The organism is Janthinobacterium sp. B9-8, assembly GCF_000969645.2.
Taxonomy (GTDB): Bacteria; Pseudomonadota; Gammaproteobacteria; order Burkholderiales; family Chitinibacteraceae; genus Iodobacter.
Map to the genome: position 1 here is coordinate 1,496,892 of NZ_CP014222.1, position 230,686 is coordinate 1,727,577.

General features: G+C 49.4%; 191 protein-coding genes, 1 tRNA gene, 1 pseudogene and 3 riboswitches (2 of these 196 only partly in view). Of the genes and pseudogenes, 97 read left to right on the top strand and 96 right to left on the bottom strand.

Annotated features, from left to right (window positions below):
- The 6 genes in view from trpA to VN23_RS06840 are tightly spaced (at most 10 nt apart) and all read right to left on the bottom strand, a layout consistent with a single transcriptional unit that may run on beyond the window.
- Window positions 1-402: the 5' portion of a tryptophan synthase subunit alpha gene (gene trpA, locus VN23_RS06815; protein WP_046351883.1), read on the bottom strand. 402 nt of this gene lie to the left of the window's left edge; 402 of the gene's 804 nt are visible here — the first part of the coding sequence; the start codon lies at window positions 400-402; the stop codon falls past the left edge of the window.
- Between the two features lie 4 nt (window positions 403-406).
- A complete protein-coding gene (gene trpB, locus VN23_RS06820) occupies window positions 407-1,636 on the bottom strand; it encodes a tryptophan synthase subunit beta (protein ID WP_046351882.1) in 1,230 nt (409 codons plus the stop codon).
- The gene (locus VN23_RS06825) at window positions 1,629-2,261 is read right to left on the bottom strand and encodes a phosphoribosylanthranilate isomerase (protein ID WP_046351881.1); all 633 of its coding nucleotides are present in this window, start codon (window positions 2,259-2,261) and stop codon (window positions 1,629-1,631) included. The genes trpB and VN23_RS06825 overlap by 8 nt, the downstream gene beginning before the upstream one ends.
- A gap of 10 nt (window positions 2,262-2,271) precedes the next feature.
- Window positions 2,272-3,054 (bottom strand): tRNA pseudouridine(38-40) synthase TruA, encoded by a 783-nt coding sequence (truA, locus tag VN23_RS06830; protein WP_046351880.1) that lies wholly within the window; start codon window positions 3,052-3,054, stop codon window positions 2,272-2,274.
- Window positions 3,054-3,680, bottom strand: coding sequence for a CbiQ family ECF transporter T component (locus tag VN23_RS06835; RefSeq protein ID WP_052746583.1), 627 nt, complete (start codon window positions 3,678-3,680; stop codon window positions 3,054-3,056). Before VN23_RS06835 ends, truA begins: the two co-directional genes overlap by 1 nt.
- Complete coding sequence (locus VN23_RS06840) at window positions 3,677-6,676, bottom strand: FimV/HubP family polar landmark protein (protein ID WP_197433045.1); 3,000 nt, start codon at window positions 6,674-6,676, stop codon at window positions 3,677-3,679. The genes VN23_RS06835 and VN23_RS06840 overlap by 4 nt, the downstream gene beginning before the upstream one ends.
- 841 nt (window positions 6,677-7,517) lie before the next feature.
- On the opposite strand from VN23_RS06840, the gene fdxA reads away from it, so the two are divergent.
- From fdxA to rplI, 5 genes are all read left to right on the top strand, one after another.
- Window positions 7,518-7,841 carry a ferredoxin FdxA gene (gene fdxA, locus VN23_RS06850; protein ID WP_046351879.1) on the top strand — a complete coding sequence of 108 codons (324 nt, stop codon included), beginning with the start codon at window positions 7,518-7,520 and terminating at the stop codon, window positions 7,839-7,841.
- 119 nt (window positions 7,842-7,960) lie between these two features.
- Window positions 7,961-8,326 (top strand): 30S ribosomal protein S6, encoded by a 366-nt coding sequence (gene rpsF, locus VN23_RS06855; RefSeq protein ID WP_046351878.1) that lies wholly within the window; start codon window positions 7,961-7,963, stop codon window positions 8,324-8,326.
- Window positions 8,327-8,379: 53 nt separating this feature from the next.
- On the top strand, window positions 8,380-8,685 hold the full coding sequence (gene priB, locus VN23_RS06860) for a primosomal replication protein N (protein ID WP_052746581.1): 306 nt from the start codon (window positions 8,380-8,382) through the stop codon (window positions 8,683-8,685).
- Between the two features lie 8 nt (window positions 8,686-8,693).
- Window positions 8,694-8,921 (top strand): 30S ribosomal protein S18, encoded by a 228-nt coding sequence (rpsR, locus tag VN23_RS06865; protein WP_046351876.1) that lies wholly within the window; start codon window positions 8,694-8,696, stop codon window positions 8,919-8,921.
- A gap of 15 nt (window positions 8,922-8,936) precedes the next feature.
- Window positions 8,937-9,386, top strand: coding sequence for a 50S ribosomal protein L9 (gene rplI, locus VN23_RS06870; protein ID WP_046351875.1), 450 nt, complete (start codon window positions 8,937-8,939; stop codon window positions 9,384-9,386).
- A gap of 84 nt (window positions 9,387-9,470) precedes the next feature.
- On the opposite strand, the gene VN23_RS06875 is transcribed toward rplI, so the two are convergent.
- From VN23_RS06875 to hemN, 8 genes are all read right to left on the bottom strand, one after another.
- Complete coding sequence (locus tag VN23_RS06875; protein WP_046351874.1) at window positions 9,471-11,009, bottom strand: SpoVR family protein; 1,539 nt, start codon at window positions 11,007-11,009, stop codon at window positions 9,471-9,473.
- Window positions 11,006-12,283, bottom strand: a complete 1,278-nt coding sequence (locus tag VN23_RS06880) for a YeaH/YhbH family protein (RefSeq protein ID WP_046351873.1) — start codon at window positions 12,281-12,283, stop codon at window positions 11,006-11,008. The genes VN23_RS06875 and VN23_RS06880 overlap by 4 nt, the downstream gene beginning before the upstream one ends.
- Before the next feature lie 81 nt (window positions 12,284-12,364).
- Window positions 12,365-14,287, bottom strand: coding sequence for a PrkA family serine protein kinase (locus VN23_RS06885; RefSeq protein WP_046351872.1), 1,923 nt, complete (start codon window positions 14,285-14,287; stop codon window positions 12,365-12,367).
- Window positions 14,288-14,489: 202 nt separating this feature from the next.
- Entirely contained in the window at window positions 14,490-15,440 is a 951-nt protein-coding gene (locus VN23_RS06890) for a GGDEF domain-containing protein (RefSeq protein ID WP_062654837.1), read from the bottom strand.
- Entirely contained in the window at window positions 15,440-16,057 is a 618-nt protein-coding gene (locus tag VN23_RS06895; RefSeq protein WP_046351870.1) for a chemotaxis protein CheC, read from the bottom strand. The genes VN23_RS06890 and VN23_RS06895 overlap by 1 nt, the downstream gene beginning before the upstream one ends.
- Entirely contained in the window at window positions 16,054-16,422 is a 369-nt protein-coding gene (locus tag VN23_RS06900; RefSeq protein WP_046351869.1) for a response regulator, read from the bottom strand. Before VN23_RS06900 ends, VN23_RS06895 begins: the two co-directional genes overlap by 4 nt.
- Window positions 16,423-16,572: 150 nt before the next feature.
- On the bottom strand, window positions 16,573-17,232 hold the full coding sequence (locus VN23_RS06905; protein WP_046351868.1) for a sulfite exporter TauE/SafE family protein: 660 nt from the start codon (window positions 17,230-17,232) through the stop codon (window positions 16,573-16,575).
- Window positions 17,233-17,236: 4 nt separating this feature from the next.
- On the bottom strand, window positions 17,237-18,640 hold the full coding sequence (gene hemN / locus VN23_RS06910; protein ID WP_046351867.1) for an oxygen-independent coproporphyrinogen III oxidase: 1,404 nt from the start codon (window positions 18,638-18,640) through the stop codon (window positions 17,237-17,239).
- A gap of 132 nt (window positions 18,641-18,772) precedes the next feature.
- Between hemN and fnr the strand changes: the two genes are divergently transcribed.
- Window positions 18,773-19,522, top strand: coding sequence for a fumarate/nitrate reduction transcriptional regulator Fnr (fnr, locus tag VN23_RS06915; protein ID WP_046351866.1), 750 nt, complete (start codon window positions 18,773-18,775; stop codon window positions 19,520-19,522).
- 6 nt (window positions 19,523-19,528) lie between these two features.
- The gene (locus tag VN23_RS06920) at window positions 19,529-20,248 is read left to right on the top strand and encodes a hypothetical protein (RefSeq protein ID WP_046351865.1); all 720 of its coding nucleotides are present in this window, start codon (window positions 19,529-19,531) and stop codon (window positions 20,246-20,248) included.
- A 70-nt stretch (window positions 20,249-20,318) separates the two neighbouring features.
- Here VN23_RS06920 and VN23_RS06925 read toward each other — a convergent pair whose 3' ends face one another.
- The 4 genes from VN23_RS06925 to VN23_RS06940 all read right to left on the bottom strand — a co-directional run bounded on the left by VN23_RS06925 (window position 20,319) and on the right by VN23_RS06940 (window position 26,824).
- Window positions 20,319-21,668, bottom strand: a complete 1,350-nt coding sequence (locus tag VN23_RS06925; protein ID WP_046351864.1) for an efflux transporter outer membrane subunit — start codon at window positions 21,666-21,668, stop codon at window positions 20,319-20,321.
- 73 nt (window positions 21,669-21,741) lie between these two features.
- Complete coding sequence (locus VN23_RS06930; protein WP_046351863.1) at window positions 21,742-24,879, bottom strand: efflux RND transporter permease subunit; 3,138 nt, start codon at window positions 24,877-24,879, stop codon at window positions 21,742-21,744.
- Window positions 24,880-24,926: 47 nt separating this feature from the next.
- Window positions 24,927-26,099 carry an efflux RND transporter periplasmic adaptor subunit gene (locus tag VN23_RS06935; protein ID WP_046351862.1) on the bottom strand — a complete coding sequence of 391 codons (1,173 nt, stop codon included), beginning with the start codon at window positions 26,097-26,099 and terminating at the stop codon, window positions 24,927-24,929.
- Between the two features lie 125 nt (window positions 26,100-26,224).
- Window positions 26,225-26,824, bottom strand: coding sequence for a TetR/AcrR family transcriptional regulator (locus tag VN23_RS06940; RefSeq protein WP_046351861.1), 600 nt, complete (start codon window positions 26,822-26,824; stop codon window positions 26,225-26,227).
- A gap of 410 nt (window positions 26,825-27,234) precedes the next feature.
- Between VN23_RS06940 and VN23_RS06945 the strand changes: the two genes are divergently transcribed.
- From VN23_RS06945 to VN23_RS06955, 3 genes are read left to right on the top strand one after another with little or no spacing between them, the layout of a single operon-like run.
- Window positions 27,235-28,392 (top strand): efflux RND transporter periplasmic adaptor subunit, encoded by a 1,158-nt coding sequence (locus VN23_RS06945; protein WP_046351860.1) that lies wholly within the window; start codon window positions 27,235-27,237, stop codon window positions 28,390-28,392.
- Window positions 28,393-28,401: 9 nt separating this feature from the next.
- The gene (locus VN23_RS06950; RefSeq protein ID WP_046351859.1) at window positions 28,402-31,539 is read left to right on the top strand and encodes an efflux RND transporter permease subunit; all 3,138 of its coding nucleotides are present in this window, start codon (window positions 28,402-28,404) and stop codon (window positions 31,537-31,539) included.
- Window positions 31,532-32,914, top strand: coding sequence for an efflux transporter outer membrane subunit (locus VN23_RS06955; protein ID WP_046351858.1), 1,383 nt, complete (start codon window positions 31,532-31,534; stop codon window positions 32,912-32,914). Before VN23_RS06950 ends, VN23_RS06955 begins: the two co-directional genes overlap by 8 nt.
- 167 nt (window positions 32,915-33,081) lie before the next feature.
- On the opposite strand, the gene VN23_RS21745 is transcribed toward VN23_RS06955, so the two are convergent.
- The 12 genes from VN23_RS21745 to VN23_RS07010 all read right to left on the bottom strand — a co-directional run bounded on the left by VN23_RS21745 (window position 33,082) and on the right by VN23_RS07010 (window position 48,193).
- The gene (locus VN23_RS21745) at window positions 33,082-33,300 is read right to left on the bottom strand and encodes a hypothetical protein (RefSeq protein WP_156455141.1); all 219 of its coding nucleotides are present in this window, start codon (window positions 33,298-33,300) and stop codon (window positions 33,082-33,084) included.
- Window positions 33,301-33,349: 49 nt separating this feature from the next.
- Window positions 33,350-34,330: a putative type VI secretion system effector gene (locus VN23_RS06960; protein ID WP_062654839.1), complete on the bottom strand. Its 981-nt coding sequence runs from the start codon at window positions 34,328-34,330 to the stop codon at window positions 33,350-33,352.
- A 263-nt stretch (window positions 34,331-34,593) separates the two neighbouring features.
- Window positions 34,594-34,890, bottom strand: a complete 297-nt coding sequence (locus VN23_RS06970; protein ID WP_046351856.1) for a hypothetical protein — start codon at window positions 34,888-34,890, stop codon at window positions 34,594-34,596.
- A 43-nt stretch (window positions 34,891-34,933) separates the two neighbouring features.
- Complete coding sequence (locus VN23_RS21750; protein WP_156455142.1) at window positions 34,934-35,086, bottom strand: hypothetical protein; 153 nt, start codon at window positions 35,084-35,086, stop codon at window positions 34,934-34,936.
- Window positions 35,087-35,090: 4 nt separating this feature from the next.
- Window positions 35,091-35,846, bottom strand: a complete 756-nt coding sequence (locus tag VN23_RS06975; protein ID WP_046351855.1) for a putative type VI secretion system effector — start codon at window positions 35,844-35,846, stop codon at window positions 35,091-35,093.
- Between the two features lie 35 nt (window positions 35,847-35,881).
- The gene (locus VN23_RS06980; protein ID WP_046351854.1) at window positions 35,882-38,773 is read right to left on the bottom strand and encodes a T6SS effector BTH_I2691 family protein; all 2,892 of its coding nucleotides are present in this window, start codon (window positions 38,771-38,773) and stop codon (window positions 35,882-35,884) included.
- Window positions 38,743-39,669, bottom strand: a complete 927-nt coding sequence (locus VN23_RS06985; protein WP_046351853.1) for a DUF4123 domain-containing protein — start codon at window positions 39,667-39,669, stop codon at window positions 38,743-38,745. Before VN23_RS06985 ends, VN23_RS06980 begins: the two co-directional genes overlap by 31 nt.
- A 12-nt stretch (window positions 39,670-39,681) precedes the next feature.
- A complete protein-coding gene (gene tssI / locus VN23_RS06990) occupies window positions 39,682-42,330 on the bottom strand; it encodes a type VI secretion system Vgr family protein (protein ID WP_046351852.1) in 2,649 nt (882 codons plus the stop codon).
- Between the two features lie 138 nt (window positions 42,331-42,468).
- On the bottom strand, window positions 42,469-43,419 hold the full coding sequence (locus VN23_RS06995; RefSeq protein ID WP_046351851.1) for an MlaD family protein: 951 nt from the start codon (window positions 43,417-43,419) through the stop codon (window positions 42,469-42,471).
- Window positions 43,409-43,954 carry a hypothetical protein gene (locus VN23_RS07000; RefSeq protein ID WP_046351850.1) on the bottom strand — a complete coding sequence of 182 codons (546 nt, stop codon included), beginning with the start codon at window positions 43,952-43,954 and terminating at the stop codon, window positions 43,409-43,411. The genes VN23_RS06995 and VN23_RS07000 overlap by 11 nt, the downstream gene beginning before the upstream one ends.
- Entirely contained in the window at window positions 43,951-44,640 is a 690-nt protein-coding gene (locus tag VN23_RS07005; protein ID WP_082752657.1) for an MlaE family ABC transporter permease, read from the bottom strand. The genes VN23_RS07000 and VN23_RS07005 overlap by 4 nt, the downstream gene beginning before the upstream one ends.
- Before the next feature lie 313 nt (window positions 44,641-44,953).
- Window positions 44,954-48,193, bottom strand: a complete 3,240-nt coding sequence (locus tag VN23_RS07010) for a S41 family peptidase (RefSeq protein WP_046351848.1) — start codon at window positions 48,191-48,193, stop codon at window positions 44,954-44,956.
- A 157-nt stretch (window positions 48,194-48,350) separates the two neighbouring features.
- On the opposite strand from VN23_RS07010, the gene VN23_RS07015 reads away from it, so the two are divergent.
- Window positions 48,351-48,424, top strand: a tRNA-Gly gene (locus VN23_RS07015).
- Between the two features lie 330 nt (window positions 48,425-48,754).
- Complete coding sequence (locus tag VN23_RS07020) at window positions 48,755-49,243, top strand: polymorphic toxin type 30 domain-containing protein (RefSeq protein WP_046351847.1); 489 nt, start codon at window positions 48,755-48,757, stop codon at window positions 49,241-49,243.
- A gap of 342 nt (window positions 49,244-49,585) precedes the next feature.
- Here the strand turns inward: VN23_RS07020 and VN23_RS07025 are convergent, their stop codons facing one another.
- From VN23_RS07025 to VN23_RS07055, 7 genes and pseudogenes are all read right to left on the bottom strand, one after another.
- Window positions 49,586-49,945, bottom strand: a complete 360-nt coding sequence (locus VN23_RS07025) for a hypothetical protein (protein ID WP_046351846.1) — start codon at window positions 49,943-49,945, stop codon at window positions 49,586-49,588.
- Between the two features lie 245 nt (window positions 49,946-50,190).
- A pseudogene (locus tag VN23_RS07030) lies at window positions 50,191-51,322 on the bottom strand (hemagglutinin repeat-containing protein).
- Window positions 51,323-51,420: 98 nt separating this feature from the next.
- Window positions 51,421-52,329 carry a hypothetical protein gene (locus VN23_RS07035; RefSeq protein WP_046351845.1) on the bottom strand — a complete coding sequence of 303 codons (909 nt, stop codon included), beginning with the start codon at window positions 52,327-52,329 and terminating at the stop codon, window positions 51,421-51,423.
- Complete coding sequence (locus tag VN23_RS07040) at window positions 52,329-56,138, bottom strand: hemagglutinin repeat-containing protein (RefSeq protein WP_335339394.1); 3,810 nt, start codon at window positions 56,136-56,138, stop codon at window positions 52,329-52,331. Before VN23_RS07040 ends, VN23_RS07035 begins: the two co-directional genes overlap by 1 nt.
- 62 nt (window positions 56,139-56,200) lie before the next feature.
- Window positions 56,201-56,626 (bottom strand): hypothetical protein, encoded by a 426-nt coding sequence (locus VN23_RS07045; RefSeq protein WP_046352196.1) that lies wholly within the window; start codon window positions 56,624-56,626, stop codon window positions 56,201-56,203.
- Window positions 56,627-56,629: 3 nt separating this feature from the next.
- A complete protein-coding gene (locus VN23_RS21755; protein WP_062654845.1) occupies window positions 56,630-71,440 on the bottom strand; it encodes a hemagglutinin repeat-containing protein in 14,811 nt (4,936 codons plus the stop codon).
- A 107-nt stretch (window positions 71,441-71,547) separates the two neighbouring features.
- Window positions 71,548-73,299, bottom strand: coding sequence for a ShlB/FhaC/HecB family hemolysin secretion/activation protein (locus VN23_RS07055; protein WP_082752903.1), 1,752 nt, complete (start codon window positions 73,297-73,299; stop codon window positions 71,548-71,550).
- 376 nt (window positions 73,300-73,675) lie between these two features.
- Here VN23_RS07055 and VN23_RS07060 point away from each other — a divergent pair, with 376 nt between their 5' ends.
- Window positions 73,676-74,221, top strand: a complete 546-nt coding sequence (locus VN23_RS07060; RefSeq protein WP_046353040.1) for a hypothetical protein — start codon at window positions 73,676-73,678, stop codon at window positions 74,219-74,221.
- A gap of 610 nt (window positions 74,222-74,831) precedes the next feature.
- A complete protein-coding gene (locus VN23_RS07065) occupies window positions 74,832-75,200 on the top strand; it encodes a hypothetical protein (RefSeq protein ID WP_046353039.1) in 369 nt (122 codons plus the stop codon).
- Window positions 75,201-75,275: 75 nt separating this feature from the next.
- Here the strand turns inward: VN23_RS07065 and VN23_RS07070 are convergent, their stop codons facing one another.
- The 5 genes from VN23_RS07070 to ribBA form a co-directional block, all read right to left on the bottom strand.
- On the bottom strand, window positions 75,276-75,782 hold the full coding sequence (locus tag VN23_RS07070; protein ID WP_046353127.1) for a phosphatidylglycerophosphatase A family protein: 507 nt from the start codon (window positions 75,780-75,782) through the stop codon (window positions 75,276-75,278).
- Window positions 75,772-76,731 carry a thiamine-phosphate kinase gene (gene thiL / locus VN23_RS07075; protein ID WP_046353038.1) on the bottom strand — a complete coding sequence of 320 codons (960 nt, stop codon included), beginning with the start codon at window positions 76,729-76,731 and terminating at the stop codon, window positions 75,772-75,774. The genes VN23_RS07070 and thiL overlap by 11 nt, the downstream gene beginning before the upstream one ends.
- Window positions 76,732-76,842: 111 nt before the next feature.
- The gene (nusB, locus tag VN23_RS07080) at window positions 76,843-77,310 is read right to left on the bottom strand and encodes a transcription antitermination factor NusB (RefSeq protein ID WP_046353037.1); all 468 of its coding nucleotides are present in this window, start codon (window positions 77,308-77,310) and stop codon (window positions 76,843-76,845) included.
- On the bottom strand, window positions 77,307-77,780 hold the full coding sequence (ribH, locus tag VN23_RS07085) for a 6,7-dimethyl-8-ribityllumazine synthase (RefSeq protein WP_046353036.1): 474 nt from the start codon (window positions 77,778-77,780) through the stop codon (window positions 77,307-77,309). The genes nusB and ribH overlap by 4 nt, the downstream gene beginning before the upstream one ends.
- On the bottom strand, window positions 77,780-78,886 hold the full coding sequence (gene ribBA / locus VN23_RS07090; RefSeq protein ID WP_046353035.1) for a bifunctional 3,4-dihydroxy-2-butanone-4-phosphate synthase/GTP cyclohydrolase II: 1,107 nt from the start codon (window positions 78,884-78,886) through the stop codon (window positions 77,780-77,782). The genes ribH and ribBA overlap by 1 nt, the downstream gene beginning before the upstream one ends.
- 351 nt (window positions 78,887-79,237) lie before the next feature.
- On the opposite strand from ribBA, the gene VN23_RS07095 reads away from it, so the two are divergent.
- The 20 genes from VN23_RS07095 to VN23_RS07190 all read left to right on the top strand — a co-directional run bounded on the left by VN23_RS07095 (window position 79,238) and on the right by VN23_RS07190 (window position 97,379).
- Window positions 79,238-79,957, top strand: coding sequence for a beta-ketoacyl synthase chain length factor (locus VN23_RS07095; RefSeq protein ID WP_046353034.1), 720 nt, complete (start codon window positions 79,238-79,240; stop codon window positions 79,955-79,957).
- Complete coding sequence (locus VN23_RS07100; protein WP_046353033.1) at window positions 79,950-80,732, top strand: lysophospholipid acyltransferase family protein; 783 nt, start codon at window positions 79,950-79,952, stop codon at window positions 80,730-80,732. Before VN23_RS07095 ends, VN23_RS07100 begins: the two co-directional genes overlap by 8 nt.
- Window positions 80,719-80,979, top strand: coding sequence for a phosphopantetheine-binding protein (locus VN23_RS07105; protein WP_046353032.1), 261 nt, complete (start codon window positions 80,719-80,721; stop codon window positions 80,977-80,979). The genes VN23_RS07100 and VN23_RS07105 overlap by 14 nt, the downstream gene beginning before the upstream one ends.
- Before the next feature lie 73 nt (window positions 80,980-81,052).
- Window positions 81,053-81,310: an acyl carrier protein gene (locus VN23_RS07110; RefSeq protein ID WP_046353031.1), complete on the top strand. Its 258-nt coding sequence runs from the start codon at window positions 81,053-81,055 to the stop codon at window positions 81,308-81,310.
- Window position 81,311: 1 nt separating this feature from the next.
- Entirely contained in the window at window positions 81,312-81,845 is a 534-nt protein-coding gene (locus VN23_RS07115; RefSeq protein WP_046353030.1) for a membrane protein, read from the top strand.
- On the top strand, window positions 81,838-83,571 hold the full coding sequence (locus VN23_RS07120) for an AMP-binding protein (RefSeq protein ID WP_046353029.1): 1,734 nt from the start codon (window positions 81,838-81,840) through the stop codon (window positions 83,569-83,571). Before VN23_RS07115 ends, VN23_RS07120 begins: the two co-directional genes overlap by 8 nt.
- Window positions 83,572-83,582: 11 nt before the next feature.
- Window positions 83,583-84,320, top strand: coding sequence for a glycosyltransferase family 2 protein (locus tag VN23_RS07125; RefSeq protein ID WP_082752659.1), 738 nt, complete (start codon window positions 83,583-83,585; stop codon window positions 84,318-84,320).
- Complete coding sequence (locus tag VN23_RS07130) at window positions 84,317-85,288, top strand: acyltransferase (RefSeq protein ID WP_046353027.1); 972 nt, start codon at window positions 84,317-84,319, stop codon at window positions 85,286-85,288. The genes VN23_RS07125 and VN23_RS07130 overlap by 4 nt, the downstream gene beginning before the upstream one ends.
- Complete coding sequence (locus VN23_RS07135; RefSeq protein ID WP_046353026.1) at window positions 85,275-86,819, top strand: HAL/PAL/TAL family ammonia-lyase; 1,545 nt, start codon at window positions 85,275-85,277, stop codon at window positions 86,817-86,819. The genes VN23_RS07130 and VN23_RS07135 overlap by 14 nt, the downstream gene beginning before the upstream one ends.
- On the top strand, window positions 86,809-87,246 hold the full coding sequence (locus VN23_RS07140) for an acyl-CoA thioesterase (RefSeq protein WP_046353025.1): 438 nt from the start codon (window positions 86,809-86,811) through the stop codon (window positions 87,244-87,246). The genes VN23_RS07135 and VN23_RS07140 overlap by 11 nt, the downstream gene beginning before the upstream one ends.
- Window positions 87,243-87,854, top strand: a complete 612-nt coding sequence (locus VN23_RS07145; protein ID WP_052746735.1) for an outer membrane lipoprotein carrier protein LolA — start codon at window positions 87,243-87,245, stop codon at window positions 87,852-87,854. The genes VN23_RS07140 and VN23_RS07145 overlap by 4 nt, the downstream gene beginning before the upstream one ends.
- Complete coding sequence (locus VN23_RS07150; RefSeq protein WP_046353024.1) at window positions 87,832-90,192, top strand: MMPL family transporter; 2,361 nt, start codon at window positions 87,832-87,834, stop codon at window positions 90,190-90,192. Before VN23_RS07145 ends, VN23_RS07150 begins: the two co-directional genes overlap by 23 nt.
- Window positions 90,189-90,458, top strand: coding sequence for a hypothetical protein (locus VN23_RS07155; protein ID WP_197433046.1), 270 nt, complete (start codon window positions 90,189-90,191; stop codon window positions 90,456-90,458). Before VN23_RS07150 ends, VN23_RS07155 begins: the two co-directional genes overlap by 4 nt.
- A gap of 405 nt (window positions 90,459-90,863) precedes the next feature.
- Window positions 90,864-92,087, top strand: coding sequence for an NAD(P)/FAD-dependent oxidoreductase (locus tag VN23_RS07160; RefSeq protein ID WP_046353023.1), 1,224 nt, complete (start codon window positions 90,864-90,866; stop codon window positions 92,085-92,087).
- Window positions 92,075-92,617, top strand: a complete 543-nt coding sequence (locus VN23_RS07165; RefSeq protein WP_046353022.1) for a DUF3261 domain-containing protein — start codon at window positions 92,075-92,077, stop codon at window positions 92,615-92,617. The genes VN23_RS07160 and VN23_RS07165 overlap by 13 nt, the downstream gene beginning before the upstream one ends.
- Before the next feature lie 160 nt (window positions 92,618-92,777).
- Window positions 92,778-93,965 carry a beta-ketoacyl-ACP synthase gene (locus tag VN23_RS07170; RefSeq protein WP_046353021.1) on the top strand — a complete coding sequence of 396 codons (1,188 nt, stop codon included), beginning with the start codon at window positions 92,778-92,780 and terminating at the stop codon, window positions 93,963-93,965.
- Window positions 93,952-94,413 carry an ApeP family dehydratase gene (locus tag VN23_RS07175; protein WP_046353020.1) on the top strand — a complete coding sequence of 154 codons (462 nt, stop codon included), beginning with the start codon at window positions 93,952-93,954 and terminating at the stop codon, window positions 94,411-94,413. The genes VN23_RS07170 and VN23_RS07175 overlap by 14 nt, the downstream gene beginning before the upstream one ends.
- A 226-nt stretch (window positions 94,414-94,639) precedes the next feature.
- Entirely contained in the window at window positions 94,640-95,371 is a 732-nt protein-coding gene (gene fabG, locus VN23_RS07180) for a 3-oxoacyl-ACP reductase FabG (RefSeq protein ID WP_046353019.1), read from the top strand.
- 102 nt (window positions 95,372-95,473) lie between these two features.
- Complete coding sequence (locus tag VN23_RS07185) at window positions 95,474-96,700, top strand: beta-ketoacyl-ACP synthase (protein ID WP_046353018.1); 1,227 nt, start codon at window positions 95,474-95,476, stop codon at window positions 96,698-96,700.
- A 244-nt stretch (window positions 96,701-96,944) separates the two neighbouring features.
- Window positions 96,945-97,379 carry a hypothetical protein gene (locus VN23_RS07190; protein WP_046353017.1) on the top strand — a complete coding sequence of 145 codons (435 nt, stop codon included), beginning with the start codon at window positions 96,945-96,947 and terminating at the stop codon, window positions 97,377-97,379.
- Between the two features lie 90 nt (window positions 97,380-97,469).
- On the opposite strand, the gene VN23_RS07195 is transcribed toward VN23_RS07190, so the two are convergent.
- From VN23_RS07195 to VN23_RS07240, 11 genes are all read right to left on the bottom strand, one after another.
- A complete protein-coding gene (locus tag VN23_RS07195) occupies window positions 97,470-98,177 on the bottom strand; it encodes a riboflavin synthase (RefSeq protein WP_046353016.1) in 708 nt (235 codons plus the stop codon).
- On the bottom strand, window positions 98,178-98,351 hold the full coding sequence (locus VN23_RS21335; RefSeq protein ID WP_082752662.1) for a YfgJ family double zinc ribbon protein: 174 nt from the start codon (window positions 98,349-98,351) through the stop codon (window positions 98,178-98,180). It abuts the gene before it with no gap.
- Window positions 98,341-99,468 (bottom strand): bifunctional diaminohydroxyphosphoribosylaminopyrimidine deaminase/5-amino-6-(5-phosphoribosylamino)uracil reductase RibD, encoded by a 1,128-nt coding sequence (gene ribD, locus VN23_RS07200; protein WP_046353014.1) that lies wholly within the window; start codon window positions 99,466-99,468, stop codon window positions 98,341-98,343. Before ribD ends, VN23_RS21335 begins: the two co-directional genes overlap by 11 nt.
- Window positions 99,469-99,660: 192 nt before the next feature.
- Entirely contained in the window at window positions 99,661-100,113 is a 453-nt protein-coding gene (gene nrdR / locus VN23_RS07205; protein WP_046353013.1) for a transcriptional regulator NrdR, read from the bottom strand.
- Window positions 100,114-100,369: 256 nt separating this feature from the next.
- Window positions 100,370-101,617, bottom strand: coding sequence for a serine hydroxymethyltransferase (gene glyA / locus VN23_RS07210; protein ID WP_046353012.1), 1,248 nt, complete (start codon window positions 101,615-101,617; stop codon window positions 100,370-100,372).
- A gap of 106 nt (window positions 101,618-101,723) precedes the next feature.
- On the bottom strand, window positions 101,724-103,400 hold the full coding sequence (locus tag VN23_RS07215; protein ID WP_046353011.1) for a hypothetical protein: 1,677 nt from the start codon (window positions 103,398-103,400) through the stop codon (window positions 101,724-101,726).
- Window positions 103,401-103,626: 226 nt separating this feature from the next.
- Window positions 103,627-104,181 carry a hypoxanthine-guanine phosphoribosyltransferase gene (locus VN23_RS07220; RefSeq protein WP_046353010.1) on the bottom strand — a complete coding sequence of 185 codons (555 nt, stop codon included), beginning with the start codon at window positions 104,179-104,181 and terminating at the stop codon, window positions 103,627-103,629.
- 102 nt (window positions 104,182-104,283) lie between these two features.
- Complete coding sequence (locus VN23_RS07225) at window positions 104,284-104,844, bottom strand: adenine phosphoribosyltransferase (protein ID WP_046353009.1); 561 nt, start codon at window positions 104,842-104,844, stop codon at window positions 104,284-104,286.
- A gap of 113 nt (window positions 104,845-104,957) precedes the next feature.
- Window positions 104,958-106,250, bottom strand: a complete 1,293-nt coding sequence (locus VN23_RS07230) for an NCS2 family permease (RefSeq protein WP_046353008.1) — start codon at window positions 106,248-106,250, stop codon at window positions 104,958-104,960.
- Window positions 106,251-106,351: 101 nt separating this feature from the next.
- Window positions 106,352-106,918: a TMEM165/GDT1 family protein gene (locus VN23_RS07235; protein WP_046353124.1), complete on the bottom strand. Its 567-nt coding sequence runs from the start codon at window positions 106,916-106,918 to the stop codon at window positions 106,352-106,354.
- Between the two features lie 88 nt (window positions 106,919-107,006).
- A riboswitch (yybP-ykoY riboswitch) is annotated at window positions 107,007-107,138 on the bottom strand.
- 86 nt (window positions 107,139-107,224) lie between these two features.
- The gene (locus tag VN23_RS07240) at window positions 107,225-107,701 is read right to left on the bottom strand and encodes a low molecular weight protein-tyrosine-phosphatase (RefSeq protein WP_046353007.1); all 477 of its coding nucleotides are present in this window, start codon (window positions 107,699-107,701) and stop codon (window positions 107,225-107,227) included.
- 1,232 nt (window positions 107,702-108,933) lie between these two features.
- Here VN23_RS07240 and VN23_RS07245 point away from each other — a divergent pair.
- The 10 genes from VN23_RS07245 to VN23_RS07290 all read left to right on the top strand — a co-directional run bounded on the left by VN23_RS07245 (window position 108,934) and on the right by VN23_RS07290 (window position 120,515).
- Window positions 108,934-110,190: an MdfA family multidrug efflux MFS transporter gene (locus VN23_RS07245; protein ID WP_046353006.1), complete on the top strand. Its 1,257-nt coding sequence runs from the start codon at window positions 108,934-108,936 to the stop codon at window positions 110,188-110,190.
- A 54-nt stretch (window positions 110,191-110,244) separates the two neighbouring features.
- Window positions 110,245-111,375 (top strand): LuxE/PaaK family acyltransferase, encoded by a 1,131-nt coding sequence (locus VN23_RS07250; protein WP_046353005.1) that lies wholly within the window; start codon window positions 110,245-110,247, stop codon window positions 111,373-111,375.
- A gap of 2 nt (window positions 111,376-111,377) precedes the next feature.
- Complete coding sequence (locus tag VN23_RS07255) at window positions 111,378-113,819, top strand: acyl-CoA reductase (RefSeq protein ID WP_046353004.1); 2,442 nt, start codon at window positions 111,378-111,380, stop codon at window positions 113,817-113,819.
- A gap of 241 nt (window positions 113,820-114,060) precedes the next feature.
- A complete protein-coding gene (locus tag VN23_RS07260) occupies window positions 114,061-115,338 on the top strand; it encodes a phenylacetate--CoA ligase family protein (RefSeq protein ID WP_046353003.1) in 1,278 nt (425 codons plus the stop codon).
- On the top strand, window positions 115,335-116,279 hold the full coding sequence (locus VN23_RS07265) for a GNAT family N-acetyltransferase (protein WP_046353002.1): 945 nt from the start codon (window positions 115,335-115,337) through the stop codon (window positions 116,277-116,279). Before VN23_RS07260 ends, VN23_RS07265 begins: the two co-directional genes overlap by 4 nt.
- A 427-nt stretch (window positions 116,280-116,706) precedes the next feature.
- Window positions 116,707-117,360, top strand: a complete 654-nt coding sequence (locus tag VN23_RS07270; protein ID WP_052746734.1) for a DUF3299 domain-containing protein — start codon at window positions 116,707-116,709, stop codon at window positions 117,358-117,360.
- Between the two features lie 15 nt (window positions 117,361-117,375).
- A complete protein-coding gene (locus VN23_RS07275; RefSeq protein WP_052746733.1) occupies window positions 117,376-117,864 on the top strand; it encodes a ZrgA family zinc uptake protein in 489 nt (162 codons plus the stop codon).
- Between the two features lie 141 nt (window positions 117,865-118,005).
- Entirely contained in the window at window positions 118,006-118,686 is a 681-nt protein-coding gene (locus VN23_RS07280) for an ABC transporter ATP-binding protein (protein WP_046353001.1), read from the top strand.
- Complete coding sequence (locus VN23_RS07285; RefSeq protein WP_046353000.1) at window positions 118,679-119,932, top strand: ABC transporter permease; 1,254 nt, start codon at window positions 118,679-118,681, stop codon at window positions 119,930-119,932. Before VN23_RS07280 ends, VN23_RS07285 begins: the two co-directional genes overlap by 8 nt.
- Window positions 119,933-120,014: 82 nt before the next feature.
- The gene (locus VN23_RS07290) at window positions 120,015-120,515 is read left to right on the top strand and encodes a DUF2938 domain-containing protein (protein ID WP_046352999.1); all 501 of its coding nucleotides are present in this window, start codon (window positions 120,015-120,017) and stop codon (window positions 120,513-120,515) included.
- Here the strand turns inward: VN23_RS07290 and VN23_RS07295 are convergent.
- The 8 genes from VN23_RS07295 to VN23_RS07330 form a co-directional block, all read right to left on the bottom strand.
- Complete coding sequence (locus VN23_RS07295) at window positions 120,495-121,151, bottom strand: glutathione S-transferase family protein (protein ID WP_046352998.1); 657 nt, start codon at window positions 121,149-121,151, stop codon at window positions 120,495-120,497. The two genes, VN23_RS07290 and VN23_RS07295, sit on opposite strands and share 21 nt — an antisense overlap.
- Window positions 121,152-121,280: 129 nt before the next feature.
- Window positions 121,281-122,324 (bottom strand): ABC transporter substrate-binding protein, encoded by a 1,044-nt coding sequence (locus tag VN23_RS07300; protein ID WP_156455143.1) that lies wholly within the window; start codon window positions 122,322-122,324, stop codon window positions 121,281-121,283.
- Between the two features lie 299 nt (window positions 122,325-122,623).
- Window positions 122,624-123,418, bottom strand: a complete 795-nt coding sequence (gene thiD / locus VN23_RS07305; RefSeq protein ID WP_046353120.1) for a bifunctional hydroxymethylpyrimidine kinase/phosphomethylpyrimidine kinase — start codon at window positions 123,416-123,418, stop codon at window positions 122,624-122,626.
- Window positions 123,419-123,593: 175 nt separating this feature from the next.
- Entirely contained in the window at window positions 123,594-124,232 is a 639-nt protein-coding gene (gene thiE, locus VN23_RS07310; protein ID WP_046352997.1) for a thiamine phosphate synthase, read from the bottom strand.
- Between the two features lie 86 nt (window positions 124,233-124,318).
- Window positions 124,319-125,140, bottom strand: a complete 822-nt coding sequence (thiM, locus tag VN23_RS07315) for a hydroxyethylthiazole kinase (RefSeq protein ID WP_082752668.1) — start codon at window positions 125,138-125,140, stop codon at window positions 124,319-124,321.
- Between the two features lie 29 nt (window positions 125,141-125,169).
- Window positions 125,170-125,265: riboswitch (TPP riboswitch) on the bottom strand.
- A gap of 40 nt (window positions 125,266-125,305) precedes the next feature.
- On the bottom strand, window positions 125,306-128,500 hold the full coding sequence (locus VN23_RS07320; RefSeq protein ID WP_052746731.1) for a response regulator: 3,195 nt from the start codon (window positions 128,498-128,500) through the stop codon (window positions 125,306-125,308).
- Window positions 128,501-128,510: 10 nt separating this feature from the next.
- A complete protein-coding gene (locus VN23_RS07325; RefSeq protein WP_046352996.1) occupies window positions 128,511-128,996 on the bottom strand; it encodes a molybdopterin-dependent oxidoreductase in 486 nt (161 codons plus the stop codon).
- A gap of 138 nt (window positions 128,997-129,134) precedes the next feature.
- Window positions 129,135-130,268: an aminotransferase-like domain-containing protein gene (locus VN23_RS07330; protein ID WP_046352995.1), complete on the bottom strand. Its 1,134-nt coding sequence runs from the start codon at window positions 130,266-130,268 to the stop codon at window positions 129,135-129,137.
- A gap of 166 nt (window positions 130,269-130,434) precedes the next feature.
- Here VN23_RS07330 and VN23_RS07335 point away from each other — a divergent pair, with 166 nt between their 5' ends.
- From VN23_RS07335 to VN23_RS07375, 9 genes are all read left to right on the top strand, one after another.
- On the top strand, window positions 130,435-130,881 hold the full coding sequence (locus VN23_RS07335; protein ID WP_046352994.1) for a MarR family winged helix-turn-helix transcriptional regulator: 447 nt from the start codon (window positions 130,435-130,437) through the stop codon (window positions 130,879-130,881).
- On the top strand, window positions 130,878-131,858 hold the full coding sequence (locus VN23_RS07340; RefSeq protein ID WP_046352993.1) for a glycosyltransferase family 2 protein: 981 nt from the start codon (window positions 130,878-130,880) through the stop codon (window positions 131,856-131,858). The genes VN23_RS07335 and VN23_RS07340 overlap by 4 nt, the downstream gene beginning before the upstream one ends.
- A gap of 22 nt (window positions 131,859-131,880) precedes the next feature.
- A complete protein-coding gene (locus tag VN23_RS07345) occupies window positions 131,881-132,363 on the top strand; it encodes a GyrI-like domain-containing protein (RefSeq protein WP_156455145.1) in 483 nt (160 codons plus the stop codon).
- Window positions 132,364-132,389: 26 nt separating this feature from the next.
- Window positions 132,390-132,740, top strand: coding sequence for a VOC family protein (locus tag VN23_RS07350; RefSeq protein WP_046352991.1), 351 nt, complete (start codon window positions 132,390-132,392; stop codon window positions 132,738-132,740).
- Window positions 132,740-133,342, top strand: coding sequence for a hypothetical protein (locus VN23_RS07355; RefSeq protein WP_052746730.1), 603 nt, complete (start codon window positions 132,740-132,742; stop codon window positions 133,340-133,342). The genes VN23_RS07350 and VN23_RS07355 overlap by 1 nt, the downstream gene beginning before the upstream one ends.
- A gap of 23 nt (window positions 133,343-133,365) precedes the next feature.
- A complete protein-coding gene (locus tag VN23_RS07360) occupies window positions 133,366-134,367 on the top strand; it encodes a DUF2157 domain-containing protein (protein ID WP_046352990.1) in 1,002 nt (333 codons plus the stop codon).
- Complete coding sequence (locus VN23_RS07365; RefSeq protein ID WP_046352989.1) at window positions 134,364-135,971, top strand: GDYXXLXY domain-containing protein; 1,608 nt, start codon at window positions 134,364-134,366, stop codon at window positions 135,969-135,971. Before VN23_RS07360 ends, VN23_RS07365 begins: the two co-directional genes overlap by 4 nt.
- A 180-nt stretch (window positions 135,972-136,151) precedes the next feature.
- The gene (locus VN23_RS07370; RefSeq protein ID WP_046352988.1) at window positions 136,152-136,565 is read left to right on the top strand and encodes a DUF1398 domain-containing protein; all 414 of its coding nucleotides are present in this window, start codon (window positions 136,152-136,154) and stop codon (window positions 136,563-136,565) included.
- 89 nt (window positions 136,566-136,654) lie between these two features.
- Window positions 136,655-137,074 carry a GNAT family N-acetyltransferase gene (locus VN23_RS07375; RefSeq protein WP_046352987.1) on the top strand — a complete coding sequence of 140 codons (420 nt, stop codon included), beginning with the start codon at window positions 136,655-136,657 and terminating at the stop codon, window positions 137,072-137,074.
- 28 nt (window positions 137,075-137,102) lie between these two features.
- Here the strand turns inward: VN23_RS07375 and VN23_RS07380 are convergent, their stop codons facing one another.
- Entirely contained in the window at window positions 137,103-137,711 is a 609-nt protein-coding gene (locus tag VN23_RS07380) for a DUF3592 domain-containing protein (protein WP_082752670.1), read from the bottom strand.
- A gap of 203 nt (window positions 137,712-137,914) precedes the next feature.
- On the opposite strand from VN23_RS07380, the gene VN23_RS07385 reads away from it, so the two are divergent.
- Window positions 137,915-138,481, top strand: coding sequence for a hypothetical protein (locus tag VN23_RS07385; RefSeq protein ID WP_046352985.1), 567 nt, complete (start codon window positions 137,915-137,917; stop codon window positions 138,479-138,481).
- Between the two features lie 372 nt (window positions 138,482-138,853).
- On the top strand, window positions 138,854-139,438 hold the full coding sequence (locus VN23_RS07390) for an RBBP9/YdeN family alpha/beta hydrolase (protein WP_046352984.1): 585 nt from the start codon (window positions 138,854-138,856) through the stop codon (window positions 139,436-139,438).
- Between the two features lie 102 nt (window positions 139,439-139,540).
- Here the strand turns inward: VN23_RS07390 and VN23_RS07395 are convergent, their stop codons facing one another.
- From VN23_RS07395 to glpD, 4 genes are all read right to left on the bottom strand, one after another.
- Window positions 139,541-141,013 (bottom strand): hypothetical protein, encoded by a 1,473-nt coding sequence (locus tag VN23_RS07395; protein WP_052746729.1) that lies wholly within the window; start codon window positions 141,011-141,013, stop codon window positions 139,541-139,543.
- 26 nt (window positions 141,014-141,039) lie between these two features.
- Window positions 141,040-143,151, bottom strand: coding sequence for a hypothetical protein (locus VN23_RS07400; RefSeq protein ID WP_197433048.1), 2,112 nt, complete (start codon window positions 143,149-143,151; stop codon window positions 141,040-141,042).
- A 345-nt stretch (window positions 143,152-143,496) separates the two neighbouring features.
- Entirely contained in the window at window positions 143,497-144,228 is a 732-nt protein-coding gene (gene tpiA / locus VN23_RS07405) for a triose-phosphate isomerase (protein WP_046353114.1), read from the bottom strand.
- A gap of 84 nt (window positions 144,229-144,312) precedes the next feature.
- Complete coding sequence (glpD, locus tag VN23_RS07410; protein WP_231743367.1) at window positions 144,313-145,824, bottom strand: glycerol-3-phosphate dehydrogenase; 1,512 nt, start codon at window positions 145,822-145,824, stop codon at window positions 144,313-144,315.
- A 272-nt stretch (window positions 145,825-146,096) separates the two neighbouring features.
- Here glpD and VN23_RS07415 point away from each other — a divergent pair, with 272 nt between their 5' ends.
- The 6 genes from VN23_RS07415 (at window position 146,097) to tdh (ending at window position 154,171) form a co-directional block, all read left to right on the top strand.
- The gene (locus tag VN23_RS07415; RefSeq protein WP_046352982.1) at window positions 146,097-146,867 is read left to right on the top strand and encodes a DeoR/GlpR family DNA-binding transcription regulator; all 771 of its coding nucleotides are present in this window, start codon (window positions 146,097-146,099) and stop codon (window positions 146,865-146,867) included.
- An 825-nt stretch (window positions 146,868-147,692) separates the two neighbouring features.
- Complete coding sequence (gene glpK / locus VN23_RS07420; RefSeq protein WP_046352981.1) at window positions 147,693-149,198, top strand: glycerol kinase GlpK; 1,506 nt, start codon at window positions 147,693-147,695, stop codon at window positions 149,196-149,198.
- Between the two features lie 133 nt (window positions 149,199-149,331).
- Window positions 149,332-150,036, top strand: coding sequence for an MIP/aquaporin family protein (locus VN23_RS07425; RefSeq protein WP_046352980.1), 705 nt, complete (start codon window positions 149,332-149,334; stop codon window positions 150,034-150,036).
- Between the two features lie 80 nt (window positions 150,037-150,116).
- Window positions 150,117-151,499 carry a glycerol-3-phosphate transporter gene (glpT, locus tag VN23_RS07430; RefSeq protein WP_046352979.1) on the top strand — a complete coding sequence of 461 codons (1,383 nt, stop codon included), beginning with the start codon at window positions 150,117-150,119 and terminating at the stop codon, window positions 151,497-151,499.
- Window positions 151,500-151,707: 208 nt separating this feature from the next.
- Window positions 151,708-152,910 (top strand): glycine C-acetyltransferase, encoded by a 1,203-nt coding sequence (locus VN23_RS07435; RefSeq protein ID WP_046352978.1) that lies wholly within the window; start codon window positions 151,708-151,710, stop codon window positions 152,908-152,910.
- Window positions 152,911-153,145: 235 nt separating this feature from the next.
- Window positions 153,146-154,171, top strand: coding sequence for an L-threonine 3-dehydrogenase (tdh, locus tag VN23_RS07440; protein WP_046352977.1), 1,026 nt, complete (start codon window positions 153,146-153,148; stop codon window positions 154,169-154,171).
- A 92-nt stretch (window positions 154,172-154,263) separates the two neighbouring features.
- Here tdh and VN23_RS07445 read toward each other — a convergent pair whose 3' ends face one another.
- A complete protein-coding gene (locus VN23_RS07445) occupies window positions 154,264-155,022 on the bottom strand; it encodes an SDR family NAD(P)-dependent oxidoreductase (RefSeq protein ID WP_046352976.1) in 759 nt (252 codons plus the stop codon).
- A 132-nt stretch (window positions 155,023-155,154) separates the two neighbouring features.
- Between VN23_RS07445 and VN23_RS07450 the strand changes: the two genes are divergently transcribed.
- Complete coding sequence (locus VN23_RS07450; RefSeq protein ID WP_046352975.1) at window positions 155,155-155,463, top strand: ArsR/SmtB family transcription factor; 309 nt, start codon at window positions 155,155-155,157, stop codon at window positions 155,461-155,463.
- A 111-nt stretch (window positions 155,464-155,574) separates the two neighbouring features.
- The gene (gene speG / locus VN23_RS07455) at window positions 155,575-156,105 is read left to right on the top strand and encodes a spermidine N1-acetyltransferase (protein WP_046352974.1); all 531 of its coding nucleotides are present in this window, start codon (window positions 155,575-155,577) and stop codon (window positions 156,103-156,105) included.
- 287 nt (window positions 156,106-156,392) lie between these two features.
- Here the strand turns inward: speG and VN23_RS07460 are convergent, their stop codons facing one another.
- The 4 genes from VN23_RS07460 to VN23_RS07475 form a co-directional block, all read right to left on the bottom strand.
- Entirely contained in the window at window positions 156,393-157,544 is a 1,152-nt protein-coding gene (locus VN23_RS07460) for an NAD(P)/FAD-dependent oxidoreductase (protein ID WP_046352973.1), read from the bottom strand.
- Window positions 157,545-157,665: 121 nt separating this feature from the next.
- A complete protein-coding gene (locus tag VN23_RS07465) occupies window positions 157,666-158,601 on the bottom strand; it encodes a LysR substrate-binding domain-containing protein (protein ID WP_046352972.1) in 936 nt (311 codons plus the stop codon).
- Complete coding sequence (locus tag VN23_RS07470; RefSeq protein ID WP_046352971.1) at window positions 158,598-159,089, bottom strand: disulfide bond formation protein B; 492 nt, start codon at window positions 159,087-159,089, stop codon at window positions 158,598-158,600. Before VN23_RS07470 ends, VN23_RS07465 begins: the two co-directional genes overlap by 4 nt.
- A 227-nt stretch (window positions 159,090-159,316) precedes the next feature.
- A complete protein-coding gene (locus tag VN23_RS07475) occupies window positions 159,317-160,483 on the bottom strand; it encodes a patatin-like phospholipase family protein (RefSeq protein ID WP_231743375.1) in 1,167 nt (388 codons plus the stop codon).
- A gap of 285 nt (window positions 160,484-160,768) precedes the next feature.
- Here VN23_RS07475 and guaB point away from each other — a divergent pair, with 285 nt between their 5' ends.
- Window positions 160,769-162,238, top strand: coding sequence for an IMP dehydrogenase (gene guaB / locus VN23_RS07480; RefSeq protein WP_046352970.1), 1,470 nt, complete (start codon window positions 160,769-160,771; stop codon window positions 162,236-162,238).
- Window positions 162,239-162,303: 65 nt separating this feature from the next.
- Here guaB and VN23_RS07485 read toward each other — a convergent pair whose 3' ends face one another.
- The 10 genes from VN23_RS07485 to VN23_RS07535 form a co-directional block, all read right to left on the bottom strand.
- On the bottom strand, window positions 162,304-162,717 hold the full coding sequence (locus tag VN23_RS07485) for a hypothetical protein (RefSeq protein ID WP_046352969.1): 414 nt from the start codon (window positions 162,715-162,717) through the stop codon (window positions 162,304-162,306).
- Between the two features lie 251 nt (window positions 162,718-162,968).
- Entirely contained in the window at window positions 162,969-164,249 is a 1,281-nt protein-coding gene (locus VN23_RS07490) for an MFS transporter (RefSeq protein ID WP_052746728.1), read from the bottom strand.
- Between the two features lie 63 nt (window positions 164,250-164,312).
- Entirely contained in the window at window positions 164,313-164,900 is a 588-nt protein-coding gene (locus tag VN23_RS21760; RefSeq protein WP_156455146.1) for a hypothetical protein, read from the bottom strand.
- A gap of 156 nt (window positions 164,901-165,056) precedes the next feature.
- Window positions 165,057-165,398 carry a DUF2489 domain-containing protein gene (locus VN23_RS07500; protein ID WP_052746727.1) on the bottom strand — a complete coding sequence of 114 codons (342 nt, stop codon included), beginning with the start codon at window positions 165,396-165,398 and terminating at the stop codon, window positions 165,057-165,059.
- A 194-nt stretch (window positions 165,399-165,592) separates the two neighbouring features.
- On the bottom strand, window positions 165,593-166,039 hold the full coding sequence (locus VN23_RS07505) for a Csu type fimbrial protein (protein WP_046352967.1): 447 nt from the start codon (window positions 166,037-166,039) through the stop codon (window positions 165,593-165,595).
- Window positions 166,029-168,302, bottom strand: coding sequence for a fimbria/pilus outer membrane usher protein (locus tag VN23_RS07510; RefSeq protein WP_046352966.1), 2,274 nt, complete (start codon window positions 168,300-168,302; stop codon window positions 166,029-166,031). Before VN23_RS07510 ends, VN23_RS07505 begins: the two co-directional genes overlap by 11 nt.
- Entirely contained in the window at window positions 168,302-169,021 is a 720-nt protein-coding gene (locus VN23_RS07515) for a fimbrial biogenesis chaperone (protein WP_052746726.1), read from the bottom strand. Before VN23_RS07515 ends, VN23_RS07510 begins: the two co-directional genes overlap by 1 nt.
- A 364-nt stretch (window positions 169,022-169,385) precedes the next feature.
- Window positions 169,386-169,844, bottom strand: coding sequence for a spore coat protein U domain-containing protein (locus VN23_RS07520; protein ID WP_046352965.1), 459 nt, complete (start codon window positions 169,842-169,844; stop codon window positions 169,386-169,388).
- 194 nt (window positions 169,845-170,038) lie between these two features.
- Entirely contained in the window at window positions 170,039-170,491 is a 453-nt protein-coding gene (locus VN23_RS07525; RefSeq protein WP_197433050.1) for a spore coat protein U domain-containing protein, read from the bottom strand.
- A 319-nt stretch (window positions 170,492-170,810) separates the two neighbouring features.
- Complete coding sequence (locus VN23_RS07535) at window positions 170,811-172,058, bottom strand: D-amino acid dehydrogenase (RefSeq protein WP_046352962.1); 1,248 nt, start codon at window positions 172,056-172,058, stop codon at window positions 170,811-170,813.
- 270 nt (window positions 172,059-172,328) lie between these two features.
- On the opposite strand from VN23_RS07535, the gene VN23_RS07540 reads away from it, so the two are divergent.
- The 3 genes from VN23_RS07540 to recX all read left to right on the top strand — a co-directional run bounded on the left by VN23_RS07540 (window position 172,329) and on the right by recX (window position 175,873).
- Window positions 172,329-174,185, top strand: coding sequence for an ATP-binding protein (locus VN23_RS07540; protein ID WP_052746725.1), 1,857 nt, complete (start codon window positions 172,329-172,331; stop codon window positions 174,183-174,185).
- A 101-nt stretch (window positions 174,186-174,286) separates the two neighbouring features.
- On the top strand, window positions 174,287-175,348 hold the full coding sequence (recA, locus tag VN23_RS07545; RefSeq protein WP_046352961.1) for a recombinase RecA: 1,062 nt from the start codon (window positions 174,287-174,289) through the stop codon (window positions 175,346-175,348).
- Window positions 175,349-175,429: 81 nt separating this feature from the next.
- The gene (gene recX, locus VN23_RS07550) at window positions 175,430-175,873 is read left to right on the top strand and encodes a recombination regulator RecX (RefSeq protein WP_046352960.1); all 444 of its coding nucleotides are present in this window, start codon (window positions 175,430-175,432) and stop codon (window positions 175,871-175,873) included.
- Window positions 175,874-176,055: 182 nt separating this feature from the next.
- Here recX and VN23_RS07555 read toward each other — a convergent pair whose 3' ends face one another.
- Window positions 176,056-176,895: a lytic transglycosylase domain-containing protein gene (locus tag VN23_RS07555; protein ID WP_046353108.1), complete on the bottom strand. Its 840-nt coding sequence runs from the start codon at window positions 176,893-176,895 to the stop codon at window positions 176,056-176,058.
- Window positions 176,896-177,023: 128 nt separating this feature from the next.
- Window positions 177,024-177,902 carry a LysR family transcriptional regulator gene (locus VN23_RS07560; protein ID WP_046352959.1) on the bottom strand — a complete coding sequence of 293 codons (879 nt, stop codon included), beginning with the start codon at window positions 177,900-177,902 and terminating at the stop codon, window positions 177,024-177,026.
- 466 nt (window positions 177,903-178,368) lie between these two features.
- Between VN23_RS07560 and VN23_RS07565 the strand changes: the two genes are divergently transcribed.
- From VN23_RS07565 to alaS, 4 genes are all read left to right on the top strand, one after another.
- A complete protein-coding gene (locus VN23_RS07565) occupies window positions 178,369-179,046 on the top strand; it encodes a DsbA family protein (RefSeq protein ID WP_052746723.1) in 678 nt (225 codons plus the stop codon).
- A 40-nt stretch (window positions 179,047-179,086) separates the two neighbouring features.
- Complete coding sequence (locus tag VN23_RS07570; protein WP_046352958.1) at window positions 179,087-179,725, top strand: NAD(P)-dependent oxidoreductase; 639 nt, start codon at window positions 179,087-179,089, stop codon at window positions 179,723-179,725.
- Between the two features lie 239 nt (window positions 179,726-179,964).
- A complete protein-coding gene (locus VN23_RS07575) occupies window positions 179,965-181,149 on the top strand; it encodes a Bcr/CflA family multidrug efflux MFS transporter (RefSeq protein WP_046352957.1) in 1,185 nt (394 codons plus the stop codon).
- Between the two features lie 271 nt (window positions 181,150-181,420).
- On the top strand, window positions 181,421-184,048 hold the full coding sequence (gene alaS, locus VN23_RS07580; RefSeq protein WP_046352956.1) for an alanine--tRNA ligase: 2,628 nt from the start codon (window positions 181,421-181,423) through the stop codon (window positions 184,046-184,048).
- A gap of 107 nt (window positions 184,049-184,155) precedes the next feature.
- Here the strand turns inward: alaS and VN23_RS07585 are convergent, their stop codons facing one another.
- Window positions 184,156-185,046, bottom strand: a complete 891-nt coding sequence (locus VN23_RS07585) for a hypothetical protein (RefSeq protein ID WP_046352955.1) — start codon at window positions 185,044-185,046, stop codon at window positions 184,156-184,158.
- A gap of 337 nt (window positions 185,047-185,383) precedes the next feature.
- Between VN23_RS07585 and VN23_RS07590 the strand changes: the two genes are divergently transcribed.
- Entirely contained in the window at window positions 185,384-188,017 is a 2,634-nt protein-coding gene (locus VN23_RS07590) for a cytochrome c peroxidase (RefSeq protein WP_052746722.1), read from the top strand.
- 129 nt (window positions 188,018-188,146) lie between these two features.
- Entirely contained in the window at window positions 188,147-188,803 is a 657-nt protein-coding gene (locus VN23_RS07595) for a peptidoglycan DD-metalloendopeptidase family protein (protein WP_046352954.1), read from the top strand.
- A gap of 14 nt (window positions 188,804-188,817) precedes the next feature.
- On the opposite strand, the gene VN23_RS07600 is transcribed toward VN23_RS07595, so the two are convergent.
- Complete coding sequence (locus VN23_RS07600; RefSeq protein WP_052746721.1) at window positions 188,818-189,786, bottom strand: hypothetical protein; 969 nt, start codon at window positions 189,784-189,786, stop codon at window positions 188,818-188,820.
- 112 nt (window positions 189,787-189,898) lie between these two features.
- Between VN23_RS07600 and VN23_RS07605 the strand changes: the two genes are divergently transcribed.
- The 3 genes from VN23_RS07605 to VN23_RS07615 all read left to right on the top strand — a co-directional run bounded on the left by VN23_RS07605 (window position 189,899) and on the right by VN23_RS07615 (window position 194,258).
- Complete coding sequence (locus VN23_RS07605; RefSeq protein ID WP_046352953.1) at window positions 189,899-191,809, top strand: UvrD-helicase domain-containing protein; 1,911 nt, start codon at window positions 189,899-189,901, stop codon at window positions 191,807-191,809.
- Window positions 191,810-192,145: 336 nt separating this feature from the next.
- The gene (locus VN23_RS07610; protein ID WP_046352952.1) at window positions 192,146-192,862 is read left to right on the top strand and encodes a glutathione S-transferase family protein; all 717 of its coding nucleotides are present in this window, start codon (window positions 192,146-192,148) and stop codon (window positions 192,860-192,862) included.
- Window positions 192,863-193,046: 184 nt separating this feature from the next.
- Entirely contained in the window at window positions 193,047-194,258 is a 1,212-nt protein-coding gene (locus tag VN23_RS07615; protein WP_046353104.1) for a DUF1615 domain-containing protein, read from the top strand.
- Window positions 194,259-194,345: 87 nt separating this feature from the next.
- On the opposite strand, the gene VN23_RS21765 is transcribed toward VN23_RS07615, so the two are convergent.
- Window positions 194,346-194,489 carry a hypothetical protein gene (locus VN23_RS21765; protein WP_156455147.1) on the bottom strand — a complete coding sequence of 48 codons (144 nt, stop codon included), beginning with the start codon at window positions 194,487-194,489 and terminating at the stop codon, window positions 194,346-194,348.
- A 469-nt stretch (window positions 194,490-194,958) separates the two neighbouring features.
- On the opposite strand from VN23_RS21765, the gene VN23_RS07620 reads away from it, so the two are divergent.
- The 13 genes from VN23_RS07620 (at window position 194,959) to VN23_RS07680 (ending at window position 207,236) form a co-directional block, all read left to right on the top strand.
- Window positions 194,959-195,978: a phospholipase gene (locus VN23_RS07620; RefSeq protein WP_046352951.1), complete on the top strand. Its 1,020-nt coding sequence runs from the start codon at window positions 194,959-194,961 to the stop codon at window positions 195,976-195,978.
- 115 nt (window positions 195,979-196,093) lie between these two features.
- Window positions 196,094-197,419, top strand: coding sequence for a peptidylprolyl isomerase (locus tag VN23_RS07625; protein ID WP_046352950.1), 1,326 nt, complete (start codon window positions 196,094-196,096; stop codon window positions 197,417-197,419).
- Window positions 197,416-197,964 (top strand): hypothetical protein, encoded by a 549-nt coding sequence (locus VN23_RS07630; RefSeq protein WP_046352949.1) that lies wholly within the window; start codon window positions 197,416-197,418, stop codon window positions 197,962-197,964. The genes VN23_RS07625 and VN23_RS07630 overlap by 4 nt, the downstream gene beginning before the upstream one ends.
- 482 nt (window positions 197,965-198,446) lie before the next feature.
- On the top strand, window positions 198,447-198,890 hold the full coding sequence (gene yiaA / locus VN23_RS07635) for an inner membrane protein YiaA (RefSeq protein ID WP_046352948.1): 444 nt from the start codon (window positions 198,447-198,449) through the stop codon (window positions 198,888-198,890).
- Window positions 198,891-198,986: 96 nt separating this feature from the next.
- Complete coding sequence (locus tag VN23_RS07640; RefSeq protein WP_046352947.1) at window positions 198,987-200,408, top strand: alpha/beta fold hydrolase; 1,422 nt, start codon at window positions 198,987-198,989, stop codon at window positions 200,406-200,408.
- A 411-nt stretch (window positions 200,409-200,819) separates the two neighbouring features.
- On the top strand, window positions 200,820-201,698 hold the full coding sequence (locus tag VN23_RS07645) for a DUF6268 family outer membrane beta-barrel protein (protein ID WP_046352946.1): 879 nt from the start codon (window positions 200,820-200,822) through the stop codon (window positions 201,696-201,698).
- A gap of 368 nt (window positions 201,699-202,066) precedes the next feature.
- Window positions 202,067-202,888, top strand: coding sequence for a class I SAM-dependent methyltransferase (locus tag VN23_RS07650; RefSeq protein WP_052746720.1), 822 nt, complete (start codon window positions 202,067-202,069; stop codon window positions 202,886-202,888).
- Window positions 202,889-203,181: 293 nt separating this feature from the next.
- Entirely contained in the window at window positions 203,182-203,679 is a 498-nt protein-coding gene (locus tag VN23_RS07655; RefSeq protein ID WP_156455148.1) for a hypothetical protein, read from the top strand.
- A 52-nt stretch (window positions 203,680-203,731) separates the two neighbouring features.
- On the top strand, window positions 203,732-204,001 hold the full coding sequence (locus VN23_RS21340) for a GNAT family N-acetyltransferase (protein ID WP_335339395.1): 270 nt from the start codon (window positions 203,732-203,734) through the stop codon (window positions 203,999-204,001).
- Window positions 204,002-204,074: 73 nt separating this feature from the next.
- A complete protein-coding gene (locus VN23_RS07665; protein ID WP_052746718.1) occupies window positions 204,075-204,929 on the top strand; it encodes a hypothetical protein in 855 nt (284 codons plus the stop codon).
- A gap of 203 nt (window positions 204,930-205,132) precedes the next feature.
- Window positions 205,133-205,861 carry a metallophosphoesterase family protein gene (locus VN23_RS07670; RefSeq protein WP_046352944.1) on the top strand — a complete coding sequence of 243 codons (729 nt, stop codon included), beginning with the start codon at window positions 205,133-205,135 and terminating at the stop codon, window positions 205,859-205,861.
- 37 nt (window positions 205,862-205,898) lie between these two features.
- Window positions 205,899-206,474, top strand: a complete 576-nt coding sequence (locus tag VN23_RS07675; protein ID WP_046352943.1) for a GNAT family N-acetyltransferase — start codon at window positions 205,899-205,901, stop codon at window positions 206,472-206,474.
- Between the two features lie 360 nt (window positions 206,475-206,834).
- On the top strand, window positions 206,835-207,236 hold the full coding sequence (locus VN23_RS07680) for a VOC family protein (RefSeq protein WP_046352942.1): 402 nt from the start codon (window positions 206,835-206,837) through the stop codon (window positions 207,234-207,236).
- A 382-nt stretch (window positions 207,237-207,618) separates the two neighbouring features.
- Here VN23_RS07680 and VN23_RS07685 read toward each other — a convergent pair whose 3' ends face one another.
- A complete protein-coding gene (locus VN23_RS07685) occupies window positions 207,619-207,990 on the bottom strand; it encodes a GFA family protein (RefSeq protein WP_046352941.1) in 372 nt (123 codons plus the stop codon).
- A gap of 187 nt (window positions 207,991-208,177) precedes the next feature.
- On the bottom strand, window positions 208,178-208,735 hold the full coding sequence (locus tag VN23_RS07690) for a hypothetical protein (protein WP_046352940.1): 558 nt from the start codon (window positions 208,733-208,735) through the stop codon (window positions 208,178-208,180).
- Window positions 208,736-209,165: 430 nt separating this feature from the next.
- Between VN23_RS07690 and VN23_RS07695 the strand changes: the two genes are divergently transcribed.
- Window positions 209,166-210,461: a tryptophan--tRNA ligase gene (locus VN23_RS07695; protein WP_046352939.1), complete on the top strand. Its 1,296-nt coding sequence runs from the start codon at window positions 209,166-209,168 to the stop codon at window positions 210,459-210,461.
- 188 nt (window positions 210,462-210,649) lie between these two features.
- Here VN23_RS07695 and VN23_RS07700 read toward each other — a convergent pair whose 3' ends face one another.
- Window positions 210,650-212,551, bottom strand: coding sequence for a DUF5666 domain-containing protein (locus tag VN23_RS07700; RefSeq protein WP_046352938.1), 1,902 nt, complete (start codon window positions 212,549-212,551; stop codon window positions 210,650-210,652).
- 252 nt (window positions 212,552-212,803) lie between these two features.
- On the opposite strand from VN23_RS07700, the gene hmpA reads away from it, so the two are divergent.
- On the top strand, window positions 212,804-214,003 hold the full coding sequence (gene hmpA / locus VN23_RS07705) for an NO-inducible flavohemoprotein (RefSeq protein WP_046352937.1): 1,200 nt from the start codon (window positions 212,804-212,806) through the stop codon (window positions 214,001-214,003).
- Between the two features lie 508 nt (window positions 214,004-214,511).
- A riboswitch (M-box (ykoK) riboswitch) is annotated at window positions 214,512-214,682 on the top strand.
- Window positions 214,683-214,798: 116 nt separating this feature from the next.
- Window positions 214,799-216,136: a magnesium transporter gene (gene mgtE, locus VN23_RS07710; protein WP_046352936.1), complete on the top strand. Its 1,338-nt coding sequence runs from the start codon at window positions 214,799-214,801 to the stop codon at window positions 216,134-216,136.
- Window positions 216,137-216,205: 69 nt separating this feature from the next.
- Here the strand turns inward: mgtE and dnaB are convergent, their stop codons facing one another.
- Window positions 216,206-217,621: a replicative DNA helicase gene (dnaB, locus tag VN23_RS07715; protein WP_046352935.1), complete on the bottom strand. Its 1,416-nt coding sequence runs from the start codon at window positions 217,619-217,621 to the stop codon at window positions 216,206-216,208.
- Between the two features lie 255 nt (window positions 217,622-217,876).
- On the opposite strand from dnaB, the gene VN23_RS07720 reads away from it, so the two are divergent.
- Both VN23_RS07720 and VN23_RS07725 read left to right on the top strand, forming a co-directional pair.
- The gene (locus VN23_RS07720; RefSeq protein WP_046352934.1) at window positions 217,877-218,305 is read left to right on the top strand and encodes a type II toxin-antitoxin system RatA family toxin; all 429 of its coding nucleotides are present in this window, start codon (window positions 217,877-217,879) and stop codon (window positions 218,303-218,305) included.
- 20 nt (window positions 218,306-218,325) lie between these two features.
- On the top strand, window positions 218,326-218,634 hold the full coding sequence (locus VN23_RS07725; RefSeq protein WP_046352933.1) for an RnfH family protein: 309 nt from the start codon (window positions 218,326-218,328) through the stop codon (window positions 218,632-218,634).
- Window positions 218,635-218,654: 20 nt separating this feature from the next.
- Here the strand turns inward: VN23_RS07725 and VN23_RS07730 are convergent, their stop codons facing one another.
- From VN23_RS07730 to VN23_RS07755, 6 genes are all read right to left on the bottom strand, one after another.
- A complete protein-coding gene (locus VN23_RS07730; protein ID WP_052746717.1) occupies window positions 218,655-221,834 on the bottom strand; it encodes a hybrid sensor histidine kinase/response regulator in 3,180 nt (1,059 codons plus the stop codon).
- Complete coding sequence (locus tag VN23_RS07735) at window positions 221,831-222,412, bottom strand: SpoIIE family protein phosphatase (RefSeq protein ID WP_197433052.1); 582 nt, start codon at window positions 222,410-222,412, stop codon at window positions 221,831-221,833. The genes VN23_RS07730 and VN23_RS07735 overlap by 4 nt, the downstream gene beginning before the upstream one ends.
- A 5-nt stretch (window positions 222,413-222,417) precedes the next feature.
- A complete protein-coding gene (locus tag VN23_RS07740; RefSeq protein WP_046352931.1) occupies window positions 222,418-222,834 on the bottom strand; it encodes an anti-sigma regulatory factor in 417 nt (138 codons plus the stop codon).
- Window positions 222,824-223,192: an STAS domain-containing protein gene (locus VN23_RS07745; protein ID WP_046352930.1), complete on the bottom strand. Its 369-nt coding sequence runs from the start codon at window positions 223,190-223,192 to the stop codon at window positions 222,824-222,826. The genes VN23_RS07740 and VN23_RS07745 overlap by 11 nt, the downstream gene beginning before the upstream one ends.
- Window positions 223,193-223,200: 8 nt before the next feature.
- Window positions 223,201-224,103 carry a protoglobin domain-containing protein gene (locus VN23_RS07750; protein ID WP_046352929.1) on the bottom strand — a complete coding sequence of 301 codons (903 nt, stop codon included), beginning with the start codon at window positions 224,101-224,103 and terminating at the stop codon, window positions 223,201-223,203.
- Window positions 224,104-224,420: 317 nt separating this feature from the next.
- Window positions 224,421-224,843 (bottom strand): DUF4124 domain-containing protein, encoded by a 423-nt coding sequence (locus tag VN23_RS07755; protein ID WP_046352928.1) that lies wholly within the window; start codon window positions 224,841-224,843, stop codon window positions 224,421-224,423.
- Between the two features lie 462 nt (window positions 224,844-225,305).
- Between VN23_RS07755 and VN23_RS07760 the strand changes: the two genes are divergently transcribed.
- From VN23_RS07760 to VN23_RS07770, 3 genes are all read left to right on the top strand, one after another.
- A complete protein-coding gene (locus VN23_RS07760) occupies window positions 225,306-228,296 on the top strand; it encodes a beta-galactosidase (RefSeq protein WP_046352927.1) in 2,991 nt (996 codons plus the stop codon).
- A gap of 372 nt (window positions 228,297-228,668) precedes the next feature.
- Window positions 228,669-229,982, top strand: coding sequence for a glycoside hydrolase family 125 protein (locus tag VN23_RS07765; RefSeq protein ID WP_052746716.1), 1,314 nt, complete (start codon window positions 228,669-228,671; stop codon window positions 229,980-229,982).
- Window positions 229,983-229,984: 2 nt separating this feature from the next.
- Window positions 229,985-230,686, top strand: the 5' portion of a protein-coding gene (locus VN23_RS07770; protein ID WP_046352925.1) for an AGE family epimerase/isomerase. The gene runs 465 nt beyond the window's last position; the window shows 702 of its 1,167 coding nt (coding positions 1-702); the start codon lies at window positions 229,985-229,987; the stop codon falls past the right edge of the window.

The window sequence follows — 230,686 nt, forward strand, 5'->3', positions numbered from 1 at the left end:
TTCAGGCGGTAAATCAACCGTCAGTACGCCATCCACCCCTGCCACTACGGCAGCTTTAGAAAACGCTTCATAACCCATCGCTTCCATCGGGTTAGCATAGCCCATCAGTACCACGGGGGTTTCTGTGTTTTGCTGGCGAAATTCAGCCACCATACCCAATACATGGCGCAAGGAAACGCCATGCAAAAGCGCACGCTCTGATGCCCGCTGAATCACCGGGCCATCTGCCATCGGATCAGAGAATGGTACACCTAGCTCTAAGATATCAGCGCCGCCCGCAACCAGTGCGTGCATGACTTCTACCGTAACACGAGGATGCGGATCGCCTGCCGTAATGAAAGGAATCAGCGCTTGGCGGTTCTGACTTTGCAAACGTGTAAATGTCTGTTGAATTCTGGACATAGCATTAGTTTCCAAGTTCGATGCCGGAGAGGCGAGCTAAAGTTGGGATATCTTTATCACCGCGACCCGATAAATTAACCAGAATCACCTGATCTTTAGACATTGTTTTGGCCATCTTTGCAGCATGGGCCAGCGCATGACTCGACTCAAGGGCCGGAATGATACCCTCAAAATGGCAAAGATCGTGAAAAGCTGCGATCGCTTCATCATCATTAATCGCTACATACTCGGCACGGCCGATGTCTTTCAGGTAGCTATGCTCTGGGCCAACGCCCGGATAATCCAAGCCCGCAGAAATCGAATGCGTATCCGCAATCTGACCATTTTCATCTTGCATCAGGAAAGTACGATTGCCGTGTAAGACGCCCACTTTAGCATTTGAAGTAAGCGGCGCAGCATGACGACCGGTTTCTACACCATCCCCGCCTGCCTCTACACCAATCAAACGCACGCCTAAATCATCTACATAAGGATAAAAAATACCAATTGCATTCGATCCACCGCCCACACAAGCCACAACGGCATCAGGCTGGCGGCCGATCATTTCTGGCATTTGTACTTTGCACTCATCACCGATCACGCGCTGAAAATCACGCACCAGTTGCGGATAAGGGTGCGGGCCGGCACATGTGCCGATAATGTAATAGGTTGAATCAACATTGGTCACCCAATCGCGCATCGCTTCATTCATCGCGTCTTTAAGGGTTTTGGTGCCCGATTCAACGGCCACTACTTTTGCACCAAGCAGCTTCATACGGTAAACATTGGGCGCCTGGCGTTTAACGTCTTCAGCTCCCATATACACAATGCATTCCAAGCCATACCGCGCCGCAACAGTGGCTGAGGCGACACCGTGCTGGCCTGCGCCGGTTTCTGCAATCACGCGTTTTTTACCCATGCGGCGGGCAAGCAGTGCCTGGCCGATGGTGTTGTTTACTTTATGCGCGCCAGTGTGGTTTAAATCTTCGCGTTTTAAATAAATCTGCGCGCCACCCAATACTTCGGACCAGCGTTTTGCATGGTAAATCGGGCTGGGACGGCCAACATAATGCTTTAGCTCGCTGTGGTATTCAGCAATAAAATCGGGGTCTTGCAAGGCTTTTTCGTACTCGATGCGTAACTCATCCAGTGCGGGGATCAAGGTTTCAGCCACAAAGATGCCACCAAATTGGCCGAAATGGCCTAGGGAATCAGGTTGCTGATAGGGCTGCTGCTCGTGTGTTGTCTCAGTCATGCGCTTCTCTTTCTGCTTGATTAATAAAGGTAGCAATTTTTGCTACATCTTTGATTCCCTTGCTACTTTCTACGCCGCTTGATACATCAACGGCCCAAGGTCTAACCTTACAAATCGCTTCATAGACATTATCCGAGTGTAATCCACCCGACAAAACCAGCGGTAAAGGCAAGTCTTTAGGGAGAAGATCCCAATCAAAGGCTTCACCCGTCCCACCGGGCACCCCTTCTACAAAAGCATCGACTAAGATCCCTTTGCAAAGCGCATCCACAAAGCGCTGTGCATATTCTACCAAATTTAGATCAGGTCTTACCCTAAGTGCTTTTAAATAAGGACGCCCAAACTGACGGCAATACTCAGGCGTTTCATCGCCATGAAATTGCAATAAATCCAAAGGTACTTTAGCCAACACGCTACGAACAAAAGCCGCATCAGCGTTTACAAACAAACCCACACTACTTACAAAAGCAGGTAAAGCCGCAACAATTTGCTCAGCCATTGCAATCTCAACATGGCGTGGGCTGGGTGGGTAAAACACTAAACCAATTGCATCCGCACCGGCTTTCGCCGTTAGCCTTGCCATTTCTGGATCACGCAAACCGCAAATTTTGATACGTGTCTTCATTAGCATTCCCTTAAATCAGACCATGACGCAACTCTGGCTCACTAGCCAGACCAAACTCAGGCGGGTAGCTTACACCAGCTAGGTATAATCCGTCCGGCATAAAGGTAGGAGGAGCGCTAGTTCTGTCTTTTGCAAGAATCAAATCAGCCATCCACTCGGAGGATTCATGGCCTTTGCCAATATGCAGCAAGGCTCCAACAATATTACGCACCATATGATGCAAAAAAGCATCCGCAGAAAAATCGCAAATAAAGAGATGACCTTCTTTTTGAATATGAGCACGAGTCATGGTTTTAACCGGCGATTTAGCCTGGCATTCTGCCGCCCTAAAGCTACTAAAATCATGCTGCCCCAATAGATGGGTCATCGCAGCCTGCATTGCGTCAAAATCCAGATCATAAAACGTCCAGCCCATACGTCCTGACCACAAAGCGGGACGTACCGGGTGGCTTAGCAATAGATAACGATAATGGCGGGCAAATGCAGAAAAGCGTGCGTGAAACGCATCGGAGACAGGCTTTGCCCATAGCACCGCCACCGTATCAGGCAGAAAGCTATTCACGCCCCTCACCCATGCTGCTAAAGGACGATTAACGGCCGTTTCAAAGTGAACAATCTGCCTTGCACCATGCACGCCAGCATCAGTACGGCCAGCGGCATGCACACGAATAGGCTCGCCTGCCATCCGGCTGAGTGCTAGCTCTAATGTGGCCTGCACGGTAGTTAAGTCTTTTTGAACTTGCCAGCCATAAAAGGCACGACCATCATATTCCACTGCGAGCGCGTATTTCATTACACCATCATCAATAAAGTGGCTAACACTGCGCCCAATAAGGCAAACAGCAGCAGCAAATCAAAAAAAGACAGCGACTCTACCAGAATCGAGACTTCCTGCAACTCGCTAGGCTGTTCTGCCTCAGCCAATCGCTGCAAAAAATCATTCCGGGACAAGGTATTTTGCTGAAGTAATAACTCAGCAGAGAAAGACATGGTTAAGCTTAAACGCAAGGCCCAGCGCTGCCGATCAAGCCCCAACCAAGACAAGGGGGTAAGTAGTCGATAGAGTCCGGAAAACACTTGTGCCGCATTTAAACGCCATAGCAAGAGCTGCAAGGCGGCCAGCACGCCCAGTAAGCGCACCACCTGTAGCAGCCCCCATCGTACGCCCTCTTCTGTTGGCGACCAGGAGCTGGCCCACAGATACTGTCCGGGCGTTGCCCAACCATACACAAGGGCAATGGCTAGCAGTAAAAAGCGGGTGCGCTTTAGAGTACGCCAGCAACGATCCGGGCAGAAGCAGAGTGCGGCCAAAATGCATAAAGCAGAAAAAACAATGAGTGGCGTATCTTGCAAAACTTGCAAGATACACGCCACCCAAAGCCATGCTGCGATTTGATTTGCAGAATGAAATCTAATCAAAGATTACCTAACAAAGCTTGCGCCTGTTTCTGCTGCTCTGGATTACCTTCACCCATCGCCTCTTGCAAGATTTCTCTGGCTCCTTCCGTGTCGCCCATATCAACATAAGCCTTCGCCAAGTCAATTTTGGTTTGCACCGGATCATCGCCCGAGAAGTTTAAAGTTGGATCGGCCGACATGCCCGCATCTGCAGCAAAATCCAGATTCATTTCTGCTAAATCAATCGATTCTTCTGCGGTCACATCAGGTGCACTGATTTCCAATGGGGTATCCAGTGAGAAATCAAAATCCAGACCCAAACCATCATCAGCACTGCTTGCCTCCAGTACCTCTTCTGTCCCCAAGGCGGGTACATCAAAGACATCATCCAGCGCTGCTGGCGCTTCGATTACATCGTCGATTGCAGGTACCTCACCCAAATCCAGATCAGGCAGAGCAGGAGAAAGCTCAGGAAGCGGCTCAACAGCAGGCAGAGCATCTAAACCCTCTAGGCCATCGAAATCCAGATCAAACGGATCTTTGCTTACATCAACTTTAGATGCATTACTGGCAGAGAAATCAACCGGCATATCCAGAGCCAACATGGTTTCGCCATCGTTCTGAGGCAAATCAAGGGTGGCTTCTGGCTTTTTGGCTTCTTCAGGCACCAAGAAATCATCTAGGCCAAAATCAATGCCCATATCAAAACTTTCAGGCACAGGCAAGCTTTCAGCAGGTGCTTCTGGCAACAAATCATTCAGCCCATCCAGATCAGCCGTTGATAAATCATTCTTGGCCTGCCCCATGCCCAGTAATGGATCAACATCCAGCATCGCTTCGTCAGCAGGCGTCATAGCCACCGTATCGCCCATATCAAAATCAAGCGATAAATCGAGATCTGTCAGGCTATCTTGCTGGCTAGGTGCCTCTGCAATATTTTCACTCATCAGCGAATCGAAATCGCTCACTTTACCAGCGGCCGCAGAAGGCAACTCATCAAGCGGCAAATCGAAATTATCCAGGGGCTGATCAGCCCCCTTAGCTAGGTTCATTGATGTGGCAGCAACCGCGGCTACAGCTACTGCACTGGCAGCACCCGCAACAGCAACGGCAGCAGGCTCTACCCGTTTATAAAGAGGATTATCCGGGTCGAGCACATTGCCCTGATAAGCCGCCTGCTCCCACTGAGCACCTTTACCCGATGTCATCGTGTAGAGATCAGCGGCAATTTCTTCATATGATGTTGGATCTTTCTTTGCAGCAAAGATTTCTAGTAGCTTCATGCGAATTTCATGGCGCGCAGGATCTTTTAGCAGGGCATCACGTAAAATCTCTTCTGCCTGCTCATTGCGATCGTAAGCCATATAAACTTCAGCCTCAGCAATCGGATCCACTTCATCAGTGTCGATTGTTCCAAGGCCTTGGCGGCTAAAATCAGTTAGGAAGGAGTTTTCAGTTGGCTGAGTGCTAATTACCGCGCCACCCGTATTGCCCAGCAGAGTATTAGATTTTAAATCTCCTCCCGTTAGAATGCTGTCTGCAAAGGTATTACCATTCTTACGACGGCGCGCCCACCACAGACCAACACCTCCCAGCAAGAGCACGGCCAAGCCGCCGCCAATAGGCAGCGCATTTTCAAACACAACATCCATAGCATCGGGTTCTGGCTCAGGCACGGGTGCAGGTATTGCAACACGGCGACGTGCTTTCGGTGCTTCAGCAACCACGGCGCTTGCATCAACAGCCCCTACCGCTGCACTAGCAATCGGAGTATCAACTACAGCGGAGGCGGCGGGTAATTCTGCCGGAGCAGGGACATCTGCAGGCACAGGGGTCGCGACTGCCGTTGGTACCGGCGCATCACTGGGCTTGCTGGCTTTTTGCATCTCTGCACCGGCACGGCTCTTTAGCGCTAGCAACTTCTCCATGTCATGCAGATTTTTCTGCAAGGCAGCAACCCGCTGATTGGACTCATCCAATCCTTTTTGCCTTGCCGCAACTTCTTCTTCTAAAGCACGGATACGCGCTTGCTCACCCTGCTGCCCCGGCTTAGCTTTGCCTGGTGCCTCACCTTTAGATAGCTTGAGCACATCCTGATTTGCATTGCCCGGTTTTACTTTCTCTTCTACTTTTGGGGTAATGCGGCCCGCATTGGCTGGCTCATTGCCTGCCACAGCAGGCTGCTTTTGCACGGCTTCTGCTACTTTGCTGCGATACGCCTGCCAATCTTTCGCTTGCAAACGCACTTCCGCGCCCGCTTCTCTTGCTGGCAGCGACTGCAAATCATTTTTGCTTGGGATGTTCAAAATTTTGCCGCGACGCAAGCGATTCATATTGCCATCGAATGCATCCGGATTTTGTCGGTAAAGCCCAACCAGCATTTGCTCAAGTGTCACACCTTCTGCATCAGCCTGACGTGCGACCGACGATAAGGTGTCGCCCGCTTTTACTTTGTATTGATTACCGTCCGCTGTTTTTTCAGCCTGAGCGCTACTTGCCGCATCGGCCTTCTTTGGATTGAGTACAGCCCCTTTGCGGCGTGTACCTGGCAATACCGCAGGTGCAAATGACTCACCTCGCTTTGCCGTGTTATTTGCGGCAGCCGCAGATGATGCATAACCAGGAGGATCAATCAGCGCCGTGTAGTCACGCTGAATTTTGCCACCAGACCAGCTCAAATCAACCAGCAAGTCCAAAAATGGCTCAGAAATGGACTGCGAAGACGAGATCAATACGACGTGTTGTCCGTTTGCCCGCTTATTCACCACAAAACGCAAACCCAGCGATGCCGGAGGATAAGCGACTTGAGCCTGAGCAAATGCCTCTGGCGAAGCCAGCCGGGCAAGCAGTCCTTCTGACTCACCTGCCTGCACGGAAACCAAATCAATTTCAGCTCGAAATGGCTGACCCAGCCCGGAAAGCACATTCAGCCTTCCCAGCCCGACGGCTCCAGCAGATAATGGCAAGGCCAACATAAGAGCAAGGACACACGCCTTGAGTTTCGGTTTAATTGCCACAATTCCCCCAGCACTTCACTTTGTTTTAACCAAGTATTCTAATAATACCGGCGCTTACAGCCTGATGAACATAACATTTGCGCCAAGTTTGGCGCAAGTCACCCACATAATTTGCATACAGTTTACTTGGTCAAGCCTGTTTTTTTGAAGCACTTCACAAATTTCTTTTACAACATGCGCCACAACAAAATCGAACGACAAAGCAAACATCACATCAATTTTTTATAAAAAAGACTCTCAAATCATATAGCAAATATATAGCACTATTCCAATCTATATCTACACAAATCAAAAATCCAACTTAAATGCCACATTTTTTTTGCTAAAAGCACCCATTAAAAAACACAAAAACCCCCATAGAAAACAAAGCGAATCCAATCGATCAGCCGCTTGAAATAGTAAGCTACAAGGCTAAAATATAAAATACGCTCATACCAGTACATCTTAGTATGGCTTCAGGCAATGCCGATCCAATACAAATATCAGTAAAAAAAGCAACTCAATCATTCTGCTTATTAAATCCTCACTCAATCCAAAGTTAAAACGCCATAGCATAACTTTATTTAAACGCAATGTTATCTATCCATCAATAAGCAAGCAAATCAGGCTTCACACTACACCCCCCCCCTTTTTTTACATACTCACTTGAAGCAAGCCTCGGCAAGAGCAATTAACATTTGCTACCCCTCTTTTTTGCCGAGTTATCGCCGCTGATTCTTTATAAATAACCACGTTATCACTTCTAATCAGTGGCGCTCTGCTAAAATCGGGGCTGTTATGCCAACATAGCAAACGATTTAAGTGCTTAAGAAGTGCCTCATATATATAAAAGGATTCAATCATGACGTACGTAGTGACCGACGCCTGTGTAAAGTGTAAGTACACTGATTGCGTCGATGTATGCCCAGTAGACTGCTTTCGTGAAGGCCCGAATTTTTTAGTGATTGATCCTGATGAATGCATCGACTGCACACTCTGCGTTGCTGAATGCCCGGTTGAAGCCATTTACGCAGAAGATGATGTCCCTGCGGATATGCAAGACTATATTGAGCTCAACGCCGAAATGTCTAAAATCTGGCACGCCATCGTAGAGAAAAAAGACCCACTCCCCGACCATGAAACATGGTCAACCGTTAGTGGCAAGATTGGGCACATCGAGCGCTAAGCATTCATATCGGATAGCGCTTGAGTCGCGGCGTATTATCCGGTATGATCCGCCCCTCTTAACAACCCTTGCCTGACCGTAGTCGCACGCGGCAGGCTTAACATCCATAAGGAGATGTCATGCGACATTACGAAATCGTATTTATCGTGCATCCGGATCAAAGCGAACAGGTTCCAGCGATGATTGATCGCTACAAGACCCTGATCACCAACGGTGGTGGTGCTATTCACCGCCTTGAAGATTGGGGCCGTCGTCAGTTAGCTTACCCGATCCAAAAGATCCACAAAGCTCACTACGTCATGATGAACGTTGAGATCAGCCAGCTTATCCTGGACGAACTCGAACACGCCTTCAAATTCAATGACGCCGTTCTGCGCCACATCACTCTGCGCACAGAGCACGCTGTTGTTGAAGCTTCCCCAATGATGAAGGAAGAGAAGTCCAAGTCCCTGACACCAGCCGCCGAAGGCGTTCCTGCTGCCTAAGGTAACAAGTAAGCACTGCGAAATTTTCGTCTTGCTTGCTATGGACTACTAAATTGGACAAACGTAACCGAGTACTCATTGACGGTACCGTTATCAAACGAAGCGAATTACGTTACACCCCTGCCGGAACGCCAGTTTTAGAAATCGTGATCACTCATCTTTCTGAACAGCTTGAAGCAGGTAAACACCGCAAGGTGGAGTGTGAAGTGGCCATGATGGCACTCGGCGATATTGCAACAAGACTTGCCCCTATCCAAATTGGGCAACGCCTTGCCAGCAAAGGTTTTATCGCTGCAAAAAGTAATCGTTATCGCAATGAGCTTGTGTTGCATCTCGAAGAATTTGAATTGTTGAATTGAGGTTTATCATGTCGCGTCATCTGTTCAAGCGGAAAAAATTCTGCCGCTTTACCGCCGAAGGCATTGCCCACGTGGATTACAAAGATATTGCTCTGTTAAAAGACTTTATCTCTGAAAACGGTAAGATCATCCCTGCCCGTATTACTGGCACTAAAGCTAAGTTCCAGCGCCAATTGTCTGAAGCAATCAAAGTAGCTCGTCTGCTTGCGCTTCTGCCATACACCGACCAACACTAAGAGAGAAGAATAAAAATGCAAATCATTCTGCTCGAAAAAGTAGCAAACTTAGGTGGTCTTGGTGATGTGGTTACCGTAAAAGATGGTTACGCACGTAACTTCTTGGTACCACAAGGCAAAGCAAAACGTGCAACTACAGCTAACTTAGCTGAATTTGAAGCTCGTCGTATTGAGCTTGAAGCACGTCAAGCCGAGATCATTGCTGCGGCAACTGATCGCGCTGCTAAGCTGGAAGGCGCTGCAGTTTCTATCGAACAAAAAGCCGGTGTTGATGGCCGTCTGTTCGGTTCAGTTAGCACACAAGACATCGCCGAAGCATTCGTTGCTGCTGGCTTTGAAGTGGCTAAATCTGAAGTTCGCCTGCCTGAAGGTCCTTTCAAGCAAATCGGCGAATACGAAGTTGAACTTGCTCTGCACCACGAAATCGTTGCTGCAGTAAAAGTAACTGTTGTTGGTATTAACTAATCATTACGATTAATTAATAGCTTCACATATAAAAAACGGCAATCCTCGGGTTGCCGTTTTTTATTGCCCGCTAGCAAACTCAAACTACCCCCCTCTTTTTTCCAGCTTGCATTCATAGCTTAGCAATACTCGGTTTTTTTCATCCACACTTTCCAGTTTGACCGAAAACCCCCACAGCCGTGAAATATGCCTAAGCACTTCATGTACGCTATTGCCTAAGGGCCTGCGCTGGTATTGATAATGCCGCAGTGTTAAAGACCTATCCCCCTGTGTATTAGCCTCATACACCTGAATGTTTGGCTCCCTGCCGGCCAGATTATATTGATCTGCCAGCTTTTGCCTGATATCCAGATAGCCCGCCTCATCATGAATCGCCGCCACCTTTAATTTAGGCAAATAGTCATCATCCAGAATGGCAAACAAGCGAAACTCACGCATTAATTTAGGTGAAAGATACTGCAAAATAAAACTCTCATCCTTAAAATTACGCATTGCAAAATCAAGCGTTTTTTTCCAATCCGTATTGGCTAAATCCGGAAACCAAAGTTTATCCTCCTCGGTAGGCTCTTCACAAATACGCCGCAAATCACGAAACATCGCAAAGCCAAGCGCATATGGGTTAATCCCATTAAACCATTTGCTCGTAACGGGCTGCTGAAACACCACGTTGGTGTGACTATGCAAAAACTCCAACATAAACGCATCGTCCACCAAACCTTCGTCATACAATTGATTCAGCAAGGTGTAATGCCAGAAAGTGGCCCAGCCCTCATTCATAACCTGCGTTTGCCGCTGCGGATAAAAATACTGTGCAATTTTGCGAATAATCCGCACAATTTCTCTTTGCCACGGCGCTAATAAAGGTGCGTATTTCTCAATAAAATACAGCAGATTTTCTTGTGGCTCAGAAGGGAAACGGCTTTCCTCATGCGTTTTCTCTTCTTCATTACGCTTAGGAATAGTGCGCCACAGCTCATTAATCTGTGATTGCTGATAGTTTTCCCGCTCCGATTGCTTTGCTAATTCCAATGAAAGTGATAATTTTTGCGGCCGTTTATAACGATCAACACCATAATTCATCAGCGCATGACAAGAATCGAGCAATTCCTCAACCTTATCTTCACCATATCTTTGCTCACACTGGGCAATATAGTTTTTTGCAAAGACCAGATAATCAATAATGGCCGTTGCATCCGTCCAGCTTCTAAATAAATAATTACCTTTAAAAAAAGAATTATGACCAAAAGCAGCATGCGCAATCACCAGCGCCTGCATCGTCATGGTGTTTTCTTCCATTAAATAAGCAATACAAGGGCTGGAATTAATCACAATTTCGTAAGCCAAACCCATTGCGCCGCGCTGATACGATTTTTGCGTGGATAAAAAATGCTTGCCGTAACTCCAGTGGTTATACATCACCGGCATGCCTACCGAGGCATAGGCATCCATCATTTGCTCAGCGGAAATCACCTCCAGTTGATTAGGATAGGTATCCAGGCCAAATTGCTTGGCCACACGCGCAATTTCTCGGTAGTAATCATCAATTAAATCGAAAGACCATTCCGAGCCGGTTGATAATAATTTTTTTGAGCGCGTTTTTTTTTGGCGTGTATTGGTACTCATGCCCCCCCCCTTGCGCTGACTTTCTTAAATAACTCTTTAAAAATGGGCCAAATTTCTGCGGGATTACGAATACGCCGCATGGTGAAATGTGCGTGTTGCTCGGCCACTTTTTCGTATTCAAACCAAAGATTCTGCGGCTCTCCTTCCGTAATTTCCACATAAGCGTAGTACTGCAAAAGCGGCATAATTTCAGCGCTGAGTAATTGCCGGCATTGTGGCGAATCCGAATCCCAGTTATCCCCATCGCTGGCTTGGGCCACGTAGATATTCCAATCTGCATCAGGATAACGCTCATCAATGATTTTTTTGGTGAGTTTTAATGCTGAAGAAACCACCGTACCGCCCGTGTCTCTTGCATGAAAAAAATCATGCTCATTCACCTCGGTAGCCTGGGTATGGTGACGAATAAATACCACCTCTATTTTTTCGTAGGCACGTACCAAAAACAAATAAAGCAAAATAAAGAAACGCTTAGCAATATCTTTTTTGGCTTCATCCATAGAGCCGGATACATCCATCACACAAAACATCACCGCCTGCGTAGTGGGCTTAGGTACGCGAATACGATTGGTGTATTTCAGATCAAAGGGATCAATATAAGGAATACAAACCAGCTTTGCTTTTAATTCACGAATAATCGCCTGTAAGGTTTGAACTTCCTGCGATCTTTCTCCTTGAGTTTCAAGCAGTTCATCTAATTGCTCTTGTAGGGTATTTAATTCTTCTAATGGCCCTGCAGATAGTGCAATGCGCCGCCCCAATGCTGCACGCAGGCTGCGTAGCACATGGATATTGGTCGGCGTGCCATCGGAAGTAAAGCCAGCCCTTACCGGTTTCATCACCATACTTTGTTTTAATTGTGTTTTAACTAAATTGGGCAATTCCAGATCATCAAAGAAAAACTCAAGAAATTCTTCTTTGCTTAATTCAAAAACAAAGTCATCTTCACCATCCCCACCATTGCCCGCACCGCCATTCCCTCCTGCACCGTCTCCGCCTGCTGGGCGATCAATTTCATCGCCCCGGCTATAACGATCATTCCCAGGAAAAACCCGCTCCCAAATCCCGCCTTGTGCATGGGCAAAGCCAGGTTCATTAATGTCTTTAACAGGAATGGATACTTTCTCGCCACGCTCAATATCGGTAATCGATCTGCCATTAACGGCACGCGTTACCGCTTCTTTAATTTGCCCCTTAAAACGACGAAGAAACCGCTCCCGATTTATCGCCGACTTATTTTTACCATTTAAACGCCGATCAATCATATGAATCATGATGCAACCCCAGTGAGGCGTGAGGCGCAAGGAGCAATCTCGAGCCACTCCACCTCGATTTCACCCCTCAGCCCCACTGGATTACGACGATTTACGGACTCTTAAATACCACTCGCACAAGAGTCTGACCTGTTTCGGCGTATAGCCTTTGCTCACCATCCGATTCACAAAATCTTCGTGTTTACGTGCATCATCATGACTTGCCTTGGCATTAAATGAAATAACTGGCAATAGCTCCTCCGTATTAGAGAACATTTTTTTCTCAATCACAGAGCGTAATTTTTCGTATGAAGTCCAGGCGGGGTTGTTCCCCCCATTATTGGCACGGGCTCTTAATACAAAATTAACAATTTCATTTCTGAAATCTTTAGGATTAGAAATACCCGCAGGCTTTTCTATTTTTTCCAGCTCATTATTTAAGCTGGTTCGATCAAATGATTCCCCTGTGTCTGCATCGCGATACTCCTGATCCTGAATCCAGTAATCGGCCAATGTGACATAGCGATCAAAAATATTTTGCCCATATTCGGAATAACTTTCCAAATAGGCGGTTTGGATTTCTTTGCCAATAAAATCAACATATTTCAAAGCCATAAACTCTTTGATATAGGAAATATATTTTTGCTCTAGCTCGGCAGAAAATTGCTCGCGTTCGACTTGTTGCTCCAGCAAATACAATAAATGCACAGGGTTTGCCGCAACTTCTGCATGATCAAAATTAAATACTTTAGATAAAATTTTGAAAGCAAACCGAGTGGATAAACCATTCATTCCTTCATCCACACCTGCAAAATCGCGGTATTCCTGAATCGATTTTGCTTTTGGATCGACATCTTTTAAATTTTCACCATCGTAAACCAACATTTTAGAAAAGATGCTGGAGTTTTCTGGCTCCCGCAGACGCGAAAGTATTGCAAACTGCGCCATCATTTTTAAAGTACCCGGAGCGCAAGGCGCTTTAGATAAAGAAGAGTTAAGCACTAATTTCTCATAAATCTTTACTTCCTCACTCACCCTCAGGCAGTAAGGCACTTTCACGATATAAATACGATCTAAAAAAGCCTCATTATTTTTATTATTTTTGAATTGCTTCCATTCTGATTCATTAGAGTGAGCTAACACCACACCATCAAAGGGAATAGCGCCAAAGCCTTCAGTACCCTTAAAGTTACCTTCTTGAGTGGCCGTCAATAAAGGGTGTAGCACTTTAATCGGTGCTTTAAACATTTCCACAAACTCAAGCAACCCTTGATTCGCCAAGCATAAACCGCCTGAATAGCTATAAGCATCAGGATCATCCTGTGCGTATTTTTCTAATTTACGAATATCCACCTTACCTACTAAAGCAGAGATATCCTGATTGTTTTCATCTCCTGGCTCAGTCTTGGCAATGGCCACCTGGCGTAATACCGAAGGATGGCGCTTTACCACTCTAAACTGATTAATATCACCATTAAATTCGTGAAGGCGTTTTACAGCCCAAGGGCTGGGGATGGTTTTCAAATAGCGGCTGGCAATACCAAATTGCTCTTCTAATAAGCTACCGTCTTCATCTGCATTAAATAGCCCCAAAGGTGATTCATTCACTGGCGAGCCTTTAATGCAATAAAAAGGTACGCACTCCATCAATTCTTTTAATTTTTCAGCGATCGAGCTTTTGCCGCCCCCTACTGGGCCAAGCAAATAAAGAATCTGCTTCTTTTCTTCCAAACCTTGAGCTGCATGCCGGAAATAAGCCACCACTTGCTCGATCACTTCTTCCATACCATAAAATTCACGAAATGCAGGATAGATGCGAATCACTTTATTCTGGAAAATACGTGACAAGCTGGAATCAAGCCGGGTGTCAATCAACTCTGGCTCGCCAATCGCCATCAGCATCCGCTCTGCTGCGGTAGCATAAGCAACCTGATCTTGTTTACATAGCTCCAGATAGTCCCTAAGGGACATTTCTTCTTCGCGTGTGCGCTCATATCGTGCCGCAAAATTATTAAAGACATCCATGACGCCTCTCCTCACCGTGTATGTCATACGAGTGGTACTGCGATCGCTGCACCTCTGCATTCTTTATAGACATAGTAAAGTTGATTATTTCAAAAAATTACGCACACATTGCTAATAAATTTAAGCTAGGCACTTTGTTTTTACAGAATTTAGCCAAAAAAAAGAGCCCTGACTGGCTCTTTTTAATATGCAATATAAATAATCAATCTCGCAAAGTGGCGGAAAAAACGGTCACCCGATTACGCCCATTCTGCTTGGATGAATACAAGGCCAAATCAGCTTCTTCAATCACTTGTTGTGGGTTTTTTACCCCGAAATGGCATTCAGAAAGGCCTAGGCTGGCTGAAATTCCAATTTTAGTCTCGCCCACTTGTACGGGTGTTGAGCATAAAATCTCACGAATTCTTTCTGCGGCAATTTCTGCCCCCGCCAAATCAGTTTGTGGCAACAGGAGTAAAACCTCCTCCCCGCCATAACGACCGAACACATCAGTATCTCTTAATGTGGTGAGTACCCGGGATGCAACAACACGCAACACCTCATCCCCTGCAACATGACCATAATGATCATTCACCTGCTTAAAGCGATCCAAATCAAACAAAATCACGGTAAAAAATGCAGCCTGATAGCGAGACATCCGCTCCAGCTCCTGCGTAAAGCGCATATCAAGATAGCGGCGATTGTATATGCCCGTTAACCCATCCCGATTAGAAAACTCTTCAAGCTGTCCCATCGCCTCCTGTAATAAATTTTGTGCTATGGCATTATCAGTCACATCAAATAGATTCACGGTAACTGCATCAACCTCACCCAATTCATTGCGCACAGGCATAAAGGTGGTGTTTTGCTGCATAAAATCCATACCGCCCGTAATGGGGCGGTTATGTGGAAATTTAAACAAATACGGCCTTTGCTCCCATGAAGTAAAAGCAAAGTTTTTAAGCACAAAAACACTTTCAATTTTTTTGCTAAGCCACTTCTCTGGCAATTCAGGAAACAGCTCAAATAAATTTGCACCAATCGCTTGCTCAGCGGCAATGCCACTATGCTGAGCCATAAAACGATTCCACAGCAAAATACGATAATCTCGATCCAGCGAAAAAACGCCGACCCCGACTTCATTAACGATAAAATCACATAATCTTTGTTGCATTAGATCTTGTCCATAAACGCATCAATCGCCAGCTGCAATCGTAAAATGGATTCTTCTGGCATTAAGGTGAGTAAGTGGCAGGTAAAATCACGAATTTCCAAAGTGAAATGCACCTCAACCAGCAAGGCGTAATTCCAGGTGATCTGCTTGATATTGATCAGCTGATCTACCTCAACGTTTTCCGCCATAATGGTGGGTGCAGAAAAAACCAGCGACGCGCCTAATAAATCAGCCACGCCATTTAAACAAGCGCCTACCAATACATTACCCACATCTAAAAGTAATTCCCGCTCGGCAGTGCGATCAATTACGCCATCATAGCCCATCAGATCAGCCAGGTTTCTACAGCCATGCTGATCATAAACCACCATAGCTTCGCCCGATAAAGAGCCATTAAATGACTGACGAATTGCCGTTGCCGCACTTTTAGCGCCAATCATATGCACAATATTGTGGCTAATCGATGATGATTGAATAATATTAATACGTGGAACAGACAGCTTAATAAATGTATCTAGAATTTGTGCCAGCTGCGCGCCTGCACGGCCCATCGCAATATTGGTAATTTCTTGCAAGGCATCGGTTTGCTCTTCTGTCAAAAACAATTCTTCATTCATAAAGCGATTCCATATTCGCGCAAAATAATCTCAATATCAGAAGCTTTCACAGGTTTTTGAACAAAGGCCGCAGCCCCCAATTGTCGTACACGTTCACGCGCGAGTACTTGAATATCCGCCGAAACCACGACGACATAACTATTCAAGCCTTCTTTCTGCAGGGTTTCTAATACAGCATAACCATCCATCACTGGCATAGTTAAATCTAAAAACATCACATCTGCTTTACCTGCTCGATAAGCAGCTAATGCTTCAATACCATTGCATGCTTGTGTGATATCAACATTCCAATTCTTAGGCAAAGCCTTGATCAGCATTTTTCTGGCCATAGCAGAATCATCAACAACCAAAATGGGGGTAGGCATTTTTTTAAAAATCCTTTTTTATAAAATGACTGCAAAGCGCCAGATTCAATAGCTATTTTTTATTTTAAAAAGTCAACCACCCAAGCATCAGCAAAAAAATTTGATAACAATCGGCCAATATTTACATTCACTTTACACAAGAAACCATTGCTAAAACATAAATTGAATCAATCGATAAGCGCCTAAAAACATCAAACCTCCACCAAACAAATAGCGTAAATATTTATTCTTAAACAGCTTTCGCAACTGCTCTGCAAAGGCGGACATCAGCAATAAATTGGGTAGTGTGCCTAAACCAAAAGACAGCATAATTAAACCACCAGACCAAGGACTGGCACTGGCAAGTGCGTTTAAAGAAGCGGTATAAACCAAACCACAGGGCAACCATCCCCACAAAGCCCCTACAATCAGCGTATCCGGCCATCTTTTTATCGGTAAAAATAGCCGCATATAAGGTTGAATTTTAAGCCATAAAGGACGCCCAGCTTTTTCCAGCAATAAAATAAGAGATGACCAGCCAGCCATATAACTGCCAAGCAAAATCAATAATAAATTGGCAAGGATAAACAAGCCGCTTTTCACGCCTTGTAATGAAAGCAAGACAGACAAAGAGCCCAGCAAGCCCGCAAGCATACCAATCAGGCAATAGCCCAGCAAGCGACCAAGATTAAAACCCAAATGGTAATGCCAGCGCGGGCCCTTTGGGAGCTGCAAACTAAAGGCGGCAACGACACCACCGCACATTCCAACACAATGCCCGCCCCCTAATAAACCGGCCAGAAACAAAGCAAGAAAATCTAATTCCAGCATTACTTTATATCAACTTAGAATAGCTCCCTGCGCGAGGGGCATGACGCAAATAGCGGTCAAAAACCATGGCAATCGAGCGGATCAAAAAGCGCCCCTTAGGGCTGACAATGATTGAATCGTCCTGCACTTCAAGCAAACCCTGGGCTTGAAATGGCATAAGCAAATGAATCTCTTCAGAGAAATAGCTTTTAAAATCAATCAAATAAGCCAATTCCACAGGCTGAAAACTCAATTCAAACTGGCACATTAAAGATTGAATTACCGAGCCACGCAAATAATCATCGTGCGTGATCATCAAGCCACGCTCTATCGGCAAACGATCTTCATCCAAGGCCAGATAATAAGCATCTAAATCTTTTACATTCTGGGCAAAACAATTGGCCACTTTGCCAATTGCTGACACACCAAAAGCCATCAGATCGCAATCGGCGTGCGTTGAATAACCTTGGAAATTCCGATGCAACTGCCCTCTTCTTTGAGCAATTGCCAGCGGATCATCAGGCAAAGCGAAATGGTCCATGCCGATATAGATATAACCCGCAGCAAGAAGCTGATTCACACTACTTTGCAAGATATCGAGTTTACCCTCTGTTGAGGGTAGCTGCCCAGCATCAATGCGTCTTTGCGGCATAAAACGCTCGGGCAAATGGGCATAGCTATACAGGGCCAGCCGATCCGGGCGCAAAGTGAGGACACGCTCAATCGTCTCATACATCCGGGCCTGAGTTTGATGCGGCAAACCGTAAATCAGGTCGATACTGACTGATTTAAAGCCATTGGCACGCGCAGCATCAATCACAACTCTAGTTTCTTCCTCCGTTTGAATACGGTTAACCGCTTTTTGCACCTCTAAATTAAAATCTTGCACGCCCACACTCATGCGGTTAAAGCCAATCTGCCCTAAAAGCGCTACAGTAGCCGCGCTGACTTTGCGTGGATCGATCTCAATTGAAAACTCGCCATCAGCTTTTAAATCGAAATGATGACGAATACCGTCCATTAATCGCGTTAATTGTGCATCGCTCAAAAAAGTAGGGGTACCTCCGCCAAAATGCAACTGAGAAATCTTGCCGCGCTTGGTTAATAATGCCGCCTGTATTTTTACCTCTTTAAGTAGATAATCGAGGTATTGATCCGCCTTACTCTGATCCTTTGTGATGACTTTATTACAGGCGCAGTAGTAACAAATAGTATTGCAAAAGGGCAAGTGAAAATACAATGACAACGGTCTTATTCCAATGCCGGGCTGTTGCTGGCGTACACTTTGCTCATAGCGATCTGCATCCATTACAGCAAATCGATCCGCAGTGGGGTAGGATGTGTACCTTGGCCCTTTTCCGCTGTGTTGGCTTATCAAGTTTCGATCAAAATCAAGTGGCTGTAAGACCGTAGCATTATTTTGAAGCATACTGTTCCATCCTTATTCATCGTATGAGTGCAGCTTGCCTAGATTCATTTTTCATAACCTTGATCGATATCAATATCTGTACTGGAAATAACTTGCAGTGGCTGATATCGAAAACACGAATTGAAACGCCCAATGACACCGACATCTCATATCCCAGTACGTGACCTTAGCCTCAAGCACTTGCGCCAAAGCTGCGTCAATTGCAGCTTGCGTGAGCTTTGTCTGCCGATTGGTCTTTCCGCTGATGAAATGCGCGAGCTTGATCACTTAATCACCCAAGCCAAGCCGATTAAGCGCGGTGAAGCGCTCTACCGCGCAGGAGAGCCGTTTCGCTCTCTGTTTGCGATTCGCTTAGGTTTCTTTAAAGCCAGCGTAATTTCTGAAGACGGCCGCGAGCAAGTCACCGGCTTTCATATGACCGGCGAGCTCATGGGCATGGATGCGGTTAGCTCTGATCTGCATACCTGTGATGCCATTGCCCTGGAAGACAGCGAAGTCTGTGAGCTGCCCTTCACCGATATGGAAGAACTCAGCCGCCGCATACCGATCTTGCAACATCATCTTTATAAAATGATGAGCCGCGAAATTGTGCGCGATCATGGCGTGATGCTTTTATTGGGAAATATGAAAGCAGAAGAACGCATTGCGGCCTTCTTGCTGAATTTATCTCAACGCTTTGCCATCCGTGGTTATTCTGCCAGCAGCTTTCATTTGCGCATGACGCGTGAAGAAATCGGCAGCTATTTAGGCCTTAAACTTGAAACCGTGAGCCGCTCATTATCGAAATTTCAAGAAAACGGCTTAATTAAAGTACAAAACCGCTTGATTGAAATTCTCAATCCTGACGCACTCAAACAATTGATTAACAACTGCCAACAATAAGCCACTATGACTCTATCCAATGGCCCTGTTTTATTTCTTGCCCCAGCGGCCATTCTAGAGTCATTGCAATCCCGGCTTAAACCCTTGCAAATGGCACAGCTCATGCTGCTGCCGCTTGATATGCAATCGCAAATCCCCCCTTTACCTCACAATGGCCTGCTTATTTCTGCAGGCCATGCTGATTTAGCAGGCTATTTGCAAAGTGCTCAATGGGCGCAGGCACAAGGCTGGCATCATATTGATCTGGCCCTGATTGGCGAGCCTCAGTGCGCCGCACACTTAGGCTGGATGATGGCCGCCAGCGGCGACGACACAGCCCTACAGCTTGCCGCCCCTCTGCTCGATACCTTAGCCCCGGCAGGTCGCAACAGCTGGCTGCATGCTGGCGGCAAAGGCGCAGCCAGCTTTTTGGCGCTGCTACAGCACATCATGATGCAGCCCCTTATTGAAAGCTGGAAAGTCATCTTTCCAAATGGCAAGCCATCGCCCAAGGCCGATTTAAGTAAGCTAGCCGAGTTGCAAACCGCACAATGGCAAGCCATTGCGCCACTTTGCCAGCAATATTTAGCTTTGGCAGAAAATAGATCTTTTCAAGCAGTGCACACACAGCTCAGCGCCTTCAGTTTGCCAGAACATCAAGAGCCCGCCGCTGCGCTAGCGCAATTTTTAATGCAGTTTTTTAGCCGAGCAAACACGCCCGCACCTCATCACCAGCCAAACAGTTGATCTATCAAACAATAAAAAAACAGCCCCAATTTGGGGCTGTTTGCTTATAAAACCAATCAACTAGCGCGTATTACTTTCCGCCCAAAGCCTTAAACGCTTGTGCCGATGCGGCTAAACGAGCACGACGCGTTTCGATCAGTCCCTGGCTGGCCGCGTAAAACTCACGCTGCGCATCCAGCACATCCAGATATCCCGACAAGCCCGATGCATAGCGTGCTTCTGCAAGTTTCAGGCGCTGCTCCTGCCGATCTGCAAGGCGTTGCTGGGCTGTTAGCTGCTTGCTCAGCCATACCTGATCAGATAACACATCGGCGGCGTCTTTAAACGCCAGCTGAATGGCTTTTTCATATTCAGCCACAGCAATCACTTTGCGGGCTTCGGCAATGTCAGCCCCAGCGCTTAGGCGTCCGCCATCAAACAACGGCAGGCTGATTTGCGGCAAAAAACTCCATGCACGGTTGCCGCCAGAGAATAAATCATCCAGCTCATTGCTCACCACACCGCCACTACCCATTAAAGTGACTTTAGGGAAGAAGGCCGCGCGGGCCGCACCAATATTGGCATTGGCCGCCACCAGCTTTTGCTCCGCAGCACGCACATCCGGGCGCTCAAGCAAAACGGTAGAATTTAAGCCACTGGGCAACTGCACCACTTCTGCATTTAAATTGGCCGCAGGCAGGCTGACCGTTTCACCCACCAAAACAGTCAGCGCCGTTTGCGCATTAGCCGCTTGGCGCGCCAAAGCCGAGTGATCACTAATGGCGCTATCTTGTGCACTTTGCGCTTGCAAAAGATCCAAGCGATTAGCCACGCCCACCTCCACGCGGCGCTTCACCACGCGCAGGCTTTCTTCCCGCGCCTTAGCGGTTTGCTCGGCAAAGCGGCTACGTGTTTGTAAGGCTTGTGCGCTGTAATAGCTATTAGCCACATCGGCGATCAGCGTACTGCGTACCGATTGCTGCGCCTCTTCGCTTGCTAGGTAATTGGCTTTGGCCGCCTCGCTTAAGCGGCGCACACGACCCCAGAAATCCACCTCGTACGATAGCAGCGCCAGATTAGCTTCGTAGCGGCGGCTGATATCGGCATCCGGATTACTACGGCTGATATTGCCCGAGCCATTGGCACTCACCGACGGCAAAAAGTCCGCCTTTTGAATACCATACAGCGCACGGGCTTCTTCGATTCTGGCCGTGGCGATTTTTAAATCGCGATTATTGATCAGCGCTTTTTCAATCACCGACTGCAAAGCAGGGTCGCTAAAATAGCTACCCCACTGTGGCGTACTCATCTCCGCAGGCTGGCTGCCCACCACACTGGCGACCGGGGCTGCGGGGCGAATGTAATCCGGCCCCATCGCGCATGCACCCAAGCCCAGAGTCATCGCCAGCAGCAGCGTCTTAGACATTAATTGTTTTTTCATACATTTATTACCTATGGGTTCGCGTCATTATTCGAAGGGCGGGCACGCCGCCCTTCGAAGACCGGCACGTCTATTAACGATGGTCATCCGCGATTTCGTCGCTGCGTACCACGGTTTTCTCAGGGAAGAAGCGACGCACCACCACAAAGAACACCGGCACTAAGAACACCGCAAATACTGTGGCAGTAATCATTCCACCCATCACCCCTGTACCAATGGCACGTCGGCTTGCTGCACCGGCACCGGTACTCATCGCCAGTGGCAATACACCCGCGATAAAGGCAAACGAAGTCATCAGAATCGGACGGAAGCGTAAACGGCAAGCTTCCAGCGTGGCATCGATTGCGCTCATGCCCTGACGCTGCAAATCACGGGCGAATTCGATAATCAGAATCGCGTTCTTTGCCGACAAACCAATAATGGCAATCAGCCCCACCTTAAAATAAACATCGTCTGGCAAACCACGCAATGTCATGGCAGCCACCGCACCAAAGATACCCAGTGGCACCACCCACAGCACAGCAAACGGAATCGACCAGCTTTCATACAGCGCTGCAAGGCATAAGAAAACAATCAGAATCGACAAGCCAAACAAGAAGGGTGCTTGCGAGCCAGATAGACGTTCTTCAAACGAAGTACCCGACCATTCAAAACCCACGCCTGGTGGCAATTGCTTAGCCATCGCTTCCATTGCATCCATCGCCTCCCCCGAGCTTTTACCGGGGGCCGGGCCGCCAGAAATCTTAAATGCAGGCAAGCCGTTATAGCGATCGAGTGCAGAAGCACCTGCCTGCCACTTAGCCTCGGCAATTTCAGACAGCGGCACTAGATTGCCCGCGCGGGTTTTAATTTGCAGCTTGAGTAAATCGTCCGGTGAAAGACGGCTTTCCGGTGTGGCTTGCATCAGCACACGCAAAATACGGCCTTCGCGCACAAAGTCATTCACATAGGCAGAACCTAATGAAATCGCCAGTGTGCTATTAAGCTCGGCCATATCAATGCCGAGCTGGCTGGCTTTTACTTTATTTACATCAAGTAAAAGCTGCTGACCCGGTTCCTGACCATCAGGGCGCACCCCCGCCAAAGCTTTGTTTTGCGCAGCCATGCCCAGCAACATATTCCGTGCTTCATACAGGCGATCACGGCCTAAACCAGCACGGTCTTGCAAGCGGAAATCGAAACCACCTACCGATGCCAATTCAGGAATCGGCGGCACATTGGTTGCAAATGCAAACGCCTGCTTAATGCGGAACAGCATCATGTTGGCGCGTTGCACCACCGGGCCTACCTGATCGTTAGGCAGCGGACGATCTTTCCAGTCTTTTAAGGTTACAAACGCCAGCGCCGCATTTTGGCCGCGGCCAAAGAAGCTGAAACCCACAATCGCAATCACACGATCCACTTCAGGCTGTTTCACAAAATGAGCTTCAACCTGCTGAACGATTTCCAACGTACGCTCATGTGTTGCGCCTGCAGGCAATTGCACCACGCTAATAAAGTAACCTTGGTCTTCATCAGGCAGGAAAGACGTTGGCAAGCGCGACATCAACCAGCCGGTAGAGGCCAGAATCAAAGCAAAAAACAGCAGGGATAAGCCAGTCTTACGAATGCATGTCCCTACCCAACCCTGATAACGGATCGTTAACGCTGCAAACTTGCGGTTAAACCAACCCAAGAAGCCCTTAGTGCCATGATGCTCGCCCTTTTTCAAAGGCTTGAGGAACGTTGCGCACAATGCAGGCGTTAAGGTTAAAGCCATTAACGCCGAGAAGAACATCGTCAGCACCAAGGTCACCGAGAACTGGCGATAAATCGCACCTACCGCACCCGAGAAAAACGCCATCGGCACAAACACGGCGGTTAGCACCAAGGTAATGGCGATAATCGGGCCAATAATCTGCCCCATCGCTTTTTGCGTGGCTTCGCGCGGGGCAAGGCCCTCTTCAGACATAATCCGTTCGACGTTTTCGATCACCACAATCGCATCGTCAACCAAGATACCAATCGCCAGCACCATGGCAAACATGGTCAGCACATTGATCGAATAACCAAACAGCTGCAAACCCACCAAAGCGCCTAACAGCGCAATCGGCACAACAATCGTCGGAATCAGCGTGGCGCGGATATTACCCAGGAACAGGTACATCACAATAAACACCAAGCCAATCGCTTCAATCAGCGTGGTCAATACTTCCTTGATCGATACATCTACAAACTTGGATGTATCGTAAGGCACTTCATAGGCTATGCCCTTAGGGAAAAACTTAGACAGCTCATCGAGCTTGGCTTTCACCGCCTTAGCGGTTTCGAGCGCATTGCCATCAGGGGACAATTTAATCCCGATCGCCGCAATACTCTTGCCATTCAAACGCGCCAGTACGCTGTAATCAGATGCGCCCAACTCAACCTTGGCCACATCTTTCAGGCGTAATTGCGAGCCATTTTTACCATCACGCAATACGATATTGCCAAACTGCTCTGCCGTTAAATAACGACCTTGCGTCACAACCGTTGCCGTAAATTGCTGGCCCGGTGGCGCAGGCAGCTGGCCAATTTCACCCGTGGCCAGTTGCACGTTTTGCGCACGCACGGCGGCCAGTGCTTCAGCGGCAGACATCTTAAAGCCCGCCAATTTAGCCGGATCCAGCCAGATACGCATCGCGTATTCAGAGCCAAACAACATCGCTTCCCCGACGCCCGGTACACGGCGAATGGAATCGATCACGCTGGAATTCACATAACTACCCAGTGCCACATTGTCGTAACTTCCATCAGGCGACAGCAGCGTCACAAACATCAGATAGTTACTACGCGATTTAACCACCTGCACGCCTTGCTGGCGTACTTCGCTTGGCAAACGCGCTTCAACCCGCTTTACACGGTTTTGCGCTTCTACCGAGGCAATATCTAAATCTGTACCCGGTTTAAACGTCAGCGTAATCGCCATATTGCCGGCGCTATCGCTGTTGGAGCTCATATATTGCATGTTCTCCAAACCGTTCATTTCCTGCTCAATCAGCGCAGTAACCGTTTCCTCCATTACCTGCGCGCTCGCGCCGGGATAAGTGGCGTTAATCGTTAAAGCGGGCGGAGCCACTTCGGGATATTGAGAGATCGGCAGGCTTTTAAAAGCCAGCAAACCTGCCAAAACAATAATAATAGCGATCACCCAAGCAAATACGGGGCGATCGATAAAAAATCGAGCAAACATAAACTCTCCTTAGGCTTTTGATGCTTGTGTACTTAACAAGATCAAGCCTATTTTTTTGCAGGGGCAGAAGCAGGTGCTGATTTAGCCGCAGCCGCATCAACCGGGCTGACTACCGCGCCGGGACTTACTTTCTGAATGCCATCGACCATCACGCGCTCGCCACCTTTTAAGCCGCTCAGCACAATCCAGTCTTTGCCTGAGAAGCCACCGGTTTTCACAGGTGCAGGGGCGACTTTATTGTCGCTACCCACGATGTAAACAAACTGGCCCTGAGGTGAGGAAACAATCGCTTGTTGCGGCACACGCACCGTAGCATCCATCGCGCCCTGCGCAACCCTTACCGTGGCAAACATACCTGGTAACAGCAGATGATCCGGATTAGGGAATTCAGCACGCAAAGTGACCGTGCCGGTTGTCGGATCAATGGTTTGCTCGGCAAAGAGCAATTTGCCTGCATGGGCATAGCTCGAGCCATCTTCCAGCAGCAAATCAACCGGTAGCGAAGCTTGTTTGAGTTTGCCCGCCTTAGCCAGTTGTTTTAAGCGCAATAGATCAGCACCTGACTGGTTGAAATCCACATACACCGAATCCAGTTGCTCGATCGTTGCCAAGGGCGTGCCTGTCCCTTTATTCAGCAGCGCGCCTTCTGAAACCAAGGCACGGCCAATGCGGCCACTGATTGGCGCTTGTACGCTGGCGTATTCCAGATCCACGCTACTGCGACGCACTTCTGCTTCAGCTGCGGCCACTTCGGCTTCGGCTTGTTTAAGCTGTGCCTCGGCCTGATCAAATTCCTGACGGCTTACACCCTGCTCGCCCACAAGCTGGCGATAACGATCGGCTGTTTGCTTGGCAATCAGCACGCTCGATTTAGCCTTGGCCAGCGCAGCTTTTGCCGTTGCGGCATTCGCCTCCAGCACACGTGAATCAATCTTAAATAAGGACTGGCCTGCTTTGACCTCACCGCCTTCATTAAATAAACGCTTCTCTAAAATGCCATCTACCCGCGCCCGTACTTCAGCGGTACGCACGGCAGTAATCCGCCCGCTTAAATCACGGGTCAGCGCAGCGCTGCCCGCCTGAACCGTGACTACGGTGACTTCAGGTGGTGGCATCCCGCCACCTGCACCTGCAGGCCCGCCTTCTTGCTTACCGCAGGCCGCCAGTACTGTGACTGCGCCCAAAACCAAAACTACACTTTTTTTAAGTGAAGGAAGCATTCCTAATCCTTTGTAATATGACATTGTTTAATTTATGCCTATAAATTTCAATAGTAATGAGATTGCATTTCATTTCAATAAAACAACAATTTAACACTTGAAGCCTACCTGACACCACAAAACACTTACACCTGGTATGCACGTAAGAACATGTCGACAATGCGAGTCACTTTTGCCGTCTCACCAGATGGATCTGGCGGCTCTCCACCAAACAATAATTTCAGCTGATCGTAACCCGCCAACATGTCAAATAAAAACGTGGCCGCTTCAAAAGGATCCGCTGGGCGCAACACCCCCTCTTGCATTGCCGTTTCTAACTGAGCAGCCAGTTGTCTTGCTGTGCGCTCAATACAAAGCTCAAAATGGCGACGTGCTAATTCTGGAAAACGCGGCGCCTCGCCCGTAAGCACCCGATGCGCTTTTACTGATTCCGGCGTCATAATTTGCGCCCGAAACGACAAAGAAAAACGTAATAAACGCTCTCGTACATCTCCTTCTGTTACCGCGAGCGGCGCTAGCATCTCACCAATAAAGTGATCAATCGCTAATTCAAACAAGGCTTGCTTACTGCCAAAACGGTTATAAATAGTTTGCCTTGCTACGCCTGCTCTGGCGGCCACTTTTTCAATGCTGGCACGATAACCCATCTCACAAAAAACAGACTTAGCAGCACAAATGACAGGATCTAGCCCTGCTTCGTCCTCTGCAAGCTTACTCTTAACCATCGCCACACCTCATTTTAGACTGGACAGTCTAATCCAAAAGAATACAAAAGAGAAGACTTTACACAATGACTTCCCCCATAAAAAACAGAAGTCAGCGGCATGCACATCGAGCTCAATAAAAGCAAAGGGAGTAAGGAAATCAATGAATCAGACCCCCGCGTGTTTTGCATACAAAAAGCCCCCTATCAAACCTCTAGAACTGAGAAGGCGAATTAGCTGACAAAGCACTAAACTCACAAGGCAATAGTGTGAATTTATAAAAACACTATGCACTGGTTTGCAAAAATAAAAGCTAATACTCTGGGCAGCCTATTTTTCTTCAATGCAAATGACATTGCCTTGAAACCTTACGACTTATATCTAAGCTTAATTTGCCACTCTCAATTTAATACCCCTGCCGGAGATAGCCCATGAACCAGGGTACTCGATGTTTACCAGAAATATTTCGCCTAAGCGCCCTTGCTGCTCTGGTTTTACTCAGCGCCTGCGGCAAGCAAGAAGGCCCTGCTGCGCCACCCCCTGCCCCGGTTAGCTTTATCGAACTAAAAGCCAGCGATGTGCCTTTAAGTACAGAAATGGTGGGCGAAACTGCGGGGTATCGCGATGTGGAAGTACGCTCCCGTGTGAATGGCATCTTATTAAAAAGAACCTATGTAGAAGGCGCGCAAGTTGCAGCAGGACAAGTCTTATTCGAAATCGATCCTGAACCTTACAAAGCCACGCTAGATCAAGCCAAGGGCCAGCTATCCTTGGAAGCGTCTAAATTAGAAAAAGCCCGCGCCGATCGTGATCGGATTATTCCGCTATTTAAAGAAAACGCAGTCAGCCGTAAAGATTACGACGATGCGCTTTCTGCTTACGCCTCTGCCCTTGCCAGCAGCCAAACCGCTCAGGCCAGTGTGAAGCAAGCCCAGCTTAATTTAGGCTACACCAAAGTAACGGCGCCAATTGCAGGCACCACTAGCAAGCTGGTGCAATCAGAAGGGAGCCTGATTTCTGCCACCGGGGACTCCGGCCGTCTCACTACCATCAGCCAGCTTGATCCGCTGTATGTGAACTTTTCCTACTCCGAGCAAGATCGCCAAGAGCTAGAAGCCGCAACCCGTAACGGGCAAATTACACTGAACGATTCAAAAAATTTCGTTGCCAGAATCAAGCTCGCTGATGGCAGCGTTTATTCGCAATCAGGCTTAATCAACTTCTCGGATAATCGTGTCGATCCTAAAACCGGCACCATCCGCGCCCGCGCTATTTTCAAAAACCCTAAAGGTGATTTGCTACCGGGGCAATTTGTTCGCGTGACGCTGGAGCTAGGTAAACGCAAAAATGCCATTTTAGTGCCTGAGCGCGCCGTGGTTCAGTCGCAAGCCGATCATATTGTGATGACACTGGGCGCCGACAACAAAGTAGTACCTGTACCGGTAAAACTAGGCCAGGTGGTGGGGGGCAAAGTGATTATTGAATCAGGGCTAAAAGCGGGGCAGAAAGTCATTATCGATGGCTTGATGAAAGCCAAGCCGGGCGTTGTGGTGAATCCATCTCCCGCCAGCAGCCCTGCTGCCCAATAAGGACACGCTATGTTTTCTAAATTCTTTATTGAGCGGCCCATTTTCTCCAGCGTGATTTCGATCGTGATTGTGCTGGCAGGTCTGGCCGCGATGCGCTCGTTGCCTATCGAGCAATACCCCGGCATTACCCCTCCTGTTGTTTCTGTTTCTGCCGTTTACCCCGGTGCTACCCCCGATGTGATTGCCCAAACGGTAGCCGCACCGCTTGAGCAGCAGATCAATGGTGTAGAAAAAATGATTTATGTTCAGTCTGGCTCGGCATCAAACGGCCAGATGAGCATGAACGTTTACTTTGAAATTGGCACAGATCCCGATCAGGCCACGATTAACGTCAACAACCGTGTCTCTGCGGCGTTGGCACAATTGCCCGAAGAAGTTAAACGCCAGGGGGTGACGGTTAAAAAGAAATCAACATCTATCCTTGAAGTAGTGGCTTTGAATTCGCCGAATGATCGCTACGACACCACCTACCTCTCTAACTACGCCCTACTCAATATTGTGGACGAGCTAAAGCGCCTGCCTGGCGTGGGTGATTTAAGCATGTTCGGGGGCACAGACTACGCCATGCGCGTTTGGCTGCGCCCAGATCGACTGGCGCAGCTCAAGCTATCTCCATCCGATGTGATTGGTGCTATTCGTGAGCAAAATGCGCAATTTGCCGCAGGTAAAATCGGGGCACAGCCGACGACGGCACCGATTGATTTTACCTATACGGTGAATACGCAGGGCCGTTTAAAAGACGCAAAGGAGTTTGAAAACATCATTATCCGCTCGACCGCGGATGGGGCAAAAATCCGCCTGAAAGATGTGGCTCGCGTTGAAATGGGCGGGAAAGATTACGATCTGCAAGCCCGCCTCAATGGCAAATCAGCCGTGGCTATCGGGCTGTATTTGCAACCTGGTGCCAATGCCGTTGCCGTTGCCGCAGGCGTAAAAGCCAAGATGGAAGAGCTAAAAACGCGTTTCCCCGAAGGCATTACTTACTCTATTCCTTATAACACCACCGAGTTTGTAAAAATCTCTATCGAAGAAGTGGTTCACACCCTGTTTGAAGCCATGATTTTGGTATTCATCGTGGTTTACCTCTTTTTACAAAACTTCCGCGCCACGCTGATTCCGTGTATTGCTGTGCCGATTTCACTGATCGGTACGTTTGCAGGGATGTTGCTTCTGGGTTTCTCGATCAATCTCTTAACTCTGTTCGGTATGGTGCTAGCCATTGGTATTGTGGTGGATGACGCCATTGTGGTTCTGGAAAACGTTGAACGGATCATGAGCGAAACCAAGTGCTCGGCCAAGGAAGCGTCTATTCAGGCCATGCAGGAAGTAGCCGGCCCCGTGATTGCCATTGTGTTAGTGCTCTGCGCCGTATTCCTGCCTGTGGCCTTTATGGGCGGCATGACCGGTGTGATGTATAAGCAATTTGCCGTCACCATTGCGGTTTCGGTCACCATCTCCGGGATTGTGGCTTTAACACTCACCCCTGCTCTTTGTGCCATCTTGCTTAAAAACAGCCATAGCGAACCCGCCAAGTTTTTTGTGTGGTTTAACAAAAACTTTGATCGCGTTACCAATGGCTATGTCAGTGGCGTGGCATTCTTAAACCGCCGAGTTGGCGTGGCTTTTGTGCTGTTTGCTGCCGTATTACTGGCGATTTTTGTTTTGCTGCAAAAAGTACCCGGCGCGCTGGTTCCTGATGAAGATCAGGGCACTTTAATTAGCGCGGTGATGCTACCGGACGCATCCTCGCTCAACCGTACTGCGGCTTCTAGTGATCAGTTTGAAAAAATGCTGATGGCCAATAAGAATGTCGAGAACGTCATTTCCTTTGTGGGGTTTGATATTCTTTCCGGCGCAATTATCAGCAATAGCGGCATTGTGTTCTCTACGCTTAAAGACTGGAAAGAGCGTAAAGACCCGGCAGACAGCTCATTTACACTGGCTAAAACATTCCAGGGCATGGCCTATATGGGCATGAAAGACGGCTTTGCGGCTACTTTTAACCCGCCGGCTATTCAGGGGATGTCGACCACCGGCGGGATTGAAGGCTATCTGCAAAACCGGGGCACGGGCGACACCAAAGAGTTTTCCAAGGCTGCGCAGCGCTTTGTAGATGAAGCCAAGAAACGCCCCGAGTTTGCCAGCGTTTCAACCACCTTCCGTGCCAATGTGCCGCAGATTTATCTCGATCTTGATCGGGAAAAAGCCAAGGCGCTGGGGGTAAGCATCAACCAAGTGTTTGACACCATGCAAGCCACATTTGGCCAAGTGTATGTCAACGACTTTAACCAGTTTGGCCGCACCTACCGTGTGCAATTGCAATCTGAAGCCGATTTCCGCGCCCGCCCAGACGATATCCGCAATGTTTATGTACGCTCAGATAAAGGCGACATGATTCCACTCACCAGCCTTGTGCAAGTTAAAACATCGGTTGGCCCGGAGCTGGTTGAGCGCTTTAATGTGTTCCAGGCCGCAAAAATCATGGCGCAACCTGCACCGGGCGTCAGCTCTGGCCAGGCCATTAAAGCACTGGAAGAAGTCGAAGCCAGCGTAATGGGTAGCGACTACAAGCTGCAATGGACAGGCTCGGCCTATCAGGAAAAGTCCGCCGGATCCTCCGCTGCGCTGGCCTTTGGCTTCGGCATTATCATGGTGTTCCTGATTCTGGCTGCGCAATACGAGCGCTGGACACTGCCGATTGCCGTGATTAGCGCCGTGCCCTTTGCGCTGTTTGGTGCGCTACTGGCGGTATTTTTAACCGGCTTAACCAACGACGTTTACTTCCAGATTGGTCTAGTGACGCTGGTGGGGCTGGCGGCAAAAAATGCGATTCTGATTGTAGAATTCGCCGTCATGAAGCATGAAGAAGGCATGAGCTTGCTCGATTCTGCCCTTGCTGCTGCACGCTTACGCTTCCGCCCGATTGTGATGACTTCACTCGCGTTTATTTTAGGTTGCGTGCCTCTGGTTTTATCCAGCGGCGCAGGCTCGGCCAGCCGTCACTCACTGGGCACGCCCGTGATTGGCGGGATGCTCGCTGCCACCTTTATTGCGATTTTCTTTATCCCGCTGTTCTTCCGCCTGATTATGCAGCAGAGCGAGAAAAAAGCCGCCAAGACCCCAGCAGCAGGAGATCACCATGCGTAAAACCATACTCGCACTTCTGATTGCATCCACCTTAAGCGCCTGCGCTCTAACACCGCCCGTGGTTGACACAAAAACCGAGTTGCCCAGTGCATGGCGTAGCGATTCAGTGAGCGACATCAGCATAGGCCGCAACTGGTGGGCGCAATTTGACGACCCTGCGCTGGATAATTTAATCAGCGCCGCAGAAGCGCATAACCAGAACCTAGTGATTGCCGCCGCCCGCATCGACGAAGCCCGCGCAGCACTGGGGATTATTTCTGCCGACCAGCTGCCAAGGCTCGATTTGGGTGGTAAAGCGGGCCGCAGCATGTCGCCACAGCTCGGCAGCCCTTCTGACAGCTACTCGCTGGGTGCCACCGCATCGTGGGAGCTGGATTTCTGGGGGCGCATTAAAAACACCAATGACGCCGCCAGGGCTGATCTTTTAGCCAGTGAATACAATCGCGATGCAGTGGCTCTGGCGCTCTACGCCAATGTGGCGCAAACCTACTTTAATTTGCGCGCACTCGATCAGCAGCTTGTTATTGCAGTGGACACCCTTAAAACAAGGCAGGAGAGCTTTCAGCTACGCAAGCGCCGCTTTGAAGGCGGGGTGACCTCCGAGCTGGATATGCGTCAGGCCGAAGTAGAGCTCGCCGCCGCGCAAGCCAGCGTGCCCGGCATTGAGCAAAACATTGCCAAAGTCGCCAGCAGCCTAAGCATTCTGATCGGCCAAAACCCGCGTGAAATGATCGAATCAGGGGTTGCCCGTGGTAAAACGCTCAAGCAAATCAGCCTACCTGTGAATGTGCCGCTGGGCCTACCTTCCGAGCTATTAGTCCGCCGCCCTGATATTCAGGCCAGCGAGCAATCGCTAAAAGCCGCGGGTGCCCGCATCGCCGCAGCGCGGGCGGCTTACTACCCCACCATCTCCCTCACGGGGCTATTGGGTACGGAAAGCGCATCGATCAGTGATTTATTCTCAGGCCCGGCCAGAACATGGTCTTTCCTTGGTAACCTGGCCGCACCGCTGTTTGATAATGGCCGCACCGCCGCCAATGTAGATGGTGCTACCGCGCGCCAGAAACAAGCCGTGGCCAATTATCGCCTCAGCATTCAGCAAGCCTTTGCCGAAACGCAAAGCGCGCTGATCGCCCGCAGCAGCAGCGCAAAAATCGTCGCCGCCCAGCAGCTACAACTGGATTCGCTCAGCCGGCAATTAAAACTCGCCACGCTACGCTACGACAACGGCTTCTCTGGCTACCTAGAAGTGCTAGACGCCCAGCGCTCCCTATTCCAGGCCCAGCTCAACCTTGCCGCAGCACAGCGCGACCAGCTCAATGCCACAGTAGACCTTTACAAAGCCATGGGTGGGGGGTGGAAAGCAAAGGGATAACACCCCAAGCGGTGCACGAAAGTGCACCACGCCTCCAGTAAACAATAAGGGCCAGCGCTTAGACGAAAAGCACTGGCCCTTATTAAATGAGCGTAGCAGCGGCTAGCCACTGCTAATGCACCATCACGTTACATTATTTAAAATGGATTCATTGATGCATCTTTAAACTAAGGATCATTGGCTTCAACAGGGCATTGAGCCTCAATATCGGTAGGCCATTGCGGAATTTTTGAATAACGCATGGCAGCTGCGCCCATTCCGGCTACAGCAAAAATGACTGCACTTGCCCCCGCGGCCTCTTTCATATGCGGGCTATAAAGTATGTTTTGCTGGGTACGCACAATTTGTAAATTACTAATCGTCCCAGTATCAGTTTTTAACTTCAATTCAAAATAACCAAAGCAATGTCAAGAGTAAGTAAATTTTAATCATAAATTAATACTTTAAATACATAGAGCCAAAGCTAATTTCACTTTGGCTTAGCAATACATTTGATTTTTTTTCGTTCTTTCTTTTTTTATTTTTACTCTCTTTTATTGCTTCATTTTCTTTTTTTTCTTTTCGTTTTTTAATTAATTTTAAGACTTCCGCCTGCGATGTTTTTGGAAAATCTATATTTGATGGGTTTTCTAAGCCAAGGGCATCAAAAACATAAGTCGCTACATTTACAAATTTCATCGTTTTCCATGAATAATGAATAGCAAATATCCCCATGAATATATAGAACACAACAGGTACACCCCAGAATATCGAAATCACTTTAAATATCTCTTCAAGGTCAAAGACCGATAAAAGAGCCGTTAATACTAATCCAGCACTAACAATTAAGCCGTTTTTCCCAAAAAATAGCCATAGAACAAAAGGAATGAACATACCAATGAGAGAGGCGATAACCCCTAAACCAGACTCGTTGTTCATGAAGTATCCTCCCATTATTCCAATCGGAAAGATGCCCACCATAAATCCAGTCACGCCAAGAAACCACCATTTAATCGCATTCTTTATATGGGCACGCTTGCCACGTGAGCAGTGTGGATAAAGGGCAATCGTTCGATCGGCGGGGCGAGCAATGGCGACTAACTCAAAATAATCCTCCCGCCATTCGCCAACAACATCAACCATATCTTTGTTAGCAAATGGGCTACACCAAACCCAGCCCTTAATCGCCTTGCCATCCATTTCAAACTCTACATAATCGGCTTCTTCTTCCATGTCCGATGCGGAAATCGCCGCGCCCATTGCTAGCCCACTTGAACCAATTGCCGCACTGGCAATGGCCGCCAAACTCATCGCTTTATTGTCGTTTTGTGTAAAGAAAAAATTGGCATGTTCACGTGTTGATTTGTAATTGCTAATCTGGCCACTGATTTTAATCATGCCAGTAGGCTTTATTGATTCTTTAGGAACATTGTTCATGCAGACTCTATCGCTATATTTTAATAACGCCAAACCCATGTAGGATCCGAATCAGCGGATACACCATGCTCCTGCTTATAGCGCTTATGGGCAGCCCGGCTTATTGTGGGTAAGTCGACATTTTCTGGACTTTCAAAACCTAATGCAGCAAGAATGGGTGTGGTTTCTTTCCCAAATCGATTAAAAAAACTTCTAATTATCAAATTAAAAACCAAGCCTAAAATAAATGGCATACACCAATTTAAAACTTTGCTCCACATAGGCTATAATAAATCATCCTTTATTCCTGATGGGTGAAGAAAAATAGCGTATAAAACAGCTCCAATGATTGTAGTAATAATGGTCCATTTAATATCGCTTCTTAAATGAGCTTCTTCTCCGCACAAGTGTTGAGGCAACATCCAAATCAAGCGCTGACTAGCACTTCTGGCTACCAAAACAGCATAAACATCACCCTCTTGCTCAACGACAAATTCAATTTCTTCGCCATTTTTAAAACCTACATTATAAAAACGTCCTGCACCTCTTTTTTCATCTAACTTGCAGGTAAAAAACTGCATACTGATTTCAGCACCGCCCGATGCTGTTGCTAAAGTGCCAGCATTAAAATGCTTGCCCCATTAATGCGGCAGCAGACGCAGCAGCACCTGCTGTATTTTTTATGCTATCGGTAAAAACCAAATCTTCATAACCATGACTGGTTTGCAAATCACTGATTGCACCTTTAATTAATACATAATTTTTTTGAACGTTCATTGAATTAATAACGCCAAACCCATGTAGGGTCCGAATCAGCCGACACACCATGCTCCTGCTTATATCGCTTATGTGCGGCACGGCTTATTGCAGGCAAATCTACTTCATCAGGATTTTCATATCCTAGAGCAGCAAGAATAGGTGTAGTTGCTTTGCCAAAGCGGCTAAAAAAACAACGAGTGACTACATTTACAAATAAACATAGAATGAATCCAATGATTAGCACTCCAAAAATGACCATGGGATCGCTCCACATGCTAGGAATATTAGGCTCTTCTTTTGGTGTAGCTAAATAAAATAACAATAATGATAAAAATGCTCCAATTATTGTAGTAATAACTGTCCATTTAATATCACTTTTCAAATGAGCTTTTTCTCCACGCAAATGTTGGGGGAGCATCCAAATCAAACGTTGATTAGTATTTCTTGCTGCTAAAACAGCGTAAATATCACCCTCTTGCTTGACGACAAATTCTATTTCTTCGCCGTCTTTAAAACCTACATTATAAAAACGACCCGCAACTCTTTTTTCATCTAACTTGCAGGTAAAAAACTGCATGCTAATTTCAGCCCCACCCGATGCAGTTGCTAAAGCACCAGCATTAAAGACTTGCCCCATTAAAGCGGCAGCAGACGCAGCGGCCCCAGCTGTATTTTTTATGCTGTCTGTAAAAACCAAATCTTCATAACCATGGCTAATTTGCAAATCACTAATAATTCCTTTAATAAGCTCATGTTTTATATTTTCTTGCGTATCCATTGCCCCTCCAAATTAAAAAAATAAATCAGCTAATTTCAGGTAGAGAGAACTTTAACTAATGCCTTTTCAAATTGTTTTTGTTGTTCTTCTATCGAAGGGAATGTATCTGTATCTTTCAAACCAAACGCGGATTGATCACACCATTCTTGAAGCTCATCTTCATCAAAGTACCAAATTGCTATTGTAATTCCAATTGAAACAAGAGAAAAAGCCAAGCTACCAAAAAGTAAGACTGCGCGCCAAGCAAACAACCTGCTCATTACATTACTGATACCTTTAGCAGCAAGAGATGTAGGGAAACGAGTTTTTAGTGCTTGCATAGCTGGTGCAGTGTATGAGAAAGATGCAAGCAATGAAAAACCAGCCGAAAGGCCATCAGCCACAGTTTTAAAACCATATGCAAAGAATAATTTATATTTATTTTCTTTATATGCACCATAACTTAAGGATCCACCTTGTTTCATTGCTATCCACCCAGCCCCCGCACTCAATAACCCACCACTCAATTTTAATAATTGGAAGCTATTGGCAGCATCTTTAGCATTAGACAATCCTTTAATGACGGTTGCCCCTAAATCAATAGCGCCGGCCCCTAAGCTTAATTGTGCCATGAGCAGGGTTGCTTTTAGCTCTTTGCTCTTCGGCTGATTTTCCACATCTTCTAGTAATTTAAGAACAAATAGCCCCTGCAAAATAGTCGTCACTAAACCGAAACGCAGATCTTTTGCGTCATTAAAACCTCCGGCCAGTTTAGGATTAGCATTTGTTTTTGCCTCATCAACCGTAGCAATTAAGTTTGCCCAAGCGTCCTTTAAAGTTTTATATTCAGCACCTATTTTTTTATTTGCATAAACAGTCCCCATACTTAGCATAAGTAAGGACTCTGTACGCCCAATCGTGCCCATTTTTGCTTCTACTGCTAATAACCCCATAATTGCAGCATACTGGCAGCCAGCTCTTCCTAATAAAAGAGCCTGTACTAACTTCTCGCCCATAGTATCAAGTCGTTTATTCATAAATGGAGCAAAAAATCGCTCTCCCACTGTCAAAAGTATTTTTTCTAACCCGCCTGTTGGGATCGCTTTTACACCATCTTTGCGTAAAGTGTTGTGAAGGCCCAATCCTTTTTTACCCAACTCCGCAATTTTCACAACATATTTAAAATTATCACTGGCTGCAGCCAGCGTTTTTTCTGTAAATGGAACAGGAGGGCCAGATGCCGCTGTCAGCAAGGCATCCACATTTTTTATTCCAACTTTCTGGTTCATGGCGATGGCTCGCCATAATATATTTTTCTTATCACTGGCCTTGGCATCTTTAACCCAAATGTCAATTTTTTTAGCGCCTGCGGCAGACGAGCTTATGCCAAAAATACCATTGCCAATTACATCTTCAAAATAAACGCCATCATTTGTATTTTCATGATGATAATCTTCAAGTGTATCAATAAATAAAGTTGAATCCAGCCATTTAATTAACAAATCCGTGCGAGCATCTATGATGTCTGAAGACATATTAAATAATTTATCGTAATTTTTTTTAAAATCACCATACTCACCAATCTTTAATTTTTTCTCATATTTAGACCATGAGCCAGAACTTGCATACTTAATGTTTTTATCGTAATTATCCTTTCGTGAGCTCAAAAACACGGTAACTTCTGCTTTTAAAGCACTAATCTGCTGGCTTCTTTGTGGCTCTTGAATATTGCGCATATCAATGGCTTCTAACCGCTGAGGATATGGCATGTATGGCACCTGTTGCTGTGCCCATTGTTCTAATATATTGCAGACTTCTAAACGCTGGCTGTGTTTGGGTTCTGGCATAAGTGATGAACTGGCTCTTCGTTTTGCCATTTCTTCTGGCTTATACCAAGCAGCGGCCTGATTAAGCATTTGATCTTGGTTTGCTTGTTGGCTTTTCCCCGCTTTCTCTGCCATAGCCTGTTTTAAGCCCTCAATGGCAGTCATCGCATTAATTTGAAACTCAAGCTCAATACCATACTGTTTTAAAACCCCAGCAGGTTCATTACGAAAGCCATTTAACTCATGTACGGTACCTATCGCATCCCATAGGGCCATCACATGAGGTGTATTGCTAGCGCCACTGCTTTTTTTAGCACGTGTTTGCATGAACTGAAGCGTTTCACTAGCGTTACCTTTGCGAGAGCAAACAACGTAATAGCTACTGACTCGCTTTAAGTCAAACTCTTTAAAACCACCATTTTTACTACTCACTTGTGGTATTTTTTGATCGTAGGGCAGCTGAGCGCTCGAAAAGCCTGGGCTGTATTCCATGATGCTTTCTAGTGCGGCTTGGCTGGCTGGGCTGCTATGCGGGTTTTTTGCGCCAGCGGCCATGGCTTTGGGGTCAATGGCTTGCATTCTGGCGCTGCGTAGCTTGGCATCGCTGCCATATTGCGCAAGGGTTTCATCGCTCCATTTATGCTCGCTAAAAGCGATCCATGTTGGGCCGCAATCGTCTGGACGATCAATAATCAAGTGATGCAAGCGGCTATTGCTATGGCCAGCAGTTTTGCAGGTCATGCTGTCTTTAGGCTCTAAAGCGGATTTTGGTGTGAGTTGTAACAGCAGCAGTCCATCTTCGGTAACGGTGTAGCACTCCCACTGCTTTGCGCCACGGGCGTTTTTTGAATAGTACAGATATACATAGCCTGCACGCAGAGTGCGTAATGCGTAATGAAACTCATCGCCCAAGGCAATGTCTTTCACCCTTGCACCACTGGCCCAATCCGGCAGCTTTGCCGCTACAGACTTAGGAACAACGGCATAACGCACCGGCATAATGGGTAAGCCACTGGCTTGGCATGCTTTACATAGCTGACTCATGCTTTGGTAATTTCCTAAAAATTGAAAGGCAAATGCCCTATGTAAAACTAAATTTTGTTTGCGGCGATGCTTTGCCAATCGCTGTCACTCAGCTCTGCAACCAAGCCGCCGTAATAGCTATCCGCCTGCCGCGCTGCAAGGCATTTTTGCAGCAGCGGATGACGATCAAAGAACGGGTGGATCATCAGAGCATGCTGGGCAAATAGCGCTAAATCGGCATCGTCACTAAAGCCCAATAATTGGGCGCGCTTGATGGCCGCAAAGCCAAGCTCGTGCAGATGATCTAGCTGGCCTATTTGCAAATCGCTGTTTTGCGCCAGATAAGCCAGCAGCGCTTGATTAAAAGGCGCGATCAGGGCGATATCTTGCCAGAGCTGGCGGCCCCATATATCAGGCGTGCCCTTGTTATGGCCCGTATCTGGTTTGATTTGCAAAGCAATCAGCTGCCCGTTTGGTGCAATGAGGCTCCAGCTGACCACGGGGCCGAATAAGTATTTTTGCTGCTCATGATTCAGCAGTGGCCATAAGGCCCACAGCACGGCAGGATCATGCAAGCGCAGTAAATGATTGCCGCCTAAAGGAGAGAAGCGAATCATTTGTTGGCTGATATGCAAGGCAGCTTGCTGGGCATCCCCCGTAATCTCTAGCCAGCCCGCCACTCTGCGGCCACAGCCTTCAGCAATTAAATCTGGCGAGGCTTCTTGCAGGGCTTGCTCGATACTGGGTAACAGCTGCTCTGCATTTGTATCAGACAATGGCAGCCAATACGGCCGCATTGCCGGGTTGAGCGAGCGATGCTTTAAAGGCACAACAAAGCCCTTTAGTTTTGCCGCGTCATCCAGCAGCAATTCATCATCTGAAAGCGCTCTGTGGCTGTAATCTAAAGCAAGATAGAGCGGTTTGCCTGCTTGCAGCTTATCGCTCAAGCATTGCAAAACGGCCGTAGCATGGTTTGCTATGGTTGGATCTGTCATCTTTTTAATCCCTTAGCTTAAGCGCACGGTAGCCGCTTGAGACGCTGCTGCGGCATCCATACTTTGCTCGCAGCCCTTGGCAAACTTAGGCAAGGGCGCATTTAAGCTAGTTGGCCCGCTCAACGCATGACTCGCGCCTTTCACTGTGACCGTGCCCGGGCAATGAATCTCGATATTGCCACCCTTTAGCCGGATATAACCGCCACCAGCGGTGACTAAAATTTCATCTTTAGCCGAAACACTGAGCAGCCCTTTGCAAGCAGTCACTTTTAGGTCTTTATCACCGGTGATTTCAATATCGTCGCTTTGCGCCTGCAGCTGAATCTTGCCTTTAGCAGCGATCAGTTTTAACGCAACTTTATCTTTTACCCCAGCCACAAATAAGCTGATGTGCGATCCCACGTTGTGTATCCAGCGGCGGCCAGAGGTTTGATTGGTGTCGCGCTGGGCGATTTGATCTAGGTTTGTGCCTGCTGAGATAGTTTGGCTTTGCGGGCTGGTGATGGCCACGCCGTCTTCCCCATGTAGCAGGATGATTTTTTGCTGGCCTGCTTGGTCTTTGGATTTTGTTTTGCTTTCTTTATCGGCATTGCTACCCGCTGCAAAGCTTTTGCTGGCGTGCACGTGGTGATACAGATGGGCGGTGCTGGCTTTGCTGCCGGCACTATTATCGGCCTCAACAGTTTTGCCCTCATCACCGGTTTCGATGGTGTCGGCGAGTTGGTTGGTGGCGGTTTCACCTAGGCTTTGTGCCAGTGCAAGGGCCGATTCCAGCTGGCTTTGGGCGGGTGTGTGATCGAGTTGTTTGCCAGATGCACCACTCTTAGCTTCAGTGCTGATCAGTAAACCATTGGCGCGGATTGCGCCTTGATTATCGGTGCGTAATTCAAACCCTTCACCGCGTGGCTCACCTTTGCCATTCGTGCGTGGATGGATCAGATAGCCAAGGTTGAGCTGAGTTTTGCCGTGCTCGCTCGATAGCTTGGTGCGCACTTCACCCTTGGTGTCGTCAAACAGCAGCTCGCCGTATTGGCCGCCTTCATGCTCTTTGGTTTTGATGCCGGATAGCGTTTTATTGGCGGGCAAGACGCCCGCACCGCTGAAGGTGGGCACTGAATGGCTGCCGTTATAGACAGCGCCAGTAACTACGGGGCGGTCGATATCGCCCTCAACAAAGCTGATGGTGACTTCCTGCCCGATACGCGGGATAAACTGATGCCCCCAGCCTGCGCCTGCCGATGGTGCGGCGACGCGGATCCAGCAGGATGATTTATCGTCTAGGTTTGCGCCAAACTCGGGATGTTCTGCGGCACGCTGCCAGTGAAATTCAATTTTAATGCGCCCGTGCTCGTCGGTGTGAACTTCTGAACCGGCGGGGCCGACTACGGTGGCGGTTTGCAAGCCAAGGCTGGTGGGCTTGGTAAACTCTTGCTCGCCCAGGTGGCTAAGCACAGGCTGGCCGCGTCTTTGGGCAGTGAAGTCGGCTTGGTAAGGCGCGTTATCCTTGGCTGAAGCGGCAAGCAGGCTGGGCGCGACTAGGCTAAGTTGCTGGGTTAAATCCGCTGGCAGATTATTGTTTGCCGTGAATTTAAGCTGGGTAATGGCAAATTCACGCTGCTCGGCACTATCCCATTCGTGGGCGGGGTGATCTTCTAAACGGAACCATTGCCCAGCCTGCAAGCTACGTAATGTGCCGGAGCCAGAAAACGATTTCTTTTGCCCGTCTAAAGCGTCCTGGCGCAGCTTGGCATCATGGTTGAGCTGGTCTAAATCGCTGGCGTAGTAATGCGCTTGCGGGTCGTAATATTCCAGACTGGATTGAATTTGCTGCCCGCCATCGCCCTGATCAATGGCGCTATCGCTTAAGCTGTGGCTGGTGTTGGCGGCTTTGTAATCAAAGCTGGCTAGGGAAACCGAACTGCTGCCAATTTGCCGCTGGGTGTTCCAAGTGGTAAGTGAATCACTTTTTTCTGTGGCGTCCGAGCGGTGGAATCTCACCGCGGATTCTGCTGCTTCGGGCAAGGCAAAGGCATCATCAAATACAATAAGTTGAACCTGAGGCGTGTCTCCGGCCAAATGCTCGAAGCGCCAAGCCAGGCCGCTTTCTTTCATTAAGCGGCACAAAAACGCAAAATCGTCTTCCCGGTATTGCAGGCAATAAGAGCGCGGCGGGTATTCGCCTGATAATTTAAAATCCAGCGTTTGTACCGAAGCAAATACAGGGTTTTTGGCCTGATGCTCGGCCAGTACCTGTTTCACAATATCAACGGCGGATAAATCCTGAAAAACGCGGGAAGTGCGGCGGTATCTGAGCAGAGCAAAAGGTGGCTCTACGGTGAGCGAATACTTGGCAAAGCCACCATCAGAGCCTAAAAGCTGCGCCTGACTAATCACCCCGCAGCGCTCAATCGCATCGCCATTGGCATCTGCCACAGCCAGCACAACAGGCAGACCAAGTAGTGATTTAAGCTCTAAAGCACCATCGGGTGACAAGCAATCGATCTGATAACGGTAAGCCTGATTAATCCCCTCGCTGCCCGTCACACGCTGGGGTAATAGCTGCTCGCCCCAAGCTGCACCATCGCCCAGTTGCAAAGAGATCAGTCGCTGATCTTGATTAAAAGCGGCGGCGAATGAGGCAAATAGCTGATCAGGGTGCATGGGCTTTTTCCACAAGGAAATGAATCGCGCAGCATACCGGAACCGCTTATTTCCGTCATAAAATTACATAAAACTGGTACTTTTCATCAAAACCCATACGAAAATAGTAAGTAAATACACCTACATATTTTCAGTAGCCTAGTTTTCAGATTCTGGCATTGATGCAGGCTTGGCATCGCCGCTAAAGGGCCAGCGCTCGTGCATATTGATCATGGTTTGATTGGCGCTACGCATCACCACATCGGCATCTTTAATGGCTTTTTGCAATAAAGGCCGCGTTTCTTGCACCAGAATCTGCACTTCTTTCAGCGTTTTATCCGCACTACTGCCGGTGCGCTCGTACTGATCCAGCGTGGCTTGCAACTTGCTACTGATCTGCGCAAGCTGTGCATCGGTGCTTTGCGCTACCGTTTTAAACCCGGCCAAAGTGCCATCCACATAGCCCAGAGTGGCAGGAATATTTTTTTGCGTTAACAAGGCTGCGCTGGCCAGCGTTTTATCAATTTGAGTGCGGGTGCTGCGTAATTCATGCAATAAGGCCCGCGCCTCGCTCAGCGTGCTGCCTAATTGCCCATCAGGCGATTTAAGCGAAGCCGCCAAGCTTTGCATTTCTTCCAGCAAGGGAAAAAGCCGTTCACGTAATTGTTGTAAAAGCTCATTCATGCCACTGCCCGGATCAAATGCCAACACCGCCCCGCCCTCCAGCAATTGCCCCTTACTGGTGCCCGCAGAAATTTGAATAAAGCTATCGCCAAATATCCCTTCCCGCGCTAAAGAGGCGGCCGAATCGCTTTTAATCCAGCGCTGAAAATCTTTATTAATCTGCATTTGCACCCGCACCCGCGCGTCGTCCTCCAGCTTAATCTCTGTCACTTTGCCAACAGGCAAACCGGATAGGCGCACCAGCATGCCTTTATTTAAAGACTCGGCACTCGCAGCACGAAACTCTAAGGTATAGCTTTGCTCAAACCAGCCTTGGGAGCGCGCCAGCACAAAGAGCACCATCGCAATCAAAAACAAAGCGCCCGCCACAAACAGGCCCACATAAGTGCGTTTGTCTTTCTTTAGGGGGTTTAGATCAGCACTCATTATTCAACTCATTTAATAGGGTAAGCAGATCACAAGGAACCCAATCCACTTCACTCGTGGGATCCCCTAAATCATCGCTAAATACCCACCAGTGGCAATGTGCAATCAGCGGCTCGGCGCGCTGCATTAAATCCCGATCGGCATAGAGCACGCCCGCAAACCAATCATTATCAGCAAGCAAAATAGTAGGCTCCATCAATAAAGCCCTGAGTAATAACACCGCTCGTAAATCAGTGGCATTAAGCTGGGCGGGCCTTGCATTAAGCAAGCGAGCCCCGCGGTGCTCATCAAAACCCAAACGCACTAATTGCTGCTGCAATACAGGCAAAATAGCCTCGGCACTTTGCTGGCGATGCCAGTTCATACCAAGCCACAGATTCTCTGCCACATTAATATTACTCAGCAGCGCGCCCCGTAAGGCCAGCAGGCCAAAAACTTGCCCGCGCTGATGCAGCAAGGCACAAACTGTATCCAAGGCCTGATTCTTTTGTGCGGCATCGCTGCAATGCAGTAATAAGCGCTGCGCGTTACTCATGCTGCACGACTCATCAGCACCGCAATCAAGGCATCAAGGAGCAAGATGGCAACAATACTCACCAACACCGCCCGCGAAGCCAGCCTTGGGATTTCGGTGCTAGCAAAGCCCGCGCTCAGGCCCAGATAACAAGCGCTGACGCTGGTCACAAAACCAAACACGGCGCTTTTCCCTAGGCCAAGCATCAAAGAAAACAAATTAAGCTGGCTTAAACTATGGTCTATTTCTGCGATCAGCCCTGATTGCGGGGTAGCCAAAGCACCACTGAGCAAAGCTGCCACCATAAAGTAGCAAAATAGCAGCATGCAGCTTAGCGCGGCCGCCACAACTCTTGGCCAAATTAAATAATGCACCACAGAAACCCCCAGCCGCGCTAGGGTGCGTAGCTCCCCCGCTACTTTCATAGCCGCCAGCTCAGTCGCAATGGCAGACGCACTACGGGCAATAAATATCAAGGCCACCATTAAGGGCCCCACTTCCTGCATGCAGCTAATCATCAGCACATTCATCGCCCTGGCCCCGCTCTGGCCAAAATTGCCCTGCACCAGCGTAATGACAATCGCCCCCATCGCCGCACCCGCCAAAGCACTCACCCCGATCGACTGCACACCAGAAAAATACAGCTGGCGCAGCAAAACGCGGTGCATGGCGGCATGAGAAAAAGGTCGGATCAAGGAAGCAAACATGGGATACAAAAACGGCCGAGGTAAGACGAGTATAGAAACGCCAACAGGGAAACGCCACGAAAGCGGCTAAGGGGCGAAAAGTACGGCGCAAACTAGTTCACATAGGGCAACATAGGGCACGGTGGCAGACGGGTAAGTTTCCCTCTTTGCCCCTGTAAACGTAAGTAATATAGCGCAGGCATATTGTCATTCGTAGGATGGGTGCAACCCGAATTTCTTCAGCATTGCTTGCGGGCCTTAGCACCCTGCACGACGAATACAATTACAGAGTTGAGTATGCCTCTCCTAGCAAAGGCAGATTCAATGCCAGAAATTAAAACGGTGTAATCGTCTGAGGCTTCAGCGGCAACACAGGCTGTTCTTTGAGTTTTTTCTCAAGGATGCTGATCGCGACTTCCAGCTGCTGGTCTTCGCCTTTAAAAGTGGCGTGGGGCAGGTTTTCGACTTCTATGTCGGGCGTGACGCCCACGCCTTCAATTAACCAACGGCCATCCTCGATAGCAAACTGGCCGTTTTCTGCCGCACGGACCATGCCATTATCCGCAAGGCGGTTTTGATCGGATAACCAGACGCCCGCACCTGCGGTGCGTTTACCCACAAGTGGCGCTAATTTAAGTGCTTTAATCCCGGCAGCGAAGGTTTCACCATCGGAATAAGTCAGCTCATCAACAAGCACCACCAGATGCCCACGGAAAGTTTGCTGCATATTGGTGTAAGGCTGGCGCAGGGGGCTGGCCCAAAACGCCCAAGCTTTACGCAGCAGTTTCTCGATAATCCAGCTATCGATATTGCCGCCATTATTACGGCGCACATCAATAATAAGCCCGTCCCGATTAATATTGGCGTAAAACTCGCGGGCAAAACTGCCGATATCCTGTGCCACCATCGCCCGCAAATGTAGATAGCCGATTTTGCCTTTAGATACCGTATTCACCCGCTCGCTGCGGCTTTGCTCCCAATCGCCATAACGCAGATTATTTTGCTTATCCATATTCACAGGCGAAACAATCACCTCGTGCATGGCTTTAGCGCGTTTAATTTGTAGCAAAACCTGCTTATCTGCCTGATTAAGCAAGAGATCAGAAATATCTCTCGCCTCCAGTACTTTTCGGCCATTCACCGCAGTAATCACATCGCCTTCTTTTACATCAACATCTGCCTGAGCCAGTGGCGAGCGTTGGGCAGGCAGCTCGGCCTCGCTATGATAAATATGCTCAACTCGATAGCCCTCTTGCGTGCGAAGCAGAACTGCGCCTAACCCAGCCGCCACGCCATCGGCAACACCTTTACGAATATCGCCAGGAGTCACTTGCGAATGCAAAATACCTATTTCTGCCGCCATCATCCCAAGCACATCATTCAGCTCGGCCCTATCGCTGACACGATCAACCAGCGGAGCGTATTTTTCGCGCATTTTCAGCCATGCCACGCCGCGTATTTTATCGTCGAATAGAAAATCCCTGTGCATACGCCAAGCATCAGCAAACATCTGTTGCCAATCCTGCCGCGGATCGCTTCTAAAGCTCCAGTCATCCAGCTTTATTTTGGCCTTGCTAATATCCGAGGGCTGCTTCGCCCCTGCATCTACAATAAAAAACCCACCGGCAGCGGCTTGATAAAACAAATGCTTTTTATCACTGGCAAGCTGAAAGTTTTTTACCCCTGCGGCAAATAGCTCGGTTTGCGGCGCGGTTTTACTGATAGAGATCGTTTTCAGGTTCGTCTTATCACCTTCCTGCTCCAGAAAATAAATAAACTTATCGTCAAGCGCCAAGTCACGATAATTGCCCGCAGGCACAGGCAGCTCGTACAAGCGCTCTGCCAGCCCCGCATATTGAATAGCAGGTAGCGGTTTTACTTCCGGCTTGCTGGCTTTTTTATCCGTTTTTTTATCGTCTTTGGCATCCGCTTCGGGCTTCACCAGCTCGTCATCCGCTTTGAACGGGAAACGATTCCCCGCTTGCAGTGCCAAGGCATAGATTCCTCCGCGCTTATCAAAAACCGGCCCCATATTACGATCGCCCCAAGGCGAGCGGTTGCTGACTTGAAAGTTGCGATTAGAAATAAAATACAACCAGCGCCCGTCTGCCGAAAACACCGGCGACGCCGATTCATAGCGATCACTACTTACAAATGCCAGCCGCTTTGTTTCTAGGCTATATAAGCCAATTTGCTCACGTTGCTGATTGCTATTGGGCCGCACAATGGCCAGCGTTTTACTATCGGGCGACCAAACCACGGCATCGTGTCTGTCTATGCCCAGTACGGATGCATCATCAATCACCCCATTGCTTTTGCTCTGCAAATCCAGCAACCATAAGCGGCCACGTTTATCGCTATGCGCCAGCCATTTGCCATCGGGTGATGGGTAAATAGCCCAGCGATGCACGCCGCCATCCTGCGTCAGCCGTTCACCTTTGCCACTGCCGTTGGCTGCAAATTGCCAGATTTCATTTTCACCCGTGGTATCCACAAGGGCATAGACCGATTTATCGTCATGCGAAAACACCGCTTCGCTAGCTCGTGCGCCATCGGGCACAGGCAGATCAACCCGCCTTTGCAGCCCTAGCCCGGCAATGGTTAAACGGCCACGCGCCGTAAACAAAGTCCGCTCTTCTTTTGCCGCCAGCTGCATATGCGTCAGATTATCCAGCGGAGATTTAATCTGCCGCTGACGCTGCTGATCAAAATCAGAAAGCAAATCAATTTTTAAAAGCTGATCCTGCTTGGCTGCCAAATCCAGCACGCGCAAATCTGCCCCCAACTGATACACAATCTTGCCATCGCCAAGGCTAGGATTGCGGACTTCCCAATCTTTATGCGCCGTTAAAGCCAGCATCCCGCCGCCGTGCGAAGTGGTATACAAATTGTAAGCACCACCTTTATCACTTACAAAATACAGCTGGTTTTTCCACCACATGGGCCGTTTATAATTGCTGCCATCATCAGGGAATAAGGGCTGTGCTTCGCTCTTAGCTTGTAAATCAAAGCGCCAGAGCCGGGCATTGGCCCCACCTCGATATTTTCTTGCGTTATCGCCGGTTAGATGTAAGCCATAGCGAGTGAAATACAGCGTTTTACCTACATCATCCAATACCGCCTCGTTGGCATCCGCCACGGGGAATACTCTGCGCTGTAAGCTCTGCGGGTGAATGGCCGCAATAATCCGGTGCGCTGACGGCCCTGTGCTGCTTTGCGTGCTTAAAAGCACCTCACCCCCGGCTGTCCAACCCAACACATTGACCGTGCCATTTTCAAAGCTCAGCCGCTTGGGCACGCCTCCTGCCATCGGCATCACATACGCCTCTAAGGCACCTTCATAAGAGGCTGAAAACGCCAGCCACTTGCCATCATGCGACACCGCAGAGTGAATCTCTGCCCCTGCATGCGTCGTCAAACGCTGCGCCTGCCCGCCCTGAAGCGGTGCTTTCCATAAATCGCCTTCTGCGGTAAATACCACCGCATCAGGGATAAGCGCTGGGAAACGGGTATAAGCCGGGCTGGCAACAGCACCTACGGCAAGTAAAACAAGGGCAAGAGAAAGAATCTTCATAAGGCGAAAGGAGGGTTCTCAGGTCAGATAGAAAGTGGCTTACACTCAAGCAAATGCACGGCGAAGCATAGTGAGCCAAGAATAAGAACAGAAATATTAACGTCAGGCAAGCTTGCAAAAACCACCTACTCCACTTACAATACGCCAGCATTACACAGCGGGTGTCGTATAATGGCAATACCCTAGCTTCCCAAGCTAGCGCCGAGGGTTCGATTCCCTTCACCCGCTCCAAATTCAAAGCCCGGTTAAGTCACCTTAACCGGGCTTTTTACTGAGTGTTTACGCCATCTTCAAGCCCTTCGCAGGAAAGCATAAACACGGCATTGGTAAGGAAGAATCAAGGGTGATTTGCCCCAGGTTTGCCCCAAGTTAGTAATCTGCCCCTACTGAGGCAAACCAACGAATGCGCTGCACGCTTCAAATCCCCTTCCGGATTTCCCGCAAATTATTACTCCATTATTTTTAATCATGACTAATATAATTAATAAGCCTTAAACGAACATATGGCCTCCACTTACGCACCCTCACAATCTGTGCGGGCATTCAAAGCAGGAATAGAATATGCCCGAAGGCTTAGCCGATCTGTTTGGCACAGACCAGTGGACTCCCACAGGGGCCGTTAAAACCACGGCACAAACTCAATACGATTTTGAGCTACTGGTACAAGCGCATGTAAACCCCTTAACGCCCGGCGAGATTGACGGGGGTGGCACCTGCGCCAATATCCTTGCGGCCATTCCTGCCGGACAACAAAATACTTTTGAATTTGAGCCAAGATCACAATATGGCTTCAAATTCAGATGGACAGATGCAAACGGAGCGCAATGGCAGGTACATGGGCACGAGCCAGATGCAGGTGCTGTAGCTGGCCATGTTGGCGCAGGCGCGTGGACAATGCGCGTGCAATGTGGCAATGCTTTTATGATGTCACGCCAACTGGTTTCTGATTTTCCCGCCGCTCATGCCAATTACACGCCTCCTACATTCTGGAGCCGCTGTAACACGCCGTTAAAAGTCGGGCTTAGCCATATTGTGATCAACAATCCATAGCCCGCGCCGACCGGAACACACAATACCCGCAGGAAAAAGAACTTTAAATGATTAGCTAATCAAAGCCATCTTTGCCAGCAAAGATGCCGCTTACACCTCCGCTAGTGCTGCTATTACTACTGTGTTGCTCCTTGCTATCGCTTCACTTTATAAAAACTAGGGACAGGCCTCTGCTAATTTAACCAATTATTTCTTAATCGTGGTCTGTCCCCAGTTTTCTCTTCCTTTACAGTTGTAATATCTTGGCATATAACATCTTTTTTAATCAACTGACCGTGCATAAATCAAATCATCGACCCACACCTTTACCTCACCCAGTCTAATAAAATACTCATGATCATTTCAACAAATAGCAAAATCCATATCAAGGTTTGATACAAAAAAAACGAATCCAAATAACTCCTCAACACTCAAAGACATCTCTTTAAAATCATTTAATAAAAAAACAGTAGAATCAACGTCCTGCTCAAAAAAAACAACAATATCCTTACCAATAAAATTAGAAAAAATACATTTTTCACCTAGCAAATACAAAGAACTATTCAAAGAAGATACCCTACTCCACAAAGGAGTATCTCCTCTTGAAAAAAATTTTTCCTCGCATGAGCGGCTAAAATAAACAGCGTCCAATATTGCCATTTCAACGCAAAAAATACTTTGCTTTTTTGATTCAACAATAAAATCATCCGCTATATATCTCATTTAGATGTCTTTATCATGTTGGTTGGATTGCCGTAACTAAGTCTGGGAATATACGCCCTACTACACTTTTTGCTGGGAGTTTGAAACCTAGTATGCGGAACTCCAGGTCCGTTTTTTTATAAGCCAAGTTAATATTTAATTTAACTAATTATTTTTCTAACTGTATTCTGTTACCGGTTTTTCTTGAAATTAAGAGCATGGAACACAGGAGGATTTAAGTTTACTCTGACCCCAGTTATTTCCAGTTATTTGACCCCAGTTATTATTCCGTCCAGTGCCTTTTTCGCCGCATCCGCATCCGCATCCGCATCCGCATCCGCATCCGCCTCAGCGGTGCGGTTGGCCATAAAGGTGCTGCCTTCTTGCAGGAAGGTTTTGGTGGCGCTAAATAGCTCGTTGATTTTTTCAGGCTTAAAATCGTTGTCGAGTTTTTGCTGCGCGCCATCGGTATCGCGGCTTAGGCTGGCGATGGTTTCGGCGGCGGTTTTGCCGGTCAGCTCTTTTTGTTTGGCTTCGTCGGTAATAGTGATTTTGGCTGTGGCGATGGCGCTTTTGGTGGTGCTCGTGCCATTGTCCCCAGCGCTAAGGGCGACGGGCGCAGTGGGAGTGACGCCGCTTGGGCCTGCGTCGTAGAGTTTGCTACAAGAAGGGGCTGCGGCCTGATCGCCACTTGGGGCTTTGCCGTCTTCCGGTTTTTTCTCAGTGCCGCCCATGCTAAAGCCACCGCCAATGCCGATGCTGCTGGCGCTGTATTCGGTGCGGTTGTTGATGTCTTTTTGTGTCAGCGTGCCGGTGCTGAGGGTGTTGTCATCCGACTTACTGGCAATCACCGCACCGTTCAGGTCGGTATTGTTTTTAACCTTAATCTCAAAGCCGTCTTTGCCTGCAAACAAGCCGCTTTGCTCGGTAACGGCTGCGTAGTCAGATTTCATTTTGTCCTGACTGATGCTGGCGCTGCCCGACACGCCCACACCTACCGTTACGCTGGCGCTTACGCTGCTTTGCTTGCTGTCAAACTGGCTGGTGTCTTGGCGGCTAGCAAGTTTTAAATCGCCGCCGATGTCGGCAATGATTTTGCTGCCGCTGACCACGGCGCCTTCTACGCGGGTGTCGTTGGCCGATTCCAGCGTCAAGGTTTTACCGGCGTTGATATGGCTGTTTTGCTGGGCAGTATCTTTGCCGTCAGCATGACCGCGGCTTAGGCTGCCGTTAGCGGTGACGCCATAGCTGGCGCCGCCTTGCCCGAAGGTAATGGCAACACCTGCACCTGCTGTTTTTGCTGTGCTGCTCGCTCTCGTCCAGCGCCGATTGCAAGTTGATATCGCCATCCGATTTCAGCCTGATATTACCTTTGGCATTGATCTCGCTGCCCAGCACAATCAGCTGGCTTTAGCATCTCCCATCACAAAAACAGGAGCCGTTCTAATTTTCGATGGCTTCTTTTGGAGTTAACCCATAAATGCCTCTACAGAACGTCAACTCAACTCCATTAGCTGACTCCAAGGCATGAAATCAAAACGTCCTTCAGTTCTCAATAGAGTGTGCGCGCAGTAAGCATCAATTGCTTCAGCCGGATTTTTCAATATCCGCATATTTTTCACATCACCATCATGAATATGATAAACAACCTTATCCCTGCTGGAATCAATTACAAAAAACTGATCACCACACTTTCCGGACAAGCCTTCAGGACGGGTATCTAAAAAACATCGGAAAGCTGTCCATTGATAAGGTTTACCATCATAAGGGTTATATTGGGTTTCAATGGCGTTCGGCAATCTCTCCATTACAATGGGAAGTAATGTTTTTTTCCATTTCTTATCGAAACCCGCCAAAATATTTTCAAATGGTTCCCATCCGCCGTTTGGATGCCCAACTAGCTGCGAGTTGATCATGATACTTCCCAACGCATCTGGATGAATACCCCATCCCCCACAGCGCCAAAGCCATGACCCAGATATTTCATCGGGTAGCGCATGAATGCAATCTAAGTCTTCTCCTTGCTCATGCTTTCCTCTCCTTGGATAGCCCACATGTACAATACGATCTTTTATATCAAAATATCCGCGTACCCCTAAATTATCCTCATCAAAATAATTCCACCACCGAATTCCAACCATAAATTCCGAAGCATATTGTTCCAGTACCGCAAAACTTTTAGGTTGAAGTTTTTTTAAAGGCTCAATTATCCATTCTTTCCCACCTAACTTCAGAAATTCGATTTCCGTTAATCCAGCTTCACCACTGTCATGCAAATAATCAAGTTCTTCTTTTGAAACCTCAGTATAGCGAGTACATATGCGTGTGTTTTTATTGCGTACATCCTCGATAGTGCAGCCTGATAAATGCCAATCACTTCCGTCCATATTAAATTTTTCGTGCATTATTTCAAACCTCGCTTTATCAGCTCTACATCAATTTTAATCGCCATTTTCCGCTGCGCATCTAGTAAAAAATCTTTATAAGATTGATGCACAGGTTCTCCTTTAAAGTGTTTCCACCCACCATCAATCCATTCAACAGTGCTTTTCTTAGAACTATTCGCAGATCTAGTTATTGGCTGCAGATTAATTTGGTCATTTATCAATGATTTTTGAACCTCTGGAGGAAGCTTAGAAAAATCAGGGATTTTTTTCAAAATATAGTTTTGCGGAAGAATATGATCAACACCCAAACTAACGCCATCAGGAAGCAATTCTCGCTTACCAGACACTGGATTCATCCATTCAACCTTATTATCTGCATTAACCCACTTCGCGGGAATAGCACCATACCTATTAGTAAGATCGCAACATGCCGCATTGTGCACCCACACCCCAAACTCACCAACATGGTAAGTCTGAAACTCAGCTACTTGGATATTAAATACCGTTTCTGTGGCTGACTCGACGCTCAGGCTGATAACCGTAAGCGGCTTGTTAAGTCGATCCAATAAAACCATATCGGCGGCAAGTAAGGATGCTTTAAGCCAGCCTTGATCCTGAATCCAGAACGGATGCTCTGCCGTTGTACGTAAGCTTTCTTCTACCCCAGCACTATTACGTACTTGCAGGTGGTAAATCGTTTGATCTGAAGTTGCCTTTGTTGCCAATACAGGGCGGAAACCATATTCACCTGTTTCATCGCTCCTGGACCAAACCAACTCTCCACCAACAAATGTTTCGATGGGTTTTAGGCCTGCGCTGGTTTCGACCAGAGTACCAGCAACAAAGCAAGCTGGAGGCGTTAAACATGAACCTACCGGTGTTTTATTTACTTCGTTTGCTTTCAACTCCGCTGATTTGTCAGCTAGCAGCGGGTTTTCTCTATCCTGCACAGAAGGTTTACTAGGAAGCACTGATTTTGCAGTGCTTTTAACCCCAGAAATCGTAGCAACGATCAAAGCCGCTTGCTCAGGCGTAACTCCCCACTTCTGCTTCATCGTTTCTGCAAAAGTAGTCGATGAAAGCATGGCCATTGCATCGCTTTCCTGCATCCGCAATGCACCAAGCGTATACATCATACTGCTCGGTAAGTTCAGATCTTTTTGCATTTTCTCCAGCTCAGCAAAAATCTCTGAGCGCTTTTCCATTAATTCGCCATATTTGGAGCGACATACATCTAAATTACTAGCGCATAAAGACGAAACTTCTATGAGCTGCTTTGTGGCAATTTCTTGGTATTTTTTCTCAATTGCTTTGCAGTTATCTTTGGGCTTGCATGCGGCATATTCCGCATGAAAACTCTTAAGTTGAGGAAGCTTTAAAGAATTATTCTCCATCTCAATCTGCGCCGCATTATTCGCTGCCGCTGCATTGCCATCCGTGGCCGCAACAATGCCAGTGATGATGGAGCCGACCAGATTCTTACGTTTTTCCTTTTCACTGGCCGTCATATTATCTGCATTGGTGTTTTCAATTTCTGATAAGACGTTGTTGATGACGACGCTGGAAGCGGCTCCCACGGCGGCGCTGCTGCAGTTGCTGGCAGAGACTGCTGCTCCGGCGCAGGAGGCGATGGCGTGCAGGGCGGCGCGGACGTTTTGGCTGGTGGCAGTTTCTTTGCCCTCTTCCTGGAACGTGTTCGCAATCGCCTTGATTTTTTCAGCGCCCAAGCTTTGCAGGTAAGCCACAGAGGCGTTTTGCAGCAGGCCTGTTGCACCACCGCTGACATTGCCACCCACGGCAGCTTGCAGTGCGGTCATGGCGCGGCCGTAGTCTCCACCAGGCGTCCATCTATCTGCTTCGGTTTTTTGCCCGTCCAGACTAATGACCTGATCTTTCAGCTGCCTGATCAGCGCCTGATTTTGCTGATCTTGTGGCTTGGCTTGTTCTGCTTTTAAGCTGGCCGTTGTGCCGTCCAGTGCCTTTTTCGCCGCATCCGCCTCGGCCGTGCGGTTTGCCATAAAGGTGTTGCCTTCTTGCAGGAAGGTTTTGGTGGCGCTGAATAGCTCGTTGATTTTTTCAGGCTTAAAATCATTGGCGAGTTGTTGCTGCGCACCATCGGTGTCGCGGCTTAGGCTGGCGATGGTTTCTGCGGCGGTTTTACCGGTCAGCTCTTTTTGTTTGGCTTCATCGGTAATGGTGATTTTGGCTGTGGCAATGGCGCTTTTGGTGGTGCTCGTGCCATTGTCCCCAGCGCTAAGTGCGACAGGCGCAGTGGGTGTGACGCCGCTTGGGCCTGCGTCGTAGAGTTTGCCTCCAGAAGAGGCAGCGGCCTGATCGCCACCTGGGGCTTTGCCGTCTTCCGGTTTTTTCTCAGTCCCGCCCATGCTAAAGCCACCGCCAATGCCGATGCTGCTGGCGCTATATTCGGCGTGGTTGTTGATGTCTTTTTGGGTGAGCGTACCGGTGCTGAGGGTGTTGTCGTCCGATTTGCTGGCGATCACAGCTCCGTTCAGGTCGGTATTCTTTTTAACCTTGATCTCAAAGCCGTCTTTGCCCGCAAACAAGCCGCTTTGTTCTTGCACCGCCGCGTAGTCAGATTTCATTTTGTCTTGACTGATGCTGGCGCTGCCCGATACACCGACACCCACCGTTACGCTGGCGCTTACGCTGCTTTGCTTGCTGTCAAACTGGCTGGTGTCTTGGCGGCTGGCGAGTTTTAAATCGCCGCCGATATCGGCAATGATTTTATTGCCGCTAACTACCGCCCCTTCTACGCGGGTGCCGTTGCCGGATTCTAGCGTCAGGATTTTACCGGCGTTGATATGGCTGTTTTGCTGGGCGGTATCTTTGCCATCGGCTTGGCCGCGACTCAGACTGCCGTTGGCGGTCACGCCATAGCTTCCACCGCCCTGGCCCATCGTGATCGCTACCCCGGCTCCCCAGCTGGAGCTGCTGTTTTTGCTATGCTGCTCGCTCTCATCCAATGCCGATTGCAAGTTAATATCGCCATCCGATTTCAGCTTGATATTGCCTTTGGCATTGATCTCGCTGCCCAGCACATTTAGCTGGCTGGCTTTATCGCCCACCGCCGAGATTTGAATATCCCCTCCCGCGTTTAAAGTGCTGCCGCTATGGCTGATGCTGCTGGTTTTGGTAACACTCTCCGATTTTGATTCGCCATAAGTAATGCTCACGCTCACCGAAGAAGGATCTGCAGCCGCGGCCTTGGCTGCATCAATGCCATTTTTAGCAGCCAGCGCAGCCGTGCCCACCGATAGCGCTTTTACACGGCTATCTTTGGATTCGCTGCCCTGCTGAGCAGATGAGGCAACTGTTTGTGCGGCTTGCAGCACACTCAGTACCGGCGCACTGAAGGCAACAGTAATACCGCTTTGTTTAAAGGTTTGGGTTTCGGTGCTTTGGTGGCGATCCTGACCAGGGTCTACCGTGACTTGCTTGCCTTGGATCACCATATCCCCGGCCAGCGCAGACAGATCACTGTCGGTGACCTGGATTGCATTGCCCGCCTTAATCGTTAGCTTGCCTTGCTCGCTACCCACCAGACTGCGATTTTGGCTTTGAATGCTGCCATCGGCATCGGTATGGGTTTGTTGCTCTTGCTTGCCGTAAGTAAAGCCAAACCCGCCGCCACTAAAGAGGCCGGATTTACTTTCTTTTTTATCGTGAATGTCCTTACTACTATTGGTGCCCGCCGTGATTTTAACGTCGTTGCCTGCCAATAATTGCACGTCTTGCGTCGCAGCAATGGCACTGCCGTTTACTTTGATGTCTTTACCTGTCTGGAAATCAATACGATTACCAGACAGGCTGTTACCACGAGTTAAGAATAGTTAATGTTAATGCAAGACCTGACCACATTGATTCCCTTTTATTTCTTCCTAACAAAGCCCAACAAAATGAATTCAACAACACGATCCGGCTCACTCTCCGACATTAAGACTTCATATATTGCTTCTGCTATATTAAAAACACTCTTCTCTTTCAGCATATATCCAAGCGCCGTTGCAATTCGAGCACATGAAAAAAACTGTAATGCTTGACTTTTATCTTTACCATACAAATCAAAGTAATTCTCATCCATTTCATGAGCAAAATCACTAAGTTCAGCCACTAAATCAGTTGAAATAATAGAACCATTCAGCATTCCTTCAAAAACATCATTTATTAGTTTATTTTTAACATCCAAATTAACAATAGCTACTTGGCATGCAGCAAAAAAAACAGCCTCTCCCTCATCAATGCTGCTCTTTTTAATAAAAACAGCCAACTCCTGAGAAATAGTTTCCAACCTCATAAATCACTCCTTCTTTTTTAAATTACTCTTTATCTTCTTAATTGGAGTAGCAATATTTGCGCCAGTAGGTTCAATCGCACTATTACAAGCAGGACAAACAGGTCGCGTTGCCCCAATATCTACAATTTTATATCCTCTTTTTTGCGCAAATGTAACTATATCTGCCTCTGCATGTCCAGTACCAGGAATAACAATTTCACCCTCACCAATTGAAACACCTGGCCTTAAGTAACCTCTTGGCTCACTAGTACTTACAGCAACAAAACGAGTTCCGTCTGGCTTCTCTAACACAGCAACACCCATAGTAATTCGCCCTCTTGAATTTTCTGGGATCTGTGACAACAGGGCTTCTGATCTGGTTTTGACCAATAGCGTTGGATCTTTATAAACCAAATTTTGAGGTAATCGTGAGCTTATAGGATCAATAGCTTCGCGCTTAACTAGATTAGATGTAGATACACCGACTTCAGAAACTACTCCCGTCTTATCAATAGAAATTACCGAATTTACTGCCCTTCCACCAACTGGCACCTCTGCAGACGATATTTGATTGGAAATAACTTTATTCTTAGAAACAGCGCCAATACCTACCAAGACCGTTGCATCTGTTGCACCAGAGAAATGACCTCCATTAGTGACACTATCCGGACCGGCCTGTTCCAGTAGCACACGCATTAACTGGTCAAAATTATCTTTCGTTAACGCAGCGTATTTCTTACCCCCTTCATACTGAGCATTATCAACCAAGCCTCGGGCCAATACCTCCAGCTTTGCTGACACATCAAAGCGCTCAACAAAATTACCAGCGGCATTCTGATAGAACGTTGTGCCTGTAGCCTTGGTTGCTTTTATTGCATCGGCTTCAGTTGCAAAAATACGCATTTCATCACGGCCATAGACATTTTTAGCCGCCTTGACCAAATCATCTTCATTTAGTGCTTTTAGCGCAGGATTCTTAGCCTGCAGTTCCCTAATTCGCTGCCTCAGCAAATCAGGATGTTTCAGCGCATTATTCTCCATCTCAATCTGCGCCGCATTATTTGCTGCCGCTGCATTGCCATCCGTTGCCGCAACAATGCCGGTGATGATAGAGCCGACCAGATTCTTGCGTTTTTCCTTTTCACTGGCCGTCATTTTGTCTGCGTTGGTATTTTCAATTTCAGACAGGACGTTGTTGATGACGACGCTAGAAGCTGCTCCAACGGCGGCGCTGCTGCAGTTGCTGGAGGAGACTGCTGCTCCGGCGCAGGAGGCGATGGCGTGCAGGGCGGCGCGGACGTTTTGGCTGGTTTGGTTTTCTTCTCCCTTTACTGTCTGGAAGCTGTTGGCTATTTCTTTGATCTTTTCAGCGCCCAAGCTTTGCAGGTAAGCCACAGAGGCGTTTTGTACCAAGCCTGTTACGCCGCCGCTGACATTGCCGCCCACGGCCGCTTGCAGTGCGGTCATGGCGCGGCCATAGTCTCCGCCAGGCGTCCATCTATCTGCTTCGGTTTTTTGCTCACCCAGACTCGTTATTTGAGCATCCAGCTGGCGGATCAGCGCCTGATTTTGCTGATCTTGTGGCTTGGCTTGTTCTGCCTTTAAGCTGGCCGATGTGCCATCCAACGCTTTCTTCGCCGCATCCGCCTCGGCCGTGCGGTTTGCCATAAAGGTGTTGCCTTCTTGCAGGAAGGTTTTGGTGGCGCTGAATAGCTCGTTGATTTTTTCAGGCTTAAAATCATTGGCGAGTTGTTGCTGCGCACCATCGGTGTCGCGGCTTAGGCTGGCGATGGTTTCTGCGGCGGTTTTACCGGTCAGCTCTTTTTGTTTGGCTTCATCGGTAATGGTGATTTTGGCTGTGGCAATGGCGCTTTTGGTGGTGCTCGTGCCATTGTCCCCAGCGCTAAGTGCGACAGGCGCAGTGGGTGTGACGCCGCTTGGGCCTGCGTCGTAGAGTTTGCCTCCAGAAGAGGCAGCGGCCTGATCGCCACCTGGGGCTTTGCCGTCTTCCGGTTTTTTCTCAGTCCCGCCCATGCTAAAGCCACCGCCAATGCCGATGCTGCTGGCGCTATATTCGGCGTGGTTGTTGATGTCTTTTTGGGTGAGCGTACCGGTGCTGAGGGTGTTGTCGTCCGATTTGCTGGCGATCACAGCTCCGTTCAGGTCGGTATTCTTTTTAACCTTGATCTCAAAGCCATCTTTGCCTGCAAACAAGCCGCTTTGCTCGGTGACGGCGGCGTAGTCAGATTTCATTTTGTCCTGACTGATGCTGGCGCTGCCCGATACGCCCACGCCTACCGTTACGCTGGCGCTTACACTACTTTGCTTGCTATCAAACTGGCTGGTGTCTTGGCGGCTGGCGAGTTTTAAATCGCCGCCGATATCGGCAATGATTTTATTGCCGCTAACTACCGCCCCTTCTACGCGGGTGTCGTTGCCGGATTCTAGCGTCAGGATTTTACCGGCGTTGATATGGCTGTTTTGCTGGGCGGTATCTTTGCCATCGGCTTGGCCGCGACTCAGACTGCCGTTGGCGGTCACGCCATAGCTTCCACCGCCCTGGCCCATCGTGATCGCTACCCCCGCACCCCAACTGGAGCTGCTGTTTTTACTGTGTTGTTCGCTCTCATCCAGCGCCGATTGCAAGTTGATATCACCATCCGATTTCAGCCTGATATTACCTTTGGCATTGATCTCGCTGCCCAGCACATTCAGCTGGCTGGCTTTATCGCCCACCGCCAAGATTTGAATATCGCCACCGGCGTTTAAAGTGCTGCCGCTATGGCTGATGCTGCTGGTTTTGGTGGTGCTCTCCGATTTTGATTCGCCATAAGTAATGCTCACGCTCACCGATTTAGGATCTGCAGCAGCGGCCTTGGCGGCATCAATGCCGTTTTTAGCAGCCAGCGCAGCCGTGCCCACCGATAGCGCTTTTACGCGGCTATCTTTGGATTCGCCCGCGGTTTTTGCTGATTCTGCCACCGTTTGTGCGGCTTGCAGCACACTCAGTACCGGTGCACTGAAGGCAACGGTAATGCCGCTTTGTTTAAAGGTTTGGGTTTCGGTGCTTTGATGGCGATCCTGGCCGGGGTCTACCGTGACTTGCTTGCCTTGGATCACCATATCCCCGGCCAGCGCAGACAGATCACTGCCGGTGACCTGGATTGCATTGCCCGCCTTAATCGTTAGCTTGCCTTGCTCGCTACCCACCAGACTGCGATTTTGGCTTTGAATGCTGCCATCGGCATCGGTATGGGTTTGTTGCTCTTGCTTGCCGTAAGTAAAGCCAAACCCGCCGCCACTAAAGAGGCCGGATTTACTTTCTTTTTTATCGTGAATATCCTTGCTGCTATTAGTGCCCGCAGTGATTTTAACGTCGTTGCCTGCCAATAATTGCACGTCTTGCGTCGCAGCAATGGCACTACCGTTTACTTTGATATCCTTGCCTGCCTGCAGATCAATGCTATTGCCAGACAGGCTATTCCCAACCGCTTGAGTGGTACGACTGAAATCACTGGTGGTGGTGGTTTTGCTAGAGAACCAGCCACGCCTATGGCGGTAGGTTTCTTGCGTATCGGTTTGCGTCAGGTCAATCGAAGCCAGCTCGATATCTTTTTTAGCCGATAAGCTCAGCTGGCCTTTCTCTGCCAGTAAATCCGCGCCTTTCAGGGTGATATTGCCATCTGGGCCGGTCGCTTTAATGCTTAGATTTTGCCCGGCCGTTACGCTACCGCCCTGTAAGCTTTCTGTGCTAAAGGCGTGTCTGTCGTAGCGATCATTGCCTGCGCGCTGGTCGTCCCCCGCCAAGCGCTCTTTTACGGCTTCGATCTGTACGCTGGCCCCTTGCAGGGTTAAATTTTGCCCGGCGTGTACATTGGTGCCGACCAAGCTAAGGCGATCACCCGCCACCACCAGAGCCTTGCCGCCTGCGCTGATGCTGCTGATATTTTGCTGGGTGGATTGTTTATCCAGATAGCCCGTGCGCCCACCCGCCCAATCACCATCTGTGCCCAGATGCAAACTGCTGTTGGTGGCGATACTCTGGCTATCAATCTTGCCCTTGGCCTGCATAGTCAGATCTTGCCCGGCCTGTACGCTGGCGGCTTTAAGCAGCAGATCGCGCCCAGCGCTCAGGCTGATGTCGCCACCTTGCACAATCGCTTGCCGGTCTAAGTTGGATTGCTTGGCGCTGCCTGCAGCATTTTTGGTCTCACCCATCGCCAGCGTTTGCAAGACAATATCGCGGCCCGCACTCAGGCTGAGTTTGCTGCTCTCGCCCATGCCCACAATCTGGCCGGATTGGTTTTGCAAATCGTTTTTGGCGTGGATAACGATTTGCTGGCCGCCAATCTGCCCGTGATCATTTAATACATCACGGCCCGCGTTCAGCGTGAGTTTGTTACCCACAATGCTGGAGTTGCGGTTTACCAGATCTTCGCTGCTGCTTAAATGCACTTCACGCGCAGAGATCACCGCCCCGCCTATTTGCAAATCGCCTTGCTCCAAGCGGCGCAGATAGACCTGCGGCACCAGCACATCCTGCTTACTGCCGTCAGCCAACATGACGGTTTGCGTGGTCAGCCAAACCAGATCGCTGGTTAACAGCGCCATTTGCTCAGCACTCAGCGCCACACCAGGGGTAAGCTGATATTGCTTGGCGAAGCTGATCCCCGCATCCATCAGCGATTTAAATTCGCTTTCGGTATCTCGGTAGTCGCTTAAAAAGCGTCGGCCGGTGAGCGCCAAGATCTGATCATTAATCAGCTTTTGCTCAAAAAACCCATCGCCATAGCGCTTTAATTGCTGCGAAGGATCTTTAGCCAGATTCTGGGTAAAGTAATCAGAGCTTAAAAAGCTGCGCTGATTGGTAAAGCGGGGATCGGTTTCAACTAAATAGCGCTGATTTGGCGCGGCATGCAATTTAAACAGGCTGTTATTTGGGGCAACTAAATTAGGCAGCATGGTTAATACCCGCCCCTGCTGGCCTAATTGCATGCTTTGCACTTTGGGGCCAGCTTGTTGGCTGGTTTGCGCCATTTTTGCGGCTTGTGCATCTTTAAGCTGCACTTTGGCCGTGTCGCTCATTTCTGCTTGATCGACTGTTGCCTGTGCTTGCTGCTGATTGGCAAGCAGTGCCGTACTTTGCACCGAAACAGGCCCCATCGCAGCCAGCTGCTCGGCACTTGGTGCATTGTTCTCTGCCGCAAACCTCGCATGCTTTGCATCCACCATCTGCGTTTGCTCAGCGGCGGATTGGGTCGGTCCTTTAGCGCCGCTCAATGTGGCGTGCTCTGCCTGCTGCATTTGCGCCGATGACTGCTGCACTAGCGAGGCCTGATTAGCCCCGCTTAGTTGCGTTTGGCTAATATCGGCCATCTGAGCCTGATTTGCCTGCTGCCGGGCAGCATCAGTCACTTGGCCGCTCTGCTGCTGGCTAGCTGCGGCGCTTGCCGATTTATCAGCCGCATGCTTGCCTGCATCAACTAAGCCCAGTTTGTCTTTTACAATCCCTGCGCCTGAAAATCCCTCATACGTGACGGTCATTAAGGGGACAGATTGGGTTTGGGGGGGCAAGGTCAGTGCTTGCCAATTGCCGCCATTCACCCCTACCGAGCCTTTTAGCTCTTCGGTGCGAGTGCCCTGCTGTTTGCTGACATTATTGATATTTTTTACATCACCCAGCAGCAGGCCACCCGCTACCAAGGCGCTATCCTGATTATTAATGGCCGAACCAAACAAAGTCATATTGCCACCGGCGATAATTTTGCCGGGCGCAGATTTTTCTACCGTGCTTTGGGTGACTGTTTTGGAATCGAAGCGGTATTCGTTCCAGCGGGTGTAGGTTCTAGCATCGAGATCGGCGTTGAATGCACGAATTTTGTAATCTAATTGGTATTCATATGAATTCCACACGGCAAGCGTGGCTTTGGCTGCATGACATGCTGGATCGTTAACACGCCGACCCTCACAAAAGCTAGATACATCTACAAAATTTACAGGTGGACGTGCAAGGCCAAACCTTTCCCAAATTGGATCTGTATTTGAGTAATGGAAACTAACGGCAGGAACACAGCTCGCCCCACCACCTCCACCAATTTGATTCCCCCCTCCTCCTTTACAAATCCTCTCAATTTCAGCGGAGTAACGATAAGCTTGAGAACCAAACACAGCATCAGGATAAGCTTGGCTTGGCTTTACAAGCCCACTTTTACCTAAATACTTATAATCCTTACCATCTTCAAATGAAATTTCATCACGTCGCCTTAAAGAAGCTAAATCATACTTTTGCCCGGCTTCATCAAAAAACTCAACTTGATTCAGTGCTACTTTTTCCGTCGTCGTTTTTTGCTTTATATCCAAATAAATATTTTTATTCTCAACCGTATTGGCTGAAATCAATAGATTATTAGCAATATCAATCCGGCTAGATTCATTATTCAATACGCTCATCTGGCCTTTTGAATTGCCTTCCGCATCTAAACTGCCCCCAATCGATGCATTGCCCAAACTAAAAATCAGCGCCCCATCCTGATTGCCCGTGGTATTGAGGTTATTTAATGTTGCAGCGCCCAATTGTAAATCTGCACGCGCAGCAATCACCCCTCTATCGCGGTTATTAACTGTATTTGCGCCAATGGATAGCTTATCACCGTAAATTCGGCTGGTATTATTAATTGTGCCTGCATCAATACGCACTGCCGAGCCATCAATTAAGCCATCACCGCTATTATCCAGCTGGCCACTTGCATTGATGCGGGTGGTTTCTAGGCTGCTGATTTCGCCACGATTATCTAGATTGTCGGTGGTAATCGTTGTTTGGTGATTACTAATTAATTTACCCTGATTCACTAAATTAGTGCTATTTAAGGATAAATCACCCTTGGCTTGTAATACGCCCTGATGCGTGTAATCACCATTAATCGTCAGTGATAAATCAGTGCCCACCGCAATACTGCCATCCAGATTATCGAGGCTATTGCTATTGATATTTGCGCCTGCGCTGGTTTCGACAACGCCTTTGCCATTATTAAATTGCGTAACAGCCAATACCATATTAGCAGCGTCAATTCGGCCATTTTTATTATCTAATGCAGAGGCCTTAATTGTGGCAGTACCACCAATATTTAGCTTGCCTTGGTTAGCAAACGCACCAGATAGATTAATATCAGCATCGCCCAAAGCTGTTAAAGCGCCTTGGGTGTTATTTAGGCTTTGTGCCTTAATATTCAGCGCCGATTTGCTTTCTACCAAACCCGAGGCATTATTAAAATCACCGCTCAAATTAATACTCTGGTTTTGGCCGCTAAAAATATAGCCCGCAGTATTCACTAAGCTGGCGGCATCTAATTGCAGATTAGCACCAGCAATCAGCCCTTGTTTACCACGTAAATCGGCTTGATCAAAATGGCTCTGGGTATTGATAAAATCATGGCCCTGAGTATTGATATTTATGTTTGACCCAGCCTGAATCAGCCCGCTTTGGTTTAATACGCGGCCAGTGCTTGCGCTAATACTCTCCACGGCAATAATCTGGCCCTGGCTATTATCCAAGTCTGCCGTATTAAGCTGAATATTTTTTGCTGCTAATACACCGGCCTGGCTATTATTCACCGTGCCGGTTTTAATTTTTAGCCAGCCTGTATCAGCTTGAATCTTTCCATTCTGGTTATTTAAATAATGGCTGTTTAAATCAATATCACCCGTGGTAGATGCAATCACACCGCCGCTATTTAATAAACCATGCGCAATAAGCGCCAGCTGATCTTTAGCAAGGATGCGGCCATTGCTATTATCCAGCGCAGCGCTGTTTAAATTGAGCGCGCCATTTTTAGCTAATAGCGATCCGCCCATATTACTCAGCGCATGGCCTTGGGTATTGATCGCTAATGATGCTTCACTACTGATCTCGCCCCCATCATTTTTAATGGTTTGAGACACAAGCGCAGTGCCTGCTGCACTGCTAATTAGCCCCGCTTGATTATTTAAATCTGCACTTGTGATGGCGGCGCGGCCTGCGGTGCTGGCGATCTTGCCTTGGCTATTATCTAACGCACCAGTTTGCAGATTGATATTTTGCCCTGCCAATAAGCTACCGCCCTGATTACTCAGGCTTTGGCTGCTGATATCCAGCTGCTGCTGGCTCTGGATGCTGCCCTTGTTGTTATCAATGCTGTTTTTTGCTCTTAATTCCAGCGCTGCAGCTTGGATCTGGCCAGATTGATTACGCACTTCATCGGCATTGATCGTGAGCGAGCCTTGGCTTTGCAGCTGGCCAGCCTGATTATTCAGCAGCGTGGCATTCAGTGTTTGCGCAGCTTTGCTGTAAATCTGCCCGCTGCTATTGTCCAGCTCGCCAGTGTTTACCGTGAGCGTGCCGCCAGAGATTAAGCCGCCATCGGCTGCGCTATGGGTGTTCTGGAGTTTTGCTACATCCAGCTGGGCGGCTTTGCCCGCTTGAATCAGGCCTGCATCGCTGATGAGCAGACCCGCTTTAATAGCAAGTGAGTCTTGCGCAATCAGCTGGCCTCGGCTGTTGTCGATATTGGCCGTATTCAAGCCAATATTTTGCCCTGCAAGTAAGCCGTGGTTGTCCAGCTGCCCACTCTGAATATCCAGCGCCAGCTTGGCTTGCAGTTTGCCTGTGTTATTTAAAACCTGGCCATGCGTATCCACGCTGGCACTGCCTTCTACCGAGGCAATCGTGCCGCTGCTGCTGATAGCCTGGCTGCTGATGTGTAAATCTTGCTGCGCCAAAATGCGGCCATCGGCGTTATCTAATGCGCCGGTTGCCAGCTGCATTTTGCCGTTAGCTAGCACCGCCCCGCCGTTGCTAAATACCTGGCCGTGCGTGTCGATATTTAGATCGGCAGCGCTGTTAATTTCACCCGCTTTATTACTCAGCGTTTGGCTGCTGATGTGTGTACCGATGGCGCTGCTGATTAAACCTGCATCATTGATTAATGCGGCACTGGTGAGCGTAGTTTGGCCTGCGGTGCTGGCGATCTTGCCCTGGCTGTTATCCAGCGCACCGGTTTGCAGGTTGACGTTTTGCCCTGCCAATAAGCTGCCACCTTGGTTACTCAGGCTTTGGCTGCTGATATCCAGCTGCTGCTGGCTTTGAATGCTGCCCTTGTTGTTATCGAGGCTATTTTTTGCTTTTAATTCCAGCGCTGCGGCTTGAATCTGGCCAGATTGATTTTGCACATTATTGGCGTTAATCGCGAGTAGCCCCTGGCTTTGCAGTTGACCGTTTTGGTTATTCAGTAAAGTGGTATTCAGCGTTTGCGCTGCTTTGCTGTAAATTTGCCCGCTGCTATTGTCCAGCTCGCCAGTGTTTACCGTGAGCGTGCCGCCAGAGATTAAGCCGCCATCTGCTGCACTATGGGTGTTCTGAAGCTTTGTTACATCCAGCTGGGCAGTTTTGCCCGCCTGAATCAAGCCTGCATCGCTGATGAGCAGGCCGGTATTAATCTTGAGTGCGTCTTGCGCAATCAGCTGGCCTCGGCTGTTGTCGATATTGGCCGTATTCAAGCCAATATTTTGCCCAGCAAGTAAGCCGTGGTTATCCAGCTGGCCGCTCTGAATATCCAGTGCCAGCTTGGCTTGCAACTTGCCTGTGTTATTTAAAGCTTGGCCGTGGGTATCAATACTGGCATTGCCTTCTACCGAGGCAATGCTGCCGCTACTGCTGATCACCTGGCTGCTGATGTGTAAATCTTGCTGCGCCAAAATGCGGCCATCGGCGTTATCTAATGCGCCGGTTGCCAGCTGCATTTTACCGTTGGCTAGCACCGCCCCGCTGTTGCTAAATACCTGGCCATGCGTGTCGATATTCAGATCGGCAGCGCTGTTAATTTCACCCGCTTTATTGCTCAGCGCTTGGCTGCTGATTTGTGTGCCGGTGGCGCTGCTAATCAAGCCTGCATCGTTATTTAATGCGGCACTGGTGAGCGTAGTTTGGCTTGCGGTGCTGGCGATTTTGCCTTGGCTATTATCTAGCGCACCGGTTTGCAGATTGAGGTTTTGCCCAGCCAATAAGTAGCCGCCCTGATTACTCAGGCTTTGGCTGCTGATATCGAGTTGCTGCTGGCTTTGAATATTGCCCTTGTTATTATCGATCGTATTTTTTGCGGCAAGCACCAGCGCTGCGGCTTGCATCTGGCCGGATTGATTTTGCACATCATCGGCATTAATCGCGAGTAGCCCCTGGCTTTGCAGCTGGCCAGACTGGTTATTCAGCAGAGTGGCATTCAGCGTTTGTGCTGCTTTGCTGTAAATCTGCCCGCTGCTATTGTCCAGCTCGCCGGTGTTGACCGTAAGCGTGCCGCCAACGATTACACCGCCTTCTTTGCTGCTATGGGTGTTTTTAAACGTTTGCAGATCAAGCAGGGCATTGCCACCGGCTTGAATCAAGCCTGCATCGCTCAATAATTCACTGGCGTTGATTTTGAGTGCATCGAGCGCAATCAGCTGGCCCTGGCTGTTGTCGATATTCTGGCTATTGATGGTCAATATTTGGGCAGCCAGCAGGCCGTGGTTATCTAGCTTGCCACTTTCTAAATCCAAAGCTTGCTTGGCTTGCAATTTGCCATCTTGATTACTCAACGCTTTACCATGGGTATCAATGCGCATTGCGCCTTCTACCGAGGCAATCGTGCCTTGGGTATTGCTGATTGCTTGGCTATTAAGCTGCAGATTTTGCTGCGCCTGAATGCGCCCCTGTGCATTATCCAGAGCAGCGATATCGAGCTGCATTTTTCCTTGCGCCAAGATGCTGCCTGCTATATTGCTCAGCGCCTGCCCGTGGGTATTTAGGCTAACGTCGGCGCTGCTGCTGATTTCTCCACCCTGATTACTCACAGCTTGGCTGCTAATGGCCGTGCCGGTGACGCTGCTAATCAGCCCCTTATCATTACTTAGCGCATCGGTATTTAGCGTGACTTTGCCTGCGGCACTGGCTATTTTTCCTTGGCTGTTATCAAACGCGGCGGTGTTTAATAGCAGATCCTGCCCAGATAAAACGCTACCGCCCTGATTGATTAGCTGCTGGCTTTCAATTTGCAGCTTTTGCACGCCTTGCAAAGTGCCAAGGCGATTATCCAGCTGGCCTGGTGTTTTAATCGTTAGATCAGCCGCCTGAATATGGCCTGCTTGGTTATCTATTTTTTGCGCAGATAAGCTTAGGGATGATTGGCTTTGTAGCTGCCCATCCTGATTATTTAGCTGCTGCACATTTAAGACTTGCGCCAAATTGCTATGGATAAGGCCGCTGCGATTATCCAGATCGCTCGCATTCAGCGTAAGCTGGCCGCCCACCAATACGCCGCCTTCTTTACCGCTGTGGGTATTGGTGAAACTGTGCACATCCAGCTGTGCATTGCCGCCCGCCTGAATCAGGCCGGCATCACTGAGCACATCACCTGCTTTAATTTTTAAAGCATCCTGGGCGATTAACTGGCCATGGCTGTTATCCACGGCAAGGCTATCTATGGCGATGCTAGAGCCTGCCAGCAGGCCTTGATTCAGTAGCTTAGCGGCGCGCACATCCAGTAATTGCTTGGCTTGCAGCTTGCCTGTATTGCTTAAAACTTGGCCATGCGTATGAAGGCTTAATGCCCCTTCTACCGACGCAATCGTGCCCTGTGCATTACTCAGTGCTGCGCTATCGATCTGCATATTTTGCTGAGCAAGCAGGCGGCCCTGTGCGTTATCCAGTGCGCCCATTGCCAGCTGCATCTTGCCTTGCGCCAGCACGCTGCCGCCCAGATTACTAAAGCTCTGTCCGTGCGTATCAATATTTAGATTGGCCGTGCTGCTGATTTCTCCGCCCTGATTGCTCAACGACTGGCTGCTCACTTCTGTGCCTGTGGCGCTGGTGATTAAGCCTTGTTCATTATTGATTGAGCCGGTATTCAGCGATGTTTTAGCTGCGGTGCTGGCGATTTTTCCTTGGGTGTTATCCAAAGCAGCCGTTTTTAATTGCAGCTCTTGCCCAGCCAGCAGGCTGCCTTTTTGATTGTTTAAATTGCTGCTGGCAATGTCTAGTAACTGCTGGCTTTGAATCAAGCCGCTGCTGTTATCAATATTATTTTTGGCGTGCAGAGTAAGCACTGAAGCTTGAATTCGCCCACCTTGATTGGCGACGGCATCGGCAGCAATCGTCAAATCTGCCTGGCTTTGCAGCTGCCCATCCTGATTATTTAGCTGCTGTACATTCAAGCTTTGTGCTTGATTGCTATGAACAAAGCCGCTGCTATTGTTCAGCTCGCCGGCATTCACAAGCAAGCTACCGCCCACAATCAAGCCGCCGTCTTTTGCGCTATGGGTATTTTGAAACTTGCCCAGCTCAAACAGTGCATTGCCACCGGCTTGAATCAAGCCTGCATCGCTGACTAAATCTTTTGCTTTAATCTGCAATCCATCTTGTGCAATCAGCTTGCCTTGGCTGTTATCGATACTGGCAGCATTAATATTCAGTGCTTGCCCAGCCAGCAGGCCGCGGTTATCCAGCTTGCCGCTACTTAAAGTGAGCGCCTGTTTGGCTTGCAATAGGCCGGTATTGCTTAAGGCTTGGCCGTGGGTATCAACTGTTAACGCGCCTTCTACTGCGGCCAAGGTGCCTTGGGTATTTGTCAGTGCTTGTGTGTTTAATTGCAGATCGTGCTGCGCAATGATGCGGCCCTGCACATTATCCAAAGCCGCCGTTTTGAGCTGCATTGTGTCTTGGGCAAGGATGGCACCGCCCAGATTACTTAAATCCTGAGCATCAATATTTAAGCTAGCAGCGCTGCTGATTTCTCCAGCCTGATTACTTAAGGCAAGACTTTGAACTTGCAAACCCGTTGCAGCACTGATCAAGCCGGATGTATTGCTTAAAACACCCGTGTCTATCATTGTTTTTGCCGTAATGCTGGCGATTTTGCCCTGCTCATTATTTAAGCCGGTGCTTTGCAAAGTCAGGTCTTTACCTGCAAGCAAACTCCCCTGCTTATTCAGCAACTCTTGGCTATTAATTTGCAATTGCTGCTGGCTTTGTACCGTGCCGCCGCTATTATCCAGCAGCCCTTTAGATTGCAAGCTGACATCCAGCGACTGCATATTGCCACTATTGATAATACGACCCGCGCTAAGCTGCAGCTTTTGCGCGCTCAGCCAATCCCCACCTGTGCTGCTGATTAAATCACCAATTTCTGCACTTAATAGGCCCTTGCTGGCTATTTTGCTTTGGCTCGTCGTCAAGTTATTAGCCTGAATACTTAAACTGCCTTGGCTAATCAGCTGACTATGATCGAGGGAGATGTCGCTTGCGTTTACTTTGCTGGCCAGCTGGCTTTGCCATTGGCTGTTCGCCACAGTTAATGGCCCAGCGATATTGGCATCCAGCTTACCCAAACTATTCAGCACTGTGCGATCAGCATTCAAACTAGCGATATTCAATACCGTATCTGCACCGCTGCTTAGATGCGTATCTGCAAGATTAACTTTGCCCGCTTTTAAATCCAGCTTACCCTGCGCTTGCCATACGCCACCCTGATCCTGCCATTGCGCTGCCGTAAAGCTCACATTAGTGGCGCTATATACGGAGCCACTATTTAAGGCCTCACCGGCAACATTCAAGGTAAGCGCTCCAAGGCCCTGTTGAATGATCGAGCCGGTATTATTTAAGCTGGCAGCCTTAAGCAGCAAAGCGCCCGTGCCTATTGTACTCACCGTACCAGATTGATCGAGCTTGCCAGTGGCCTGCACGGTAAGCGCCGCTTCAGATTGTGTTTGCCCTGTTAGCGAAACCTGCTTGCTACCCGTAATGGATAAATCTTGCTTGGCATAGCTGTCTTTTAAGGTGATATCGCCATTACTGCTGAGCTGCAAAGTGCCTGTCAGAGCGGCAATCCGCCCTGTGCTGTTTACGCCTAGGCCCTGCTCGGTGGCGACCAAATACACTTGATTGGCATACATGCCCCCTAGGCTTTTGATATCCACCGCAAAACGCGGGGTTTCGCCTGACCCACCTAAGGAAGTGCTTTGCAAAGTGCCATATAAAACCTGATTGGCACCGGTAATACTGTTTAAGCTTTGCGCCCAAACTTCACCTTCTAATACCAAACCGCGCGCCAATAAATCGAGCTGGCTTAATTGGCTGCCATTCAAGCCAGACTGGCCAATAGTGATAACGCCCTGGCTCACATTTAAAGATTGCAAGCGCCCTTGCTCAAACTGCGGCGTACCGGTTGTGAGTGTCACTCGGTTGGTATTGATAAATCCGCAAGCATCGCAAAGCAAGCCATTCGGGTTGGCAATCACAATATCCGCACGCCGCCCGGCCACTTCCATTGTGCCGCGCAGTTGCGAAGCGTTTGTTCCCACCACTTCATTTAAAATAATTCGAGCAGGGGTAATACCCAGCTGTGGATTCCCCGTAACCCAGCCGCCTAATTGCGTTTGAACATTGCTATTGCTGTTATTTAAAATCAGACCATTTTTATTAACATTAAAATCTTTAAATTGATTGCGTGAAACACCGCCCGCCGATGGCGGCGCGATATGCACAATCGGCACGCCATTGGCTGCTGCATCTAGAATCGGTCGCACACCGGCTGGGCCTGCAGGTGTGATGGGTAAATCTTGAGCCTGCACACCTCCCATAAGCGCCAAGGCAAGCGCCAGACTCGTGCGCCAGCCTTTAAGCAATCCTCTGTTTTGTATAAGCGGCACCGAAACATTGCCCGCCCCACCTTCACCACTGGCACATTTCCCCTGACGGTTAGACGTTTCAGCAACGGCCATTAACAAGCCACGGTGAGCATTAAAAACAAGGCGGTAACGATTCTGGTTCATGGTGTAGGGCTCAAAATGCTTTAGACGCGGCAGGCAACAAGCTGCTGGCTACAGACGTGACAGTAATAAGCCCGCTATTCACAGGCCTGCGGTTCAAACTAAGGAAATTAAAACGACAAGGTAACGGAGCCGTACCAAATATAGGGGTCGGCATTCATCCCTTCGGGTTGATGCAGGGGCGAGGCCGCGCTTAAATCAAACTGCGCTTTTTTCCATTGCCCACGTAAGCCTAAAGCTGTGCCTGCCAATTTATGCCCAATCAGCATTGCATCACTTGGTCCCCATACCCGGCCATAATCCAAGCCCCAATAGGCTTGTAAACCCAAGCCTTCAGGCATAGGCAGCGAGGTGCTTAATTCATTACGCAAGTAATAGCCGTTTTCTGCCATCAGCACGGTGTCCCCATCAAACCCGCGCACATTACTACGCCCGCCAATGGCGATTTGCTCATTTGATAGCGTGGTATTTGGGGTAGATTGCCCGTGCAAATTAAAATTGTATTGCACCGCTTGGGGCCCAATTTGGAAAGGTGCAGCCACGCCAAAATCCAGCGTGGTAATGCTTGGGCGCAGTGTTAAACCATTGTCCATTTCTGCTGGATAATCATCCTCTGCATCGTACCAAGCACGGCCACTTTTATAGTTCAAGCCCAAATCAAAACTGGCAGAACCCACAAGCTGGCGATAATTGATGCCAAACTCTTGCTGGGTAGTGCGGCGGCGCTGCACCAGCAACTCCACATCATCTAAATAACTATTCGAGCGGCGCGAGCTCAGTGCCGTCGAAACAGAAAACCGTGCCGAGCTGCTACGCAGTAGCTGATATTGCCAGCGCAAATCAGCGCTTTCGCTTTCACCGCTGGATAAAAAGCGTGCTGTTGTACCCGCCACCCATTGTGCGAATTTGCTACTGCTGTATGTGCTGGAAAAAGTATGGTTGCCCCAGGGAATGCTGTAGCTTGCCGAAACAGACTGGCTTTGATGATCGCTATCTGGATTTTCAGCATTCGTATTGAACGACAGATTTAAAATATCATTCAGCCCCAGCGCATTATCAAAAGCCAAATAACTGGATAGCTGTGTGCGGCCTAATGATGGCGAGCCACTATTATCCAACGTGATGCCCCCACGCAAACGCTGCAATAAATCACCACTTTGGCGGTCGATAAAAACCACGCTGGTATCCGGCTCTGTGCCTGGCTCTAGGCGAGTTACAACATGCTGGCTAGGCAGGCGGTTCATTTGCTCTACGCCTTGCTCCAAATCATGCACATTCAGCACATCCCCTGCACTCATCACGGGCCAGCTTGGAAAGGCATTCGCCCAAGTGCCCCAGCGTAAATCGTCCTTTCCTCCATCTTGCATCCGCACCCCAGCGACTCGCCCCAGATGCAATTGCAAATTCAGCTCGCCACTTCCCATATTTTGGGGCGGAACCACCACACGGGATGTAGCCAAACCAAGGCGCAGTAACTCTGCATCAGCCGCTGCAGCAATATGGCTCAATCCCCGCACACCCGCGCATTGCCCAAGATAATGTGTAAAAACCTGCTGATTTAAAGACTGTAATAGCCAAGAAGGAAGCGCTGCCTGAGTAGACGGCGCCAATACATTTATTTTATTGAGTGCAAAGCAAGGCTGCTCAATGGGCAGCGCCGTAGAGATTTGCGGTAAATCTGCGGGCTTTAATGTGGCCGCTAAAGGAGCAAGCGCCTGATTTAAATCCCGGGCCCTATCCTCTTGCCTGCGCAAGCTATCTTGAACACGGGGCTCAGGATGAGACTGAAACGGCTCATTAGCAAAAACAAAAGGGGAAAGAAAGCAAAGCGAAAAACGTAGAGCACGAGTAGCAATTGGCATAATAGGCACGATGAGAAGTCTATTTTTTAAGGCCATTCAATGACTTAAAAAAAGTTAAACACCTGTTTAACAGAAAATAATAATACTCTCACCTTGCATAAGCAGTAAACATTACATCGCACTTAGATGACATAAAAACAACAAGAGCATGAACTTATCAGCCCTTACACCACACTTTGCCTCATCACAAAAGTGCTATGTTTTTAAAAGAAATTTTTCTCATTACTGCGAAAAAATAGGTTCAGACAGAATAGGAGCCTATTCGGGCATAAACAATTACTTATAATGAATAACACCTAGTTACAAACAAAATGATTGTATTTTTAAAAAGAAAGTCCTTAATGCCCGGCAATGTCAGTCATTTGGAGAATAAAGAATGAAAAACCGTATTTTGACAGCGCTTACCCTGGGCCTGTTACTTAGCGCTTGCGGTCAGAGCCGTGAAGAAGAGTTAAAAGAGCAACATAGCAAAGGGGCCGAGCTGGTTGAAGATAAAGCGGCCATGGCAAAAGGCCTTGGTGATGCGCTCCAAAAGGACGGCAAAGATGCCGCACGAAGCATTACCCAAGGCGTAGGCGGTGTAATGAAGGGAATGGCGCAAGGTGTTGATTCCGTAGAGGCCGACTTCAAAATTCAATTGAGCGAAAGTGCAAAAAGCAAGCAATTAAAAGCAGAACGCGCAGTACTACAAGAAAAAAATGCCGATGGCCAAAAAGGCTTAAAGGTTTATGTGCTAAGTGAGCAGGCATTTAATGGCAAATTGCAATTACGTGCACTGGATGAAAAAGGCAATGAAATCGGTCGCAGTCAAAAAGTTGAACAGACACTTGCAGCTGATGACGCTAACTATATTGATTTTCGCTTTGACGCCGCAACGCCGCTTAGCCGCGTGGCCCAGTTTGTTATTTATTCGACACAATAACTGTCTAAATAATTATTTTTAAAGGGGGCCTGCACCGCTAAGAGTAAGTAAAGGCGCGGCTTGGCAAGCTGATCCTTACTGACTTGGTGCGTTTTTCCAAATAGCAGCCGATACTCATTCACCATCACAAACCTAGCCGCTCCAACAACATGTCAATGCCCTTCGTGGGAGCAACTTTAACGGTGAAAGCTGCTCATTAAAAACACGCTCTAGGCTGGGCAAGCTGCAGCTAAGTACTTGCTACCGTTCAAATTTAGTAAAAAAACACACCTGCTCTTTGTTATGATTTGAATCACTGGCGCTTATTTTTAGCTAATACCAATCCTCCCTTTATCTCTGGCAAGCAAGCTTGGCTTGTATTTAAAAAAATCGCTTAGCTGCTTTTATCAACCACAAAAAAAACGATACATGGCATCACATTGCGATGAGCGGCCTGTTTTTTAAGTTTTACGCTCTGATTTTAGGTAAAACTGAGCAAAACTTCACTTTTCTACTCCAATTATCTCTAATACCAAAGAACTTTTGGCCAATAAGAAACAATTTGATTGCTGTTTTGTTTTAAGCTGAAATAGCTCCTGCCACGCAAACATTGGCAACCAAGGGGCACGAAATGAAATATGCACGATTAGTAAAATACATTGTATTTAGCTTATTCATCACAAGCTTTACACACGCTAGCTTGCTTGAAATAAAACATACTGAAGAATTTAACAAAATGAATCCAGTGCTACAAAATGGCGATCATTTTATTGAGTTTTCACAACAACGCCTTCCATTTCTTAAAAAAGAAAAAACCACCAAAATAGCAAATTGGCAACAATTAAGGGCAATAGATACGGCACTCAATGCCACTACACCCAAATTCAGCAATCCAAATATAAGCAGGCAGCATGGCTCTGTTCCAGAACCGGAAACTTATATCTTAATCAGCCTTGGCATTATTACTTTAATTAGCAAAGGTTTACATAGAACGAAATAACTCACCTTTAAATAACCCATAAAAAAAACGCCCAATTGGGCGTTTTTTATTTAACAGAACAAATCATTGAGCTATTTACAGAGGGTAAAAGTGCTGAATTGCCAGCAAAGCTAATATGGCATATGCCGCAGCAAGGATATCGTCAATCATCACGCCTATGCCGCCAGGCACCCGCAAATCAAACCAGCAAATGGGCCAAGGCTTTAAGATATCAAAGAAACGGAACATTGCAAACGCCAGCCCCCAGCCAACAGCGCTCACCGGTACAAAGAGCAGCACCAGCCACATTGCCACAATCTCATCGATCACAATACCGCCATAATCGTGCACGCCCAGCGTTTTACCTGTTACTTCACTCGCCCAGCAGCCGATCACAAACACAGGCAGACAAAGCCACGCAATCGCTAAAGGAGAAAGCCATTGCATTAAAATGGCGTAAATCGGCAAGGCTGCGAGCGTACCAAACGTGCCAGGTGCTTTTTTAGCTAAACCACTACCAAAACCAAAAGCAATAAAATGCGCAGGATGAACAAATAAGAAACGCCATGTCGGGCGCACTAAGGGGGCTTGTTTATGACTCATAGGCGAAATGATCAAATCCATGAAAAGTAATGGGTAAAGGCTGCTTATTAGCATCAAGTAATTGCACAGTATGGCCGTGAATTATTTTGCCAACGCAAGTAAGCCCTAAATTGAGCTCGGCCCCTAGGGAAATAATCGCCTTATGCTGATCGGGTGAAGCCGTGAAACACAACTCGTAATCATCCCCCCCCGCAAGAAACGCCTCTTGCCGCAGCGCTTCGGGCAAGACATTAAGATCCTCAGCAAAAGGCACAGCATCTAGCCACACTTCAGCACCACACGCTGATTGCTCACAAATATGCCGCAAATCAGCCAATAGGCCATCAGAGATATCCAGCGCGGCGCTGGCTATGCCACGTAAACGCTGGCCTAGCGCAATACGGGGAGTGGGTAGATCCAGACGCAGATCGCAGCGCTTAGCAAGCTCGTCTACCAGCTTAATACGCCCAGTACGATGCATCACCGCCGCTGCGGCCGCCCCCAATGAGCCTGACACCCAGATTTCATCCCCGTGCCTTGCACCACTTCTGAGCAGGGCTTGCCCACGAGGCAAGCTGCCCGCTACCTGAATGGCAATCGTCAGCGGGCCACGGGTCGTATCGCCGCCAATCAGGGAGATATCATACTCATCGGCCATAGCCAATAAGCCCTGACTAAATGCAGCCAACCAAGGCTCGTCGATTTTAGGCAGCGCCAGCGATAGCGTAAACCAGCTAGGCGTTGCCCCCATAGCGGCAAGATCAGACAAATTAACGGCCAGCACTTTGCGCCCCAAGCGTTCGGGATCGGCATCAGGGAAAAAATGCCTTCCCTCAACCAACATATCGGCAGAAATCGCCAGCTGATGACCAGTGCCAACTGACACCAAGGCCGCATCATCCCCTACGCCTAAATCGGCATTTTTGGCGGGACGCTTGAAATAATGAGCAATCAGATCGAATTCGTTCAAAGCGTTTTCAAATCCACAAGATAGATAAGGCGCAATACAGAGCGTGTATTTTCAAAATTGTAAGCAAAAAAAGACGGGCTAGGCCCGTCTTTTTATCAAACTAAACCTCTATTAACCATGACGTTTAGCGCGTCCTGCACTGACTTCTTCGCTACGCACCAGCGCCGCTAATTTATCCAGCACGCCATTAACAAATTTATGGCCATCCAAGCCGCCAAAGGTTTTGGCCAACTCAATCGCTTCATTGATAATCACCGGGTATGGAGTTTCTGGCATAGAGATAATTTCATAGGCAGCCACACACAATACTGATGCTTCTACCATGCTGACTTCATCCATAGGACGGTCAACGTGAGGCGCAATGGCATCTTGCAAGGATTTCATATCCTTAATTGCGCCAAACAGGATGGAACGGAATAGTTTTTCGTCAGCGCGGGCAAAGCTGGTATTGCTTTCACGCAAGAAGGCTTCAATATTGCCGACATTATCACCAGCCAACAGCCATTGATAAATCCCTTGCACGGCAAATTCGCGTGAGCGGCGACGGGCTGATTTTGGTTTTGCTACTTCTTCGGTCATGCTTGTAATGCCTTTAATAAATTCGCTGTTTCTACGGCGACACGCGCTGCATCTGTGCCTTTTTCGAGCACACGCACTTCTGCTTGTTCGTCGTTTTCAGTGGTTAATATGGCGTTTGCCACAACAATACCGTAATCGAGTCCAATACGGCTTACACCGGCGCCTGATTCATTGGCAACCAGCTCAAAATGATAGGTTTCGCCTCGAATCACTGCGCCCAAAGCAATCAGTGCATCAAAGCGATCTGATTCGGCCATCGCAGCCAAAACCAGAGGGATTTCCAAAGCGCCCGGCACGGTGGTGATCAGCATATCTTGCTCAGCCACGCCCAGTGTTTTCAGTTCTGCAACGCAAGCATCGCGTAAACCTTCGCAAACCGGTGTATTAAAGCGGCTCATTACAATGCCGATCCGTAATCCATTGCCAGCAAGATTAGGTGCAATAAAAGGAATATTTGCAGCGACGCTCATTATTTTTTTCCTTGAGATAGTTCAAAGCCAGTAATTTCCAAACCAAAGCCCGTCATGCTAGGGATACGGCGCTCCGGCGACAATAGGCGCATTTTACCCACACCTAAGTCTTTTAGCATTTGTGCACCAATACCATAGGTGCGCAAATCCCATTTCTTATTTTCATTTAAGCCTAATTCCGGCAAGGCGCGAGCCAATAAATCATTACCATCTTCAGAGCGGTGCAAGAGCACCATCACGCCACAGCCCGCTTTGGCAATCGCCTCCAAAGAGGACTTCACATCCCACGAGTGCCCAGTCTGACCTAAATCCATCCAATCAATCACCGATAAAGGCTCGTGCACACGCACCAGTGTTTCGGTGTCAGCGCTTGGCTTGCCCTTAATGAGTGCCAAATGACTGGCAGACGTGAGCTTATCGCGATAAACCGCCAGCTCAAATTCACCGGCAAACGTGGTAATTGTGCGGCGACCAGCGCACTCCACAAGGGTCTCGGTACGGCTGCGATAATGAATCAGGTCGGCGATAGTACCAATTTTTAGCTGATGCTGTTCAGCAAATACTAAAAGTTCAGGCAAACGGGCCATTGTACCGTCGTCATTCATGATCTCGCAGATCACGCTGGCAGGCGTTACACCGGCCAGCGCGGCCAGATCACAGCCCGCTTCGGTATGCCCTGCTCTAACCAATACCCCGCCTGGCTGCGCCATAATCGGAAACACATGCCCTGGCTGCACAATATCGCTGGCTTTAGAATCAAAAGCGATGGCTTTTTTAATAGTTAAAGCGCGATCATGCGCAGAAATGCCGGTCGTAACCCCTTCAGCCGCTTCAATCGAGGCGGTAAAGTTAGTTCCGAAACTCGATCCATTGGCGCGAACCATAGGCGCTAGGCCTAAATGAGCACAGCGCTCGGCATTGAGCGTCAGACAAATCAAGCCGCGTCCATGCTTGGCCATAAAGTTAATCGCTTCTGGTGTCACAAAGTCTGCGGCCAGCACCAGATCGCCTTCGTTTTCTCTATCTTCTTCGTCAACCAGTACCACCATGCGCCCGGCGCGTAATTCTTCAATAATTTCTTGGACTGGGGAGATATTGACGCTCATAGCCGCACCTTTAAGATCACTAAACTTCAGAGAAGTAACTCAGCCTTACCCGTTGCTGCGTCTTTTCTAGCCATCTCAACGCTATTCAACGGGCAGTAAGCCGCCATTGTCCCAGATCGGCAGGGGATAAACCATAAGCAAGCCATTTTTCTCAAGTGTAAAAATACGTCTACTGTATAAATTCAGCATTCAAAAGATATGCCAATCGGGCAAGACGCTTTCTTTCAACTGACTGCTCTGCTATCCTCGCGTCCTAGTTTTACTCTATTGCACTTATTAAAACGATGGATTCACGAGTTATTTAATTCATTCCATTCGCTATTTATAAAAACAAGCCAAACGATTGGAATAATGATTCAATTTCAGATTGCCAAATGGGCAGCATGGGCGCCTAGCCTGGATGAGCAAGCATCATGGCTAAGCTGGCTAAAGGCTCCGGATTTTCATTTCGAAGATGGAACCCCCAGCTTAAGCGAAATGCCGGTCATGCTGCGCCGCCGGGTTGGCCGCTTAGGCAAAATGGCCTTGCAAGTGGCTTATTGGGCCAGCGATGAAGTGGCGCATTGCCCTGTTATTTTTGCTTCCCGCTATGGCGATATTGCGCAATCAGTAGTACAACTCAATCAATTAGCACAAAGTAATACCGTTTCTCCGACTGCGTTTAGTATGTCGGTGCATAACGCTATTTCTGCCTTATTTTCAATTGCCCGCAAAGAGACGGCCAGCTATACCGCGATTGCCGCAGGCCAAGAAACAGTAGAGGCCGCATTCACCGAAGCCTTGGCGCTCCTGGCCGATGGCGCGGCCAGCGTGCTACTGGTTTATTACGACGAGCCCTTGCCGTCGCCTCACCATATTTTTATCGACAGCCCTAGCTTCCCCCACGCCTTTGCCTGCCAGTTGGTTAAATCAGAGCAAGGAATCAGCCTGAGCAGCAAAGTGAGTGAGCAAAACCACGCGAGAGACGATCTACCGAATAGCATCGCAGCACTGCGTTTTTTACTTTCCGATCGCCCCAAATATCAGCATACCGTGGGCGCGCGAACTTGGGTCTGGCAGAGAAATGCTTAAGGCACTGGAAAGAAGCTGGCGGATTTTTGCGACTGCACTCGCTTTTTCAGCGTTTGGCCTTGGTGGCTTGGCGCTGGGCTTGGTTTTCTTTCCTCTCTTGCATTTATTCGTGGGCTGTAGCACACAAAAAACGCGCCTTGCTCGCTTAACGGTTCATTACGCTTTTAAGTTTTTTATTGAATTAATGCGTGTACTGGGCATTTTGCGCTACAGCATTCGAGGCATTGAAAAACTGCAGCGCCCCGGGCGATTGATTCTGGCCAATCACCCCACTTTAATCGACGTGGTATTTTTAATTTCACTCGTTAGAAACGCCGATTGCGTGGTTAAAGCAGGCTTGACCCAAAACCCCTTTACCCGCGGCCCCATTAAAGGCACGGCTTATATTTGTAATAATTCTGGCTCGCAGCTCATCGACGACTGCATTGCTTCTGTGCACGCTGGTAATGATTTGATTATTTTTCCTGAAGGCACGCGCACCGCCACAGATGGCACAATGAAGCTACAGCGAGGCGCTGCCAATATTGCCTTACGCGGCTTGTGTGATATCACCCCCATTACCATACGCTGCCAGCCACTCAGCCTCACCAAGGGTTTGCCTTGGTGGAAAGTGCCCGTCAGCCGTATGATTTTTACGCTGGAGATTGGGGACGATATTGCTGTTGCTCCCTTTTTAGAGCAGGCAGGAGGCGAAACAGCCCTTGCCGCTCGTCAGCTCACTCAATATTTGCATGACTATTTTTTACCGGAGAACACCGCCCATGTTGGCGCTTGAACAAGAAATTAAACAACTGATTATCTCTGCCCTCAACCTTGAAGACCTCAGCCCAGATGATATCGATGCGAGTGCACCGCTATTTGTCGATGGCCTTGGCTTGGATTCGATTGATGCCTTAGAGCTGGGCTTAGCGCTACAAAAAAGTTATGGTGTGAGCCTGTCTGCCGATTCAAGTGAAACCCGCGCGCATTTTGCCAGCGTGCAAGCATTAGCAGCCTTTGTTTCATCGGCACGCAGCAGCTAACAAGCGCCCCAACCCGTCTTTGTTAGCGCCAACCGTAGTAACTAACAAGTACATGTGTAGCAAGGAATACCTCATGACCAAGCAAGAAACGTTCGAACGTCTTAGTGCTATTTTGCAAGAAACTTTTGATACCGAAGCCAGCAAAATCACCCCTGAAGCACGCCTGTACGAAGATTTAGATATCGACAGCATCGATGCGGTTGATCTGATCGTCAAACTTAAGCCCATAGCTGGTAAACGCTTACATCCCGATGCGTTTAAAGCCGTGCGTACCTTGCAAGATGTCGTCGATGCACTCTATGAGCTGATGCAAGAAAAATCTGCAGCCTAAAATGCGTGGCCTCATTTTAGGAATCATTACCCTCGCTTACCCTGTGCTGATTTACTTTGGTCTGGGCCATTTCGAGCCCAAATGGCTGGCGCTATTACTGGTCACCATGGCTTTGACTCGTGCCTTGCTCACAAGCGAAAGAATCTGGCTAATTGCCGCTGCAGGCGCTGCCTTGCTGGCTGCGGCAAGCTTTATGAGCAATCAGATCTTGCCGCTCAAGCTTTACCCTGTTTTGGTGAATGCGGTGCTTTGCGCAGCCTTTGCCCTGACACTCGCCTACCCGCCCAGCGCCATTGAGCGTCTGGCCCGATTACGCGAGCCTGATCTACCCGCCAGCGGCGTGCGCTATACGCGCCGAGTGACGCAAGTTTGGTGTGGTTTTTTTATTTTTAACGGCTGCGCGGCCTTCATCACCGCGTTTTGGTCGGACGCGGCCTGGGCTCTGTACAACGGATTGATCGCCTATATTTTGATGGGTACGCTCTTTCTGGGGGAATGGATCGTCAGGCAGCGAGTTAGAGCGGCTTATGACTGAGTTTATTTCCCTGGATCGCCTGTTGCGTACCGGCAGAGCATCTACCTATCCTGTCGCAAAAAACGCAGCGCATATCATTGATTACGCCTGCTTCAGCGAAGAAGTCGCCCGTTGGCATCAAGCCTTTAGTCAGCACAGCGGCACACGCTTTGCGCTGCATTTTAACGATAGCGCCACCTTTGCAGCGGCGCTATTAGGCGCTTGGCATGCCGGTAAATGTGTTTACCTGCCTAGCGATGCCCTGCCCGCTACTTTACAAAAACTACAAGCAGCGGTGGATGGCTTTGCCGGTGATGTGCCTGCCGTGCTCTCGCCCATCTCTGCCGCTACCGCTCAAGCAACAGACAAGCAAACGCTTGATCTCAATGCGGTGGTGCTGGTGGTGTATACCTCGGGCAGTAGCGGCGAGCCATGCGCTATTCCTAAAAAATTATCTCAGCTTGTCAGCGAGGTAGCCGCGCTTGAAGCCTGCTTTGGCAAGCAATGCACTGGGGCAAGCGTGCTGGCGACGGTCTCGCATCAGCATATTTACGGCCTCTTATTTCGCATTCTATGGCCGCTATCAGCCGGGCGCGTGTTTGATACGGCGAGGCTAGCTTTCCCTGAAGATATTGCCGCAGCACTGAGCGCCTGCTCGCCCGCCCCCGCCATCCTGATTGCCAGCCCGGCCCATTTAAAGCGCCTGCCGGAGCAACTCAATTGGCAAGCTCAATCTTTACTCGCAGTATTTTCTTCGGGCGGGCCTTTGCCCGTTGAGGCCCTGCCTGCTTGCCGTACCTTGCTAGGCAGCGCGCCGATTGAAGTCTATGGCAGCTCGGAAACCGGCGGCATTGCATGGCGGCAGCGCCAGCAAGACCATCAAACTGCATGGAAAACACTCCCCGGCATTGCCATCCGTGTAGAAGACGACATCCTCCATTTGCGCTCACCCCATCTAAGCGATGACGCATGGCAAGCCAGCAGCGATCGCGTATCACTTACCCCCAATGGCTTTGAGTTACTCGGGCGCAGCGATCGCATTATTAAAATTGAAGAAAAACGAGTTTCGCTTAACGCCATGGAGCAGGCGCTGCTGGCCACACAGCTTCTTAATGAAGTGCGCATTCTTGCCCTGCCCGGCTCACCGCGTTCTCTTGGCATAACGACCCTGCCCAGTTCGCGGCTTTCTCTTGGGGTGCTCGCCTGCCCCAATGAAGCAGGCTGGCGCTTAGTGGACGAGCAAGGCAAGCGGGCACTGAATCAGGCCTTACGTGATGCCTTGGCAGATTCAACCGATGCCAGTGCCTTACCGCGCCGCTTTCGCTATATCTGGGCTATGCCCAGCAATGCACAGAGCAAGACCACCCACGCCGCGCTGCTCGCCCTGTTCGACCCACGCCACCCCGAAGCGCGCCTGATCAAGCGCAGCAAAGATGCCGCGCAACTAACGATTGATGTCAGCGCCAGCTCGCCCTTCTTTGACGGGCATTTTACGAGTGCACCTATCTTGCCTGGCGTGGCACAGGTGGATTGGGCTCTCTGCTTAGCGCGTGAGCTCTTTGAGCTGCCTGCGCAATTTTTACGTATGGAAGTGCTGAAGTTTCAGCAGGTCATTCTTCCAAATAGCCAAATTCAGCTGGAACTTAAAACCCTCAATAAAGGCGAAGAGGCCACGCTGACATTTAAATTTGTATCCGCCGTGGGCACGCATGCCAGCGGGCGCATTGTATTGGGCGGCCCCCTATGAGGGCCGACCTTATGAAAATTTGCGTGGTGATTCCTGTTTATAACCATGGCGAAGCCATCAGCGCGGTTGTGCATGCCGTACGCGGCCATGATCTGCACTGCATTTTGGTTGACGATGGCAGCGATGCCGATTGCGCCGCTGTATTAGATCAACTAGACGCAGAGCTTGAGCAAAGCGTGACCCTTGTACGGCTACTGCAAAACCAAGGCAAGGGTGGTGCAATGGTGGCGGGCCTGCGCTGTGCGCTCGACATGGGCTACAGCCATGCCTTACAAATCGACGCCGATGGGCAGCACAATACCGCCGACATTCCCACTTTTATTTCACTGGCCACGCAAAACACCCGCGCCTTGATTTGCGGCTGTCCTATTTACGATGAAAGCGTACCCAAAGTGCGGCTCTATGGTCGTTATGCCACCCATATCTGGGTATGGATTAACACCCTGTCGCTGGCGATTAAAGACTCGATGTGCGGTTTTCGTATCTACCCGCTTGCCCCTACCATTGCCCTGTTTAATAGCCGCAATATCGGCAAACGCATGGATTTTGATATTGATATTGCGGTGCGTCTGTACTGGCGCGGCATGCCCATTATCAACCAACCAACCAAGGTGACCTATCCAAGCGATGGCGTTTCCCACTTTAAAGCCCTGCTCGATAATGTGCTGATCTCGCGCATGCACGCTAGGCTGTTTGTTGGAATGTTGCTGCGCTCGCCGCTGCTCATCTGGAGGAAGTTTTCCACGTGAGCTCATCTCCACAAAATAGGTCAAAACCACAACAACACTGGGCAGACATCAGCGAAAACACCTTTATCGCAGGCATCTGGCTACTTTTTTGGGTGCACAAGCTCTTTGGCCGCTGGCCGTTCCGGCTTTGCCTTTATCCGGTGATTACCGTGCAATGGGCTTGCCGCCCTGCCTTACGTCACGCCTCGATGCAATACTTGCAACGTATCGAAGCCGCAACTGGTGCGCTAGGCCATGCTCCATCGTGGCGGGACAGCTTAAAACACCTCGCACTCTTTGCCGAAACCATGCTGGATAAGCTGCTGGCCGTTTCTGGGCGCTATCAGTTCAGCAATGTCAGAACCGCAGGCCGCGAAGCGTTTTACGCCGCCGCAGAGCAAGGTTTGGGCGGAGTGATTATCACCGCCCACTTAGGCTGCTTAGAGCTATGCCGTGCCATGGCAGAGGACACCGGTAAAATTCGCCTCAATATCTTGGTGCACACCCGCCACGCCAAACAATTTAATCAGCTATTAAAGCGGCTCAATCCTGATAATGACTTACAGCTGATCGAAGTCTCCGAAGTCGGCCCTGCCACCGCCGTTGTACTCGCAGAAAAAATAGCTGCGGGTGAATATGTCGTGATTGCAGGGGACCGTATTCCCGTCTTTGCCAGTCAAACTGTACAAGCCGACTTTTTAGGCCATAGCGCACCTTTTCCGGTTGGCCCTTACATCTTAGCCAGCCTCTTAAAATGCCCGCTCTATTTACTGGGCTGCATCCATGAAGGGCGTGGCTATCACATTCATTTTGAAACACTAGCCAGCCGTGTAATTTTGCCGCGCGGCCAGCGTCAGGACGCCATGGCGGGCTATGCAGCGCAATACGCGCAAGCCATCACCGCGCTACTCAAACGCTCGCCCTACGACTGGTTTAACTTTTTTGCTTTTTGGGATCAAACACGGGATCAAACGCATGACAAACACTAAGCCTGCCATCACCTTTGATGGCACACGATTATGTATCGAAGAGATTGTCGCGATTTCCCAGCAAACATCACCCGCCCAGCTCTCAGCCGCGCCAGAATTTCGCCAGCGCATTCAAAAAGGCGCTGACTTCCTAGACCGCCTATTGCGTGAAGACGGCGTGATTTATGGCGTCACCACCGGCTATGGCGATTCTTGCACCGTGACCATTCCACCCGAGCTGATCAGCGAGCTGCCGCATCATCTTTACACCTATCACGGCTGCGGTGCCGGGCGCTTTTTAACGCCAGAAGAAAGCCGCGCGGTGATCGCGACTCGGCTGGCGTCTTTATCGCAAGGCATGTCGGGCGTGAGTATTGCACTGCTCGATCAACTGGAAACACTGCTCAAACACGACATCCTGCCGCTCATCCCAGCAGAGGGCTCGGTCGGGGCCAGTGGTGATTTAACGCCCTTGTCTTATGTGGCTGCCGTATTGTGTGGCGAACGGGAAGTGATGTATCGCAATGAGCGCCGCAATGCCAGCGATGTACTGGCAGAGCTGAATATCCAGCCGCTGCGCCTGCGCCCGAAAGAAGGCCTTGCCATGATGAATGGCACAGCGGTGATGACCGCTCTGGCCTGCCTTGCCTGGCAGCGTGCCGATTACCTGTGTAAGCTTGCGGCCAGACTGACCGCCATGAATGTCGTCGCCAGCGCAGGCAATGCCAATCACTTTGATGAAACGCTGTTTGCCGTTAAACCCCACGCCGGTCAGCAAGCCGTGGCGGCCCGTATCCGCAATGATTTAGCCAGCCCGCAGCCCAGCCGCAATGACGAGCGGCTGCAGGATCGCTACTCCCTGCGCTGCGCCCCGCATGTGATTGGCGTACTGGAAGACGCACTGCCGTTTTTCAGAACATTGATCGAAAACGAGCTAAACAGCGCCAACGACAATCCGATTATCGACGCCGAAAACGAGCGCGTTTTACACGGCGGGCATTTCTACGGCGGGCATATTGCCTTTGCCATGGACAGCCTCAAAAACACCGTGGCCAATCTGGCCGATTTACTCGATCGCCAGCTGGCGCTGCTCGTTGATACCCGCTTTAACCACGGCCTGCCGTCCAACTTATCTGGCTGCACCGGCCCACGCGCGGCGATTAATCATGGCTTAAAAGCGCTACAAATCAGCGTGTCTGCCTGGACCGCCGAAGCACTCAAGCAAACCATGCCAGCCTCGGTATTTAGCCGCTCTACCGAATGCCACAATCAGGATAAAGTCAGCATGGGCACGATTGCGGCACGCGATGCCTTACGTGTGCTCGAGCTAACCGAGCAAGTGGTCGCAGCCATGCTGATTGCTGCGCGTCAGGGCATTGCCCTGCGCCGCCGTATCGATCCAAACCTGCAGCTACCAGAAGCGCTTGCCGCCATGCAGGCCGATCTGGAAGATCGCATCCCGCTACTGGTGGAAGACCGCGCTTTAGATAAAGAGCTGCAAGCCTTGATTTTGGATATTCGAGCAGAAACCTGGGTGCTCTATGCCGACTAAGCCAACTCATCCTCACCTCAGTATCGAAATTGCGCTCAGCCCAGCTTTTCATGATCTGGACCCAATGGATATCGTCTGGCACGGCAATTACCCCAAATACTTGGAGATCGCCCGCTGCGCCCTGCTGAGCCAATTTAATTACGATTATCCGCAAATGAAAGCATCCGGCTACGCATGGCCGATTGTGGACATGCGCTTGAAATACGTAAAACCCGCCAGCTTTGGTCAGCAACTCATCGTGCGCGCTGAAATTGTTGAATGGGAAAGCCGCTTAAAAATCAACTACCTGATTAAAGACGCCGTCAGCGGCCAGAAAATCAATCAGGCGCATACCATTCAGGTAGCTGTCGATATGAATACGGGTGAAATGCAATATGTTTGCCCGGCGATTCTCTGGGAGCGACTTGGGGTGGAGGAGCCGCAGTGAAAATCAATTTTAAGCAGTCATGTGCAGTCGTCTTATTTAGCCTCTTCGCCATCAACAGCCATGCAGCAGATCTAGCCAGTAGCGTTAAAGAGCGCCTTACTCAGCCAGAGATTCTGCGTGGTGATTTTGAGCAAAACAAACAGGTCAGCGGCTTTAAAAAGCCTTTAGTGTCGCGTGGTGATTTCTTAGCGGCACGTGATTTGGGCGTGCTTTGGCGCACCAAAACACCTTTTGCCAGCACGCTTAAACTGAGTCGTGACGAGATTGTGGCTAAGCAAGATGGCGCAGTGGCTTTTCGCCTGAGCGCCAGCAAAGAGCCATCAGTGCGGATGATTAATGGCCTGCTGTTTTCTTTAATGAATGGCGATGTCAGCAGTTTGGGCGAGTTATTTAAGATTGAAGGCAGTATCAACGGTAAATCGTGGCAGCTGACACTCACCCCCAAGCAAGCAGCCTTAAGCAAAATCATGCGCAAAATCGAGCTATCTGGCGATCAATTTGTGCGTCGTATTTTGCTGGACGAAGCCAATAACGATCAGACCTTGATTCGCTTTACCGCCCAAAATACCGATGCCATCAGCTTGGATGAGCGTGCTCGCTTTGAGTAATCAAGTCTCTATTCGACTACTAGCCAAAATCTGGCTGGTCATCGTGCTCGCCCTTATCGGCCACAATATTTATCTATGGTCTGGTCATTTGCAGCTGGATACTGACATCCTCGCCATGCTGCCGCAGGATGAGCGCGACCCGACGGTACAAAACGCCACGCGGCAACTCAGCGACTCGGCGTCCAAACGCGTGGTGGTGCTGATCGGCGGGCAGGATTGGGAAAGCGCGCTCACTGCCGCCGATGCTTACGCCGCATCTTTGGAGAGCAGCAAACTAGCGCTCAGCCTGCGTTACAAAATGAGCGATGAAAGTGCGTGGCTTAGCTTTTTCATTCCTCACCGCAATCAGCTGCTTAGCCCTTCGCAACGCCAGCAGCTGAAAAACACCAGCAGCGATCAACTGGCCCAGCGCGCCGTTGCCGCCCTATATCAGCCCGGCATCGGCATGCCCCGCCTTGGTGAATGGCAAGATGATCCGCTGAATTTACTCGGCGCATGGTTGGGTGAGCGGGCGGCAGAGAGCAAGGTACGCATCAAGGATGGGCGTTTATCGCTACGCGCTTTATCAGCAGAAGCAATCGAAGAAAACTATGTTTTGCTGACGCTAGAGCAAAGCGGCTCGGCCTTTTCAGTTAAAGCGCAGCAGGCATTGATTCCGGTACTGGATGTGGCCAAAGCCGCCGCACTCAAGACTCAGCCTAAAGTGCAGGTTTTAAGCGTTGGCGTCCCCTTGCACGCAGCAGCGGCAGCCAGCCAAGCCGAGCGCGAAGTCCACACCATAGGCATAGGCTCAATGATCGGCATTGTGCTACTCACCGTCTTTGCCTTTAGCGCTATCCGCCCGCGTATTTTAGTGACCATATCAATTGCCATTGGCCTGCTCGCCGCGATTTCGGTCTGCACGCTATTCTTTGGCCGCCTGCATTTAATTACCCTAGTGTTTGGGGCCAGCTTGGTTGGCGTGGCTGAAAACTACGGCAGCAATTATTTCAGCAGCCGCCAGGGCCGCCCTGCGGCAGAGCGCTGGGCCATGCTTAAAACACAAGCGCCGGTGATGTGGCTAGCGATGCTCACCACCGCCATCGGCTATTTGCTGCTCGCGCTCACCCCTTTTCCTGGATTGCGGCAAATCGCCGTTTTCTCCGCCACTGGCCTCTTGGCCGCTTTTGTGACCGTGATGTGGTGGTTTCCACTCTTTGATAAGGGGGAAATGAATCACACCCGTTTGTCGCTGTGGATAGGCAGTCGCCGCAAGCTCTGGCCCAGTGTAGGACGCAACCGTTTAACGCTGATATTTAGCTTAATCGTGGCGATCACCTTGCTTTGGGGAGGCTTATCCATCAAAAGCAATGACGATGTGCGGCTATTGCAAAACTCGCCCCCCGCACTGATTGCCCAGCAAATCAAAGTCAGCCAGCTGCTCGATCTGCCCAGCCCAGCCCAGTTTTATTTAATTCGCGGAGCAAGCATTGAAGCGGTCCTGCAGCAGGAAGAAGCGCTCAAAACCAGGCTTGCGCCTCTGATTGCCAAGGGCAGTATCAGCGGCTATCAGGCGATCAGCGATTGGGTGCCCTCCTTAGTACAGCAGGCAGAAAACCAAGCCTTGGTAGAACGCATGGTATTTGGCGAGCAAGGCGTGCTGGCCAAGGCTAGCTTGGCACTGGGCGAATCGCTGACGCCAACGTTCAAAACAGCAGCACCGCTCTTGATTGCAAACTGGCTGGCGGCTCCCGTTTCAGAACCGCTGCGCCATCAGTGGCTAGGGAAATTTGAAAACGGCTACGCCAGCGTGATGCTGCTACGTGGCGTAAGCAAACCAGCGCAGCTTGCAGAGCTGGCTGCAATTGCCCCAAGCGTGGCAGGCGTGCGCTGGGTAGATAAAGTAGCCGAAGTTTCCACCGTCATGGGCCGCTATCGGGTGCTGATGGCATGGGTGATCGCACTCAGCTATCTGTTGGTTTTTGCTGCGCTCAGCTACCGCTTTGGCAGGCAGGCATGGCGGGCGCTTTTGCCCACCTTGCTCGCCAGTGGTCTGGCCTTAGCCATTCTGGCGCTGCTGGGCCAGCCCCTGCAATTATTCAATATCTTGGCATTGCTGCTGATTTTAGGCATGGGCGTGGATTATGGGATTTTCCTGCTCGAAAATCCCAATCGCCATGAAACAAGACCGTTTTTGTCAGTAACACTGGCGGCCGCATCCACCCTGCTTGCCTTTGGTTTACTGGCGCTATCTGCCACCCCCGCCCTGCACGCTTTTGGCCTAACCATGCTGCTGGGCATCGGGCTTTCTTGGCTCTTCACTCCGGCATTTATGCCACTTACTACATCAGAAAAATGATCCCAACTATTAATCTATTTATTTTCAAACACCTGCGCACTATCGAGATGGTCGGCGTGCTGATGCGTATCTTTAGCTTCAGCCTTGTTAGCTGGTTAGGCCCCGCCAGCCCGTTTATGTTTGTCTGGAGCCTGAACACCGTCGACGCCATTATGCTGGCATGGTGTTCGGCGCTAAAACGCGATTCTGCTTACACACTACTGAATGGATTCTGGATCATCGTCGGCCTGATTGGCATTTTAAGAGCGGGGCAGTTTATTCATTAAGTCGCCAAGCGAAGATTCCACCTCAGCAAAATCTTGAACCACAGAGTAAAAGGAGGACACAGAGTTCCACAGAGAAAACCTAAAGACTTGGCTTGTATTCCTACTCGCGGCGAAACATCGTCATTCCCGCGTGCCTTTGGCGGGAATCCAGCAACGCGGCTGGATTCCCGATAACAGCACTCGGGAATGACGGGTTTGCGTGTACGTCTTACGGGGGTTTCCGAGCCACACCTTAAGCACCCTCTTGGTTTTCTCTGTGAAACTCTGCGCTCTCTGTGTTCTCTGTGGTTCAAGATTTTGCATAGCGCATTACTTTCACTAATGGCGACCCGGTGCATAGCAGCCACCCCACAAGCAACACGATTAGCTGAACTTACAAAACCAAAAATACAAAAGAGAAATAAAATGCGTATAGAACACACAGAAATACTCATTATTGGCGCTGGCCCTTCCGGTTCGGTGGCTGCAGGCTTATTGCGTAAGCAAGGCCGTCAGGTACTGATCATTGAAAAAGAAACCTTTCCGCGTTTCTCTATTGGCGAAAGCCTCTTGCCACAAAGCATGGAATACATCGAAGCGGCTGGCTTTTTACAGGATGTGATTGAGGCCGGCTTTCAGTATAAAAATGGCGCGGCTTTTGTGCGGGGCGAGCAAACCACCGCCTTTGATTTCAGAGATAAGTTTTCAAGCGGCTGGGGCACCACTTACCAGGTGCAGCGCGGCAATTTTGACCATGTGCTAGCCAAGGCCGCGGCAAAAGCAGGCGCAGTCATCCGCTATCAGGAACAAGTGATTGCGGTTGATTTGGAAGGCGATCAGCCACGGATCACCGTGCAATCGGCCACAGAAACTTACCAAATTAACGCTCGGTTCTTGCTGGATGCCAGTGGCTTTGGCCGAATTCTGCCCCGCCTGCTTAAGCTGGAAACGCCTTCCGACTTCCCTGTGCGCGGTGCTTACTTCACCCATATCGAAGATCGCATTTCAAAAGAGGGTTTTGATCGGAATAAGATTCTGATCAGCGTGCATCCAGATCACCACGACGTGTGGTTCTGGACCATTCCTTTTTCGAATGGCCGCTGCTCGCAAGGTGTAGTTGCCAAACCAGAATTCCTAGAAAAATATCAAGGTAGCGAAACCGAGCGCCTACAAGCCATTATCGCCGAAGTACCCACCCTGTCTGCTGTACTTAAAAACGCCGTTTGGGATACGCCTGCCCGCCAGTTAATCGGTTACTCCGCCAATGTCAGCAGCTTGCACGGTAAAGGGTTTGCCTTGCTGGGCAATGCGGGTGAGTTTCTTGATCCGGTTTTCTCTAGTGGCGTCACTATCGCAGTTAAATCTGCGGCGCTAGCTGCGGCAGCCATTGAGCGCGAATTTGCAGGTGAAGCCGTCAATTGGCAGTCAGATTATGCCGACCCTCTGAAAGCGGGCGTCGATGCATTTAGGGCTTTTGTGAGCAGTTGGTACGAAGGCGGCTTTCAGGATGTAATCTTTCATCAAGACCAATCACCCGATGTACGCCGAATGATCTCGGCCATTTTGGCGGGCTACGCATGGGATTTAAACAATCCCTATGTGGCGCAGCCTAAGCGCTTAAAAACGCTGGAGCAATTGTGCGCGGCTTAATCATCCTGCTCACCTTGCTGGGCGGCTGCGCAAGTGCCCCCAAGATGAGTTTGCCCGCTTTGCGCTTGGCTCCTGCGGCCTTCGCCGGATCGGTCAGCCTGACGCAAAGACTGAGCGTCACGCCCTTGCCAGCCAATAGCGCCGTGCCCAAAACGCTGGATGCCTTACTGGAAATCAGCCCGGAGCAAGTTCAGTTAGCAGGCTTTGCACTGGGGCAGCGTATTCTTACGGTAAGCTGGGACGGGCAATCGCTGACAAGCAGCCGCCATGCCCTGCTGCCCAAAGAGGTAGACGAGCAGCGTGTGCTGCGTGATGTGCAACTGGTTTACTGGCCGCAAGCAGCCATTCAGGCCGCCTTGCCAGAGGGCTGGACACTAAGCGAAGAAGGGAACGTCAGAAAACTGACGCTAGGCCAAGAAAACGCCATCACCATCCGCTACCACGCCACACCCCACTGGGCCGGCAAAGCCGAATTAGAAAACACCCTAGAGCACTATCGGCTGGTGATTGATTCAAAAGAAACACCTTGAACGCAAAAGATCTGTAGACACAGAGAACGGTAAGAACACAGAGCACACAGAGAAAACCTAAAGAATTTTTTCTCAAGGTTTTCTCTGTGTGCTGCTTTTAAACGCTGTGTTCTCTGTGTCTACAAACCTAAGGTTTTTAAATAAGGAAGCACCGCTCGCGATGAGTATTTATTTAAATCAGCTTGGCATTGTTTGTGCGCTGGGTAACGGCATTGATGAGCTGCGCCAAGCCCTTTTTGCCGATGCGCCTAGCGGTGTTGCGCCCTATGCTTGCCTTGGAAAAACGCTGCATCTAGGCGTAGTAACAAGCGAGCTGGCTTCGCAAGATGCGCTGCCATCCAAGCTGCACAGCCGTAATAACGCGCTGCTGCTCACGGCTTTAGCGCAAATTCGCCCCGCGGTGGATGCAGCGATTACCCGCTTTGGTGTGGCGCGGATAGGCGTGGTCTTAGGCACCAGCACTTCAGGCATTGGTGAGGCGCAAGCTGCAATTGCCCAGCATCAGGCCACAGGCCAGCTACCCGCCCATTTTCATATTGCACAGCAAGAGCTAGGCTCGCCTGCTACCGCGCTCAGCACCCTCTTGGGGCTGGCTGGCCCTGCAATGGTGGTTTCCACCGCCTGTTCTTCCAGCGCCAAAGCCATGGCGAGCGCGGCAAGGCTGCTGAATGCGGGGATGTGTGATGCCGTGATTTGTGGTGGCGTGGATTCGCTCTGTGATTTTACCGTGGCGGGATTTTCGTCGCTGGAATCCATCAGCGCGGATCGCTGCCAGCCGATGAGCATTCATCGCAACGGTATTAATATTGGCGAAGGCGCGGCACTGTTTCTAATGAGTAAAGATTTAATGGAAGAGTCCGACGCCGTGACGCTCCTAGGCTGGGGGGAAAGCTCGGATGCGCATCATATTTCAGCTCCCGCACCGGACGGAAAAGGCGCAAGCACTGCCATGCAAGCCGCGCTCCATCGAGCAGGCTTACAAGCGTCCGATATCGATTACATCAATCTGCACGGCACGGCAACACAGCAAAATGATGCAATGGAAAGCCTTGCTATTTATCAGCTATTTGGCAGCCACACACCGTGCAGCTCAAGCAAACCTTTAACCGGCCACACGCTGGGTGCAGCGGGAGCCATTGAAGCGGCGATCTGCTGGCTGGCTCTCAAGACAGGGCAACTCCCCCCCCATTGGTGGGATGGCGAGATAGATCCCGCAATTGCCCCGCTTGCACTCGTCAAGCCATCCTTCAAGCCCGCCCGCCCGCCACGCTACGCCTTAAGCAACTCCTTTGCATTTGGCGGCAGCAATGCAAGTTTGATTTTTGGACGTGACCATGCAGCCCATTGAATACGCCATCAGCGATATCATGCCGCACTCTGGCAAGATGCTTTTACTCGATTGCGCCATCGCGGGCAACGACACGCATTTTGAATGCGAAGTCACCATAAACGCAGACAATCTGTTTTTTACCGGCACAGGCGTGGGCGCATGGGTAGGCGTTGAATATATGGCACAAACCGTCGCGGCATGGGCAGGCTGGCAAGCTCGATTAGCTGGGCAAACGCCTAAAATCGGTTTCTTACTCGGCAGCCGCCGCTATAGCTGTAGCGTCAGCGAATTTGCGCTGGGCCAAGTGCTACGCATCCGGATTAGCCGCGCTTTCCAGGCCGACAATGGCTTAGGGCAATTTGATTGCCAAATCTTGATCAACCAACAAGAAGTCGCCCAAGCCGCACTCACCGTATTTGAGCCACTGGATGCCAGCGCGTTTTTAGCGGAGCGAGCTAAGGGTTAAAGCTAAATAAGGGCGTAAAAAAGCGTCCCCAGTAGAGAAAAGCGGCAAGAGCAAGAGCGCTAAGTCTTGAACCACAGAGGGCACAGAGAACACAGAGAACACAGAGAAAATCACAAAAATAGGCCGGGTTTCTCTGTGTGCTCTGTGTCCTCCTTTTTCTCTGTGGTTCAAGATTTAGCTCCTTGTACGTACTCAAATAATTAAAAATAAACAATGAGAAACAAGCATGACTAATAAAACAATTCTAGTCACAGGCTCCAGCCGGGGCATTGGGCGCTCCATTGCCAAGCGGCTGGCCAAAGATGGCTTTGATATCGTACTGCATTGCAAGAGCCGCATCGACGCCGCCGCAGAACTTGCAGCCGAAATCACCGCACTAGGCCGAAACTGCCGCGTTCTGCAATTTGATGTGACCAATCGCGCCCAGACCGCAGAAGTTTTACTCGCCGATATCGAAGCGCATGGTTGCTACTACGGTGTGGTTTGCAATGCAGGCATCGCAATGGATAATGCCTTCCCCGCCATGCCCCCAGAAGACTGGGATGCGGTAATTCATACCAATTTAGATAGTTTTTACAATGTATTGCACCCGCTGACCATGCCGATGGTGCGGCAGAGAAAACCCGGCCGCATCGTCACTTTGTCTTCTGTTTCTGGCCTGATTGGCAACCGTGGTCAAGTCAATTACAGCGCAGCCAAGGCAGGGATTATTGGCGCGACCAAGGCGCTGGCGGTGGAATTAGCCAGCCGTGCCATTACCGTTAACTGCGTAGCACCCGGCTTGATCGACACCGAAATGGTAGACGAGCGTGTATTAGAAGAAGCGCTGAAAATCATCCCGGCCAAGCGCATGGGCAAACCCGAAGAAGTGGCCGCAGCCGTTAGCTTTTTAATGTCAGACGACGCCGCCTATATCACGCGTCAGGTGATTTCAGTCAATGGGGGCTTAATAGGATGAAGCGCGTTGTGATTACCGGCATCGGGGCCAGTCACTCCCCCGCATATGGCCAGACCAAACCAGAGAAGTCGCTACAGATTTCAGTTAAAGAGGCCTTATAAGATGAAGCGCGTTGTGATTACTGGCATCGGGGCGATCAGCCCGCTTGGCCATGATTGGAAAACCGTAGAAGCGGCGCTTAAAGCAGGCAAAAACGCCATTCAGATCATGCCAGAATGGCAGGTTTTTGAAGGGCTTAACACCCAACTTGGCGCACCTGCCGCGCCCTTTGAGCTGCCAGCGCATTACAACCGCAAAAGCACGCGCAGCATGGGACGCGTGGCGCTAATGGCGACTCGCGCCAGTGAATTGGCGCTGATCGATGCGGGTCTACTCAATGATCCTCTGGTTAAAAGTGGCCAGATGGGCATTTCTTATGGCTCATCGGCTGGTACGCCCAAAGCCATTGGTGACTTTGGCCGCATGATTGCAGAAAAATCCACCGAAGGCATTAACGCCACCACCTATATCAAAATGATGTCGCACACCGCAGCCGTAAATATCGGCGTGTTTTTTGGCATTACCGGCCGCATTATCACCACCTCTAGCGCCTGCACATCTAGCAGCCAAGGCATAGGCTATGCCTACGAAACCATCAAATTCGGCAAGCAGATTGCCATGCTGGCCGGTGGTGCTGAAGAGTTGGATGCCACCGAAGCGGCGGTTTTCGACACCCTATTTGCCACCAGCGTACAAAACGCCACGCCCGAAACCACGCCCCGCCCTTTTGACACAAAACGTGATGGCTTGGTGATTGGCGAAGGCGCTGGCACGCTGGTGCTGGAAGAGCTGGAACACGCACTGGCGCGCGGCGCCCATATTTATGCAGAAATTGCTGGCTTTGGCAGCAATAGCGATGGCACGCATGTGACTCACCCCAACTCCGCCACCATGGCCCAAGCCATTCGCCTAAGCCTTACAGATGCAGCGCTGCAGCCTAGCGATATTGGCTATATCAATGCCCACGGCACCGCCACCGATCATGGCGACATCGCCGAATCGAAAGCCACCCATGAGGTATTTGGTGAGCACACGCCAATTAGCTCGCTCAAAAGCTATATGGGCCACACCCTTGGCGCTTGCGGGGCATTAGAGGCATGGATCAGCATCGAGATGATGAACAGCGGCTGGTTCGCTCCCACAATTAACCTAACCGAGCCTGACGAGCGCTGCGCCGCACTGGATTACATTACCGGCACAGGGCGAGCCATTGAATGCGATATCGTCATGAGCAATAACTTTGCATTTGGCGGGATCAATACATCGCTGATTTTTAAGCGCTGGGCTTAAGTCTAAAAGTTCTGTAGACACAGAGATCAATGAGTACACAGAGGGCACAGAGAAAAGCGTTAAGAAAGCGTAAAGACATTGCACTAAGCAAGATCCCAAATGACTCTATTTTGCAGCTTGGGTTAGCAGGGTTAACTATTTTCTTAGTTTTCTCTGTGTAACTCCGTGCTCTCTGTGGTTCAAGATTTGGGTTTTGTTCATATACCTAGTTATTACAATCAAGCAAACACACCAAGGAATAAAAATGAAAAAATTTGCCACTTTATTAATCGCCGGTTTGTTATCGACTTCTGCATTTGCACGCGATACCGTATTACAAATCCCATTGGCCGATGTATTGGCAATGCCAGAGGCTCAGGGTAAATTGGATGGTTCGGTTAAGTTTTATTTGGCAGGGCAAAAAACACCGCCAATTACCCAGCAATTTTCTGAAGATATTTCAAATCCCAAAACCAATGCCTTAGGTAAAAGCGATGAATTTGGCTGCAAATGGGCCGCACTTTCTGCCTTGATCTCTTTTCAGAATTCAGCCAAACGCGAAGGCGCAAATGCTGTGGTGGATTTGGTGAGTTATTACAAGAAGAACGAAACAAAAAGCGACACCACCATTGAATGCCATGCAGGTGGATTTATCATTGGCGTAGCATTAAAAGGTCGCTACGCCAAAGTGGCGGAGTAATATGCAGGGTTCATGCCCACGCGCATAGATCGTCGGTGTGTGGGCATAAATACTTGCCCACGCTCCTTCAATAAATATCTGCTATTAGGCCTAAGGCTTTTTCAAAGCCACAGGCTCAGCCAGCGTGTAAACATCCACGCCCTGCTGGGCGAGTAGGGCTTCCAGTGCGGGCATGAGCGCACCGAGTTTTTCTTCTAGCGCATCACGCACGGTATCGACTACCACTTGTGTGGCGCGCTCGATTTCTACGTTGAATACGCTGCCAACGCGCTTACCTTCAAAAATGGTCATGCGGCGGGTTTCGGGGATCAGCCATACTTCAAACCAGCAATCTGTTTTATTGGTGTCCGATACCGTCAGGCTGGCGCCATCCAGGGCGATATACCCCTTGGCGAAAATGTATTTCATCCCGGCTTTGGGCACGCCAATTCTAAAGCAACAGTTTTCCTGATCTTTACGAATATCTAACAGCGTGGCGGCAAAGTCCACATGGCCGGAGAGCGGATGACCGCCGATTTCGGCACCATCTTTGGCGGCGCGCTCGGCATTGACATGGCTACCTGCTTTTAATTGCCCTAAGGAGGTTACGCGTAAACTTTGCAACATCACATCAAAGCTGGCTTTATCATCCGCAAAGATCTCGGTAACCGTCAGGCAAACGCCATCAATCGCCACGCTGGCGCCAATCTGAATATCTTTGCAAAACCCTGCCGGAAAAGCGATGCGAAATGTACGGATACCTTCCCTGTCATCAATCGCTTCAATCTGAGCAACACCTTGCACAATCCCCGTAAACATTTATTCAGTTTCCTTAAAGAGTTCTGGATTTGCTTCGCGCACACGCTTCGAAGACTTGAGTAAATTGCAATGATCACAAAAGTAGCTAATCGAGCCGCAAGCCGCGATCACATCGAGGGGCCGCTTACAATCAGGGCAAATCGGCACGGCTTCTTGCACGCTTTCATTCGGCATAAAATTCTCCAATATCAGTGAACCGCAGGGTGAGACGTAAATCGTCTCCAAATAGGCGGCGCTCTAATACCTTAGCTTGTAGCTTGTGGTTTAGGTCGGACAAATCAAGCGTAGCGATGCCTTTTGCCGTGTCACCAATCATCACAGGTGCTTGATAAAGCAGCATTTCATCCACCAGCCCCGCTTGAAATAGCGCCCCAACTAAAACGCCGCCCGCCTCAACGGTTACTTGGTTGCAGCCTCGGCGGCCTAATTCATTGAGTAAGGCGGTCAAATCAACACGGCCATGCGCATCGGCCAAAATCATCACTTCGGCCCCTGCGGCTTCTAAAGCCTGACGCTTTGGCTCGTCATCCTGAGCGCCCACAATCAATACGCCCGCTTGATTAAATAACTTTGCCTTGATCGGCATTCTAAGCTGGCTGTCAACAACCACACGCAGCGGCTGTCTATCTACCGTAAATTCCCGCACCGTTAGCTGAGGGTCATCCGCCAGTACCGTGCCAATACCAGTCAGCATGGCGCAAGATCGGGCACGTAGTTTTTGCACATCAGATCGTGCCGCCGGGCCGGTAATCCACTGCGATTGCCCATTAACCAGTGCCGTACGGCCATCCAGACTTGCGCCCATTTTTACCGTCAGCCAAGGGCGGGATCGCAGCATGCGGCTGATAAAACCTTTGTGATGCTCAAGTGCGGCGGCGTGTAAAACGCCTGACTCCACCTCAATCCCTGCCGCCGCCAAGCGCGTCAAGCCTTGGCCCGCCACCAGCGGATTAGGATCTGTCAGCGCGGCAACCACGCGCACTACACCGGCTTTCACCAAGGCATCAGCGCAAGGCGGTGTGCGGCCATGATGGCTACAAGGCTCTAGCGTCACGTAAGCCGTAGCACCGCGTGCCAAATCACCCGCAACACTCAAAGCCATGACTTCAGCATGCGCACCAGGAGCCCCCTTCACCACACCACCACCCGCAGGCTGACTAAAGCCCGCACCCACCACCTGCCCGTCTTTTACCAATACGCAGCCCACGCAGGGATTAGGCGTCGCACTATTCTGCCCTAAAGCTGCTTGCCGCAAAGCCAGCTGCATAAATTGATGATCGATCGCGTTCATTGGCTTCCTAAGCACGAGCACAGGCATAACAAAACCCACATCTTGAACCACAGAGGAAAAGGAGGACACAGAGTTTCACAGAGAAAACCAAACTTGGACTTTCTCTGTGAAACTCTGTGCTCTCGGTGTTCTCTGTGGTTCAAGATTTTGCAAGCGAAAATAAACTTTGAAGGTTAAACATACAGAGGTGTTTTATTCCTTACTCACTTCCCGAATCACATCGCGGAAATCGTCGACGTCTTGGAAGGAGCGGTATACGGAGGCGAAGCGGATGTAGGCGACTTTATCGAGCTTGGCGAGTTCAGACATCACCATTTCGCCAATCTGGCGGCTCATAATTTCTCTGTCACCTAATGACAAAGCTTTTTGAATAATGCGTAGGATGGCTTCGTCGACCAAGGGCGTCGGCACAGGGCGTTTATGCAGGGCGCGCTCGAAACTGGTACGGATTTTTTCCCGATCAAATTCGGCACGCTGACCATTTTGTTTCACCACCTGCGGCAAGCGCACTTCGGCGGTTTCAAACGTGGTAAAGCGTTTATCACAAATCGGACAACGACGGCGACGGCGAACCAAGTCGCCTTCATCAGATACACGCGAGTCAGCAACCAGCGTATCAGGGGAACCACAGAAGGGGCACTTCATCACAACCCCGCAAAGAACAAGAAAATAGAACTGAAGCTAAATCTTGAACCACAGAGGACACAGAGAGCACAAAGGGTCACAGAGAAAATCAAGCATCTGACTTAGCCACAGTTTTTCATGATGAAAGAGCTGTTTGCCTCTCCCATCACTTATTATTTATGCTAAGTCAGTCTTACCAAGGTTTTCTCTGTGAAACTCTGTGTCCTCTGTGCTCTCTGTGGTTTAAGACGTAACAATACTTAAACTACAAAATCAATTAAGCGCCGTAAACTGGGAAGCGCGCTGTCAATTCTTTTACTTTTACTGCAACGGCTGCAATGTTTGCTTCATCCGCTGGATTGTCCAGCACGTCTGCAATCAAGTTAGCCACGATCACGGCTTCTGCTTCTTTGAAACCACGGGTCGTGATGGCTGGGGAGCCGATACGGATACCAGAAGTCACAAACGGGCTTTCAGGATCGTTTGGAATGGCATTTTTATTGACGGTGATATGCGCTTGGCCCAGTACAGCATCAGCCACTTTGCCAGTCAGGCCTTTAGAGCGCAGATCAACTAAGAACATATGCGATTCAGAACGACCAGAAATCACACGCAGGCCACGCTCGATCAAGGTTGCAGCCATGGCTTGTGCGTTTTTCAGTACTTGCTCTTGGTATGTTTTGAACTCTGGTGTTGCCGCTTCTTTAAATGCCACCGCTTTACCGGCGATCACATGCATCAAAGGGCCGCCTTGCAGCGTTGGGAACACATTTGAATTGATCGATTTTTCGAATTCAGCTTTAGCCAAAATCAAACCACCACGCGGGCCGCGCAATGTTTTATGCGTAGTCGATGTCACAAAGTGAGCGTGTGGCACTGGGTTTGGATAAACGCCTGCCGCGATCAGACCAGCGTAATGCGCCATGTCGACCATAAAGTAAGCGCCAACTTTGTCGGCGATTTCACGCATACGCGCCCAATCAAAGCGCAGCGCGTAGGCAGAAGCGCCACCGATCAAGAGCTTAGGCTTGGTTTCAAGCGCTACACGTTCCATATCGTCATAATCGATTTCTTCATTTTCGTTCAGGCCGTAAGCCACGATATTAAAGAGCTTACCGGATAAATTTGCTGGCGAGCCGTGTGTCAGGTGACCACCGTGGCCTAGGTTCATACCCATTACGGTATCGCCCGGCTTCAGGATGGAGAAATACACGGCCTGGTTGGCTTGCGAGCCGGAATGTGGCTGCACATTGGCGTACTCTGCACCAAACAATGCTTTTACGCGATCAATGGCCAACTGCTCAACCGTATCAACAAATTCACAACCACCATAAAAACGCTTACCCGGATAACCTTCGGCGTATTTATTAGTCAGTTGCGAGCCTTGAGCTTCCATCACCGCTGGGCTGGTGTAATTTTCTGACGCGATCAGCTCGATATGCTCGTGCTGGCGAACAACTTCACCTGCAATGGCAGCGGCTAAATCAGGATCGTATTGGGCGATAGTGGCGGACTTGGAGAACATAGAGTTGGCGCTTCCGTAAGTCGGTTGGGAATAGGGAATGCGCAAGATTCTAACACGGACAAGCATTTTTCCAATTGAGGAATTCGCTATTAATCATGATACCCGCTCATAGATTATTCCTAGCTTGCCTTTTTTTACACCATTGCCCATGAATAATTTTTATTTTATCAGGAAATCTCATGCGATCATCTGACATGAAATCTAAAAACTCTGAAAGCATTCTTGATTTCATTAAGGAATAAAAGGTCAATACGGCAATAGGAATAAACGTCACGAAAAAGTACCCTATTCTGCGCCATGACGGCTCTGCCGCAAGATCAAATAAATTCATCCCCAGAAAGCCAGTCACTGTCGTACCTACCAAACCCAGAATCGTTACCACCGTCAGGCGCACCACCGTATCGGCCTGCCGATGCAAATCATCGTTTTCTAAATACTGGCTCATGCTATGGATGGATTCGCGTACTTCTGTAAACAAAGCTTCTGTGCCCAGATGGCGGCGGGCAATATGAAACATTTGATCGGCCACCACTTGATTAGAGATTTCACTAAACCAATAGCGCTGGGTAAAACGCAAAAACACCTCTTGCAGAATATGAATATCCCGTTTGAAACGCCGGGCAGAGCCTGCATCGCCCACTTGCAAACGTGATAACGCCACCGCCAGCCGGTCAGAAAACATCAGTAATGCGGCTTTATGAAAATGAGCAATCATCATCAGTAAAAAATACTGATGCCTGAATTGCCCCAAGGCACCGGTAAACGGATCGCTAAAAAAACCATGGGTATGCTTGCCTACCAGCACAAAAGCATGGCCATCACACATCATGCGAGTGGATGATGAATCATGGCGACGCTCCGGCACCCAAAAGCGGTCGTAGCAGCAGTTTGCTTCGAAATCCTGAAATACTTTGGCGGTATAGGGCAAATCGCCGCCCTGCGAAGGCCGCGTCACCATACCCAGCCGGTAGAAATCTTCATCACTTAGATCAAAGGGATCGTCAAAAGCCAGATAAGCCATCAAGGGCATGCGGTGATATTCAATTTGCCGATACCGCAGTTCGCCGATTTCGTTTGAATGGTGCAATACCAAAGGCCGCAACAAAGCATCCCAATGTTGTGCCATAGGGGCAGCGCGAAACTCACCCACATGGGATAAAAACTTGGATTTATCATTGTAATCCGAGGCGGCAATCACGCCTCCTTTTACATCCAGCCATTTCACCTGTTGCAAGCAGCTTGCCGCCGTTTTATCTTCATCCCACTGCGCAGGAAAAGCGCGGCCAAACCTGAACAGCGTATCCTGCACCCGGCTGAGCGGCACATTATCCGCAAGAATTTCAAACGCCAGAATTACGATATCAATATCATAAAAAAAATACAGATCAATATGCGCCACTTTAAAGTCTTGCCGCGTGCCATCCTTATAATGCATACGCACCGTACAGATATCATGCCGCCTGAATACATGCAGTGGTGAGCCGCCATAACTTGCCGTACTCCCCGCCTCTGCCGCCCCTTCGCCATATAAGAACCGCTGCACATAGGGCAGAAAAGTGACAAATTCGCGGTAATGTCGTTCTTGAAATGCCTGAGGATCCATATCAAACACTGAGGGCCGCATCTGCCAGGGCGAATCCTCATCCAGCAACTGATTCATCAGCTCCCAATGCCGCCCCATTACCGCCCCGCTGCCCACAGGCTGGGCGAGTGGCATCAACTGCAAAGGCCAAATTAAAATCTGCCTAAAATGGCGAACAATGGTTTCAGCGGCATCAGCCATCTTGGTCTCCCCTTCCTAATAAAGTAAGAGTAGATCAAAGCGCGCTATTAATAAGCCATCGAAAGGCAAAGACTTATTTATCCGCACAATCAAAATAACCCGCTCACCCCACAGGGCTTGCGGCAAATACAAGCAGACAACACAAAACCAGTAAATTACGCCTGCAAAAAAGCCCTTATTTACTCAGCGTAAATAAGGGCTTTTAAAATCAACCAACCGCACAATATTACATGCCTTGTACCGCATAAATGGCCAGCGTATTGCGCCAATAGCCTTGGTAATCCATACCACAACCAAATAAGAAGCGATCTTCTACTTCCAGGCCCACATAATCCGCAGCCACACCCACCGCTTTACGATCATGTTTTTTATCCACCAGCACAGCAACGCGTACTTCTTTTGCGCCTTGTTCACGGCAATATTCCAAGATGGCTGCCAGTGTATGACCCTCATCAAGAATATCGTCCACGATCACCACAACACGACCTTTCATGCTTTCTTGTGGTTTTACTTTCCAATCCAGCATGCCGCCACTAGTTTCTTTGCGATAACGCGTGGCATGCATATAAGACACTTCGAGAGGGAAGCGTAAGCGTGGCAATAAATGCCCTGACACAATCAAGCCACCATTCATAACGGTGTAAACAATCGGATTGGCGTATTGCAAATCAGCGGTCATTGCCACCGCCATACGATCCAGCGCAGCCAGCACTTCGGCCTCGCTGTGCAGGCAATCCGAATTATCAATAATGGTTTGGGCTTCAGGGAGTTCTAGGGTCACGATAGCGTACCTCTTCTTCAAATGATTTAAATAATTCAAATAAAAACGGGCAGGCACTGTTTGGATTTAACGTAACAAACACAGCGCCGCCACGACACATCTTTAATGACCTGCGTAATCGCAAACAGTAAACAGAGGGATACCCTGCTCACGTACGATTTTTGATCCACCCAATTCAGGCAAATCAACAATAGCAGCTGCTTCAACAATAGTTGCACCAAGGCGGTTTAACAGCTTAGCTGCCGCCACCATGGTACCGCCTGTTGCCACCAAATCATCAATCAGCAAAACACGGTCGCCTTTTTTACAGGCATCGGTATGAATCTCAACTGTGGCCGAGCCGTATTCCAGCTCGTATTCTTCTGCCACTGTTAAAAAGGGCAATTTGCCTTTTTTGCGCACGGGCACAAAGCCCAAGTTTAATTCATAGGCCACTACCGCACCCAGAATAAAACCACGCGCATCCACACCGGCCACCATGTCTAAATCCATATCCATATAGCGATGCACAAAGATATCGACCAAGACACGAAAGGTTTTTTTATCTTGCAATAAAGGCGTGATGTCACGGAACTGCACGCCAGCCTGCGGCCAATCAGGCACAGTACGGATGCGATCCCGAATATAATCCGCGTAAGGCGGCTCAGCTTGCAATAAGCTCATTGAATATTTCCCTTAGCCAAAAGCGGCAAATTTAACGCGCTGTACGAATACGGCCCCAAATACAATCTGCATAAGGTGATTCTGCCTGCAATAAGCTCATCAAATCTTTCCCTTTAACCAAAGGCTGCAAATTTAACCAGCCACAGCGCAGTAATAATCAACACGGCGGGGCTCAGGTCTTTATAGCGGCCTGCCAACACTTTAATCGCAGCGTAGCTAATAAAACCAAAGGCAATCCCGTCAGCAATCGAATAGGTAAATGGCATGCCAACTGCAGTAATCACGGCAGGCGCGGCTTCGGTAATATCATCCCAATCAATTTCGGCCAAACCACGCGCCATCAAAACGGCCACATAGCAAAGCGCGGGCGCTGTGGCATAAGCGGGCACAGTACCTGCCAATGGTGCAACAAACAGCGCGGCCAAAAACAAGATCGCAACGACTAAGCTAGTCAGACCCGTGCGGCCGCCTGCTGCAACGCCTGCCGCTGATTCAACATAGGCGGTTACACTCGAAGTACCCAAGGCAGCCCCTACCATAATGGCAGAAGAATCAGCGAACAGCGCTTTCTTTAAACGTGGCAGTTTGCCATCTTTATCCAGCAAACCAGAGCGATGAGAAACGCCGACTAAAGTGCCGGTAGTATCAAACAAATCAACAAAGAAGAAAATAAACACCACACCCAGAAGGCCCGCATTCAGCGCACTTTTAATATCCATTTGCATAAAGGTCGGTGCAATCGACGGTGGCGGTGAAAACACACCTTTGAATTCGGTTAAGCCGAATAAAATCGACAGCAGCGTTACACCTAATACGCCAATAATAATCGCGCCTTTTACTTTACGGTATTCAAGCGCCGCAATTAAAAAGAAGCCCAATACGGCTAATAATGTGCTTGGTGCATGGATATCACCCAATTGCACCATGGTCACGGGCGAAGCGGTAATCAGCCCAGCGCTTTTGAGCCCAATAATAGCCAGAAACAATCCCACACCGGCAGAAATAGCTAGCTTTAAAGAATGCGGAATGGCATTCACCAGTACTTCACGCAATTTAAACGAGGAAACCAGCACAAAAACCACGCCAGAAATAAACACCGCACCCAGCGCAGTTTGCCAAGGCACACCCATGCCTTTAACCACAGCAAAGGTAAAATAAGCATTCAAACCCATACCTGGGGCTAGCGCAATCGGGTAATTAGCCAAAAGCGCCATCACGGCAGTACCAAAAGCCGCAGCCAAACAGGTCGCCACAAACACGGCATTAAAATCCATACCGGTTTGCGCCAGAATGGCCGGATTAACAAAAATAATATAGGCCATGGTTAAAAACGTTGTAAAACCCGCGATCACTTCGGTTTTAACGTTAGTACCGTGTTCTTTTAGTTTGAACAATGCTTCGAGCATGAGCCCATTTCCCCGTTAAATAAAAACAAATAAGCCGGAGCGTATTGATGCAATCTAAATAGAAAACAAAAATACATTCCGACTTTCGCACGCTTAAAAAATCAACTACCCACACCAGACAAAGCCAATACACCCAACAGAGCAAAAACGGCTGCGGCTACAAAACGTACATAACGCAGAATATGCATTCGGGCGGCAATCCACTTACCCACAAAAACGGCAGGCACATCGGCAATCATCATGCCGACCGTTGTACCGGCAACCACCGCCCACAAAGGCTGATATTTCAGCGCCAACGCCACAGTGGCCACTTGCGTTTTATCGCCAATCTCAGCCAAAAAGAAAGCTAAAGTTGTAGCAATAAATGCGCCATAAGGCTTGATTTGCGCCTCTTCTTCGCCCATTTCATCAGGCACCAGTGCCCAGGCGGCAATCGCTAAAAAGCCCAAACCAATCACCCAGCGCAAAACAAGGGGCGAAATCATACCTGCTACCTGCTGGCCGATCCAACCGGCAGCAAAGTGATTCAGTACAGTCGCAACAAAGATACCCAAGATAATGGGCAAAGGACGGCGAAAGCGTGCGGCCAGAATTAACGCAAGTAATTGCGTTTTATCGCCAATTTCGGCGATGGCGACAACGCCAGTAGAAATAAGAAAGGTATCAATCATCGAGTCGTGTTTCCGGGGCGGGCAGGATAGAGGTCGCACAGCATTGCCCACCCCGGGAAATGCTGAACGAACCTCAGGTCTTGTCAAGTTGATCAATATTCTGTGTTCAGAACACCGCCCCAACCGAATACGCCATGAATCAAACGATCCAAGTATGTTGACGTACTCCCCGCAAACCGTTCTTTCAAACTCGTTGCAGGCGACTACTCCCCCGAAGACCAAAGCGCGGATTTTAACCACCCCGTATGCATGCTGCAATCCCAGATTACAAAAACCGCATATACAAACTACTATTTACATGTATCAAATGGCCGTTTTGATATGATTTAGCAGTGCTTCACACCCCGCCTCAACCTGATCTAACACCGTCTCAAATCCAGCTGTGCCGCCATAGTAAGGATCTAACACCTCGTTTTGAGCAGGCACAGGAGCAAAGGATAAAAATAATTTCACCCGTGATTGATATTCTGGCGGGCATTGCCGCTGTAAATCCCTTAAATGACCATTATCCATCGCCAAAATCAAATCAAACTCAGCAAAATCGCTCTGCTGCACGCTGCGGGCGCGCAAAAAAGACAAATCAAAACCGCGTTTTTTAGCATGACTTTGCGAACGTCGATCTGGCGGCTCCCCAATGTGATAATCCTGTGTACCGGCAGAATCCACCTCAATGGCATGGCTTAGCCCCGCAGCCTCTACCATTTGCCGCATCACCCCATCTGCAGTGGGGCTTCTACAAATGTTGCCAGTGCATACAAAAATAACTTTAATTTTTTTCATTAAAATCAACCAATTCGAAAAAAAACATTAAAAAAACAATCAATTACCATAAATATAAAATGGAGGACATTTGGGCATACTCATTATGCCCTGCCCTAATTTTAAAACAATAATATGTGGTGTTTTTACACCGTTTGGACCAGCAAATTAGATCGAATCATCTCCTGAATGATTGACCGTTTGCTGGCGCAAAGATACCAATGCAGCTTTAAATCTCTAATAGAAGATTATGTTAAACCGCCTGCAAACAGTCGCTAAAGTTGGGTTGATTACAGAGTACAACAGTCGATATTGAGATTTGCACAATCGGCTACATCCAAATGCAAGATTAGGTGATGCTGCCTTGCAGATGCTTGCAGGAGAATATGGGCTTCAGACAAAAACTGACACAACAGTAATTTAATCCGTCAGCAATGCATACTCAACTCCCCCACTTTTGGCTTCATTACTCCCTTGGCACTAATTGTGCTAACTATATTCCAAAAGAAAACATAAAAATGATTGACTCATTTTTATACTATAAATCAATAGCTTAAATTTTAAATTGTTGATTTATAGTATTTTACAAAAGTTCAAAAAAAACATTCGTGCAACTTAAAACTGTAACGATGCGTCAGTAAGCGGTAAATATTTACCTAGTTTAATTACTTGTATATACAATAAAATTGTAATTATTTATAAGAATATGATCGTACTTCAACACAAAAATTGAAATAACAGGGTCTTTTTAGCTGAGAAATAATTCAAGAAACACCAGTTCACTTCAAAGAGAACAGAACTTAATCAGACTTGTAATCTAGGATCCGCCCAAGACACAACCGTGAAAGACGCCTTCGGTATCGGCCACGCAATACACCTGAGAAACGTAATCAGCGGTGCATTAGAAATCTCGCTCAGTCGCTTCGACGCACTTTCAGAAACCCCCCGCACACAATCTGGGGCACTTCTAGAAAATGAAGTGAAACGGCGATCAAAGACTTCGATAACTTTGATCGTAGCTATTTCACTAGAGGACTCGGCCCCCATTCGCGTGATCATCATTCAAGCATGTTTTGTTGCCCTTTTTTCATGGTTTGGATGGGTGTTTTGTAGCCCATAGCCGTTTAAAAAGTAGCTAAGGAAATTTGTCTATTTGTAGCTTCGTCATTTTTCTGCAGCATCTTTCTAGACTTTCTCCATAAGAAAGTCTACCGATTAAACACACAGATTAACTTAACTAAATTGTTGGCTCGATGTCTTCCTTTACCCGCTCGCTCTTACCGATTTCCTCCCGTCAGGCGCTGTTTTTTTGTTTGCTACTCGCCACATTTGAACTGCTGACCTATGTCGGTAGCGATATTGTGATGCCCGCCATGTTGTATGTGGTTGCAGACCTCAATGCCCCCGTTAGCCATGTACCCATAGCGCTGAACGCCTATTTGCTGGGCGGCGTCGCCTTCCAATGGCTTATCGGCCCCTTGTCGGATCGTTTTGGCCGTCGCCCATTGTTGTTGATTGGCGCAATCCTGTTTGCCGTGGCCTGTCTGATCACGCCCTTGGTAAGCGGCATCTATGTATTCAACGCGTTACGCTTTATTCAGGGCATTGCGCTGGGCTTTGTAGTGGTGGTGAGTTACCCCGCGCTACAAGAGTCCTTTCAGGAAACCGATGCGGTTCGCCTTATGGCGTTGTTGGCCAATATCGCCTTGCTGTCGCCATTATTAGGCCCATTACTGGGCAGTATGCTGCTGGAGGTTTTGACGTGGCGCACACTGTTTGTTGGCGTGGGCCTATGTGCCGTTTTAGCCTTGATCGGGCTGTGGTTTTTTATGCCTGAAACCATAGGCGTTACGCGTAAAGATGGCAGTCGGCTTGAGCCAGCGCCGCTTAATCTGGCAAGCATTTTGGCAAGTTACCGTGAGCTACTGGGCAATGCTCGCTTTATGCACGGCAGCTTGGCGCTGGGGCTCATCAGCATCCCATTGATTGGCTGGATCGGCCTTGCACCTTTACTGATGATGAATAATCTGGGGCTGAGCTCTATTGCCTACGGCCTGTGGCAGTTGCCGATTTTTGGTGGCTTGATTGCCGGCAATCTGGCGTTAAATTATCTGGTTGCCCGCTTTGAACTTGATGCACTGATTCGCTTATCGCTATGGCCTATTTTTGGGGGCTTACTCTTGATGCTGGGAGCCACCTTGGTCACCGGCCACTTATTGGCGTTAGTGCTGGGCTTAACGATCTACGCCTTTGGCATGGGCATTTGCAACGCCACGCTTTACCGGCAGACCTTGTTTGCCAGCGAGAGTGGCAAAGGCACTGTTGCCGCCATGTTGGGGATGATTTCTGTCGCCACTATCGGCCTAGGCAGTTCGGCGCTTGCGGTATTGGGTGCGGGTACCAGCCTTGCTGCTTTCGCCATCGCGACCAGTATTAGTGCGGGTTTGGCGCTCTGGCCACTGTGGTGCTTGCTTAAGCGTCCGCCTATGACTGCCGCCGTTACGATTTAATTTTTAACTACCCCCTTCCGCTTTTGTTTATTTATCTTGCCTAGGAAATCATTTGTGGCCTCACTCGTCCATGTCGATGCGCTGTGCGCCATCGAATCCCCCTATCGTACCGATGCCGCGTGCGATCAGCTATTTAACGCAGCAATGCGCGAGCTCACTGAATATCATTGCGATGAGTCGCCAGGCTACGCCCAATGGTTAGCGTCCAATGGATGGGATAAGGCGAAGCTAGAAAACGTGAACGATTGGTCGAGTTTGCCTCCATTGTTTGCCAATTATTTCAAGCGCCGCTTGGTGTTGAGCAAAGCGGGTGAAGAAGCGTTGGAGTTGACGTCATCGGGCACCAGCGGCCAAAAAAGCCGCATGCGCTATGACGAGCGCAGCCTGGGTGCCGCCCAAGCAATGGTTGACCGCATCTTCAAGCTATACGGCTGGAATACGCCCGATGCACCCTGCAATTATCTGTTGTTGAGTTACGAGCCTGCTGGCGCAATCACCCTCGGCACGGCCTATACCGACCAGTTTCTGTGTAAATACGCGCCAATCAACCGAGCGGTGTATGCATTGCGGCATAACGGCCACGGTAACGAGTTCGACCCGTTTGGGGTGATTCGGGCCTTGCAAGAGTTTGCTGAGGAAGGCCTGCCAGTACGTATCTTTGGCTTTCCTGCATTTTTGTGGTTTGCGCTCGAACGCATGCGGGAAATGGGCTATCCGGCACTGAAGCTACACCCAGATTCATTGGTATTTCTGGGCGGCGGCTGGAAGACCCACGCCGACCAAGCCATCCCTAAAACCATGCTGTATCAACGCCTGGGTGAGCAACTTGGCATTCCGGACGTGCGCTGCCGGGATGGCTATGGCGCGGTGGAACACCCAGTGCCCTACATCGAATGCCCGAACCATCGCTTCCACATTCCCAGCTATGCACGCGCCTATATCCGCCACCCGGCAACCTTGGACACACAACCATACGGCGCAAGGGGCTTTTTGCATTTCGTATCTCCCTATATCACATCGAGCCCTGCCCACAGCGTGGTCATGAGTGACTTGGCCATCTTGCATCCGGGCCACGATTGCGGCTGCGGCATCGAAACCGACTGGTTTGAACTACTGGGGCGCGCCGGCACCAGCAAAAGCCGCAGCTGTGCACTGGCGGCATCTGAATTGATCAAGGAATCCTAAACATGTATCTCGTACAAGGCACCCTCATAAGCCAAACTGAGGCGGGCGACGTCTTGGCGTCGTTACAAAAACGGCTGCCAACGACGCTGGCACAGCGGCTGGATAGCGAAACGGTATTGGCTTGTGCTGAAAGTTTTGCCCAATGGGTATTAAACGATAGCGACGCGCTGGATCTGGACACCGAAAGCCGCACTGCGCTGCACGGCTTCTGCCGGCGTGATGCCTTGGCAACCAAGCTAGCCCGAGAGTTGGGTGAAGCGCCATTTTCGCTACGCCGCATTGATTACCGTAGCCCGCATTACGAAAGCTGGCGGCCGCTAGGACTGGTAGTACATATCACGCCAGCCAATTCGGCCTTGCTGCCTTTCTTCGCCATGTTAGAAAGCTTGTTGGTTGGCAACGTCAACTGGCTACGCCCAAGCAGCAGCGATAAGGGACGCACCGCTACGCTGTTGGCAGCATTCCTTCGCCATGACCGCACTGGCACATTGGCAGATTATCTTGCCGTATTGCCTTGGCCCAATACTGATCTGGCTAGCCTGTTCAGCAGGGCTGATGCAGTGTCTGCTTGGGGAGGAGAAGCAGCACTGAGCGCTATTCGGCAGCAATTACCCGCCGGCTGCCGCTGGATAGACTGGGGGCACCGCATCAGCTTTGCGTATGTAGTGCCCGGCGCTGCAAGCAAGGCGCAGCTCGATGCCGTAGCCGATGAAGTTTGTCGCTTTGACCAACAGGCGTGCTCCAGCCCGCAATGCATATTGGTGGATAGCGAAGACCCTGCCGTATTACGGGAAGTAGGCGAGCAGTTGGCCAAAGCACTCACACGCCGTGCCCAGCAATGGCCTGGATTAATCCCTAGCGAGCAAGAGTCTGCCGAAATCAGCACCCAGCTTGCGTTCGCACGGCTTGATCAAAGCTTCTCCGATATACCAGGGCATGTTTGGCAGGGTGAGGGGTGGCGCATTATTTGGGCACAAACAGCCGCCTTGGTGACGTCGCCATTATTTCGCACAGTACAGCTACGGCCAGTACCACGAGCACAGTTGGTAGGGACACTGCAAACCTGGCGTACCCGGCTGCAAACCTGCGGTCTAGTAGCACATGACCATGATTTGGCACAATTGAGCCAGATGTTGCTGGCCGCCGGTGTTAGCCGTGTGACGTCTGTGAGTGCGATGCACGATGGGTATGAAGGCGAGCCGCATGACGGTGTGTATGCCTTGACTCGGCTGACGCGCCGGGTGTCGGTGAGCTTTGCTGCGGATGCGCTGCCGCACCACGTCACGCTTGACCACCTTCCAGCGGAGCCAGAAGGTTTGGTTGCACAGCCGATTATGGATAAGGTTGCTTTCCAGCAAACGCCAATGACCTCGAATGCCCAACTGTTCTTCCGTAGTGGCGGCAGCAGCGGCAAGCCCAAACTAGCAGGTTTCAGCTATCGCGATTATCACCGGCAAATGCAAGCGGCAGCAGATGGCTTGTTTGCAGCGGGCCTTGATCCGGCAAACGATCGAGTCATGAATTTGCTCTACGGCGGCAACCTGTATGGCGGCTTATTAAGCTTTTTCACCATTTTGGATAAATTGTCAGCGGTGCATTTCCCTATGGGCGGCCCGAGCGACGACGATTACAGCGAAATTGCCCAGCTAATTATCGACCAGCGTGTCAATACGCTCATTGGTATGCCCGGTACGATTCACCATTTGTTTGTGCAGGAAGAGGCTAGGCTGCGGGCTTACGGCGGTATCCAGAAGATCATGTTGGGCGGCGAGCACTTAAATCCGCAACAACGTGAGTTCTTGGCCGGATTTGGTGTGTCGATGATCCGTTCAGCCATTTATGGCTCCGTTGATGCCGGCCCATTGGGCCACAGCTGTGCTGATTCGCCCGACGGCGTATTCCATCTATTGGCCGATACCCAGTGGCTAGAAATTGTTGATACCGAGCAAGACCAAGCCGCAGCGCCAGGTGTAGCTGGCCGCTTGTTATTTACCTCCCGTGCACGCGAGGGGCAGGCGGTGACACGTTATGACCTCGGTGATTTGGGCCGTTGGGTGACGGGCCCGTGTGAATGCGGATTACCCGCGCCGCGATTCGAGCTATGTGGTCGGCACGGCCAGTTGCTGCGGGTGGGGACCCTCTTTTTCAATCCTACGCTCAGCGCTAAAGCAATCGGCGTGCCGCTACAATTCTTGATTAACTACACCGCCAGCGGCAGAGAGCATCTCGTGGTACAGGTAGAGGGTGATGTTGAACAGGTCCGCCAGTATTTACAACACAGCGAGCTGGGAGAGGTCCTGAATAATGGGCTACTAGAGATGGAGGTGATCCATAAATTGTCGACGGATTTCCAACGTCATCCGCAAAGTGGCAAAACACCTTTAGTGCTGGACCAGCGGCAGCCCGTATTAAGCAACACTGCCGAGCCTGCGGGCGCCACTTAACCCGCCTGTAAGTTGCAATGTACAGAGCTGAGTTTGCCTCTCCACTGGGTAGCAATGCCTAGATGGAGCGCGCAGACCAGTTTAGACCCGCCCCAGCCTTGGCTGCACCCCCTTAGAACAACCGCATCACAACAGGCCATCTGGCCTGTAAAAATGAGCGCAACAACAAGCTGCCATTTCGCCCTTTCTGCTGACGGATGCATGGGCAAAGTGGATTAATGACTTGCAGGAAGCTATACAAATGACCCTTCTCATAGAACAGCTCGTGCAGTACGCACGCCAACACTCCCCTTTCTATGCAGCGCTGTATCGAGACATCCCCCGTTCTGGTTGGCAACTACACGATTTGCCGCTCATCGACCCAGCGTTGTATTGGCAGCAGTCGCAAACATTGTCGTCATGGCCGGTACTGACGGGGCCCATCATTGACGGCCATGTTTTTCAAACTGGGGGATCAACCGGTACTGGCAAGCTATCGGTGTATTCCCGTGAAGAGTGGCGTGATTTTGTGCGTGCTTTTGGCCAAGGAATAGGCTCGCAACTCACCCCAGGCGACCGAGTGGCCAATTTGTTCTTTGCGGGCGATTTATACACCAGCTTCTTATTTATTCATGGTGCTTTGGCGCACTCACCCGTACCCGTCTGCGAATACCCTTTTACCGGTGCGGTTGAGACCACGCCACTGGCTCAGGCAATTGAGACCCATCAAATCAATGTGCTGGCTGGTGTGCCCGCCCAACTATTGCGTTTCGCTAGCCAACTGCTCGAGCGCGGGCAGGTACTCACCAGCGTTACGCTGGTTCTATATGGCGGCGAAAGCTTGTTTGAAGAGCAACTGTCTATGCTGTCGCTGGTCTTGCCGAATGCCCGTTACGCCTCGGTGGGCTGCGCCAGTGTCGATGCGGGCTTGATTGGCGCAAGCACCCCGGACTGCTTGTTGGGTGAGCACCATGTATTCGATGGTGATGCCCTAGTGGAAATCATCGATGAAACCACGGGCGAGCCCATTGAGGAGGTCGGTCAGACAGGGGTGTTGGTCGTGACCAATCTGCAACGGCGATTGATGCCGCTGATTCGTTATCCAACCGGGGACTTGGCTGTTTGGTGTGAACCGACCGACACCAAGAAACGCAAGTTCGCACTCCGTGGCCGCGCCAGTCAGGGCTATCGTGTCCGGCTGGGTACGTTCTCGCTATTCCCCGAAGAAATTGGTGGCATTGTGAAAACGCATTTAGGCCTAGCGTCTTGGCAGTTGTTGCTTGCCCGCGCTGACGGCATGGACAGTTTGACGCTGCGGGTTGCTCCGGATGGCGGCTTGAGCAGCGCCGTAAAAGGGGCGCTTTATACCGCACTATTGGAGAAGTACCCAGCGATTAATATCTTGTCACAGAGAGACCTGCTGCGCTTTGATATCGCTTGCCACACGGCTCACAATCTGACATTTCATCCTCGCTCAGGCAAGTTGTTACGGGTGGTGGACGAGCGCTCCTATGTAATTCAAACGGAGCAGCCAGCATGAGTAAATGGAACAAGCTTGCCGTTTCGGTCCGCAGTTTCGTACCAGAAGATGCCGACAAAGTGAGCGCCCTATTTCGCACGGTGTATGGCGACTGCTATGTATATCCGGATGTTTATCTGCCTTCAATGATCTGTCGCAATAACGAACAACAGCAGTGGCATTCGGTTGTGGCCTGCATAGAAGGCCAAATTGTGGGCCATGCCGTACTGTGGATGCATAAGGATTGCCCAGATAGTGCCGAGCTAGCGCTCAATATTGTTCACCCTAGCGCACGCGGCATGGGTATTGCCACAACGCTGGGAGCTTACTTGCGAGACTATGCACGGGAATGCGGCCTGCGTACCTTAACCATTAAACAGGTCTCGTCCCATGCACAAAGCCAGCGTTTGGCTCAGACACTGGGTTTCCAAACAACGGGTTTGCTATTGGACTATGTGGCGTCCCCGTTCGGCAACGAGTGGCGTGAAAGCGTGGTACTGGGGTGCCTACCTTTGCAGCCCTCTCCTTTGCCGGCCTTACCGTGGCCTTTATCCTGCCGAGACTGGCTAGGCCCTATCGAGCAAAGTTTCGGCACGCATTCCCTGATGAATCCCACTGCCACTCCCACCCCGATGGCGGTAGCAAGCCATGAGCATCGAATTGAGGTGACACTGACTGACTTGCACCCCGACAATGTGGATGAAGTAGCGCACATGCCTAAGAAGCGCCTGATTTATCTCCGGATGCGCCTAGATCAACATACGCCAGCAGCCATGCAACAGCTGCGTCGCGCAGGTTTTGCATATGCCGGTTTTATGCCTGGCCCCGCTCAGGGGTGGTATGGCCTGATGCAGCGTGGCTACAAGGCGCATAAGCTGGAATTATGCTGCCCGATAGCCAGAAAACTATACCAGGGCAGCCTTAAACAGCATGCAGAAATTCTGATGGGTGCACGCTCGTAGCAGGCTACTGAGCATCCCATGGATCATGGCAATGCAGCGCTGCGGCGGGTAAAAGCTCTGGAGTAATGCCCACGCACCCGTTGATATTCGATTAGGGCCCAGTCCGGCGCCATAGGTGCATCGAGCTAGGCAAACATTGCTCAATTTAAATGCTTACTAAAAATGGCATATGAAGAACCATCTGCATGGATGGCTCACTCATTACTGCTAAGACTACTAACGGGTCAACGTTTAGGAGACGTCAGCAACATACCTTAATAGTGGCTGTGCAGCTATTCCATCCCGCAACCCTCAGGCTTTTTACTTTTGGGCCTATTACACATCAACCCAACGCTTTAACGTCATTTCGATTAAATATTTGTGACAAGCTATTCACGCAAATGCAACACAGTTACAATTGGAGCACATCCCATAACGAGGACTGAACGTGATTCACCGCTTACTGCCCCTCTTACTTCTTACGCTGATCAGCCACTCACTCCTTGCCGCAGATGCCCGCGCGATTAAGTGGACTGATCTACAGCCTGATTCCAGCAGCTTACGTGCAACAGTTGGCAATATGAATCAGGAACAAAAAACACGCCTTATGCGCGCATTTCAGCAGCGGCAGCATAAAGCGATTGTGGCTGCTGGCAAGTTAAAACCATCTGATCTCAGCGTAGACACCAGCACCCTTCTCAAAGAAGATTTCAGTGATTTAGAGCCTTTGGTCGTCAAAATTGAGACCTTTGAGAAAAAACGCACCACTGAAGCGCAGACGGCGCTCAACAACCAGATTGTTCAGCTCGATGGTTATTTGCTGCCATTAAAGCAAAATAATAAAAAGGTGACCGAGTTTATCCTTGTTCCCGTGATTGGCGCTTGCATCCATGTGCCTGCCCCGCCCCCCAATCAAATGGTCGTTGTGCAATACCCCAAAGGCTTTCCGGCTGGCAACTTATTCGCCCCCATTACGGTGAGCGGCAAGCTGCTTGTTAAATCATCCAAATCTGACTTAGCGCTTGCCGATGGCAGTAGCAAAGTGGACGTGGGTTATGCCATGACAGCAACCGAAGTACGTGAATATCAAGCCCCTAAATAAACCAAGGACATCACCATGAATAAAGTACTTCTCAGCGCATTGCTAACTTTATCTTTCAGCGGCTTCGCCTCAGCACACGGTGCGCATGTACATGGCGTGGCAGAAATGGACGTAGCTATCGAAGGAAAAAAACTAGTGATCACCCTAGAAAGCCCGGCTGACAATCTGCTTGGTTTTGAGCACACGCCAAAAAATGACGCTGAAAAAACCAAGCTAAAAGCGGTCAGCGAGCAATTACAAAATGCCGACAATTTGTTTACGATTGATGCCGCGGCACAATGCAAAGCTGCCGCTCCGAAGATACAAATGCCAGATTTCAGCAAGAAGGGCCACAGTGATATCGATGCCGAATATCACTTTGAATGCGCCGCCACCCCAAGCAGCATCGCTCTGCCGCTATGGAAAAACTTCGCAGGCTTTAAAAAGATCACCGTTAACCTAGCAAACGCCAATGGGCAAAAGCAAATCAAGCTTAAATCAGGCCAGGTGCTGAATTTAAAGTAACGCCCCTATTCACTGAAGTGAAGTGTTGTTCTTAGGGCAGATGCAACCCGCGAGCAATAAAATACGCGGGTTGCATCTGCCCTACAAATACGAGGCATTAAGCCTTGCCCAGTAAAAGGCAATGCACATTAAAGGTAAGCCGTGATTCAGATCGAAAACCTGCAGTTCACCTGGCCGGGCAGCTCGTGCCCTACGCTAAAGATTCCCGAATTTAAACTCGCCAAGGGCGAGCGGCTGTTTTTACACGGGCCCAGTGGCAGCGGCAAAAGCACCCTACTTTCTTTACTTACCGGCATTCATTTACCGCAAAGCGGCAAGATCCATATTTTGGGGCAAGACTTAGCCCAGCTTTCCGGTCCACGGCGGGATCGCTTTCGGGCGGATCACTTGGGCTATGTATTTCAGCAGTTCAACTTACTGCCTTATTTATCGGTGCTCGATAATGTGCTGCTCCCTTGCCAGTTTTCCAAGCTGCGTCAACAACGCAGCGGCGGCGCAAAAGCGCAAGCCTTGCATTTACTCAAACGCCTCGATTTACACGCCCACTTACATCAAGCAGCCAGCGCACTCTCAGTCGGCCAGCAGCAACGCGTGGCACTGGCTCGCGCATTGATAGGCGCACCCGAAATTCTGATTGCGGATGAGCCAACTTCCGCACTAGATGCCGAGCGGCGTGGTGCTTTTATCGAGCTTTTATTTGAATGCGCACAAGAGCATCAAACCGCCATCCTATTAGTCAGCCACGACCCACAACTGGCCGTGCACTTTGATCGCAGCTTGAGCCTACCTGCCATCAATACGGTGGAGACATCTGATGCTTAAAATCGCGCTTAAAAGCTTACTCAGCCGCAGGCTCACCGTCGCCCTTTCTGTATTGACCGTTGCCTTATCTGTACTACTGCTGATCGGCGTAGAAAGACTGCGTACCGAGGCCAGAAATAGTTTTTCTAGCACCGTAAGCGGCACCGACCTGATTGTTGGCGCGCGCACAGGCTCGGTGCAGCTTTTACTTTACAGCGTCTTTCGCGTCGGCAACGCCACCAATAATATTGGCTGGGATAGCTACCAGAAGCTCGCCAAAGACGAGCGTGTAGCGTGGACGATTCCCGTTTCTCTTGGCGATAGCCACAAGGGCTTTCCGGTTTTAGGCACCAGCCGCGACTATTTTAAATACCTGCAATTTGGCGACAGCCAACAGCTGCAGCTGGCCCAAGGTCAAATCTTTGCCCGCACCCACGACGCCGTACTCGGCGCTAACGTGGCCAAAAAACTGGGCTATCAACTCGGCGGAAAAATCATCCTCGCCCACGGCAGCGGCGAAGGCGCGATGTCCGAGCATAGCGATCAGCCCTTTAGCATCACCGGCATTCTGTCGCCCACCGGCACACCGGTCGACGACACCGTGCATGTCTCGCTCGACGGCCTGACTGCTATTCACGAAGGCTGGGAATCGGGCAGCGCCTCGCTGCTGTCTACCACTGGCGTACTCGCCGCCGATGAAAACCGCGCCGTGGCACCACCTACCACCATTACAGCTTTTTATGTGGGCCTTAAATCACGCACCGCGCTGTTTAGCTATCAGCGCGCAGTGAATCAATTCCCCGATGAAACACTGATGGCAATTATGCCGGGCGTGGCGCTCTCCGAGCTTTGGCAACTAATGAAAATCGCCGAACAAGCCTTGCTGGTGGTGTCGGCATTTGTGATGGTCATTGGCTTACTCGGCATGCTTACCGCCTTACTGACCGGGCTTAACGAGCGTCGCCGCGAGATGGCTATTTTGCGCTCGGTAGGCGCAAGGGCATGGCAGATTTTTGTGCTGGTGATGGGCGAAACGCTGCTGCTCGTTAGCACCGGCATGGCGGCTGGGGTGGCGTTGCTCTACCTCATCATCATCGCCTGCCGCCCCTTGCTACGCGAATTTTACGGCATGAGCCTCGCCATTAATCCGCCCACACACACCGAGCTTTTGATGCTAGCTGCCACCTTAATGGCAGGCGCGCTAATTGGCGCAATTCCTGCATGGCGCGCTTACAGAATGTCTTTGAGTGATGGGTTGATGGGTTGAGCATGTAGCATCAGAAAAAAACAAAGGGCGGCTTAGCCGAAGGCATACGCCGCCATACGAAACAGCCCACATGGAACAAGTCATGAATGCCGAATCAGAACTCATCCTAAAAATCACCCTCACCGGCCTTGGCGCTACCTTACTCATGGACCTGTGGGCCTTACTATTAAAGCGTTTTTTTAATATTCAATCACTGAACTGGGCAATGGCAGGCCGCTGGATTGGACATATGCAAAGCGGGCGCTTTAAGCATGTCAGCATTGCCAAGGCCACAGCGATTAGAGGCGAGTTACAGATTGGCTGGCTGGCCCACTACGCAACCGGCATTTTCTTTGCGGCCTTGCTAACCGCCATCGCTGGGCCAGAATGGCTGGCTCAGCCAACGGCGCTAACCACCATCCTATTCGGCATAGCGACCGTGGCCTTTCCATTTTTTATTATGCAACCTAGCATGGGCGCAGGGCTAGCTGCCTCTAAAACCCCCAACCCCAAGCAAGCCCGCCTACGCAGCTTAATGACCCATACTGTTTTTGGCATGGGTTTGTATGGGACAGCCTTAGGTTTAAGTCTTTTGCGTATCTGACTGGTACATCTCCAGACTCGTCCCTTCCACTTCGCACACATTAATCAGAGCCTGACGCTTGGCTAATTGGCAAAGGTAAGGGCCTAAGTTTGAAAACGATAAGGGCGGCGTTTTAAAATCACTCGCCCAGTGCGACAACATAAACAAATAGTAATCACACACCGTAATATGCTCACCAATTAAAAACGTCTTACCTTCTAATTCTGTATTCAAAAGGCTAAACATTTCAGTAATACGGCGCTCTTGTGCCTCAGCAATAGCTGCGATGCTATTTTGCGCTGTAGTGTGTTCGGCCGGATAAAAATAAAACATTAACTCTGGCTGCAAACTCGCATTTAAATAAAAAAGCCATTGATAAAACTTTGCACGCAGCGGGTCTGTTACATCAGGAATTAAACCTGCCCTGGGGTTTTGCTCGCATAAATAAAGACAAATGGCCGCGCTTTCAAAAACCACTACATCGTTATGCACTAAAGTCGGAATACGTCCCGCAGGATTTAAACGCATATATTCTGCTGATTTTTGCGCCTTAGATTTTCGATCGACCAACACCCTTTCATAATCCACACCCATTTCTTCAAGAAGCATATGCGGCGCCCAACTGGCATTTCTAGGATAGAAATAAAGTTTATACACCCGTTAAATTTCCTATTAATTTTTTATAAGGTTTGAATTAAATTTCGATGCAAGCCAATCGCCTGTACTATTTAGTATTTACCAATCGAATGCGCCAGCCGATGGTTCATCCCATTAATCTACAGTGGACTAATCAACAAAAACTGCATTTTTACTCATATCGGCAGGAAGCTGGATTTTCCAGCGGGCCAGTTCGTGTCGACTAAAAACAAAAGCGCCTTCTTGCAAGAAAACGGGCCAATACGAGCTAGGTAAGCGGCCAGGATTTTGTAAAATCTTCTCCGCCATATCTGCAGCAGCTTTGCCTTGCGATGCCCCCTGCAGAACAAAGCCCCCAACTGATTTACCCTTACCTACCGCAAAATCCCAGAATGCAAATGATGGCTTATTCAGATTGCTATTTGTCCATGCAATCACTTCTTCAGAATCTGCATTCAGCCCTTTTTCATTTTTCAAACTTTGATACAAGCCAATCACAACTGCATCATAACTATTCTTTCCCACATCACTGATTTCTTTTTTCCATTCTTCAAATGTTTTACAAAGCTTCACATCAAACACAACATTATTTAAAATCAACGAAGAATTCCCCATAAAGGAATCATTAAAAACAATCGTTGAAGTCCGGTCGCTATCAAAAAGAATCAGGATTTTTTTTGCCTTAGGCAACAGCGCCTTAATAAAATAGGAAGAACGCTGAAACAAAGGCCGTTCCAGTATTCCGCTAATATATTTCGGATCTTTTTTAAAATAAGAACGTGGGTTTTTATTAACACCCAAATACACAGAGGGGATTGCCCTAGCTTCGATTCTCTCTCCCAGAAATTCCAATGCGGCATCATCCCCAAGTATCACCAAAGCCGGCTTAAGCTCATCAATCAACCTAAGCGCTTTGTCTGCCATCCCCGCCACCTCTGCTGGCGGCAGTCTTTTTGTATTCATCTCGAAGAAAGTTAATTGATACTGCCGCCCCAGCTTATCCGTAATTTGCTTTCTATATTCTGCATCCCATTTATATTCTTTGTGATAGCTTTCAACCACAACAATTTGCTTGCTCGCGGCAAAGACGTTAAAGAAAGAAAGCAGCATAAAAATAAAAAGGACTTTCACAGTAAAGCTCCTTGCTAATAACACCTTCAAACAGACGGCCATAAGCATCGTCTGTTCCATCATAGCAGAAGCACCTGAAATGATTTCCAATAAAGACAGCAAGCTAAAAACCACCCGCCACTCAATATTTACTTACAAAAAAACAGCCGAAAAAACTACAAAAGCAAAAAACAAGCATCGAGTTTTATTTGAACGGTCCTGATTATGCCTATTTTTCAAGCACATTATAAATATCTACGGTGGTTAAAACACAATCCTGTCTATTACAAGCAATTTAATCTGACTAAAACCAAACTTCCAAAAACAAAATTTCATAATCAGGCGCATAGCAATAAAAAACATCACTGAAGACTTGAGACTAATTACCACCAAGCCTGAAAATGATGCACTGGCCCGATTCCCTGCCCGACTTGTAATTGATCGGCAGCTGCAATTGCCGCAAGTAAATAGCTTTTTGCGGCATCGACCGTAGCAATCCAATCGGCGTGCTTAGGCCTTAGAGCCGCAAGTGCGGCAGACAGCGTACAACCTGTGCCATGAGTGTGCTTTGTGGTGATGCGATGCGCGGCAAAGCGGGTGGCGCTGGCTGGGGTGATCAGCCAATCTGGGCTTTCGTCTCCACCCAAATGACCGCCTTTCATCAATACCGCCCTTGCACCCATAGCCAGCAGCGCATGGCCTTGCGCTTGCATCTCCTCCTCATTACGCGCTTCTGCCACGCCAAGCAAAGCAGCGGCTTCGGGCAGGTTGGGGGTAATTAAATCGGCCAGCGGCAGAAGTTGATCGCGGATGCCGGCAATCGCTTCAGGCAAAAGCAGCGGGTGGCCGCCTTTGGCGATCATCACCGTATCCAGCACCACACAGGCAGGCCGATGCTGGCGCAAGCCCTGAGCCACCGCGTTAACGATTTCGGCATTGGCTAACATGCCAATTTTGACGCTATCAACGCGAATATCCGCCAGTACGGCGTTGAGCTGTGCCAGCACAAAATCAGGCGGCACAGGGTGAACGCCATGTACCCCTAAGGTATTTTGAGCCGTGAGCGCAGTAATCACGCTCATGCCATAAGCACCAAGCGCCGAAAAAGTTTTTAAATCTGCCTGAATGCCAGCGCCACCGCCAGAATCCGAGCCTGCAATTGTGAGTGCATTAATCATTAATAAGTCCATGTAAATACGCAGCGGGTTTCACCCCAATCCTATCAACTTAAGGTCAAAACAAAGCATGGTTTTTCGTAGGGAGTGCAAGTCGTTTTTCTTACGCACGGCCTCTCTGCGCTCCAACTTCGTCGTTGCACACCCCACGAATACCGATTTAACTAACGCCCTAAGCTTAAACATCAGCGCCTTCTAGGCGCAATGCTTGCGCCGCTTGCTGCGGATTAGCTTGCCCGCAAATAGCAGATACCACAGCCACGCCGTCGGCTCCGGCGGCCCGTAAAGCGGCCACGCAGCCAAGGCCAATTCCGCCAATCGCTACCGCGGGGACGACCTTGGCCAGCATCAGTTTGGCAAATTCTTCCAAGCCAATCACAGGGGAAGCATCGAGCTTGGTACCTGTCACAAAGACGGGCCCCACACCGATGTAATCGACGATATCCAGCGGTACGGCGGCCAGGTGCTCTGCGTTTGATGTCGACAAGCCCAGCAGCTTATGCGGGCCAATCAGCTGGCGAGCCATTTCTGGGGCGATATCTTGCTGGCCCACATGCACCCCTGCCGCATCGACCAAGAGCGCCACATCGATATGGTCATTAATAATTAAGGGAATATTGATAGGATCAAGTGCGGCTTTTAACGCCAGAGCGGCAGAAACCCACTGGCGTTTTTTCCACTTAGGTGCGCGCAATTGCACAATGGTCACACCACCTGCCACTGCGGCCAGCGCGGTACCAACCATGCCCTGCACGTTGCCACCACATAGATCAGGATCGAGTACTAAATAGAGAGAAAGATCTAAATCAGGCTTCATTTAGCCCCCTTCAATAATATCGTCAGCGGTAACGCCGCTATCGCACGCTTCAGGATCGAGCACCAGAGAAAGGTCTAAAACCGGCTTCATTCATCCACCGCCTTCAGCATGGCGGGTTGCATGATATACAGCGCGTCTAAAAAGGCGGGCAAGAACGTACCGGGGCCATCGCAGGCTGATTCGGCACGCTCGCCCGCAATCGCCATCACGGCACAGGCCGCAGCCACCGCAGCCAGTTTATCGGGCGCGCCCGCCACAAAAGCGGCCACCACAGCGGATAGAGCGCAGCCCGTGCCCACTACCCGAGTCATCAAGACATGGCCCCAAGGAATAGCCCAAGTAGAGACGCCATCGCTGACATAATCCACTTCACCCGTCACCGCAACAATCGCGCCGGTTTGCAGAGCAAGACGCTGTGCGGCGGCAATGGCCAGCACGGAATTGGCCGTGCTATCTACACCCTTGCCGCCAGCTGATTCGCCTGCCAGAGCCATAATCTCTGAAGCATTGCCACGAATCACCGCCGGTTTTTGTAGCAATAAATCATGCAATGCGTCGGTACGATAAGCCAAGACACCAGCGGCCACCGGATCGAGCACCCAAGGCGTATTGGCCACATTGGCTGCCGCAACTGCTTTTTGCATCGCGGCAAGACGGGCCGGATACAGCGTACCCACATTAATCAGCAGTGCATCGGCCATGGCGGCAAACTCGGCCACTTCTTCTTCGGCCACAATCATGGCAGGCGATGCACCCAGTGCCAGCAAAACATTGGCCGTAATTGACTGGACCACCTCATTACTCAGGCAATGCACCAGCGGCGCGGCTGCACGCAAGCGCGCGAGCTCTTCGCCGACGCGGTACAGGGGAAATTGGGGGATAAGTGGGATGGTATGCAAATCAGACATTTAAGCTCCTTGGCGGGCAGAAAGCCTGCGCCAAGCAGCGCCGACTTCCCTACGCTGGCATGATCCAGATCAGGTCACGGGTATTTCTCAGCCGTTTTTTTCAAGCGGCACCCCGAGTCAGGTCGCCATTTTGCGGATATTAGCCCAGACAAACAAGCGTAAAGATCAAACTTTGCCAATTGCATGCAAAGCCAATTGGGCTTTTACCCGGCTAAGCAAAAGCGGCAGGCACAGCGGCTTCGCCATATAATCGACGGCTCCTAACTCCATCCCCAGCATTTCATCTTCGGCGTCTGATCGGGCAGACATAAAAATCACAGGAATATGTTGCATCCTGGCATCGGCTTTAATCCGGCGGCACACTTCATAGCCATCTATTTCCGGCATTAAAATATCTAATAGAATTAATTGTGGCAAAGGGTCTGCTGCCAGCATCGCTAATGCCTCTGCACCATGGTGGGCTAATTGAATTTTAAATTCTTTATTCAGCATCCGATCAATCAATAATAAATTCATCGGCGTATCGTCCACGGCCATAATGGATATCGCGAGTGGCTCTGCAATCTGCCCTTCAGGCAATTCTTCGCCTTGGTTTACCCCATCCAAAGCCACGATTAAATCAACCAGAAAGCCCACCAAAGTGCTTGAAAAAGCCTCCAGCATGGGCTTTAACATCGGATCTGTTGGCCGGTGGCGCAATAGTGCTTCTAACTCGGCAGCCAAATCGGCTAAATCTACCGCACCAATACTACCCGCCACCGATTTACTGCTATGCAGCAAACGCTCGGCCGTGGCATGGTCTTTCTCTTCCAGAGCAAGGCTAATTTCTGCTATCAATGCAGATTGCCCATGAATAAATTTTCTGAGCATTTCTAGATACAGCGTCTCTTTACCCAAGACCCTGCGCAAGCCAGCGGCCACATTCAGGCCGGGTACGTGTAACATTTCAAGCTTATGTTTCAGATTATGATCGGTAGGACGATCGGCCTCGGGCACCATCGCCACCCGCTCACTCATCGGGCGAGGCGTTATCCAGCGTAATAGTGCAAGCCATAAATCATGCGGCTCGATTGGCTTTGCAACATGTCCGTTCATTCCTGCAATGGCACAACGCTCCTGATCCACCTGCATGGCATTGGCCGTCATCGCCACAATAGGCAAAGACATAAAATCAGGCCACTGGCGAATAATTTGCGTGGCTTCTATGCCATCCATTACCGGCATTTGCATATCCATTAGCACCAGATCATAGCGAACCTGCTGCACTTTATTGACGGCTTGCTGGCCGTTTTCGGCCAGATCTACAATAAAGCCCGCACCTTGCAAAAGATCCATTCCCACTTGCTGATTTAAATCATTATCTTCAACCAATAAAATACGCGCACCTTGAATACTGGATAAATCCATATCTGCATTTTTAACTCTTAATGCAATAGTCGGCTTTTGATTTGTATCTAATACACGCATTGTGGTATCAAATAATTGAGAGGCATTAACGGGCTTAGTTAATATTTCATCCACTTCTGCTGCATCCACCTCACTCAACACCTCTTCACGCCCATAGGCCGTCACCACAATCAGACGGGGGGAAATAGCTAATTGCATTCTTTGGATGGCAATAGCGGTTTCCCGCCCCCCCATATGCGGCATACGCCAATCCAAGAAAATCACTTTAAAAGGATCCCCTGCTGTGGCCGCACGAGCCAGCTCATCAATCGCAGCGAGGCCAGATAAAGCCACCACCGGCCGGAACGTCATTGTGAGCAGTAAATCGGCCAACACCCTTGCTGAATCAGCATTATCATCAACCACCAGCACCGCCTGATGCCGCAAATCCAGGCTGGGCAGCAGCTCTCTTTGCGCCAAGCTACTCATGCCCACGCGAGAGGTAAACCAAAAAGTGCTGCCTTCCCCCAGTACACTTTGCACGCCCACCTCGCCGCCCATTAAATTAGCCAGCTGCTTTGAAATGGCCAAGCCTAGTCCTGTTCCGCCATATCGACGTGTAGTAGATGCATCGGCCTGCTGAAACGATTGAAATAGACGCTCTACCTGCTCCGGTGACAAGCCTATGCCTGTATCACTGACCGCCCAATATAATAAAACGCCAGATTCATCATGCTCTTGCACCCGGCAAACCAGTTTAATCATGCCTTCGTGGGTAAATTTAACGGCGTTATTTGCATAATTAATCAGAACTTGCTCAAGCCTTAATGCATCGCCGCATAAAGTGCGGGGTACATCGGCTGCAATATCAAAAACCAACTCAAGGCCTTTGGTGTTTATTTTTTCCAGTAGCAGATCAGCGACGTTTTCTAACAATTTATCCAAATCAAAATCAAGCATTTCTATTTTTAAATATCCCGATTCAATTTTAGAGAAATCCAGAATATCATTGATAATGCCAAGTAAATGCTGACCTGATTTTTGTATTTTTTCAATATAATCACGCTGCTTAAATGTTAAATTTGATTTTAATACCAAATAAGACATCCCGATAACAGCATTCATCGGCGTGCGAATTTCATGACTCATATTAGCCAGAAAATCCGATTTCATTTTTGAAGCCTGATCAGATTGAATACGGGCCAGCTCTAATTCAATGGTTTGTGCCTGCAAAGAGTCATTGAGCAAAGCCAAAGCCTGTGTGCGCTCCTGTACCCGCGCCTCCAGCACTTCTTCATTACGTTTGAGTGCATCGACCAGCTCGGACTGGCTGCGCAATGTCTCTGCTTGTGCACTAGCGCGCTGACGGTATTGGCGCAACATAGCCAGCGCCAATAGCAGCGTAAGCAGACACTGAAACACCGTAAGCGCGCTAGCAACCAAAACTTGTTTCGTCACTTCTGCCCTGCGCGCATCGGCGACTTCCGCTGAAGCTAGCGACGCTTTAAGGCCTAATTCTCGAATACTTTCTTCTAAAGTAGCTAAGCGTGCGTACAAAGCTCGTTTACTTTTGGCATCTGCAGGCCGGTCTGCTGTGGCCCCCAGATAATGATCTGCCTCGGCAGAAAATTGATTAAGTGCTTGCATTGCACTTACATAAATCGCTTGCTTTTCCATTAGCTTTTTAGACTGCCCAACCTGGCAGCTAATAATACGACCTACAAATAATTCATAGCGAAAAGTGAGATCCGCCAGACTTATTTTACTTTCATCCATTAAATGCACTTCAAATGCCGCATCTAAGCGCTGATAATCAACATGCAGCTGAATCAGCGCCCATAAAGCATTATCATTTGCCTTGCCTAATGAATTATTCAAACTTTGAAACTGAGCAAACTGTAAAGCGGCAATGGCTGCATAGACTGCGATTAAACTACTCACAATCAAAAACAACAGCCGCTTGCTCCGATCCATACCCAACTCCTTAATGCACAATCATTTTAGAGAGTTGCCATACAGATCGGGTGTAATAAACATCTTGGCGTAATTCAGCATGAGCACTGTAGGGGTAAACAATAAACAGTGGCCCCTTATTGCGAATACTCATCGGCTTATCATCTAAAAGCCTCGCAATAATCATTGAATATTTGTGGGCATCACTGACAGGCAGCTCAACCCGATACTCATCAAGCGCAATAGCAGTCACTTTTTCGCCTTTCGCACCTGCTGCTGCCAATACATCACGTAATAAAGGCCCGGTAAATTTAACGGGTTTCTCATACCAAGGTGTTTTGCTCACAAAACTATGCTGAGGTAACTTGGCGAGCATATCCATCGTAAAGAGGGCATCTTTGCCCTTATTAGGATGGCTCACCAAGCCAGAAACAGACAGCACCACTGCACCATTAGGCACATCTAAAGCAAAACAGTGAGTACTAAGGCAAAGCGCCAACAAACAAGCCAGTTTCATGCTGGTTTACTCCACAGTCGATTACGCAAAGAATACTATTGCCTTTACACACTAGTATTGAATATTGCTTCTCGCTTCCTGTGCAGTACAAACCTGCCGACCACTTCACACCATATCTGCTAATCGCTTACGAAAAGCCTACTTAACCAAGGCACCAAGCAAAGCAATACCTTGCTCAATCTGCTCAAAAGTTGCATGGCTAAAATTCAGCCTGATGGTACTAGTTTGACGCGGCACAGGATCAAAAGCCGAGCCGGGCATAATCGCCAAGCCAGCCTCTAGTGCTTCTTGCATCAGCTGCATCACATCTTGCTCATGATTAAGTGTAAGCCAAAAAAACAAGCCGCCAGATGGCAAGGCCCAACTGGCCTTATCACCCAAGTGCGTTAGCAAAGCCGCCTGCATCACATCTCTTTTCTCTCGATAAAGCGGCAAAATGCTCGCCACATGCTGATCTAAAGAGCCGTCTTTCAGCAGCTGCGTCACAATCGCCTGACTTAGACGATTGCTATGCAAATCTGCAGCTTGCTTTAAGCGCGTCATAGCCTGAATCAAATCCGGATGCACAATCAGATAACCCAAACGCAAACCCGGCGCTAAGGTTTTAGAAAACGAGCCCTGATATACCCAACGTGCCTGCTTTAAGTGCGAAACAATAGGCGCAGGCGCAGGGCCGTCAAAAGACAGATCACGGTAAGGATCGTCTTCAAACACCACCATGGATTGCCCATCAAAAGCCTGTGCCAAAGCCTTACGCCTTGCCAGGGAATAACACAAACCGGTTGGATTTTGGAAAGTGGGCACCAGATAGGCCAAGCGCGCATCGGCAGCGGCTACAGCCTCCGGCAACAAGCCCTCTTCATCTTGTTCTGCCGTTACAAAACGCGCGCCCAGCAAGCGAAACACCTGCAAAGCGGCCAAATAGGTAGGAGATTCGGTCAGCACGGGCGTGCCTTCTTCAATCATTAGCTTGCTGAGCAGATCAATTCCCTGTTGCGAACCATTCACAATCAACACCTGCTCGGCGCTACAGGCAATACCCAGCTTTCTAGCCCGTATTGCTACTTGCTCTCTGAGTGCTGGCTCGCCTTCAGTTTGCCCGTATTGCCAGATATCGTCAGCCAGTTGGCCCAACACTTCTGGCGTAGCCCTGAACAAAACCTCACTGGCGGGTAAGCCTCCAGCAAAAGAAATCACCCCCGGCTTTGATGCGGCAGCTAAAATGTCTCTGACAAGAGAAGAAGTAAGACGATCAATACGCGCAGCAAACATAGGACTCACCAGACAGGTCAATAGTTATGACCTATTTATGCCGTATGCACAACTACCCTGTCAATACGTAGCTTGCGCAGTAGACCAGTACTTAAGCAAAAGCTTCCCAGTAAGGCAGGCCATCACAGGGCGGTTTTTGCATACGCATTTCACACGACACTGAACCATGAACCCAAACCACACACTCAACGCGGATTTAGAAAGCCTGTTCTACGGCTATCGCGCGTTTACATCGCTGCCTGATGAAATGCTCGCACCTTTGCAATTAGCACGGGTACACCACCGTATTTTATATTTTGTGGGCCGTGACGCAGGGCTATCGGTTAATACACTACTGGCTAGACTGGGCACGTCCAAACAGGCACTCAACCGGCCGCTCAGAGAACTGCAAACAAAAGGACTGATTATTGCCAGCACCGCCCGCCATGACGGACGCGTCAAACGTCTTAGCTTAAGTGAATCAGGTCAACTTTTAGAAGAACAACTATCCAGCAGCCAACGCCAATTGCTACAGCAAGCTTTTGCCCAAAGCCCCGAATCAGAAGCGGGCTGGCGGGCGATTATGTCTATTCTGGCGGCAAGCGACAAACACGCCATTAGGCCTCCGGCATGAAGCTCAGCATTGTTATTCCCTTTATGAATCCTGATAACCAGCATTTTTCTGAAATGCTGGCAGGCTTAGCCGTAGCCGATTACGCGCTGTTTTCTGCTGTAGAAGTGATTCTTATCAATGATGGCAGCCAGCAAAATTACCAACAGGAAATCGCCCATTTTTCTAAGGTTGCACACCCGCTTTGTATTAATGTGATTGAATTACCCTGTAATCGGGGCGTGTCTTATGCACGTAATCTGGGCATGGCCGCAGCGCAAGGCGATTATATTGCCCTGCACGACGCTGACGATATCAGCCTGCCAGAACGATTCACCCTCTCTGCACAATTTCTAAACAAACACCCAGAAGTGATTGTGGTTGGCGGCGATATGCTGGTATTTAATGAATACCGCAAAGAAGAATCGCTGCGCTTATTTCCAATCCATCATCATGATATTTGCGTAGACAATTTATTTTATTGCGCCATGGCCCAGCCCGCGATGATGATTAATCGTGCGCTGTGGCAGGCCAGCGGCATTCAATACACAGAAAAAATGGATATGGCGCAAGATTGGGATTTAGTGATTCGCCTCAGCCAGCACGGGCAACTGGCTAATATGGGTATCCCACTGGTGCGCTACCGCCAGCATTTAAAACAACGCAGCGCCGAAATTACTGGCGAATTTGCCAATATCCATGTGCGTGGCATTTGGGAAAAGCAGCTCAATCATTTGGGCGCAAAGATCAACCCCAAGCTCTTGCAAGTCCACGGGCATTTATCGCCTTACTGGCTTTGGCAGCTCTCCGATATCAGCCAGGCATGGGCACTTTGCCCAGAAGACGTGAGTTATTGGGCAGAAGAGATGCTGAGCAAAAATAAAATAAGCCAATATGTAAGCGAGCCCATTCTGGCGCAGAAAATATATCGCTTACAGCGCCAATGGCAGGCCTGGAAAGCCAGTGGCAATCCAACAACACAGATTCAGTCTTTATTATAAATACGCAGCAAATTGAGATTTAATGCATCAACAAGGAGGCATGATGGAAATCCAGCAAACCGATGTTACTCCCGTTATTTTCACCAGCAAGCAGCTTTGCCTCAGAGATATCGGTGTTTTTGCCGCGGAGCAAACACCCTTGCTCTTTGCCGAGATTGCACGCCACCAGCTAGGCATTAACGGGCCATGCATTTTTGTGTATTACCAAGTACCACAAGATGCGCAAAGCCTGTTTACACTGGATATTTGTATTCCAGTCAGCCACCCCGATGCTTATGCAGGGGATTTTGCTTGCAAAACCTTAGCGCCTATCGTTTGTGCCGTTCGCCACTATCAAGGGCCGCTCACTGATTTATTTAATGTGGGCTATGCACCTCTTATCACAGAGATTCAACAATCCGGCCGCGCATTCAGCGGCGAAAGCCGAGAGATTTATCACCTATGGGAATCGCCGGAATCAAACAATAACCAGATTGAAATTCAATTTGGTCTGATTCCAAACTAAACCTTTAATCAACACGGAGCCGCGCCATGCATCAGCACCATAAAATCAATTATATTGAAATGCCATCCAAAGATTTAAATAAGAGCAAAGCGTTTTTTAGCACGGTATTTGGCTGGACTTTTGTGGATTACGGCCCGGAATATTGCGCATTTTCTAATGAGGGCATCGATGGTGGCTTTTACCAAGCCGATTTAAGCATCTCAAGCCACACCGGCGCACCCTTAATTGTTTTATACAGCAGCAACCTTGAAGCCAGCCAAGCGGCTGTGCTTGCTGCAGGTGGTACCATCCTCAATCCTATTTTTTCATTCCCCGGTGGGCGGCGCTTTCAATTTAACGACCCTAACGGCAGCGAATATGCAGTGTGGTCGGAATAGTGCCTACACGCCCAGCGCCACCCAATACACTCGCCCCTCAGCCCCATATGCCAGAAGCAGAGAGCCAGGCACTCACTGCAGCGCTGCAAAACACTCAAAGCTATTTAGAATTTGGCATGGGGGGCAGTACGGTGCTGGCGGCGTGGCTAGGGGTGCAGCAAATTGTATCAATTGATTCAAGCAAAGAATGGATAGAGAAAGTAGCCAGCCAGATCGCCCCAATTCAATCAGCCAGCCAGATCGAGCTACTGCACGCCCCTATCGGCGAAACACTTGAATGGGGGTTTCCTAAAGACAATCAGCTACAAAGCCAATGGCCCGACTACTACAGCAAGCCGTGGCGCGTGGCGCATGATCCGGGTCTGGTGCTGATCGACGGGCGCTTTAGAGTACCGTGTTTTTTATACTCGCTCCTTCAGCTAAAGCCCGGCGCAATCATCCTGTGGGATGACTACGCAGATCGCAGCGAATACCACCACATCGAGCAACATCTGGCCCCTGCGGCCTATTTTGGCAAGATGGCTCAGTTTTTAGTGCCTAGTCACGCAAATACAGCAAAAATACTGAATAGCCTGTTTGAAAACCTCTATGCAGTGGATTAATCATCGCCCTTAAGGAATAAAGCATGGACCAGCGCCTTACCCTTTACGCGCTAGCGGCCAAATACCAGCTAGACGCAGCGGCCACTCAAAAATTACGGCAATTAGCCGAGCCTGAAGCCAGTGCCATCGCCAGCCTCCTGCCTCGTGGGATGGCCATTGCTGCAGCTGCAATGTTTGGCCTAGGGCTGATTTTTTGGATTGCCGCTAATTGGGATACGCTGGGACGGACTGGTCATTTTGTCTTACTGCAATCGCTCTGCATTTTATTGTGTGTAGCCGCTCTTGGGCTGGCAAAGGCCCGCGTCCCCTTCTGCTTATTGGCCCTACTGTCTATCGGCGGTCTATTTGCTTACTTTGGGCAAACGTATCAAACCGGCGCAGATCCTTGGCAGCTGTTTGCGGTATGGGGCATCTTGGCCCTGCCGCTTTGCTTTAGCACCCAAAGCGATGTGCTGTGGACACCTTGGGCCTTGGTGGTCAGCACCGGTATTTCTTTGTGGATACACGCACATACCGGGCATCGCTGGCGATTTGAGCAGGAGGATACGCGGATTTTCTTACTGGGCTGGAGCAGTGCCTTACTGCTTACACTAGCGCTTAGCCCTAAGATGCCTTACTTAAACGCTTTCCGTGCTCAGCCCAATATCCATAACTTAAAAGGCAGCGGCCCTTGGGCGTTTCGCACCGCCCTCACGCTGAGCAGCGTCATGATTTGCAGCAGCGCTTTCACCGCGCTCTTAATGCACGATGCCAGCACGCTTTACTACCTTGGCTTACTCCTCTTTGCTATCGCCGCCGCAGCACTGGTGCAGCCCGCCACTTTTGATATTTATGGTCTGAGTATCATCAGCCTTTGCCTGAATATTCTGCTGGTATCCGGGCTGACAAGGCTGCTGTTCCATGACCACAGCTACGGCAATTTCATTGGCGAAGTATTTCTGATTGGCCTTGTCGCCGCTGGCTTACTCGCCTTTACCGTCAGTCAGTTACTGCGTTTGTCCAAGCGCCAAGCAGAGGCCTTATGAGCAATCACCAGCAACTCCTAGCAAAAGCCATTGCCGCTGGCCTCTTACCTAGCGATGCCCATGTTGACGCACCAGAAAGCCGCCCTTGGCCGGTGGTGCTGCTCACCGCTTTAGGCGCATGGCTCGCTGCGATTCCGCTACTCATTGTGGTTGGCCTCTTACTCGGCGACACCATTATTCATAGCATGGCAGGGCCGTATTTAGTGGGGTTAATGGTTTTAGCCGCAGCCATTTTGCTATTACGCAGCCAAGATATTCCTTTGTTTGTAGAGCAACTCGCCATCCCCACCTTGATCGTGGGGTCTTCGCTTTTGGCATATGGCCTGTTTGAGCATTTACCCAGCGCCTTAGCCTGCACCATGCTGGCACTACTAGCGGGCGGGCTAACTTGGGCCATTCCCAGGCCTTGGCTGCGTGTTTTATTAGGCGCAGCATCTGCCGCCCTCACCGGCAGCGCCATTTTTACCTGCATGAAAAATGGCCATAGCGCCTATGCCGAGCTATGGATTGCGCTGCACACCCTGCTCTTACTGTGGTTGCTGGCCATTGCCGTGCAACACGTGCTCCTTATCGATGGTGCAAAGGCCTTAGTCGCCGCCGCTTTTGAATCATTTTTCACTGGCTGGCTACTCGTCGTTCTGGCAGGGCTAGCTTTTAGCTCAGGAATGACTTTTCTCGTGGGGGCCAGCCTGAGTAATAGCGTTTTTTATGAAGTTATGAATGAAGTAGCGCCCCAATCGATGGCGGCCAGCAGCCTATTCGCGCTTAGCTCATCCATCCTTGCTTTGGCTGCGGGATTGTTACTTTGGCGCAACTGGCCTGCCCTGCGCCCCTATGCAGGCGCGGCACTGGTCTTAATCGCGCTGGCTTGGTTTATGCCCGCACTTGGCGCGGTATTGCTGGCCCTCTCCATCAGCCTAATCGCCGGACGCTGGCGCGTGGCAATCACAGCGGGTCTTGCCGCCGCATGGATTATTGGCGCGTTTTACTACCAGCTCAACTGGTCGCTTGCCAATAAAGCCCTACTATTTATGCTGGCGGGCAGCCTGCTCGGCGCGATTACATGGCGGGCACTGGCCCCCAAAGCATCCGTTCCACCCCCTCCAGCGCAGGCCATTACCCCTCGCCAAAAAATCGGCATTGCACTCACAGCCGCAAGCGTCTTACTGGTCGCCAATATCGGCATCTGGCAAAAAGAAGACCTGATCGCCCACGGCCAGCCACTGTATATCTCGCTCGCCCCAGTCGACCCCCGCTCCTTGATGCAGGGCGACTTTATGCAGCTTGATTTTCAAATCCCCTTTGATACTCCGTCAGTTGGCGACGTAAGTAATCAAACCCGCCCTTTTATTGTCATGAAAAGGGATAGACAAAACATCGGCAGCGCACAGCGTATCCACCATGGCGAGCCACTAGCCGCTGACGAATTCAAGGTCGAACTCAGCCCCAAAAACGGCCGCTGGGTACTCGTCAGCGACGCATGGTTTTTTAAAGAAGGCGAAGCCAACCGCTGGGCACAAGCCCGATATGGCGAATTTAGAGTGAAGCCAGATGGGAAGGCTTTGCTGGTGGGGCTGAAGGGGGAAGGGTTAAAAGGGCTTTGAATCGTAATTAATTAAATACTTTGCAGCTAAACCAACACACCTCAGGCGGTAAGAAAACCGTCTACCCTTGGTTTTTTTATCAGTACTTTGGCATAAATTATGCCGAACTACTTAGCGACAAATAGAAATTCCACGACTAATATCACGCCCTATTCATCATCTAGCTAATTAGGAATAAACATGAGCAATGCTATTAAAAACATAGAATCCGCCATGCAATACGCCGCCTCAATACGCCCCAAAGTAGCTGGCTTTCCTTATTTAGCGGAAGTGCTTAGACAAGCGGGTGTCACGCGTAATACTTGGGCGCTCCCTGCCTGTCAAAGCATCTTTACCACCAACTTAGGCCCTGTTGTAATGCAAGGCACGCCCCTGCTTTCTGGTGCTACTGATATTCCCCCCTTTAATGAAGCCGCCTTAATTTCAGCCCTGCGGATCGATCAAGCAGGAGAAAGTACTTTTCCTGAATTTTTAAATGCCACTTGGTTGGCAGGCGTTGTTCGCTACGATGTGGACTTATTAGCACGGACCTGCACCTATTACGGTGCGGCCGATGAAGCCTATATCGAATCTTATCCCGCCATTACCCTGTAATTTTGAATATAAGCACACTCAATAAAAATAAAATCTTTGAGCGTTGTGCATTGCAGTTAATAAGATAAAACGACCTAGTTGACCGACAAATGAACTTCAGACTTGCCACTCAAGACGATATCCCCGCTCTTTCACGAATTCGCCTATCCGTCAAAGAAAATACGCTATCCGACCCTACTCTTATCAGCACAGCCATGTATGAGCAGTTTTTACTGCATGAAGGCAAGGGATGGCTTTGTGAAATAGCAGGAAAAACCACCGGCTTTGCCATTGCGGCCTACCCAGACCATTCAATATGGGCCCTGTTTGTATTGCCTGAATATGAAGGGAGAGGAGTAGGCACGCAGCTATTAAATCTGGCAACAGATCATTTATTTACCCAAGGTGCTTCAGAAATCAAATTAAGCACTACGCCACATACCCGAGCAGATCGTTTTTATGCACAACAGGGCTGGCAACGAGGAAATGAAGGCAAAGAGGTTGCGTATTTATTAAAGCGATCGATATAAATACGCCCAAAGAAGTAGTACAAGGCATCTATGCTTTTTTACGCAGACTGCCTTGTGCTTTTTTACGAGCAATCGCATTCACCCTGCATTCCCTTTGCGAATCAGCTCGCTCACGCTTGCTCGCGCGAGGCTCTTTATATGTAATACCCAGCATGGATAAACACAACACGCCTCCCATACAAAAGACCAAAAGACTAAACAACAGCAACCCAACACTTTTAATGGCATGCAACCACCACGGGTGCTGATCAAAACGTGTGAACACCACGGATGGATTAAATGATTGATACGCAACGCTCAACGGGCCGCCTACAGAATATGCAGCCCATTGTTCCTGTTGCTCAGCCAACGTATCAGTACTACTAGATTGGTACTCACCCCTATAGACTTGATGTGCAACAAAATAGCGGTAGTCAATTTGAGCATGAAATAACGTTTTGCTCTTATGCTTAGATGAAATGAAATCAATTTTCTCAATAACCGCCGTTGTATGCGGCCAATACTGGCTTTGATAAGCCTGCCACTGCGAGCACCCATAAATAAATGAAAAATAAATAGCAAAGCCTCCGCCTATAAAACTCAGAATTGACACCACAGAAACATAGAAACCCAACACTCCTTTTTTAGGTTTCCTCATAAAATATCAACATCAAACATAAAATGACATGCCCTATTTAATAAAATAAAAAATCAACATCAAGGCTGAGTAGGCTGAGTAGATTTATACCAGTCAAAAAGAATTTTCCAACCTTTAATTACGCCAAAGCAAGTAGAAATTTTCCATTAATCTGCAAAATTGGAGCTAATATTTCCTTTATCCCTCCCCGCAGAGATTCCTCCATGAGACTCGTGCTTTACACCTTAGTCACAGACAAAAAGAAAGCCGAGCGTATAGCGGCCATGACAGACGATATATACCACGTTGGCGGTGTGGCACCTGCAGGTGATGGCTGCGCAGTGCGTATGTCATTTTCCAGAGTTGGGCAAACCAGTGGCTATGTACTAGATGAAGACAGCAAAATGGCCATTGCTGCATCGGTGGGCCTTTTAAACTCCATTGACTCGGTTGTTTTCATCATGCATGCCTACCCCGGAAAGCTCTGCCCGCAAGGCGCGAACTCAGGCACAGGCGAAATCACCAGCACGGCTGCAGCATGGTCGCTAACGAATGCCCGCAACCTTCTCGCCATTTGGGCCCCTAGCTCGGTATATTTTCTATGCTGTGAATTTGGGCAAATACGGCCATCTGGATTTGTTCAACACTATATTGCCCCTGATGGCCCTCTCTACATTGCCCAAGGACTTCAAGCAGGCGTTCGCATTTTTGCGTTACCAGAAAAAGTATATATTTTTGACGGCATGCCCATTCTTAGAGATAGCTATTACCCAAGAAGAATAACTTCTTAACAAATAATTACGTAACGAACTTACCCCAAATAAAAATGGCTGGCCGAAACTAATTTTATAGTTACGAAAGATGCCTCACACTGTCACTCAATTAAACATGGAACGAATATGGCAATTATTGACTTATTTTCAAAACACCAAAGAAAAAACGCGGGAAAACTCCCGATGTATATGAATATGATGAAACCCCATCCGCACTTCGTGTATTACATTTAACAGCTACAAACATATTGTTCTTAGCAAAGTGCGAAAAAGAACATAACTAAACCAACTGCAACTTCAGATAATTTTATTTTTAGCATATTCAAAAATTATCTCAGCAATTAAGTTGATAAGATTACCTACCCTTCAATCACCCCAAACTAGCTCCCCATGCCCACCCTCTACATCATCCACGGCTTTGATGCCGCGCCTTCAAATCACTGGTTTCCTTGGTTGCAAGATCAGCTGGCTGCTCTTGGGGTGGCTTGCCATATTCTGGCGATGCCCAACTCCAGCCAGCCAGATTTAAACGCATGGCTAGCTAAAATTAGGCAGAGCGTGGCGGTGCATGATGAGGATGTTTATTTTGTGGGGCATAGCTTGGGCTGCATTACGGTGCTGCGGCATTTGGAGCAGATAAATCAAACCATTGGCGGGGTGGTATTGGTGGCGGGGTTTGCTGAGGCCGTGCCAAAGCTGCCTCAGCTAGATGAATTTACTGCGCAGCCATTAAATACCGTGCATCTGCGCCAGCACATTAAACAGCGCTGCGTGATTGCTTCGGATAACGATGCCACTATTTCTTTCGCTCTGACCGAGGCGCTAGGCCAGCAGCTGGATGCGCGGTTTTTAACTGTACAAAATGGCGGGCATTTTTTGCTGGGCGAAGGCTTTGATACCCTGCCGGTGGTGCTAGAAGAATTACGCCGGATGTTTGAGCGAGCCCGCGCTAAAACACCCGTCAACCACGCTTAGAAAAGCTCTAAAGCTCTGAATCATGCAGTGTCGTCATTCCCGCGCAGGCGGGGATCCAGTATTTTCTCTGGATCCCCGATAAAAACATTCGGGGATGACAATTTAAGGCAACTTCACCCGCATCAGTTTACTTTTCCTTTTTTTGGATTGGGTCGCCGGATTGCTGGCCTCACTAAACAAGAATGAATAATCACTCGCCAAGGTTTGCTGCTGTCCTGCTACCGTTGCGCCGGTATGGCAGCTCAGGCAATTAATATTTTGATGGTAGGTTTCCAATATTGTATTGGCAACGGGCTGCTGGGCTACGGGTGGCTGGGCATTGCCATCGGGAAGCGGTGAAGTGGCACCGGGGTAGATAGGGGTATTGCTATTGGGCCAAAGCACATTCACCAGCTGATAATTCAGAAATACCGAGCTGGGATTGGCCGCTTTAATCGTCGCCCAGGTATTACTATTAAGTGCGGCAATATTATTGGCGGTGGTATTGCTGATCGGCGTAGTACGCACCACTTGCACCGGCGCGCTATAAGGATCTATGCCCACCACCGGCATTTTATTTTGCACACATTTGTAGTAATCCGTCGCCGGATCACAGCTTAGGTTGTAATAGGTATACCAAGGTAGCGGTGGTGCGCTGAGCTCATTTTTGCTCGGGGCATTATAAACATGCTCAAAGGTGCTCCACATAAACTGCTGGGCATTGGGCGTTTTGCGAATAATATGCAAGGCCACCAAGCCCACGGTGACCTGCTTAGGTGTCGTATTACCGCCGCCTGTAATCGGATAGCTCACCCATGCTTTGGATGTTTTAAACATCGGCCAGAGGGTGGGATCGTCCAGCTCTATCCATGCCGCCTTGATTTCAATGGCGCCCACCGTGCCATAAGTTGAGAACGTTGCCGAGCCATCAGGCAGATTCAGCCCCTGTGTGGTGGCAAATGCGGGCTGCTTGCTGGCGATATACAGCTGATTCTGATTGATATAGTTGTACTCATCCTGATTAAGCCGCTTTTCAAACAGAGTGACGTAATTATTCATTTTGGGCTGCGCAGTGAGCCACGCGCCATTAGTGCCCGCCTCGCCAATATCTTTTAAAGCTGGCACGGGAGATGCGCCAAATTTAGATGTCAGATACAAGCCCTTCACCCCCAGCGCCGAAGTGGCCTTCAGGGCTTTACTTTTCATTAAAGAGCGCATCGCCAAGGGAATACCCTGCTTATTCGCCCAAGGTAAAGGTGGCGCACCATTAGGGCGAAACACCTCCGATGATTCCTTATAGCTTTCCCAAACCACAGGGTTGAGCGAGCCTGCCACCCCAAAAGAAGCAGCAGGCACACTGGTATCCGGCTGTCCCGGTAAATTAGGATCAGCCACCCAGTTAAGCGTTATAAATTGCTGCCATGCCAGATTATTGAAAGCGTTTTGATTGGTACCCTGTGAGTCGCAAGGAATAATAGGCTGCAACACCGGCACCCCCGCCCACGTTGGGCAAGCTGCATTGGCGGCAGTCCCAAGCAACAAGCCCGCCGAAACACCAACATAAGCGGATAGCCGCCAACGATTCAATAAGCGCATGGCAAACCTCTTTAATTAAACAGTGATTAAGCCGGAATAATATTTAACAAGGCCGACATAGGCGCTTGCACCGGGTCCCCATAGTTAGTCAACGTTAAACCACGCAGCCCGAGTGCCGCATTTGCCCCAATGCTCACCTGCAAATTGAGTGAAGCGCATTGGGACGGGTAAGAATTCCCCGGCACGGCGTAATTCACATTGTCATTAAAGTTGCTCACCACCACCGTGATATCCGGCCCAAAATCAACCGCTGGCAACTGCCCCTGTGGGCCAAGCTGGGCCGTGGTGCAAGTAAGCACCATCGGAATATTGCTTTGCCCAAGCCGGGCAATCGGTGCGATCAGGGTGGAGTTGCTCGCCAGCGAAATCGGCGTATTCATCGGATTGCTAACCTGGGTATTAAAGTAGGCATTCCAAATGGCCGAGTGAAACAGCTGTAAGGGCTGAGCATAATCTGGCGGCACAGGGCTGGCAGGCGGGGCCACACCTGCAGGGGGTGGCAAAACGCAAGCCTCATTGGCAGGCGCTGCCGCAACCTGTATCGGGCGCGCCCACAGGCCAATCGACATTTGCTGCGTAAGTTGGCCGCCCCACTGAATCGGCTCGCCCGCTGCATCGGTGATATCGCCAATCGTAAATGACACGCCCGCAGCCACCCAGGATTGCGGCAATTGAAACACCGCATGCAGCACAAAATTGCCGCCATTTTGTGGCGATGCGCTCGTTGCACCAAACAGCATACCCGTCACCGGATCGGTTAATTCTGCCGCGCCACGCACAATTTGCCAGCAATCCTGAGCCGAAGCGCCTGCTGGCAGTTTTGGATCTGCAGGCAGGGTAAAGCCGCTTAAATCGGGCACCTGAATATATAAGCCGGTTGGATTAGCCAGAGCGGCTTTGCAGGGAAAGCCGGTTAACTGCCCACCAATCGCCTGATTGACCGATTGCCCGATATGAGGATCGCTATTGCGGTAAGCCTGTCCGTATTGGGCGCAGCAAATCAGCGTTTGCGGCACGCTATTGCCACACACACGCTGTATCGTCGCACCACCTGCCAAAGCCATTTCTGTTTGCAGGGTATTTGGCGTGCTGGTCAGATGCATCGCCCCGCCATAATTACTACTGCTGCCCCGCACGGCAACAGGGCCGCTATTCCATTTATTCAGCGGGTTATAAGCAGGACGACCCGTAGATGGATCGATCACTACGGCTTTAGTCACCGGATCGAGCAAATACAAATCACTGACGGGAACCACAACCTGAGCCGAGGCAGGCGCACCAAAGCTGAGGGTGGACGAATACACATCGGCCACTTTTTGCGGATCGATCATCCACAGCGTGTTCCAGTATTCCGGATTTTCGCAGGTCATATCAATGCGGGTGATTTTATTGCTTTGCGGATCACGCACCACGCTCCACTCGCAATATTCATCCTGCCAGCCGCGCGGGCCATACGGGCCGTACATATGCAGCTCGCTACTCCATGTGGCTTGCGGGCAAAGCTGGGTAGGGATATTTTTGAAAGCAGGGATAGACACTTCGGTGGTGCCGTATTGGTCTGCAATCGCAAATAATTGTTTCGACGAATAGTTATAAGGATTTGCAGGGTAAGCGCCCTTACCCAGATATTGGCTAAGGCGATTTGGAAAAGCCGTCCAATGAATTAAAGCCGCGGTGGCGGTGCTGGGAATGGTGGTGAAATTAGTATCGAAATACGATGTTTGATTGCTGGCGTAAAGCAAATTCCACGGGTCGCCCATAATGGCTTGGGCCGTAAAGCCACTGATATTGGTGTTCCATTGTAGGCAAATGGCATCATTTTGCGGCGAGCCAACAGGGAAATCATTAATAAATGCAGGCGTATTAAACACCACTTTCTGATAAGAATCGCATTGTGGTGCGCTACCAAACCAGGGCTGGCCGGAGAAAAACGCGGCGTCCCCTGGGCTAAAGCTGCGGCCATTGGTGAGCACCATATTCTGACGGCAATAAAAAAAGAAACTGATTTCAGCGTTTTGCGCGGCGTAAGCCTGAGCGGCCTCCACGCTGCCGCAGGCTTTGGTCCCTATCCAATTTGCCCAGTTGGCTTCTTGGTATTGAGCGACGTTGTTCGTTTTGATCCAGGTATTTTGCATCATTTGCTCCAATTAAACAGGCCATACAAGGAATGCCACCCAGTAAAAGCAGAAGGTGGATTAAGACACCGAAACCCAACACCAACAAAATTACAGATAGGCATCAAAAGCAATGGCTTGATGACAGCAAGCCCAGCGAAATAAGTGAAATTAATATAGTTTGAGTACCTCACACCACAATGGAATATTTAATTATAAGACAGTATGAAAATATAAATATGTAAGCATATCGAAGAAATATAGAAAGCATTTAAAACAAAAATAGCAACTGGCTTACTGACGCCAAGACAATAAAAAACCCGCCAGCATCGTGCTTGGCGGGTTTTTACGCTGAGCGTAGCGCAATAATCAAATAGAAGCAGCCCGATAAATTGTCAGCAAGTCATCCACGTTTAATGAGGCTCCGCCCACCAATCCGCCATCAATATCGGGCATGGCAAACAACGATGCGGCGTTGTTGGCTTTGACGCTGCCGCCGTATAGAATCGTCACCGATTCGGCCCATGCGGGGGAGAATATTGCTAATTGTTGCCGTAAGAATGCATGTACGTCTTGCGCCATTTCTGGTGTAGCGGCAAGACCTGTGCCAATGGCCCATACTGGCTCGTAAGCAAGTACAAACATGGCGTTCTTTTTCATCAACTGCAAAATGGCGGTCAACTGTTCGGCCAAAACGGCTTCAGTCTGGCCCGACTCCCGATCGCTCATGGTTTCACCCACACACACAATCGGGATCACACCAGCGGCAATACACATGGCCGCTTTTACCGCCACGGTTTGATTGCATTCGCGGTGGCGATCCCGCCGTTCAGAATGCCCCACAATGGCGTAGCGGCAGCCTAGCTCAGCCAACATATCGGCCGACCACTCACCAGTGCGCGCACCGTGGGTCACTTCAGCCACATCCTGCGCGCCATAGTGAACACCAGAGCGGCTGGCCAAGCGCCCCACTTCACCCAAATAAGGCGCGGGCGGGCACACCACCAGCTCTACGCCATCCATTGCGGCAGCAGACAAGCGCGGTAGGCTTTCGCGGCACAGCGCCAGATTGCCAAACATTTTCCAATTGGCCACCACCATTCTGGCGCGCGGCGCGGCTAAATTAACCGGGCAGCTGATGGTTGCATCCGGACTATCTATTGTTATTTGCATCATGGTGTCCTTTTATGAAACAAGCGCTGTATCTGCTGAACGCACGGCGTCTTTTGCCAGCCACTTAGCCAGTACTTCATCGGCATTAGCGGCCAGATGTAACCTGAGCTTGGTTCTGCGCCACAGGATATCTTCAGCGCTTTTTGCCCATTCAAATTGCATTAAATAGCGCACTTCGGCGGCATAGAGGTTCGGCAGGATTTCCTCGCCCAAATCAGCCACACACCTTGCGCCTTTAAGCAGCACAGCCGTTCTTGATCCATAGGTACGCGCATATCGCTGCAATAAATCGCCCGGCATCCATGCATAATCTTTCGCCAGCTTTTGCATAAATTGCTCGAAACTGCCGTGCAAATCGCCCCCCGGCAAGGGCTTAGTTGCACTCCATATTGCGTGATGATTACCCAGATGCGGCGCAAGCAAATCAACGGCCTGTTCGGCCAGCTTGCGGTAGGTGGTGATTTTTCCGCCAAACACTGACAATAAGCCTTCACTGGCATCAAACTCCAGTGAGTAATCACGGGTCACGCTGGCCGCATTGCCGGAAGCGTCGTCCAGTAAGGGGCGAACTCCTGAAAAAGTAGCCACCACGTCGCTTGGGCTAATTTGCTGCTCAAAGTAGCGATTGCTCATCTGGCAAAGGTAGGCGATTTCATCTTTATCGATACTGACTCTGGCCGGATCAGCGTGATATTCCACATCGGTGGTGCCGATCAGGGTGAAGTCTTTTTCATAGGGAATCGCAAAAATAATGCGCTTATCCGGATTTTGAAAAATATACGCATCAGGATGATCAAACAGCTTTTTCACCACAATATGGCTGCCTTTAACCAAGCGCAGCGCATGGGCTGATTTTTGACCAACCACATTTTTAAGTACTGATTCCACCCATGCACCGGCCGCATTCACCACCGTGCGTGCTTTCACTTGCTGCACACCATTTGCCCCCTGCAAAGTGCAGTACCAAACGCCTTTTTCGCGCTTAGCCGCCACACACGCCGTTTGGGTATGCACCACGGCCCCGCGCTCGACGGCATCCATGGCATTAAGTACCACCAAACGGGCGTCTTGTACCCAGCCATCCGAATAGGCAAAACCATGGGTATAACCAGCTTTTAATGGTGCGCCCGAGGCATGCCGATCAAAACGAATCGTTTCTGTACCCCGCAAAACTTTGCGACTCGCCAAATGATCATAAAGAAACAAACCGGTACGGATCAGCCACTTCGGGCGACCAGTAGGATCGTGTGGCATCACAAAGCGTAGCGGCCAGATAATATGCGGGGCTAAATCCAGCAGCACTTCGCGCTCTTGCAAAGCCTTGCGGACCAAGCCAAATTCGTAATATTCCAGATAGCGCAAACCACCGTGAATTAGCTTGGAGCTGGCCGACGAGGTGTGCTGCGCCAAATCATCTTTTTCACACAGGCAAACAGAAAGACCACGGCCAGCCGCATCCCGCGCGATCCCGACCCCGTTAATGCCTCCGCCCACGACCAATACATCGTAAATTTTCTCTTCCACGCTTTTTTGCCCCAGATGCGATGCGATAATTCATTATTGATTCAATTTGTACATAAACAAATACAAAACAACAAAATACTAACATTATATTTTCGAATATGTTTGCTATGGAAAACCCCTATACGCTTTTTTGCATCTTGTAAGCTTCAGCCATCGCATAGTCTTCACTAGCTTGTTAAACTTGGAATAAGACAAATGTCCGTTTCTTATCGATTTGCTTTCCCCGCGAGCGGGACGAAGAAGCTCCGTACAACCAGCCAAAGAGACGCAGCATGATTTTGAATCTACGCCAGCAGGAACTTTTAAAATGGGTACAAAGAGAGGCGTATGTCAGCGTAGACAAGCTGGCCGAGCACTTTGATGTCACCCAGCAAACGATTCGCCGCGATATTCATCAGTTGGTTGAAAACAAACTGGTGCAAAAGCTGCATGGTGGGGTAAGCACTTTATCCAGCGTAGAAAACGTGGCCTATGCGGCAAGGCAAGTGCTGCTGATCGAAGAAAAACAAAGAATTGCTGAGTTAGTGGCAGCACATATTCCTAATAACGCGTCTTTATTTATTAATCTGGGCACCACCACCGAAGAAGTCGCCAAGGCGCTGCGCCATCACCATGGCCTGCATGTCATTACCAATAATCTGAATGTGGCCGCGATGATGTGCACCTATCACGATTGCGAAGTAATTATTGCGGGCGGCATGGTGCGCGGGCGGGATAGGGGCATTACCGGCGAAGCCACCATCGACTTTATTAATCAATTTAAAGTGGATTACGGCATCATCGGCATTTCCAGCATCGAAACCGACGGCACGCTGCGTGATTTTGACTTTAGAGAAGTACGCACCGCCGAAGCAATCATCAAACAATCACGACATGTGTTTTTGGTGGCCGATCACTCCAAATTCGGCCGTCCCGCCCTCGCCCGCCAAGGCCATCTATCACAAATCACCGCGCTATTTACTGATCAGCCGGTTGATGCGGCGATGGAAGCGGTCATCAAAGAATCAAAAACCCAGCTCTATATTGCAGAAACACCTCAATAAGGGATTGATGCTGGGTTTTGTAGGGCGGGTGGAACCGCGTATTTATTCAGCAGTGCTCGCGGGCTTCAGCCCATTTGCGTTAAGCAATTTGATTTTGCATTAGCAAACTGCATAAAAACATAATAACCGCGCTTTCGGCATAGGGCTCAAAAGTCCCCTTGAAGCACGCCGAAGCGAGGAACAAGCGGGCGGGGTTTCTTTGATGCCTGTTTGAGCGAAGCGAGTTCCGCAGCCGCCGCTCGATTGTCCGCAGATGAGGGGCCTTCGTGCTGGTCGGGGCGGCCTTCTTTGCTTACTTTCTTGGCCGTTCAAGAAAGTGAGTCCCCGCGGGGATCCCGCACCTAAATCAACGTGCCAAAGGCGCTAAAAAGGTCTTTTTTGTAGATCAACGAGCGCCCCCCAACAATCGCCAACTTTCCTCCTCACTGAAACAAGAATTTTTGATCACCAATGCCCCTCATGCAGAGAGAAACACCTCTTTTCAATCAAAAACACTAAGCCGCCCGCACAAAAAAACAGAAAACTTCCCTTGAGCCGAACTGTTTTTTCTCATTTCGCATAAAAATGCAACAAATCTAAAGAAACATTTACCCCGCTGCACGCCGCATAAAACCTCATTATTTCACTTTTGTAGTCGATTTTTTTTGATTACAAGTTGCGGTATCCCCTGATATAAATCAAGCATACAACGATTAAAATCAGAAACGATCAGAAACGAACATCACACAACACTTACTGATCTGACTGGTTTTGATAAAGCCAGCATTCATACAAAAACACACTCATAAAACACATCGCTTGCCGCCTAACGCAAAGGGGATATAAGTGGAAAACAAATACATTTTGGCGCTTGACCAAGGCACAACCAGCTCACGCGCAATTTTGTTTAATCAGGCAGGCGACATCATCTCGATGGCGCAGAAAGAATTCAAACAGATTTATCCTCAGCCGGGCTGGGTAGAACACGACGCGCTGGAAATCTGGGTTGGGCAATCGACCGTAGCGCACGAAGCCATTACCCGCGCCAATATTGATAGCACTCAAATCGCCGGTATCGGTATTACTAATCAGCGCGAAACCACCGTGGTGTGGAATCGTGAAACGGGCCAGCCGGTCTATAACGCCATCGTCTGGCAAGACCGCCGCACCGCGCAATATTGCGATGAAATCAAAGCCCAGGGCCTTGAAGCGTCGATTCGCGCCAAGACCGGCCTGCCGGTAGATGCGTATTTTTCTGGCAGCAAAATCAAGTGGATTTTGGATCATGTAGAAGGCGCACGCGAGCTGGCTAATGCGGGCAAGCTGGCTTTTGGCACGATTGATAGCTGGCTAATCTGGAACTACACCCACGGCGAAGTACATGTGACCGATGTATCCAATGCATCCCGCACCATGCTATTTAATATCCAAACGCTAACTTGGGATAAAGACATGCTGGAGCTGATGGATATTCCAGCCAGCATCTTGCCGGAAGTACGCTCATCCAGTGAAATTTACGGCCACACCCATGAATCGATGCTGGGTAGCCGCGTGCCTTTATCAGGCATTGCAGGTGATCAGCAAGCGGCGCTGTTTGGCCAGCAATGTACCCGCCCCGGCATGGTAAAAAATACCTACGGCACGGGCTGCTTTATGATGATGAATACCGGCGTTACACCAATCATCTCTAAAAATAATCTACTGACCACCATTGCCTGGCAAATTGGCGACCGTGTTGAATACGCGCTGGAAGGCAGTATTTTTATTGGCGGCGCAGTGGTGCAATGGCTGCGAGATGGCCTAGGCATGATTAGTAAATCATCCGAAGTCAATGAATTAGCAGGCCAGGTTAAAGACAGCGATGGCGTCTATCTGGTGCCCGCCTTTGCCGGCCTTGGCGCGCCACACTGGAATCAGGATGCACGCGGCTCACTATTTGGCGCAACGCTAGGTACAAAATCGGCGCATATCGCTCGTGCTGCACTCGATAGCATCGCTTACCAAACCGCCGATGTATTAAAAGCGATGGAAGCCGATGCAGGAATCAGCATTCCTGAGCTGCGTGTTGATGGCGGCGCAAGCGTCAACCCGCTCTTGATGCAATTTCAGGCCGATATTCTGGGCACCGATGTGATCCGCCCAAAAATCACCGAAACCACGGCCCTTGGCGCAGCCTATTTAGCGGGCCTTGCCGTGGGTTATTGGAAGAGCATTGAAGACGTGCAAAGCCAGTGGCAACTAGATAAGCGTTTTAGCAGCCAAATGAGTGCAGAAGACTCGGACAAGCTGCTTAAAGGCTGGCACCGCGCAGTAGAAGCCACCAAAACCTGGGCCAATCACAAAACGGATTAATGCAAAATGACCAAGGCGTGAACAAATCGCGGAGCTTGATGTGCCGCGATTTGCCGCCTTAGCAAACATGCAGAAAACCAAATGCAAGTAACACCCTTCTTGGGCATACGCCCTCTTCTTACTGGATTTCAAAATGACGCCACTATTTGCTGAGTTTATTGGCACCGCTTTGCTCGTTTTACTGGGCAATGGCGTAGTTGCCAATGTATTACTCAATAGAACCAAGGGCCAGAATAGCGGACTGATCGTGATTGCCTTTGGCTGGGCAATGGCCGTATTTGTAGGGGTATTTAGCGTGGCCGCGATTAGTGGCGCTCACCTTAACCCTGCTGTTTCTATTGCACTGGCCGTAGCGGGTAAATTTGCCTGGAGCGATGTGGCGGGCTACATCGTGGCGCAAATGCTGGGTGGTATGGCAGGCGCTTTTGTGATGTGGCTGATTTATCACAAGCACTTTGAAAGTACTGAATGTGGCGACACCAAACTGGCCGTATTTTGTACTGGCCCAGCGATTCGCCATGTAGCAGGCAATCTGGTTTCTGAAATCGTCGCTACCTTTGTTTTGGTGTTTGCGATTTTAAGCATGGTTTCACCCAAGATGTCGCTAGGTGCGATTGACGCCCTGCCGGTAGCACTTCTGGTGCTAGGGATTGGTGTCTCTCTGGGCGGTACCACAGGTTACGCCATGAACCCTGCCCGCGATTTAGGCCCACGCCTAATGCACGCCATCCTGCCGATTTCTGGCAAACGTAATAGCGACTGGGGCTACGCCTGGATCCCCGTTGTCGGCTCTATTGTAGGTGCCGCACTGGCAGCACTCGCACACGGTTTTAACTAATGAGCGCCAGCCGCTAAGGCTGGTGTGTTTCCCTTGATCAAACATCCTCTTTTTACGATGTTTTCATATAAAGATTTCCGATGCTTAAATTCCTGCAACCGGCCGCCCATATCGCACGTATGGACGAGCAAAAAATCGACAGCACTTATAAGCGGCTTCGCTGGCAAATTTTCCTAGGAATTTTCCTCGGTTATGCGGGCTATTATTTAGTCCGTAAAAATTTCTCGCTGGCCATGCCATATTTGGTTGAGCAAGGATTCTCACGCGGCGACTTAGGCATTGCCATGTCGGGCGTAGCCATTGCTTACGGGATATCCAAATTTTTAATGGGTGCGGTCTCTGATCGCTCCAACCCACGGGTCTTTTTAAGCCTTGGACTGCTCCTATCGGCAGCCATTTTCCTGTTTATGGGTTTTGTGCCTTGGGCCACATCCAGCGTGACCATTATGTTTGTACTGCTGTTTTTAAACGGCTGGGTACAGGGGATGGGCTGGCCACCATGCGGTCGCACCATGGTGCACTGGTGGAGCCAGAAAGAGCGCGGCTCGGTGGTGTCCGTATGGAATTGCGCGCATAACGTCGGCGGCGGCATGATCGGCCCGCTATTTATTTTAGGCATGGGCTGGTTTAACGATTGGCGCTCGGCATTCTATGTGCCTGCTGCGGCAGCGATTGCCATTGCCGCGCTGGCCTTTGTGGTGATGCGTGATACACCTCAATCCTGCGGTCTGCCGCCGGTTGAGGAATACAAAAACGATTACCCGAAAGATTACAACGCCGCGCATGAAGTAGAGCTAAGCGCCACAGAAATCTTTAAAAAATACATCCTGCCTAACAAATTGCTCTGGTGCATTGCTTTTGCCAATGTATTTGTTTATCTGCTGCGCTATGGCGTGCTGGATTGGGCACCAACTTACTTAAAAGAAGTTAAACATTTCACCGTTGATAAATCATCGTGGGCTTACTTCCTGTTTGAATGGGCAGGTATTCCGGGCACCCTGCTTTGCGGCTGGATGTCGGATAAAGTATTTAAAGGTAATCGCGGCGCAACAGGCTTGTTCTTTATGGGCCTTGTGACCATTGCCACTGTAGTTTACTGGCTAAACCCGGCAGGCAATCCAACCGTCGATATGCTATCGCTGATCGCCATTGGCTTCTTTATTTACGGCCCGGTGATGTTGATTGGTTTACATGCCTTGGAGCTAGCTCCGAAAAAAGCAGCGGGTACTGCAGCAGGCTTTACCGGTCTGTTTGGCTACCTTGGCGGCTCGGTTGCAGCCAGTGCCGTGGTGGGCTATACGGTGGATCATTTTGGCTGGGATGGTGGCTTTATGCTGCTGATCGGCTCATGCGTGGCCGCTATGATTTTACTAGCGCTCACCATGTTTCATGACACGCCGGCAAATAAAACCAAGCGTGAAGAAAAAATGCTGCGCCCAGAGTTAGCAAAAGCCAGCAGTTAAAATGCAATTTGCCACACCCTGCCGCTCAAAACATTGAGCGGCATTTTTTTTGCCCACCTCGCCTGAAAGCCCTGCATTTATCCATGATGTACTCCATAAACATCAACTACAGTTAGCTACTGTTTATTTGCAAGAACTGCTACTGATCGCCAAACCGCCCACAGTCTACAATCAAGCCATTCGATCGCTCCACGCACACAGGATGACTATGAATCACGCCTACCTATCACACATCAATGCCACTCTGGAACAAATTCACAGCGATGGCTTTGCCAAACCAGAACGAGTGATCGCCAGCAAGCAGCGAGCGGATATCACCTTGCAAAGCGGTCAGGAAGTACTGAACTTTTGCGCCAATAATTATCTAGGTTTGGCAGATGACGCACGCCTGATTGCCGCCGCCAAACAAGGCATGGACGATTACGGCTATGGCTGCGCATCGGTACGCTTTATTTGCGGCACCCAGCAGGTGCATAAAGATTTAGAACAGGCGATTTCTGGCTTTCTAAAGACCGACGACACTATCTTGTATTCCAGCTGTTTTGACGCCAATGGTGGCGTATTTGAAACGCTGCTGGGTGAAGAAGACGCGGTGATTTCGGACGAACTTAACCACGCCTCGATTATCGACGGTGTGCGTCTCTGTAAAGCCAAACGCTTTCGCTATAAAAACAACGACATGCAAGACCTTGAAGCGCAGTTGATTGCCGCAGATGCAGCAGGCGCGCGCTTTAAGCTAGTAGTGACTGATGGCGTATTCTCTATGGATGGCATTATCGCCAACCTGAAAGAGCTATGCGATGTGGCCGAGCGTTATAACGCGATTGTGATGGTGGATGATTCGCACGCCGTGGGCTTTATCGGCGAAAACGGCGCGGGCACGCCTGAATTATGCGGCGTACAAGACCGGATCGACCTTTACACCGGCACCTTGGGCAAAGCCCTGGGCGGCGCTTCGGGCGGCTATGTTTCTGGCCGTAAGCCAATGATTGATTTATTACGCCAACGCTCACGCCCTTATTTATTCTCTAACACCCTCGCCCCCGCCATTGCGGCTGCCAGCTTGAAAGTATTAGAAATTTTAGCGAGTGATGAAGGCGCAGCACTGCGTAGCAATTTAAAACGCAACGCCGAATATTTCCGCAAAGCGATGTCTGAGGCAGGCTTTAGCTTAGTACCGGGCGAGCACCCAATTGTCCCTGTGATGCTGGGCGATGCTCGCCTTGCCGGTGACGTATCCGCAGCCCTACTCAAAGAAGGCGTTTACGTGGTTGGCTTCTCCTTCCCTGTTGTGCCCAAAGGCAAAGCCCGTATCCGCACCCAAATGTCGGCAGGACACACACTAGAGCAAATCCAGAAAACAGTAGCCGCCTTTATCAAGGTAGGCCGTGAACTGAAAGTGATTGCTTAAAGGCTCTGCAAACAAAAATTTGACATAAACTTTAGCCTAAAACTAAGAGTCCAAAATCTCAAACCACAGAGGACACAGAGAGCACAGAGTTTCACAGAGAAAAACAAAGGGTGGTTTTCTCTGTGAAACTCTGTGTCCTCCTTTTACTCTGTGGTTCAAGATTTAGCTGTTTATCAAAATAAGCTAAAGCTACTGTTATCAGAAAAATCAATAATTCCTTGTATGGAAATGCCAGATGAAAGCCTTATCAAAATTAGAAGCAGCACCCGGCCTGACGATGAATCAAGTCGAAAAGCCTGCCATTGGCCATAACGACCTACTCATTAAAATCAAAAAAACCGCCATCTGCGGCACCGATATTCATATCTGGAAATGGGATGATTGGGCGCAAAAAACCATTCCTGTACCCATGCACGTTGGTCATGAGTATGTCGGCACCGTGGTTGAAATTGGCTCTGAGGTACAAGGCTTTAAAATTGGCGATCGTGTCTCCGGCGAAGGCCATATCACCTGTGGCCATTGCCGTAATTGCCGCGCAGGCCGCCGCCATCTTTGCCGCAATACCGTCGGCGTGGGCGTCAATCGCCCCGGCGCTTTTGCCGAATATCTGGTACTACCTGCCTTTAACGCCTTCCCTATTCCTGACGATATTTCCGACGATTTAGCCGCGATTTTCGACCCATTCGGCAATGCCGTGCATACCGCGCTATCGTTCAATATGGTAGGCGAAGATGTATTGATTACCGGCGCAGGCCCGATCGGCATTATGGCGGTGGCGATTGCCAAACACGTTGGTGCGCGCCATGTGGTGATCACCGACGTCAACGACTACCGCCTCGATCTAGCCCGTAAGATGGGTGCAACTCGCGCGGTCAACGTCTTAAAAGAAGATTTAAAAGACGTAATGAACGACTTAAAAATGACCGAAGGCTTTGACGTGGGTCTGGAAATGTCCGGCAACCCGCAAGCCTTTCGCACCATGCTGGAAACCATGCAACACGGTGGCAAAGTTGCGCTGCTAGGTATTCCACCGGCAGACACTGCCATCGACTGGAATCAGGTGATTTTCAAAGGGCTGGAAATCAAGGGCATTTACGGCCGTGAAATGTTCGAGACTTGGTACAAAATGGTCGCCCTCATCCAATCTGGCCTCGACATCACCCCGATTATCACTCATCACTTTCATGTGGATGAGTTTGAGCAGGGCTTTGAGGCCATGTTGTCAGGGCAAAGCGGTAAGGTGATTTTGAGCTGGGAATAAAGGCTCATTCTAGCTCAGCCCAAAGGGCCCGGAGACACTGGGCCCTCGTCATGCCAAACCCTGCTCAAATAAAAGCTTTAAAACAGCGCGCTCTAAATCTGTGTAAACCCGCCATCCACTGTCAGCTCTACACCATTCACATAGCGCGCATCATCCGATGCTAAAAACAATGCTGCAGCGGCGATATCTTCGGGCAGAGCCACATAGCCTAGCGGCACGACCTCTGCAGCGTAGCTAGCGAGCCCAGCAAGCTGCTCTGCATCCCATTTCAAGCCGTTTTCCATAATCGGTGTGCGGGTGAGACCTGGGCTAAGTGCATTCACCCGAATTTTGCGCCCTTTCAGATCATTAGCCCAAGAACGTGCAAACGAGCGCACTGCTGCCTTAGAGGCGTTATAAAGACTCAGGTTTTCCATGCCCTTATTGGCCACAATAGAGGCCGTCAGTACCACAGAGCCGCCATCTTTTAGCAGCGGCAACAGGGTTTGCACAGTAAAAAATACACCCTTTACATTGATATCAAACGTCTTAGCAAACTCCGCCTCAGCGGTCTCACCAAAGCGGTTGTATTCTGCAATGCCGGCATTGGCAAAGACGACGTCCAGCTGCTCACCCTGTTGCTCAATCGTGCTTTTCAGCTTTTGCAGCTCGCTCAACTCTGCCACATCCGACACCACGGCAATCGCCCTTTCCCCCAGCGCAGTGACAGCGGTATCCAGCGTTTTTGCCGACCGGCCCGTCACATAAACACGCCGTGCACCCTCATCAAGCAAGGCCTTAGCAATTGCAAAACCAATACCGGTTGAGCCACCGGTCACAACGGCCACCTGATTTTCAAATTTAGCTGACATGGTGTATTCCTATTTTTACTCAATTGTAAAAGGGTGCAACACGCCAGAATGGCAAGCTGCTTCTGCAAAGTTCTTTAGTTCGATAATTATCGAACAATTGAACTTTAGCATGCAGTATGCAACACTGCAAGCATGAGAACACCAGTCCACCCATCAAAAGAAGACCTCACCCTGACCAGAGTGCTGTATGCGCTCAGCGACCCCGCACGCCTTGCCATTGTGCAAAACCTTGCCAGCAATGGTGAACAAGCCTGTGGTGTATTGTGCCAGGACATGGCTAAATCTACCGCATCTCATCATTTTCGGGTACTACGCGAAGCAGGCATTATCCGCATGACTGCGGACGGCACACAATTTATTAACAGCATACGCAAAGAAGATCTGGACAGCCGCTTCCCTAGCTTGCTGGATGCGGTACTTCGCTCATCGACGATGGCTTAATATCGTGCACCATGCTCATTTAGGGTAACAAATACCATTCCCACTTAGAAAAATGAACTCCGCTTTACTGCTAATAGTCAGACACTTATCTTCATTATTCTTAAGAGTTATATGAGTAGCCGTTTAAAATTACGTCCACTAGAACGATCTGATTTACGTTTTGCCCATGAGCTCAACAATAATGCCAAGATTATGCGTTATTGGTTTGAAGAGCCTTATGAGACCTTTTCTGAGCTCACCCAACTGTACGATCAGCATATTCATGATGTGCGCGAGCGTCGCTTTGTGGCCATCAATGGCAATAGCGATACCGTGGGTTTTGTAGAATTAATTGAGCTGGATTATATTCACCGCCGTGCTGAATTCCAGATTATGATTGCGCCTGATCAGCAGGGTAAAGGCTATGCCACAGAAGCCACATTACTAGCGGCTCATTATGCTTTTTCAGTGCTTAATCTGCGTAAACTTTATTTGGTGGTTGATGTTTCTAATTTAGCGGCAGTCCATATTTATGAGAAGTGTGGTTTTATTAAAGAAGCCGAATTAATTGAAGAATATTTCTGCAATGGCAGTTATCACAATGTATTCAGAATGCGGCTGTTTCAGCATGATTTTTTCGCACAAAACCGCATCCAGAAATAAAACCATTTAAATTGCCTGTGCTTTGACTAAAAGCACAGGCACAGCCTACAAATTCTATTTATTTAAGCAAAGCATACATCGCCCTTTTGTAAGAGCAGCTTCAGCCACGAAAACAGTGTTTATAAAAACACTCACAGCTCGATTCGCGCCCATATTCCATAGAAATCAACTTTAGCTAAATCAGTAAAAAGCAATACTGACTTAAGCTGCGAAATGGTCAACCGCAAGCAATGGCTTAAACTTGAGTAAATAGAATCAGCGTGCCCCCGCAACAAATCATGCTGCCATTACGGCAGCAAACTTGGCAATTGAGCGCTCAGTTGCTGCTTCTCTTTTATCGCAGCTCCCAATAATGCAAAGCCAAGCAGCTGGCCTTGAGCATCAACAAAACGAGCATCCACTCCGCCCTCGATGGCGGACACTTGCCATTCACCCTGTGCGCCAATTGCAGGCGGTGCAACAACGGTTGGGCAGGCTGGGGTTTTAACTACAACAGGCATGGCGGGATATTTCACCGGAGTAGGCGTACCGGCCAGAGTAGCGGCCAAGGCACGGGCGCAGTGCATAATCGGCATCACAAAGGGCAAGTTTAAGCCCATCACTTCGGCGCAATCACCTAGGGCGTAGATATGCGGCTGAGAGGTTTGCAAAGCTTGATCAACCACAATGCCGCGATTCACTTTTAAACCAGCGCTGGTTGCTAAATGAATGCGTGGGCGCAGGCCAACGGCTGAAAGCAATAAATCAACTTCTACAATCGATCCGTCGTTTAATTCCACCAAATAGCGATCTTCCAAATGATCGTAATTTGTGGCCGTCATTCCAAATTTAAATTCAACCCCCGCACTCTGTAATTGCTGGCCTAAATAACGCCCTGCTGCTTCAGGCAAAAAACGTGACAAAGGCCATGCTGCCGGGTCGATCACCACAGGCTTAATACCCTGTGCTAATAAATCATTGGCAAACTCGCAACCAATCAGCCCTGCCCCTAAAATACCTACCGTTTTAACGCCTTCCAGCTTTTCTGCAAAAGAGGCATAGTCGTTAATATCATTCACCGATAATACATCGTCATCGGCATTGCCTGCTAAAGGCAGGCGAATTGGATCTGCGCCAATGGCTAAAACTAAATCACGGTATTCAAGTGCCTGACCATCAATTAATAAAACCTGCTTATTGGCGGTATCAATTCCGACCACTTCGGTATCGGGTAAAATAGCGGCGCTTAATTCTTCGGCCATTTTAGCGGCCGATTTCATTACTAATGTTGCGGCCGTTTTTTTTCCTGCCAATGCATTGGACAGCATAGGCTTTGAGTAAAAATCAGCAGCATCTTGAGCAATAATCGTTAAATGGCTGGTTTGATCCAGTTTGCGAAATTCACGTGCGCATTGATAGGCGGCTAAGCCTGAACCAATTATGACGACAGGGGCACTCATTTGTCTTCCTTGGTGAATGGAGCGCTAAAATCAAACTTCAAACGAACACACACATTGGCTTTAATCCCAAAATACCTCGCTCAGCACAATTGATAGTTGATTTGCTCAATTAAATCGGCGATTAATGAATAGGCTCATTGTTCAACATCGATACGGCGGGCAATGGCGCATTTAATACCGCTTGTCTTACGGCTTCTACGGCCGCTGTACGCGGAAAATTACGTCGCCAAGCCAGAATCACACGCCGCGTTGGAATTGGATCCTTAAATGGGCGAATAGTCAGCAACAAATCATCCGCACTGCTTACTGATGTAGCAGGCAATACGGTAACGCCAATGCCGCCTGCAACCATATGCCGGATCGTCGTGAGCGAGCTGCCTTGCAAGGTGCGCTGCAAACTTCCTACTGGCAAGCTTTCCCTGTTTAAATCAGGGCAGGCTTGCAAGACATGATCGCGAAAGCAATTACCAGAAGAAAGCAGCAGTACGTTTTCATCGGCCAGAACAGATGAATCAATTTCAGCCTCACTCTCCCAAGGATGGCCCTTAGGCGTGGCAACGACAAAGGGCTCGTCATAAACGGCTTGCGTAGCTAGCCCTGCTTCGAAGAAAGGCTCTGCCACAATCGCCACATCGATTTCGCCTTGCTTAAGCATTTCTACCAAACGCGCAGTGTAGTTTTCTTCAAGCAAAATTTGCATTTGCGGCGCGGCAAGTCGCAGCTGCGGAATTAAATGCGGCAATAAATAAGGGCTAATGGTGTAAATGATGCCAAGCCGCAAAGGACCAGCCAGCGGATCTTTGCCCTGCTCGGCCAATTGTTTAATCAGCTGCACTTCTTCTAATACCCGCTGAGCCTGCTCAACGAGACGCCCGCCAATCGGCGTCAGCGTCACATCACTGGCTGAGCGCTCAAATAAAGCCACGCCCAGCTCTTCTTCCAGCTTTTTAACCGCTACTGATAGCGTGGGCTGCGAAACAAAACAGCTAGCTGCTGCGCGGCCAAAATGGCGCTCACGCGCCACAGCCACGATATATCTTAATTCGGTCAGCGTCATGCTTTAGCCTGCCAAAAACGAATACCCCAAGTCGCCGCAATCAAGCCACTAAAGCCTAGCAAAGCCAGCACGGGCAAAGACAAGCCGAATAAGCTCCAATCGATCACGCCACACTCGCCATGCCCGGTCAGCACGCCTTTGAAAACCTGCAGCCACGGTTGCGTTTCCATTAAGTAATTCAGCCCAGGCCCGCAGGACGGCAAGGAGCTAGGATCAATAAAGTACTGAATCGCCACATGCCTCGCGGCAACTGCGGCCCCGGCCAAACCCACAATGGTAAGGACAATCGGCCAGAAGCGGTTCATTTTAGGCATGGGGATGGCGGCAGCGCAGAAAGACAATAGACCAAACGTAATAAAACCCACACGCTGGAAAATACACAGCGGGCATGGGCTTAAAAACTGGGTTCTTTCCAGATAAATTGCAAAAGCAATCGTACCTGCACAAAATAAAGACAGGGCCAAATGGCCCAAACGCCAACGCAACATATTTACTCCAAAGGCCAATCAATAGATACAGACTATTCTATCAGCCAACTCGATCAAGAGGGCACTTATGACAGTGCAAGAATTGCCGATTGATACACTGCACTGGGTGCAACATTCATAGGGTTTGCTTAAGAGTCGCTATCTTGCAGCAAAGTTCCGTGTCAGCAAACTTAAGAATGCATTACTGTCCGGAGTTTGATTCGAGATCGCCAATGAAAGGGAAAAGCTTATCGTTCGCTGGATTCAATGGACAAAAACGCTCTGAGCTCGCCTTCCTTTGCCATCGCATCGCGATAACCCAGCTCGATCAGCTTGCGGGAATAGCCACCACAAAATAATAAATAGCTGGCAATCACCGAGCCCTGATGCCGGAACGCGCCCATGCCACCTAATAAAAAGCGCATTCCCCATGGAAACTCCAGCTTAAAAGCTACCGCCAGCCGCTCTAATGGCTGAGAAGGAGAAATCGCCAGCACTTTAATTGGCCGCAAACCCAATGGCAGCTGCAGGGCTAATTCGGCAGGCACGGCGGCCAGCGTGCGGTTAATGCGGGTTAAGCGCTCCAGATCAGTATCTAAACCATCCAGAAAAATACTATTCATAAGATGCCCCATCACCTGAGCCAGTGTGGGGTAGCTGGTATGCTTTTCTCTTGCAGAAGGATCAGCCACCTGTGGCGCAACACCAATCACCAAAATGCGCTCGGCACCTAAGTGAATAGCGGGGCTGATAGGCGCAATTTGCCGTACCGAGCCGTCACCAAAATATTCGCGGTGCAGCCTGATGGCAGGAAATAATAAAGGAATCGCCGCGGAGGCCATCAGGTGATCTACGCTGATACTCGCCTTCACCCCCACTCTGGAGGCCCGGTGCCATACTTCCAAGTCAGCAGCCCCCTGAAAAAAAGACACCGACTGCCCGGATGTATAACCAGAAGCAGAAATCGACAAGGCACGTAAAGCGCCTGCCTCAATGCTCTGCTGAATACCTGAAAAATCCACTCTATCAATCAATAAATCACGCAATGGCGCATTATTTAAAAATGCACGCGGATTATATTTACCCAAGCCCCCCAAAAACAGCGATAGCAACCAATGCCCTGCCGTCTTTAATAAATGCCACACCGAGGTGTGATAAATATGATCGGGGCTAAGGCCCTGCCAAAGCCTTGCCAGCTCAAACACCGAACGGCGAAAATGAGCGGCTCCGGCCGCCAGCGCCACAGCATTAATGCCGCCCGCCGATGTACCACAAATAATAGGAAATGGATTGGCAGCCCCTTTGGGCAGCAACTTAGCAATCGCCAGCAAAACACCGACTTGATACGCTGCCCTTGCGCCGCCGCCTGACAAAATCAAGGCGGTATCTGCGGCATGCGCCTGCATTCGTTTCATCCCCATCCTGCGCCTCTTTATGTTCTCGTTTTAAATAAGCGAAACAGGCTGTCTCCTACTATTTACGCTAGCCCTTACCGGGCATCGCGGCAAGGCGAGCTCATAAATAAGACCTAGGCCAAGCAACTACTTTTCGCCGCGCTTACAAAAAACAATCATAACGCCCCTGCCCGCCTCTTTTTAAAGCCGTAAAATTGCAGATTATTAAAAACTGTACTAACGGGGGTTGGTCTTATTACGCGCAGTTCGGTATAATGCCGTTTTGGCGACTAAGGATTCTGTACCATGCGCGTGATTCAGAAGGCCCTCACCTTTGACGATGTACTTCTCGTCCCGGCCCATTCCAATATCCTCCCGCGTGATGTCGATTTATCGACCCAATTCACCCGCAACATTCGCCTGAATCTGCCGCTGGTTTCTGCAGCGATGGATACAGTGACCGAGGCTCGCCTCGCCATTGCTATTGCCCAAGAAGGCGGCATGGGGATTATTCATAAGAATATGACCCCTGTGATGCAAGCGAAAGAAGTATCCAAAGTAAAACGCTACGAATCAGGCATTGTTAAGGATCCGATTACCGTATCCCCGGAAATGCTCGTTCGCGACGTTCACGAACTCACCCGCCAGCATAAAATCTCCGGCTTGCCTGTGATTGATAAATCCGGCCAATTGGTCGGCATCGTCACCAACCGTGATTTACGTTTTGAGACACGCCTCGACGTGGCAGTCAGCAGCATCATGACGCCTAAAGAGCGTTTGATTACGGTCAACGAAGGCGATTCAATTGAATCCGCCCGCGTACTGATGCACGAGCACCGCCTGGAGCGCGTGCTAGTGATCGACGAAAACTTCAAGCTAAAAGGCTTGATTACCGTTAAAGACTTGATCAAAACCTCCGAACACCCATTTGCAGCCAAAGACGATCAAGGTCGCCTGCGTTGCGGCGCCGCAGTTGGCGTAGGCGCGGGCACCGAAGAGCGGGTAAAACTGCTTTCCGAAGCCGGCGTGGATGTGATCGTGGTGGACACTGCCCACGGCCACAGCCAGGGCGTGATTGATCGCGTGCGTTGGGTTAAACAAAACTACCCGCATATCCAGGTAATTGGCGGCAATATCGCCACCGCTGCTGCCGCATTAGCCTTGGCTGAAGCCGGTGCCGACGCGGTTAAAGTGGGGATTGGCCCAGGCTCGATCTGCACCACACGTATCGTGGCGGGTGTGGGTGTGCCGCAAATTACTGCGGTAGCCAATGTGGCCGATGCGCTGGCTGGCACAGGTATTCCATTGATTGCTGACGGTGGTATTCGCTACTCTGGTGATATCTCTAAAGCCATTGCAGCGGGCGCAAGCTCGGTGATGCTGGGCGGCTTATTTGGTGGCACGGACGAAGCACCGGGTGAAGTTGAGCTCTACCAAGGCCGCACTTATAAGAGCTACCGTGGTATGGGTTCTTTAGGTGCAATGGCCGGTAGCAATGGCTCATCCGATCGCTACTTCCAGGATAATGTAAACAACGCCGACAAGCTGGTTCCAGAAGGCATTGAAGGCCGCGTTGCTTACAAAGGCCCGATCACCGCCATCATCCATCAATTAATGGGTGGCTTGCGTTCTTCTATGGGCTATCTGGGCTGCAAAAACATCACGGAAATCCACGAAAAAGCCGAATTTGTGCAAATCACCGCCGCCGGCATTCGTGAATCGCATGTGCATGATGTGCAAATCACCAAAGAAGCACCAAACTACCATACCGATTAATCACCAATTACTCGCTATGCAAAAAGGCCGGAATTTATTCCGGCCTTTTTTATTTACACCACACGTTACTGAGGCACGGCGCTCACTATACGCTTTCGATCCCCCAGCAAACCCAAAATGCCAACCGGAATCAGCAGCACCCATTGTGGAAGCAACAGCAAAGTAGACGGCCCAGCAAACACCAGTGCTACAACAACAAACACAAGCCCAAACAACAACCACAACAAAGAAACAAAACGCGGCAGCGCACCAGCGGATGCTCTGCTGCTTGGGCGAGCACTCCAGATCAACGCTAAAGCTGACAAAATCAGGGTGACCGTCACCAAGTGCCAGCATGCATAAAGAAGAAGGCTCACCGGCTGAGGCATAGCCGATCCCAAGAGCGGTGCTTGGATTTCCGGCGTACCTGCAATCGTGTGCAGTGCGGCAGTAAACGCGGCAATCAGACCAGAAGCCAGCAGTAAACGATTTGTTTTCATCTTGGTTAAGGCTCTCAGTTAGCTCTGGGTGCAGAAAAGCACACACAGAATCAAAAGGGTAAATTGAAATCAAGCGGATGCGCACTGAACAGCACTCAAAGAATACCGTGCGACTACTCAAAAGAACAATAGGCAGAAAGATAACGTCAGCTTACCCATATAAAAAATGCCAAATAAATACCAGCAGCTTTCAAGTTTATACAGCAAAAAATCGAAGTCCCTTCCAAAATCCGAGGTACGCTAACCCAGATTTATTTGAACTGAATGTGAAATGCCTGAGGATATTCACGGCCATACCAATTACTCACCTCAGCATGGCTAAGCGACATAAAACCTTTAAATCCGGGGGTTAAAGCCAATGCACTTGCAACGATAGCGGACAGCAAACCGAACAAAAAATAAACATTATTTAATGGTAAATACATCAGGCAGGCGCCCGCCAGCAAGGGGCCGCCACTCGAAGCCAAACGGCTACTGGCCATGCTGACTGACATCATTCTTGAACGAAACTCAGGCGGCCGTGCAAGCATACGATGGGTTACGCCTCCAAGCACAAGCGCAGAATTTGAAATCCCTGTTAAGAAAAACAACAGCACAATAAGCAAAGGGTTTTCACACATCGCAAGCAAAGCCAGCATCAAGCCTTGAGCAATACCTGCGGCAACCCTGACATGGTATCGACCCAAACGGGAAATAAGCCAATTGGACAAACCAAAAGAGCCAATCAGTATTCCTACCCCAAGTCCTGCTTCTGTATAGCCAAACCACCAGCCACCCAAATGAAGCGATTGGATTTTTAATGGAACCAACATACCGATTGCCGGGCCAGCAAAAAGCCATGAAACGGCATTCACAATATTCCAGTTTCTTTCCAGCGGAATAGACCAACTCGCCAGCGCGCCTTGGCGCAGCTCCAGAAACCATTGAGCAAACCCAGAGCCTGCGGGTTTAATATTTAATGATTTTGGAAGAAAAAACGAAAGACCAAGCGCAAGTAATGCAAAAAACACATGTAACCATAAGGCAGCTGAAATACTCAGGAATGCAAGCACTCCGCCACTTAATAAAGGCCCCGAAAGCCGGACCAGAGATTGAACGCCTTTTTGCTTTGCAACAATGGCGGGCAGCTGCTCTGCATCAGCAAGCTCGGTAACAATATTACTTGTTGCAGGCTGAATAAGTGCATGAGCCAGCTCGGTAATCACTCCCGCAGCAATTAATCCCCAGATATGATAGATCCCGTGACTTGCGAATAAGGCTACAGCACCGCCACCAAATAAAAACAAACCAAGGCCAAGCAAAATAACCAAGCGCTTTTCACACCGATCCCCAATCGGAGATAGCAAAGGTAAAGCGCAAAACGAGGTAAAGCCCAGTGCTGCGCCATAAATGGCGATATCTTTAACTCCGCCAACAGTCACAATCCACCATGGAATTGCAATATGCGCAATCAAAATGGCTAAATTTGAAATAAATTCAATAGCAAGTATTTTTTTAATTGCTTTTGTAAATATATAATTTTGACTATCCATACTGCCAATTAGCTCGAGTAGGTTTAATTTACAAGCATTAAAAAAAACCAAAAAAATAAAAAGTTACTCACAAGCAATCTCTGATTGAATATCGTAAAAAGAAGGCGCTTCATAGTATTTATAAGGTTCCCAACAATGGAACTTTTGAGGACGTATCATTAGAGCCATAAATATCAAATAAAGAACAATCATGACCAAAATTATTTTTATAATTAAATAAAACTTAACTCTGTATATACTGCGAAATGAAAAACAAACACCCAGCAATAAACAAAAATTAATTGAGTCATTGACAAGCCCGTCCGTAAATGTCTCTGTAAATATGCGTGCGTTGTAATAGAAAAACCTTTCAACCATAAATGGTAATGACACGCCTAAAAGCAAAAACAAAACATCCATCGCGTATATTTGAAATACTTTTCTGAACATCAATAAAACTCCAAACACTTGCCGTAATAGAAGCGCCTTGCGCACGCGTTTATGCACAAAATCGAATCGTTTTTTTAATTGAGAAATTAAACAGGCGGCTAGCGCACTACCCAAGCAAGCAATGCCTATCCTTGGCTTATTTGAATCGGCATGCGCGTACGGGCCGCTTAATTTAAACGCCGTTTCAGCAAAAAATGCCGAATAGATACTAACAGCTTTCAAAGTATCACAGCAAGGAATGAAAAATCAGAAAGGTAAGCTCTCAATCCTCAGCGAATTGGCCAAGCGTGTCGCTAAGGATTAAAAAATCCGCGAAGTTGATCGCCATGAAAATCCAATCCTGCGAAAACAATATTGTCAGCGAGCAGGATGAATGGATCAGGCATAAAAGCGCTCAGCAAGATGCAGGCAAGCGCTCATCCCTACACTTTTAGCCCACGCATTTTTCGCTTCAATTTCAGGCTGATGTTTAGTCAAAGCCTCTTTGCACCAAAATACTCTTGGCTCGCCGATAGGTAGATGATCGATCTCGGATGCAATCACAACAAAAACCATAAAGTCTGGGTCGTTTTCTTCAACAGCGGCTTCGTGGCGCAAAGATGCCAACTCAATCGCACCATCAAGAAACCCAACCTCACCATCGAGCATGCTAAACGCAATAACACCAATTCGCTTACGAACTGACAGCACATCACTTTCATTGGTAATTATGATGGACATAAATGCCTAGTGCCTGAATTTACCGGCCTGCGCGTCTTTTCGCACATGTTCGGTGTGAGTATTTAGGAGTCTGACGGGGCATAAGAGCTGAAGAAGCAACTTTCGTCTAGCTGAGAGTAATAGCGGGCTGGAGAAGTATCAATTTTGACCACTAAGCACCTAATTTAATTCAGCGGTTAAACAACACATCCACACTAAGGCGATATAGTCAGCACCACGTAATCCTCATAGTTACCCACATCCACCTGCTGTAAAGGAGGGATTACGCCACAAAAATAGATGGGCGTCACGACACCAGCCGAAACCAAAACGCTTAAAGCATCTTTGCCCGTACCCAGCTCGGGCGCTTTGCATGTTGATTTATACAGGTGATAGCGAAGCAGGCTGCTGCCACCGCCTATATTGCGCATTTTCCTATCATTAATGGTGCCCGAAACTTGGCTGGGGCCAAACGAGATCGACAGCTTAGCCGCCTGAGTGCAGCTAGCTGTAATTAACTGCTGCCTGATTGTTTCGGTACTTAAACTCGGAGCGTATTGCCCAAAAGCCACTTCTTGCACCGATCCAAAGGAGCACATCCCCGCCAGGGAATACGCAGGCAGTAAAACAGCGGCAATACCGATGATTTTTTTAACTAACACTCGCTACTTCCCCGCCACAGATTAAATCACCCAGATCCAGCACTTCACCCATAGCATCAGGCACATCAATCCACACCGTACAAGACACACCCTTGTTTTGTAATTCAAATGGGTATTTGCCCGGCGCGATGTCTTCCAGATAGATTTTTCCATTGACATCGGTCATCGCAAGCAACTCGCCATCGGGCTGTTTTAAGCGCATCGGCGTATTGATATAGGGCTGCTGCTGGGTATCTAATATTCGCGCTTCAAAAGCACGGATTTTCTTGGCCGCGAAGGTAACCCGCCGCCCCATATTTTGCCCCGGCATCACATCAAGACGCAGCTTAGGCAAGGTATATTCAATAGGAATATCATCCTGCACCAAGGCAATTTGCTGTTGCCCATAACTACTTAATTCTGACACCCACAAATAGCCCTCTTCATCGGTATGGCCAATCAACTGGCTATTTTGCGTAACGCCTACCCCAGACAAACCTTCACTCTGAACCAGAGCAAAGCTTTGATTAATAGGCCGACTTGCACCCCACAGACCATCCACATAAGCCACCGCACCTTCGGCAGCCACTCTGTAGCTACTACGGCCATCGTATTGCCTTGCGCTTGCCGTGAGTTGAGATTGCGCAAATCGCCCCTGCACATAGGCATCTTGCGATGTACCTACCCGATCACGCTCTGTATTAATCCGATATGACCAGCCCTCACCTGCGGGGGTATTTTTGGCGTAATAGGCATTGATTCTTTGCTGATTCAATTCATCACGCTGCACGCCCATGCCTGCCGATTGATTGCCATCGAATAGCCAAGTTAAATTAATAAACCCCTGAGTGCCATTGTTTCGAAGTGAAAGCGCTGTAGACACCGAGAAATCCCGCACCGGGCTTGCAGAAAAACTCAGCCTTAAAGCATTCGCTGTTTCTGCCGTCCCTCCCATCTGGCGCATTAAATCCACACCCCAGTTGCCCATATTTTCACTCCCAAAACCAAAGCCCACGCTGCCATTCCATGCGGGCACAGGCAAATCAAACATGGCGGGTAGGTAATGAGCACTTTGCTGCTGCAACATGGCGCGCAAATTAAAAGCCTGCTCTTCATAGCGATAGTTAAACAGGCTTGCTTGCCCCTGCTCTTCGCCATTTTTTGCCCAGGATGCAGCCGCCCCCAGCACGCCGTAATCGCCCAGGCGGATATTAGCCAAAGCGCCTGCGCTCTGATGCCCCGGGGTGCGCTCTGCACGTAAACCCACGGTCAGATAATCACTCACGCCGTAGCGGTGCAAGCCTGAAAATGCAGCACCCTGATAGTGATCGAAGCCCTCTTTTCGCTCAACGCCCGCATTGTAATTAAACTCGTGCAAGCCAGACTTCAGCAGGGAGTCATCAAAATAATAGGGCAAATTATAAACCTGACGGTTGCCATACTGATCTCTCACCACCACCGCAATATCCTGAAAACCTGAAAAATAGCTCAGGTCTTGAAACTGATACATCCCCGGCTGTAGATCAATATTTTTGACGATCACGCCATTGATAAAAATTTCAGCCTTGGATGGACTGGTGATGGGCGCACCGCCATTTAAGCCCGGCTTTGTTTCAAAATAAGGCTGCATTGAAAACACACGGCTTACCCCTATCCCCGCCATCGACACACCGCGCCCCAAAGCCCCCGCTGTAGATGAAATGTCTCCCAAGGTGATGCGCATCATTTGATCTGGGCTATCGTAGCTCAGCGTGCTATCCAGTCGCAGCCAGCCTTGATCCTGGCTCTGATAATCGTGGCGGCTACGTAGATTCCAGCCCTGTGTGGCCATATTTAATGTGGGCGCTAAGCCAATGACCGTTTGCCCGCTGACATCTCGGCCAGCCGACACCGCATAATTTAAATAAGCCGATGTCCCTCCCTGCCAAGGGCGGATATGATTTTGCTGGGAGAAGCTCGATGTTTGTAGTGGCAATAAAGCAGGATCAGACTGCAGACTGGCTTGCAACAAATTCAAATCAAGCTCGGCCTTTACGCCCGTAATTTGATCCATCCGCACAAAACGACGCCCAGCAAAAAGCTGACTACTGCCTTTTACCTCACTCAGGCCCATGCCTTTAAGAGCATCCACGTCCAGCCAGTAAATATCGGCCTCTAATCTGGCTTCAAGATCGCCTTTTGCCATGCCATTGAGCATGATATTAAGGATCAGCGGCTCGGCGGCGGCACTTGCAAAGCGGCAGCTACATAATAGCAAGGCCCATAAGGCAATTTTACGTGCCATTATTTACAAGCCGATGCGGGAATGTCCAGGGGCACACTCAGGCGATGGCGATCAAAAGACACATCAATTTGGTGATGGCCTGGCGAGCAATGCGCCAGAGGAAAATGGTAATCACGCTCTGCCCCCGCCAATAAATACCATGCGCTGAATTCTTGCTGATCCAGTTTTAGCGTTTCACTTTTTAACGAAGACAATCTTAAAGTGGCATTGCCGGTGTTTTTCAGCCTAAAGCTGAATTCGCCTTTTTTAAGCTGCCTATTTTCCATGGCCGCAGCCAAGTTTAAAGAGGCGGGCTGAACAAAGATCGGCACGCCAAAACTCAGCACCATTGATAGCTGAGAGCTACCCACCTCACTTTTAAGCGGTGGCTGCTCATTCACATACAGGCGATAAGCCAGCTCATTGGCGGCTCTGGGCACCCGCAAACCAATACGCACTACGCGCTGGCTATGCGGTGCGATTTCCGCTTGCTTAGGAAAAAACAACAGATCACTGGTATCGCTATACAGATCTTCGCCAGTGGCATCCTGCTCCCAGCGCTTAGCGTCGAGCGCCACACGCAAGGGGGTGTCTCCCACATTGGCAATCGTAATAGAAGAGGTTTTATCTTTAGCCGTAAAATCCAGACGCACTGGCGATACAGAAAACTGTGCGGCAAAAGCACCGGCACAAAACAAGCTGATCCATCCAGCTAATAAGCGAATCAAGACCTTTTGCATGTCAGGCTCTTTGAAGTAATGTTTAGATCACGCCGCCTACCCGCCCCGCCGAGTGGGGGCAGGCTAGCTTGGCGCAAGAATAGAAAAACATGACCCAATAAACCCTGCCGCTACTGCAGCAAAGTGGCCAATGTCTTTAGGGAAGTACTGATTAAATTGTCACCTCCGAATGTGTTATCGAAGATCCAGTGCAAATACTGGATTCCCACCTAAATGGGAATAACGAAACCGAATAATGCAGAGCCTCCCCTAGGGAAGCCCCACCTTAGTCATCACCCCGCATGCTTTTTTTAAAATCCAGCGTGCACACTGAATCTCTGCCAGAGCGGGTGCAATGAAACGGCATGCCTCTTTAGCAGAGCACTTAAGGAGCAACAGTCAGCACAACCGTATCGGCATAATCACCCGCCTTGGCATTTTGATATGCATCGCCTGCTACGGTGGCCGTCAGCATGACTTTATTTTCTTTTAAACCGCCCTCACCCACGCCTGATGTTTTATCTACGGTCAGATCGTATTCAATCAAATCACCAACATCACCACTGGCTAGCTTAATATTTTTTTTACCGTCTGCACCATTTAAGCCATCGTTCATCGAAACTGTGTAGCTGGTGCCCTTGGAACACCAAAAACTGATATCCGCTGTTGTTTGTTTATTTTCAACAATACCGGGGGTCATATCTGGAATTGTCATGGTGACATCAGATGGGCTTACAAAAGTGCAAACGGGTAATACTTTGCCTAATACATGGACATTTACATTAGCAGCAATAGCAGGAAAAGTAGCCGAGGCAAATAAAGTAGCCAAAATCATTTTCTTCATTGAATCCCTCTTTTATTTAATAAAGTCAATAAGTAATAACAAGGAGAATTCTATAATAAATTTCCGACGACAATAAGCTAAATACTTTACAAAAAAAGGGTGATCTATATCATTCAAATGATTATTAAGGGGTACTTTTACATTGCATTAGAAACACCTATATAAAAATAAAAAATTATCAACATAAAAATAAATTACGGATTTATTTTTAAAACAACTAAATCAGAATAATTCCCAGTTTTAATTGCAAGATAATCTGCACCGCGCACACTGGCACTTAATTTTAATGGAATAAGCACAGCCTCCCCCGAGCCCACGCCGCCGCTCAGACTGCTTTGCAAGTGATAAGGCAGATAATCCCCGCCCTTGCTATTTGCCATTTTTCTGGTACGGCCCTGTCCTTGATTAAAGTAGAGGCCATTATCAAGCTCCACCTTATAGCGTGTGCCTTTAGAACAGGAAAAACTCACCTCGCCTACCACATTGCGATCTCCCTGCCCCGGCGTTAAACCACCAAAATCAAGCACTACATCATCAGGCTGGGCAAAGACACAACTTCCTATGACTTCGGCACTCACACGCTGAGATTCTGCAAGCGCAGAAAAAGAAAACAATACCAAGAACAAACAAAATGCAAATCGAAACATACAACTAATCATTTAAAACTCCATCACAACGCGCTCCACGGCCGAGGCACCGCTATTCTCAATACGCTTAAATGAACGCACAAAGTTTAAAGGCCGTGAGCAGATTGAAGCAGCCGCGGTTATCGCAGATACTTTGCTAGAAATTGCGCAACGGGGAAGCACCCTAGACTGCACTTTTACATTAATTGCCCATGCTGATTGAGTAAATGCATAGCATAATAAATAGCAACAAATTAATCGCATCATATTCTCAACAAAAACCACGTCGCAAGGTAATTAGTCTAAATAAATAGACCACTATTTATTTAGACCGCCTCAATTACTGAAAACAAAAATCAACCTCAGGCGTTTTACCGGAAATTAAATCGGCAATCGCCAATGCCGAGCCACAGCACTCTGTCCAGCCCAAGGTGCCATGCCCCGTATTCAGCCATAGGCTTGGATAGCGTGTACGGCCAATATAAGGCAGATTGCCTGGCGTTGCTGGGCGCAAGCCTGTCCAGAACTCAGCAGATGCATAATCGCCACCGTTGGGAAAAATATCCCTTACACGATCAATAATCGCCTTACAACGCACGGCTTTTAAATCCAGATTATAGCCATCAAACTCTGCTGTCCCTGCCACGCGCAGATGATCCCCCAATCTAGAGAAAACCAGTTTATGCCCATCATCGGTCAGGCTTACAGTCGGTGCACAATGCTCGGCACGCACTGGAATCGTGGCGGAATACCCCTTAGCAGGGTAAATATCCAAGTTAATCCCTAATGGGCGTAAATGCAGCGGACTGTAGCTACCTAAGCTCACCACAAAAGCATCTGCGCTAAGCGACTCTGCACCATGGCCCCCTACCACTCGCACGGCCTGCACATCACCTCCCGCACAATCAAAGCCCGCTATTTCACAATCGTAGCGAAACTTCACCCCAGCCTGCTCGCACAGGAGCGCTAATTCATTGGTAAACAAGCGTGCATCGCCCGATTCATCACTCGGCGTATACGTGCCACCGACAATCGGGCGCATCGAATCACGCAAAGCAGGCTCAATCAATAAACACTCTGCTGTCGATTTAACTTGCCGATCTAGGCCCAACTCGCCCATTAACTTGGCGGCAGGGATGGCTGATTCAAACTCGGCTTGCTCGGTGTAGTAATGCAAAATCCCTTCGGTGCGCTGATGATATTCAATACCGGTGGCCGCACGTAAAGCTTGCAAAGTATCTCTACTATACAAGCCCAAGCGCACCAGGTTTTGCAGGTTGTAGCGCGCCTTCTCTCGTGTGCACTGTTGTAAAAAGCGCAAACCCCAGCGCCATTGATTCCAGTCAAGCTTAAAGCGAAATAGCAGTGGCGCGTCTTCCTCACCCAACCATTGCAACGCTTTCCACGGTGCTTTTGGATTAGCCCAAGGCTCGGCATGGCAAACGGATATTTGCCCGCCATTGGCATAGCTGGTTTCTCTTGCCGCTTCAGGTGCACGCTCAATCACCGTCACTTCGTGCCCTGCCTGGCTTAGAAACCAGGCCGAGGTAATACCAATCACACCTGCCCCCAACACAATCACCTTCATGGTTTTTCCTTATAAATCAATTCTGAATCTGACGCGCTTACCTGCTAAAAACAATTTCATACATAACAGAAAAATATAATGAATACGGCCCATCTCAATATTCAAGCAACAAGACATCGCTCAATTGTTTTTACAAAAACATTAACAAAAGCGATTCATAATACTTGATTAAGAATCATGAAATGATGATACGTTTTACTAGAAAGCCATGACTTGATCTAAACTAACATCTGAAACCCTCAACCTACCCAAGCCAAGCCCCACCACGCTATGAATCTGTCGCTTCGAACCGCTATTATTTTTGCCACCCTTTTAGGCTTATTACTGCCCTCTGGCGTGAATGGCTATATCAGCCTGACTCGCCAGCTGGATAATGCCCAGCGACAAATCAATCTGGATCACCAGCGCATTGCAGATATTCTGGTATTGGGTATGCAGGAGCCACTCTGGAATCTCTCTCCTGATGCAGGTAAGCCCCTGCTGGAATCAGTGATCAGCGACGAGCGCATTGTGCGTATTACGGTTAATGACTCCACGCTAGGCCTGTTTATTGAAGCCAATAAGCCAGAGCGCCGCCGAGGCCATTTACACTCCCTCACCCGTGTAGTGAGTAAGCAAGGCAGCAATATTGGCACCATCACCATTGAGTTAGACGATGGCAATGCCACCACCCGCATTCGCAGCGAGCAACGTCTCTATCTGGCCGCAGTACTTTTACAAATCGTACTCAGCCTTGGGCTGATTCTATTACTGCTTGAATCACGCATTATCCGTCCACTGGCCGAACTATCCCGCCAAGCCATTCAGCTTGCTCGCCGGGAGCTGGACGAAGCCTTTATCTGGCGGCGCAGTGATGAAATCGGCACCCTGGGGCAAAACTTAGAAACCACCCGTAAATCGCTTAGCGATTTAATCCTCACGCTTGAGCAAAAAAACCTGCAACTGGAAACCGACATCCTTGGCCGCAGGCAAATTGAGCTAGCCCTGCGCGCCAGCCAGGATCGCTATCGCAGGCTGGTTGAATCGACGCATATTATCCCCTGGGATGCCAACCCGGATGAATGGCGGCTCACCTATGTTGGCCCGCAAGCCGAAGCACTGCTTGGCTACCCCTTAGCTCAGTGGTATCAGGAAGGCTTTCTTTCCAGCTATCTGCATCCGGACGACAGACACCACGCTTACCGCCTCTTTAGTGAAACCAGCAAGACCGGGATTTCTGAATTTGAATGCCGCTTTTTAAGCAGCAACGGCGAAGAAAAATGGGTACTACTCACCGCCTCAGCCCAGTGCGACGCCGATAATAAACGCACTTTGCAAGGCTTTATTATTGATATCAGCGAGCGCAAGCAAGCCGAGCTGGATATGGAACGCTACCGCAATCACCTCGAAGAAGTGGTTGAAGCACGCACCCGAGCGCTGGCCTCGGCCAATCACGAGCTGGAAGCTTTTTCTTATTCGGTATCGCATGATCTGCGCATTCCGCTACGCACCATCGAAGGCTTTAGCCAAGTGCTACTGGAAGACTATATTGGCTCGCTGGATATCAATGCCCGCAACTATTTAGCGCGCATCCGCAGTACCACGCACAATATGACCAGCCTGATTGACGATTTACTTAATCTATCCAAACTCACCCGCATTGAAGTGCGCTGCCAGACCATCAACCTAAGCGCTTTAAGCGAAGAAATCGTTGATGAATTCCGCAGCCTGCAGCCACAACGGCAAATTGATATTCATATCGAGGACAACTTAAAGGCCAACGCCGACCCTAAGTTGATGCTGATTGCGCTCAGACATCTACTCGATAACGCATGGAAATTTACCGAGCAAACTCAAGATGCAAAAATCGCCATTGGCGCAAATGAGATCAATGGGCAAACTGTTTTCTTCATTCAGGACAACGGAATCGGCTTTGATATGGCCCATGCCAATAAAATATTTTCGCCTTTTCAGCGCCTGCATTCACATGCCGAGCTCACCGGTAATGGCATAGGCCTTGCCATTGTGCAGCGAATTATCCACCGCCATGATGGGCGCATCTGGGCTAAATCTCAGGCAGGCAGCCACACCGTTTTCTACTTTACTCTGCCCAATAAGCCCCACGCAGAGCACCGCCAGCCACACTGAGTAAAGTGGCAAGATCCACAAAATCAGTAAAACACTTTTCATTTACAGAACGATTGTTCTATAATCACCCATCTTATTTAAACAGCGCTCGGGACACACACATGGACGACAACAAGAGCAAGGCACTCGCCGCGGCACTCGCGCAAATCGAACGCCAGTTCGGCAAAGGCGCCATCATGAAAATGGGCGAAAATCAAATTCAAGGCGATCTGCAAGTGGTTTCCACCGGCTCCCTTGGTTTGGATCTGGGCCTTGGCGTTGGCGGCCTACCTCGCGGGCGTGTTGTAGAAATTTTCGGGCCAGAATCTTCAGGCAAGACCACACTCTGCTTGCACGTTGTAGCTGAAGTGCAAAAGCTTGGTGGCGTGGCTGCTTATATCGATGCAGAAAACGCACTCGATCCTGTTTACGCCAGCAAACTGGGTGTAAACGTATCTGAAATGCTGATCTCTCAGCCCGATACCGGCGAGCAAGGCTTAGAAATCGCCGACATGCTGGTTCGCTCTGGCGGCGTAGATATTATCGTGGTTGACTCGGTTGCCGCACTCACACCCAAAGCCGAAATCGAAGGCGAAATGGGCGATGTACACGTGGGTCTGCAAGCACGCCTGATGAGCCAAGCTCTTCGTAAGCTCACCGGCAATATCAAGCGCACTAACACGCTGGTCATCTTTATTAACCAGCTGCGCATGAAGATTGGCAATATGATGCCGGGCCAAAGCCCTGAAACCACCACAGGTGGTAATGCGCTGAAATTCTACGCATCGGTTCGTCTTGATATCCGCCGTATTGGCGCGGTTAAAAAAGGCGACGAGATCATTGGCAACCAAACCAAAGTAAAAATCGCCAAAAACAAAGTGGCCCCGCCGTTCCGCATCGTGACCTTTGATATTCTTTACGGCGAGGGCATTAGCCATGAAGGCGAGATCATCGAATACGGCGTTACGCATAAAATCGTTGAAAAAGCCGGTGCATGGTACAGCTACAATGGTAATAAAATTGGCCAAGGCATGGAAAACTCCCGCCAATACCTTAAAGACAACCCTGAAGTGGCCGCAGAAATTGAGCAAAAAATTCGCGCAAAATTAGGCGCGGGTGGCTTATTGCCAATCGATCCTGCTGCTTTACTTGAAGATGGCAAAGAAGAAGAGTTAGAAGCTTAAATAGCACGAGCCAGCCCCTCCTCCCCAGAGGGGCTGGCTATCGACCCCACCACAGGGGCCGATGCAATGAACGAGTAAGAAATGACGACCGCTCTACGCAATAAAGCCCTGCAACACCTCGCGCGCCGAGATCATTCACGCGGCGAACTGCGGCTCAAACTCCTCCCTTTTGCAGAAGACCCCAGCGAAGTTGATGCGGTACTGGATGATTTTATCGAGCGCGGCTGGCAATCTGATACCCGCTTTGCCGAACAATGGGTGTTCTACCGATCCCAACGCTACGGGCCGCAACGCTTACGTGCCGAGCTACAGCAAAAAGGCGTTTCCAGCGAAATTATTTCAAGCGTCATGGAAGAGCACGGCGACACCGAGCTAGAGCAGGCCCGTGCACTTTGGCGAAGAAAATTTGGCAGCCCACCTCAAGACCCCAAAGAAAAAAACAAACAACTACGCTTTCTCATCAGCCGTGGTTTTTCTGTTTCTGTGATTTACAAAGTAGTAGGTGGGGAGGATGAGGATTATTGAGGGGTGTTAGGCAAGGCAAACCCAAATATTGAACCACGAAGCACGCAGGGAACATCGGGGAGCCTCTTTGCGTACTATGATTTCTGGCCGTTCAGAAATTAAATACTTCGCACCAAAATCAACGAGCCGAAGGCACTAAAAAGATCATTGCATAGCATCTGTGAAGTAAAAAAACACCACACCTATAAAATCGGTCGCATTTGTGCTTTGCTAATCAGCCGTTGCTTCATTTTGTGCTGAGCATAGGGATAAAACTTGATCACCTTTGCCACGTATTCTTGTGTTTCAGCATAAGGTGGCACGCCGCGATAACGGTCTACTGCTTTTTCTCCCGCGTTATAGCTTGCAGCCACCAGCACGACATTGCCTTGGTAGCGATCAAGCAACCAACGCAAATAGCGCACCCCGCCTTTGATGTTTTGGCTGGCATTAAACGCATCTTTCACATTAAAACGCTCAGCCGTTTCCGGAATCAGCTGCATCACGCCTTGTGCTAATTTAGGTGATAAAGCCTGCGGGTTTAATTGCGATTCCACCCTTGCAATACTTAAAGCGAACTGCGGATCAACATCGTGCCACAGGGCAATTTGCCGCACGATACGGGCAATTTTTTGCTGATTGGCGCTAAGTTCGGGAAAAGGCGGCATCGGTGGCTCGGGCGCTTTCTCGGGCTTGATATCAGCCAAGATACAAGGCGGCAAGGCACTTGCACCCAGCCTGATGGTTTCTAGCATGTTTTGCGCCCGCATATGCCCTTGTTGAGCTGCACCAGAAAACAAGGTTGCTGCCATTTTTCTATTCTCAGGCACACCCTCACCAAAGGCGTAGAGCATACCTAAACGATATTGTGCTTCTATCGAGCCTTTTCTGGCTGCCGCACAATAAAGCGTGGCAGCTTCCCAGGCATCAAGCGATTCAAACTTAGCTGCTGCAGCCAAGCTTTCTTGCAACACGGGGGCTTCACCCGCATTGGGCACAGGGGCACTCAGCAGTGCTGCGCCCAAAAGCAAACTCGATATCATGACGCCCCCTTTGCCCAAAAATCCAATCATGCTTACAGCATATTCCTGCAATGCAAAACACATCGCATTAACAGATCAGAGGGCCGGAACACACGACCAGCGATCATGCAGTAGGCCACGATTTTCTCCTAAGTCATCGGCCTTGCACGCATGAAATCAAGCAGAATTCTGACTTTGGCAGGCAAATAACGAGCGCTTGGATAAACGGCATAGATGCCACCGGCAGGCATAGTCCATTCAGGCAAAAGATGCACCAAACGCCCTGCCGCCAAATCATCGGCCACCATAAAATCAGGCAAAACCGACAAGCCCGCCCCACTTCTAACCAGCGCCAACACAGAAGACGGCGCACTGGCCCGCATCACCGCCCGCATTCTGACGGTGCACGACTCATCGCCATGATTAAATTTCCAAGTCAGCGGCGCTTGCAGCCGCGTCATCGCCACCCACGGCAGCATGGATAATTCCTGAGGATGCGTCAGCGCGGGGTACTTCGCCAGACACAAGGGGGATGCCACCACGCATTCGGCAAACTGCGCCAGCTTGATGGCGTGCAGCGCAGAATCTTGCAAACGCCCCAAGCGAAACGCCACATCAATCCGCTCGGCCAAAAGATCAAGCACCTCATCGGTGGCCAGTAATTCAATCTCCAGCTGAGGATGCAAAGCAGCAAACTCTGCCAGAAGCGGGGCCAACACCGCACCGGCGTAATCCACCGGCACAGTAATGCGCAGTAGGCCTGATGCTTTTACCTGCCCCAGTCGATCAAGCGCCTCATTCGCCGCCAGCAGCAGCGGGGCAATATCGGCATAAAGCTGCTCGCCGATTTCGGTCAGCAGCACTTTGCGTGTACTACGCGTGAGCAGCGCCACCCCAAGCTGCGATTCCAGCTTGCTGATTTGCTGGCTCACCAAAGATTTAGCCATTCCTAGCCTATCGCCCGCAGCCGTAAACCCACCCGACTCCACCACGGCCACAAAAGTGGCAAGGCGATTTAAATCCAACATAAGGCTGTTCTCGTTTATTGGTTTGTGAAATTAAGTTATTTATTTTGTTTTTTTAATATTTTCAAAACTTGCCATCTAGATTGCTATCGCGGCTATTCGCGTAGAGCTTAAAAGTCCCCTTGAAACACGCCGGAGCGAGGAACAAGCGGGGCGGGGTTTCGGCAAGGGAGCGAGGAACGAGCCAATCCCGCCCGCCGCCGACTCGATTGTCCGCAGCGCAGGAGCCTTCGTGTTTCGTGGGGTCGCCTTCTTTGGCTTCGTTTCTTGGCGAAGCAAGAAAGGAAGGCCCCGCGGTGGCTACCGCTCCTAAATTAACGTGCCGAAGGCACTAAAAAGATCTTTTTGAATTTTAGTCCCCCCCTACCCCATATTGTTCCATATTTATAAACATTCAATTCTTAATTGGCTTATTTATCTAATCAATCAACACAGGCAAGATAGCAGCATATTCTTTAGGAAGCACAGCATGCTACATCTCTTATTTGATCCTCTTTGCGGTTGGTGTTACGGCGCAGCGCCTGCTCTTGCTGCTTTAAAAGCACACACAAACCTGAAATGGCAGTTGCACCCAACGGGGCTATTTTCCCACCCACAAACGATGAATGCTGAGATGGCAAATTACTTCTGGAGCAACGATCAGCGCATCGCCCAAATGACAGGCCAAGAATTTAGCCAAGCGTATAAAAACCATATCTTGGCTGACTTAAACACACCCTTTGATTCAAGCGCCTCCACCCTAGCCTACTACCTGATTAGCCAGGCAGTGCCCGAACAGACCATTGATGTACTGCATCGCGTGCAACAACTACGCTACGCCAAAGGCACACAAGACACAGTGGCTTTTCTTGAGCTAGCGACAGAGTTTGGTCTGGATGCCGAGCAGTTTGCCAAAGACTTTGCAGCAGGCTGGCCAAAAGAATTACACGCTATAACACAGAAGGCTCAGGCCTTAATGCAAGACAACGGCCTGCGTGGCGTACCGACACTTTTGCTACAGCTTCCTCTTAGTCCCGCAAGCGGGGAAAACCAAGTCCATAAGAAACAAGGGCGTTTTTCTTATGGGGGCGATCAGTTCACAGTCGTCCCCAGCGCTTTGATGTACCAAGACCCGCAAGATTTAATTGATTTTGTCGCAAAGCAGTAAACAAACCCGCTTTTACACACTTAATTTACAAGGAAACACCATGAAAATCGCAATCATCGGCGCAACAGGTTATGTTGGCTCTAAGCTCTTAAACGAAGCGCTTGAGCGCGGCCATCAAGTCAGCGCCCTAGTGCAAAACATCGCCAAACTACCTGCTCACGCAGCCCTTACCGCAATCAAAACAGATGTGAACGACGAAGCGACACTAAGCGCCCAATTAGCAGGCCACGACATCGTGATCAGCGCATTCAGCGGCCATGCCGCAGGCGATGTTTACCAATATTTTGTTGATGGTTTTCAGCATATTCTGAACAGCGTAAAAGCATCAGGCGTGCCACGTTTGCTGGTGGTGGGCGGCGCAGGCAGCTTAGAAGTCGCCCCCGGCGTACAAGTGGTAGACACCCCCGATTTTCCAGCCGAATGGAAAGGCACCGCACTCGGCGCACGCACCGCACTGGAATTACTACGCAAAGAAAGCGCACTGGATTGGACTATGCTCAGCCCATCTGCGCATTTAGAGCCGGGCGCACGCACGGGTAAATTCCGCTTAGGCGGCGATCAATTACTGCTTGATGCTCAAGGTGAAAGCCGTATTTCGGTAGAGGATTACGCCGTAGCCATGCTGAATGAAGCAGAAAACGCCCAACACAGCCGTCAACGCTTTACCGTAGGCTATTAATTAATACGCAAACGGCTTCTAGCAGCGCCCCACAATCTAATGCTTAGATTGTGGGGCGTTTTTTAGTGCTGATGCCGCAATGTACTGCCATATAATTTAGAAAATACCGCATAAAAGCGCAAACCACTACGATCTATCGTTATTAAACACCGTAACAATAGAATGTCGCGCTATTTGTACCTTGCTTAGTCGGCGTACAATAAGCCACCTCTCTCCTATTTAATAAAAAGCAAAAACGCATGCGCTATTTCCCGCCTTGGCTGCTCTTACTGGGTGCGCTTACTGCACTTGGCCCGCTTTCCATCGATATGTATTTACCCAGCTTCCCTGCTATTTCGCATAGTTTGGGCGCGACTCCCGGCTCGGTGCAGCTCACTCTTGCCAGCTTTTTTATTGGCTTAGCCATTGGTCAGGCTATTTATGGCCCGTTTAGCGACCGCTTTGGCCGTAAGCCTCCGCTCTACTTTGGCCTGGTGATTTATATTCTGGCCTCCATAGGCTGCGTCTTTGTCACAGATATCAATCAACTGATCGCTTTGCGCTTTTTACAAGCCCTTGGCGGCTGCGCTGGGATGGTGATTTCTCGGGCCGTAGTCAGGGATCGCTGCAATGTGCAGGAAATGGCCAAAGCTTTTTCTACCCTGATGCTGATTATGGGGCTGGCGCCGATTCTGGCACCTATTGTGGGCGGCTGGGTGGTGACCACGCTGGGCTGGCGAGCGATTTTTGCTTTTCAAATGCTGTTTGCGCTGGTTTGCTTTATTAATGTGCATTTCTTTTTTAAAGAAACGCACAACACCCAACACAGCCCGGCACTTGAATTAGGCAAAGTTTTAACAGGCTACGCCGCACTGATCCGCGATAAAGCATTTATGCGCCATACCCTGACGGGCTCGCTGATTATGGGCGGCTTCTTTGGCTATATCGCCGGATCGCCTTATATTATTATCGAGTTATTCGGTGTGCCCGCCGAGCACTTTGGCTGGATCTTTGGTAGCAATGCAGCGGGCTTTATTATCAGCAGCCAATTTAATGTGCGCGCACTTAAAAACCACAGCTCGGCTAATCTGCTCAGACGTGCGCTGTATTTGCCGGCTATTTCTGGGCTCAGCCTGTTTTTACTACAAATATTTGGCCTACTCAATTTCCCGCTATTGTTGCTGGGCTTATTTGTTTTCATCACCAGCATGGGCTTTATCACCCCCAACACCTCGGCAATGGCGTTGCAAAACCAAAGCAAACAAGCAGGGCTGGCTTCGGCCTTACTGGGTACGCTGCAATTTGGCTGCGCCACACTGGCCGGTTTATTAATGGGCTTGTGGCACGACAACAGCGCACTCCCCTTGCTCACCCTGCTCGCCGCATGTGGCACAGGCGCATGGCTGCTAAATCGCACTGGGCCAGCGACTATTGCAAAGGCTTAAGTAGCAGCACTCACCATGCCTCCCTCGTAGGCAACGCCATACAAAGCGATTCGAGCGATGAATAGCGCTTTGTATGGCGTATAAATCCACAAAGCAAACCAAACCTTGCTTCTTACTGCCATGCTTTTGACATCAAAAATACGCCAGCAAGCAGTCAGATTCACTCGCCCAGCTGCAAGCTCACCCCCTTATTAACAGGGTGCTACCCTGATGGTGGGCTTTCATTTAGAATCGGTACTTTCGTATTCACCGAATACCGACCCTACACACTATGAAATCAAACGAAATCCGCCAGAAATTCCTCGACTTCTTTGCCTCAAAAGGCCACCAAGTCGTTAACTCCAGCCCGCTTGTGCCAGGTAATGATCCAACGATCATGTTTACCGTAGCCGGTATGGTGCAATTTAAAGATGTGTTTCTGGGCTTTGATAAGCGCAGTTACACGCGTGCCACCACCAGCCAAAAATGCTTACGCGCTGGCGGCAAGCACAACGACTTAGAAAACGTCGGCTACACCGCACGCCACCACACTTTCTTTGAAATGCTCGGCAACTTTAGCTTTGGCGATTATTTCAAACGTGACGCCATTCATTACGCTTGGGAATTTCTGACCGGCCCTGAGTGGCTCGCCATTCCTAAGGAAAAACTGTTAGTCACGGTTTATGCCTCGGATGACGAAGCGTTTGAAATCTGGAACAAAGATATGGGTGTGCCTGCGGACAAAATCATCCGCATTGGCGACAACAAAGGCGGCGCTTTTGCCTCGGATAATTTCTGGGCCATGGGCGACACCGGCCCTTGTGGCCCTTGTACCGAGATTTTCTACGACCACGGCGATCATATCTGGGGCGGCCCTCCGGGTAGCCCGGAAGAAGACGGCGATCGCTTCGTAGAAATCTGGAATAACGTCTTTATGCAGTTCAACCGCGATGCAGACGGCGTGATGCACCCGCTACCTAAGCCATCCGTTGATACCGGCATGGGGCTGGAACGCCTGTCTGCCGTGCTGCAAAAGGTGCATACCAACTACGAAACAGATTCATTCGTCACCCTACTGCAAGCCGCAGCAGAAGCGACTGGCGTGCCTTACAATCAGGAAACGCCGTCACTTAAGGTGATTGCAGATCATATCCGCGCGTGCTCCTTCCTAATTGCTGACGGCGTATTGCCAAGTAATGAGGGCCGTGGCTATGTATTACGCCGCATCATTCGCCGCGCAGTGCGTCATGGCTATAAATTGGGCCAGAAAAAATCATTCTTCTTTACTCTGGTTGCCGCACTCGTGGCCGAGATGGGCCATGCCTATCCAGAGCTAGTGCAAAAACAAACGCTGATCGAAGAAACACTGAAATACGAAGAAGAGCTATTTGCCAAAACGCTAGAAAACGGCATGGCCTTGCTCGATACCGCCTTGGCGGGTGGCAAAACCATTCTGGATGGCGCAACAGCCTTCAAACTCTCTGACACCTACGGCTTCCCTATCGACTTAACCGCTGACGTATGCCGCGAGCGCAATGTCAGCGTCGACATGGAAGGCTTTGAAGTGGCGCTGAACACCCAACGCGCTCAATCCAAAGCCGCCGGCCAGTTTAAAGCGGTAACCGGCCTTGTGTACGACGGGATCGCAAGCTGCTTCCACGGCTACACCGAAAGCACCCAAGCCGCCAAAGTATTGGCGCTCTACCGTGGCAGCGAGCCAGTTGAAGTGCTAAATGCCGGTGAAATAGGCGTGGTTGTACTCGACCACACGCCGTTTTACGCAGAATCAGGCGGCCAGGCCGGTGACGTAGGCCGCATTCGCGCTGCGGGCGATATCCTGTTTGACGTGGTAGATACACAAAAAGTGAAATCAGATGTATTTGGTCATCAAGGCACGGTTAGCAATGGCAATCTCAAAGTTGGCGACGCTGTGACCGCCAGCATTGATCTGGCAAAACGTCAGGCCAGCCAGCGCAACCACAGCGCAACCCACTTGCTACACGCCGCACTGCGCACCGTACTTGGCACGCATGTAGAGCAAAAAGGCTCGCTGGTGACCTTTGAGCGCACCCGTTTTGACTTTAGCCAGCCAAAACCGGTCTCGCCAGCTGAAATCGCCCAGATTGAAGCCTTGGTCAACGAAGAAATCATGCGCAACGACGCCGTTTCTGCCGCTGAAATGAGCTTTGACGACGCCATTGCTGCAGGTGCCATGGCGCTATTTGGCGAAAAATATGGCGACGATGTACGCGTATTAAAAATGGGCGAATTCTCTACCGAGCTATGCGGCGGCACGCACGTTGGCCGCACTGGCGATATCGGCCTGTTTAAAATCGTGGCCGAGAGCGGCATTGCAGCAGGGATTCGCCGCATTGAAGCCATCACCGGCGAAGCCGCTTTAGCACTGATTCAAGCGCAAGACAGTGAAATCAAAGCCCTTGCCGCGATGACGCAATCTAAGCCGGGTGAACTGATCGCTAAGCTTGAAAAACTCCAAGCCGAGCTAAAGCTAGCCCAGAAAGAAGTACAAAGTCTGAAAGGGCAAATGGCCTTTGCCCAGCTGGACAGCCTGATTGGTGTTGGCCTGCGCAGCATCAACGGCATCAAATGCCTCGCCGCAGTGGTTGAAGGCGCAGAAGGCACCGTATTGCGCGAAATGAGTGACAAACTCATGGATCGCCTACAAAGCGGCATCGCCCTGCTCGCCAACGTAAGCGATGGCAAAGTCAGCCTAGTCGCCCGCGTCAGCAAAGACTTAACCGGCAAAGTAAAAGCTGGCGAGCTAGTCAACTTCGTCGCCCAGCAAGTCGGCGGCAAAGGCGGCGGCAAACCAGACCTAGCCCAAGCGGGTGGCACAGAACCAGAAAACCTAGCTACCGCACTTGAAAGCATTCCGGCATGGCTTGAAGCAAAGCTATAAGCCTGCTTGCAGCACAGGCTTGTAAATAAAATGGGCGACTCCTTGAGGAGTCGCCCGTTTTGTTGGTATTTAGCAAGCTCGTTTCTATCGCATTAAAAACAAACCATTTATAGAACAAGGGCAGCACCTAGTGTCCACCCCCTAAATCCTTCTTCGCCCCGGATAATCGATGTACTTAGCTTTAAGACTCGCGGCTGCCCAGCAATGACTCCAAGTGGCACATAAAAACCAGTGCCCAGCTCTGCTAAATAATGACTAATTGAGTTACCCTTTATATATTTACTTAGATACAAAAACCCAAGAGGATAAATAGTAGTATCAAACACATAAAAACCTGTTTTTTTGTCCAGATCCATTTTAATACTGACAATATCACTTCTTAGATTTTCCAGCGGCGCAATGCCTTTATTTATATCTATCGTTTGCATAGAACGAAAACCAAGCCCCATCAAACTATTTATCTCACCTTTAGTGTATTTATAATAAACGCCAACCGAAGGATTAACTGCCCAAGCATAGCTGCTCATATACCCTCTATACGCTTGATTATCACTTGTAATGTCAACCGTCATTTTAGATCGGGCAATAGAAAACTCTGAATCAACAAAAAAATCTTCCAAAAAAGGATACTGATAACCAGCAACTACAGCCACGCTGCTATTTTTAACATCAAACATTGCACCATCATGCATTAATCCGCCTTGATAATATTCTTTTTTTACTCTTAAATACCCCAATTTTATGCCCGTACGAAACACGCCTGCTCCTAATTTCATTGAATAAACGGGGATAGGTAGCCGCACAATACTTATATCAAAATCTGATTCCTCACCCATTTCTGCAGGCTCAGAAAAATACCCTGCGCTAATGCCCTCAGAAATAGCTAACTCAGTAGTAAATCCATGTAATTCATTTATAAAATCTTGATCAAGCTGTATTTCTGAATGCGCAGGGTAAATACAAAAAACACAGACAAGCATAATTATTATTTTATTCATTACACCTCCTTTTTTTTACGATCGCAAATGAGCCATATGTAATGACAATAAAAATTTTAAAAAACTAACAATAGATAAATTGCAACCAAGAAAAATATGGCCATAGCAAATACAGGGATCAAACCATGCTAACTGACTCCTAAGGCAAAGTCTGTAGGGTTTGCAATGGACTCAGTATTAAATAGTAGCGCACAGTGCACATACACTCTTGCCACCCACCCAAGGTTTATGTAACTCAAAAACCTCAGGATAAGCCACGCATCCTGCTTACAAAAAAATAGCCAAATAGAATATCCTCAGCGTACAATCCGCGCTTGATAATAATTCGTATTTCACAATGAAACTGCAACACCTTGCCTCCCTCCTATGCTCGCTCTCTCTCTTTACCGCCTGCACCAGCGATTCTCAGCCAGAAATCAAGACCGGCAACTTACTCAAAACCACGGGGGTTGATTACGATACGCGTAGCCAGCATGGCCGCACGACGGCCAATGGCGAGTACCAGTATGTAGACGGCGAGACGGTGATTTTCCGTATTGGCTCGCTGGTGCTTGGCCAAGTGGCAGCAGGCGCAATGATTACGCCGCTGACTCTCGCTAAAAACGAGGCCGATGCGCACAAGATCATGCAGCTTTTACTGACGCTGGATGAGGACGACGATGCCAATAATGGCATTCAGATCGCCGCCAGCGATGCGGCACGTTTTGTCAAAGAGCAAACCATTCAATCCGCAAGCATTGAAGAATTACTCGATGCCAACCGCGTGGCGCACACGCTGGTCAGTGCTGAATATACCCGTCAGTTTTACAACCTCAGCATGCAGGCTATCAGCGGCAGCAAGCCTAGCCCGCGTTATACCCGTAAAGATGCAGACAGCGGCGCAACACTGAGTGATGAAGCGACTCGCGCAGGCTGCGTGGCCGATAGCCAAACCGGCTTAAGCTGGGAAGTTAAAACCACCGATGGCTTACGCGCAGCCAAACACCGCTACCTGCCCACGATGGTGCGCGGCGCAAGCAATGAGGGCCAGTGCGATCCAAGCTTAGAAATCTGCACCCCAGGGGACTACAGCGAAAAAGTAAACGAAGCCAAGCTATGCGGCTTTGAAGACTGGCGCACCCCGACTGAGGCCGAGCTAAAAACCCTGCTCGATCCTTCGCAGTACGATGCGGCTAAGCAGCTGGCCGCCATTGATCGCCACGCTTTCCCTGATGCTGCGCCGACATTTTACTGGAGCGACACGCTCAGAAAAGTGCATGGCTTTTTAGCGGTATGGTTTAACGACACGCATAAAACACTCGATTCCACCTTGCTGGCCAAAGAGCGTTACGGCGCGCTACGTCTGGTGCGCGGCCCGATGATTCCTGATGCGCCAAGTAAAGAAGATCAGGAAGAGCCCAACTACATTCCGCTGACAAATGAAGGTAAATTGCCAAAAATCGGTCAGCCTTATGCCTGCGTGGATATCAACGACAGGGCTTTGCTGGCAAACAAGCAGAAAGCAGAGATTCGCCTACTCACCCCATCAGATAAAAGCGCACTCGCCAATCAAAGCCTCAGCCCAGAGCAAGTTAAAACACTTCTAAGCACTAGCAATGCAGGGGCTTGCGGAGTAAGTAACTGGCGCTTACCCACCAGCGCTGAAATGAGCAAAATCCTCACACTGGCACTGGATACAGAAAACACCGAGCTGCGACTAGCCATGCCTTATCTGGATAGCAAAGCCAGCTACTGGGTTGGCACAGCAGATCAACTCAGCAGCATTTCAGCCAACTCGCCTAACGCCCAAAGCCCTAATACGGCGCGCATTGTGCTGATTTCTCAAACCGCCCGCCCCTTCTTTGAGCGCGTGCCAACCGGCCCGAACACTCGCCCAAGCGATGCAGAGCTTGCCAGCTGGCGTGATCAGTATTCACGCTATCAGGCGGGTAGCAGCAGCCAGCCCAACTGGCCTGCACCTACGCTGGACGCCAGTACCAAGGAAGGCTTTGCCGATTTAGGCCTACTGCCCGCCCCAATTTTCCCTGCGAACAATCCTTATTCGCCAGAAAAAGTAGCGCTGGGTGAAAAACTGTTTGCTGATCCGCGGCTTTCGCGTAATAACTTAATCTCTTGCGCCAGCTGCCATGACCCTAAAAATGGCTGGAGTGATCCGAAAGAATTATCCGAAGGCCATGTGGGCCAGCTGGGCAATCGTAATGCGATGACGATCATCAACACCGCTTACGTCAAAGAATTATTCTGGGATGGCCGCTCTAAATCGCTGGAAGAACAAGCCAAAGGCCCAATCAGCAATCCGCTGGAAATGCACCAAAGCCTAAGCCAAACGGCCTATAAAATTGCCGCAGCGCCCGAATACGCCGCGCTCTTTACTGCAGCCTTTGGTGACAGCAGCATTGATGCCGACCGCATTGCCAAGGCGATTGCCACTTTTGAGCGCACCATCACCAGCCAGGACAGCGATTTTGACCGTTTCTTGAAAGGCGATCGCAAAGCGCTCAGCAATGACGCGCTATGGGGCTTGCAATTATTCCGCACTAAAGCGCGCTGCATTAATTGCCATAACACGCCTTTAATGTCGGACAACCAATATCACAGCAATGGCCTACATTATTATGGCCGTGAATTGGAAGATTTAGGCCGCTTTAACGTCACTAAAAACCCGGCCGATATCGGAAAATTCCGCACCCCAATGCTGCGCGATATTATTTATAGCGGCAATTATATGCACAATGGCTTGTTCTCTATGGGCAATGGGGTAGGTGTATTAGCCATGTATAACGCAGGCATGGTGCAAACATTGCCAACAGGATTAGATAAATTTGATCCTCATTTCCCAAAAACCTCGCCGGAAATTAAATCACTCGGGCTAAGCAAGAATGAAATCAACGCCCTGTTTGAATTTATGAAAGCGATATCTTCCGAGCCAAGAACACGCCCGGCCACAGCAAAGGAGCTGTTTCAGCGTTAAGCCATTGGTAAATACTTAATTAAAAATGGCGCACAGTATTATGTGCGTCATTTTTTCATTTATCCGATCCATTTCTTACCCCAATTAATACCCAGAGCAGCATTTACACAGGGTGTTAAAATCCGCCGCATGCCTATCTACACACGCCCCCTTTTCTTCGCCCTGCTTTTGCTGCTCAGCGCCTGCGGTACTGTGCCGCTTGGTGAGGGACAGTATCAGGTTAAAGCAGGCGATACGCTTTATAGCATTGCCCGCAGCACGGGACGCAGCGTGGGAGAGATTCAGCGCTTAAATCAGCTTAGCGATAATACGATTCAGATCGGGCAGATTCTTAATGTGGGGCCCGGCCGCGCAAACCCGGCACCTGCTACTCGCCCCAAAGCGCCGGTAGCAAGCCCCCCTGCTCCGGTTAGCAAACCCAAAGCACCCGCCATCGAGTTGACATGGCCAAATAAAGGCCCTGTTTTGCAAGGCTTTAATGGCAAAAGTAATAAGGGGCTAAATATTGGCGGCGCGGCAGGATCGCCGATTTATGCTGCGGCTAGCGGCAAAGTGATTTACGCCAATACGGTGCGTGGCTACGGCAAGCTACTGATTATCAAGCACGATAAAGACTATCTCACCGCTTACGCACACAATCAGCATATCTTAGTTAAAGAAGGCGATAGCGTAAAGCAGGGGCAAAATGTGGCCGAAATGGGCAGCACGGGTAGCGATAAAGTGATGCTGCATTTTGAGCTGCGCTTTAAAGGCGCAGCCATTAACCCCAACCCTTTCTTGCCCTAGATTACGAGGCCTAATTAAAACGAGTAGCCCAAGCCCAGTAAAATCACATCGGTGTCTTTGTCGTGCGAAGTGACCGTTCTATTCCAAGCCACGCGCGCGCGCCAGTTATCGCTAAAGCGATAGCTGCTTGCCAGCGTAATCAGGCCTGATACGGCCTTTTTGTCAATATCTGGCTGGTGATTCCGATAGCGTTTTCCTACCGAAAAATACGGCCCTACCCCCAAACCTACGCTGAATTTATCGTCAAAAAAACCAGGCTCATACCATGCTTGCAGGGTAATACCACTGCGACGCAAACGATCGGTTTCGCCTTCCTGAATAAAAGAGGCCGACGCTTTCAGACCCGGCGCAAAAGCGTAACGATATTCCAGCGCCCCGGCATCGGCCACTTCCGAGCCAAAGCTATTCACAATAGTCTGCCCCAAATACAGCACCACTTCTTGCTTGCCTCTGGCACCGGGCCAGCTGGCATCATTAAATGCCATCGGAAACAGCTCGTAACCCATACCAAACATAATTGAATTAGTATCAATGCTGTGCGGTGTTTCAATACGATTGAATCGCAATTTATATTGCCAGTTACTTTCGCCCTGCCATGTGGCTTGCAAGCTAAAAATACCGCCCCAGCCATGCTCATTTAAATACCCACGGCTATCTGGTGATCGCCTTGTGGTATCAAAATAACGATAAGGCCCTGCGCCTACGGCTAATGTTAAATTCGGGTGTAAGGCTTTCGTTTTACCCCATACTTGAAAAGTATGTCCATCGCGATGGTGATCATCCACATGGCCTTCATTTAGCCAGGAAAAACTGAACGCTAGATCTTCATTAATTTCATGCATATAAGACAAGGTCCATGCGTATGAAGTTTGATCACTTTGATCACTACTCATCGCACCTGCTAACACCGACAAATTATCAGCCTGAGCCAAAGGCGCACAAAGCGCCATCGAGGCAAGGCTGCATTTAATCCAATTACGCATATTCATCCTGATTTATGATGCAGGCCATTGTTAATAACTCGCGCTCAAAACAGCGCCAAACCGTTTAAAATACACCACTGCGCAGCTTGCGAAATACTTACAGAAGAAAATCATGCACGAGTTGGAATGGGATAGCGAACATCAGGCCATTTTTAATTGGCTGGAACACCCTGACCAGCACTCGTCCGGCCTGATTTGTGCCCGTGCAGGCACGGGAAAAACCACCACCTTAGTTGCCGCCTATAAACAGCTACGCAGCCAAGGGCATAGCCCGCTGGTACTTACTTTTTCTAATAGCGGGCGAGACACCTTTATTAAGCGCTGCCGCAGCCACTATCCTGAATTACCTCCGCCGCAAGCCTACACCTTTGACGGCTATGCCCTGCGAGTGTTTGCGCAATATTCCGGCAGATCAAGGCTAAGGCCCCGGCGGCAGCGGCCAGACGTATTGGCCAACTTAATTGACTTAGCCATGAATGAGTCCATCGACATCCTCAACGATAGTCTGTCTGAAGACGAAATACGTATCCCTCGCGACAGTCAGTCTTTAGCTATGCTGCATCAGTTTATCGACGATGCAAAAGTAAGTCTGTCATTTAATACCCCCCCTTTTGCCCTATGGGGGGAGCTGGATGAGGAAGAAGACGAATACGATGTAGACGATGCGCTGATGCGCTTAGGCCTTAGCCGCCAGCGCTACCGATTATTTAAGCGCTTTGAAAACGCCCGCGAGCGATTAGAATTTCTCGCCCCCGGTGATGCGGCCTTTGATTTACTGCGTGAGCCTGAAATCATTGCCAATGATTTAAAGCAACTCGGCATACGCTGGGTACTGGTCGATGAGTTTCACGATACCAAACCCGTGCACGAGCAGATTTTGCGGCATATACAAGCAGCGGGCGTGCGCATGCTGGCAGTGGGCGATGATGCGCAGGATATTTACGAATGGCGTGGCCTGACTACTTTTTCTGCATTCAAAGCGTGGGAGGCGCAATCCGCGCCGTTTGGCTTATCACGTTCTTTTCGCTTTGGCCGCCCGCTCGATCAAATTGCCAGCCGCCTGATTAAACCTCTAGGCAGCGCTATTGAAGTACGCTCCAAAGCCAGCCACTACACACGGCCTAAACTGCGCAAAGTGACGATGGAAGCCGATACCAGCGCTATTTTGGAAGACTGGCAGGCCACCGGCCGTAGTCTTAACGAATGCGCCATCTTAGTGCGCGAAGCGGATGCCTCCAAACCGATCGAAGACGCGCTATTTAAAGCGGGCATCAGCTACCGCATGGAAGGCAGCCGCCCGTATTTTTTACGCCAAGCGGCGCTGCTTTGCCAAGCCATAAGCTACCTTGCCAGCAATAAACCAGCCGTTCATGACAGCAGCGATGTCGACGCGTTTCTGGCGCTGATCCAATCCCCAGCATGGGAAATCAGCGAGGAGCAGATCGCCAATTTCCATAAAGAGCTCATCAGCACCGACCATGAAAATAAACCGCTCTACCGCCTAGACTGGCTACCCGATGCTTATGCCATTTTAAAAGGGCTGATCCCCGCACCGATGGCGCACCTGGCTTTTATCAGAATCAAAGAAGAAAAAACACCTTTACCCCTGCGTTTGGAAGAACTCCTTGATCAGCTCAACTTAAAACCCCTTGTCGCCCTCAGTGGGCCCACTGCCCGCGCCGCCAAAGCCCGTTTACAACTCTTCAAAACACTGATCGCCGAGCTAGGCAAGATAGGCCCAGACGCACTTAGCAAAGACTGGCTGAAGCGCCGCCAGCGTTATCAGCAATTTAATAAGCAACGCGTGGTACTCAGCAGCGTGCAACAAGCCAAAGGGCGTGAATGGGCGCATGTGATTTTGCCGCAGCTGAGCGATTGGACACTCCGGGAGGGCGCAGATTCGGCCAATGAGCGCAGGCATTTTTATGTAGCCATCACTCGCTCACGCGAATACCTTAGTATTTTGGGTAATGAGCAGAGCATTCAACACAGCCCCTGGCTGGGGGAGATTGGAATTAAATAGCTGATGCTAGCCTTCTTAAATCCCACATACGGCAATAGCAAATACCTAACTTGATGCGTATAAGTCAGGTTTTTGTGCCCACGTGTCTTGTACGCTACCTGCTGCGTGGGCACGATAAAGCCTTGTGCCGCCTTACAAGCGCTTTGTTCTCGTTTTACGCTGTGGTTTAAAAATTTGGCCGCTCTGCCAAAGCACATAACACGCTACCCGGCCTGCCCCGAACCACAACGCATAATCAACCTCATCACAGGCCCCTTCAGCAAAAACTGTAAAAATAACAAACATCATCAGAATACAGGCAAAATAACCACCATCTTCCTACGTGGTACTGACGCGATGATGACTCTTTATACCTTTGGCCCTGCTTTTGGCTTGCCGGATATGAGCCCCTTTGTCACCAAGGCCGAAATACTTCTCAAAATGGCAGGCTGCGACTACCAATGCCAAACCGGCGGCTACGCCAAAGCGCCCAAGGGCAAGCTGCCTTATTTGCTCACCGAGCACGCTCAAATTGACGATTCCACGCTGATCCGCTTTTATCTGGAGCAAACGCTGAAAATTGATTTTGATGCGGCCCTCAGCCCCGCCGAGCGCGGTATTTCGTGGGCATTTGAAAAAATGCTGGAAGAGCACTTTTACTATATTTCACTACGAGATCGCTGGGCCGTTGATGCCAATTTTGATAAAGGCCCGAAAAAGATCTTTAAACGAATTCCTGCCTTTATTCGCGGGCTAGTGATCTGGAAAGTGCGGCGCAAGATGAATACCAAGCTACAAATGCAGGGCATTGCACTGCATAAAGAGGCCGATATCACTCAGCTCGCCAAAAAAGACCTAGATGCTTTATCTGATTTTCTGGCAGACAAAAATTACTTGATGGGCGATCAGCTCTGCGCCGCCGATGCCACGGTCTACGCCTTTATGCGCAGCGTGCTTTGCCCACTTTTTGATTCTGCAGCACACCAATACGCACTCAGCAAACCCAATCTGGTGGCCTATTGCGAGCGCCTGAGCAAAAAACTCTATCCTGAGCATAAAGAAGCGCTTGCCTGAAACGATGCGCCAAAAATCTTGAGCCACCATCCCCAGCAGAGCGCGGCATAAGGGAAAAAACGAGATGTACTCTGTAAACTGTGGCTCAAGATGAAGCATGATTAGCCCGCTCGCTAGGCAAAAAAATTAGCGCACGCCGCGCTTTTGTCCTAAGCTCGCCCTTTTGTATGACTTGGCCCCAATCGTGCTTCCCCGTAAACTGACCCCCATCCTACTTTGCACCCTGCTTGCTGCTTGTGCCAGCGCACCTATTCCACCCGCGCCGATTATCACACCAGCAACAGCCAGTGTGCCTGCGGCAATCAGCCCTGCCCCTGCATCGGCACCGATTCCTGCCCCCGTCATTGCGCTGCCTGTGGTGGTGACTCCCCCAGCACCTGCGCTTAAATCGATCAGCCAGCTCGAAGCCCAAGCCATGGCAGATAAATTGCTCCCTGCCAAAATCAAGGAGCGTAATGGCTGGAAAAATGATTTAGTCGACGCCTTTACAGCGCTTAAAATCCCCTACACCCCAGAGTATTTTTGCGCGGTGATGGCCGTCATTGAGCAAGAATCCAGCTGGCAGGGCGATCCAACTGTGCCAGGCCTCGGCAAAATTGTTTGGAAGCAGATCGAAGAAAAAGCCGGTAAATATCATATTCCGCTGATTGCCGTACAAACGGCACTTCTCAAAAACTCACCCAACGGACGCAGCTATAAAGAGCGTATCGACAAGCTGCAAACCGAAGCGCAAATGAATGCCGTGTTTGAAGACCTTGCCAACGATGCCAAGCGCCTTAGCCTGCCTTTTAATATGAGCAACCCCATCCGCACCGGTGGCCCTATGCAGGTCAGCGTAGAATTTGCCGAAGGCCATGTGCGCGCCTGGCCTTATCCTTACGCCCGCCGTGGCAGTGTTAGAAATGAAATATTTACCCGCAAAGGCGGTGTGTATTTCGGCACAGCCATTCTGCTGCAATATCCTGCGCCTTACAGCAAAATGATTTATCGCTTTGCCGACTTTAATGCCGGGCGCTACGCCAGCCGTAATGCGGCTTTTCAAGCGGCAGTCAATAAACTAGCCGGGGACGATATGGATCTGGACGGTGATTTATTGCGCTATGAAAAAGGCTACCCAATGAGCCAGAGCAGCGGCACAGAAAAAGCGCTGCAAAAACTAGGTAAACGCTTAAACCTGAGTCATGAAGAAATCCGCCGCGATCTTTTACTAGAAAAAGTCACAGGATTTTCCCAAACGCCGCTTTATCAGCGCGTCTTTAGCTTAGCGGGCAACCCGAGCCGTGAAGCTATGCCACAAATTGATTTACACAGCCCAAAAATCACCCGCAAGCTGACCACAGAATGGTTTGCCAAGCGCGTAGACGGCCGCTACCAGACTTGCTTATCGAGAAACTAAACGCGGTGTTTTTTTAACCCGCAGCAAAAAGCCAGTGCACACGCACTGGCTTTTTTTTTCGTCTGGACATAAGGGGCCCTCTGTAGCTTACAGACCTTTCAGAACGTATACCCCTGCAAGCACTGAATCTGTAACAGGGATCACCAAGGGCGCAAATAAATGCCATGTGATCACCAACCAAACCGCCGCCACCGTTAAGGAAACCAATAACTCAAATTTCTCTGAAAACACGAGGCACCCCCTTATCAAAAACGGGGCCGTTTTTTAAAAAAACAAACCCAGCTAGTCCCGGCAAGCAAAATATAGGTAAACCTACTTTACCTATACGCATTGCACTGCTATAAAAACAGGAGCTAAAAATCTTAAACAAGAATAAAGCTCAGGGAAAGCTTATGCAAAATTTGTCCAGCACTTATTAATAAATATCAATAAATAGACGTAAGTTTCAACACCGTTATTTCAACACTCCCACACGCGATTACAAGGAGGCCATCACCTTGACCACTTAGCCTTAAGCCAGAGCTAAAAGCTCGCTATTACTTGATTATAAAAAGGATTTTTAATTCCTTTGTCATAAAACGTACAAACCCCTGCAACCTTTGCTTGCTAATCTGCGCACCGGTCTAGACCTGTTGCCAGCTGAACGCTTTGCGTAAGCCTCAGTGGGCGGGCTACCCACGCACCCCACAAGGAGTAAAAGATGAAACTAACTTGTATGACGGCCTTGATCTCCACGCTTTACCTATCATCCGCCCCTGCCGAAGCTTGGGATCAGACCACCCACAAGCGCATCGTGCTGGATGCGATGACATTTATTAAAAACAACCCGAATAGCAATCAGTATCAAAAATTAGCGACGGGCATCAGTAAAGCAGGTTTCACTTGGGAGCAGTTTGCAGAGACCGTAGGCCAAGGGGCTTACGATGTAGATGACTTTGCCGATACCTATCTTTGTGGCGCCACAACAGGCAGTTGCCAGATTTCACCGGTATACAGCACGCTAAAAATTGCGCAGTACACATCTTACTGGCACTTTCAAAACCACACGGCTGGCCGCGATGTGCATGGCAATAAATTTGGTGGCTATAACTACTCCAAGCTGACGGTCGCTGGCGATATTGATAAATTAGCTAAAACCTGGCTGATTGGCGATTATTTGGATGATGGTGCGGGTGGCTTAAAAGGCTGGTTTGGCGATAGCTCTAAATACAATAGCTATGGCCTCACTGAAGCACATTACCGCTTAGGCGGTACCTCTTCAGCCAATATGTACGCTGATTTTGAAACAATGCCCTTCCAGCCCCTTGATAATCTGGGCCAGTACTGGTGGCAGCAGTTCCTTGCCAAGCCAAGCGCGCAAACACTGGGCTTTGTGATGCACACTACCGATTTACTCCAGCCTCACCACACGTGGACCACTTCAGCCAATAATCACTCCGGCTGGGAAACATGGGTCAAAGATTATTACGATTCTGAGCAGCTGAATAACCCGGCTTTGGTTGCCACGGCCTTAAAAGACTTTACTCCGCTCAAAGCAAGCGATACCGACATCCGCCCGCTGCTCACCGAAGGCGGCACTTACTCATATAAGAATGGCGGCATTGTTTTATCGTCTACCGATCATAGCGATCGCGCCCGCGTTGCCAAACAAATGATTCCTCACGCTATTGCCATGGTGGTGCATGTATTAAATCGCGCTGCCGAGCGCCTTGCTCAGTAAGAAAAGCCCGAAGCAGCCTGCCCCACACAGGCAGGCTGCAAATAGCAAAAAAATGCCATTTCTTAAACGAGTGGCTCTTTGTAAAGCCATCCACCCATAAGTGAATAAAAAAATCATGTTTAAGCTGATTGTCTGGCTAAGCCTTAGCCTGCTTTGCGTAGCAAGCCATGCGCAAGTTTCCTATCGCCTGCAAAATACGGCACTGGCCGCAAAAATCAATGGAGAAGGCGTTTATCGCTTCAGCCTAGACAATATGCAACAGCTTAATCATGAAAATACGCCTTTGTCCCGCCCGGAATTACTCTCACAAATGCTAAAGCAGCGTTTGTTGGCCGCCGAAGCCCGCCGTCAATACACCGCCAGCGAACTGCACCCCGCCAGCCGCATCGCCTTTGCCCGTGACGTAGCGATTGAAGACCGGCTCGCTTCATCCTTACGTGCGCTCTATGGCAAAGAGCTTGAGCAAGCGGTAAAAGCACTGCCCGGCGAAACGCTGAAAGCTTTATTTCAGGAAGAAAACACGCTCAGTGCCGAACAATATCAAGCCGTTTTTGGCTCCGCCCAAACCATGAGTCTGGAATACACTTTAAAACCTGAGCAAATCAATCAGGCCAAGCAAATCACCCTGCTGCGCTATCAGCTGGCAGGCAGTGGCAGCCTTTCGCTTTACGATATTTATCGCAGGCAAAATGTGCAGGGACGAATCGAGCTGCATGCTAAAAATCAGGACTATTTAAATCAACAAATTCAAATCGCTTTTGCCAATTTATTTACCCTGCACTGGGCCGCGCAAAAGTTTGGGCAAGACGCTATCAATGATTACCGCCGCAGCCTAAAAGATCAGGAAGATGCCGAAGCGCTGATGAAAATCTACGGCATAGGCGATCATCATGATGGCAGTGATTATTTAACCCAGTTAGCCAAAACAGTCAGCCCGGCCGAAATACGCACTTATTATCAAAACCATAAAAATGAGTTCAAACGCATTGCCAAAGTGAAAGCACGGCATATTCGGGTGAATGATGAAGCGCTGGCTAAAAAAATCATTAACCAAATTAAAAGTGGTGAAGATTTTGCCGCGCTAGCGAAGCGCCATTCCATTGCCAGCAATGCAAAAGACGGTGGAGATTTAGGCTGGATTATTCATCAAGGATCATTAAGCTGGCTGGCCCAGCTGGCTTTAAGCCAGACCGAGCTATCGCAAGCGTTTCGCTCCCCCGTCGGGCCGGATGAAAAAGCCACTTGGGAAATCATTAAAGTAGAGCAGCGGGTAGAAGATTATCAACCTGCCGATTCTGAATCCGTACGCTACGCGGCTACGGCTGAAATTGCCCACCAAAAAGCCACTCAGCAATTTAATGCCCTACTTAAAAAACACTGGCAGAGCGCTAATATTGAAGTCAGCCCATCCATCGGGGCCTTAAGCCAGGGGCTAAAATGAGATATCTGATCATCAGCGGCATCATCGGTAGCTTGATTGCGGCAGTGGGCTGGCTAGCTTGGCATGCGGATCAGGAAGACAGCCCACCGCCGCCCGCCATCGTGGCCAAGCCGATACCAAGCCAAACCACACCGGCCAAACACTGGCTTAATCGCTTTTACCCCAGCGAAGAAAACGCTCCTTTGCTTGCCACCGCCGCAGACCTCCCTGCAGCAGAAAGCATGGCCGAGGCACGTATCAATGGCGAGCCGCGCACCCCGCCAATTCTGCGCAGCGAGAGCCGTAGCGAAGCCGCCACACCACTCGAGCTGGCCGATCACTCAGCCTATCAGCAGTACGAAACGCGGCAAAATCTGCGCGAGCTGGCCGCTTTTAGCAAGGCCGTCCCTGCCCAGCTTCAGCAATTACAAGACGATATCCGCCGAGGAAAAGCAGCAGGGATTGCCCCGGAGCTCATCGCCCAGCAAGAAAGAAAAGTCGCCGAGCTCACCGCCATGCGCCAGCAATTACTGGCAAGCCACCCAGAGATCAATCCTGAAAAATAGGCAAGGAACAAAGGCGCGCTTTCCGCCTGCATGTAGCACCCGCCGCCCTAGCATCGGCGTCATCAGTGCGGCCTTATCCTACTTGGCAGGGAAGCGCATTTGATTATTTAGATATTTAAAGCCTAATTAAAAATGCCCTGTTTTATTCAGACCATACCAAGCATAAATGGCGTTTTCCTTATCTAAAAAACCTGTCACGCCACAAGAAAACTCAAGCATAACAATCAGCTAGTTTCTATCCTTCCATGGTTGCTGTTAGCGAAGCGGCCAACCGCCTTGCTTTTGGCTTCCATTTTGCTTGCTATAAAACTATGATTAATTTAATCTTTGACTGACTTTTTTTGACAGAAAAATTTTTATCCAGCTTGCCTGTTTGATTTGCTCAAATGAACGAGTAATCACACAGACTCGGATTAAGCTTTGGCTTGGCATTGCCTATCATGATTAGCTCAGTATTGAATTAGCGTATAAAGGACAACAAATTGAAAATAAAACACAGCGGCCCATCTGGTGCCTTTATCGGTGCATCTTGGCTTGCCCTTTTTATTGGAACGCTGACTTATTCAATCGGCCTTTGGAATGCCACTATGGCGCTCAATGAAAAAGGCTATTACTTCACCTTACTGCTCTACGGTTTGTTTGCCGCTATTTCATTGCAAAAATCCGTGCGCGACAGATTAGAAGACATTCCGGTGACAGGGCTTTATTTTGGCCTTTGCTGGGTTTCAATTGGCGCGGCGCTCTTGCTGCTTGCGGCAGGCTTATGGAATGCAACGCTCACCTCAAGTGAAAAAGGGTTTTACGCCATGTCGTATTTACTCAGCCTGTTTGCAGCCGTTGCCGTGCAAAAAAATGTCCGTGACTTGGCCCTATTAAAGCCTGAATTCACTGAGCCAGAACAAAGCGATTTAAATTCTTTCAAATAAAAACAGCGGCTTCATCGCATACCTTGGCCCACGATGAAGCCCGCCAGCTGCACTAGATGACTCCCTGCAACATCTCTTAGTGATCACGCCAAACCTATGCTGAAATACGCAGCCTACCTTGTATTTATTTTTTTTATCAGCAGCCCATTACATGCTGAACCTACGTTTCTTTCTGGCAAACCGGCTGAGATTTCAGCCCCGACGGGCTATCCGCCAGAGTGGCGCTACCATCTGCAAGATGCACCGTTTTTTAATGGCAAAGTATTTGTGCTGCAGGCGGGGCAAACACAGCAGCCCACCATCGTACTGGTACACGGGCTAGGCAGCCGCGCCAGCCGTGATTGGCTTACGCAAATCCCCCAACTCGCCCGTAATTACCATGTATTGGCCTTTGATTTGCCGGGTTTTGGCTTATCGGGCAATAATGTAGAGCGATTATCGCCGGCCCATTATGGCCAGCTGATTAATGCCCTGATTCAGCAATACGCCAAAAATAAACCGGTGATTTTAATCGGCCACTCTTTAGGCGGGGCCATTAGCTTGCGCTATGCGCATGATTACCCTGAAAAAGTCAGCCGGCTGGTGCTTGTCGATGCAGCGGGCATTTTGCAAAGAACGGTTTACCTCGATTACCTCAGCAAGCTTAATCTTGAGCTGACCGAAAGCAATTTGCCCAATATGCTGATTAATTTTGCCACCCGAAAAGTAAACCAGCTGCGCTCCAGCCTGATCGAAACCGCAGACAGTGTTTTGCCCGATCCAACCCACCTGCTGAATATCCCCTCTGTGAGGGAGCAGCTTTTTAAAGATTTACATACCTTTAATGCTGCACTGTCTTTGCTGGATGAAGACTTTACCGAGGCCATTAGTCAAACCCACACGCCCACCGATATTTTTTGGGGTAAAAACGATCCTGTAGCCCCCTTGCGCACAGCCTATCTATTGGCGGGGCGCATGCCCGCAACACGTTTAACGCTATTCGATACAGGCCATGTGCCAATGGCAGAGCGCCCTGATGAATTTTCCGAACGCTTACAACAAGCACTCATCACCCCTATCCCCGCTAAAATCACTACCGAGCCAATCAATAGCCGCCGCACCCACTTTTGTAATAAAACAAATAGCCTGCATTTAAGCGGGGAATACGACCGGATTGTATTAAACGGCTGCAAACGGGTGCAGCTGATGAATCTGAACGCCAGATATTTAGAAATCAACGACTCCAGCGTCTGGATGGATAATGTGCAGATCAGCAACCCGGAAGCCGCCATGATCAGTAATCGCTCCAGTATTACCGCCACCAATAGCTATATAAAAGGCCAACCCGCGCTTTCTATTGATTCCAGCCAAGTCGATTTTGCTGGGGTATCCATCAACAGCTCAAGCCTTCCTATCCAGACACGTGGGCGCAGCAAATTTTATTTTTCTGTGAGCGATCAAAGCAAAGGCGATGTTCAGCGCTTACTGCACCAAAGAATCAATATCAGCGCAAAAGAATACCGAGAGCTGCTGGAATAAACGCGCAACAAAATATCTATTTACCCAGGGACTCAGAGATTAAATTAAGCACTACACCGCATACTCAGGCAAACCGCTTTTATACCCGGCAGGAATGGCAACGCGGCCCAGAAGAAAAAGAAGTCAGCTAATAATTAAAGCCATCACGGCACTCCCCCCCGCTCACTTGCAAACAAATCAGCCATGAGAAAGATTTAATCCGGCAAATATAAACCAGTGGCAAGCCCACCCAACATGCCCAAGCAGGGACGTTTCATTCTTATATATGCTGACAGAATCCACTGGCACCTTAAATTCAACGCTTAATCCTCTCTGACTGCTTTCTGTCGCAAACATAAAAAATGTAATCCAAGCTCTTTAAGATAGCTAGCGTAAACCACTACTACCTAAGCCAGATCTTCAGGAGCCCCAATGCTTAAATCATCACTGCTCACTCTATTGCTTGCATCGATTGGTTTTGCCCATGCGGGCACCAATATCGATATGACGATTGCCCCGCTAGGCACACCTAAATTTGATTTTGATCGTGGAGGCAAAGGCCGTCTAGAAAGCCTGCAAGCCAGCTTTGGTGTGAATCATGATCTTAACCAGCAACATAATGTCGGCTTAAATATTCAATTAGCGCGTGAAACATGGCATTTTGAACAAAGCCCTTGGAAAGTCGCCGAGCCTTGGAAGCAGTTAGAAAGGGTGACCTTTTCCGTACCCTATCGCTACAGCACCCAAAGTGGCTGGACTTTTGCAGTTGCCGCGGATGCCAGCAATAGCAAAGAAAAAAATGCCGAGGCCAAAGAAAGCTGGATTTACGGCATGAACGCCTATGTGGCTAAGGCCATTTCACCTACTTTATTATTTGGGGTGGGCGCAGGGGTTTATCGTCAGCTGGAAAAAACCACAGGGTTTCCTTTCTTAATTATTGACTGGAAAATCACACCTAATCTTACACTGGCCAACCCATTCACCGTAGGGCCGGTAGGGCCTGCCGGGCTGGAGCTAAGCTGGGCGTTTACCCCACAATTTGATATTGGTGTGGGTGGTGCAATGCGCCAGTTTCAATACCGCCTAGCGAAGAGCAACCCGCTCGCACCTGATGGCGTATTAGAAGAGCAATACGCACCCGTCTTTTTGCACGCTGCGTATAAATTCCACCCTAGCTGGCGCGTTGATGCCTATACAGGGGTCGCTGCAGGCGGAAAATTCACTATTCTGGATAGCAATGGCAATGAGCTAAGCAGTGAAAAAGCCAAGAAAATGCCTTTCTTTGGCTTTGCCCTGAATGGCCGGTTTTAAGCGGCATTTACGGATAGCAGGTTAAAGCATTAAAACGTAAATACGAATATGCATTAAATGAAGTGCTGATTCATCCCGTTTTATCATTGCTAAATACAGCCCCCAATCATAATTGGGGGCTGGCGGGAATCCAAGCTTTGCCCAAAGCCCCACAACGGCGTGAATAGCAACTGAATCAGCACCTCCCTCGCAAGAGCACTGACCCCAACTCCCCGATACAAAATACATCCCACTTTTAATCACTACCCGGCCCAAATCGGAATAAGTCCTTATATCCCCCCTATTTGCGGCATACTGAATAAATCCCTATTCAAGAATTAAAAAATAGCGCCCAATAAACAGACAGATCACGTGCATAGAGAAAACACATGAACATCAGCCAGTCTGAGCAATTTTTAATTGCGTTTCACAACCAGCATCCCGGAATTACATCCCAAGCTTACCAAGCGCTCAGCGCCACGATGGGCGGGCAATGCTACGATTCATCTTACGCATGCCTTGCAAAAGATGTAGCAAGGGATGCCACTGTGCTTGATTTGGCTTGCGGCGATGGTTTTTTACTCTCACTTTTAAATGCTCACACGCTCATCGGCGTCGATATGAGTACAGGCGAGCTGGCTGCGGCTCAGCAAAGGCTAGGCAATCGCGCCACTTTGCACCACAGCAAGGCGCAATCACTGCCCTTAGCAGATCAGAGCTGCGATGAAGTACTTTGCCATATGGCCTTGATGCTGATGGACCAGCTGGACAAAGTAATCAGCGAAATTTATCGGGTACTTAGGCCCATGGGGCGATTCTCTTTTGTAATTGGCACGGCAGCACCGGCCAGCGCGGTGATGGATGGCTATGTAGCACGACTTAGGTTGCTTTTTAAGCACGAAACCTCAAAAGCCCTACGATTAGGAGACCCCCGCCTTGCCAAAGAACAAGGCATCATCAGCGCACTGACACCCCATTTTTCCCAAATTAAAATAGAAAAAATAACACTCAGCCGCCGCTACACCCCCGCTGAAATTTGGGCATGGTTTGAAGGCTGCTATGACTTGGCATTTCTAGCCAGCGAGCAGCGCCAGCAACTGCACGACGAGTATTTACTTGAGCTGGCAGCGCTGTGTGAAGAAGATGGCAAAATTGAGTTTCTAGATGCCATGCTAAAAGTAACGGCGATTGCGGCGGAGCCTGGCCACTAAACTCTGAAGTGATGGTACTTTGTGATAGTAAAATCAATCATTATCTTACGAAAATTACACCTAAATTCTGACTAAAAATGAAAAATTCAAACAGAATGCTTTCTTGAAACTATCCTTTATTTTTTTGTTTATGTAAAAATTGATCTTACTCAACAACCTCATGCATGTGTCATCGTAACGTAAGCACATCAATGGCAAGCGGGCACTTTATGCCACTCTGACACTTTAAAGCTCTGTGTTTAAGCGCTTGATTACTTGCCATCTTGTGTTCATCACTTTATGAGGCCATGCGCATGCTCAAGACCGTTTCTGCCACTCTTTTCACCTTATTAATTTCAGGCGCTCCGGCTAATGCCGCCACCATTACACCACCTGGGCCGGGAGGGGCACCGCTGCCTTTTTCGGCCGTCGGTACGGCAACAGTGGGTAAGCTGGGTATCGATTTTAATTGCAACACCGTATTCAGCGGTACGGTAGATGGCTACGGCAATGTTCGCATCACCAGCGCCACCTTTAAGGGCGCGACCCTTTGCAGGCTGATCAAAGCCAACGCCAGTGCGCTTGCGCCTTGGACCGGCCATGTAGATACAACTACTCAGCTCACACTAGATAATGTGGCCGTCACGATCAATTCTCCACTTGGAGGCGGCATTTGTGGCCCCAACAAAATCGTCGCCACGATTAATGACAACGCAAGCGAAACCATCATTGGCCTGAATGCCCAGCTCTCTGGTGGATGCTCCATCAATGGGGTACTGAATACTTCGCCCTATTTGCAGGTAAAACCTTAAATTATCGTGCTCCCCGGAGGCAGACATCGGGGAGTTAAATCACGATAAAACCATACCCCGACGACACTGCGTTACATTTATTGGCTTACTGCTCTTTGCCGAGCCATTTCAAGGTCAGGGTTATGGTAGGGCCGCGATGCAACAGCTACGCAAGCTTGCCCTTACATGGCATTGCCCGCGCATCAGAATATCGGTGATTGCCAACAACACCGCCGCGCTGGCATTTTGGCAGCGAGAAAACTTTGTTGAGTTGCACAGAAAGCCCGCCGAAGGCTTTACGGCAGGTGCGATTGTAATGAAATGGCGGCACAATGAGTTGTAAGGCCACTTGCCACTTGCTTATGTCATAAGCGTCATTTAATCTCTGGGTACTTACATTTAGCGCAAGACAAACAATGAGCTTCGATGATTTTATTAAAACAGCATGGGCAGACCATGGTGACCAACCTTTAGCCGTTGCTGAGCGGCTCAATCAATCGCGCCATCTTGTACAAAATACCCGCCAAATCCCAGCCTTTGCCCGCTTGATTAGCCATGTGCATGGCGAGCATCTGGCAGATTGGGAAGCAGGGATTAGCTTGCTTCAGTCACTTCCCTGCATAGAAAGCGCCGCACAAAGCGCCATCAATACCAGCATCGCCACCTTACGCTCTGGCCGTGGCGATGCGGATGCACTGGCTTCACTTACGCCTATCGAGCAAACCACCGTGCTGGCGAGCACAAGCAGCCTCTTCGCTGCTCAGCAAAAACTAGCCTTAGCCATGGATAGTTATTCCAAAGCGCTCGCTACCTATGAAAAACTAGCGCCCCAGCCCGAGCAAGCACCTGTTCATCGTGCGCTTGCCGTTGCGGGGAATAATCTGGCTGGCACACTAGAAGAACAAAGCAATCGCAGCACTACCGAAACCACCGCCATGCTGCTCGCAGCCCAAAGCGCACTTAAATTCTGGGCGCTAGCAGGCACTTGGCTGGAAATCGAGCACGCCGAGTACCGCCTATGCCGTAGCGCCTTGCAAGCGGGGTTGCGCGATGAAGCGATACAAGCAGCCCAGCGCTGCCTAGATGGCTGTACGCAAAATAATGCCCCAGCTTTCGAGCTATTTTTCGCCCATGCCGTGCTGGCGATTTCTCAAAAAGACCAAGACTATGCCTTTGAAAAACACCGCGCAGCGGCCATTGCGTATCTGGAACAAGTTCCCATCGACGAGCAGCATTGGTGCGAGGCGGAGTTGAAAGAGTTAAATCAGTAAAGAAAGGTAGGGTGGGTTAGGCCAGTCAATAAGCTAAATGCAGGCACTGCTATATCTTGGCAGTAACCCACCGCAGCGCCACGGTGGGTACGCGGCTAGGAGCCAATCCACTCTCTGTTCTATATTTTTAGCAAGCCGAACCCACCCTACAAATACACATAATCAGGCAACTTTATAAATCTTCCTCAAGCACAGGACTCTCCATGCGCCTCGCCCTTGTTTCAGATATTCACGGCAATTTGCCCGCCTTGGAAGCCGTAGTTAAAGATATTGCCCGCCGCGGCGTAGACGCAGTGATCAATTTGGGCGATAGCCTTTCTGGCCCCCTGATGCCACTTGAAACGGCACAGTTTTTAATGGCGCAAGACTGGGTGCATCTGGCAGGCAATCATGAGCGCCAGCTCTTGGCTGCAAATAAAATGGGCGCATCCGATGCCTTTGCACATAGCCAGCTTGGCGCTAAAGAATGGGCTTGGCTGGCGACATTGCAAAGCTGTGCATCACTTAATTCCGATGTATTGCTCTGCCACGGCACGCCTCGCAGCGATCTTGAATACTTTATGGAAACGGTGGAACCCACCCAGCTACGTGCAGCAAACCAGGCAGAAATCCACAAACGACTCGGGGATGTGCGGGCCGGATTAGTCGCCTGTGGCCACACGCACATTCCAAGGATGATGCGCAGCAGCTTAGGCCAGCTCATTATCAACCCTGGCAGCGTGGGCTTGCCCGCTTATGACGATATTCACCCCTATCCGCATAAAGTAGAAAACAGTAGCCCCGACGCCCGTTACGCCATTGTGGAACAAGGCAAAGGCAGCTGGTCTGGCGCACTTATCGCTATTCCTTACAAATTCAAAGCTATGGCCAAACTGGCGCAGGCAAGGCAGCGGCCGGAATGGGCTAAGGCTTTATTAACTGGATATATTTAATCGCTTTCTCTCAAGCAAGTAGCCCAAGATCAAATACATGACAAATGAAGCTCAGGCACTCAGCAAGGCTGAACACACCATCACTATTATTCGGCCAGCTCAAGCCGCCGATGCGCAAGCCATCGGCCAAATCCGCGTCGCCGCATGGCAAGCGGCTTATACACCCTTTATGCCAGAGGATTTTCTAAAAGCGCTCAACCCCGCCGCCCAGCTTGAATCGCTACAAGCCAGGCTATCCGCGCCATCCCGGGATTTTTATCTGGCAGTCGCCGATCAGCAGAATCAATCTTTAGGTTTTTATGTGTTGGGCAAGCCTCGCTTTGAAAGCAGCGAAAACACCACCGAGCTCTGGGCGCTCAACATTGCCCCACATGCATGGCGCCGCGGGCTTGGATTTCAACTTATGCAAGACGCCATCATTAAGGCAACGCATTTTGCTTACCAGCGCATCCTGGTGTGGTGCATCAGCGAAAACCACGCGGCTCGAGGGCTTTACGAACACTGCGGTTTTAAAAACACTGGCGAAACACGCAGCACCACCGCCCTCACTGGCCATCCACTCCATGAAGTTTGCTATGAATTACAACTAAATCAAATAAAGGCCGCTTCTTAGGGCAAGCAAATACCAAAGAATGGCCACCAAGCTAATAAAATACGCGCTACCAACTTAAGCAAAACCCACCAGAGTGGTGCTCCTGTAGGTTGGGTTAGCGGGTTTGTTTGCCGATTTTAGGCGGATAAAACCGCGTAACCCAGCCTACGAATTCACCTTAAGCTGATAGGATTGGGTTTCACTCGCCCGACGAATAGCATTCCTATTTTTATTCTATTAAAAAATACATCCATAAAAAAAGGCTTACCATGCAGATCACAAGCTCGACAGACATTGAACAAGCAAAATATATTGCCTCCCAAGCAATTCACTCAAGCAATACACTCAGCAAAACAGCCCATATTAATTAAAGAGAACAATATGCTTCATCATTTATCATTCGGTGTAACAGACATCCAACGTTCAGCTATTTTTTATGATGCTGTATTAACCCCACTTGGCTATATTCGGGTTTGGGAAGATTTTGAAGGCGACGATGCTGCGGTGGGCTATGGTATTGAAGGTGGTGGCGACAAATTCGCAATCAAGCTATGCACGCACGTTGCTATAGGCCAAGGATTTCATTTAGCGTTTTCAGCCACAAACCGAGCCGCAGTTGATGCTTTTTATTCTGCCGCCATAGCCAATGGTGGCACGGATAATGGCCCTGCCGGATTGCGGCCAGATTATGGCGAGCATTATTATGCGGCTTTTGTGATCGATCCTGATGGCTATCGAATTGAGGCCGTTATTAATACGCCGCTTGAATCATCTTTTAATTAAAGTCTAGCCCAAAAACCTCTGAACAGAATAATGCCTTTTGCATCAGACAATTGATTTGTGGTTTCATTCACGGGTTTTTCCCCAGTAAGCAGAAGAGAGTGCCCGCATTTGTCATTGTGTAGCTTGCACAAAGCCCATACTCCAGCCAGAGAAACTTCGCTGCTCTATTTTTCATCCAATAAACAAAGAATTCCGGTGTGCCTTTTACTCGCCCTGATTCGCCGGAATTTTTCATGCACCGCCGGCTCCCAACCTTCAAGGCATTGCTGCACTGACATAAACCAAGGCATAAAGATCCGCCGTAATTAGCCCTGTATTGCGACGATCATAAACTATGGTTTATAACGCTATCTTATGACTTTACCTGTAAATTAACGGGAATTTAATTTACATTAAGTAAACCTTGCGAAGCCCCATCGCCCATGCCAATCTCGCCCAGATCAAAGGGATTTACCCCGGCAATACACGCCACATTAAAACCAAATTGCGATGGATTGCTGCGGCGCTGGTGATGGGTATAAATGCCACAAACTTTACAAAAGTAATGCTTTGCCGTTTTGGTATTCCACTGATAAAGAGTAAGCATTTCCTCACCCTTTACCACGCGTAGCCCTTCAACCGGTACGCTGGCGATAATTGAACCTTTACGGCTACAGAGCGAACAATTACAGCGGCGCAAATTCTCTAAGCCCTGTGCTAAATCCACCTCAAAAACGACGGCGCCACAATGACAGCTTCCTTGTTTGGTTTCCATTCAAACTTCCTATATTAAAAAGAAAAAATACCTACTAACACATTGCTGATTTTTACTTCAATATACTTGATTATGCCTCTTACTCAATCTGATTATAAATATCGTACGGGTGAAACCCGCGTATTTACACTTTATAACGTGCATAAAAAAACAGCCTGCAAATGCAGGCTGTTTTTTTATTTACTAATTAATTAGCCCAGATAATCAACTTAACTCGATTCACAATCAACAATTGATCACCCGCCTCTGCCTTCATCAGCAGCGCTTTGTTTTCAACAGGAATAGTCTCAATCTGGCCCGTTACATTTTTAATTTTTACATTGCCCGCATTAAGGTCAACGTTAAGAATATCATTGTAAAGTGTTTGTGTTTTTAACACACCTTCACCATCAATTGTCACATCCCGGCCTTGGGCATCAACAATTTTACGTGCACCTGCACCGCCTTTTTGCAGCACAATTGCAGAAGACTTTGAGCCACTTACACTGACTTTATCATTCAATTTCAAACGATCAAAATGCGTTATTTTTTGATCAACATGATCAAATGCAAGTTTCTGACCATCTGGCAAAGCCAACAGAATACTGCGCTGAGCAATATCAATTTCTTCAACATTAGCCTGAACGGTGGATTTCTCCGATGAACCAACTAATACCTCATTTTCTGAAATCTCTTCAGCAAAGGCAATTTGCCCAACCATTAAACCAGAAGCAATCAGTAGCGTTTCAAATATTTTATTACGCATTATAATTTCCTTATGGGAGAGATTTACCTCATTAAGACTAACATAGGCTCTTGAATTAACACACTTGATTAGAGGCCTATTAATACCGAAACCAGCTGTCTATTTTTTGAAACCATTTATAAAAAAACAACACTAAGACCATAGGTAAAAATGCCGCTCGCGATCAATAATCAAGCTCCGCCGGATTAAATATTTCCCCCTAGGTTTTTCACTAGCAAGCCAATGCAAATATCCACAGCCTCTCCCTATTTAAAACAAGCAAATGAAGGTTTTATTACAGCCATTTATCGGCATCAATCTGTTTTATTAAGCCAGCACTTAAAAAACATGACCAGCACACGATTTTATTCAATCATTTTGTGCTTACACAAGCACGCCTCGCCTGCTAGACTTGCTGCCATTCTTGCAGCGTGCGATATAGGAAAAAGTGATGAGTTTGCGTGTTCTTACCGGCATTACCACCTCGGGTACACCCCACTTGGGCAACTATGTAGGCGCCATTCGCCCGGCAATTGTTGCCAGCCAAAGCCCGGATAGCGATTGCTTCTTTTTTATGGCCGATTACCATGCGCTGATTAAGTGTGATGATCCGGCCCGAATCGAGCGCTCGCGCCTAGAAATTGCCGCCACTTGGCTGGCTGCTGGCCTAGACCCAGAACGCGTTACTTTTTATCGCCAAAGCGATGTACCTGAAGTCACCGAACTGAACTGGCTACTGACCTGTGTAACTGCCAAGGGCCAAATGAACCGTGCCCACGCTTACAAAGCCAGCACAGATGTGAACGAGGCAGCCGGCGAAGACCCTGACGCAGGCATTACCATGGGCTTGTTTTGCTACCCTATTTTAATGGCCGCCGACATTCTGCTGTTTAACCCGCACAAAGTACCGGTGGGCCGCGATCAGATTCAACATATTGAAATGACGCGTGATGTAGCCGCCCGCTTTAACCATTTATTCGGCCAGGGCAGCGATTTATTTGTGCTGCCAGAAGCCCATATCGAAGAGCACGTTGCCACGCTACCCGGCCTTGATGGCCGCAAAATGAGCAAAAGCTACGACAACACGATTCCGCTGTTCGAGGGCGGCCAAAAAGCGATGAAAGAAGCCATCGCGAAGATTGTGACCAACAGCCTCTTGCCTGGGGACGCCAAAGACCCAGACAACTCGCATCTTGTGACGATTTTTGAAGCATTTGCCTCAAAAGAGCAAACCCAGCAATTTAAAGATGAGCTGCGTGCGGGTCTAGGCTGGGGCGATGCAAAGAAACGCCTGCTGGATTTAATCGAGCGCGATATTGCCCCGATGCGTGAGCGCTATGAAGCCCTAATGGCGCATCCAGAAGAAATTGAAGTGCTGCTGCAAGCCGGTGCTGCCAAAGCCCGTGCCGCCGCCGCACCTTTACTAAAGAAAGTACGCGAGTCACTGGGTCTGCGTACTATGCAGGCGATTGCTGCACCTCTTGCAAAAGCCGAGAAAAAAGCCGCGCTACCGCTGTTTAAACAGTTCCGCCTAGAAGACGGCCTGTTTTACTTTAACTTTAGCGCCGCCGACGGCCGCCTGCTGCTACAAAGCACAGGCTTTGCCCAAGGCAAAGAAGCCGGGCAATGGATCGCCAAGCTTAAAAACGAAGGCGTGGCGGCGATTGAAGGCACCGCCATTAGCTTAAGCGAAGGCGTTACAGCGACAGATGTAAGCACGGCTTTGGCTGTGTTGTTGGCGGAATAAAGCACTCAACGCCCTGTATCTTTTGTAGGGCGGGTGCAACCCGCGTATTTTTCAGCATTGCTCGCGGGTTGCACCCGCCCTACAAAAGCAAAAGCCACTCATCATGAGTGGCTTTTTTTACGCTCAAAGAAATACGCTTTGCTGATTGGGCTGATTGGGCTGATTGGGCTCAGCCCAGCAGCGTCGTTTTAATCCTCAAACGACACCCTTGTTGCAATCAACACGCCATTGCTCAAGGTTCCCTTCACTTCCACGACGCGACCATTGGCAAGATCGCTGCTTTTTCCATCTTTAAACTCCGCTTTACTGGCATCTGTTTTTTGCCCTGCCACTTTAAAATCGCTGACAGAAACAAAATCGCTCAGCGCGCCTTTTACCTCTAAGGTGCTTGCCCTGCCTTTGATTTCTATTTTTTGTGCTTGCAGCTGATCCTCGCTTTTCAGCACACTGACTTCTACTTTTACACCATTCACCAAGCTAGCTGACGTTCCGCCCTCGATGAGGGTAGTGCTGCTCCAAAGAATGAGCACGCCATTTAATTTAAACTGGCTACTACTTACCCCACTCACTACCCCGCTCAGCCTGATAGGCTCTGCTTTTGTGGCCGTAAATTTCACTTCGCGCACTTGTAATACATCAGCAACGACCTCGCCCCTGATGGTCACCTTTTTACCATTGGCAAAATCAGCCTTCACCGCGACTTTATCTGAGCTGGCATTCAAGTACACCGTTTTGTCAGTCAATTGCATCGCTTGGCTAATACCTGCCAAAGTAAATTTACCGTTCGAAACCACATAATCTTTCACTTCCCCAGAGAATGTTCTGACCGATTGATCTGGTTTGCTACTCGTGCTTGTATCCGTGCTAGTTTCAATTTTTAACGATTTAGCGCTCACCACGCCACTGGCAATACTGCCCTCTAGTTTAACCAAAACGCCATTAGCCAGATTATCAGCCGTGCCGCCTTCAATTTTTGCAGTACTGGCATCCACCAAAGCCCCGCGCACTTTAAAACTGGCGAGCGAAATATAGTCGGTTATCGGGCCTTTTAACTCAACTTTGGCATCCGCGCTGTCTTTTACAAATTTCACCCCCACAGCCACTAATTTATCGGTCTGCCACACACCGCCCACCCGCACTGCCTTGCCATTAGCCAAATCAGCGGCCACTCCACCTTCAAACTTGGCCTTGCTAGCGTCGACAAGCACTTCGCCCAATTTAAAGCTCAGCGTCGTGCCATTAAGGCTAGCAACCAACCCGCCAATCTGCATTTTCAGCCCGTCACCGGCCTGCGGTTTTTTGACTTTAACGGCCTTGGCGCTCATTAATCCCGCTGTACTAATCGCCTGATCGCTCCATGCTGCAATCAACTGGCCATTTTCTAGCACTACGCCTTCTGGGCGAAGTTTAGCGCTGCTAAAGTTAACCGTTAAGCCACTGACTAGCAGTGTTTTAGCCGTGTTATCGAGCGCACTGACCACGCCAACGACCCGCACCATCACCGCGCTGGCTGGGTCTTTTCGCTCTATCCGCGTGGCAACAATCACGCCAGCGGCATCACGGCTGCCGTGTACTTCTACAATATCGCCGACCAATAAATCAGCCAGCACACTTGCGCCTTCAAATACCGTAGGTGCGGCTGCGTCAGTTGATACTTTAACGGTTTGACCTGCCAGCTTAAAACCCACGCCCACTTGCAATTCAGAAATCCTGCCGTAAACCTCGGGCAAGGCAGTCAGCGTTTTAATTTTGTCATCGCTGCCCTGATCAGACTCCACTTTCATACCGAGCTTAATATCATTACTGGTACCGGTGCTGCTGGCAGAGGGGTCTTGCTCTACCTTAAAGCTTGCGCTGCTGTCATCAAGCGTAACGCCATCAATAATCACGCTGCCAAACCCTGTAACCGTACCTTGGGCATAAGCGCCACCACTTGGAGCTGGGGTCGGCGTGGGTACCGCGGTAGGCACTGAGGTCGGAGTCGTTGCCACGGGCGTGGCAGACGATGAGCCACCACTTCCACCGCCGCAAGCACAAAGCCCTACACTTGCCACAAAGGCCACCACCCAAAATTTTAAGCGCTGTTGCATGATTTATCCCTTATCTACACCACATTGAGCATCATGGATTGTGGTGGGCAAATACGGCCTGACAACAAGACTTACTGCCTTTTCAGTGATAAGCGGCGCAAGAACACAATTCAAATAAACAACCCACTTTAATGAAAAAGATACAAGCCGACAGATCAAGGCCCCGTCACTTTATTTTCTAAACGTGCAATTTTACCTATACGCCCCGCTCTTTAATGGGTAAATTAAATGCATATTTAAAAGGAGATACAGATGCTGAATGTTGCCCAACGAGATTTAGTCCGCGCTACCGCCCCCATCCTCAAACAACATGGTATTGCACTGACCACGCATTTTTATGCACGGATGTTTCAGTACAATCCTGAGCTTAAACAAATCTTTAACGAAGGAAATCAGCAGTCGGGTGCGCAGCAGCAAGCGCTTGCCATGGCGGTGGCGGCCTACGCCGAGCATATTGACAACCCAGGCGTACTTGCCCCGGTGCTCACCCATATCGCCAATAAACACATCAGCCTTGGCATACGTCCGGAACACTACCCCATTGTGGGCCACCATTTGCTGGCGTCTATCCGTGAAGTCTTGGGCGCTGCCGCCACAGATGAATTAATTGCAGCGTGGGCCGCCGCCTACGGGCAATTGGCTGATGTATTGATTGCCGAAGAAGCACAGCTCTATGCTGCAGCCGCTTTTAAACAAGGCGGCTGGACAGGCTGGCGCGGTTTTATCGTGGCAAAAAAAGAGCAAGAAAGCAGCGAAATCACCTCTTTCTACCTACGCCCTAGCGATGGTGGCCATGTGCCCGATTACGTGCCGGGCCAATATATTTCGGTAAGAATGTTTGTGCCGGAATGGAATCTGATGCAGCCACGCCAATACAGTTTGTCCGATGCACCGGGCAACAATTACCTGCGTATTTCGGTTAAACGCGAGCAAACCGGCAACCTCATCGGCCAAGTGTCTAATCTGCTGCACAACACAGTCAATGTGGGCGATGTGATTGATCTCGCCCCGCCTGCGGGTGATTTTGTCCTGCATCAGGATCGCAAAACCCCAGTCGTTTTAATTAGCGGCGGCGTCGGCATTACCCCAATGCTGGCGATGCTGAAACACTTAGTAAAAACCGGCAGCGATCGGGCTGTGCGCTTTGTACACGGCTGCCGCAATAGCGACGTGCATGCTTTTAAAAATGTAGTGAATCAGCTGGCAGAGCAAGAATCCAGCGTCGAAAAAATCGTGTTTTATGGCGATGCCTGCCCGAACCATAGCCACGACCATCTAGGCTATGTGGATCTAACTCAAATCGCCGATAGCGTCATTCTGCCCGACGCCGATTACTACCTCTGTGGGCCACTGGCCTTTATGCAAGCCCAGATCAAATCGTTACTCGCCATGGGAATCAGTGCAGAGCACATCCATGCCGAAGCATTTGGCACAGGCGGCGTAGCGACTTAAAAGCCGGTCGCCCAGTCCTCCCTGCAAAGCTGTAAGCAATAAAATAAATGCGGGGAGGATAATTATGCCTATGTAATCAAGCCATTACACCTCTCCAGCTCACCACACACCCTGTGGTTTAAGCCATTAACATAAGCTCCGTAAGCACACCGGCACTCAAAAAACACATCTGGTATTTATTACCTTACAGTTTTTTGCTTACTACCACGCCAAAAAACCTCCCAGCCCATCGCTAAAAACTCATTTTAGCCCGCAAAAAAACAAGCCCTTTACCCAGCGATAAGCCTGCAAACGGCTTATCTGCGCCTAGCGAACAGGGGCCGTTTCAGGAAAGAGAGCCATTAAGCCCCATAAATCATACAGATAAGGGGCAGCTCTACGCGGTATACCATACCCACCCCGCCATCGTGCAGTGATAATTATTACCATTTATCGTTGCGTTGACTTTAAAGATCAATCTGGACACTATGCCCCTGCCCCGAACAGGGGCATAAGATATTTACCTTATGCAGCATCTCGTTAGGCGAGGCTCCTGCGCAAACACAGGCCACTGATCTCACGACGTCCAGAGACGCCCAAGATCAGGACAGTTATCATCGGATTAAGGTGTTAACCCAAGTGGCTTCTGGTTTTACCAGATACGTTACGCAGTGCTAAAGCTAGAACGTGGAGATGAAAAAGCGCCAATCGACGTTATTTCCTGTCCCATACTCGTCCATCAATTGCTGTTTTCTTTTAACACGCACCCATCAAGGTGCTTGCGATTCTGCCTGTCTTTACCCGAGGCTATTCCAAATGAAAACACAACAGCACGCCCACAAGATTCAAGCCCTCGATCTTTTTGCATTGAGAAGCTGGATGTCCACCACAAACCCCACCGAGCGAGCAGATCAACTCCTGGCTTTAAGCCTGGAAGATCTCAACGACGCATTAAACACCCTGCCGGTCAATGAAGGCAGTGCACTTATCACCTCTTTAAGCACAGACAGTGCAGGCCAGTTGCTATTACGTTTGCACAGCAAGGTGATCCAAGCGCTTCAGGACAGCATTTCCCGCCGCGATATGCTAACCATTTTGCGCAAAATGGAAAGCAACGATCGCGCCAGTCTGCTCTCGCATTTATCCGAGAAAAATCAACATAACTACGCCTCACTGCTTGAATGGCCCAGCGAATCGGTTGGCGCGCATATGCGCAACAACTATCTCAGCATCCTTGTTGAGCAATCGGTCGCTGATGCAAAGCAAGTGATCCATGACGCCTGGCACCAAGCTCAATTATTCCAGCATATTTATATAACCAATTCCCAAGGACTGCTGCTTGGGGGAATACCGCTCAAAACACTATTGGTTGCCGATCCTCAGGTTAATCTAAGCGATTTGATGGATCCCACCTTAATGCGCCTCAATGCGCGAACAGATCAGGAGCAAGCCGCACGCCTCTTGGTGGATCGTGATTTATCCTCCCTGCCCGTAGAAGATCAAGGCAAGCTAATCGGGGTTTTTCACGTTGATGAAGCGGCAGATATTCTGGAGCAAGAATCAACCGAGGATGCGGAGCTACAAGGTGGCTCCTCCCCCTTAGAAACCTCCTACCTCGCGGCAACGCCCTGGCAGCTCTGGCGCAAACGGATTGGCTGGCTACTGATGCTGTTTGCCGCCGAAAGCTACACAGGCACAGTATTACGCGCATTTGAAGAGCAATTAGAAGCCGCAATTGCCCTCGCCTTCTTTATCCCGCTCTTAATCGGCACAGGCGGAAACAGTGGTACCCAGATCACCACCACCATTATTCGTGCAATGGCTGTGGGTGAAGTAACCATGCGCAATATCGGTCAAGTCCTTAAAAAAGAAACCTCCACTGCGCTACTCATCTCAATGGGGATTGCTTTGGCCGCCTGGGTTCGGGCTTGGTCGCTCGGTGTTGGCCCTGAAATTGGCTTAGTGGTGACCTTAACCATTATCGCCATTGTGATGTGGAGCGCGATTGTTTCCTCCATTACGCCATTAATTCTGAAGCGCCTTCGGATTGATCCGGCCGTTGTTTCTGCACCTTTTATTGCCACCTTGGTGGATGGAACGGGCCTCGTTATTTACTTTGAAATTGCCCAGCTCATCCTGCCGGAGCTAAGATAAGCTCATTGTCCTGAAATGCAAAAAGGCAGCTAAGGCTGCCTTTTTGCATTCCCCCCCCCACCACACCCTTTACTCAAGATCACTCGACCAGCCATCCGGGCGAACCAAAGCGTTTTCAAAGCGGGAATGCTGGCCCACAAACACCAGTGGAATCTTACCCACGGGGCCATTACGGTGCTTACCGATAATACATTCAGCAAGGCCTTTAAACTGGCTATCCGGGTTGTAGTATTCATCGCGGTACATAAATAAAATCAAATCCGCATCCTGCTCAATCGCACCAGATTCTCGCAAGTCCGACATCATCGGGCGTTTGTCTGTGCGCTGCTCTACCGAGCGGGAAAGCTGCGAGAGCGCAATAATCGGCACTTTTAATTCTTTAGCCAGTGATTTTAAGCCTCGGGAAATTTCACCCAGCTCGGTGGCTCGATTCTGATCTTTTGCGCCTGCTCGCCCTGCCATCAGCTGCAAGTAATCGATCACAATTAAGCCAAGCTGGCCGCCACATTGCCGCGCTAAGCGCCGCGCCTTGGTACGAATATCCAGCGCAGTTAGCGAGCCGGTTTCTTCAATAAAAATCGGTGCCTCATTCATTTTGCCGACGGCGTGTGTAAGGCGCACCCAATCCTCATCTTCAAAGCGACCAGTTTTAAGCTTGTGCAAATCAATGCGGCCAATCGAGCCAACCATACGCATACCCAGCTGGGTTGCGCCCATTTCCATAGAAAAAATCGCCACCGGCAGCTTAAGCTCGATGCCCACGTGCTCGGCAATATTCACCGAAAACGCCGTTTTACCCATAGAAGGCCGGCCCGCCACAATAATCAAATCACCTGCCTGCATGCCCGAAGTCATGCGATCGAGATCTAAAAAACCCGTTGCAACGCCGGTGACTTCGGATGGATTGTCCTGCTGGAATAGATGATCGATACGCTCAACAATCTCTTTTAAAATCGGCGGCATGCCGATAAAGCCTTTCTGGCCCCGAGACGATTGCTCGGCAATCTGGAACACGGCCGATTCGGCCTGATCAAGTAGCTCGGAAGCTTCACGCCCGCTGGGGCTATAGGCTGCATCAGCAATATCGGTCGCCACCGACGCCAACTGGCGCATGACCGATTTTTCGCGGACAATCTCACCATATCGGCGAATATTGGCGGCAGATGGGGTGTTTTGCACCAAGGAGCCCAAATAAGCCAATCCGCCCACATAAGTCAGCTCTTCGTGGGTATCCAATGCTTCGGCCACGGTAATCACGTCGGCGGGGCGGCCCAACTCAACCAGCTTAGCGATCACGGCAAAGATGCGGCGGTGATCATCGCGATAAAAATCGGCTTCAAACAGCGTGTCAGCAATCTTGTCGAATGAGCTGTTATCCAGCATCAGACCACCAAGCACAGATTGCTCAGCCTCAACCGAATGCGGTGGCATGCGGATGTTTTCAAGTTGCGTCATGGAGTGGTCGGGGTTACGATGCTCGGTCATTTTTTTACATCTAGTGTGCTTGCTGGAAGCTCGGCATTTTACGCTACAAACAACGGTGCGGCAGATAGTAATATCTCACGCCGCCATATAAAAAAACTAAGTAGCCTATTAGTAAAACAATTATTGGGCGGGTGCAACCCGCGTGTTTGTTAACATTGCTCGCGGGTTGCACCCGCCCTACACTACAAAGCAGGGAAACGAGCAGAAAGCACATCCTTATCACTCCCCAAGTCGCCTTATATATAAAGACAAACTATGCAGTCTATTCGTAAAACAGTATTAGTCACTCACTCTGCTGATCGCATGTTTGATTTAGTCGATCATGTTGAAAACTATCCGAAATTTTTGCCTTGGTGTGGCGGTGTAGAAGTGCACGAGCGTACTGACACCGTACTGGATGTCACCGTGCAAATTGAGTTTTTAAAAGTAAAAACTTTTTTCCGTACCCGCGATATTAAATCCAAGCACCAGATCGATATGCAATTTGTCGATGGCCCATTTAAAGCCTTGCATGGCATATGGCGCTTTATTCCGCTGATGGAAGACGCGTGCAAAGTAGAATTTGAGCTGGATTACGAGTTTTCCAGCCGCGGCTTAGAAATGATTATTGGCCCCGTATTTAATAAAATCACCAGCACTTTTGTAGATGCTTTTATTAAACAAGCCGATAAAATCCATCCATAAGCCGATTAATCAGGGCCATCATGAGTACATTAATCAATATTGAAGTGGTCTATGCCACACCTGCTTTGCAGAAACTGATTTCACTCAAAGTGAGTACGGGCACAAGTGCAGAACAAGCCATTACCCAATCTGGCATTTTAGATTTTTTTCCGGAAATTGATTTATCCAGCAATAAAATCGGTATCTTTTCTAAAGCCTGCAAGCTTGAGACCGTATTGCGGGAAAAAGATCGGGTGGAGATTTACCGCGCCCTTCAAGCCGACCCTAAGGAAATTCGCAGGCAGCGCGCTTTAGAGGGAAAAGTCACAAAGAAAGGCGGCGCGGCTTGATGCCCCTCCACGGCCCCTTTCTACACTTGAGCAAAATTAGCACTCATTTTTTGTAAAATCGGCAGCGCTTCACCAAAGTTAAACTTCTCCAGCGCAATTCGAAACGCTGCAAATTCTGCCGGATCAAAAAAATCGCTCATTGCATCACCGTATTTACTCATTACGGTAAGCGCTTCCGCATCCATTTCGGTCAGCAATCGCTCTAACCATGCCAATAAGTTTTGTAACTCCTTAGCCGGCATTCTTCCTGCGGGTGCGGGCGCATTGGCAAAAGGATCTTCACCATTGATATATTCACCCACCTCACGCATCAGCACGCTGAGATGCTGATCAAGCTGCAACAAATCGTCCTTGACCTCATTTAAACCACCACCATGCGAAATAGCTAATTCAATTCGCCCTGCAATTTCTGAGACTTTAGTTCCGCCCAAGGTTGCACTCAGGCCTTTTAAGGTGTGCGAGTAGCGCAAAGCAGGCTCTAATTCATTCGCCAGCAAAGCCGCATGGGTTCTTTGCACACAATCAAGCTCGCTACTGCAAAACTGTTTAAGCATGCGCAAATAGAGCGATGGATTATTCAGTACATAGCCCAAGCCTACTTTTACATCCAGCTCCTGACGCTCCACCCTCTTAGCCGGCGCAACAGATGGCACGGGCAACACGAATGCCACTTCAGGCAAAGAAACCGCCGGAGCAGCAATCGGGTCAACAGGCTGCACATCAACGGGGGCTGAACCCACCAGCGGCCCTTTTGCCTCGCCTGCCGGCGTTGTCACGCGCCAATGTTTTAAGCAGGCAAAAAACTGAGCGGGGTCTATGGGCTTGGAAATATGATCATTCATTCCCAGATCAAGGCAACGTGCCCGCTCTTCCACCATGGCGTGCGCCGTCATCGCAATCAAGGGAATCGCGTTGTAGCGCGGATCGGCACGGATATGCTTGGATGCCTCGTAACCATCCATAACCGGCATCTGCATATCCATTAAAATCACATCGAAATACCCCGCCCCCAACCGCTCCAGTTTTTCTAACGCTTCTTTACCATGATTTGCCACCACGACCTCTACGCCAACCGTAGCCAGTAGCTCTGTGGCAATTTGCTGATTAATCGGATTATCTTCCGTCAGTAACACATGCATGCCCTGCAAACCAGCATCCACCTCATCCTGCTGCACAGGATGGCTATCAGAAACATCATCGTCTGCAAAAATCGAAACCAGACAATCAGTAAGCGAAGACGCATTCACGGGTTTGGTTAAAATGGCACTGATATTCAGGCTTTGCGCCTGGATATAAATATCTTCACGATCAAACGCTGTGACAATCACCAGCTTCGGCGTGCTTTCTGGCAATACTTCCTGAATTTTTTGAGCCGCTTGTGCACCATCCATAATCGGCATTTGCCAATCAAGTAAAACCAAACCAAAAGGATCGCCTCGCTGATGAGCCGCGCTACAAAGCTCCACCGCCCCCTGCCCTGAGCCCACGTGCTCAATACGCATACAAAACCGCTTTAATACTTCGATAATCGCCAAACGTGCATGTTCATGATCATCCACCACCAAAACACGCATATTATTAATTTCGGCGGGTAAAGCACGCCTTCTGATTTCTTTATGCTCAATACCAAACCAGGCAGTAAACACAAACTGGCTACCCACACCACTTTCGCTCTCTGCCCAAATACGCCCGCCCATCAGCTCAACCAAACGTTTACTAATTGAAAGCCCCAGCCCTGTACCACCAAATTTACGCGTGGTACTGCTATCGGCCTGAGTAAAAGCCGTAAACAATTTACCCAGCTGCTCTTGCGTCATGCCAATACCGGTATCTCGCACCCTGAATTCTAATTGTGTTTGCTCATGGGTTTTTTCCATGCAACTAATCGTGATTTCTACTTCGCCTGTTTCAGTAAATTTCACTGCATTATTGACCAGATTAATCATAATCTGGCTAAGCCTTAATGAATCACCCAATAAGCAAGGTGGTATATCAACCGGATTATGAATAACAAATTCCAACCCTTTTTCAAATACTTTTTGCGTAGTAACTGTGCAAACATTATTCAGCACTGTTTCCAGATCAAACGGCGCAACTTCAATATTTAATTTACCTGCCTCAATTTTAGAAAAATCAAGAATATCATTAATTATTCCTAATAAGGACGTTCCTGCATGGTGTATTTTTGATAGATAATCCCGTTGCTTAGGCGGCATTTCTGCTTTTAATGCCAAATGCGACAAACCAATCACCGCATTCATAGGCGTGCGGATTTCATGGCTCATATTCGCTAAGAAACTCGATTTAACCGATGCCGCTTCTTCTGCTTTGGTTTTAGCAGATTGCAGCTCTTGCTCTACTAATTTTCGCTGGCTAATATCTCTTGCAAATAAAGTACCGCTGCAATGCCCTTCTATATTCAGTACCGTCATACCGACTTCCACCGGCAATAAACTTCCCGAGCGATTACGGGCCAATAACTCCCAAAAGCGGGCCGTAGTCATACGAGAAGTGGCTTCGCTTAGGCCTGAATCCAAAATCAATGGCAAATCGCCATCACCTTCAATGTGAATCAAACTTTGTAATTTCAAACCCACTACTTCAGCAGGCGAAAAACCAAAGGTCAATTCTGCAGCGCGATTCCAATCTGTTACACAGCAATCATGATCTAATAAAATAACAGCAATCGGCGCACCTTCAATCACGGCCTTTGATTGCATTTCACTTTGCTGCAATGCCATTGCCCGGCGACCTACTTCTTGCTCTAAGCCTTCTTTATGCGCGGCTAGCTCAGAATTATTAGCAGTCAGCTCGGCCATTAATTCATCACGCGTTTGCTCATTGACAATATTTTTAACTTTTTGAATGCTCTCGGCATCTTGCAAACCAATTCTGAAACCCAACTCTAATGCGCCATCAGCCAGCTCATGCTGCTCATCAAAAAATGTAGATAATCTGTGCTTTTTCCATCCTTCCTCTGCCTGCACTACAAAACACAAAAGATCATTATCAATACCAAACACCAGTTCGCACGCTCCTGACGAGCGTCTCACCCACTGGCAGAGCGAATAAAAACCCGTCAGCAGAAAATCGCTGCGCATTTGATTAAGATGCAAGCACTCTAAAGCCCGCCGCAGCTTACTCCGAGCAAGATAAATGCCATCTTCACTTCGTAAATCCATTACGCCAAGTTTAATCATGATGTGCACTTTATCGCCAGGCAGGTGGCATCGTCGTAAAGCTTTCCATAACGGCTCAGCATATTGGCAACCATTTCATTCAGATTGCTGTTTCTGCGTTCCAGCAAAATCTGCTCGCCGGAAATATGCTCTTGTATGCCATCCGTTGCCAATAAAAAAATATCATTACTTTTGAAATTAAATGTTTCAATTCGCAAGCTGCGTAATGCAATGCCCAGAGTGCCTGCTTGAGCTGAAAAAGTGACGCAACTGTCGCTTAATTTACGCATCACCGTGTTCCCTATCGTGATACATCGCGCACTGCCGTCATGCGCTAAAAAAGCCAATGTAATCGCCGTGCCCCGCGAGCCACGGATATGCTCATGCAATGTCTTAACCACGTATTCAATATCCTCGCTGCCGTTTTTTTCCAGCCATTGCTCGCATTCCCGTGCCAGCTCATGTGCTTCCGGGCCATGGCCTAATACATCTAATATTCCGACAAACAGCCCATTTTCCATCGGCTTAACGATAGTGCCATCGCCGCACAGCACCTCACCAAAACAAGGCCGCAAGCAACGCGCAAATTCAAATTGCATAGCGCTTAGTTTTTCCATTTTCTAAATAGCACACGGGTGCCTTTATTGGGTTCAGAACTAATCTCAAACTCATCGGCCAATCGGCGTGTACCCGGCAAACCCAGCCCCAGCGTACCCTTGGTACTAAAGTGCTCGGTCATTGCCAGCGCCATATCATTAATCCCCGGGCCATGATCCTCAGCCACCACCTCTAATCCCTCACGCTGATGGTGCACAACCCAAGAAAAAATCATCACCCCCTCACCTGCATATTTCACAATATTAGTGGCCAGCTCGGATGCCCCCGTCGTAATTTCCGTTACCGCCACAGGAGAAAATCCGCATTGTTTTGCCAAAGAAAAAACATAAGCAACCAGCATTGCAGCATCGGCCTCATTTTTTATTTTTCGCCAAACCGTTGCCATTTCTACGCTAGGCTTCATGTAATAAATCCAGTGCCTGCCGGATAGTCTGGCAACCCCGTAACGCCGAAAGATTACTATCAAGCGCCGCCAAACCGGCAATCACGCCCGGTCTAAAGCCAATAAAAACGGTTTTAGCCCCCATCATCTTCAGCATTTTGCTTAAATCAATCAGCGCAGCAAAACCATCAACGTCTAAGGCATCCACTTCAGATAGATCCAGCATCACGCCCTTAGCCGCCATTTTTGTAACCTGCCCTAGTAATCTATTTTGCAGCTCAGTCAATGTTGAAGGGCGCAGCTCGGTCTGCACGCACACAAGCAGAGCATCTTCAACCATCGAAATGGCTATCCCTCCCCCTGATTCACGATCTGCCATCCCTCCTCCTAAACCTCATCAACTCTTTTCATTCGTATGCCTACGCTCTTAAACGCCTGCTCTAGCGCATCACGCAAGGTGGCATGGGTTGTCATTCCTTCAATATCAATCCCTAAATGAACAATCGTTTGTGCAATAGAGGGTGAAACGCCAGAAATTAAACTAGTACAGCCCATTAACCGGGTCGCTTTTGTAATTTTAATTAAATGATTAGCCACACCGGAATCCACAATCGCCACACCGGAAATATCCATAATAAATACACGGGAACGTGTTTCAGCAATTTTATTCAAAATAGCTGCCATAATATCCTGAGCGCGTTTTGAATCAATAATCCCAACAACAGGCAACATAAGGATATCTTGCCAAATCATTGTTACCGGGGTGGACATTTCCATTAAAGCGCGGCTTTGTTCATTAATTCGTTCATTAATCAAACGCGTATAGGTTTCCACCACAATAGAAGTATCTAAATGCAATAGCTTGGTAATAGAGGCAACCGCCTTACCGTATTCCTCACTAAATAAACCGCCGTCGTAAAGTTTTTTAGTAAATAATACAAAGGAGTAATTCATTCCCGCAAAATAACTAGGTAAAGATAAACCAATACGCGCGTGTGTTTCACCTAAGCGCCGCCTATCCTCAATATAGGCATCATCTAAAATACCCGCAAAAAAACGTTTCCAATACGTATTTTGCGCATTTTGAGCACGTTTTTTAACTTCATCATTCACCATGAGCGTTTGGTATTCAGGCAGCTCACGCATCCATTCATAAAAATGCGTTAAATATTCAGGCATTTTTGGCACCACTAAAGCGCCGTATTTTCGGACAACTTCCAGATCGGCATCATCGATATCATGCAAACGCATAATGTCTTTAAACGATGTTTGGCTAGCATGCTCGTGCATATCAACTCACCTTACCCGCTATGGCTGACACTCGCCCAATGTGCTCGTCAGCATTCTGTAAAATGATGATTCAGCTCTGTTTTAAGAACCATCAGCTTCTTATCTAGATAGCTAGGTGAAAGGACTTTAGCAATGGATAAAAACAAATCTTTACGCTAAATATCAAAGATTACAAATCATCGTCAGCAATAAGACAGCATCCGAATACACCGCCTTTTAGGACGCTCAATGTCGGGGCTGGAAGAAAAGTGCAATTCACAACACACAGGCAATAAAAAACCGCCCATACAGGCGGCTTGGCAGAGAAATACATGCGCTCAGGGGCAAACTCGCTTGATATTCGCCTCTACACTGGCCGTTTCAGCCTTACGCTGCGCCGCCTCCATAAACTCGAGCTTGCCTTTTTCATTGACGCTCGAAAACTTTTTTGAGCCTTGCAAATAGCTCAGCCTTGCCATGGCCTCTTTACATGCTTTTTCGTCTTTTTCGCTTTTTGCCGCCACAGGCACACTCGCTGCAGGCGCGCTGGCTTTTACCGCCACACCGCTTGCTGCAGAAGCCTCGCGACGCTGAGCCGACATCGTGCTAACAGGTAAATCCTTGGTCTTAAGTACTTCTGCTTTGTTGCCTTTAGGTGGCTGATCGGAGTAATGCATCATGCCTGCTGCATCTTTCCATTTATAGATTTCTGCGTGTGCAGCCCCGGAGATAAGCAAAGCAATAAATATAAACGTTTTCATTACGAGGAATTCCCTGTTTTAGCGCAGTACGGATACAAACTCTATTTAAATAAACTCAATGTATCAATAAATCAATTTACCAAGCCATTAGCCATACCGATTAAGTCTTTTCGGTCATGCACTTTAGTAAAAATGAACAAACTTCGCTGAAAAATGAAACTTTCCACATGAAGACTCGTCCACCCATACAGCCCTTTTTATTCAAACTACGACCGACACCTCTTGTAATAAACAAGCACAATGCCAGCATTCTGTATACATAAAGCACTGATTAATTACAACATGCAAAATTAGCTAGAAAGCAAATTAATCGAACAAACAAATAAATTGTAATCAATACTATGGCTTAGGCACATAACGCTGAAGTCGCCAAGCAAATCTGCGGCCATACAGTAAGTATTGCGACAACGTTATGCATATCAGTGCCAGCCCTAAATGCTAACGCTGTTAAAAGGAAAACGCATGAGTGCCATTTTTTTTTACGATGTCAATCTGGCTTACCACGGCGAACGCCCGCAGCAAGATGATCTGGCCCGCTGGCAAGAAGCGGGCACACTGGCCGACTCTAACACGCTCATCAACGCCTTAAACAGTGCATCAGCAGGAAGCTGTTTAATTGCCACACACGGCGCCTATTTCCCGCGTGAGGCTTGGCCTGCACTGCTCAATTTCTTACAAAATGGCGGCAATTTACTCAGCATGGGCAATATGCCTTTTTCTGCCCCAACCACCCTTTTCAGAGATTTAAATATCCATGAGATGCTGGCCGTTGACTGCAGCGAAGCCATCAGTGTTGAGGCGGGTGAGCAGTACCCATTGCTAAGTAAGCAAACCCATCTGTTTGCACCACAAGACGCCAGCTGCGGCTTGGTGCTTATGCCCACCAAGCATAAAGATTGCCCAAAGGAATCTAGCTCTAACGGGCCTATGGATGCGCGTATTTACCCGCTGATCACCGCCCAAGATGCCTCAGGCAGGGCGATTGCCGCCCCTGTTGTTCTGATCGAAAACCATCGCGGTGCTTTTGCAGGCAGCCGCTGGCTGTTTGTAAACGTCAACGCCACAGCGCTATTTTGGGAGCAAGGCGGCAGCGAAGCGCTGCTTGAATGGGCTAAATTTTGCGGCCGAGGCGTGACCGAAATCTGGATTAAATCCGATTTTGCCTGCTACTACCCTAGCGAAGTGCCTACGTTTAACTTACAAATTGAGGCCTTGCGCAGTAATTCTGCATGTCAGTGGCAATTTGAAATCAAAATCATGCAAGCCGGCAAGATGCTGATTCAGGAAACAATGGCACTCAACACCACCGCGCATGGCCCCGTATTTCACCGCACCACGCTACCGATGGTGGTTGTACACGGCTATTACGCCATCCACTGCCGCGCCGTTTCCGCCTTTGGTGAAGTATGTGAATTACAGCAAGGATTTTGGGGGCGAGATCACCGCTTGCTCGATGAAGGCCAGCCGCTTTGTGCGGGTCGCGATTACTTCACCCGTGGCGGCAAGCCTGTGCCAATTGTTGGTATGACCTATATGGCCAGCGATGTGCATCGCAAATTCTTACAGCTACCCAACCCTGCCATATGGGATAGGGATATGGCCGAATTTGCCCGCATGGGCATCAACTATATTCGTACCGGCATCTGGACAGCATGGCGGCAAGTGATGTTTGCCGACGGCCACGCTCAAGAGGCCGCCTTACGCGCTATTGATGCCTTCTTACACTGCGCCAAACTCCACAATCTGGAAACTTGCTTTACCTTTTTCACCTTCACTCCAGAAACATGGGAAGGCCAGAACCCCTATCTGGACCCACGCGCCATCGCCGCACAAAAGCGCTTTATTTCCGCCATTGTCAGCCGCCATAAAGACAGCAGCCATGTGCACTGGGATTTAATCAACGAGCCATCCATGTTTAACCCCGAGCAGATTTTCCTTGGGCCACGCAGCGTGCAAGACCCGATCGAAATCGCCGCATTTAGAACATGGCTGCAAGAGCAGGATGCGGATATCGCCAACTGGCAGCAGCGCTGGAACCGCAGCCCCGCCGATCTACCCGACTGGAATGCCGTACTGCCACCACTGACGCAGGAGGTGGCGTTTAACCCCACCGAAATCACGCCCAAACAACACGGCATCTGGCTAGATTACAGCCTATTTAGCCAAGCCATGCTCAAGCGCTGGATCGCTGATTTAAGCGCCACCATCCGCGCCATTGCTCCAAACCGCTTAATTACCGTTGGGCAGGACGAGGCACTGGGTATGCAACGCCCATCGCCCATGTTTTTTGCCGAGGCGGTGGATTACACCAATGTGCATAGCTGGTGGCTCAATGATGATTTGGCTTGGGACAGTATCTTTAGCAAAACGCCCAACAAGCCAAGCCTTGTGCAAGAAACCGGCATCATGCATATTGAAAGCCCCAATGGACGTAGTAAGCGCAGCGAAACCGAACTCGCCCATATGCTAGAACGTAAATATGCTTACGCCTTTATTAATGGCGGCGCGGGTGCGGTACAGTGGTTGTGGAATATCAACTACCATATGGACAACATCAACGAATCGCATATTGGCGCATGCCGAGCCGATGGCACACGTAAGCCTGAAGCCATGGTCAGCGAAGACTTTGGTAACTTTTTTAAAGCCGTTGCCCCACTCATGCAAGGCAGGCAATTGGAAGACGTGGCGGTGATTTACCCATTTAGCAACGATTACGGCAACCGCCGCTTTGCGCTGGAAGCCACGCAGCGCTTAGTACGCGTGATGCAATACGAGCTAAAAGTGCCAGTACGCGCCATCAGCGAATATCATCTCACCGACCTAGACCACGCGCCCGCCAAGCTGATTATCATCCCCAGTCCGCACGCCCTATCGCAAGCTGCTCGCGATTGGATCAGCCAGTGCAAAACACCCATCGTACTGACCGGCCCCTGCGATTTAGACGCTTACTGGCAGCCTTGCCACGCCCTAATGAGCGAATCAGACACGCGTAATCTACAGCGTGAGGAGGCTATCCATATCGGTAGCCATAAATACCGCGCCAGCTTTGGCGGCGACAAAATTGCAAAACTTAGCAAGGGCAATGCACTGGGCAGCTTACAGACCAGTGGCAATATCCTTTGGTGCCCGCTGCCTTTAGAAATGAACGATCGCACCGAGCCGCTGCTTGCGCTCTATCAAACCGCGATGGATTGGGCCGGCCTAAGCTCACCTTTAAACTGGCTATCCGGTGAGCAGCCCGGCGTATTCGCCCAGAAACTCAGCTTTGAACTCGGCGCATTATGGATATTGGTGAACGAATCAGGCCAGGAAGAAGCCATCAGTTTTAAAGACAAAGCCAGCGGCGTTAGCTATTCGCTCACCTTAGCTAGCGAGCGTGCGGTCTTATTTGCTACAGACAAGGAAGGGAAAGTGACGGCAAGATTGAGGAAGCATAAGGTGAATCAGCAGTGAAGAATGCGCTAGGTGCTAAACAAAACACAAAAACCTTTTTAGTGCCTTCGGCACGTTGATTTTGGAGCGGTAGCCACCGCGGGGGCCTTCCTTTCTTGAACGGCCAAGAAACGAAGCCAAAGAAGGCCGCCCCGACCAGCACGAAAGCCCCTCATCTGCGGACAATCGAGCGGCGGCTGCGGAACTCGCTCGCAAGCTCGCTCAAACAGTCCTCGCCGAAACCCCGCCCGCTTGTTCCTCGCTTCGGCGTGCTTCAAGGGGACTTTAAAGCCCTATGCGGAGAGTGTAGTTATTGTGTTTTTTCGCTGTTTGCTAAAAATATAAACCCCAATAACAACACCCCCCACGCAACTCCCACAACCGAGCCATCCCTTGCAGCCACAAAAATTCCACAGCCCCGCCGTCAATGACCATATCGAAAGCATCAGCCAGCACATCTCTGATCCCGCTTTAGAGCGCTTATTCCGCCAGTGTTACCCCAATACACTCGATACCACCGTGGCGTTTCAGATGGTGGATGGCCTGCCGGATACGTTTGTGATTACCGGCGATATCCATGCCATGTGGCTGCGGGACAGCGCGGCGCAAGTTTGGCCTTATTTAGCGCAGATGCAAGAAGACTCCGAGCTTGCCGACATGATTGCCGGGCTGATCCGCCGCCATAGCGCCTGCATCCTGATCGACCCTTACGCCAACGCCTTTAACAACGGCCCTGCCCATAGCCAATGGCAGAGTGACAACACCACCATGCTGCCCGAATTGCACGAGCGCAAATGGGAGCTGGATTCGCTTTGCTACGCCATCCGTTTGGCGCACGGCTTTTGGCAGCGCAGCTCCGACCGCAGGCCTTTTGACGGGCAATGGCTGGCGGCCATGAAGCTGGCTGTAGCCACCATGAAAGCGCAACAACGCAAAAAGAATCGTGGGCCTTACTCCTTTACCCGCAACGGCAGCTGGCAAGCCGATACCTTGGCTTGCCATGGCTGGGGCAACCCTGCCCGCCCCGTGGGGCTGATCGCCTCGATGTTTAGGCCATCGGATGACGCCACCGTTTTGCCGTTTTTAGTGCCATCCAACTTTTTTGCCGTGATTAGCCTGCGTCAGCTCGCCAGCATGGTGGTCGACCTCTCTAATGAGAGCGCCTTTGCCATCGAATGCACCGCTCTGGCTGACGAAGTCGCCGCCGCGCTGCAAGCCCACGCCATTGTTCAGCATCCTAAACACGGCGCAATTTACGCCTATGAAGTGGACGGCTACGGCAGTGCACTGCTGATGGACGATGCAAATATTCCCAGCCTACTGTCCTTACCTTATCTAGGGGCCGTAGCGCAGAATGAAGAGGTCTATCAAAACACCCGCCGCTTTGCGCTCTCCTTTGATAACCCATGGTTTTTTAAGGGGGACCATTTTGAAGGCAACGGCAGCCCGCACACGCTTGCACCGATGATTTGGCCGATGTCCATCATCATGCGTGCCATGACCAGCGATCAGGACGACGAAATCAGCCTCTGCTTGCACATGCTTAAAAGCAGCCACGCCGAAACTTACTTTATGCACGAATCATTTAACGCCAATCAGCCGGAGCAATTTACCCGCAGCTGGTTTGCATGGGCCAATACCCTGCTTGGTGAGCTCATCAGCAAAATAGCCCAAGAGCGCCCCCATTTACTCTCTGCAAAGGAATAGCCATGTTTCGCACTAGAGAATTTCTACTTAAACATATTCGCCATACGATGGCGTTTTACGACCCGATTTCGGTCGATCCGGCGGGTGGTTTTTATCATTACTATATGGATGACGGCCGTGTTTACGATAAGGAAAGTCGCCATCTCGTCTCGTCCACCCGTTTTGTGTTTAATAACGCCATGGCGTGGCTAGAGTTTGGCGAAAAAGAGCATCAGGCGCGCGTAAGGCACGGCATTGAGTTTATTCGCAAAGTGCATTTCAACCCAAAGACGGGTGGCTACGCTTGGGAAGTTAAAAACGGCGAAGTGACGGATGCCACCAACCAATGCTACGGCCTCGCTTTTGTGATGCTGGCTTACGCCTGCGCCTATCGTAGCGGCATGGATGAAGCCAAAGTATGGCTGGATGAAACTTACGACACCATGGAGCAACATTTCTGGCTACCCGAATACGGTGTTTACGCCAGCGAAGCCAGTAGCGATTGGGTGCTAGATGATTATCGCGGCCAAAACGACAATATGCACGGCTGCGAAGCCATGCTCGCCGCCTTTGAAGCCACCGGCGAAATTCGCTATTTAGACCGCGCCAAGCTACTAGCCGCCAACTTTACCCAGCGCCAGGCCGCCTTAACCGACGGGGCAATCTGGGAGCATTTCCGCACCGACTGGACGCCCAATTTGCAATACAACAAGGGCAACAAAACC

Bases quoted from the DNA above. Each gene is read 5' to 3' on its own strand.
- trpB (WP_046351882.1), bottom strand. From the start codon at position 1,636: ATGACTGAGACAACACACGAGCAGCAGCCCTATCAGCAACCTGATTCC.
- VN23_RS06825 (WP_046351881.1), bottom strand. From the start codon at position 2,261: ATGAAGACACGTATCAAAATTTGCGGTTTGCGTGATCCAGAAATGGCA.
- truA (WP_046351880.1), bottom strand. From the start codon at position 3,054: ATGAAATACGCGCTCGCAGTGGAATATGATGGTCGTGCCTTTTATGGC.
- fdxA (WP_046351879.1), top strand. From the start codon at position 7,518: ATGACGTACGTAGTGACCGACGCCTGTGTAAAGTGTAAGTACACTGAT.
- rpsF (WP_046351878.1), top strand. From the start codon at position 7,961: ATGCGACATTACGAAATCGTATTTATCGTGCATCCGGATCAAAGCGAA.
- rpsR (WP_046351876.1), top strand. From the start codon at position 8,694: ATGTCGCGTCATCTGTTCAAGCGGAAAAAATTCTGCCGCTTTACCGCC.
- rplI (WP_046351875.1), top strand. From the start codon at position 8,937: ATGCAAATCATTCTGCTCGAAAAAGTAGCAAACTTAGGTGGTCTTGGT.
- VN23_RS06875 (WP_046351874.1), bottom strand. From the start codon at position 11,009: ATGAGTACCAATACACGCCAAAAAAAAACGCGCTCAAAAAAATTATTA.
- VN23_RS06880 (WP_046351873.1), bottom strand. From the start codon at position 12,283: ATGATTCATATGATTGATCGGCGTTTAAATGGTAAAAATAAGTCGGCG.
- VN23_RS06885 (WP_046351872.1), bottom strand. From the start codon at position 14,287: ATGGATGTCTTTAATAATTTTGCGGCACGATATGAGCGCACACGCGAA.
- VN23_RS06890 (WP_062654837.1), bottom strand. From the start codon at position 15,440: ATGCAACAAAGATTATGTGATTTTATCGTTAATGAAGTCGGGGTCGGC.
- VN23_RS06895 (WP_046351870.1), bottom strand. From the start codon at position 16,057: ATGAATGAAGAATTGTTTTTGACAGAAGAGCAAACCGATGCCTTGCAA.
- VN23_RS06900 (WP_046351869.1), bottom strand. From the start codon at position 16,422: ATGCCTACCCCCATTTTGGTTGTTGATGATTCTGCTATGGCCAGAAAA.
- VN23_RS06905 (WP_046351868.1), bottom strand. From the start codon at position 17,232: ATGCTGGAATTAGATTTTCTTGCTTTGTTTCTGGCCGGTTTATTAGGG.
- hemN (WP_046351867.1), bottom strand. From the start codon at position 18,640: ATGCTTCAAAATAATGCTACGGTCTTACAGCCACTTGATTTTGATCGA.
- fnr (WP_046351866.1), top strand. From the start codon at position 18,773: ATGACACCGACATCTCATATCCCAGTACGTGACCTTAGCCTCAAGCAC.
- VN23_RS06920 (WP_046351865.1), top strand. From the start codon at position 19,529: ATGACTCTATCCAATGGCCCTGTTTTATTTCTTGCCCCAGCGGCCATT.
- VN23_RS06925 (WP_046351864.1), bottom strand. From the start codon at position 21,668: ATGAAAAAACAATTAATGTCTAAGACGCTGCTGCTGGCGATGACTCTG.
- VN23_RS06930 (WP_046351863.1), bottom strand. From the start codon at position 24,879: ATGTTTGCTCGATTTTTTATCGATCGCCCCGTATTTGCTTGGGTGATC.
- VN23_RS06935 (WP_046351862.1), bottom strand. From the start codon at position 26,099: ATGCTTCCTTCACTTAAAAAAAGTGTAGTTTTGGTTTTGGGCGCAGTC.
- VN23_RS06940 (WP_046351861.1), bottom strand. From the start codon at position 26,824: ATGGTTAAGAGTAAGCTTGCAGAGGACGAAGCAGGGCTAGATCCTGTC.
- VN23_RS06945 (WP_046351860.1), top strand. From the start codon at position 27,235: ATGAACCAGGGTACTCGATGTTTACCAGAAATATTTCGCCTAAGCGCC.
- VN23_RS06950 (WP_046351859.1), top strand. From the start codon at position 28,402: ATGTTTTCTAAATTCTTTATTGAGCGGCCCATTTTCTCCAGCGTGATT.
- VN23_RS06955 (WP_046351858.1), top strand. From the start codon at position 31,532: ATGCGTAAAACCATACTCGCACTTCTGATTGCATCCACCTTAAGCGCC.
- VN23_RS06960 (WP_062654839.1), bottom strand. From the start codon at position 34,330: ATGAACAATGTTCCTAAAGAATCAATAAAGCCTACTGGCATGATTAAA.
- VN23_RS06970 (WP_046351856.1), bottom strand. From the start codon at position 34,890: ATGCAGTTTTTTACCTGCAAGTTAGATGAAAAAAGAGGTGCAGGACGT.
- VN23_RS21750 (WP_156455142.1), bottom strand. From the start codon at position 35,086: ATGAACGTTCAAAAAAATTATGTATTAATTAAAGGTGCAATCAGTGAT.
- VN23_RS06975 (WP_046351855.1), bottom strand. From the start codon at position 35,846: ATGGATACGCAAGAAAATATAAAACATGAGCTTATTAAAGGAATTATT.
- VN23_RS06985 (WP_046351853.1), bottom strand. From the start codon at position 39,669: ATGACAGATCCAACCATAGCAAACCATGCTACGGCCGTTTTGCAATGC.
- tssI (WP_046351852.1), bottom strand. From the start codon at position 42,330: ATGCACCCTGATCAGCTATTTGCCTCATTCGCCGCCGCTTTTAATCAA.
- VN23_RS06995 (WP_046351851.1), bottom strand. From the start codon at position 43,419: ATGAGTGCTGATCTAAACCCCCTAAAGAAAGACAAACGCACTTATGTG.
- VN23_RS07000 (WP_046351850.1), bottom strand. From the start codon at position 43,954: ATGAGTAACGCGCAGCGCTTATTACTGCATTGCAGCGATGCCGCACAA.
- VN23_RS07005 (WP_082752657.1), bottom strand. From the start codon at position 44,640: ATGTTTGCTTCCTTGATCCGACCTTTTTCTCATGCCGCCATGCACCGC.
- VN23_RS07010 (WP_046351848.1), bottom strand. From the start codon at position 48,193: ATGAAGATTCTTTCTCTTGCCCTTGTTTTACTTGCCGTAGGTGCTGTT.
- VN23_RS07020 (WP_046351847.1), top strand. From the start codon at position 48,755: ATGCCCGAAGGCTTAGCCGATCTGTTTGGCACAGACCAGTGGACTCCC.
- VN23_RS07025 (WP_046351846.1), bottom strand. From the start codon at position 49,945: ATGAGATATATAGCGGATGATTTTATTGTTGAATCAAAAAAGCAAAGT.
- VN23_RS07035 (WP_046351845.1), bottom strand. From the start codon at position 52,329: ATGCACGAAAAATTTAATATGGACGGAAGTGATTGGCATTTATCAGGC.
- VN23_RS07045 (WP_046352196.1), bottom strand. From the start codon at position 56,626: ATGAGGTTGGAAACTATTTCTCAGGAGTTGGCTGTTTTTATTAAAAAG.
- VN23_RS21755 (WP_062654845.1), bottom strand. From the start codon at position 71,440: ATGAACCAGAATCGTTACCGCCTTGTTTTTAATGCTCACCGTGGCTTG.
- VN23_RS07055 (WP_082752903.1), bottom strand. From the start codon at position 73,299: ATGCCAATTGCTACTCGTGCTCTACGTTTTTCGCTTTGCTTTCTTTCC.
- VN23_RS07060 (WP_046353040.1), top strand. From the start codon at position 73,676: ATGAAAAACCGTATTTTGACAGCGCTTACCCTGGGCCTGTTACTTAGC.
- VN23_RS07065 (WP_046353039.1), top strand. From the start codon at position 74,832: ATGAAATATGCACGATTAGTAAAATACATTGTATTTAGCTTATTCATC.
- VN23_RS07070 (WP_046353127.1), bottom strand. From the start codon at position 75,782: ATGAGTCATAAACAAGCCCCCTTAGTGCGCCCGACATGGCGTTTCTTA.
- nusB (WP_046353037.1), bottom strand. From the start codon at position 77,310: ATGACCGAAGAAGTAGCAAAACCAAAATCAGCCCGTCGCCGCTCACGC.
- ribH (WP_046353036.1), bottom strand. From the start codon at position 77,780: ATGAGCGTCGCTGCAAATATTCCTTTTATTGCACCTAATCTTGCTGGC.
- ribBA (WP_046353035.1), bottom strand. From the start codon at position 78,886: ATGAGCGTCAATATCTCCCCAGTCCAAGAAATTATTGAAGAATTACGC.
- VN23_RS07095 (WP_046353034.1), top strand. From the start codon at position 79,238: ATGATTCAATTTCAGATTGCCAAATGGGCAGCATGGGCGCCTAGCCTG.
- VN23_RS07100 (WP_046353033.1), top strand. From the start codon at position 79,950: ATGCTTAAGGCACTGGAAAGAAGCTGGCGGATTTTTGCGACTGCACTC.
- VN23_RS07105 (WP_046353032.1), top strand. From the start codon at position 80,719: ATGTTGGCGCTTGAACAAGAAATTAAACAACTGATTATCTCTGCCCTC.
- VN23_RS07110 (WP_046353031.1), top strand. From the start codon at position 81,053: ATGACCAAGCAAGAAACGTTCGAACGTCTTAGTGCTATTTTGCAAGAA.
- VN23_RS07115 (WP_046353030.1), top strand. From the start codon at position 81,312: ATGCGTGGCCTCATTTTAGGAATCATTACCCTCGCTTACCCTGTGCTG.
- VN23_RS07120 (WP_046353029.1), top strand. From the start codon at position 81,838: ATGACTGAGTTTATTTCCCTGGATCGCCTGTTGCGTACCGGCAGAGCA.
- VN23_RS07125 (WP_082752659.1), top strand. From the start codon at position 83,583: ATGAAAATTTGCGTGGTGATTCCTGTTTATAACCATGGCGAAGCCATC.
- VN23_RS07135 (WP_046353026.1), top strand. From the start codon at position 85,275: ATGACAAACACTAAGCCTGCCATCACCTTTGATGGCACACGATTATGT.
- VN23_RS07140 (WP_046353025.1), top strand. From the start codon at position 86,809: ATGCCGACTAAGCCAACTCATCCTCACCTCAGTATCGAAATTGCGCTC.
- VN23_RS07150 (WP_046353024.1), top strand. From the start codon at position 87,832: ATGAGCGTGCTCGCTTTGAGTAATCAAGTCTCTATTCGACTACTAGCC.
- VN23_RS07155 (WP_197433046.1), top strand. From the start codon at position 90,189: ATGATCCCAACTATTAATCTATTTATTTTCAAACACCTGCGCACTATC.
- VN23_RS07160 (WP_046353023.1), top strand. From the start codon at position 90,864: ATGCGTATAGAACACACAGAAATACTCATTATTGGCGCTGGCCCTTCC.
- VN23_RS07170 (WP_046353021.1), top strand. From the start codon at position 92,778: ATGAGTATTTATTTAAATCAGCTTGGCATTGTTTGTGCGCTGGGTAAC.
- VN23_RS07175 (WP_046353020.1), top strand. From the start codon at position 93,952: ATGCAGCCCATTGAATACGCCATCAGCGATATCATGCCGCACTCTGGC.
- fabG (WP_046353019.1), top strand. From the start codon at position 94,640: ATGACTAATAAAACAATTCTAGTCACAGGCTCCAGCCGGGGCATTGGG.
- VN23_RS07185 (WP_046353018.1), top strand. From the start codon at position 95,474: ATGAAGCGCGTTGTGATTACTGGCATCGGGGCGATCAGCCCGCTTGGC.
- VN23_RS07190 (WP_046353017.1), top strand. From the start codon at position 96,945: ATGAAAAAATTTGCCACTTTATTAATCGCCGGTTTGTTATCGACTTCT.
- VN23_RS07195 (WP_046353016.1), bottom strand. From the start codon at position 98,177: ATGTTTACGGGGATTGTGCAAGGTGTTGCTCAGATTGAAGCGATTGAT.
- VN23_RS21335 (WP_082752662.1), bottom strand. From the start codon at position 98,351: ATGCCGAATGAAAGCGTGCAAGAAGCCGTGCCGATTTGCCCTGATTGT.
- ribD (WP_046353014.1), bottom strand. From the start codon at position 99,468: ATGAACGCGATCGATCATCAATTTATGCAGCTGGCTTTGCGGCAAGCA.
- nrdR (WP_046353013.1), bottom strand. From the start codon at position 100,113: ATGAAGTGCCCCTTCTGTGGTTCCCCTGATACGCTGGTTGCTGACTCG.
- glyA (WP_046353012.1), bottom strand. From the start codon at position 101,617: ATGTTCTCCAAGTCCGCCACTATCGCCCAATACGATCCTGATTTAGCC.
- VN23_RS07215 (WP_046353011.1), bottom strand. From the start codon at position 103,400: ATGGCTGATGCCGCTGAAACCATTGTTCGCCATTTTAGGCAGATTTTA.
- VN23_RS07225 (WP_046353009.1), bottom strand. From the start codon at position 104,844: ATGAGCTTATTGCAAGCTGAGCCGCCTTACGCGGATTATATTCGGGAT.
- VN23_RS07230 (WP_046353008.1), bottom strand. From the start codon at position 106,250: ATGCTCGAAGCATTGTTCAAACTAAAAGAACACGGTACTAACGTTAAA.
- VN23_RS07240 (WP_046353007.1), bottom strand. From the start codon at position 107,701: ATGAAAAAAATTAAAGTTATTTTTGTATGCACTGGCAACATTTGTAGA.
- VN23_RS07245 (WP_046353006.1), top strand. From the start codon at position 108,934: ATGTCTTCCTTTACCCGCTCGCTCTTACCGATTTCCTCCCGTCAGGCG.
- VN23_RS07255 (WP_046353004.1), top strand. From the start codon at position 111,378: ATGTATCTCGTACAAGGCACCCTCATAAGCCAAACTGAGGCGGGCGAC.
- VN23_RS07260 (WP_046353003.1), top strand. From the start codon at position 114,061: ATGACCCTTCTCATAGAACAGCTCGTGCAGTACGCACGCCAACACTCC.
- VN23_RS07265 (WP_046353002.1), top strand. From the start codon at position 115,335: ATGAGTAAATGGAACAAGCTTGCCGTTTCGGTCCGCAGTTTCGTACCA.
- VN23_RS07275 (WP_052746733.1), top strand. From the start codon at position 117,376: ATGAATAAAGTACTTCTCAGCGCATTGCTAACTTTATCTTTCAGCGGC.
- VN23_RS07285 (WP_046353000.1), top strand. From the start codon at position 118,679: ATGCTTAAAATCGCGCTTAAAAGCTTACTCAGCCGCAGGCTCACCGTC.
- VN23_RS07290 (WP_046352999.1), top strand. From the start codon at position 120,015: ATGAATGCCGAATCAGAACTCATCCTAAAAATCACCCTCACCGGCCTT.
- VN23_RS07300 (WP_156455143.1), bottom strand. From the start codon at position 122,324: ATGATGGAACAGACGATGCTTATGGCCGTCTGTTTGAAGGTGTTATTA.
- thiD (WP_046353120.1), bottom strand. From the start codon at position 123,418: ATGATTAATGCACTCACAATTGCAGGCTCGGATTCTGGCGGTGGCGCT.
- thiE (WP_046352997.1), bottom strand. From the start codon at position 124,232: ATGAAGCCTGATTTAGATCTTTCTCTCTATTTAGTACTCGATCCTGAT.
- thiM (WP_082752668.1), bottom strand. From the start codon at position 125,140: ATGTCTGATTTGCATACCATCCCACTTATCCCCCAATTTCCCCTGTAC.
- VN23_RS07320 (WP_052746731.1), bottom strand. From the start codon at position 128,500: ATGGATCGGAGCAAGCGGCTGTTGTTTTTGATTGTGAGTAGTTTAATC.
- VN23_RS07325 (WP_046352996.1), bottom strand. From the start codon at position 128,996: ATGAAACTGGCTTGTTTGTTGGCGCTTTGCCTTAGTACTCACTGTTTT.
- VN23_RS07330 (WP_046352995.1), bottom strand. From the start codon at position 130,268: ATGTTTGCTGCGCGTATTGATCGTCTTACTTCTTCTCTTGTCAGAGAC.
- VN23_RS07335 (WP_046352994.1), top strand. From the start codon at position 130,435: ATGAACCCAAACCACACACTCAACGCGGATTTAGAAAGCCTGTTCTAC.
- VN23_RS07340 (WP_046352993.1), top strand. From the start codon at position 130,878: ATGAAGCTCAGCATTGTTATTCCCTTTATGAATCCTGATAACCAGCAT.
- VN23_RS07345 (WP_156455145.1), top strand. From the start codon at position 131,881: ATGCATCAACAAGGAGGCATGATGGAAATCCAGCAAACCGATGTTACT.
- VN23_RS07350 (WP_046352991.1), top strand. From the start codon at position 132,390: ATGCATCAGCACCATAAAATCAATTATATTGAAATGCCATCCAAAGAT.
- VN23_RS07360 (WP_046352990.1), top strand. From the start codon at position 133,366: ATGGACCAGCGCCTTACCCTTTACGCGCTAGCGGCCAAATACCAGCTA.
- VN23_RS07365 (WP_046352989.1), top strand. From the start codon at position 134,364: ATGAGCAATCACCAGCAACTCCTAGCAAAAGCCATTGCCGCTGGCCTC.
- VN23_RS07370 (WP_046352988.1), top strand. From the start codon at position 136,152: ATGAGCAATGCTATTAAAAACATAGAATCCGCCATGCAATACGCCGCC.
- VN23_RS07375 (WP_046352987.1), top strand. From the start codon at position 136,655: ATGAACTTCAGACTTGCCACTCAAGACGATATCCCCGCTCTTTCACGA.
- VN23_RS07380 (WP_082752670.1), bottom strand. From the start codon at position 137,711: ATGAGGAAACCTAAAAAAGGAGTGTTGGGTTTCTATGTTTCTGTGGTG.
- VN23_RS07385 (WP_046352985.1), top strand. From the start codon at position 137,915: ATGAGACTCGTGCTTTACACCTTAGTCACAGACAAAAAGAAAGCCGAG.
- VN23_RS07390 (WP_046352984.1), top strand. From the start codon at position 138,854: ATGCCCACCCTCTACATCATCCACGGCTTTGATGCCGCGCCTTCAAAT.
- VN23_RS07395 (WP_052746729.1), bottom strand. From the start codon at position 141,013: ATGCGCTTATTGAATCGTTGGCGGCTATCCGCTTATGTTGGTGTTTCG.
- VN23_RS07400 (WP_197433048.1), bottom strand. From the start codon at position 143,151: ATGATGCAAAATACCTGGATCAAAACGAACAACGTCGCTCAATACCAA.
- tpiA (WP_046353114.1), bottom strand. From the start codon at position 144,228: ATGGTGGTGGCCAATTGGAAAATGTTTGGCAATCTGGCGCTGTGCCGC.
- VN23_RS07415 (WP_046352982.1), top strand. From the start codon at position 146,097: ATGATTTTGAATCTACGCCAGCAGGAACTTTTAAAATGGGTACAAAGA.
- VN23_RS07425 (WP_046352980.1), top strand. From the start codon at position 149,332: ATGACGCCACTATTTGCTGAGTTTATTGGCACCGCTTTGCTCGTTTTA.
- glpT (WP_046352979.1), top strand. From the start codon at position 150,117: ATGCTTAAATTCCTGCAACCGGCCGCCCATATCGCACGTATGGACGAG.
- VN23_RS07435 (WP_046352978.1), top strand. From the start codon at position 151,708: ATGAATCACGCCTACCTATCACACATCAATGCCACTCTGGAACAAATT.
- tdh (WP_046352977.1), top strand. From the start codon at position 153,146: ATGAAAGCCTTATCAAAATTAGAAGCAGCACCCGGCCTGACGATGAAT.
- VN23_RS07445 (WP_046352976.1), bottom strand. From the start codon at position 155,022: ATGTCAGCTAAATTTGAAAATCAGGTGGCCGTTGTGACCGGTGGCTCA.
- VN23_RS07450 (WP_046352975.1), top strand. From the start codon at position 155,155: ATGAGAACACCAGTCCACCCATCAAAAGAAGACCTCACCCTGACCAGA.
- speG (WP_046352974.1), top strand. From the start codon at position 155,575: ATGAGTAGCCGTTTAAAATTACGTCCACTAGAACGATCTGATTTACGT.
- VN23_RS07460 (WP_046352973.1), bottom strand. From the start codon at position 157,544: ATGAGTGCCCCTGTCGTCATAATTGGTTCAGGCTTAGCCGCCTATCAA.
- VN23_RS07465 (WP_046352972.1), bottom strand. From the start codon at position 158,601: ATGACGCTGACCGAATTAAGATATATCGTGGCTGTGGCGCGTGAGCGC.
- VN23_RS07470 (WP_046352971.1), bottom strand. From the start codon at position 159,089: ATGTTGCGTTGGCGTTTGGGCCATTTGGCCCTGTCTTTATTTTGTGCA.
- VN23_RS07475 (WP_231743375.1), bottom strand. From the start codon at position 160,483: ATGAAACGAATGCAGGCGCATGCCGCAGATACCGCCTTGATTTTGTCA.
- guaB (WP_046352970.1), top strand. From the start codon at position 160,769: ATGCGCGTGATTCAGAAGGCCCTCACCTTTGACGATGTACTTCTCGTC.
- VN23_RS07485 (WP_046352969.1), bottom strand. From the start codon at position 162,717: ATGAAAACAAATCGTTTACTGCTGGCTTCTGGTCTGATTGCCGCGTTT.
- VN23_RS07490 (WP_052746728.1), bottom strand. From the start codon at position 164,249: ATGGATAGTCAAAATTATATATTTACAAAAGCAATTAAAAAAATACTT.
- VN23_RS07500 (WP_052746727.1), bottom strand. From the start codon at position 165,398: ATGTCCATCATAATTACCAATGAAAGTGATGTGCTGTCAGTTCGTAAG.
- VN23_RS07510 (WP_046352966.1), bottom strand. From the start codon at position 168,302: ATGGCACGTAAAATTGCCTTATGGGCCTTGCTATTATGTAGCTGCCGC.
- VN23_RS07515 (WP_052746726.1), bottom strand. From the start codon at position 169,021: ATGCAAAAGGTCTTGATTCGCTTATTAGCTGGATGGATCAGCTTGTTT.
- VN23_RS07520 (WP_046352965.1), bottom strand. From the start codon at position 169,844: ATGAAGAAAATGATTTTGGCTACTTTATTTGCCTCGGCTACTTTTCCT.
- VN23_RS07525 (WP_197433050.1), bottom strand. From the start codon at position 170,491: ATGTTTCGATTTGCATTTTGTTTGTTCTTGGTATTGTTTTCTTTTTCT.
- VN23_RS07535 (WP_046352962.1), bottom strand. From the start codon at position 172,058: ATGAAGGTGATTGTGTTGGGGGCAGGTGTGATTGGTATTACCTCGGCC.
- VN23_RS07540 (WP_052746725.1), top strand. From the start codon at position 172,329: ATGAATCTGTCGCTTCGAACCGCTATTATTTTTGCCACCCTTTTAGGC.
- recA (WP_046352961.1), top strand. From the start codon at position 174,287: ATGGACGACAACAAGAGCAAGGCACTCGCCGCGGCACTCGCGCAAATC.
- recX (WP_046352960.1), top strand. From the start codon at position 175,430: ATGACGACCGCTCTACGCAATAAAGCCCTGCAACACCTCGCGCGCCGA.
- VN23_RS07555 (WP_046353108.1), bottom strand. From the start codon at position 176,895: ATGATATCGAGTTTGCTTTTGGGCGCAGCACTGCTGAGTGCCCCTGTG.
- VN23_RS07560 (WP_046352959.1), bottom strand. From the start codon at position 177,902: ATGTTGGATTTAAATCGCCTTGCCACTTTTGTGGCCGTGGTGGAGTCG.
- VN23_RS07565 (WP_052746723.1), top strand. From the start codon at position 178,369: ATGCTACATCTCTTATTTGATCCTCTTTGCGGTTGGTGTTACGGCGCA.
- VN23_RS07570 (WP_046352958.1), top strand. From the start codon at position 179,087: ATGAAAATCGCAATCATCGGCGCAACAGGTTATGTTGGCTCTAAGCTC.
- VN23_RS07575 (WP_046352957.1), top strand. From the start codon at position 179,965: ATGCGCTATTTCCCGCCTTGGCTGCTCTTACTGGGTGCGCTTACTGCA.
- alaS (WP_046352956.1), top strand. From the start codon at position 181,421: ATGAAATCAAACGAAATCCGCCAGAAATTCCTCGACTTCTTTGCCTCA.
- VN23_RS07585 (WP_046352955.1), bottom strand. From the start codon at position 185,046: ATGAATAAAATAATAATTATGCTTGTCTGTGTTTTTTGTATTTACCCT.
- VN23_RS07590 (WP_052746722.1), top strand. From the start codon at position 185,384: ATGAAACTGCAACACCTTGCCTCCCTCCTATGCTCGCTCTCTCTCTTT.
- VN23_RS07595 (WP_046352954.1), top strand. From the start codon at position 188,147: ATGCCTATCTACACACGCCCCCTTTTCTTCGCCCTGCTTTTGCTGCTC.
- VN23_RS07600 (WP_052746721.1), bottom strand. From the start codon at position 189,786: ATGCGTAATTGGATTAAATGCAGCCTTGCCTCGATGGCGCTTTGTGCG.
- VN23_RS07605 (WP_046352953.1), top strand. From the start codon at position 189,899: ATGCACGAGTTGGAATGGGATAGCGAACATCAGGCCATTTTTAATTGG.
- VN23_RS07610 (WP_046352952.1), top strand. From the start codon at position 192,146: ATGATGACTCTTTATACCTTTGGCCCTGCTTTTGGCTTGCCGGATATG.
- VN23_RS07620 (WP_046352951.1), top strand. From the start codon at position 194,959: ATGAAACTAACTTGTATGACGGCCTTGATCTCCACGCTTTACCTATCA.
- VN23_RS07625 (WP_046352950.1), top strand. From the start codon at position 196,094: ATGTTTAAGCTGATTGTCTGGCTAAGCCTTAGCCTGCTTTGCGTAGCA.
- VN23_RS07630 (WP_046352949.1), top strand. From the start codon at position 197,416: ATGAGATATCTGATCATCAGCGGCATCATCGGTAGCTTGATTGCGGCA.
- VN23_RS07640 (WP_046352947.1), top strand. From the start codon at position 198,987: ATGCTGAAATACGCAGCCTACCTTGTATTTATTTTTTTTATCAGCAGC.
- VN23_RS07645 (WP_046352946.1), top strand. From the start codon at position 200,820: ATGCTTAAATCATCACTGCTCACTCTATTGCTTGCATCGATTGGTTTT.
- VN23_RS07650 (WP_052746720.1), top strand. From the start codon at position 202,067: ATGAACATCAGCCAGTCTGAGCAATTTTTAATTGCGTTTCACAACCAG.
- VN23_RS07655 (WP_156455148.1), top strand. From the start codon at position 203,182: ATGCTCAAGACCGTTTCTGCCACTCTTTTCACCTTATTAATTTCAGGC.
- VN23_RS07665 (WP_052746718.1), top strand. From the start codon at position 204,075: ATGAGCTTCGATGATTTTATTAAAACAGCATGGGCAGACCATGGTGAC.
- VN23_RS07670 (WP_046352944.1), top strand. From the start codon at position 205,133: ATGCGCCTCGCCCTTGTTTCAGATATTCACGGCAATTTGCCCGCCTTG.
- VN23_RS07675 (WP_046352943.1), top strand. From the start codon at position 205,899: ATGACAAATGAAGCTCAGGCACTCAGCAAGGCTGAACACACCATCACT.
- VN23_RS07680 (WP_046352942.1), top strand. From the start codon at position 206,835: ATGCTTCATCATTTATCATTCGGTGTAACAGACATCCAACGTTCAGCT.
- VN23_RS07685 (WP_046352941.1), bottom strand. From the start codon at position 207,990: ATGGAAACCAAACAAGGAAGCTGTCATTGTGGCGCCGTCGTTTTTGAG.
- VN23_RS07690 (WP_046352940.1), bottom strand. From the start codon at position 208,735: ATGCGTAATAAAATATTTGAAACGCTACTGATTGCTTCTGGTTTAATG.
- VN23_RS07695 (WP_046352939.1), top strand. From the start codon at position 209,166: ATGAGTTTGCGTGTTCTTACCGGCATTACCACCTCGGGTACACCCCAC.
- VN23_RS07700 (WP_046352938.1), bottom strand. From the start codon at position 212,551: ATGCAACAGCGCTTAAAATTTTGGGTGGTGGCCTTTGTGGCAAGTGTA.
- hmpA (WP_046352937.1), top strand. From the start codon at position 212,804: ATGCTGAATGTTGCCCAACGAGATTTAGTCCGCGCTACCGCCCCCATC.
- mgtE (WP_046352936.1), top strand. From the start codon at position 214,799: ATGAAAACACAACAGCACGCCCACAAGATTCAAGCCCTCGATCTTTTT.
- dnaB (WP_046352935.1), bottom strand. From the start codon at position 217,621: ATGACCGAGCATCGTAACCCCGACCACTCCATGACGCAACTTGAAAAC.
- VN23_RS07720 (WP_046352934.1), top strand. From the start codon at position 217,877: ATGCAGTCTATTCGTAAAACAGTATTAGTCACTCACTCTGCTGATCGC.
- VN23_RS07725 (WP_046352933.1), top strand. From the start codon at position 218,326: ATGAGTACATTAATCAATATTGAAGTGGTCTATGCCACACCTGCTTTG.
- VN23_RS07730 (WP_052746717.1), bottom strand. From the start codon at position 221,834: ATGATTAAACTTGGCGTAATGGATTTACGAAGTGAAGATGGCATTTAT.
- VN23_RS07735 (WP_197433052.1), bottom strand. From the start codon at position 222,412: ATGCAATTTGAATTTGCGCGTTGCTTGCGGCCTTGTTTTGGTGAGGTG.
- VN23_RS07740 (WP_046352931.1), bottom strand. From the start codon at position 222,834: ATGAAGCCTAGCGTAGAAATGGCAACGGTTTGGCGAAAAATAAAAAAT.
- VN23_RS07745 (WP_046352930.1), bottom strand. From the start codon at position 223,192: ATGGCAGATCGTGAATCAGGGGGAGGGATAGCCATTTCGATGGTTGAA.
- VN23_RS07750 (WP_046352929.1), bottom strand. From the start codon at position 224,103: ATGCACGAGCATGCTAGCCAAACATCGTTTAAAGACATTATGCGTTTG.
- VN23_RS07755 (WP_046352928.1), bottom strand. From the start codon at position 224,843: ATGAAAACGTTTATATTTATTGCTTTGCTTATCTCCGGGGCTGCACAC.
- VN23_RS07760 (WP_046352927.1), top strand. From the start codon at position 225,306: ATGAGTGCCATTTTTTTTTACGATGTCAATCTGGCTTACCACGGCGAA.